At 57.5% G+C, this 230,686-nt stretch carries 189 protein-coding genes, 4 tRNA genes and 1 riboswitch (2 of these 194 running past the window's edge); of the genes, 123 read left to right on the forward strand and 70 right to left on the reverse strand.

Annotation, left to right across the window (positions count from 1 at the left end; all coding sequences use genetic code 11):
- The 4 genes from PT279_RS07335 to PT279_RS07350 all read right to left on the reverse strand — a co-directional run.
- Positions 1-825 carry the 5' end (the start) of a DNA-processing protein DprA gene (locus tag PT279_RS07335; RefSeq protein ID WP_277166764.1) on the reverse strand. Its footprint begins 966 nt before the window's first position, so the window shows 825 of its 1,791 coding nt (coding positions 1-825); its start codon is at positions 823-825; its stop codon lies beyond the left edge, outside the window.
- Positions 822-2,357, reverse strand: coding sequence for a YifB family Mg chelatase-like AAA ATPase (locus PT279_RS07340; protein WP_277166766.1), 1,536 nt, complete (start codon positions 2,355-2,357; stop codon positions 822-824). Before PT279_RS07340 ends, PT279_RS07335 begins: the two co-directional genes overlap by 4 nt.
- Positions 2,357-2,845, reverse strand: coding sequence for a YraN family protein (locus PT279_RS07345; protein WP_277166767.1), 489 nt, complete (start codon positions 2,843-2,845; stop codon positions 2,357-2,359). Before PT279_RS07345 ends, PT279_RS07340 begins: the two co-directional genes overlap by 1 nt.
- A gap of 588 nt (positions 2,846-3,433) precedes the next feature.
- On the reverse strand, positions 3,434-4,309 hold the full coding sequence (locus PT279_RS07350) for a pyridoxamine kinase (RefSeq protein WP_277166768.1): 876 nt from the start codon (positions 4,307-4,309) through the stop codon (positions 3,434-3,436).
- Positions 4,310-4,750: 441 nt separating this feature from the next.
- On the opposite strand from PT279_RS07350, the gene PT279_RS07355 reads away from it, so the two are divergent.
- The 3 genes from PT279_RS07355 to PT279_RS07365 all read left to right on the forward strand — a co-directional run bounded on the left by PT279_RS07355 (position 4,751) and on the right by PT279_RS07365 (position 10,301).
- On the forward strand, positions 4,751-6,073 hold the full coding sequence (locus PT279_RS07355; protein WP_277166770.1) for an O-acetylhomoserine aminocarboxypropyltransferase/cysteine synthase family protein: 1,323 nt from the start codon (positions 4,751-4,753) through the stop codon (positions 6,071-6,073).
- A 527-nt stretch (positions 6,074-6,600) separates the two neighbouring features.
- Positions 6,601-7,446, forward strand: a complete 846-nt coding sequence (locus PT279_RS07360) for an ABC transporter ATP-binding protein (RefSeq protein WP_277167053.1) — start codon at positions 6,601-6,603, stop codon at positions 7,444-7,446.
- Between the two features lie 200 nt (positions 7,447-7,646).
- Positions 7,647-10,301: an FtsX-like permease family protein gene (locus PT279_RS07365; RefSeq protein ID WP_277166771.1), complete on the forward strand. Its 2,655-nt coding sequence runs from the start codon at positions 7,647-7,649 to the stop codon at positions 10,299-10,301.
- A 345-nt stretch (positions 10,302-10,646) separates the two neighbouring features.
- Here the strand turns inward: PT279_RS07365 and PT279_RS07370 are convergent, their stop codons facing one another.
- Both PT279_RS07370 and PT279_RS07375 read right to left on the reverse strand, forming a co-directional pair.
- Entirely contained in the window at positions 10,647-11,435 is a 789-nt protein-coding gene (locus PT279_RS07370) for a response regulator transcription factor (RefSeq protein ID WP_277166772.1), read from the reverse strand.
- Between the two features lie 146 nt (positions 11,436-11,581).
- Positions 11,582-14,389, reverse strand: a complete 2,808-nt coding sequence (locus PT279_RS07375; RefSeq protein WP_277166773.1) for a histidine kinase — start codon at positions 14,387-14,389, stop codon at positions 11,582-11,584.
- Positions 14,390-14,687: 298 nt separating this feature from the next.
- On the opposite strand from PT279_RS07375, the gene PT279_RS07380 reads away from it, so the two are divergent.
- From PT279_RS07380 to PT279_RS07400, 5 genes are all read left to right on the forward strand, one after another.
- The gene (locus tag PT279_RS07380; protein WP_277166774.1) at positions 14,688-16,043 is read left to right on the forward strand and encodes an alpha/beta fold hydrolase; all 1,356 of its coding nucleotides are present in this window, start codon (positions 14,688-14,690) and stop codon (positions 16,041-16,043) included.
- 60 nt (positions 16,044-16,103) lie between these two features.
- Positions 16,104-17,996, forward strand: a complete 1,893-nt coding sequence (locus PT279_RS07385) for a glycoside hydrolase family 2 TIM barrel-domain containing protein (protein WP_277166775.1) — start codon at positions 16,104-16,106, stop codon at positions 17,994-17,996.
- Positions 17,977-18,930: a beta-galactosidase small subunit gene (locus PT279_RS07390; protein WP_277166776.1), complete on the forward strand. Its 954-nt coding sequence runs from the start codon at positions 17,977-17,979 to the stop codon at positions 18,928-18,930. The genes PT279_RS07385 and PT279_RS07390 overlap by 20 nt, the downstream gene beginning before the upstream one ends.
- 119 nt (positions 18,931-19,049) lie before the next feature.
- On the forward strand, positions 19,050-19,853 hold the full coding sequence (gene proC / locus PT279_RS07395; RefSeq protein WP_277166778.1) for a pyrroline-5-carboxylate reductase: 804 nt from the start codon (positions 19,050-19,052) through the stop codon (positions 19,851-19,853).
- 201 nt (positions 19,854-20,054) lie between these two features.
- A complete protein-coding gene (locus PT279_RS07400; RefSeq protein ID WP_277166779.1) occupies positions 20,055-20,708 on the forward strand; it encodes a Type 1 glutamine amidotransferase-like domain-containing protein in 654 nt (217 codons plus the stop codon).
- Between the two features lie 220 nt (positions 20,709-20,928).
- On the opposite strand, the gene PT279_RS07405 is transcribed toward PT279_RS07400, so the two are convergent.
- Together PT279_RS07405 and PT279_RS07410 are read right to left on the reverse strand one after the other, a co-directional pair.
- The gene (locus PT279_RS07405) at positions 20,929-22,554 is read right to left on the reverse strand and encodes an amino acid permease (protein WP_277166780.1); all 1,626 of its coding nucleotides are present in this window, start codon (positions 22,552-22,554) and stop codon (positions 20,929-20,931) included.
- A gap of 117 nt (positions 22,555-22,671) precedes the next feature.
- Positions 22,672-22,849: riboswitch (Lysine riboswitch) on the reverse strand.
- 112 nt (positions 22,850-22,961) lie between these two features.
- Entirely contained in the window at positions 22,962-24,287 is a 1,326-nt protein-coding gene (locus PT279_RS07410) for a serpin family protein (RefSeq protein WP_277166781.1), read from the reverse strand.
- Between the two features lie 451 nt (positions 24,288-24,738).
- Here PT279_RS07410 and ychF point away from each other — a divergent pair, with 451 nt between their 5' ends.
- The 6 genes from ychF to PT279_RS07440 all read left to right on the forward strand — a co-directional run bounded on the left by ychF (position 24,739) and on the right by PT279_RS07440 (position 29,099).
- Entirely contained in the window at positions 24,739-25,827 is a 1,089-nt protein-coding gene (gene ychF / locus PT279_RS07415) for a redox-regulated ATPase YchF (RefSeq protein ID WP_277166782.1), read from the forward strand.
- 228 nt (positions 25,828-26,055) lie between these two features.
- The gene (locus tag PT279_RS07420) at positions 26,056-26,742 is read left to right on the forward strand and encodes an SDR family oxidoreductase (RefSeq protein WP_277166783.1); all 687 of its coding nucleotides are present in this window, start codon (positions 26,056-26,058) and stop codon (positions 26,740-26,742) included.
- A 129-nt stretch (positions 26,743-26,871) separates the two neighbouring features.
- Positions 26,872-27,081, forward strand: coding sequence for a zinc ribbon domain-containing protein (locus PT279_RS07425; RefSeq protein ID WP_277166784.1), 210 nt, complete (start codon positions 26,872-26,874; stop codon positions 27,079-27,081).
- A gap of 186 nt (positions 27,082-27,267) precedes the next feature.
- Positions 27,268-27,615, forward strand: a complete 348-nt coding sequence (locus tag PT279_RS07430) for a DUF488 domain-containing protein (RefSeq protein WP_277166785.1) — start codon at positions 27,268-27,270, stop codon at positions 27,613-27,615.
- Between the two features lie 167 nt (positions 27,616-27,782).
- Positions 27,783-28,208: a nuclear transport factor 2 family protein gene (locus PT279_RS07435; protein ID WP_277166787.1), complete on the forward strand. Its 426-nt coding sequence runs from the start codon at positions 27,783-27,785 to the stop codon at positions 28,206-28,208.
- A 435-nt stretch (positions 28,209-28,643) separates the two neighbouring features.
- The gene (locus PT279_RS07440; protein ID WP_277166789.1) at positions 28,644-29,099 is read left to right on the forward strand and encodes an Hsp20/alpha crystallin family protein; all 456 of its coding nucleotides are present in this window, start codon (positions 28,644-28,646) and stop codon (positions 29,097-29,099) included.
- Positions 29,100-29,500: 401 nt separating this feature from the next.
- Here the strand turns inward: PT279_RS07440 and PT279_RS07445 are convergent, their stop codons facing one another.
- Positions 29,501-31,153: an ABC transporter substrate-binding protein gene (locus tag PT279_RS07445; protein ID WP_277166790.1), complete on the reverse strand. Its 1,653-nt coding sequence runs from the start codon at positions 31,151-31,153 to the stop codon at positions 29,501-29,503.
- A 321-nt stretch (positions 31,154-31,474) separates the two neighbouring features.
- On the opposite strand from PT279_RS07445, the gene PT279_RS07450 reads away from it, so the two are divergent.
- The 3 genes from PT279_RS07450 (at position 31,475) to PT279_RS07460 (ending at position 34,416) form a co-directional block, all read left to right on the forward strand.
- A complete protein-coding gene (locus PT279_RS07450) occupies positions 31,475-32,287 on the forward strand; it encodes a histidine phosphatase family protein (RefSeq protein ID WP_277166791.1) in 813 nt (270 codons plus the stop codon).
- A 127-nt stretch (positions 32,288-32,414) separates the two neighbouring features.
- Complete coding sequence (locus tag PT279_RS07455; protein WP_277166792.1) at positions 32,415-33,698, forward strand: solute carrier family 23 protein; 1,284 nt, start codon at positions 32,415-32,417, stop codon at positions 33,696-33,698.
- A gap of 199 nt (positions 33,699-33,897) precedes the next feature.
- Positions 33,898-34,416: a gluconokinase gene (locus PT279_RS07460; protein ID WP_277166793.1), complete on the forward strand. Its 519-nt coding sequence runs from the start codon at positions 33,898-33,900 to the stop codon at positions 34,414-34,416.
- Positions 34,417-34,422: 6 nt separating this feature from the next.
- On the opposite strand, the gene brnQ is transcribed toward PT279_RS07460, so the two are convergent.
- Positions 34,423-35,793, reverse strand: coding sequence for a branched-chain amino acid transport system II carrier protein (brnQ, locus tag PT279_RS07465; protein WP_277167054.1), 1,371 nt, complete (start codon positions 35,791-35,793; stop codon positions 34,423-34,425).
- A gap of 405 nt (positions 35,794-36,198) precedes the next feature.
- Here brnQ and PT279_RS07470 point away from each other — a divergent pair, with 405 nt between their 5' ends.
- From PT279_RS07470 to PT279_RS07505, 8 genes are all read left to right on the forward strand, one after another.
- Positions 36,199-39,453, forward strand: a complete 3,255-nt coding sequence (locus PT279_RS07470; protein ID WP_277166794.1) for a UPF0182 family protein — start codon at positions 36,199-36,201, stop codon at positions 39,451-39,453.
- A gap of 186 nt (positions 39,454-39,639) precedes the next feature.
- Positions 39,640-40,131 (forward strand): GNAT family N-acetyltransferase, encoded by a 492-nt coding sequence (locus tag PT279_RS07475; RefSeq protein WP_277166795.1) that lies wholly within the window; start codon positions 39,640-39,642, stop codon positions 40,129-40,131.
- Between the two features lie 191 nt (positions 40,132-40,322).
- Positions 40,323-40,922, forward strand: coding sequence for an aminoacyl-tRNA hydrolase (pth, locus tag PT279_RS07480; RefSeq protein WP_277166796.1), 600 nt, complete (start codon positions 40,323-40,325; stop codon positions 40,920-40,922).
- Positions 40,912-44,457 carry a transcription-repair coupling factor gene (gene mfd / locus PT279_RS07485; RefSeq protein ID WP_277166797.1) on the forward strand — a complete coding sequence of 1,182 codons (3,546 nt, stop codon included), beginning with the start codon at positions 40,912-40,914 and terminating at the stop codon, positions 44,455-44,457. The genes pth and mfd overlap by 11 nt, the downstream gene beginning before the upstream one ends.
- 559 nt (positions 44,458-45,016) lie before the next feature.
- Complete coding sequence (gene eno, locus PT279_RS07490) at positions 45,017-46,312, forward strand: phosphopyruvate hydratase (protein WP_277166798.1); 1,296 nt, start codon at positions 45,017-45,019, stop codon at positions 46,310-46,312.
- Positions 46,313-46,408: 96 nt separating this feature from the next.
- Positions 46,409-47,068 (forward strand): septum formation initiator family protein, encoded by a 660-nt coding sequence (locus PT279_RS07495; RefSeq protein ID WP_277166799.1) that lies wholly within the window; start codon positions 46,409-46,411, stop codon positions 47,066-47,068.
- 282 nt (positions 47,069-47,350) lie between these two features.
- Positions 47,351-47,872 (forward strand): DUF501 domain-containing protein, encoded by a 522-nt coding sequence (locus PT279_RS07500; protein ID WP_277167055.1) that lies wholly within the window; start codon positions 47,351-47,353, stop codon positions 47,870-47,872.
- 139 nt (positions 47,873-48,011) lie between these two features.
- On the forward strand, positions 48,012-49,031 hold the full coding sequence (locus PT279_RS07505; protein ID WP_277166801.1) for a Ppx/GppA family phosphatase: 1,020 nt from the start codon (positions 48,012-48,014) through the stop codon (positions 49,029-49,031).
- 111 nt (positions 49,032-49,142) lie between these two features.
- Here the strand turns inward: PT279_RS07505 and PT279_RS07510 are convergent.
- A tRNA-Leu gene (locus PT279_RS07510) sits at positions 49,143-49,223 on the reverse strand.
- A 166-nt stretch (positions 49,224-49,389) separates the two neighbouring features.
- Here PT279_RS07510 and PT279_RS07515 point away from each other — a divergent pair.
- The 4 genes from PT279_RS07515 to greA all read left to right on the forward strand — a co-directional run bounded on the left by PT279_RS07515 (position 49,390) and on the right by greA (position 53,584).
- The gene (locus PT279_RS07515) at positions 49,390-50,670 is read left to right on the forward strand and encodes an MFS transporter (RefSeq protein ID WP_277166802.1); all 1,281 of its coding nucleotides are present in this window, start codon (positions 49,390-49,392) and stop codon (positions 50,668-50,670) included.
- 289 nt (positions 50,671-50,959) lie between these two features.
- Positions 50,960-52,423: an L-serine ammonia-lyase gene (locus PT279_RS07520; protein ID WP_277166803.1), complete on the forward strand. Its 1,464-nt coding sequence runs from the start codon at positions 50,960-50,962 to the stop codon at positions 52,421-52,423.
- A gap of 147 nt (positions 52,424-52,570) precedes the next feature.
- Positions 52,571-52,978: an FKBP-type peptidyl-prolyl cis-trans isomerase gene (locus PT279_RS07525; protein ID WP_277166804.1), complete on the forward strand. Its 408-nt coding sequence runs from the start codon at positions 52,571-52,573 to the stop codon at positions 52,976-52,978.
- A 123-nt stretch (positions 52,979-53,101) separates the two neighbouring features.
- Complete coding sequence (gene greA / locus PT279_RS07530) at positions 53,102-53,584, forward strand: transcription elongation factor GreA (RefSeq protein ID WP_277166805.1); 483 nt, start codon at positions 53,102-53,104, stop codon at positions 53,582-53,584.
- Positions 53,585-53,760: 176 nt separating this feature from the next.
- Here greA and PT279_RS07535 read toward each other — a convergent pair whose 3' ends face one another.
- Complete coding sequence (locus tag PT279_RS07535; protein WP_277167056.1) at positions 53,761-54,609, reverse strand: hemolysin III family protein; 849 nt, start codon at positions 54,607-54,609, stop codon at positions 53,761-53,763.
- 336 nt (positions 54,610-54,945) lie between these two features.
- Here PT279_RS07535 and PT279_RS07540 point away from each other — a divergent pair, with 336 nt between their 5' ends.
- The gene (locus PT279_RS07540) at positions 54,946-56,445 is read left to right on the forward strand and encodes a PAS domain-containing sensor histidine kinase (RefSeq protein WP_277166806.1); all 1,500 of its coding nucleotides are present in this window, start codon (positions 54,946-54,948) and stop codon (positions 56,443-56,445) included.
- 177 nt (positions 56,446-56,622) lie between these two features.
- Here the strand turns inward: PT279_RS07540 and PT279_RS07545 are convergent, their stop codons facing one another.
- The 3 genes from PT279_RS07545 to PT279_RS07555 form a co-directional block, all read right to left on the reverse strand.
- Entirely contained in the window at positions 56,623-56,901 is a 279-nt protein-coding gene (locus tag PT279_RS07545) for a WhiB family transcriptional regulator (protein WP_277144447.1), read from the reverse strand.
- Between the two features lie 211 nt (positions 56,902-57,112).
- Positions 57,113-58,435, reverse strand: a complete 1,323-nt coding sequence (locus PT279_RS07550; RefSeq protein WP_277166807.1) for an LCP family protein — start codon at positions 58,433-58,435, stop codon at positions 57,113-57,115.
- 70 nt (positions 58,436-58,505) lie between these two features.
- Positions 58,506-59,888 carry an LCP family protein gene (locus PT279_RS07555; protein ID WP_277166808.1) on the reverse strand — a complete coding sequence of 461 codons (1,383 nt, stop codon included), beginning with the start codon at positions 59,886-59,888 and terminating at the stop codon, positions 58,506-58,508.
- A gap of 233 nt (positions 59,889-60,121) precedes the next feature.
- Between PT279_RS07555 and PT279_RS07560 the strand changes: the two genes are divergently transcribed.
- Together PT279_RS07560 and PT279_RS07565 are read left to right on the forward strand one after the other, a co-directional pair.
- Entirely contained in the window at positions 60,122-63,265 is a 3,144-nt protein-coding gene (locus tag PT279_RS07560; RefSeq protein WP_277166809.1) for a glycosyltransferase family 2 protein, read from the forward strand.
- A gap of 17 nt (positions 63,266-63,282) precedes the next feature.
- Positions 63,283-64,971, forward strand: coding sequence for a DUF5719 family protein (locus tag PT279_RS07565; RefSeq protein WP_277166810.1), 1,689 nt, complete (start codon positions 63,283-63,285; stop codon positions 64,969-64,971).
- 148 nt (positions 64,972-65,119) lie between these two features.
- On the opposite strand, the gene PT279_RS07570 is transcribed toward PT279_RS07565, so the two are convergent.
- The gene (locus PT279_RS07570; RefSeq protein WP_277166811.1) at positions 65,120-65,557 is read right to left on the reverse strand and encodes a metallopeptidase family protein; all 438 of its coding nucleotides are present in this window, start codon (positions 65,555-65,557) and stop codon (positions 65,120-65,122) included.
- 118 nt (positions 65,558-65,675) lie between these two features.
- Here PT279_RS07570 and PT279_RS07575 point away from each other — a divergent pair, with 118 nt between their 5' ends.
- Positions 65,676-66,464 carry an HAD-IIB family hydrolase gene (locus tag PT279_RS07575; RefSeq protein ID WP_277167057.1) on the forward strand — a complete coding sequence of 263 codons (789 nt, stop codon included), beginning with the start codon at positions 65,676-65,678 and terminating at the stop codon, positions 66,462-66,464.
- Positions 66,465-66,558: 94 nt separating this feature from the next.
- A complete protein-coding gene (locus PT279_RS07580; protein ID WP_277166812.1) occupies positions 66,559-67,272 on the forward strand; it encodes a phosphoribosyltransferase family protein in 714 nt (237 codons plus the stop codon).
- Positions 67,273-67,386: 114 nt separating this feature from the next.
- Here PT279_RS07580 and PT279_RS07585 read toward each other — a convergent pair whose 3' ends face one another.
- The 4 genes from PT279_RS07585 to PT279_RS07600 form a co-directional block, all read right to left on the reverse strand.
- Positions 67,387-68,703 (reverse strand): Y-family DNA polymerase, encoded by a 1,317-nt coding sequence (locus tag PT279_RS07585; RefSeq protein WP_277166814.1) that lies wholly within the window; start codon positions 68,701-68,703, stop codon positions 67,387-67,389.
- A gap of 9 nt (positions 68,704-68,712) precedes the next feature.
- Positions 68,713-69,360: a S24 family peptidase gene (locus PT279_RS07590; RefSeq protein WP_277166815.1), complete on the reverse strand. Its 648-nt coding sequence runs from the start codon at positions 69,358-69,360 to the stop codon at positions 68,713-68,715.
- Between the two features lie 93 nt (positions 69,361-69,453).
- Positions 69,454-70,545: a HAMP domain-containing sensor histidine kinase gene (locus tag PT279_RS07595; protein WP_277167058.1), complete on the reverse strand. Its 1,092-nt coding sequence runs from the start codon at positions 70,543-70,545 to the stop codon at positions 69,454-69,456.
- Between the two features lie 98 nt (positions 70,546-70,643).
- A complete protein-coding gene (locus tag PT279_RS07600; RefSeq protein ID WP_277166816.1) occupies positions 70,644-71,393 on the reverse strand; it encodes a response regulator transcription factor in 750 nt (249 codons plus the stop codon).
- A gap of 183 nt (positions 71,394-71,576) precedes the next feature.
- On the opposite strand from PT279_RS07600, the gene PT279_RS07605 reads away from it, so the two are divergent.
- Positions 71,577-72,188, forward strand: a complete 612-nt coding sequence (locus tag PT279_RS07605) for a CarD family transcriptional regulator (protein WP_277166817.1) — start codon at positions 71,577-71,579, stop codon at positions 72,186-72,188.
- 138 nt (positions 72,189-72,326) lie between these two features.
- Here PT279_RS07605 and PT279_RS07610 read toward each other — a convergent pair whose 3' ends face one another.
- The 3 genes from PT279_RS07610 to PT279_RS07620 form a co-directional block, all read right to left on the reverse strand.
- Positions 72,327-73,163 (reverse strand): metal ABC transporter permease, encoded by an 837-nt coding sequence (locus PT279_RS07610; RefSeq protein WP_277166819.1) that lies wholly within the window; start codon positions 73,161-73,163, stop codon positions 72,327-72,329.
- Positions 73,160-74,197: an ABC transporter ATP-binding protein gene (locus tag PT279_RS07615; protein WP_277166820.1), complete on the reverse strand. Its 1,038-nt coding sequence runs from the start codon at positions 74,195-74,197 to the stop codon at positions 73,160-73,162. The genes PT279_RS07610 and PT279_RS07615 overlap by 4 nt, the downstream gene beginning before the upstream one ends.
- A 286-nt stretch (positions 74,198-74,483) precedes the next feature.
- Entirely contained in the window at positions 74,484-75,596 is a 1,113-nt protein-coding gene (locus PT279_RS07620; RefSeq protein ID WP_277166821.1) for a zinc ABC transporter substrate-binding protein, read from the reverse strand.
- 379 nt (positions 75,597-75,975) lie between these two features.
- Between PT279_RS07620 and PT279_RS07625 the strand changes: the two genes are divergently transcribed.
- The 12 genes from PT279_RS07625 (at position 75,976) to PT279_RS07680 (ending at position 92,503) form a co-directional block, all read left to right on the forward strand.
- Positions 75,976-76,872 (forward strand): bifunctional methylenetetrahydrofolate dehydrogenase/methenyltetrahydrofolate cyclohydrolase, encoded by an 897-nt coding sequence (locus tag PT279_RS07625; protein ID WP_277166822.1) that lies wholly within the window; start codon positions 75,976-75,978, stop codon positions 76,870-76,872.
- A gap of 139 nt (positions 76,873-77,011) precedes the next feature.
- Positions 77,012-78,499, forward strand: a complete 1,488-nt coding sequence (gene rpsA, locus PT279_RS07630; protein ID WP_277166823.1) for a 30S ribosomal protein S1 — start codon at positions 77,012-77,014, stop codon at positions 78,497-78,499.
- Positions 78,500-78,606: 107 nt separating this feature from the next.
- Positions 78,607-79,320, forward strand: coding sequence for a dephospho-CoA kinase (gene coaE, locus PT279_RS07635; RefSeq protein WP_277166824.1), 714 nt, complete (start codon positions 78,607-78,609; stop codon positions 79,318-79,320).
- A gap of 141 nt (positions 79,321-79,461) precedes the next feature.
- The gene (uvrB, locus tag PT279_RS07640; RefSeq protein WP_277166825.1) at positions 79,462-81,576 is read left to right on the forward strand and encodes an excinuclease ABC subunit UvrB; all 2,115 of its coding nucleotides are present in this window, start codon (positions 79,462-79,464) and stop codon (positions 81,574-81,576) included.
- Positions 81,577-82,011: 435 nt separating this feature from the next.
- Positions 82,012-83,343: an MFS transporter gene (locus PT279_RS07645; RefSeq protein ID WP_277166826.1), complete on the forward strand. Its 1,332-nt coding sequence runs from the start codon at positions 82,012-82,014 to the stop codon at positions 83,341-83,343.
- 200 nt (positions 83,344-83,543) lie between these two features.
- Positions 83,544-84,530, forward strand: a complete 987-nt coding sequence (locus PT279_RS07650; protein WP_277166827.1) for a TerC family protein — start codon at positions 83,544-83,546, stop codon at positions 84,528-84,530.
- Between the two features lie 136 nt (positions 84,531-84,666).
- Positions 84,667-86,115 (forward strand): pyruvate kinase, encoded by a 1,449-nt coding sequence (gene pyk, locus PT279_RS07655; RefSeq protein WP_277166828.1) that lies wholly within the window; start codon positions 84,667-84,669, stop codon positions 86,113-86,115.
- A gap of 242 nt (positions 86,116-86,357) precedes the next feature.
- Positions 86,358-86,431 (forward strand) — tRNA-Leu (locus PT279_RS07660).
- Between the two features lie 124 nt (positions 86,432-86,555).
- Positions 86,556-87,335 (forward strand): response regulator, encoded by a 780-nt coding sequence (locus PT279_RS07665; RefSeq protein ID WP_277166829.1) that lies wholly within the window; start codon positions 86,556-86,558, stop codon positions 87,333-87,335.
- Between the two features lie 119 nt (positions 87,336-87,454).
- A complete protein-coding gene (gene polA, locus PT279_RS07670) occupies positions 87,455-90,613 on the forward strand; it encodes a DNA polymerase I (RefSeq protein ID WP_277166830.1) in 3,159 nt (1,052 codons plus the stop codon).
- Positions 90,614-90,787: 174 nt separating this feature from the next.
- The gene (locus PT279_RS07675; protein WP_277166831.1) at positions 90,788-91,666 is read left to right on the forward strand and encodes a Nif3-like dinuclear metal center hexameric protein; all 879 of its coding nucleotides are present in this window, start codon (positions 90,788-90,790) and stop codon (positions 91,664-91,666) included.
- Between the two features lie 162 nt (positions 91,667-91,828).
- Positions 91,829-92,503, forward strand: a complete 675-nt coding sequence (locus PT279_RS07680) for an NUDIX hydrolase (protein WP_277167059.1) — start codon at positions 91,829-91,831, stop codon at positions 92,501-92,503.
- Positions 92,504-92,508: 5 nt separating this feature from the next.
- Here the strand turns inward: PT279_RS07680 and PT279_RS07685 are convergent, their stop codons facing one another.
- Entirely contained in the window at positions 92,509-93,702 is a 1,194-nt protein-coding gene (locus tag PT279_RS07685) for an ABC transporter permease (protein ID WP_277166832.1), read from the reverse strand.
- Positions 93,703-94,260: 558 nt separating this feature from the next.
- Between PT279_RS07685 and PT279_RS07690 the strand changes: the two genes are divergently transcribed.
- Positions 94,261-94,334, forward strand: a tRNA-Pro gene (locus PT279_RS07690).
- 57 nt (positions 94,335-94,391) lie between these two features.
- Here PT279_RS07690 and PT279_RS07695 read toward each other — a convergent pair.
- Together PT279_RS07695 and PT279_RS07700 are read right to left on the reverse strand one after the other, a co-directional pair.
- Positions 94,392-95,681, reverse strand: coding sequence for a site-specific integrase (locus PT279_RS07695; protein ID WP_277166833.1), 1,290 nt, complete (start codon positions 95,679-95,681; stop codon positions 94,392-94,394).
- 42 nt (positions 95,682-95,723) lie between these two features.
- The gene (locus PT279_RS07700; protein ID WP_277166834.1) at positions 95,724-95,930 is read right to left on the reverse strand and encodes a hypothetical protein; all 207 of its coding nucleotides are present in this window, start codon (positions 95,928-95,930) and stop codon (positions 95,724-95,726) included.
- Between the two features lie 179 nt (positions 95,931-96,109).
- On the opposite strand from PT279_RS07700, the gene PT279_RS07705 reads away from it, so the two are divergent.
- Positions 96,110-96,415 (forward strand): hypothetical protein, encoded by a 306-nt coding sequence (locus PT279_RS07705; protein WP_277166835.1) that lies wholly within the window; start codon positions 96,110-96,112, stop codon positions 96,413-96,415.
- Between the two features lie 289 nt (positions 96,416-96,704).
- Here PT279_RS07705 and PT279_RS07710 read toward each other — a convergent pair whose 3' ends face one another.
- A complete protein-coding gene (locus PT279_RS07710) occupies positions 96,705-96,995 on the reverse strand; it encodes a helix-turn-helix domain-containing protein (RefSeq protein ID WP_277166836.1) in 291 nt (96 codons plus the stop codon).
- Between the two features lie 560 nt (positions 96,996-97,555).
- On the opposite strand from PT279_RS07710, the gene PT279_RS07715 reads away from it, so the two are divergent.
- From PT279_RS07715 to PT279_RS07770, 12 genes are all read left to right on the forward strand, one after another.
- Positions 97,556-98,983 (forward strand): helix-turn-helix domain-containing protein, encoded by a 1,428-nt coding sequence (locus PT279_RS07715; RefSeq protein ID WP_277166837.1) that lies wholly within the window; start codon positions 97,556-97,558, stop codon positions 98,981-98,983.
- On the forward strand, positions 98,980-99,447 hold the full coding sequence (locus tag PT279_RS07720; RefSeq protein WP_277166838.1) for a WhiB family transcriptional regulator: 468 nt from the start codon (positions 98,980-98,982) through the stop codon (positions 99,445-99,447). Before PT279_RS07715 ends, PT279_RS07720 begins: the two co-directional genes overlap by 4 nt.
- A 122-nt stretch (positions 99,448-99,569) precedes the next feature.
- Positions 99,570-100,181: a ParA family protein gene (locus tag PT279_RS07725; protein WP_277166839.1), complete on the forward strand. Its 612-nt coding sequence runs from the start codon at positions 99,570-99,572 to the stop codon at positions 100,179-100,181.
- Entirely contained in the window at positions 100,181-100,417 is a 237-nt protein-coding gene (locus PT279_RS07730) for a hypothetical protein (RefSeq protein ID WP_277166841.1), read from the forward strand. The genes PT279_RS07725 and PT279_RS07730 overlap by 1 nt, the downstream gene beginning before the upstream one ends.
- Positions 100,418-100,437: 20 nt before the next feature.
- The gene (locus tag PT279_RS07735; RefSeq protein ID WP_277166842.1) at positions 100,438-101,463 is read left to right on the forward strand and encodes a hypothetical protein; all 1,026 of its coding nucleotides are present in this window, start codon (positions 100,438-100,440) and stop codon (positions 101,461-101,463) included.
- Between the two features lie 235 nt (positions 101,464-101,698).
- Positions 101,699-107,839, forward strand: a complete 6,141-nt coding sequence (locus tag PT279_RS07740) for a hypothetical protein (protein ID WP_277166843.1) — start codon at positions 101,699-101,701, stop codon at positions 107,837-107,839.
- Between the two features lie 146 nt (positions 107,840-107,985).
- Positions 107,986-108,195, forward strand: coding sequence for a hypothetical protein (locus PT279_RS07745; RefSeq protein WP_277166844.1), 210 nt, complete (start codon positions 107,986-107,988; stop codon positions 108,193-108,195).
- A gap of 1 nt (position 108,196) precedes the next feature.
- Positions 108,197-109,051, forward strand: a complete 855-nt coding sequence (locus PT279_RS07750) for a type IV secretion system protein (RefSeq protein ID WP_277166846.1) — start codon at positions 108,197-108,199, stop codon at positions 109,049-109,051.
- Positions 109,052-109,079: 28 nt separating this feature from the next.
- Positions 109,080-109,592 carry a PrgI family protein gene (locus tag PT279_RS07755; RefSeq protein WP_277166847.1) on the forward strand — a complete coding sequence of 171 codons (513 nt, stop codon included), beginning with the start codon at positions 109,080-109,082 and terminating at the stop codon, positions 109,590-109,592.
- The gene (locus tag PT279_RS07760; protein WP_277167060.1) at positions 109,477-111,921 is read left to right on the forward strand and encodes a VirB4-like conjugal transfer ATPase, CD1110 family; all 2,445 of its coding nucleotides are present in this window, start codon (positions 109,477-109,479) and stop codon (positions 111,919-111,921) included. The genes PT279_RS07755 and PT279_RS07760 overlap by 116 nt, the downstream gene beginning before the upstream one ends.
- Positions 111,918-113,678, forward strand: coding sequence for a CHAP domain-containing protein (locus tag PT279_RS07765; RefSeq protein ID WP_277166848.1), 1,761 nt, complete (start codon positions 111,918-111,920; stop codon positions 113,676-113,678). Before PT279_RS07760 ends, PT279_RS07765 begins: the two co-directional genes overlap by 4 nt.
- 22 nt (positions 113,679-113,700) lie before the next feature.
- Complete coding sequence (locus PT279_RS07770) at positions 113,701-114,201, forward strand: hypothetical protein (protein ID WP_277166849.1); 501 nt, start codon at positions 113,701-113,703, stop codon at positions 114,199-114,201.
- A 30-nt stretch (positions 114,202-114,231) separates the two neighbouring features.
- On the opposite strand, the gene PT279_RS07775 is transcribed toward PT279_RS07770, so the two are convergent.
- Both PT279_RS07775 and PT279_RS07780 read right to left on the reverse strand, forming a co-directional pair.
- Positions 114,232-115,104, reverse strand: a complete 873-nt coding sequence (locus tag PT279_RS07775; protein ID WP_277166851.1) for a dioxygenase — start codon at positions 115,102-115,104, stop codon at positions 114,232-114,234.
- Between the two features lie 23 nt (positions 115,105-115,127).
- Positions 115,128-115,844, reverse strand: coding sequence for a TetR/AcrR family transcriptional regulator (locus tag PT279_RS07780; RefSeq protein ID WP_277166852.1), 717 nt, complete (start codon positions 115,842-115,844; stop codon positions 115,128-115,130).
- A 120-nt stretch (positions 115,845-115,964) separates the two neighbouring features.
- On the opposite strand from PT279_RS07780, the gene PT279_RS07785 reads away from it, so the two are divergent.
- Positions 115,965-117,452, forward strand: coding sequence for an MDR family MFS transporter (locus PT279_RS07785; RefSeq protein ID WP_277166853.1), 1,488 nt, complete (start codon positions 115,965-115,967; stop codon positions 117,450-117,452).
- A gap of 90 nt (positions 117,453-117,542) precedes the next feature.
- On the opposite strand, the gene PT279_RS07790 is transcribed toward PT279_RS07785, so the two are convergent.
- From PT279_RS07790 to mobC, 8 genes are all read right to left on the reverse strand, one after another.
- Positions 117,543-119,252 (reverse strand): VirD4-like conjugal transfer protein, CD1115 family, encoded by a 1,710-nt coding sequence (locus PT279_RS07790; RefSeq protein ID WP_277166854.1) that lies wholly within the window; start codon positions 119,250-119,252, stop codon positions 117,543-117,545.
- The gene (locus PT279_RS07795) at positions 119,249-119,632 is read right to left on the reverse strand and encodes a hypothetical protein (RefSeq protein ID WP_277166855.1); all 384 of its coding nucleotides are present in this window, start codon (positions 119,630-119,632) and stop codon (positions 119,249-119,251) included. Before PT279_RS07795 ends, PT279_RS07790 begins: the two co-directional genes overlap by 4 nt.
- Positions 119,616-119,942 carry a hypothetical protein gene (locus tag PT279_RS07800; protein WP_277166856.1) on the reverse strand — a complete coding sequence of 109 codons (327 nt, stop codon included), beginning with the start codon at positions 119,940-119,942 and terminating at the stop codon, positions 119,616-119,618. Before PT279_RS07800 ends, PT279_RS07795 begins: the two co-directional genes overlap by 17 nt.
- 5 nt (positions 119,943-119,947) lie before the next feature.
- A complete protein-coding gene (locus PT279_RS07805) occupies positions 119,948-120,550 on the reverse strand; it encodes a hypothetical protein (protein WP_277166857.1) in 603 nt (200 codons plus the stop codon).
- Positions 120,547-120,978, reverse strand: a complete 432-nt coding sequence (locus PT279_RS07810; RefSeq protein ID WP_277166858.1) for a hypothetical protein — start codon at positions 120,976-120,978, stop codon at positions 120,547-120,549. The genes PT279_RS07805 and PT279_RS07810 overlap by 4 nt, the downstream gene beginning before the upstream one ends.
- A gap of 223 nt (positions 120,979-121,201) precedes the next feature.
- On the reverse strand, positions 121,202-122,212 hold the full coding sequence (locus PT279_RS07815) for a DUF3801 domain-containing protein (protein WP_277166860.1): 1,011 nt from the start codon (positions 122,210-122,212) through the stop codon (positions 121,202-121,204).
- A gap of 47 nt (positions 122,213-122,259) precedes the next feature.
- On the reverse strand, positions 122,260-123,690 hold the full coding sequence (locus PT279_RS07820) for a relaxase/mobilization nuclease domain-containing protein (protein WP_277166861.1): 1,431 nt from the start codon (positions 123,688-123,690) through the stop codon (positions 122,260-122,262).
- Between the two features lie 2 nt (positions 123,691-123,692).
- Positions 123,693-124,091 (reverse strand): plasmid mobilization relaxosome protein MobC, encoded by a 399-nt coding sequence (gene mobC, locus PT279_RS07825; RefSeq protein ID WP_277166863.1) that lies wholly within the window; start codon positions 124,089-124,091, stop codon positions 123,693-123,695.
- 350 nt (positions 124,092-124,441) lie between these two features.
- Between mobC and PT279_RS07830 the strand changes: the two genes are divergently transcribed.
- The 4 genes from PT279_RS07830 (at position 124,442) to PT279_RS07845 (ending at position 128,481) form a co-directional block, all read left to right on the forward strand.
- Positions 124,442-124,819 carry a hypothetical protein gene (locus PT279_RS07830; protein ID WP_277166864.1) on the forward strand — a complete coding sequence of 126 codons (378 nt, stop codon included), beginning with the start codon at positions 124,442-124,444 and terminating at the stop codon, positions 124,817-124,819.
- The gene (locus tag PT279_RS07835) at positions 124,819-125,676 is read left to right on the forward strand and encodes a hypothetical protein (RefSeq protein WP_277166865.1); all 858 of its coding nucleotides are present in this window, start codon (positions 124,819-124,821) and stop codon (positions 125,674-125,676) included. The genes PT279_RS07830 and PT279_RS07835 overlap by 1 nt, the downstream gene beginning before the upstream one ends.
- A 95-nt stretch (positions 125,677-125,771) precedes the next feature.
- Positions 125,772-126,221, forward strand: a complete 450-nt coding sequence (locus PT279_RS07840) for a hypothetical protein (protein WP_277166866.1) — start codon at positions 125,772-125,774, stop codon at positions 126,219-126,221.
- Positions 126,222-126,480: 259 nt separating this feature from the next.
- On the forward strand, positions 126,481-128,481 hold the full coding sequence (locus PT279_RS07845; protein ID WP_277167061.1) for a P-loop NTPase fold protein: 2,001 nt from the start codon (positions 126,481-126,483) through the stop codon (positions 128,479-128,481).
- A 19-nt stretch (positions 128,482-128,500) separates the two neighbouring features.
- On the opposite strand, the gene PT279_RS07850 is transcribed toward PT279_RS07845, so the two are convergent.
- Positions 128,501-128,992: a MerR family transcriptional regulator gene (locus PT279_RS07850; protein ID WP_277166867.1), complete on the reverse strand. Its 492-nt coding sequence runs from the start codon at positions 128,990-128,992 to the stop codon at positions 128,501-128,503.
- 57 nt (positions 128,993-129,049) lie between these two features.
- Here PT279_RS07850 and PT279_RS07855 point away from each other — a divergent pair, with 57 nt between their 5' ends.
- From PT279_RS07855 to PT279_RS07875, 5 genes are all read left to right on the forward strand, one after another.
- On the forward strand, positions 129,050-129,451 hold the full coding sequence (locus tag PT279_RS07855; protein WP_277166868.1) for a carboxymuconolactone decarboxylase family protein: 402 nt from the start codon (positions 129,050-129,052) through the stop codon (positions 129,449-129,451).
- Between the two features lie 43 nt (positions 129,452-129,494).
- The gene (locus PT279_RS07860; RefSeq protein ID WP_277166869.1) at positions 129,495-130,175 is read left to right on the forward strand and encodes a Sir2 family NAD-dependent protein deacetylase; all 681 of its coding nucleotides are present in this window, start codon (positions 129,495-129,497) and stop codon (positions 130,173-130,175) included.
- Between the two features lie 144 nt (positions 130,176-130,319).
- The gene (dcm, locus tag PT279_RS07865; protein ID WP_277166870.1) at positions 130,320-131,672 is read left to right on the forward strand and encodes a DNA (cytosine-5-)-methyltransferase; all 1,353 of its coding nucleotides are present in this window, start codon (positions 130,320-130,322) and stop codon (positions 131,670-131,672) included.
- Positions 131,673-131,716: 44 nt separating this feature from the next.
- Positions 131,717-133,174 (forward strand): MvaI/BcnI family restriction endonuclease, encoded by a 1,458-nt coding sequence (locus PT279_RS07870; RefSeq protein WP_277166871.1) that lies wholly within the window; start codon positions 131,717-131,719, stop codon positions 133,172-133,174.
- A gap of 106 nt (positions 133,175-133,280) precedes the next feature.
- Entirely contained in the window at positions 133,281-134,999 is a 1,719-nt protein-coding gene (locus tag PT279_RS07875; RefSeq protein ID WP_277166872.1) for a hypothetical protein, read from the forward strand.
- 94 nt (positions 135,000-135,093) lie between these two features.
- Here the strand turns inward: PT279_RS07875 and PT279_RS07880 are convergent, their stop codons facing one another.
- On the reverse strand, positions 135,094-135,924 hold the full coding sequence (locus PT279_RS07880) for a hypothetical protein (RefSeq protein ID WP_277166873.1): 831 nt from the start codon (positions 135,922-135,924) through the stop codon (positions 135,094-135,096).
- Between the two features lie 910 nt (positions 135,925-136,834).
- Entirely contained in the window at positions 136,835-137,413 is a 579-nt protein-coding gene (locus PT279_RS07885; RefSeq protein ID WP_277166874.1) for an NAD(P)H-dependent oxidoreductase, read from the reverse strand.
- 184 nt (positions 137,414-137,597) lie between these two features.
- Here PT279_RS07885 and PT279_RS07890 point away from each other — a divergent pair, with 184 nt between their 5' ends.
- The 4 genes from PT279_RS07890 (at position 137,598) to PT279_RS07905 (ending at position 141,190) form a co-directional block, all read left to right on the forward strand.
- A complete protein-coding gene (locus tag PT279_RS07890; RefSeq protein WP_277166876.1) occupies positions 137,598-138,017 on the forward strand; it encodes a MarR family winged helix-turn-helix transcriptional regulator in 420 nt (139 codons plus the stop codon).
- 571 nt (positions 138,018-138,588) lie between these two features.
- Positions 138,589-139,074 carry a hypothetical protein gene (locus PT279_RS07895; RefSeq protein WP_277166877.1) on the forward strand — a complete coding sequence of 162 codons (486 nt, stop codon included), beginning with the start codon at positions 138,589-138,591 and terminating at the stop codon, positions 139,072-139,074.
- Between the two features lie 388 nt (positions 139,075-139,462).
- Positions 139,463-139,933: a hypothetical protein gene (locus PT279_RS07900; RefSeq protein ID WP_277166878.1), complete on the forward strand. Its 471-nt coding sequence runs from the start codon at positions 139,463-139,465 to the stop codon at positions 139,931-139,933.
- A gap of 177 nt (positions 139,934-140,110) precedes the next feature.
- Entirely contained in the window at positions 140,111-141,190 is a 1,080-nt protein-coding gene (locus PT279_RS07905) for a 3'-5' exonuclease (protein WP_277166879.1), read from the forward strand.
- A 218-nt stretch (positions 141,191-141,408) separates the two neighbouring features.
- On the opposite strand, the gene PT279_RS07910 is transcribed toward PT279_RS07905, so the two are convergent.
- Positions 141,409-141,933 (reverse strand): TetR-like C-terminal domain-containing protein, encoded by a 525-nt coding sequence (locus tag PT279_RS07910; protein ID WP_277166880.1) that lies wholly within the window; start codon positions 141,931-141,933, stop codon positions 141,409-141,411.
- Between the two features lie 131 nt (positions 141,934-142,064).
- On the opposite strand from PT279_RS07910, the gene PT279_RS07915 reads away from it, so the two are divergent.
- The 4 genes from PT279_RS07915 (at position 142,065) to PT279_RS07930 (ending at position 145,084) form a co-directional block, all read left to right on the forward strand.
- Positions 142,065-142,334 carry a hypothetical protein gene (locus PT279_RS07915; protein ID WP_277166881.1) on the forward strand — a complete coding sequence of 90 codons (270 nt, stop codon included), beginning with the start codon at positions 142,065-142,067 and terminating at the stop codon, positions 142,332-142,334.
- A 182-nt stretch (positions 142,335-142,516) separates the two neighbouring features.
- Complete coding sequence (locus PT279_RS07920) at positions 142,517-143,380, forward strand: aldo/keto reductase (protein WP_277166882.1); 864 nt, start codon at positions 142,517-142,519, stop codon at positions 143,378-143,380.
- Positions 143,381-143,510: 130 nt separating this feature from the next.
- A complete protein-coding gene (locus PT279_RS07925; protein ID WP_277166884.1) occupies positions 143,511-143,921 on the forward strand; it encodes a cupin domain-containing protein in 411 nt (136 codons plus the stop codon).
- A 119-nt stretch (positions 143,922-144,040) separates the two neighbouring features.
- The gene (locus PT279_RS07930; RefSeq protein WP_277166885.1) at positions 144,041-145,084 is read left to right on the forward strand and encodes a zinc-dependent alcohol dehydrogenase family protein; all 1,044 of its coding nucleotides are present in this window, start codon (positions 144,041-144,043) and stop codon (positions 145,082-145,084) included.
- Between the two features lie 74 nt (positions 145,085-145,158).
- On the opposite strand, the gene PT279_RS07935 is transcribed toward PT279_RS07930, so the two are convergent.
- The 4 genes from PT279_RS07935 to PT279_RS07950 form a co-directional block, all read right to left on the reverse strand.
- Positions 145,159-146,952 (reverse strand): DUF4153 domain-containing protein, encoded by a 1,794-nt coding sequence (locus PT279_RS07935; RefSeq protein WP_277166886.1) that lies wholly within the window; start codon positions 146,950-146,952, stop codon positions 145,159-145,161.
- 83 nt (positions 146,953-147,035) lie between these two features.
- The gene (locus PT279_RS07940; RefSeq protein ID WP_277166887.1) at positions 147,036-147,248 is read right to left on the reverse strand and encodes a helix-turn-helix transcriptional regulator; all 213 of its coding nucleotides are present in this window, start codon (positions 147,246-147,248) and stop codon (positions 147,036-147,038) included.
- A 1-nt stretch (position 147,249) separates the two neighbouring features.
- Positions 147,250-147,798, reverse strand: coding sequence for a DUF2975 domain-containing protein (locus PT279_RS07945; protein ID WP_277166888.1), 549 nt, complete (start codon positions 147,796-147,798; stop codon positions 147,250-147,252).
- Between the two features lie 254 nt (positions 147,799-148,052).
- Entirely contained in the window at positions 148,053-149,507 is a 1,455-nt protein-coding gene (locus tag PT279_RS07950; RefSeq protein ID WP_277166889.1) for a catalase, read from the reverse strand.
- 385 nt (positions 149,508-149,892) lie between these two features.
- Here PT279_RS07950 and PT279_RS07955 point away from each other — a divergent pair, with 385 nt between their 5' ends.
- The 3 genes from PT279_RS07955 to aroA all read left to right on the forward strand — a co-directional run bounded on the left by PT279_RS07955 (position 149,893) and on the right by aroA (position 153,571).
- Positions 149,893-151,269 (forward strand): hypothetical protein, encoded by a 1,377-nt coding sequence (locus PT279_RS07955; protein WP_277166890.1) that lies wholly within the window; start codon positions 149,893-149,895, stop codon positions 151,267-151,269.
- A gap of 289 nt (positions 151,270-151,558) precedes the next feature.
- A complete protein-coding gene (locus PT279_RS07960) occupies positions 151,559-151,981 on the forward strand; it encodes a cytidine deaminase (RefSeq protein ID WP_277166891.1) in 423 nt (140 codons plus the stop codon).
- 123 nt (positions 151,982-152,104) lie between these two features.
- Entirely contained in the window at positions 152,105-153,571 is a 1,467-nt protein-coding gene (gene aroA, locus PT279_RS07965) for a 3-phosphoshikimate 1-carboxyvinyltransferase (protein ID WP_277167062.1), read from the forward strand.
- Between the two features lie 121 nt (positions 153,572-153,692).
- On the opposite strand, the gene PT279_RS07970 is transcribed toward aroA, so the two are convergent.
- From PT279_RS07970 to PT279_RS07985, 4 genes are all read right to left on the reverse strand, one after another.
- A complete protein-coding gene (locus PT279_RS07970) occupies positions 153,693-154,922 on the reverse strand; it encodes an acetate kinase (RefSeq protein WP_277166892.1) in 1,230 nt (409 codons plus the stop codon).
- Positions 154,923-155,155: 233 nt separating this feature from the next.
- The gene (pta, locus tag PT279_RS07975) at positions 155,156-156,838 is read right to left on the reverse strand and encodes a phosphate acetyltransferase (protein ID WP_277166893.1); all 1,683 of its coding nucleotides are present in this window, start codon (positions 156,836-156,838) and stop codon (positions 155,156-155,158) included.
- Between the two features lie 203 nt (positions 156,839-157,041).
- The gene (locus tag PT279_RS07980; RefSeq protein WP_277166894.1) at positions 157,042-159,522 is read right to left on the reverse strand and encodes a phosphoketolase; all 2,481 of its coding nucleotides are present in this window, start codon (positions 159,520-159,522) and stop codon (positions 157,042-157,044) included.
- Positions 159,523-159,751: 229 nt separating this feature from the next.
- Positions 159,752-159,931, reverse strand: a complete 180-nt coding sequence (locus PT279_RS07985; RefSeq protein ID WP_277166895.1) for a hypothetical protein — start codon at positions 159,929-159,931, stop codon at positions 159,752-159,754.
- A gap of 31 nt (positions 159,932-159,962) precedes the next feature.
- Between PT279_RS07985 and guaA the strand changes: the two genes are divergently transcribed.
- The 6 genes from guaA (at position 159,963) to PT279_RS08015 (ending at position 168,917) form a co-directional block, all read left to right on the forward strand.
- Positions 159,963-161,525 (forward strand): glutamine-hydrolyzing GMP synthase, encoded by a 1,563-nt coding sequence (guaA, locus tag PT279_RS07990; RefSeq protein ID WP_277166896.1) that lies wholly within the window; start codon positions 159,963-159,965, stop codon positions 161,523-161,525.
- 120 nt (positions 161,526-161,645) lie between these two features.
- Complete coding sequence (locus PT279_RS07995) at positions 161,646-162,845, forward strand: MFS transporter (RefSeq protein WP_277166897.1); 1,200 nt, start codon at positions 161,646-161,648, stop codon at positions 162,843-162,845.
- A gap of 36 nt (positions 162,846-162,881) precedes the next feature.
- Complete coding sequence (locus PT279_RS08000; protein WP_277166898.1) at positions 162,882-163,730, forward strand: aldo/keto reductase; 849 nt, start codon at positions 162,882-162,884, stop codon at positions 163,728-163,730.
- A gap of 168 nt (positions 163,731-163,898) precedes the next feature.
- Positions 163,899-165,362, forward strand: a complete 1,464-nt coding sequence (locus PT279_RS08005; protein WP_277166899.1) for a family 43 glycosylhydrolase — start codon at positions 163,899-163,901, stop codon at positions 165,360-165,362.
- A complete protein-coding gene (locus PT279_RS08010; protein WP_277166900.1) occupies positions 165,359-165,958 on the forward strand; it encodes a hypothetical protein in 600 nt (199 codons plus the stop codon). The genes PT279_RS08005 and PT279_RS08010 overlap by 4 nt, the downstream gene beginning before the upstream one ends.
- A gap of 91 nt (positions 165,959-166,049) precedes the next feature.
- On the forward strand, positions 166,050-168,917 hold the full coding sequence (locus PT279_RS08015; protein WP_277166901.1) for a glycoside hydrolase family 3 C-terminal domain-containing protein: 2,868 nt from the start codon (positions 166,050-166,052) through the stop codon (positions 168,915-168,917).
- A gap of 209 nt (positions 168,918-169,126) precedes the next feature.
- On the opposite strand, the gene PT279_RS08020 is transcribed toward PT279_RS08015, so the two are convergent.
- The 3 genes from PT279_RS08020 to PT279_RS08030 form a co-directional block, all read right to left on the reverse strand.
- Positions 169,127-170,482 (reverse strand): ATP-binding protein, encoded by a 1,356-nt coding sequence (locus tag PT279_RS08020; protein WP_277166902.1) that lies wholly within the window; start codon positions 170,480-170,482, stop codon positions 169,127-169,129.
- A gap of 48 nt (positions 170,483-170,530) precedes the next feature.
- Complete coding sequence (locus tag PT279_RS08025) at positions 170,531-171,277, reverse strand: LytTR family DNA-binding domain-containing protein (protein WP_277166903.1); 747 nt, start codon at positions 171,275-171,277, stop codon at positions 170,531-170,533.
- Positions 171,278-171,393: 116 nt separating this feature from the next.
- Positions 171,394-171,738, reverse strand: a complete 345-nt coding sequence (locus PT279_RS08030; protein WP_277166904.1) for a hypothetical protein — start codon at positions 171,736-171,738, stop codon at positions 171,394-171,396.
- 172 nt (positions 171,739-171,910) lie between these two features.
- On the opposite strand from PT279_RS08030, the gene PT279_RS08035 reads away from it, so the two are divergent.
- On the forward strand, positions 171,911-173,083 hold the full coding sequence (locus tag PT279_RS08035) for an ArgE/DapE family deacylase (RefSeq protein WP_277166905.1): 1,173 nt from the start codon (positions 171,911-171,913) through the stop codon (positions 173,081-173,083).
- A 155-nt stretch (positions 173,084-173,238) separates the two neighbouring features.
- Here the strand turns inward: PT279_RS08035 and PT279_RS08040 are convergent, their stop codons facing one another.
- Positions 173,239-174,573 carry a nucleobase:cation symporter-2 family protein gene (locus PT279_RS08040; protein ID WP_277167063.1) on the reverse strand — a complete coding sequence of 445 codons (1,335 nt, stop codon included), beginning with the start codon at positions 174,571-174,573 and terminating at the stop codon, positions 173,239-173,241.
- Positions 174,574-175,027: 454 nt separating this feature from the next.
- Positions 175,028-175,606 (reverse strand): xanthine phosphoribosyltransferase, encoded by a 579-nt coding sequence (locus PT279_RS08045; RefSeq protein ID WP_277166906.1) that lies wholly within the window; start codon positions 175,604-175,606, stop codon positions 175,028-175,030.
- Between the two features lie 283 nt (positions 175,607-175,889).
- On the opposite strand from PT279_RS08045, the gene PT279_RS08050 reads away from it, so the two are divergent.
- The 8 genes from PT279_RS08050 (at position 175,890) to rpsD (ending at position 185,649) form a co-directional block, all read left to right on the forward strand.
- The gene (locus PT279_RS08050) at positions 175,890-178,640 is read left to right on the forward strand and encodes a UvrD-helicase domain-containing protein (RefSeq protein WP_277166907.1); all 2,751 of its coding nucleotides are present in this window, start codon (positions 175,890-175,892) and stop codon (positions 178,638-178,640) included.
- Positions 178,641-178,927: 287 nt separating this feature from the next.
- Positions 178,928-179,674, forward strand: coding sequence for a nicotinamide riboside transporter PnuC (gene pnuC, locus PT279_RS08055; protein ID WP_277166908.1), 747 nt, complete (start codon positions 178,928-178,930; stop codon positions 179,672-179,674).
- Positions 179,675-179,764: 90 nt separating this feature from the next.
- Positions 179,765-180,430 carry a deoxyribose-phosphate aldolase gene (gene deoC / locus PT279_RS08060; protein WP_277166909.1) on the forward strand — a complete coding sequence of 222 codons (666 nt, stop codon included), beginning with the start codon at positions 179,765-179,767 and terminating at the stop codon, positions 180,428-180,430.
- A gap of 2 nt (positions 180,431-180,432) precedes the next feature.
- Positions 180,433-181,620, forward strand: a complete 1,188-nt coding sequence (locus PT279_RS08065; protein ID WP_277166910.1) for a phosphopentomutase — start codon at positions 180,433-180,435, stop codon at positions 181,618-181,620.
- Positions 181,621-181,781: 161 nt separating this feature from the next.
- Entirely contained in the window at positions 181,782-182,492 is a 711-nt protein-coding gene (deoD, locus tag PT279_RS08070; RefSeq protein ID WP_277166911.1) for a purine-nucleoside phosphorylase, read from the forward strand.
- On the forward strand, positions 182,489-183,442 hold the full coding sequence (locus PT279_RS08075; protein ID WP_277166912.1) for a sugar-binding transcriptional regulator: 954 nt from the start codon (positions 182,489-182,491) through the stop codon (positions 183,440-183,442). Before deoD ends, PT279_RS08075 begins: the two co-directional genes overlap by 4 nt.
- 12 nt (positions 183,443-183,454) lie before the next feature.
- Positions 183,455-184,753 carry a pyrimidine-nucleoside phosphorylase gene (locus PT279_RS08080; protein WP_277166913.1) on the forward strand — a complete coding sequence of 433 codons (1,299 nt, stop codon included), beginning with the start codon at positions 183,455-183,457 and terminating at the stop codon, positions 184,751-184,753.
- 269 nt (positions 184,754-185,022) lie between these two features.
- Complete coding sequence (gene rpsD, locus PT279_RS08085) at positions 185,023-185,649, forward strand: 30S ribosomal protein S4 (RefSeq protein ID WP_277166914.1); 627 nt, start codon at positions 185,023-185,025, stop codon at positions 185,647-185,649.
- Positions 185,650-185,746: 97 nt separating this feature from the next.
- Here rpsD and PT279_RS08090 read toward each other — a convergent pair whose 3' ends face one another.
- The 5 genes from PT279_RS08090 to trpX (PT279_RS08110) form a co-directional block, all read right to left on the reverse strand.
- Positions 185,747-186,136, reverse strand: coding sequence for a phage holin family protein (locus PT279_RS08090; protein ID WP_277166915.1), 390 nt, complete (start codon positions 186,134-186,136; stop codon positions 185,747-185,749).
- A gap of 247 nt (positions 186,137-186,383) precedes the next feature.
- Positions 186,384-187,238 (reverse strand): ATP-binding cassette domain-containing protein, encoded by an 855-nt coding sequence (locus PT279_RS08095; RefSeq protein ID WP_277166916.1) that lies wholly within the window; start codon positions 187,236-187,238, stop codon positions 186,384-186,386.
- Positions 187,235-188,158, reverse strand: coding sequence for an ABC transporter permease (locus PT279_RS08100; protein ID WP_277166917.1), 924 nt, complete (start codon positions 188,156-188,158; stop codon positions 187,235-187,237). Before PT279_RS08100 ends, PT279_RS08095 begins: the two co-directional genes overlap by 4 nt.
- Positions 188,155-189,219: a tryptophan ABC transporter substrate-binding protein gene (gene trpX, locus PT279_RS08105; RefSeq protein WP_277166918.1), complete on the reverse strand. Its 1,065-nt coding sequence runs from the start codon at positions 189,217-189,219 to the stop codon at positions 188,155-188,157. The genes PT279_RS08100 and trpX (PT279_RS08105) overlap by 4 nt, the downstream gene beginning before the upstream one ends.
- A gap of 93 nt (positions 189,220-189,312) precedes the next feature.
- Positions 189,313-190,377: a tryptophan ABC transporter substrate-binding protein gene (trpX, locus tag PT279_RS08110; protein WP_277166919.1), complete on the reverse strand. Its 1,065-nt coding sequence runs from the start codon at positions 190,375-190,377 to the stop codon at positions 189,313-189,315.
- Between the two features lie 374 nt (positions 190,378-190,751).
- On the opposite strand from trpX (PT279_RS08110), the gene PT279_RS08115 reads away from it, so the two are divergent.
- From PT279_RS08115 to mltG, 6 genes are all read left to right on the forward strand, one after another.
- Positions 190,752-191,426 carry a histidine phosphatase family protein gene (locus tag PT279_RS08115; RefSeq protein ID WP_277167064.1) on the forward strand — a complete coding sequence of 225 codons (675 nt, stop codon included), beginning with the start codon at positions 190,752-190,754 and terminating at the stop codon, positions 191,424-191,426.
- Between the two features lie 87 nt (positions 191,427-191,513).
- Positions 191,514-191,942, forward strand: coding sequence for a DUF948 domain-containing protein (locus PT279_RS08120; RefSeq protein WP_277166920.1), 429 nt, complete (start codon positions 191,514-191,516; stop codon positions 191,940-191,942).
- Positions 191,943-191,944: 2 nt separating this feature from the next.
- On the forward strand, positions 191,945-192,181 hold the full coding sequence (locus tag PT279_RS08125; protein WP_277166921.1) for a hypothetical protein: 237 nt from the start codon (positions 191,945-191,947) through the stop codon (positions 192,179-192,181).
- Positions 192,182-192,390: 209 nt separating this feature from the next.
- Positions 192,391-195,072 (forward strand): alanine--tRNA ligase, encoded by a 2,682-nt coding sequence (gene alaS, locus PT279_RS08130; RefSeq protein WP_277166922.1) that lies wholly within the window; start codon positions 192,391-192,393, stop codon positions 195,070-195,072.
- A gap of 7 nt (positions 195,073-195,079) precedes the next feature.
- Entirely contained in the window at positions 195,080-195,535 is a 456-nt protein-coding gene (ruvX, locus tag PT279_RS08135) for a Holliday junction resolvase RuvX (protein WP_277166923.1), read from the forward strand.
- A gap of 24 nt (positions 195,536-195,559) precedes the next feature.
- Positions 195,560-196,738 carry an endolytic transglycosylase MltG gene (gene mltG, locus PT279_RS08140; RefSeq protein ID WP_277166924.1) on the forward strand — a complete coding sequence of 393 codons (1,179 nt, stop codon included), beginning with the start codon at positions 195,560-195,562 and terminating at the stop codon, positions 196,736-196,738.
- 442 nt (positions 196,739-197,180) lie between these two features.
- Here the strand turns inward: mltG and PT279_RS08145 are convergent, their stop codons facing one another.
- A complete protein-coding gene (locus PT279_RS08145; protein ID WP_277166925.1) occupies positions 197,181-197,657 on the reverse strand; it encodes a peptidase A24 in 477 nt (158 codons plus the stop codon).
- Between the two features lie 98 nt (positions 197,658-197,755).
- On the opposite strand from PT279_RS08145, the gene aroC reads away from it, so the two are divergent.
- From aroC to PT279_RS08195, 10 genes are all read left to right on the forward strand, one after another.
- Positions 197,756-198,940 carry a chorismate synthase gene (gene aroC / locus PT279_RS08150; RefSeq protein ID WP_277166927.1) on the forward strand — a complete coding sequence of 395 codons (1,185 nt, stop codon included), beginning with the start codon at positions 197,756-197,758 and terminating at the stop codon, positions 198,938-198,940.
- Between the two features lie 96 nt (positions 198,941-199,036).
- Positions 199,037-200,662, forward strand: a complete 1,626-nt coding sequence (locus PT279_RS08155; protein ID WP_277166928.1) for a bifunctional shikimate kinase/3-dehydroquinate synthase — start codon at positions 199,037-199,039, stop codon at positions 200,660-200,662.
- A 50-nt stretch (positions 200,663-200,712) separates the two neighbouring features.
- Positions 200,713-201,159: a type II 3-dehydroquinate dehydratase gene (locus PT279_RS08160; protein WP_277166929.1), complete on the forward strand. Its 447-nt coding sequence runs from the start codon at positions 200,713-200,715 to the stop codon at positions 201,157-201,159.
- A gap of 65 nt (positions 201,160-201,224) precedes the next feature.
- Positions 201,225-202,904, forward strand: coding sequence for a CTP synthase (locus PT279_RS08165; RefSeq protein WP_277166930.1), 1,680 nt, complete (start codon positions 201,225-201,227; stop codon positions 202,902-202,904).
- A 317-nt stretch (positions 202,905-203,221) separates the two neighbouring features.
- The gene (gene sufB, locus PT279_RS08170; protein WP_277167065.1) at positions 203,222-204,718 is read left to right on the forward strand and encodes a Fe-S cluster assembly protein SufB; all 1,497 of its coding nucleotides are present in this window, start codon (positions 203,222-203,224) and stop codon (positions 204,716-204,718) included.
- Positions 204,719-204,721: 3 nt separating this feature from the next.
- Positions 204,722-205,945: a Fe-S cluster assembly protein SufD gene (sufD, locus tag PT279_RS08175; RefSeq protein ID WP_277166931.1), complete on the forward strand. Its 1,224-nt coding sequence runs from the start codon at positions 204,722-204,724 to the stop codon at positions 205,943-205,945.
- Positions 205,946-206,722, forward strand: a complete 777-nt coding sequence (sufC, locus tag PT279_RS08180; RefSeq protein WP_277166932.1) for a Fe-S cluster assembly ATPase SufC — start codon at positions 205,946-205,948, stop codon at positions 206,720-206,722. It begins immediately after the preceding gene.
- A gap of 277 nt (positions 206,723-206,999) precedes the next feature.
- Entirely contained in the window at positions 207,000-208,271 is a 1,272-nt protein-coding gene (locus PT279_RS08185) for a SufS family cysteine desulfurase (RefSeq protein ID WP_277167067.1), read from the forward strand.
- A gap of 3 nt (positions 208,272-208,274) precedes the next feature.
- Positions 208,275-208,832: a Fe-S cluster assembly sulfur transfer protein SufU gene (gene sufU, locus PT279_RS08190; protein WP_277166933.1), complete on the forward strand. Its 558-nt coding sequence runs from the start codon at positions 208,275-208,277 to the stop codon at positions 208,830-208,832.
- A 54-nt stretch (positions 208,833-208,886) separates the two neighbouring features.
- The gene (locus tag PT279_RS08195) at positions 208,887-209,462 is read left to right on the forward strand and encodes a metal-sulfur cluster assembly factor (protein WP_277167068.1); all 576 of its coding nucleotides are present in this window, start codon (positions 208,887-208,889) and stop codon (positions 209,460-209,462) included.
- 143 nt (positions 209,463-209,605) lie between these two features.
- On the opposite strand, the gene glgC is transcribed toward PT279_RS08195, so the two are convergent.
- The 4 genes from glgC to PT279_RS08215 form a co-directional block, all read right to left on the reverse strand.
- Entirely contained in the window at positions 209,606-210,847 is a 1,242-nt protein-coding gene (gene glgC / locus PT279_RS08200) for a glucose-1-phosphate adenylyltransferase (protein WP_277166934.1), read from the reverse strand.
- Between the two features lie 184 nt (positions 210,848-211,031).
- Positions 211,032-211,958, reverse strand: coding sequence for an RNA methyltransferase (locus PT279_RS08205; protein ID WP_277166935.1), 927 nt, complete (start codon positions 211,956-211,958; stop codon positions 211,032-211,034).
- A 107-nt stretch (positions 211,959-212,065) separates the two neighbouring features.
- Entirely contained in the window at positions 212,066-212,791 is a 726-nt protein-coding gene (locus PT279_RS08210) for a potassium channel family protein (protein WP_277166936.1), read from the reverse strand.
- Positions 212,792-212,924: 133 nt separating this feature from the next.
- Positions 212,925-213,013 (reverse strand) — tRNA-Leu (locus tag PT279_RS08215).
- A 245-nt stretch (positions 213,014-213,258) separates the two neighbouring features.
- Between PT279_RS08215 and PT279_RS08220 the strand changes: the two genes are divergently transcribed.
- The 8 genes from PT279_RS08220 to PT279_RS08255 all read left to right on the forward strand — a co-directional run bounded on the left by PT279_RS08220 (position 213,259) and on the right by PT279_RS08255 (position 221,037).
- Positions 213,259-214,638: a polysaccharide deacetylase family protein gene (locus PT279_RS08220; RefSeq protein ID WP_277166937.1), complete on the forward strand. Its 1,380-nt coding sequence runs from the start codon at positions 213,259-213,261 to the stop codon at positions 214,636-214,638.
- 34 nt (positions 214,639-214,672) lie between these two features.
- Positions 214,673-215,470, forward strand: coding sequence for a 16S rRNA (uracil(1498)-N(3))-methyltransferase (locus tag PT279_RS08225; RefSeq protein ID WP_277166938.1), 798 nt, complete (start codon positions 214,673-214,675; stop codon positions 215,468-215,470).
- A gap of 96 nt (positions 215,471-215,566) precedes the next feature.
- Complete coding sequence (locus tag PT279_RS08230) at positions 215,567-215,899, forward strand: histidine triad nucleotide-binding protein (RefSeq protein WP_277159163.1); 333 nt, start codon at positions 215,567-215,569, stop codon at positions 215,897-215,899.
- Positions 215,900-215,906: 7 nt separating this feature from the next.
- A complete protein-coding gene (locus PT279_RS08235; protein ID WP_277166939.1) occupies positions 215,907-217,163 on the forward strand; it encodes a PhoH family protein in 1,257 nt (418 codons plus the stop codon).
- The gene (gene ybeY / locus PT279_RS08240) at positions 217,160-217,726 is read left to right on the forward strand and encodes an rRNA maturation RNase YbeY (RefSeq protein ID WP_277166940.1); all 567 of its coding nucleotides are present in this window, start codon (positions 217,160-217,162) and stop codon (positions 217,724-217,726) included. The genes PT279_RS08235 and ybeY overlap by 4 nt, the downstream gene beginning before the upstream one ends.
- Positions 217,727-217,741: 15 nt before the next feature.
- Positions 217,742-219,163: a hemolysin family protein gene (locus tag PT279_RS08245; protein WP_277166941.1), complete on the forward strand. Its 1,422-nt coding sequence runs from the start codon at positions 217,742-217,744 to the stop codon at positions 219,161-219,163.
- Positions 219,156-220,220, forward strand: coding sequence for a GTPase Era (era, locus tag PT279_RS08250; RefSeq protein ID WP_277166942.1), 1,065 nt, complete (start codon positions 219,156-219,158; stop codon positions 220,218-220,220). The genes PT279_RS08245 and era overlap by 8 nt, the downstream gene beginning before the upstream one ends.
- 181 nt (positions 220,221-220,401) lie before the next feature.
- On the forward strand, positions 220,402-221,037 hold the full coding sequence (locus tag PT279_RS08255) for a hypothetical protein (protein WP_277166943.1): 636 nt from the start codon (positions 220,402-220,404) through the stop codon (positions 221,035-221,037).
- A 272-nt stretch (positions 221,038-221,309) separates the two neighbouring features.
- Here the strand turns inward: PT279_RS08255 and PT279_RS08260 are convergent, their stop codons facing one another.
- The 6 genes from PT279_RS08260 to PT279_RS08285 all read right to left on the reverse strand — a co-directional run bounded on the left by PT279_RS08260 (position 221,310) and on the right by PT279_RS08285 (position 228,317).
- Positions 221,310-222,215: a cysteine ABC transporter substrate-binding protein gene (locus tag PT279_RS08260; protein ID WP_277166944.1), complete on the reverse strand. Its 906-nt coding sequence runs from the start codon at positions 222,213-222,215 to the stop codon at positions 221,310-221,312.
- A 340-nt stretch (positions 222,216-222,555) separates the two neighbouring features.
- Positions 222,556-223,416, reverse strand: a complete 861-nt coding sequence (locus PT279_RS08265) for an amino acid ABC transporter ATP-binding protein (RefSeq protein WP_277166945.1) — start codon at positions 223,414-223,416, stop codon at positions 222,556-222,558.
- The gene (locus tag PT279_RS08270) at positions 223,409-224,083 is read right to left on the reverse strand and encodes an amino acid ABC transporter permease (RefSeq protein WP_277166946.1); all 675 of its coding nucleotides are present in this window, start codon (positions 224,081-224,083) and stop codon (positions 223,409-223,411) included. Before PT279_RS08270 ends, PT279_RS08265 begins: the two co-directional genes overlap by 8 nt.
- Positions 224,070-224,723, reverse strand: a complete 654-nt coding sequence (locus PT279_RS08275) for an amino acid ABC transporter permease (protein WP_277166947.1) — start codon at positions 224,721-224,723, stop codon at positions 224,070-224,072. Before PT279_RS08275 ends, PT279_RS08270 begins: the two co-directional genes overlap by 14 nt.
- Positions 224,724-224,993: 270 nt before the next feature.
- The gene (locus PT279_RS08280; protein WP_277166948.1) at positions 224,994-227,036 is read right to left on the reverse strand and encodes a long-chain fatty acid--CoA ligase; all 2,043 of its coding nucleotides are present in this window, start codon (positions 227,034-227,036) and stop codon (positions 224,994-224,996) included.
- A gap of 243 nt (positions 227,037-227,279) precedes the next feature.
- Positions 227,280-228,317, reverse strand: coding sequence for an alpha/beta hydrolase (locus PT279_RS08285; protein WP_277166949.1), 1,038 nt, complete (start codon positions 228,315-228,317; stop codon positions 227,280-227,282).
- Between the two features lie 294 nt (positions 228,318-228,611).
- Between PT279_RS08285 and PT279_RS08290 the strand changes: the two genes are divergently transcribed.
- Both PT279_RS08290 and PT279_RS08295 read left to right on the forward strand, forming a co-directional pair.
- On the forward strand, positions 228,612-229,286 hold the full coding sequence (locus PT279_RS08290) for a 50S ribosomal protein L25/general stress protein Ctc (protein WP_277166950.1): 675 nt from the start codon (positions 228,612-228,614) through the stop codon (positions 229,284-229,286).
- 275 nt (positions 229,287-229,561) lie between these two features.
- On the forward strand, positions 229,562-230,686 hold the 5' portion of the coding sequence (locus tag PT279_RS08295; RefSeq protein WP_277166951.1) for a branched-chain amino acid aminotransferase. It continues 3 nt past the right edge of the window; only the first 1,125 of its 1,128 coding nucleotides appear in the window; the start codon lies at positions 229,562-229,564; its stop codon lies off the right edge, out of view.

Consider the following 230,686-nt stretch of genomic DNA (forward strand, 5'->3'; position numbering starts at 1 on the left):
AGTCCGTCCGCTTTCGTTTTCTCCGATGCCGCTCATGGCATCCATCGCACCCCAATGTGCTGCGGCATCGATGCCGAACGCGCCTCCGGAAACCACGAGATGTCCTTGCTCGGCAGCTTTTTTCGCGATGGTTCTGGCCACGTATCGCCCATAGTCGTCGGCTCCGCGAGATCCTACTATGGCAAGCGGCTGTGGGCAGCTCGTCAAGGCCGTCGGGTTGCCGATGCCCCAGAGACACAATGGAGAGGCCCAGTCTTTTCTGATGGAAAGGTCGTCGATTTGGTTGGGCCAGTAGGGGCTGGACGGCCCGATGATCCATTGGGAGCCGTTCTCGGTGAACCATGTTTTGAGCTCGTCCATGTCATCTGACGGCAATTGGTGAAGTCTCTCCCGCCAACGTTGCAAGCCGTGATGAAACGAACCCATCCCGCGTGCGTTGACCTTTCGACCCCATTTGGCCGTGCCGAGGGCGAACATCTCGTCGAGCTTGTTGCGGTTGGAAGTGCCACCTTGCTCGTCGGCGATAAGTCGCAGGGCCGTCACGGCATTGCCTGCCCCCTTGATGGTGGCGAATAACAATGCGTCGGCGCTGTCGATACAAAAGGTCAGGATGGCCCGTGCCAAGGTATCCTCATCGATCAGTGGATTGACGGCTGCTTCTTCGCTTGAAGCGGCCGTGTTCGATGGTCCGTAGGGCGATGATGCGGCAGGCGGATTCATCGATGCCGTTGTCGTCGGCCCGTCGGATATCTGGGCAATGGCTCCCGTTGCCGTGATTTGGCCGGGCTCCGACGAATTCATGGTCTCGCTATGGTCGCTCATCATGACTCCTTCGTCCGCAGAGCGATGCCCTGCATCATTTCCTCGTGACCGGGTGCCGGCTTGCCGGCCAAGTCCGCAAGGGTCCACGCCAGACGCAGCGCGCGGTCGGCTCCGCGCAGGCTCAGTCGTTCGTTCTCAAGCGCGTTGTCGATAAGGGTGAGCGCAGCCTTCGAGGTGTTCGCGCGCAGCCATGTGCCTGAAGCCTGTGCGTTACAGGTCCAGTGATAGGCGGCGAACCGTTGCTGTGCGGCATGCCGTGCGTCGGTGACCTTATGCCTCATTTGCTCGCTGGTGGTCTGTGGCAGGGTGTTCTGTGTCATGAGATGTTCGACAGGCGGCACTTCCACTTGGATGTCGATGCGGTCGAGGATGGGCCCAGAAAGCCTTGAGAAATAGCGGATACGGTCCTTCTCCTTGCAGGTGCAGCGTGAACCGTCGCCGTAACCGTAGCCGCAGGGGCAGGGATTCGCGGCCATGATGAGCTGGAAATTGGCAGGGTAGTAGGTCGTGCCTTTGGAGCGGGAAAGTGCCACATATCCTGATTCCAGCGGCTCGCGCAGGGTTTGCAGTGAACGGGGAGAGAATTCGGGTGCCTCGTCCATGAACAGGACCCCATGATGGGCTCGAGTGATGGCTCCGGGAGTGGCTATGCCCGATCCGCCACCGACCAGCGACGCAGTGGAAGCAGTGTGGTGAGGGGCCTCAAATGGCGGAATGTCACTGATACCATAATTTTGCAGGGTACCGCATAAGGAACGTATCGACGCGACCTCGAGCTGTTCCTGCTCGTTGAGCGGGCACATGATGCCGGGCATGCGTGAGGCGAGCATGGTCTTGCCGGATCCGGGTGGCCCGGTCATCAGCAAATGATGGCCACCGGCTGCAGCCACTTGAAGTGCCCATTTCGTTCGTTCCTGGCCAATAACTTCGGCCATGTCGCCGACCGGTGGAGCGAGGCTGGCTTCGTCCTCGTTGCTTGTTTGCTTGCAAGGGATATGGGTTTCGTCGATATGGTATTTCGCCTCTCCGCCCATCAGTTCGATAAGCTCACCCAAATGACGGATACCGATGACGCTGAGCCCTTCCACCAACTGAGCTTCCTCGACGTTGCGCTCCGGGACGATGATCTGGTCGATGCCGTGTTCGTGGGCATACAGTGCGATTGGCAGCACACCGGTGACCGGCAGCACCGAACCGTCAAGATTGAGTTCACCGAGCGCGATGGTGTCGGCTAGGCAATCATGGGGAATAACCCCGGCTGCGCTCAGTACAGAGATGGCGATGGCCGTGTCGTGCGAGGATCCTCGTTTGGGCAGGGATGCGGGAGAGAGGTTGACCGTCACGCGTGTCTCAGGCCAGCTGAACCCGCTGGCCTGACAGGCGGATTTCACCCGTTCGCGCGCTTCGCTCAGCGAAGCGTCCGGCAGGCCGATGATGGAGAAATAGGGCAGTCCCGGCGAGATGAAGGCCTGCATCTGGATGGCGTTGGCCTTGAGCCCCACCAATCCCACCGACATCGCCGTTCCGATGGCCATCAGAACGCCCCCGGTATGTGCTGGACCCTCGGCCTGTTGCCTTCCGACAAAATCGACATGGCATCGAAGCGTATCCCGGTCCGTCGTATCGATTTGCCGGGGCCTGCCAGCCACAGTGCGGCGGCATGGTGGAGGTTGGCCTGTTTGTGAGTGGTGATGGCCTCCTGAGGGGTGCCGTAACGTTGTGTCCTTCGTGTTTTCACTTCGACGAACACGACGATATGTTCAGGGGTCATCATGATGATGTCGAGCTCGCCGAAACGTGTGCTCCAGTTTCTGGCTAGGATGTACCAGCCGAGCTGGGCCAGCCAGGCCGCCGCATACTGTTCGCCGATGGCCCCGAGTTGTCTGGCCGAAAGATCCGGCATGGCCAGTTGCTCTTCAAGTTGTGCCAAGAGACCTTCCGAAGCCACGTCGCTCAGGTCGATGCTGCCGCCGAAGGATGCGGCGAACCTATATTTTTGTACTGCCGAAATATTTGTATCCATGTATTTGAGTGTTGCATGGTTTGCGCTTTTTCCGTGTAAAAAACGGGTGCTGTGGTCGGATGATAGGCCTTTTCGATTTTCTCGGCGTTTCTCTGGATAACTCGGCGTAATTGTAATGCAAATGTGTCTAACGTTGTGGATAGATTCAGCGGCAAGTGTGCAAGTCGTGGTCCAAGTGGTGGAAAAGTCTGTTGGCAATCATCCTCCTTGTGGAGAACCCTGTGCAGGAAATCAAAGGCGTGCACGAATCCATCCACATCTTGGAATCATTGGTCGCTGATAATCACGGGTCACCGTTGAAAGCCGTCATAAAAACAGGTGCCTCGTTTGAGACCTGATAGTGAAATCGTCTTGGTGATTTGACGAAATAACAGAAATGGAGAAGTCAAGGAATGCGATATCCGTTTTCGGATATTCTGCCGCCGAATGAAAACGACATAAAAAAATCGCCCCTATATCCCGTTGGAGTAATAAAAGACTTCCGGGATAAAGGGACGATATCGATTTCAAACCGGGCAAGCCGCGAATTTCGAAATCAAAGCCGAAATATGCAGCGGACTAGCCGGCGATTAATGCCGAAATCGAAGTTCAGCCGACGAGCCCGGTCAGCTCGCCAAGGTTGAGCTCGAAGCTCACGCCGCGCTCTTCGAAATCGGGCTGGTTACAAGTGGATTCCATGGCGTGGCGCACGAATTCGCCGGCCACCTGGGCCGATTCGCCGAGTGTCTTGCCGGCCATCACCGCGCCGCACAGCGCTGAAGCGAAGGCGTCGCCGGTGCCGTGGATCATGTAGGGAAGCTTGTCGTGAGCCAGCTCGACGCGCGCAGAAGCCCCGGCGCTCGCGCTGCCCACGAAGTTACGCAGCTTGCCGTCGCCGCGGTCGATGCCCTTCAATACGACGTTTTTCGCGCCCATATCAAGCAGCGCTCCGACCCAATCGGTCGCCTCGTCATCGCTCAGGTTCTGCCCTGGGTAGTCGCGTCCGGTCAGGATACTGGCCTCGGTGAGGTTCGGCATCAGCACGTCCGCGCCGTCCACAAGCGTCTTGACCGCGTCGCACATTTCCTTGGAATAGGTCGGGTACATCTGTCCGCCGTCGCCCATCACCGGGTCGACCAGCCGCAACGCCTTGGGATATTCGCGGTACATGCGCTTGATGATGTCCACCTGCTCGGCCGAACCGAGGAAGCCGGAATAGATGCCGTCAAGCTGAACGCCGACCTTCTGCCACGCGTCGAGATAGCCGGAAAGCATATCCGTGGTGTCGTGGAAGGTATAGACCGGGAACTTGGTGTGTGCGGAAAACAGGGCCGTCGGTACCGGGCACACGTCGCAACCGCACGCCGAAAGAATCGGGATCGCAGCGGTCAACGAGCATTTGCCGTAGCCGCACATATCGTGCACTGCCGCAACGCGGGGGATATATTTGGGGTCGCGCTCATAGAGCGTCGTATCTTCTTGCATTTCATGACCTTTCAGAAAGTCTATGAATAATATCGGCGTCCGTCGCCGGGCGGGAATGCTCGGTGCGTCGCTGGTATCGACTGTAGTGCTTGTAGCGATGGACACGCCCCGTTTCGTCCGTAAGATAGGTGATGGATGGAAATTTGCCGGGAATGGCCATCGATTTTGCGCAGAACGGGTTACTTGGCGTCAAGATAGGGAGAATACTGAGAATTTGATGCCATCTGAGGTGGGAACGGGGTAAAGCGCTGCATATTGTCAACGATGGTGATTGATCGATTTTTGACTAATGTGTTGTGCAAAGAATGCCGGAATTCCAAGGGTTTTCAAGCCGTTATAGATTACCGGGATAGCGTCGCGCTTGCCGCATGGGGTTCGCTGGTTTACGCTCGAAACGGAAAATACCACACTGGGCATTCGTATATATAAAAGGAGCCGGACATGACTGACGAAACCACACCGAAAAAGTATCATTTCGAGACGCTGCAGTTGCACGTGGGCCAGGAGGAGGCCGATTCCGCCACCGACGCGCGTGCCGTACCGATTTACGCCACTACCAGCTATGTCTTCCATGATTTTGACCATGCCGAGGCGCGTTTCGCCTTGCAGGATCCGGGCAACATCTACGGTCGCCTCACCAATTCCACCGAGGACGTTTTCGAAAAGCGCATGGCCGCGCTTGAAGGCGGCACTGCAGCACTCGCGTTGGCCAGTGGTGCGGCGGCGGTCGAAGCCGCATTGCGCAACATCACGCAGACCGGCGACCATATCGTTTCCTCCTCGCACATCTACGGCGGCACCTTCAATCTGATGCGCCACACCCTGCCACGCGACGGCATCACCACCACGTTCGTCGATCCGGCCGATCCGCAGAATTTCGAGGACGCGATTCAGGAGAACACGAAGCTCGTCTACTTCGAGACCTTCGGCAACCCGAACGCCGACCTGCCCGATTTCGAGGCCATTTCCAAGATTGCGCACAAGCACAATCTGCCGGTCTTCGTCGACAACACCTTCGCCACCCCGTACCTTTTCCGTCCGCTGGAGAACGGCGCGGACATCGTCGTGGAATCGGCCACCAAGTTCATCGGCGGCCACGGCACGACGCTTGGCGGCGTCATCGTCGAAGGCGGCCACTTCAACTGGGCTGCGGTGCCGGGCAAGTTCCCGACCCTGACCGAGCCGGACCCGTCCTATCACGGCATGAACTTCTACGAAGCGCTCGGCGAGACGGCCTTCGTCACCCGTGCCCGCGCCATCTTCCTGCGCGACACTGGTGCCTGCATCAGCCCGTTCGCGGCGTGGTTGCTCCTGCAGGGCACCGAAACGCTGTCGCTGCGCGTCGAGCGCCACGTCCAGAATGCGCTCAAAGTGGTCGAATACCTGCAGACCGTGCCCGAGGTCGAGTCCGTCTCGCATCCCTCGATTCCCGGCCGCCCCGACCACGAGCGCTACGAAAAGTACTTCCCGAACGGCGCCGGCTCGATCTTCACCTTCGACATCAAGGGCGGCAAGGACGCGGCGCGTGTGTTCATCAACAACCTGCACCTCTTCAGCCTGCTTGCCAACGTCGCGGATGTGAAGAGCCTCGTCGTGCACCCGGCCTCCACCACCCACGCCCAGGAGACGCGTGAGGAGCTGGAAAGCCAGGGCATTCATCAGGGCACCATCCGCCTGTCGATCGGCACCGAATACATCGGCGACATACTCGACGATCTGAAGGGCGGCTTCGAGGCCCTTCGTGCTTCTGGCCTCGCCAAGTAATTCGCCAACTACATATATAAACGCTAAAAGGCAGATATCGGATTATTCCGGTGTCTGCCTTTTGTTATGTTCTCATCCTTTCGGATGATGGTTATAAAATTTGATAATGACAAATAAATAGCGGAAATTCATTCCTGCGCACGATGGGGGAGACGGGCGGATTCTTTTAGAATTTGAGGTAACAATAGGCAGTGACCTCAAACAAAGGAGTCCACATGAACCCCAACAGCATCTACGGCAATAACGCCGGCAACGAGTTCCTGAACATCATCAATCCGTACTTGGGCGGCAGCACAAACCAAGATAACCCTGCAGCCGCAACGAATACCGACGTTCCAGCGCCGTCTTTCATTCCGCCGCAAACACAGCAGCGTCTGCAAGAGACAGAGGCTCAGCCCCAGCAGTATCCGCCGGCGTACCAGCAGCCTTCACAGCCAGTGCAGCAGCAACAGTCGCAATTCCAACAGGCACAGCCGCAGTCGCCGTTGTTCCCGCCGACTCAGGCCCAAGCTCAGCCTCAGCAGCCAATGCAGCAAAGCCCAGTCCAGCCCCAATCTCAGCCGCAGCAGCGTAAGGAGTTCGCTGTCGAGGCCATCGATCTGGTCAAGGACTACGGCACAGGCGAGAACGTCGTGCACGCGCTGCGCAATGTCAACGTCGGCTTCGAAAAGGGCAAGTTCACCGCCATCATGGGCCCCTCCGGATCCGGCAAATCCACGATGATGCACACGCTCGCCGGCCTCGATTCCGTAACCAGTGGCAAGGTCATCCTCGGCGGTCAGGACATCACCAAGATGAACGATAACCAGCTCACTATGCTGCGCCGCAACGAAATCGGCTTCATCTTCCAAAGCTTCAACCTTCTGCCGATGTTCACCGCCGAGCAGAACATTCTCATGCCGTTGACGTTGGCTGGTGGAAAGGTCGACAAAAAATGGTTCAACACGCTGGTCGAAACCCTCGGCCTCACCCAGCGCCTGAAGCACCGTCCGAACGAGCTTTCCGGCGGCCAGCAGCAGCGCGTCGCCATCGCCCGCGCTTTGATTAGCAAACCGCAGGTGGTTTTCGCCGACGAGCCAACAGGCAACCTCGATTCCGTCTCCAGTGCGGAAGTCCTGAGCTTCCTCAAACGTTCCGTTCGCGAGTTCGGCCAGACCGTGGTCATGGTCACCCACGACGCGGTAGCCGCCTCCTATGCCGACCGTGCCATCGTCTTCGCCGACGGCCGTATCGTAGCCGACGAGCAGCACCCCACCGCCGAGCACATGAGTGATCTTCTGATGGAGGAAAGCGAACGCGCCGCCCGACAGAGCACGGCACCCACGATGGATCAGCTGATGAACGGCAAGCCCAGGCACGCGCAAGTCGTGTAGTGAATCGATGAAATCGTAGCAGTTTCGTTTGTGTTTGATAGCTGGATTCGTGTTGACACAATGATGAAAATCGCCAAAAAGCAGCAATCGTAGCTACAACGAATCCAGCGGGTAGTCAAAAGCCGCAATCGAAACATAGCGAACGACCTCCATCAATTACTCGAAACGAACTTGCAGACGAAAAGCAAAAGGAACCAACAATGTTCTCCGTAACACTCAAACTTATGAAAAAGAGCGGGAAGATGCTCATTCCCGCCGGCATCGCCATCCTCATTGGCACCGCGTTCATCGCCGCGACCTTCCTCTTCGGCAACTCGATGGATGACTCGCTGCGCACGCAGTTGACCTCGCGATTCATGCAGGCCGATTATGTCGTGGCACCGAAAGGCTCGAACGGTGGCGACAGCAGCGCCTACAGCGATGATGTGCCAATGGTCGTCAGCACCTTCAAGGCCGACGAGATTGAAAAGGTCGATGGTGTCACCGCCACGCAGCCCGTGGTCTATGGCGACGGCCATGTCAAGAAGAGCGATAACTCCTCGACCACCATGTACGGCCTGGGCTCCACCAGCAACAAGCTCCAGCCGGTCGAGGTGGTCAAGGGGCATAGCCCGCTCAAGGCCGACGAGGCTGCCGTTCCGGAGAAGATGGCCGACAAGATGCACCTGAAAATCGGCGATACGTTCAAGCTCACCCTTTCCCAGGGCGGTTCCGGCAATGTCCCTACCGCCGACGCGACGTTGGTGGGCCTGACCCGCGACCAAAATGGCAGTTATACCGTATACGGTGGCGTCACCTTGGTCTCGCCGCAAGTGCTGACGAAACTTTATGGTGCGGATTCCTTCAGCGACGTTCCTTCCAACGGTCTGCTTATCAACGTTGACCCGGCCAAAGCCGGAACGGCCGTGCCTAAAGTCAAACAGATTCTCGGCAAGAAGATGAGCGTCGACACCCGTCAGCATATCGGCGACGAGCAGATGAAGTCCCTGAGCGCCAACGGCAGTTCGCCGGTGAAGATTTTCCTTATGGTCTTTGGCATTCTTGCTATGTTCGTCGCGGCCTTGGTCATCGCCAATACGTTCCAGGTCATGATCGCCCAGCGGCGACGCACACTCGCCCTGCTGCGCACTATCGGTGCCAAGAAGGGCCAGCTCTACCGCTCGGTGCTCTTCGAAGCCGGTGTACTGGGTCTCATCGCTTCCGTCCTTGGCATTCTCGTGGCCATGGCCCTGATAGGCGGATTGAGCAAGCTCGGTTTTGTTATGGGAAACATGGGTTCCACCATGAAACTCATCGTCACCTGGCCGGTTATCGTGGTGCCGCTGGCTTTCGGCATCATCATGACGGTGCTGGCCTCCATCGGCTCCGCGCGTTCCGCCACGGCCGTCACCCCACTTGAGGCGCTGCGTCCGATCGAGGTCACCGATACCCGCAAGGCCGGTAGAGTGCGAGGTGTGCTCGGCGCCTTGATGATCGTGTTCGGCGTGGTCTGCTGTGCACTCGGCGCGAGCCGTATGCCTTCCATCATCAATACCCCATCGCCGGGCGACGGCAGTGACACTACTTACGAATTTGCGTTGTTCTCCGCTATGGGAGGTTGTGCCCTGCTCTTCATTGGTCTGGCCATCACCGCCACGTTCTGGCTGCCTGTGCTGATGTGCGGTATCGGCGCGCTGGTCGCCCATATCGGCCCGTCCGCCAATATCGCCAACGCGAATATCCAGAAGAACCCGCGTCGCGTCGCTGCCACCGGCGTCGCCCTGCTGATCGGTGTCACCTTGGTCTCCACCATTGCCACCGGCGCGGCCTGCGGCAAGCAGACCATGGACTCCACGCTCGACTCGCATTACAGTGTCGACATGACCGCCGAAGGCAATGGTCTGACCAAGCATACAGCCGACAAGGTTGCCAAAGTCAAAGGCGTATCGGATACCCTTTACCTGCCCACCGCCACGGCGAACGTGAAACTTGGAAACGGACAGGGTGATAACAATATGAGCGTGTTGCTTGTCGGCATCAACAACAAGCAGGCCTTGCAAAAGGTGATGCACACTGATATTTCCTCTGGTTCCATCGCCCCAGGCACCGTGCTTGCACCGCTTTACAACGGTCAGACCGGCAAGAAGCTGAATCTTGCGAACAAAACTGTCGAATTCACCAATGTCGGCAAGGACGGTTCCAAGAACCATATCAATCTGCCTGAAACGAAGGTCACGCAGGTCGATTACCGAAAGCTTGCCAGCATGTATTCCATGGTTGTTTTCGTTGACCAGTCGACACTTACCGAAAGCAACGTCAAAACCGAAGGACACATACTGCTGACCAAGTTCGACATGAACGCTGCGAGCGTCACCGACACGTTCGACGCTGTGCAGAGCGCCCTGGGCTCCACCGACGGCATCAACGTTTCCGGTCCGATTGCCGACCGCGTCACATGGGACACGGATATCGACCAGATCATGACCTTGCTTGTCGCCCTGCTCGCTGTCGCGGTGTTGATCGCACTGATTGGCGTGGCCAACACGCTGAGCCTGTCCGTGATCGAACGCACCCGCGAATCGGCCACCCTACGCGCCATCGGCATGACGCGCGGCCAGCTTAAGCGTTCCCTGGCCTGTGAGGCACTGCTTATCTCGCTGGTCTCCGGCGTGGTCGGCGTCGTCCTCGGCACCGCGTTCGGCTGGCTCGGCTCTTACATGGTCTTCAGTCTTTACGGCAAGACGGCCTACCTCTTCGACTGGAAGTTCGACGGCGCAGTGCTCCTGATCGCCGCGCTCGCTGCTCTGATTTCGAGCATCTTCCCGGCCCGTCGCGCGGTCAAGACCCCGCCTGTCGCAGCCCTCGCCGAGGCGTAGACGTCTGGCAGGTGCGGCAGGCATCCGCCCCGTAACAGTCGCGGTCCGTCCGATACTGGTATTCCGGTCTCGGACGGACCGCTTTTTCGTGGGAAAAGCTTGTGAACAATAGTGTGAAGATGATGACGGAAGCACGGAATGGCAATCGTCGATAGATTGTGTGTAAGTGCTGTGCTCTTGCAGGGCGGAACCGAATTCCGCATCTAAAGAGTGTTCCGTGCTGTGATTTCGTTCTGTGCGTATGAAAAGAATGGCGGAATTCTGGGATTTCTGGATCAGGAGCTTTTTATTTCAGTAGCAAGGAAACCGGATTTTTGGAATAGGGCCTTCCATGCTACGGGGCAGTCACACCAGTTTGTTGTCGTAGGCGAAGACGACGGCCTGAACGCGGTCGCGCGAATAAGTTTTCTGCAAGATATGAGCGACGTGAGTCTTGACGGTGGGCAGGCTGATGCACAGCTTGTCGGCGATCTCCTGATTGGACAGACCATGCGCGATCTCGACCAACACCTCGCGTTCGCGGTCGGTCAGTGTATCGACCGCTGGGTCGTGATAAGTCTGTGAGGTGTCGTTGACGTTTTGTTGAGAAGGTTGAGCAACAGGGTTGTTGCTATTGATATCTCCGGTATTTTTTGTATTTTTAGAGTCTTTGGCTGCAGCACGCGTTGCCCCCAGCTCGCCATCGATCATCTTCTCGATGAGACGTTTGGTGGCGCTTGGCGCGATGATGGCGTTGCCCTGATACACCGTGCGGATTGAAGAGAGCAGTGTCTCCGGTTCGGTGTCCTTCAGCAGGAACCCGGAGGCTCCGGCGTCGATGGCACTCATCACGTATTCGTCGAGATCGAACGTGGTCAGAATGATGACGTGTGTTTTCGGCGAGTCATTTCCCGCTTCGCGTTCCGCGTCGATGATGAGTTTCGTCGCTTCGATGCCGTCGGTGCCGGGCATGCGCACGTCCATCAGCGCCACATCCGGCTTCAGGTCAAGGCTCAGCGCCACTGCTTCGGCTCCATCAGAGGCCTGGCCGACCACTTCCATGTCATCCTGCGAATCGATGACCATGGCGAAACCCGCCCTCACCAGCTCCTGATCGTCGGCGATAAGGACTCTGATAGGCTGCGTTTCACTCATGCTTCAAGGTTAGCAAGACACGGCGGCAAAGCCTGAAGCTATATGATCAATAATGCTATGAAATATCACCGCAGATGACTTCTGATTCCGATGATTTTGTTTGATTACGAATAATGGTCGATAGTGATAAATAGGGGAAGTCTTGCCTAGTCCTCTTTGCTTTTCATCCCTGTGACAGGATGCAGCAAAGGTTGAGACGCAGTCGGGCTGTCGTCGCTGCCACCAGTTTCGCGCAGTACGCGTAGCAGTTCCCGCATATGGGCCAGTGCTTCGCGTCCTTGTTCGCCGATGGCGTGGAATGCCGCGGTGATGGCCTGCGGAGAAGTAGTTATGTCTGCTGCAGCATCAGCATCGAGCATGGCGAGGCCCGCGTCCGCCTTGTCGATGACTCCGGACAGTGTCTCACTGACCTCGCCACGAATCTGGGCGCCGATTCGTTCGCGTTCATTGTTGGCTGCCAGAACCTGTTTTTTGGCCGATTCCTCTTCCATTGCCTCGTGTCGGGCCTCAAGCACCATCGCGTTCGTCCCGCTTGCTCGCACCCACAGCGCGGCGCCGATAGCTACCGCGCACACGGACAATGCGAGGAATATGAGCCCGATGATTTGGTATGGGTAACTGCCTCGTGTTCCGTAAACCTCAGAGTATTGCTGCCGGTTCAGCACCCAATCCACCAACGTTGGGTAGCCGACGAACGACCCGCTGAAACGCAGACCGAACAGCACGGAATCCACAATCGCGGCGACACTTGCCCATCGGCGCGAATGGTTTTTGCCGTAAAGACACACCGAATACAGCGAGACCGGAGCGTATAGCACAGCCGAAGGAATCTCTTCCAGGAAGCACAGCGAGAACGTCGCCGCAATGACCATGACGGCCGCCGCGGTTTGCGGGAAACGGCGGCGAAATGCCAAGGTTGCAAACACGACCAAGCTTACGGTGATATCCGCAATATTCAGCGAAAGTGTGGAGGCGTGAGCCGAGGTGCCAAGGATCATGTCGTGGCTGCCCTCATAGTATTGAAACGTCAGTACGCTCCACGAGAAGATGATGGCCATCAGCGCAAACGCAATGATGGTGTCAGCCAGGACATAATGTCTCGCGAAGAATTCCGATAGGCGTTCCGCCCAGTTAAGGCGAGCCGTGGCCTGTTGGGTCGCCGGTTTCGCAGTGGAGCTGTTTGCCTGTGCGGGGAGATTGCGGCGGCAGAAACGGTGATGGGCCTTGATACTGTTTGGCAGTTGTTCGTTTGCCTTGATGTCCTGAACCTCATATGGTTTTGCATTACGTGTGATAGGTGTCGTATTATTCGGTTCATCGTTGGCGAGGCCGTAATTCAGTAGTTTACTGTAAATCGAGCTATTAACGGCCTCGGTGGAAATGCGACCGGCGGATTTTCTTTCTGTTGAATCGCTGTTAGCGGATTCGTGGTTGATTTGTGCCGATCCTGCTGTCTGAGACAAAGGCTCGGCCTGGGGCTGCGATATCGCTTGGGATAATGGTTTTGCCGGCGACGGGGATACTGTTTGAGATGAAGAATCTGTCTGCAACGTTGGTGCCGCTTGAGACAATGACCTTGTTTGCGATGGTTGCGTTGTGTCGGTTGATGATGCCGCTTTGGACGGCGATGCCGTTTCGGATGATGCCTGTGAGGTTCCGGCAAACGGCAAGTCCACGTCGACTTCGAAACCGCCACCGACGCGGGACCCGGCCTGAATACTCCCGCCCACGGCTTCGATACGTTCGCGCATGCCGGTGATCCCGTAGCCGGGGCGGTGTCCGTCAAGTGAGGCGGCGGCCCCATTGCCGTTGTCGCGCACGGTCAAATGCAGGCCGTTGTCGCTCCAAGTCTCCTCAACTTCAACGGTTACGCCTTTACCCGCGTATTTGCGGGCGTTGGTCAGTGTCTCCTGCACCGCGTGGTAGAGAGCGGATTGGGCTTTGTCGCTCAGTCGTTCCGGTTGTGGTCTGTCGTTGCCGCCAATGGTGTGTGTTACGTTTCCGTTGGCGGCGCGGGCGGTTGCATCGGCCTGTGCGACAAGACCTGCGATATCGTCATATCCGGCATGTGAGGTCCCGCCGAATGTGCTCAGCAGTCCATCCATGTCATGCTGTGCGCGCTGTGATTCATGTCTGATGGTCTCCATGATTTCCCGTGCTTTTGTGGGGTCTTTCGCGCCTGCGTACCGCCCTCCGTCCGACTGGACGATGATGGTGGAAAGGGTGTGGGCCACCACGTCGTGCATGTCGCGGGCGATGCGCGCGCGTTCGGCGGTGCGCGCGATGTCGAGGTCCTCCTGTTCGCGGGTGGCCAGCGCCTCGTTGCGTTCGCGCAGCAAGGACGCGGTGGCGAGCCTTATGCGTGAACGGTAGCCCATGAAGCAGGAGGTGATGAGCACGGTGACGATGCAGACGAGCAGGAAAAGCACGGTGCCGATGAAGTTTACGCCGCACGAGGGGGTGAAGCCTGAAGTGTAGACGGTGTGGCAGGAATAATAGGTCCAACTTGCCGAATCGCCTGCATGCCCGGGGTTGTACAGTGGACCGACCTCTGATCCCCATGTGATGATCGGTGCCGCGGCGATGCCGATGATAAAGGCCAAGGTGATAAACACCTTGCTGCGTGCGGGATTGCCGTAAACGATAACCGAGTAGAGCATCACCGCGGCGAGCAGATCGCCGAATACGTAGCTTGGTCCGGCAAGAAGCTGCGCAACGGCAAGGCTGGCAAAAACGAGCGCTGCACCCTGCGGATGCGTACGACGGAAGAGAAGCGGAACGATTAGTGCGCACGACCACAGGATCTGCCAGCCCCCGCTGTAGCCGATCCACAGCCCGCCTTCATCGGTGGTCGTACTGATACAGGCGAAGAACAGCGCCACCAGCGCCAGCAGCGCATCCCCGACTACCGGGTTGCGTGCCAGCCACTTGCCGAACCGTCGTATCTTGCTCATGGTTCCAAGACTATCGCAGGACAATCGTCTTCGGTATCGTACTCGGGAATGACGTTTGGCTTTAAGCCTGAGAAATTTCGGGATGAACGTATTTCGAGGGTTTGAAACCGATGGACGCAATTTCTCTTTTTGGTTTTATATTGAAAAGCTATTTCAATCAAGGAGAACTATGTATAATGACAGCAAAGTGTATTTCATATATGATATTTATTAGTCGAATAATGGATGTTTGTATGAAATGCGAAACATGGTCGTTATACAGTACACCCGAAAGGTTGCCGAAGTTCAAGGGAGAGATATGACTTTACTGGCAAAATATTATGTACCTGGACTTGCTGTGGAAGACCATTCCATCAAAGTGCCGCTCGACTGGCGTGGCAGTGAGCCCGGCGAAGGGTTCACCGGCGAGTCGCTGAGTCTGTTTTATCGCGTGGTCACCGCTCCGGAGCATGTCCATGACGATCTGCCGCTGCTGATTTTCCTGCAGGGTGGCCCTGGGGGTGCCGGTCCACGTCCCTTGAACCCTTCGAACGACGGATGGATTGCCGAGGCCATCAAGCATTTCCGTGTCATCCTTCCTGACCAGCGAGGCACGGGGCGTTCCTCATGCGTCGATTCGAACGCAATGCAACGTATCGATGGTGCGAGCGCCCAGGCGGAATATCTCAAATGCTTCCTGGCGGGCTCCATCGTCCGCGATTTCGAGCACCTTCGCCTCACGGAGTTCGGGGGCAGGAAATGGGTGACGTTGGGGCAAAGCTACGGAGGGTTCCTCACGCTTGCCTATCTTTCTTCGTATTCCGAAGGGGCGATCGCGAGTTTTACCATGGGTGGTATCCCTCACATTCCGGCCAACGCCCGTGAGGTCTATGAGCATACATTCCCGAGGATGGTCGGTAAAACGCATATGTATTATAGCCGCTATCCGCAGGATATCGAGCGTGTGGCGGCCGTGGCCGACCACATCATCGCGGCTAAAAGGAACTCTCCGGTCACCTTGCCCAACGGGGATCCGTTGACCGTCGAACGCCTGCAGACCCTGGGCAGTGATTTCGGCATGCAACCGAGCCCCGAACGTCTGCACTGGCTGATGGATATCGCCTTCGCCAAAGGCAACGGCTCCGAAAACTGGAAGGCGCCGCTTTCCGACCAGTTCCTTTTCTCGGTGATGGAGGCGACATCATCCACGCCGCTGTACTGGCCGTTGCAGGAGTTCATCTATGCGGACGGCGAGCTCGACAAACCCATCGGTTGGGCGGCCCAGCAGGTACGCGACGAGCATCCCGAATTCGACGTTCATCATCGTCCGCTGCTTTTCACCGGCGAGGCGATGTTCCCGTGGATGTTCGATCAGGAGAAGGCCTTGCGTCCGTTCAAGCCGGCCGTCGAAGAGATGATGGGCGACACCCGGTTCGGCAAGATCTACGACACCGTCCAGCTCAAGCGCAACGAGGTCCCGCTAGAGGCCGCGGTCTATTTCGACGACATGTACGTCGACTCTGGCATGCAGCTCGACACGCTTTCCCGCGTGGGCAATTCGCACGCCTGGGTCACCAACGAGTACCAGCATGACGGCATTCACCACGGCGGAACGGTTTTCGACCATCTTTATCGCGAGGCCCTCGACCGAGGCGACTTGCAGAGTTTGTTCTAGGCCCGTCGTTCCGTGTGCTGTGGCACCATGAAACAGCTCTATCCTACAGAAAAGAAATATATGAAACCGTCGTTGACATGGCTTGACGATCCGCAGACGTTCAGAATCAATGAATTACCCGCGCATTCCGATCACTGCTGTTACGCCAATATTCAGGAGGCGAATGAAAGCCGGTCGAGCCTTGTCCGTGTTCTTGACGGCCAATGGCGGTTCTCGTACGTGGACAATCCCGCGCTTATCCCGGATGGGTTCTATCTGCCGGATGCCTCGAGCGAGGGGTTCGGGCTTATCGAGGTTCCCGGGCATATTGAACTTTCCGGTTATGCGCAAGTCGAATACACCAACACCGCCTATCCGTGGGAGGGTTCCGTTTTCAGGCGTCCTGCGTACACGACCCCGCCGGAAGATCCGCAGGCAGGCAGTTTTTCGCAGGCGAAAGACAACCCGGTAGGTCTCTATCGTAATACGTTCATCCTTGACGGAAGCTGGGCCGAGCGTCCGCTACATATCCGTTTCGAAGGTGTGGAACGTGCGTTCTATCTGTGGTGCAACGGTGAATTCGTAGGGTATGCCGAGGATTCGTTCACGCCCAGCACTTTCGATCTGAGCCCATACGTGCATCCGGGGAAGAATCTCATTGCCGTGGCGGTGTTCCGGCATTGCACTGCCAGTTGGATCGAGGATCAGGATTTCTTCCGCTTCTTCGGTATTTTCCGTTCCGTCAGCCTGCTGTCGCTTCCGGAAACGCATATCGAAGATCTGGATGTCAAACCGACGTTGCAGGGCGATGACCATACTGGCGTCCTCAATGTTTCCGCCCGTCTTTCGCCGGTTCAAGCCGGTTCGAAAGCGACGATGGAACTGGCCGATCGTGACGGGAACGTCCTCGTCCAAAACACGGTTGAGGCGCGGCAACAAACCGCTTGGCCGGCCTATACCTTGAAAGAACCGCATCTGTGGTCACACACCGATCCCTATCTTTATGCCCTTACCATTACGGTAACCTCTGAAAAGGGCGAGGTCCTTGAAGTCGTGCCGCAGGCCGTGGGATTCCGACGCATCGAAATCGGTGCGGACAAAGTGGTACGGCTCAACGGCGAACGCTTGCGGGTCCTCGGAGTCAACCGTCACGAATGGAGCGCCACGAGAGGGCGGGCGATCACCCAGGCCGATATGGACGCCGACATGGCCTCCATCAAGGCGAACCATATCAATGCTGTGCGGACCTGCCATTACCCCGACCGGCTTGAATGGTACCGTATGTGTGACGAGGCCGGGATTTACGTGATGGCGGAGACCAACATGGAGTCGCACGGCACATGGCAAAAGCTCGGTGGCGACGACGGGTCCTACAACGTGCCGGGCAGCTTTCCGCAATGGCATGAGATGGTGGTCGACCGGGCCAAGACCCAGTATGAGACGCTCAAGAACCATCCCTCGATCCTTTTCTGGTCGATTGGCAACGAATCCTACGCCGGTGAGAACATCGTGGCGATGAACGAGTATTACAAGAAGGCTGACCCCACTCGGCCGGTTCATTATGAAGGGGTCGTTCACAATCGAGACTACGAGGATCGCGTTTCGGACTTCGAAAGCAGGATGTACGCCCCTCCGGCCGATATCGCAAAGTATCTCGAAAACAACCCGAAAAAGCCGTTCGTCCTGTGTGAATACATGCACAGCATGGGCAATTCCGTCGGCGGCCTTGTCGATTACATGGACCTGTTCGACCGTTACCCGCAATATGTCGGCGGTTTCATCTGGGATTTCAAGGACCAGGCATTGCAGGCCACCGATACCGTCACCGGAAGTAAGGTGATGCGTTACGGCGGCGATTTCGACGACCGGCCCACCGAACGTCAGTTCTCCGGCGACGGGCTGCTCTTCGCCGACGGAACCGAGAAACCAGCGATGCAGGAAGTGAACGAGGAGTATGGCAGATATGAGCGATAGCATACGCATCATCATCGATGAAGAGATGATCGGCCTGCATGCCTGTGGCTGCGATTATCTCTTCGATTACCGAACGGGCCTGGTCTCCCTGAAAATCGCAGGCAAGGAATGGCTCTATAATGCCCCGCAACCGGCGTTCTGGAGGGCGACGACCGACAACGACCGTGGCAATGGCTTCTCTCGACGTTCGGCTCAATGGGCCGGAGCCGATCTCTTCAGCGCCGCCGGGATTCCGACGCTTGTTGTGGACGGCAAGCCGGTCGCCATTCCCTATACGCCTGCGGATGGAAGCACCGGAGGCCAGCTTTATGCATCCGAAGCTTCGCTGGGCTATACATTCACCACACCGACTGTTCCGGCCACCAAGGTGGATGTCTGCTATACGCTCGACCCTGCAGGTTGTCTGACAGTAAGTGTTCATTATCATGGCAAGCCGAGACTGCCGGAACTTCCGACTTTCGGATTGCGCATGGTCATGCCGACTCTGGCCACTGGTTTCACGTACTTCGGTCTGCCGGGCGAGACCTATCCCGACCGGCTTGGATCGGGCGAAAAGCGGATTGTCGAAGTCGAAGGCATGCCCGTCACCCCCTATCTGGTTCCTCAGGAATGCGGCATGCACATGGATACTGACTGGGTGCGCATCACTCGCGACTCGACGCTCAACAACGCCGACGCCGCCCTCGCTCCGTTCAGTCTGACGTTTGCCTGCAAAGACAGGCCATTCGCATTCAGTTGCCTGCCGTATACGCCGCTGGAACTGGAGAATGCCACCCATCAGGAGGAGCTTCCGCCGGCAAGACGGACGGTTCTGACGATATACGGTGCCGTGCGCGGCATCGGCGGCATCGACAGCTGGGGTGCGCCGGTTGGCGAAAAGCATTCGATAAGCGGCAAGAAGGACATCGACTTTTCCTTCGTTATACGACCGTAATCCTTTACGGATGCAGGTCTGCGGGTTCCGCTTGCTTTCCATGATTTGCTGCGGGTAGCGGAGAGACCATTCATGCCCTTCGACGTATAATATCGACATCACCATCGAAAGGCTTGGATATGAAAGACTTGAACGACGTAACAGTCGGGTTCATCGGTTTCGGCAACATGGCGCAAGGTATTGCCAAAGGTCTGGTCAATGGGGGAGTCGTCGCCGGCTCGCAGATCGTGGCCAACTCCGGACATTTCGACAAGGCGCAAACTGCCGCTGCGACCATCGGCGCCAAGGCTGTGCACAGCGCGGCGGAAACCGTTGCAGCCGCTGATGTGGTCGTTGTCGCCGTCAAACCCAACCAGATCGAAACGGCGCTCGCCGATGTGCTGGATGAGTTGAAGGCGGATGACAAGTTCGTCGTCTCCATCGCAGCCGGCCGCAACCTCGACTATTTTGAGGAACAGCTCGGCGACGGTGCGCATGTGCAATGCGTCATCCCCAACACTCCCATCGAGGTCGGTCAGGGCATTCTTGTCACTGAAAACGCGAACACGTTGACCGATTCCCAACGCGAAACGTTCGAGGCGCTCTTCTCTCAGATTGCGTTGATTGAGCGAGTCGACACCCCGCTGATGGACATCGGTTCGTCTGTGGCCGGCTGTGCGCCTGCGTTCACCGCGATGTATATCGAAGCGCTCGCGGACGCCGGCGTGAAGTACGGCCTCAAACGCGAGACCGCCTACCGTCTCGCCGCGAAAATGACCGAAGGCGTTGGTGCGCTATACATGGCCACCGGCACCAATCCTGGCGCGATGAAGGATGCGGTCTGCTCGCCAGGCGGCACCACCATCAAAGGCGTCACCGAGCTGGAAAAGCAAGGTTTCCGCGGTGCGGTCATTTCCGGGGTCGACGCCATCCAGAACGGCTGAATAAGCCGGGACTGTTCTTGCCGATTTCTTTAAGATTGCGACATTGTCGGTTTGAGTCATGTTTTATTGCATGATTGGTATTAATTGTGCAATAAATCTCATGGAATATCCCTATGTCTCTGTTTGTAGCGTTAAAATGAAATAAATCGGCAAGCGACGGCGACCGGCAAAAGCGCGACAGAAATCGAGGGGCGAAGCAGCATGGGCAGAATACTTCTGGCATCAAGTGCGATGCCTGCCCTGCGTTCGTTGCTCAGTACGTTACCACCGCATCATGTCCTGCATTCCGGCTTGCGCATCGCCTATATTCCCACGGCTGACAAACGGGGAATCTCTCGTTATGCGCGACCGTTGATTCGTCACATGCTGCGTTCCGCTGGGTTTCGCGTGCACATGCTTGAGGTTGCCGGTGCCAGCTATGAGGAGATTCGCTATATCCTTTCGACCTGCGACATCATCTGGGTGGGCGGCGGCAACACCTTCTTCCTGCTGCATGAGTTGAAGCGTTCGGGGGCTGCCGACCTCATCGTCGAACAGGTGGCTGCAGGCAAGACCTACGTCGGGGTTTCCGCCGGAGCCGTTGTCGCCGGGCCTGACATTGATTACATTGACAAAATGGATGAGCGAAGCGCGGCGCCTTCGCTGAAGGACGTCGCCGGCCTCAATCTGGTTGATTTCCGTGTGGTCCCGCATCTCGACAACCCGGTCATGGGCCGTGCCGCCCGAGCCATCGCCGCCGCCGAGCGTGAGGAAGGCCATCTCATCCACACACTGGGAGACGCCTGGACTCTCGTGGTCAAAGGCAAAAACGTTCGTACCCATTTTCATCACTCGTTGCGTCGTCATTCTCTGTGAAGCGTCGGGTTCGTTGTGGAGTCTGGCGATTATTGGTTTGTCCATTTTCCTATGCTCTGGCATTCCACGATTGTGGCAATCATTCGATTTCGTTTTGCCCATATGCGATGGGTACGGTGTGAAGCCGCCTCAACAGACAAAACAAATAGGGCATCCGGCATTTTGCTCTGCCGGATGCCCTATTTTGTTGGGCGGATGGAAGTGCCTAATGCCTTGTGGCTTAGGCCTCTGCCCCTTGGTGTTCCTTTGACAGGTCAGACGGGGAGACGTCCACCTCATCCAGCGGAATGAGACGGGTGTGGTTCTTGATCTTGTAGCCGAGGTAAAGAATGAGCACCAGCGGCAGGCCGATGTAGGTGATGCCGATCTGCTGCCAGTCCCAATGGATGAACGCGTCGATGTTCTGGCCGCCGATGACGATGATGCATAGGATGAGCGCGAGGATTGGGCCCAGCGGGAAGAGCTTGGCGTGGTACTTGAGTTCCGAGACCTTGTGGCCCTGACGGATGAAGGCACGGCGGAAGCGGAAGTGGCTGATGGCGATGCCGACCCAGGCGATGAAACCGGTCAGACCCGAGGCGGCGACCAGCCACATGTAGATCTTCTCGCCGAAAATGGAGGAACCGAACGTGGCCAGGGAGATGAAGGTGGTCACGATCAGCGAGGCCATGGGGATGCCGTGTTTGGTGGTGCGTCTGAAAACCTTTGGGGCGTAGCCTTCTTCAGCCAGTGAGTAAAGCATGCGGGTGGAGGCGTACATGCCGGAGTTGGCGGAAGAAAGCACCGCTGTGAGCACGATGACATTCATCACGCTCGCAGCGGCCGCGAGACCGGCCCTCTTGAAAACCAACGTGAACGGTGACATCGCGATATCGCCGTTGGCAGCCGAAAGCAGGTTTGTGCTGGTGTAGGGGATGATCGCCGCGATGACGAAAATGGAGAGCATATAGAAGATCAGCAGACGCCAGAAAACGCTGCGGATGGCCTTCGGTACGGCGTGCTCCGGATCCTCGGATTCGCCTGCGGTCACGCCGATGAGCTCGGTGCCTTGGAAGGAGAAGCCGGCGATGAGGAAGACGCTTAAGATCGCCGGGAATCCGCCGACAAACGGGGCGTCCTTATAAGTGAAATTGCTCAGGCCGATCGCCGGATGGAACATGATGCCGAAGATCATGCAGAAGCCGAGAATGAGGAAAACGATGACGGTGACCACTTTGATCAGAGAAAGCCAGTATTCCGTCTCGCCGAATGCCGAGACCGTCAGCGCGTTGATCAGGAAGATGACCGCCAGCACCAGCATGCTCCAGATCCAGCCGGGGGTGTGCGGCAGCCAGTACTGGATGAGCAAGGCGGCGGTGGAAATGTCGACGGCGACGGTGATGGCCCAGTTGAACCAATAGTTCCAGCCCATCGCGAAGCCGAGCGCCGGGTCAACATATTTGGCGTTATAAGTGGCGAAGGAGCCCGAGACTGGTTGATTGGTGGCCAGCTCGCCGAGGCTGGTCATCAGGAAGTAGACCATGATGCCCATGGCGATATAGGCCACAAGTCCGCCGCCGGGGCCGGCCTTGGAGATGGTGGAGCCCGAGGTCATGAACAGGCCTGTGCCGATGCACCCGCCGAGGGCGATCATCGAGACGTGTCGGGTCTTGAGGTTGCGCTGCACGCCGTTTGTCTGCTTAGATTTGTCTTTGCCCTCGATGGGCGGGATGGGGTGTACGGCGGCGGTTTTGGCATCAGGTGTGTATGGCCTGTCCTTTGCCGTTGTTCCTGACGGCTGGCTTGATATCCGTGTCGGTGCCGTTGTGCTGTCCGTGTGTCCGGTATGGCCGGTTCCTGCCGGCATGCTGTTTCCTTCCGATAGGGAAGAAGCCTACAGATGGTGGGATTGCCGTTTACGTTCTTGGCCGGATGAGTCACGGGAAAGCCCACGCCTCATCGCGAAAAAGCCTCACAAACGATTCCCATCGATAGCGCTCCGCGGCGTTGACCGCGACAGTCCTGGATTTCTTGAACCCAGGCCCAACTTCCTGCCGCGGAGGCGACCGGAAATTTCGGCTGAACTCCCTTTTGCCGGCCTTCGCGGGCACCGCCGTGCCTCTGGTCGGTTACTGATGGGTTCAGCGACCTCTTCTGTGATTGATAACAAGAGCGACTATAGGGGATTTTCACGACAAATGATGAGATTGTCCACTGATAACCACCATGATGTCGTATTTGGTTCATTGATTTGTTTCCTTGTTCATCGGTTGATTACAGATTTCGTACGATTCCGATGAACAGTGGGACTCCGTCAGGCGTGTCATATTCATAGACGAACGGATGGTCAACAATGAATGATTCAGATTTATCTATTCCTGGATTTGGCGCGGTGGCCATCGTCTCGATTTTGGTGTACGCGGCAGCTTTGACACCGGTTTCGCTCACGTCAATGCTGGTGCCTTGGATGATTTGACCGATGTAGAGGGAATCTTTGTTGGTCATTTTGGAAAAATTCGCGCGTGATGGGTTGAAAGCGGAACGAATGCCGAGCTTTTTTAAAATTGGTATTGAATCCTCGAACGTATTGGCTATCTTAAACTTCGGAAGACTGAGATTGACTTTGGTTGGTTCGCTTTTCGCGTTGAACATGGCGCGTAGCGAGTCGGTTTTTCCTGCTAGGTCGTTTGCCGCTGTTTTTTGGTCGGGCAGCACGATTTTCAGTTTGGATCCGTCGTCGAATGCTTTGTCGAGGCGCCTGAACCCTTTGCCTCTGGCCATATCCATCGTTCCGCTCTGGCTCATCATGGAGACCTTCGAGTCTCCTTTCTCTGCGTGGAACGGTTGGTCGGATGTGTCGTCCGCGTCGAATGGGTCTTGCCATTTCCCGTTTGCATACACGGTGTTGAGGAGCGTCAGGATTGCGTCGTCAGGAGCGAAATTAGGCTTGAGGATCCCGTGAGTTTTCCTATCCACCCATGAGCTCATTTGCTTAGAGGCATCGTCTGAGAACGTTGTCATTTGAGCGTCGAAGCTATGTTTCATGTCCTTCTTGAAATCCTCGTCGAGGGGATGTCCTTTCTGAATCCATATCGAATTGTCGGTCTGCATCTTTGATTTGCTATGACGTCTGCCGTTGATGGAGAGCATCAGTGAATGATAATCGTCTGTGTTGGGCTGTTTATCGTCGTTGAGGGCAGTCTGCATTTCGTTTTTCGTAGTGCCGGCAGCTCCTTGTTCGGCCATGGAAAGTGCCGTCCACATCGAAGCGGGGGAATAATTGGTGTTGCCTTTGTCGTCAGACAAGTCTCGGCTGGAAAGAAAAAGTGAAGAGCTGCTGTACGCAAATTGTTGGACGCTGGCTTTGGCGGTTTTACTCGGTGGCGTTGCTTTGGGGTGGAGGATTAGCGTCCATGTCCCGTATGCTGCTGCGATGAGGAGAGCCACAATGATGCACACGCTCACTATTCGGGTCGTGATGCGTGAAAATCGGTGTCGGCGTTGTGATCTTATACCTTCTGGTCCGTATGAGGTTGAGAGAGAATCCGTTGATTCGAGGGTCTGTTGTGCGTCGGGGCTTTTCTTGACGTGATGTTTCATTGTGTTGTGTCCTCCCCGTCGGGAATGCCGTGTTTTCTCATCTGCATCCTTCTGTCATCGGTGATGCTGCCCTTGCTCGCCGATAACGATTGCTCCCTATTTTAATAGGTATCGTTTCGATCTGATAGTCCAATTCCCTGTGTCGAGTCTCCGAATAAACGACATCGAGGCTGTTTTGATTGATTCATCTGCCGCCATTGGAGATCATTGTCGATGTGAGACGTGATGGCACTGTCAATGTTCTGCTTTGCTAAGGCAACTGAATGGTTTGAGATGCCGGTGATCTGTCATCATTTTGATTCGCATCTGAGATTGTTTATTGCGATTTTCGAGAAGTGTATAAGGGGTATGATTTCTGCCCTTGGAGCGTGGAGCTAATTTTGGCAAACTGGGCGTTTGCGTACTGTGCGGAGCGAATCGCTTTCGTCCGGTTCGCCGGTAGACTTGAGGTATGTCTTTAACTATCGGAATCGTCGGTCTGCCCAACGTCGGCAAGTCCACCATGTTCAATGCTTTGACCCGCAACAACGTGCTTGCGGAGAACTACCCGTTCGCCACCATCGAGCCCAACACCGGCATCGTGCCGCTGCCGGACAAGCGGCTGCCAGTGCTCGCCGAGCTGGTGGGCACCGAGAAGATCGTGCCTGCCACCGTCACTTTCGTCGACATCGCCGGCATCGTCAAGGGCGCCTCCGAAGGCGAGGGCCTGGGCAACAAGTTCCTGGCCAACATCCGCGAGGCCGATGCGATCTGTGAGGTCGTGCGCGCCTTCGAGGATGACGATATCGTCCATGTCAACGGCAAGGTCGACCCCTCCGACGACATCGACACCATCAACACCGAACTCATGCTCGCCGATCTGCAGACCATCGAGAACGCGCTGCCGAAGCTCGAGAAGGAGCTGCGCGGCAAGAAGGTCACGCAGGAATACCTGGACGCGGTCAAGAAGGCGCAGTCGATTCTCGAGGCGGGGGAGACCATCGATCACGCCGCATCCGCCGGCAAGATCGACAAGGCCGACATCTACGACCTGCATCTGATGACTGCCAAGCCGTTCATCTACGTTTTCAACGTCGACGATACGGAGCTTGGTGACAAGGACTTCCAGAAGCGGCTTGCTGATTCCGTGGCGCCCGCGCAGTCGATTTTCCTGAACGCCCAGTTCGAGTCCGACCTGACCGATCTTGACGAGGCCGATGCCCGCGAGATGCTCGCCGATGCAGGGCTCAAGGAATCCGGCCTCGACCAGCTGGCACGCGTGGGCTTCGATGTGCTTGGCCTGCAGACTTTCCTCACCGCTGGTGTCAAGGAGGTGCGCGCCTGGCAGATTCATCAGGGCTGGACCGCCCCGCAGGCCGCCGGCGTGATCCACAGCGATTTCGAGCGTGGCTTCATCAAGGCCGACATCGTCTCCTACGACGATTTCGTCGCCGCCAAGGGCAGCATGAACGAGATCAAGGAGGAAGGCAAGCTCCGTCAGGAGGGCCGAGACTACGTGATGCAGGACGGTGACATCGTAGACTTCAAATTCAACGTGTGAGCTTTCGCAAGACCCTAAGTGCGCCTTTTGAATAGCAAAAGGCGCACTTTCATATTCTGAGTATTCTGTGTTCTATATATTCATCTTGTTCGCCGAGTCTTGACTTCTTACAATGTGTGCAAGCCAAACGGTTTGATTCTGTGGGCGTAAATCGGTTTTGTGGCATGATAATGGTGATTGGGATTCATCAATAATGATGGATATTCAAACCTTTCGAAAGGAATCGATATGGCTGATCAGCGACGAGTGGTGATTTTGGGTGGGCATGGCAAGGTGGCGCTGCTCGCCGAGCCGAAACTCAAGGAAGCGGGCTTTAGCGTTGACGCGGTCATCCGCAATCCCGCGCAGTCCGATGATGTGCGGAAGGCTGGCGCGAATCCGGTGGTCTTCGATATGGAACATGCCAATGTCGACAGCTTTGCTGGTTTGTTCGAAGGCGCTGTCGCCGTCGTATTCTCGGCGGGTGCCGGCGGTGGGGATGACGTTCGTACCCATGCCGTGGATTATCAGGCCGCAGTTAATGCGATGGAGGCCGCCGAAAAGGCTGGCGTGCGCCGCTTTGTCATGGTTTCTTACGACACGGCTGATCGTGATCCGCAGGAGATGGGCTGGCCCGAGTCGTTCATCACCTATGCGCAGTCCAAGCATGACGCCGACGCCCATCTGCGTGATTCTTCGCTCGAATACGCGATTTTGGGTCCAGGCCTGCTGACCCTTGAACCGGAAACCGACAAGATCGTTTTGACCGATGACCGTACGATGATCGATGGCAAGCCGGCAACCAACGAGCAGCGCAAGACTTCGCGTGGCAACGTCGCGGCGGTCATCGCCCGCGTGCTTTCTGCGGACATCGCCAAGCGCAAGACCATCGATTTCTACGACGGCGACAAGCCGATTGACGAGGTTCTTGTCTGAGCCCCTAATCTTTTCGGCTCTATTATTATCGCTGCTTACAATGGAGTAAACGTTGGAAGCAGCGATTTTTTATGCAGTGTTGTATCTTAGACTACAAAGAGATGTTTGAATAGATAGGAAGGCCCACCGATGGAACAGAAACAATACGTATGCGAGAAATGCGGCTGCCAGCATTATACTTCCGACCAATTCCAAGCGACTGGTGGCGAATTCGCCAAGCTCTTTAACGTGCAGAACAAGAAGTTCATCACCGTCAGCTGCACGCAATGCGGCTATACCGAGCTCTATCGCGCCGAAACTGATGCCGGCATGAACATCCTCGATTTCCTGATGAGCTGACGGTTTCGACTTTTTCTGTTTGACATTCGTATCATGATTTCTTGATTGCGGTTATTGGTTGAAATACTTATCGAAAGTCTTGATTTCCTTATGAGGGAATCTTGAATTTTTCGCTAGTACCCGCTTGCTCTGTTGTTCCTGCCCTGTCTGCGCTACGCTGAGGCATAGAAGCCAAAGGAGCAGGACATGACGATTGCGTTGAAGCGGGTATATGAGGCGGCCGAAGACAGTGACGGCTATCGCGTGTTGGTCGACAGGCTTTGGCCGCGTGGTATTTCCAAGGTGAACGCGAAGCTCGATCTGTGGCTTAAAGAGATTGGACCCACCACCGAGCTGCGTAAATGGTTCGGCCACGATCCCGCCAAGTTCGATGAGTTTGCGGATAAGTATCGTAAGGAGCTGGAAGAGAATAAGGAAACGGTCGACAAGCTGGTTTCGATATGCCGCGAGCAGCCCAAGGTTACGTTGCTATACGGGGCGAAGGATTCGGAGGACAACCAAGCGGTGGTATTGAAAGACTATCTCGAAGGTTGATTTCCGTGATGGGTTTCTTGTCGATGCCGGTTACTGCTTAATGATGAAAGGTGATCGAACGTGTACCAGCGCGGATTTGGCTCCTAACGCCGTGATGTCATAAATTTCATCGAAAAATTCTGTATTTAGGCCGTGTGCAGCAGTTTGTATAGCGTATGATAAGAATTATGGCGACAGTGACGTTATCGATACCGAGGGCACACAAGCGTGAGCGTGCCATTTCCGACTACTTCAACATGTGGGTGACGCGTGATTTCGACAAGCTCGACGCGATTTTCGCTCCCGATTGTGTCTATGAGGAATCCGACGGGCACATCTATGAGAACCGCAACCAGATTCATCACTGGATTGAGGATTCAATGGAGCATCAGACCGTGACGACCTGGAAGATAGCTAATTTTACCCATGCTCGCGGGCGTGAGGGGCAGCCGTCGATCACCGTGTTCTGGACGTTCGCAGGTCAGGAGCGCGAGGGCGAATCCTATGATTTCGACGGGGTTTCGGTTGTCGAGTTTAACAGGCAGAACAAGATCAAGCGCTTCCGCGATTTTACGGCCAAGCGTCGCCGTGATTATCCGTACAAGGGCGAATAAAAGGTTACGTCCGAACGGCTTCAACGTTTTGGATACTTTGAGAACGGGTCATCGTGAACAACGATGGGCCCGTTTCTTTGTGCTCGAGGCGGATGGGTTTACAAAGAGGCCTGTAGTCACCAAGGTCAGCAAACCTCAAAAAGAGCGGTTTTGCATCCAATGGCGGTCATTTACTTGGCTAAAGATGAGCTTTGCAGAGTATCTGAAGAAATCATGCTGGTCATGACAAATAAGATTTTCAAAACTTGAGTCAAGGAGACTCAAGTTTTGTTCACTGCAGGTTAAAATTGGGAAGCAGGAGCCGGAATATCGGTTGGACTAAGTGACAAGATAAAGACTTGGAGCCGCAAGGTTCCGGAGCGTCTCGTCACCCGGTCGGTTCAGCTTCCGACCGCGGGCGTCACGGCTTGCCTCAAATACTTAGGAGTATTGATTATGGCTATGTTTCCGGCTTTGATGCATGATGCGTTCTCTGATATGTTCGACGATCCGTTCTTCACCGGTTGGGGAGATTCGAGCTCCCGCATGGGCAACCCGATTTCTTCGACCAACATGATGAAGACCGATGTTCGTGAGACCGACAAGGCCTACGACGTCTCCATCGATATGCCCGGCTTCAACAAGGACGACATCTCTCTTGAACTTCATGACGGCTATCTGACCGTCTCCGCCAAGCGCGATGAGAACCATGGCGAGAAGAACGATGAGGGCAAGTGGCTGCGTCGCGAACGTTACGTCGGCACCTGCTCGCGCAGCTTCTACGTCGGCGACGAGGTCAAGGATTCCGACGTGCACGCCAACTACAAGGACGGCACGCTGAGCCTCGAAATCGCCAAGGTGCAGCCACAGCCGAAGGTCGAGGCCAAGCACCAGATCGCCATCGAGGGCTGATTGGCCGATAGGTTGTTGTAACCGATAAATGTAGGCCGTTTGGTTGGGAACGCCAGCCAAACGGCCTTTCGTGTGCAAGTGGGGGATGAACCGTGGGCGCAATGAGCACGGTTGTGCTGTAAAGACGAGTCGTTTTTAGAGCAATCATTGCTTGCCTATGGCCAACTAACATATGTGCATGTATGCGCACATATGAGTGCGTTAAACGCGACGCCGGTTTGGTGTTATCGTCGTGTTTAACGTTATTTGTGCGCTGGGATGCAAGAAGTGCGACGCCGGGCGGGTCTTATCGTCGCCTTTGTTGCATATGCGTTATGGAATCCAATATACACGACACTTGGCCTGTTCAGACATGACGGCACTCGGCATCTGAGTTTGTTCCGCGCCTATATCTGCATGCATTACTTGGTGATTTTCTCGTACTCGGGCAGTCCCATGTAATTGAAATCGACGTGCCTGATGTTTTTGGAGCTGCCGGCTGCGACGTTCGCATACCAGAGTGGTATCACGGGCAGATCGCGCAATAGCGTTTCTTCGGCCTGCTGATAGGTCGAGATCGAGTTCGATAGCGAAGGCTGCGCGGCGGCCTTATCAATCAAGGAATCGAATTCCTGACTCTTGTAATCGCCATTGTTGAGGCCTTTCCCGTCGGCGGCCGAGGAGTCATAGGCTTGGACCAGGTAGCCTTCCGGATGCGGATAATCCGACTGAAGCCCCTGTGCGAACGCGGCGTTGATGGTCCGGTTGTGAATGGCCCCGCTGAATTCCTTCTGTGTGGGCAGCGCATAAGGTGTGGCGTCGATTCCCAGCGTGTTCTTGATGGAATTGACGATGGATTCCACCCAGGGTTTGAAACCGCTGTCGGCGCTGTAGGCCAGGCGGAATTGTCCGTCGAAGGGGGAGATGGCATCGGCCTTTTTCCAAAGTTCCTTGGCTTCTTTGGGGTTGTAGCCAATGACGTCGGAGCCGGCGAGTTTGTTGGTATAGCCCTCGATGGTCGGGGCGGTAAAATCCGTGGCCACTGTGGCGGTTCCATGTAATACCTTGGTCGCAATATCCTTGCGATCGATGGACAGCGAAATCGCCTCACGACGCAAACGACCTTCCTCCCCGCTGAAATGTTTGAGCTTCTGCGGAATAGTGAAGGATTTGAAGGCCGGGCCGGGTTTGATGTAAGGGGTCACGTCCTTGTCTGAGCGGAACGTGGTCAGCGCGGAGTTGGGAATGGTGTCGAGCACATCGAGATTGCCTCCTTCGAGATCCGAATATGCCGAATCGGCGTTGGTGTAGAGCTTGAAAGTAAGGCCTTGGTTGCTCGGTTTGCGAGGGCCCTTGTAGCTTTTGTTGGGGGTCATCCGTATCTCACGGTCATGGGTCCAGGACGCGAGTTTGTATGGGCCGTTACCGACGGGATGTTCCCCGAACGCCTTGATGTTGTTATAGGCGTTGGAAGGCATCGGCAGAAACGCCACGTCGCCCACTTTATAGCCGAATGATGAATCATGACCATTGATATCGACTTTGAGCGTGTTGTCGTCCACGGCGTGCAGCCCGGAAAGCTGAGCCTTGGGGTTGCCCTTTTCGTTTTGCAGGGCATCGTAGCCTGCGATGGTGGAGAAGATGGAGGCTCCCATCATCCCGTTGGCTGCGTTGGCCGCAAACGACCACGATTTGGCATAGGTCTCGGCCGTGATGCGCTCGCCGTTCGAGAAGGTGAGTCCAGGCTTCAACGCGATTGTATATTGGGAGGCATCGGCGTTGGGAGTGATTGATTGCGCACCGGCATTGACAACCTTCCCGTTCTTGCCGAAGGTGACCAGTCCTTCGAACAGTTGCGTGACGACCTTCCATCCGGCAGTGTCATCGGTGTCGGAGGGGATAAGCCCTGCGGCGGGTTCGACGTTGTTGACCACCACCGGTTGCCCCGAGCCGGAAGAGTGGTCGGTCTGCTCGGGGCTGCCGCTCGAAGCGCCGCAACCGGCCAGGACCATGGTGATGCTCAGAGTCAGAGCCAAGCCCATGATGGCGGTTTTAACGGTGTTTCGAGTGGACATATGGACGACCTTTTCTCGCTGGGGTTTTTACAGCTTTGAGTTGTGTATTATCAACCATATCGGCTTCATCCCTGTTAGCGAAGTGTTTCTGGCGTAACTTTTGCGGATAGGTGAACGTGAGATTATCGGCGTTGTTTATGACAGTCTATCAAACTTTGATAGACGTTACCGGCCGGGATAGCGGAATAATTTTTTGCTTTTTACAAATATCGCCGGGTTCGGTTCGGTTGCGATTTACGTTTCCGCCTGGCCGCTGAACATGGGATTATGATTGATGGCAGTATTTATTATGAGGTCCATGTAGGGAATTGAGGTGGGCATATGGGTATGCCATTGGATTTGTATGTGATTCGGCACGGGGAGTCGGAGGCGAACGTCATCGTCAAGGCTGGGGAGCACGGCGACAATTCCCTGTTTACGCAGGACAATGTCACCGTGCCGGACCGTTCATGGAGGCTCACGGCGACGGGACGCAAGCAGGCCTATTGCATTGGCCGCTGGCTGGTCGAGCAGCAGCAGCTCTTCGACCGCTATCTGGTCTCGCCTTATGTTCGTACCCGCGAGACCGCGGCGACTATGGCGTTGCCCAAGGCCAAGTGGGAGGAGACCCGCGTCTTGCGTGAGCGTTCGTGGGGTGAGATCAGCACCGTGACCCAGGACGTGTTCAAGAACAACTACGAGCGCAACTGGATGTTCAAGAAAACCGACCCGCTCTACTGGCGTCCGCCGGCCGGTGAGTCCATTGCCGACGTGGCCGAGAACCGTGCGCATAATCTGCTCACGTCACTGAACCGCCGTGCCGAAGCCCAGTCCGTCATCGCGGTCACCCACGGTGATTTCATGCTTTCGCTGATGCTGACGCTCGAGGACCTTTCCGACGAGGAGTTTCTGCGCCGCGCCGACAGCGACAGCTGGAAGATCACCAACTGCACTTGCCTGCACTATTCGCGCCGGGACCCCAACACCGGGCGCACCGACGAACGCATCCGTTTCGAACAGACCGCCCGCCCTGTCTACGACAAGGACACCGGCCGTTGGACGATTAAGGTCGACCCGTGGCGCGAGTTCCAGCGTCCCTTCCTCTCCAATGGCGACCTCGTAGACGTCGTCCAGTCCGTTACTCCGCATCTGTGAGAAAACCGACACGCCGAAGTCAAAGGGGCCGCTATAATATCCAACGGCGCGCGACGAAATCAAGGTCGCGCGGTGAATCCCCTATTTTCAATTAGTGGCGGAAGTATGCCCAAAAGGAGAGTCAAGGATGAGCAACATGTTCACCTGGAAACTGCACGGTGATGGCAAGACGTTAAATCCCGGAGAAGTGGTCGACCCCGACGAGCGCATGACATGGGGCCGAACGGCGGGCATTGGTGCCCAGCACGTCATCGCGATGTTCGGTGCGACGTTCCTCGTTCCGATTCTGACGGGCTTCGATCCGTCCACTACGTTGTTCTTCACGGCGATGTCGACGGCGTTGTTCCTGTTGATTAATAAAAATGAGCTACCCAGTTATTTGGGTAGCTCATTTGGTTTTATAGCCCCGATCGTCGCGGTCACCACCGCACACAAGGGCATTGCCGTGGCCAGCTTCGGCATCATGGTCACCGGCATGCTGCTCGCGCTCATCGGCATCCTGGTGCACTTCGCCGGCGCCAAGTGGATCGACATCATCATGCCCCCGGTGGTCAATGGCGCCATCGTCGCCATCATCGGTTTCAACCTCGCGCCATCGGTCTGGAACAACTTCCAGAAGGCCCCCGACACCGCTGCGGTCACGCTGGTCGCCGTCCTGCTCATCGCGGTGCTCTTCAAGGGCCTGCTCGGCCGCCTCAACATCCTGCTTGGTGTATTGGTTGGCTACGCCTACGCCTGCTTCCGTGGCCAGGTCGATTTCGCTGCGGTCGGCAAGGCTGCATGGATCGGCTTCCCGCACTTCTACCTTCCGCAGGTTGACTTCTCCGTCCTGCCGATGTTCATCCCGGTGGTCATGGTCCTGATCGCCGAAAACGTCGGCCATGTCAAGTCGGTCGCGCAGATGACCGGCCGCAACTATGACGACCACATCGGCACCGCTCTCTTCGCCGACGGTCTTGGGACCACCATCGCCGGCTTTGGCGGCGGTTCCGGCACCACCACCTACGGTGAGAATATCGGCGTGATGGCCGCCACCCGCGTCTATTCCACCGCCGCCTACTGGTGTGCCGCCGCTTTCGCCCTGATCCTGAGTCTCTGCCCGAAGTTCGGTGCCATCATCAACACGATTCCCGCCGGCGTCTTGGGCGGCGTGACCACCCTGCTCTACGGCATGATCGGCATGGTCGGCGTGCGCATCTGGGTCGACAACCACGTCGATTTCGGCAAGCCGCTCAACAACATGACTGCCGCGGTGACGATGATCATCGGCATCGCCGACTTTGGCTTCGCCATCAGCGGGGTCAAGTTCAACGGCATCGCCATCGGCACCGTCGCGGTGCTCGTCATGTACCACGGCCTGCGCGCCATCGGCCGCGCTACCGGAGCTATCGCCAAGGATGGCACCGAGTGATGCGGCGGTAATCGCTGACACATCAAATGCTCGGCTTGCCCTCGTAAGGCAACGATAATGCCGGATTGACAGACATTCTGTCATCCGGCATTATTCAATCAAGAACGTCATGCGGCGCCTGGCAAGGCAAATACTGACATCCTGTTGATTGCTCAGCCGTATGTTTTAAAGTAAGAGCAGTACCAAAAGGAGAATCGTCGTGAGCACACACATCATCGTCATGGGCGTTTCGGGATGCGGGAAAACCACCGTGGCTCAAGCCCTCGCGGACAAATTCGGTTTCGAAATGGCGGAGGGTGACGATTTCCATCCCAAGGCCAATGTCGAGAAAATGAGCCATGGCATCCCGCTGGACGATGATGACCGTTGGCCATGGCTCAAGACCATCAATCAGTGGATGTGCGACAAGGACGCCAAAAATGTGTCGACGGTGGTTTCCTGTTCCGCTTTGAAACGGGCTTATCGTGATGTGCTGCGTCAAAATCTCGACGTACTGTTCATTCATTTGGTGGGTTCCGAGGAACTGATCGGTTCAAGGATGAAACGGCGCAAGGGCCATTACATGCCGGTTTCGCTGCTTCCGAGCCAGTTCGCCGATCTTGAGCCTTTGCAGCCCGATGAAACAGGTTGCGATATTGATATTTCCGGAAGCCCCCGGCAAGTCGAGGAAAGCGCGCTTCAGGTTGCCGAAAAATATATTGCCACTGAACAAATGTAATTGATTTCAGAGGGTCTGATGGCCCTTGCGGATCAGGCTATCGATGATGCCGATGACGATCCCGGCAGCGGCAGGAATGAGCCACGTCAGCTGGGTTTGATACAGCGGCAAATGGGCTAGTGCACCGCTTACTGTTGCCATGTGGAGCCCCAAGACGGCGAGCAGTTTGACGATGCAGTCGAAAATGGTGTAAACCGCGACCAGCAGCACCGTCCAGAAATAAACGCGCGGGAACTTGGACGTGAACGGCTTTTCGACGAGATTGAGCAGCACGAGCACGATGGCGATGGGGTAGAGCGCGCCGAGCACCGGCAACGAGACGGTGATGATGGCGCTCAGGCCCGCGTTCGAGACGATGAAACTGAAGACGGCAAAGAAGATACTCCAAGCCTGATATTTCACCGGGCGGCCGAAGACAGTGGGGAAGTTTTCCTCGAAATACGTCGCGCAGGTCGAGATGAGGCCTGTGCAGACATTGAAACAGGCGAGCACGAAGATGAGACCGACGAAGGCGGTACCGATGGAGCCGAAGGCCGAGGTGGTGAGGTTGGTCAACACGGTGGCGCCGGTGTCGTTCTTGCCGTTGGCGGATTTGATGGTTCCGCTCACCGTGCCGATGAAGGAAAGCGCCGCATAGATAATGATGAGCAGGATACCCGCGCCGGTGCCAGCGATACCAGTTTCGCGGCGGTTCGCCTTGGTGTCAGAGACGCCGAATTCCGAGATGTTGGCGGAAATGACGATGCCGAAGTAGAGCGCGGCCAGAAGATCCATGGTCTGATAGCCGTTGATGAACCCGTAAATCAGCGAGCCGTGCGCAAAGTCGCCAGACGGCTTGCCCAGTGGGGCGTGGCTTATGAAGATGCAGGCGACGAACATGACCGCGATAAGCACCAACAAGAGCGGGCCCATGAAGCGTCCCAGCGATTTGGAGAGCTTTTCAGGGTGCTGGCTCAGGATGAACGACAACGTGAAGAAGACCAGTGAATAGATCAGCAAAGCCACGCGGTTGTTTTCGCCGGCGAACGGGGTGACGGCCATCTCGTAGGATGTTGTGGCCGTGCGGGGAATGGCGAAGCAGGGGCCGATGGCCATGATGATGACGAAGGCCAAAACCGCAGCGAACTTGGGAGAGACGCGCGATGCAAGGTGTTCGAAGCCTCCCGCTGAGGCTACAGCAAGCACACCCAGAATCGGCAGACCTACAGCCGAAACGATAAAACCGATGGTGGCCGGCAATGCGGCGGATTGCGCCTGTGCGCCCATAAGCGGCGGGAAGATGAGGTTGCCGGCTCCGAAAAACATGGAGAAGAAGGTGAAGGCAATGACCAGACGGTGTTTGCCCGACAGTCTTGTCGATTCCGGTTTGGGATTCATCTGTTGCGGGCTGCCGTCTGCTTGTGGCCGGGCGGTTTCTCTCGCTGTTTGGGACATACTGGCTCCTGGGTATTTTGTACTGCAAAATATCGTTGCATGATCTATGCTGGCGACTCTCACTAATATAACATGCGACGATTGGATACGGGATGTTGGATTTCTGGGTAATTTTGATACTGTTTTGTCGGTGATGGGCTTCCGGGTGCTTCCGTTTTTCCGTCGTCGGAAACATGACGTTTTCCCGTCAATTTCCGTGTGGATTGGATTGCGGGCGGTAGTGATGCAGCTGGTTTTATCTAAATTTTGTTGACGGGAAGAATTATTGATTTTGATGGATAAATACCATTGCGTACAAAGGTAATCCGCCCAAAAGTGACGGGCGACACCTTTCGGTACGATTGAGGCATGTCCTTCTTTGACTTTTTCGGCGGGTTCCCGGATCCGCGCAATGGCTCCAACCGTTACCGCCAGCAAGACGATGACGATGACTCGACGATTCTGCACGTTCAGACCGACGGGGACGACGATGCCGATAACGGTCATCGACATCAAAATTTCTCGGCGAGTGATTTCTGGCCGCCGCGCAACGGCAACCCTCGCCTGACCCGCCATCCAAGCCCCAAGCCCCGAGGGCAGGGCGCCTCCAAGGGAACGAAGGTCTTCATCGGCGCGGTTGTGGTCGTGGTGCTGATTCTCGCCCTGCTTTTCGGCCTTGACCATTTCGTCACCGACCTCATGTGGTTTGGGCAGCTCGGATTCCAATCGGTGGTATGGACACAGCTTTGGACGAAGGTCGGCCTGTGGGTCGCGTTCGCGGTGTTGATGGCGTTGGTGAGCTATTTCGCCGCCACCATGGCCATTCGCAAGCGCCCGGATTCCGCTGACGGTTCCAAGATTCGTGTCAAAGGCGACGTCGTCGAGGTAGGCAAGTCAGTCAGCTCGAAGACGGCCAGGCGTGTGGCGGTCGTCGTCTCCCTCATCGTCGGCCTGATTTTCGGTTCCCAGTTCAACTCGAACTGGTCCGAGGTTCTCTTGATGTTCCACGCCCAGCCATTCGGCGTGCGCGACCCGCAGTTCGGCATCGACAACGGCTTCTATGTCTTCATCCTTCCTGGCGTGAATCTCATGCTTTCCGCTTTGCGAATGCTGCTCTTCTTCGGCCTGCTCTTCTCTATAGTCACCCACTTTGCCATGGGCGGCATCCGCATCACCATGCCGGTCGACGGCCACGGCATCATGACCATGACCAAGTACGCTCGTCGCCAGATCAGTGTCTGGTTCATCCTCAATATGCTAGCCTGGTCCGTCCGTCAGGTCATCGGCGTGTTCAATACACTTACCCAGACGGGTGACCGTTTCACCGGCGCTGATTACACCACGGTGCATGCCAATGTTCCCGTCGCCTTTATCCTCGCCGGTCTGACCGCGATTCTTGGCCTTTTGCTGGGCATCTGGCTCATGCGTTCCCATTCCTTTGACGGCCCGGCCTCGCCGGATGTCCGCGTGGTCGCCGCCGTCAAGGCGTGGCGTGTGCCGATGATCGCCGTCGCCGCCGTCGTGGTGGTGGCCATCGTGCTCGGCATGCTCTGGCCGATGCTCCTGCAGCGTTTCAAGGTCAGCCCGAACGAGCAGGAAATGGAATCGTCTTATATCGCCCGCAATATCAAGGCGACCCAACAGGGCTATGGCCTCGACAAGGTCAAGGTCGGCGGTTACAACGCCACCACTCACGGCCAGTCCGGTGCGCTCGCCAGCGACCCGGAGACCACCGCGCAGATCCGTCTGCTCGACCCGGAGGTCATCTCCCCGACATTCAAGCAGCTGCAGCAGTCCAAGCAGTATTATATGTTCGCGGATTCGCTGGCGGTCGATAAATACGACATCGACGGCAAGAGCCAGGACACTGTCATCGCAGCCCGCGAGCTCAACGTCAACGGCAACGACAACCGCAACTGGGTCAATGACCACACCGTATTCACGCACGGCTATGGCGTTGTCGCCGCTTACGGCAACAAGGTGACCAGTGATGGCAATCCCGAGTTCTTCGAATCCGGCATTCCCACCCAGGGCAAGCTGACGAAGTCGCAGCACTATGAGCCGCGCATCTACTTCTCGCCGAACTCGCCGGATTATTCCATTGTCGGCTCGCCTAAGGGTAGCAAGCCTTGGGAATTCGATTATCCGCAGGGTTCCACCGGCGCCTCCAACACCTTTGAAGGCAATGGCGGCCCGAAGGTCAACAACATGTTGACCCGTTTGCTCTACGCCATCCGTTTCGGCAGCGACCAGATCTTCTTCTCCGACCGTGTCACCTCCGATTCGCAGATTCTCTATGACCGTAGCCCGCGCGACCGCGTGGCCAAGGTAGCACCTTATCTGACCCTCGATGGACGTGTCTATCCGGCGGTGGTCAACGGACGGGTGAAATGGATTGTTGACGGCTATACGACTTCGGCCGCCTATCCGTATTCGCAAATGACCGATCTCGGCGTGGCCACACAGGATTCGACCACGATTACCTCCAAGACCGTGCAAGGGCTCAATGCGCAGCCCGCCAACTACATCCGCAACTCGGTGAAGGCCACAGTGGACGCCTACGACGGTTCGGTCGATCTCTATACTTGGGATACGAAGGATCCGGTCATCAAGGCATGGCAGAAGATATTCCCGGGCCAGTACCATCCGATTTCGGATATTTCCGGCCAGCTGATGAGCCATCTGCGCTACCCGGAAAGCCTTTTCAAAGTCCAGCGCCAGCTTTTGGCCAAGTACCATGTCACCAGCCCCGGCCAGTTCTTCTCGGGCGAGGACTTCTGGCAGACCCCTGTCGACCCAACCGAAGCCAAGGATGCGCAGCAACGCGACGTACTGCAGCCGCCGTACTATCTGACTCTGAAGACAGGCGGATCGAAACGACCGCTCTTCTCGCTGACCTCCACCTACATCCCGGCAGGTGCCTCCACGCGTGAGATTTTGACTGGCTTCCTCTCCGTTGATTCCGACGCCGGGAACACCAAGGGCAAGATAGGGCCGAATTACGGTACCATACGACTGCAGGAGTTACCGAAGGATGCCAACGTGCCGGGGCCCGGGCAGGCGCAGAACAACTTCAATTCCAACGCCGATGTTTCCAAGGAACTTAACCTTCTGGAACAGGGCTCCACCAAGGTCAGACGCGGCAATCTGCTGACCCTGCCATTGGGCGGCGGCCTGGTCTACGTCGAGCCGGTTTACGTGCAGTCCAACGGTCCGACCAGCTTCCCGCTTCTGAAAAAGGTCCTGGTTGCCTTCGGCGATCAGGTCGGTTTCGCCGATACGTTGGACGAAGCGCTTGACCAGGTCTTCGGCGGTGATTCCGGCGCTTCAGCGGGTGATGCCGAAAACAAGGGCGGTGGTGCGGCCACGGCCGGCGGCGATTCGTCCTCTTCCGAGGCTCAAGGCGACAACACAGGCAAGACCAATGGCAAGAACGGAACATCCGGTTCTTCCGGTGCGGCCGCCAGCAGCCCGGACCTGAAGGATGCCTTGAACAAGGCCGGCCAGGCCATGAAAGATTCCGACGCCGCCATGAAGAAGGGCGACTGGACGGCTTACGGCAAGGCACAGCAGGAGCTCAACGACCAGCTGAACCGTGCGTTGCAGCTGGAGGGCCAGCAGTAAGCCGGTAAAACCGACAAGCCACGATAACGGCGTTATACGAACGGTGATGTTTCATTTGCTGTTCATATAACGCCGTTATCATATGTGAACAGTGGATTTTCGGATAGGCTTTGATGGTACAGTTTCAGACACATCTAAGCTGTATTTCTTCCGAATAAGTTTGAACGGTTTGTAATAGGGGTGATCATGATTCGAGCGGCATTGGATGGCGATCTGCAGGCAATCACCGATATCTACAATGAGGCGGTTGTCGCCGGCGGTTCCACGGCGGATCTCACACCCCGCACCCTCGAACAGCGCCGTGAATGGGTGTCCGAGCATGAGCCGCGTTATGATTTTCCCGTGGTTGTCTCGGAAGACGAAGACGGGAAAGTGGTTGGTTTTGGTTCGTTGTCGCGTTTCCATCCTCGAGCCGGCTACGACGGTGTCGTGGAATTGAGTTATTACATCGCCGATGCTGCTCAGCATCAAGGATATGGCACCCAAATAGTTTCTTGGCTGCTCGATAAGGCCAAGGAACTTGGCGATCGCAAGGCCGTTTCCCTGATTTTCGCCAGCAACGCCGGTTCCATTGCCTTGATGAAGCATTTCGGTTTTACCCGCTATGGTTTCCTGCCTAATGCTTGCTGGAACGGCCACGGCTATCTCGACATGTCGTATTGGTACCTTGATCTGTGATTTTGTGGATTGATTATTCCTGTTCGGTGTGTTCGTCGTTAGGCGTAGCCAAGCGTCGGTTGGAATCGGTATGATGGATATCAGATAACCGCGTTTCGGTACATTTTGCCATGCCCGAATACAGGCGGTTATGTTGGATAGACCATGATATATGGCTTGTATATCGCAGATGAGAAAGAACGTAGCGAAAGATGGCATCACAATTCTGGCTGATTGCGGGACTCGGGAACCCGGGCAAGAAATATGAAGGCACACGTCATAATATGGGCTTTATGGTCGCCGATGTGTTGGCGGAACGCTGGTCGGTAAGCCTGAGCGACCACAAGGGATTGGCCGAACTCGGCAAAGGGGTTATGAATCTTAGCGGCAAGAGCATGAAGTTCTTCCTCACCAAGCCGTTGACGTATATGAACGATTCCGGAGACGCGGTCTCATCCATCGCCGCGTATTACGATATTGACCCGAGCCGCGTCATTGCCATCCATGATGATATGGACTTGGATTTCGGACGTATCAAAGTCAAGGCCGGCGGTTCCGCGGGTGGACACAACGGCATACGCTCCATTGACAAATCGTTGGGTACCAATAAGTATTCGCGCGTCCGCATGGGTACCGGCCACGCCGCACGCGGTCCCCATGCTCATGAGAACACGGTCAACTGGGTGCTTGGCGGATTCTCGGCGGCTCAGCGCAAGGAGCTCCCAGAATTCCTTGCGGACGGTGCCGATGCTGTGGAAACCATCATGTTCGAAGGCATGAGCGAGGCGCAGGAGCGTTTCAATGGTCGCTGAAGCGAAAGAGATGTCTGGTTCGCTTGCCGGATTCCTGCCGCGTCTTGATGACGACGGGGCGTTCCGAGATCTGCTCGCCGGAGAGATCGAGCCGCCGGAGGGTGCGGTCGACCAGGCGCTGACCGTCGGCGCTCCTGAAGGCATTCGGCCGGCGCTTGCGGCTGCTTGCGCGCAATATTCCTCCGTGGTAATGGTTGTTTCCTCAAGCCGTGAGGCCGAGGAAACCGTCAACTCCATACGTTCGTGGTACGGGGGAGAGCCCGGCGAAGTCAGCCAGCTCGAAGCTTGGGAGACGTTACCGCACGAACGGCTTTCGCCTCGTGCCGACACCGTGGCCAGTCGCATGTCCGTCTTCCGCAGACTCTGCCATCCCGAAGAGCACAGCGAAATGTTCGGCCCGATTCGCATTCTCGTCATGCCGGTGCGTTCACTGATCCAGCCGGTAGTCGCTGGTCTGGGCGATGTGGAACCGCTGGTGTTCAAGGTCGGCAGCGAGATTCCCTTGGACGAGGTTTCCGCACGATTGGTTGAAAACGCCTATACCCGCGTCGATCTGGTGGTCAATCGCGGTGAGTTCGCGGTGCGTGGTGGCATTGTCGACGTCTTTCCTCCGACGCTTCCGCATCCGGTGCGTATCGAATTCTTCGGCGACGAGATCGATACTATCAAGGAGTTCCATGCCTCCGACCAGCGCACGTACGGCGACGGCATCGATACCGTCTGGGCGACACCGTGTCGCGAGCTTCAGCTGACTGACAAAGTGCGTGCTCGCGCCAAATCGCTGATCGGGCGTATCCCCAACGCCGATGACATGCTGCAATCCATCGCCGATTCCATTCCGGTGGAAGGCATGGAATCCTTGATTCCAGCGTTGATCGATGATATGCAGCCGGTTGCCACGATGTTGCCCAAAGATGCGGTCATCATGCTTTCCGACCCCGAAAAGCTACGCCGAGCAGCTGCAGACCTCGCCAAAACCGCCAACGAGTTCCTTGCCGCAAGCTGGCACGTGGCTGCCAGCGGTCATGGAGCTGGTGCTCCTATCAGCTTCGATCAGGCGAGCTTCCTCGATTTCGATGAGACCATCCGCTCGTTGGAATTCTCCAACCACGACGTCTGGAGGCTCACCAGTTTCGGCGTGGACAAGACCCTCTCTGGTCATGTCCAGCTCGACGCTTCGGTTCCTGAGGAATATCGTGGTGACGAAAAGCGTGCGACCACCGGCGTCGAAGGCCTGATCGACGACGGTTTCGAAGTCACCATCACGGCTGCGGCCAATGGCACGTTGTCAAGGCTCAAGCGTGCACTCGGGCAGGCCGGAGTGACCAAATTCGACACGGTGCGCTCGCAGGCCATGGACGGTTTCATCGATTCCGCCGCCAAATTCGCGCTCTTGACCGAACGCGACCTGACCGGCAAGACCAGTGCCGTCGCCCAGCAAAAGACTTCGCACCGCCGTCACAAGGCCATCGACCTGATGGAGCTCAAGGCCGGGGATTACATCGTCCACGAGCAGCACGGCATCGGACAATTCGTTGAGATGCGCCAGCGGACCACCGGGGTCGGCGCCAACCGAGCCACCCGCGAGTATCTGGTCATCGAATACGCCCCCTCCAAGCGCAACGCGCCGCCGGACAAGCTCTTCATTCCCACCGATCAGCTCGATCAGGTCTCCAAATACATCGGCGCTGACAAGCCCAAGCTCAACAAGCTCGGCGGCTCTGACTGGGCTCAGACCAAGGCCAAGGCCCGTAAGCACGTCCACGAAATCGCCGATGACCTGGTCAAGCTCTATTCCGCCCGCCAGCAGTCTCAAGGCTTCGCCTTCAGCCCCGATACCCCGTGGCAGAAGGAATTGGAAGACGCCTTCCCATATCAGGAGACGGCCGACCAGCTCACCACCATCGACGAGGTCAAGGCCGATATGGAAAAGCCAGTGCCGATGGACCGCCTGATTTGCGGTGATGTTGGATTCGGCAAGACCGAAATTGCCGTGCGTGCCGCATTCAAGGCGGTTCAGGACGGCAAGCAGGTAGCGATTCTGGCTCCGACCACGCTTTTGGTGCAGCAACATTATGAGACGTTCACCGAGCGGTACGAAGGCTTCCCGGTTCATGTGGCGGCAATGAGCCGTTTCCAGACCAAAAAAGAGATCGACGAGACGCTCAAAGGTCTGGAATCCGGCTTTGTCGACGTCGTCATCGGCACTCACAAACTCCTGAACCCGAAAATCAAGTTCAAGGATCTGGGCCTGCTGATTATCGATGAGGAACAGCGTTTCGGCGTCGAACACAAGGAAACGCTGAAGGCTTTGCGCACCAATATCGACGTGCTGTCGCTTTCCGCGACGCCAATCCCCAGAACGCTGGAAATGGCGGTCACCGGCATCCGTGAGATGTCGACGCTGGCCACGCCTCCCGAAGACCGCCTGCCGGTGCTCACCTACGTTGGCGCTTACGAGGATGCACAGGTCACTGCCGCGGTCCGGCGCGAGCTGCTGCGCGGTGGGCAGGTGTTTTACGTTCACAACCGTGTCAACGACATCGACAAGGTCGCCGCCAAGATTCACGAACTCGTGCCCGAAGCAAAAATCGGTATCGCCCACGGCAAGATGGGGGAGAAGCAGCTCGACAACATCATCCAGGACTTCTGGCACCGCGACATCGACGTGCTTGTTTGTACTACAATCATTGAAACCGGTCTCGATATCACCAATGCCAACACGCTGATCGTCGACCATGCCGACCGTTTCGGCTTGAGCCAGCTCCACCAGCTGCGAGGTCGCGTGGGTCGTGGCCGAGAACGTGCCTACGCCTACTTCCTCTATGATCCGTCCAAACCCATGACCCAGCAGTCCCACGACCGCCTGGCCACCATTGCCCAGAACACGGCACTTGGCTCCGGTTTCGACGTGGCGATGAAGGATCTCGAGTTGCGCGGCACCGGCAACCTTTTGGGCGGCGAGCAGAGCGGGCACATCGAGGGCGTCGGCTTCGACCTTTACGTACGCATGGTCTCCGACGCCGTCGAAAAATACAAGGAACCCGAACGTACGGAATCGGTCGCCGTCACCATCGATCTGCCCATCGAGGCTTCGATTCCGGTCGATTACATCGATTCGGACAAGCTGCGCCTCGAGGCTTACCGCAAGTTGGCCAGTGCGCGCACCGAGGAAGATCTCACCGAATTGCGTGAGGAACTCACTGACCGCTATGGTTCGTTGCCCGAGGAATTCGACACGCTTTTCGACGTGGCCCGGCTTCGCAGCAAGGCCCGTGCGCTCGGCATTTCGGAAATCGTCACGCAGGGCAACCGCGTGCGCGTCGCCAAGATTGACCCACCGGAATCCCTGCAAATGCGCATTTCCCGCATCTATCGCGGCTCGCAATACCGTCCGGTGACGCATACGCTTCTGATCCCCGCACCGTTCGGCGGTTCGATGGGCAGCAAGCCGATGAGCAGCCCGGAAGTCATGGGCTGGGCCGACCAGCTGCTTGACGATCTGGCGTGGAATGGCAAACCCAAACAGAGCTGAAGGCATGGTTGGCGTTCCGTGTGTCGGTTCCGGCACAGAAACCGTCTATCGGTGCCTTTCCGTTTCTGGTTTCGCACCGCATTTTCGGGCTGGTCGCGCTTACCCGCCGCCAACTGGTCAACCTGCTCCGGGCGTGTTTTGACGCAACCGTATTGACAATTCCATAAAATGATGCTCTGTGCTGTTGACATGCATCAGGTAAAAACCAGTAAGGTTCTTTTTGACGCGAAGGCACTGCAAGTAGGATGATGGGCATTTCCGGAGGAACTGTCACTGTCGTTAGATTCGAGCATATACTTCCATTTTCCTTGTTTTCAGAAGCACTTTACGGGAATATCCAAACAGCATGTCGGTATCAAAGGCCATTGAACGAATACCTGTTGATGGCGGTGAAAGCCGGTACTCAAAACGTTGACGTGAGCCATCGAGGGATTGGACAGGAATCGTTTTTTCGTTCTGATACTTGAGCGCTCACAATTTTCTTTGAATTTTGTCGGTTTACGTCCAACAAAGACACTAAACTTAAAGCTGTTAGTAAAAGTCCATTTAAGGAGTAATTGTGGCAGCAATTGAAAGTATATATGCCAGCGAGATTCTCGATTCCCGCGGAAACCCGACTGTCAAGGTTGTCCTCGACACCGTTGATGGTTCCGAAGGCATCGGCCTGGTTCCTTCCGGCGCTTCGACCGGCGAGGCCGAGGCTTGGGAGCGTCGCGATGGCGATAAGTCCCGTTATCAGGGCAAGGGTGTTCTTGATGCAGTCAAGGCCGTCAATGAGACCATCGCGCCCAAGGTCATCGGCATGGATGCCACTGACCAGCGCGCCCTCGACGAGACCATGATTGAGCTCGACGGCACTCCGAACAAGGGCAAGCTCGGAGCCAACGCCATCCTCGGCGTTTCGCTCGCGGCCCTCTACGCCGCTGCGGAATCCGCAGAACTGCCGCTCTACCGCTACATCGGTGGCACCAACGGCCACATCCTGCCGGTTCCGAACATGAACATCATGAACGGCGGTGCGCATGCTGACTTCGCCACCGACATTCAGGAATACATGATCTCCCCGTACGGCTTCGACACCTACAGCGATGCGCTGCGTGCCGGTGTCGAGGTCTATCACACCCTCAAGGGCATCCTGAAGAAGGACGGCCACGACACGGGTCTCGGCGACGAAGGCGGCTTCGCTCCGAAGATGAAGACCAACGAGGATTCCCTGAAGTACATCATGCAGGCCATTGAGGCTGCGGGTTACGAGCCCGGCCGCCAGATCGGTCTGTGCCTCGACGTGGCTTCCTCCGAGTTCTACAACAAGGAAACCAACAAGTATCACTTCGACGGTGCTGATCGCGATGCCGACTACATGCTCGATTACTATAAGGAGCTCGTCTCCAAGTATCCGCTGGTCTCCATCGAGGATCCGTTCGCCGAAGAGGATTGGGGCGCATGGCAGAAGATTACCGCCGCGATGGGCGATGAACTCCAGTTCGTCGGCGACGACCTCCTGGTGACCAATCCGAAGCGTCTGCAGAAGGGCATCGACCTCAAGGCCGCGAACAGCCTGCTGGTCAAGCTCAACCAGATTGGCACCGTCACCGAGACGCTCGACGCCATCGAGCTCGCCACGGCCAACGGCTTCACTTCCATGGTCTCCCACCGTTCTGGTGAGACCTCCGACACCACGATCGCCGACCTTGCCGTCGCCAAGAACACCCGTCAGATCAAGACCGGTGCTCCTGCCCGTGGTGAGCGTATCGCGAAGTACAACCGCCTGCTCGAGATTGAGGAGGAGCTTGGCTCCACCGCCGAGTACGCCGGCTATTCCGCCTTCAAGGCCTGCAAGAAGTACGTCAAGTAGTTTTTTCTGAAGGCATTCGCAGCGTTGTTGCGCTGTGAGCTTTTGCCCGTCACATCGACCCTACGGAGTCGAATGTGACGGGTATTTTTATGTGTTATGGGTACTACCAAGAACAGAAGCAAAACGGAGAGCAGCAGGAAGCGGAGCAAACGTCGCGGTTCCGGTCCCGTCGCGTTCTTCGTCGCGTTCTTCATCGTGGTTCTTGGCGCCATCCAATTGGCGGCGACATTCCACAGCTACGCGCTGAACCTTGCCGAGCTCAATGGACTCAAACGTCAGGAAGCTGCGTTGGTGGCCAAAAAGCAGAATCTGGAGAATGACATCTCCCGCTGGAACGACAACGCCTATGTCACCGCGCAGGCTCGAGAGCGGCTCGGGTTCGTCTTCCCGGGCGAGCAGGCCATCCATGTCGAACATCCGGAAGCGGTCACCGGCGTAAAACCGAAGGCCGACAGCACCACTCAAAACGACATCAATTCGGACAAACCGGCCCTGCCTTGGTACCGCGAGCTGGCCTATGGCTTCAAAAAGGCCGACGAGCCGTTGAAAAAGAACAAAAACGGTGAGGTCACCACTCCCAAGGCTGTGGGCGGGAAAACCGATAATGCCGCGAGTCCGGGCGGCAAGGCCGGTCAGACGGATGCCAAAAACGATAATGGAAACACCAAGAATCCGCAGAATAAAACCGGACAGAAGACCGGTGCCGGTAACCAGAGCGGGGGCAGTGGCAAAGCCGGTGCGAATACCAAACAATGAACGGTTGCACCTATCGAGGCTTTCACCGGCGTAAAAGGTTCGGCCTTCGGATGGGCATATTCCGCAACAATGAATTTCGTATAAACAGCAATAATCAAGATTTATCGATAAAGAACAAGGAACAGTGTGCAAGAAAAGCAACCCCAATTTATGGAAGCCGAAAACCCGAACTTACCGGACGCCAAAGGGCAATCCATTGCCGCAGATGGAATTTCATCGCCGACTTGCCGGACTGACGAGGCAACTCTGAAAGCCCAAGCCGAGGATCTGGTCGACCGCGTGATGAGGGACAAGGCCGGTGATGATGATGTCGCTTTGGTCAAACGTCAGCTTGGTCGTTTCCCTCGTGGCATGGTCGCCGTCGGCGCGCGTTGCGTGTGCGGCAGACCGCTCGCCGTCATCACCCGCCCCGTGCTACCTGACGGTACGCCGTTCCCTACGACCTGCTATCTGACCAGTCCGGAGGCCACTAAGGCCGTTTCCCGCGTTGAGGCCGATGGCTCGATGCGGCACTATACCGATTTGGTCCAGCATGACGAGAAGATCCACGCGCAATACGAGCGGGCGCATGCGCTCTATCTTGCCTTCCGTCATGAACTGGCGAGCCGTCTTGGCGATAGCGAGGAGCATATCACAGGTACCAGCGCGGGTGGAATGCCCGTACGCGTCAAATGTCTGCACGCGCTGGTGGCGCAGACGCTCGTGATGGGCGAAGGAGCGAATCCAATCGGCGACATGGTGATGAAATGCGTTGCTGACGAGTTCGACCCGAACGTCTGCCGTTGCAGCACGCAATTGGACTGATTGCATCAAGCGCAATGTGTCGTGCGTGTCGCGGCGCGGATATGGTCTTAGGCCGGATCCGGACGCTGATAATGTTGCGGCTGATGAATAATGTCTAAGAGAAACGAAACAATACGAGACCGATACTGGATGGTGCAGCATGAGAGACGAAAACAAGGATTTTGTGACCGTTGCCGGAATTGATTGCGGCACCAATTCCATACGTCTCAAGGTCTCCAAGGTGTTCGCCGACGGCAGTGTCGAAGATGTCGTGCCCCGCATGCTGCAGGTCATCAGACTTGGCCAGGACGTCGACAAGACCCATCGTTTCGTCGATGATGCGCTTGAACGTGCGTATGCCGCCGCCAGGGATTTCGCGCAGGTCCTGAAGGAGCATCCAGCCGATGGATTGCGTTTCGTGGCGACTTCCGCCACCAGGGATGCTGAGAATCGCAAGGATTTCGAGGACGGCATCTTCTCGATTCTGGGGGTAAGGCCTGAAGTCATCCCGGGAACCGAGGAAGCTGCGCTGAGTTTTCTGGGTGCTACCGGTAGTGTGCCGCGCAAGGGGCTTGAGGCCCCGTACCTTGTCGTCGATCTCGGCGGGGGATCCACCGAAATGGTGATGGGCGGCGACGGCGAAACCGCGGCCGTCACGAGTGTACAGTCGGCGTTTTCGATGAACATCGGCTCGGTTCGTATGACGGAGCGCCATTTGCGTACGGACCCGCCGACGCAGGCGGAAATCGCCGAGGCGAGCGAGGATATCGACCGGCATATCGACGAGGCGTTCCGGCATGTGCCTGCAGACAAGACGCGCACCATCATCGGCGTCTCCGGAACGGTGACCACGATGACGGCGCTTGTGCTGGGCTTGAAGGAGTACGACCATCGTGCCGTCGATGGCGTGCGCGTCTCGTATAAGGATATTTTCGAGGTCGATGACCGCTTCCTCAACATGACCCGTACCGAACGCGCGACCTACAAGACCATCCATCCCGGCCGTATCGACGTGGTCGGCGGGGGAGCGCTGATCTGGAACCGGATTCTTGCCAAGGTTTCCGAGGCTGCCCGACAGGACCACGGCACCCCGATCGATTCCTTCATCTCCAGCGACCACGGCCTTTTGGATGGCATTGTTCTGGACTATGGCATGAAATTGCTGAAAAATAGTCTGTGAAAAGTATGGCAGAACTGGATTTTTGTCACACCAATATAACGTAATCGGTCATTTTGAGTTTCATTGAATCTGTCGGTTAAGTGGCTGTCTTCGTTGATATTCCAATGTTCGTACTCCCGGTGGGACTCGAACCCACAAGCCAATGGCGGCTGATTTTAAGTCAGCTGCGTCTACCAATTCCGCCACGGGAGCACGCCGGCATGAACCGACAAATCATCATTATGCCATGGCCGCTCTACCGCATAAACATGTCGAGTGATGTTAACGCTACATCTCATAATCGCTGCTTCTGTAATGTCCGAAACATTTTTACGGGTAAGCTAACCTATGTTTTACTCATTTGGAAAAGGCGGTACACGTGGTTCAAGCACTAAAAGCCAAACCGACAAACGAAACGGCTAAACGCGGGGGCACGATGATTATCGTCTCGCTGATGGCCGGCTATTCCATCGTCTATATGGACAAGAGCATGATTTCGCTGGCCATCATGCCCATCGGAAAGCAGTTCGGGCTTGACACCGGCCAGACAGGCCTGATCATGTCGTTCTTCTTCTTGGGCTATGCCCTGATGCAGATTCCCTGTGGATGGCTGGCCGACCGCATTGGCGCCAAAAAAGTGCTGATTGGCTCGCTGACCTTCATCGCCGTCTTTGCGTTCCTTTTCGGTGCGATGGGTGGGTTTATCCTCTTCATTGTCATGCGTTTCTGCATGGGTCTCGGCCACGGCGGCTATCCACCGAGCGTCACCAAATCGATTGCCGAGAATTTTCCGCTGAAAAGACGTACGTTCGTCCAGTCGTTGATTCTTTCCACTTCTGGCATCGGTGGCATCCTTGCCTTTACTTTGGGCGGCGTGTTGGTCGACAAGAACTGGCGGATCGCTTATGCCGTTCTCGGCGCGCTTTATCTTGTCTCGGTCATCCTGATCTGGTTCTTCGTGCCCACGCACGGTGGCGCGGCCGAAGAGGAACGCAAGGCTCGGGCCGAAGCGCAGGCAGGTAATACAGAAGCTGCCAAAGCCGATGTCCCCAAGGCCGGTTTCAAGGACGTCATCAAAAACCGCAACGTCATCGTCCTGTTCATCGCGATGATTTTCATCAATGTCATGCTCTACGGCCAGATGTCGTGGATGCCCACCTACATCAAGACGACTTTCGCGTTGAGCACGACCAAGGCCGCGTTCGTGCTGGCGTTCAACTCCATCTTCACCATGTTGGCCACCATCTTCTCGGGTTCCCTGCTTTCCAAACTATTTCTTGGCCGCGAGCGCATGGCCATTATCGGTTCCTGCCTGATTACCGCCGTGCTCATCGTGGTCTTCATCTTCGTAGGTAAGAGCAGTCTGGTGATATCGATGGTTCTGCTGGCGTTGATGAGCCTGGTCTCGATGTTCGCCTTTACCGGCATCTTCACTTGGCCTCACAAGATCATGAACGCCGAGATCATCGGTTCCTCCATCGCCGTCATCAACACCGGCGGCACCATCGGCGGCTTCCTCGCCCCGATGATTCTCGGCAAAATGGTCAAGTCCGCTGGCGGCTCGTTCACCAACGCCTTCCTGTTCATCGCAGCGATGACGGTGCTCTGCGCGCTGGTCGTGCTGTTTGTGAAGCCCGAACTGACGACGGCGAGCAAGTAACGAGATAGCGGAATCGGATATCGAAAAATCTGATTGTTTTTTTGATGAATCGATGTGGTCCATTGGTACAAAAGTGCTGACGGGCCACATTTGTATATGACGCTGTCAAACAAGGTTTTCTTTTATTGATGATTTTGCTTATTTGATATTGATATTTTCACACGTTTATTTTCTTCTCTTGTGCCGTCGTATTATTGCAAGAGAGTCGTTAATTTCTTGTCAGCTGATATTTTATGGGTTCGCACACAAAGAAACGTGTTGCACACAGTGGCACGTTAGAATATTGTCCATGTTCACTATTCTCGATATGTTTAAGATCGGCGTGGGCCCAAGCTCGTCGCATACGGTCGGCCCGATGGTGGCGGCTTCGAATTTTGTCGCCTCACTTGATGAACGTGGCATGCTGGGCCATGTTTCCAGGGTAAAGACCACGCTCTACGGCTCATTGTCGATGACGGGTCTTGGCCACGGCACCGACAGAGCCACGATGGCCGGGCTTGAGGGTGATGTGCCGGCCACGGTCGACACGGAGCATCTGGCCGGCATCAGAGAAGAGTGTGAAAACACAGGAAGGCTCAATCTCGGCGGCAAACACAATATCAGGTTCGATTACGACAAGGACGTCATCTTCGAAAAATGGAAGATGCTCGCCGCGCATCCCAACGGCATGCGTTTCGAGGCTTTCGACGACAAGGCCGGGAAAATAGACGAACAGGTCTGGTACTCGATCGGTGGCGGGTTCGTGCGCAAGGGCCATGCTGACGATCTGATGATCGGCATCCATGAGAAGGCACCCAAAGGCACGACATTCGCCGAAGAGGCGAGCGTCGACAGCAGCAACGATTTTCCGCCTGAAGCCCCGTATCCTTTCGCTAGCGCTGGCGAACTGCTCGAGATATGCAAGCGCGAAGGCAAAAGCATCTCCGAAATCGTCTGGGCCAACGAGACGGCCACCCGAACGCCCAAGGAAATCAGGGAGGCGCTGCTCAATGTCTGGCGCCATATGGACGACTGTGTCAAAAACGGTTGCATGTCGACGCAGAAGGTATTGCCCGGAGGGCTCGAGGTGCCGCGGCGCGCTCCGAAGATCTATCGCGAGCTTTCCGGCAATTTCGATATCCTGTCCCATAATGTGCGCCGGCCGGCCGCCCTGCTGGAATCCTCGGAATGCACCTGGGTCGATCTTTTCGCGCTCGCAGTCAACGAGGAGAACGCTGGGGGAGGCCGCATCGTCACCGCGCCGACCAACGGCTCGGCTGGAATCATCCCGGCGGTGCTCGAATATTATTGGCATTTCGCCGGTTCCGCGGACGAGGAAGGCGTCATCCGTTTCCTTCTGGCTGCCGGGGCTGTCGGTTATCTTTTCAAACGTAACGCCTCGATTTCTGGGGCAGAGGTCGGCTGCCAGGGCGAGGTGGGTTCGGCGGCTTCGATGGCGGCGGCAGGGCTCTGCGAGGTCATGCAGGGCACTCCGAGCCAGGTCGAGAACGCCGCCGAAGTCGCCATGGAACACCACCTGGGCCTCACCTGCGACCCGGTGTCCGGCCTTGTCCAAATCCCCTGCATCGAACGTAACGCCATGGCCGCCAACACCGCCATCAACGCGGTGCGCATGGCCCTGTTGGGCAACGGACAGCACATGGTCAGCCTCGATCAGGTCATCAAGACGATGAAAGACACCGGTTCCGACATGATGTCCAAATACAAGGAGACCTCCGAGGGCGGCCTTGCCGTCAATGTTGTGGAATGCTGACAGCCGGCCAGCCGGTCCGGTTTTTCTTTTGCCTGACAATAATGACGACTTTCTCTGGTAGGTTTTGTGCGCTTTCGGAACATTGCCGAACATCGGGGTGCGTCAGTGCTAACCTAATGACATCGTAAACTACAAGGAGGCCTACGTATGGCTACTAATATGCCTGAAGTGAATGCCGAATTCGGCGCGAAGCCGGTTATCGAGTTTCCCGACACTCCAGCGCCGGATGGTCTCAAGGCCGTCGAACTGGTCGAGGGCAATGGCCCGATGGTCCGTTCCGGCGACAATGTCACCGTGAATTATCACGGGGTTGTCTGGGGCAAGGACGAACCGTTCGATTCGAGTTTCGATCGCCATCAGCCTGCAAGCTTCGGCATCGGCGTCGGCCAGGTCATCAAAGGCTGGGACCGCACGGTTGTCGGACACAATGTCGGCTCGCGACTGGTGGTCTCGATTCCCCCGGAGTATGGCTATGGCAGGCAGGGCATGCCCCAGGCCGGCATAGGCGGTGACGACACGCTCGTGTTTGTCGTCGACATCATCTCCACGCGCTGAAGCCCAACGGAATCGAATACGATGACCGGCCAGCGTGCCGGTCTTATTTATTTGAACGGTCCGGTATCTGTCAGAAACCGGACCTGGACCGAAAACAAACCGATAACAAAGCAAGGAAGAATCATGGCAGAGGAAGAAAAGACCATTCTGCTCACGCAGGAGGCCTATGACAAGCTTCAGAAGGAACTGGCCTACCGTCAGGGCGACTATCGCGACGAGATCACCCAGCGTATCGCCACTGCCCGTGCTGAAGGCGACCTTTCCGAAAACGGCGGCTATCAGGCCGCCCGTGAAGAGCAGGGCAAGAACGAGGGCCGCATCAATGAGCTCATTGTCAAACTGCGCAACACCAAGATTCTGAAGGCGCCGCCGGCCGGCAAGGTCGGCAACGGATCGTTGGTCACCTTGGAGCTCGCCGGCAAGGAAATGAACTACGTGCTCGGTTCGCGCGACATCGCCGTGGCCACCGACTATGACGTCATCAGCCCCGAATCGCCGATTGGCGCGGCCATCATGGGCGCCAAGAAGGGCGACGAAGTCTCGTACAAGGCCCCGAACGGCCGCGAGATCAAGGTGAAGATCAAGGACGCCAAGCCGATGAAGTAAGGCTGCCTGGCCGCTTTATAATTATATGACAAATATGAAAAGGTTCGAATCCGTGAAAAAGCGGATTCGAACCTTTTCATATTTAATCCGGCAAAGCCTGTGACGGTAAACGTTATTGGAGGATTTTGCCAGCGTGTCAACCTTGTATATAAAACGTCTGTTCGGAAGTTCCGGGATCACCACAGATTGACTATGACCATGTAGATAGCCACCATATGGCAGGCGTAACCCGCCACCGTGCCCAGGTGGAAGATCTCGTGGAAGCCGAAGACACGCGGCCACGGGTCGGGCTTGCGCAGTGCGTAGACGATGGCGCCGGCAATATAGCAGGCGCCGCCGGCCGCCAGCAGCACCACGACGGCGGGGCCGGCGTATGGTGAGAACCAGAAGAGGTCGAGGAAAGCCACTCCGGAGACGCCGAAGACGATATAGACCGCGGTGTACAGCCAACGCGGGGCGTTGATCCAGATGACATGAATCAGCAGCGCTACCAGCGTGCAGGCCCACATGCCGCCGATCACCCCGTTGCGCCAGTTGGGCGTCAGTGCGAACGAGACTGGCGTATAGGTGCCCGCGATCAAAAGGAAGATGTTCATATGGTCGATGCGGCGCAGGATGTCCGTGGTCTTGGCCGACCAGTCGCCAAGGTGATAGGCGGCTGAATTGGTGAACAGGATCAGCGAGCAGACCATGAAGACCGCGCACGCCCATTTCAGCCCCGTGCCCTTGGCCAGGCAGATGAGCACGATGCCTGCCGCCAACGCAAATGGTGCGGCAACCGCATGAATCCACCCGCGCAGCAGCGGTTTCGGGCGGCCGTGCACATCGAGGCGGACCTTGCGTCCGGGCATGGGCGGGGGAGTGATGCCGAGTGCTTCGGCGGCCTTGACCTCACCGCGAGCGACGACATATGCCGCGCGCTCTTCTGCTTTGCGGTGAATGGTGTCGGCTTTGCTGTGCGCCTGGGTGCGAATGGCTTCGGCTTTCGCTTCCATGGCCTGTTGTTGCGCTTTGGTGACGTTCATCTTGATGGCATGAGGATCTGCCGTCGTTGGTGTTGAGGCACGGGTGGCTGCATCCTGTTGCATTTTGTTGATGCCGTCCGCTGTGCCACTTTTCGTTTTGGCATCATGATGCAGATTGATGGCTATGGTGCCGTCTGCCCAGTTATTGACGGACTTCTTGGACATGGTCCCTCCAGAGTCTCAAATGCCCTTTCATCGGTTCGAGACGTCGCAAAAAGCGCTACAAAACGATGCTTGCTTACGCCAACGTAACTTACGTCATCGTAACCTATGTTGATGACATATTTTCTTGGGACGGGCAACACTCGTGAAACCGTCTCATAGTATCATTGAAACATGGCTGATTTTGATGAGATTCTCGCCGCGCAGTCCGATTTCGACGCCGGCGATCGTGAGTGGCTTCATTTGTTGGTGGCGGACTGGCAGGTTATCGCCGACTTGAGTTTCGCGGACCTGCTTCTGGTGCTTCGTCGTGACGATGGCAAATACATCGTCGCCGAACAGTGCCGTCCATCCACCGTGATGACGATGCGCAGCGACGACGCCGTCGGCGATGAGGTCCCTGAAAATCTCGTCGATGAGATTGACACCGCGATGAACGCCAATGGCGTTCTGCATACCACGACGTTGCACCAGGTCGGCAAATCAAGCGTGTGCAACGTCTATGCGCCGGTGCGCTGCGGCAACAAAACACTAGGCGTGGTGGTGCGGGAGACGAATATGTCGACCCGCGAATCCAACGGCCGCTACGAATCCGAGAGCATCAACGCCGGCAAGATGCTTTTCGAGATGATTCCCCGTGGCCAATTCCCCTATCACGATGCGCTGATGAGTCAGCAGCACAATGCCAGGGTCTCGGATGGTTTTATCATCCTCGGTCCCACAGGCATCGTCAAGTATGCCGCTCCCAACGCCATCAGCTGTTTCCGAAGGCTTGGCGCCATCACCCAAATGGAAGGACACTACCTGAGCGAAATAGGAACGCAACTGCTCCACTCCAACGATCCGGTCCCTGAGACCCTGCCGCTGGTCCTGAGCGGCAAAGCGGCCGCCGACTGTGAGCTCGATGCCAACAACTCCATGGTGTCGATGCATTCGCTGCCGCTTTATAACGAAACAGGACGTGCCGGCGCCATCGTGCTGTGCCGCGATGTCACCGAACTGCGCCGCCGTGAACAGGAACTGCAAACGAAGGACGCCACAATCTCCGAAATCCACCACAGGGTAAAGAACAATCTCCAGACAGTGTCTGCATTGCTCCGCCTGCAGGCGCGAAAGACGAAATCGCAGGAGGTGAAGACTGAACTCAAGGAGGCGCAACGGCGTATCCAGACCATCGCCACCGTCCACGAGGGCCTGAGTCAGACAGTCAACGAGATCGTCGACTATGACGCCGTGATCTCCAATCTTCTGAAGATGAGCGTCGACCTAGCCACGATGGACGATCAGAACATCCACATCCGCTACATCGGCAAATTCGGCATGATGCCGGCACAGGACGCCACCCCGCTTTCCTTGGTACTGACCGAGCTCATCACCAATGCCGTGGAGCACGGTTTTGAAGGCCGCAAGGAAGGCAACATCACCATCTCCGTAGGTCGTAGCGGCAACCACCTGAACGTTGTCGTAGAAGATGACGGCTCCGGCCTGGCCGCGGAGGAAGACAACGGCATGGCCCGTTCCTCCGGCTCGGGTCTCGGCACGCAGATCATCAACACGTTCGTCACCAACGACTTCAACGGCACCGTGCGCTGGGACGAACGCCACGGTGGCGGCACACGGGTCACTCTTGACATCAACCTGCGTGCGGCGCAGGAAAGCGACGAGCTGGAGTAGCGTGTGCGCCCGCGGCATTCGGTGTGTTTGATTTCCTGATATTCGGTGGAATCCGCTACACACCGCGATTTTGCATATAAAAGTTCCCTTCCGGTTGTGATAATCCGGAAGGGAACTTTTTAAAAAAGAAACTTATCAATGATTACGCGTACCAGCGATGCGCACGATCAAGCGAGTTCAGACCTGCATCTGCATGTTCTGGCTACGGCGGGCACGCATGGCGCGGCGCTTCAGGGCGCGACGCTCATCCTCGCTCAAGCCTCCCCAGACGCCATAGTCCTGGTTGGTGTCGAGCGCGCACTTGAGGCACGCATCAATGACCTTGCAGGTGCGGCAGATGGCCTTGGCCTCCTCGATCTGCTGATAGGCGGCGCCGGTATTGCCGACGGGGAAGAAAAGTTCAGGGTCCTTGTCGCGGCATGCCGCCTTGGCCCGCCAATCAAAAGCATTACTCATAGAAGCAAACGACCTTCCTAGTTGTCCTCGACTGCATTCCACTACTTAGATAATCACGAAAATCACAATTTTTCAAGGGATTTTGCCAGAAAAATAGCTTAAATTATTTTTCTTTGCCATGAACGTGGCCATTTTCGACAAATCTGACAAAGTACGTATCACGAATTTGTCGTTGCGGCGTTGTCGAAATCCTGCCGACCCGAGTCTGCGATCATTGGGATATCGTGCCGGCCAGCGTGCCCACCGTTCCAGGGGCGTGCGAGCCGGACGAAAGCTGTTCGAAGAGCTCCAGGTTCTTGGTGTCGTCCAGCAGGACGGTGGAGCCGACGCCGCGCACATAGTGATTGGGGTCGGTCCAGTAGACCGAGCCGGAGACGCCTTGCTTGCCTGTGGCGGCTTTGAATGCCATGGCCATCGACAAGAGCGTCAGCGGGTTGGTCTTCTTGTCGACCTCGATGGAGGAGAGGGCGGCTTTGACGACCTTTTGGGCCTTCGCCGGGCTCTTCACGGTGTCGCCCGACGAGGCCTTGCTCATGATGGCGCCAATGACCTGACGCTGCCGTTCCGCACGGCCGAAATCGCCCTTCGGGTCGGAATAACGCATACGGGAGAAAGCCAGTGCTGTGGTCCCGTCTACGGTGTGGCAACCGGCCTGCCAGTTGAGTCCGGAGAGATTGTCGTTGACCGTCCTGTCGTAGCAAAGGTTGACACCGCCCAAGGCATCGACCACACGGGTCAGCCCGTTGAACTTGATTTCGGCGACATGGTCGATTTTCTGGCCGGTGATGTCCTCGACCTCTCCGGTGAGTGTTTTCTTGCTCTGTGTCTCAGCCACGGCGTTGATTTTCATGCTGTTCCCGTTGACCTTGACCAGCGAATCGCGAGGGATCGAGATGAGCGAGGAATTGCCGTGCGAGGGCTTGGTCAACACCAGCATGGTGTCGGTTCGGAAGCCGGGAGTGTCGTCGGCGCTGCCGCCGACGCCCGAATCGTCGCGTTCGTCGGAGCCGAGCACCAGCCAGGACGTGCCGTTGGTATCGGCCTTGTCGGTGAGCCAATCGGTCTTGTCAAGCTGTGAATTGGCCCAGTTCCAGCAGCCGAAGAGCACCAGAACGATGACCAGGATGATGGCTAGAAGGATGGTGAGCAACCAGTGGCGTTTTTTGTGGGGTTTGGCAGCCTCGTTGCCAAACCCCGATGGCTGCGCACGGTTCGGACGTTGCGGCGGCATCACAGCGCCGCCATATGCGTGTGAGGAATTGCGGGAAGTGGATGAACGCGGTGATGAAGTGACACGTGAGGAACCCGTACTTTGACGTGGTGCACGAGCCTGGGCCGCAATTGGTGCAGCCGGTTCTTGGATCGGCTGACGGCTGGCCGCTCTTTTACGCGGTTTGACCGGTGAAAAGGCCGGTGGAATCTGTGATTCGTTTGGGACGGGCATGCGACCGGTATCCGGACGCTTTCGCGCCCCTGCCGGTATGAAGCTGGGTGGGGTACCTTGAGCGTCGTATCCATCTGACTGCTTGACCATATACCCTCCCGAAAGCTAAAAGCAGTTACTACTTTTACTCGCGGGAAGGTGTAGAGAGTGGAAGATTGCCCTACTTCTGCGCAGGAACCGCACATACGGTCGCGTTGAGGTACTGATTGGCCACACCCATGTACTGGCCGGTGTTCGGGTCGCGGATCATGCCGTTCTTCCTGTCGACGGTTCCCCCGGTGATGGGGTCGATGAGTCTGCCGTCGGAGGTCGTGATAAGGCCGGTGGCGGGATCGGGCGTGCCTTGTTGTTGTTGCTGTGTGCCGTTGGAGTTCTGGCTTTGGTTTCTGTTGCCCTGGCTCTGGCCAGATGTGCTTTGTGTGGGCATGTCCTGTTGGGTCAGCGGCTTGTATTCGCGTAACGTGCTCCAGGTGTCATCGGCATCGCTGGCCCAGACCACACGGTTGTTCGGGTCGGTGGGTGCCGGGACGACCGGGATGGTGCGTGCATAGACGTGGTCGGGTTTGAGGCTGTGCAGGCTCAATGCAAGCCCAGCCAGTGTGGTGGCGTTGGAAAGGCCGCTGGAAATGCTCAGGGATTTCAAAGCTTCGTTTGCCAGGCGATACAGCTGTGCGCTGTTGGTCAAGAGGTTCTTCGACAAGGCCTCGGTGAGTATTTCCTTGACCAGGTACTGCTGGCGGGCCGCACGCATGATGTCGCTGCCGTCAGTGCCGGTTCCGTGGCGCATGCGGGCGTATTCCGTGGCCTGCGTGCCGTTAAGATGTTGGAGGCCTTGTTTCAGGTCAAGTCCGGTGTAATCATCCTTCGTGTCGGTCGGCAGGCACACGTTGACGCCGCCGATGGCGTTGATCATGCCTTGAAGCCCTTGGAAATCGACGACGATGAAATGCTCGAGCTTGAGGCCGGTCAAGGAATTGACTGCGTTCATGGTGCAGCTCGCGGCGCTGGCGAGGTCGCCGCCCACGTTCCAGCCGGTGGCGAAGATGGAATTGAACATCACGTTGTGGCGTGCAGGGACCACGCCCTTGGTGGTCTGGCAGCTCGGAGCGTTGACCAAGGAGTCGCGGGGAATGGAGACCAGATTGATATAGGAACGGTCTGCGCTGATCTGCACCACCATGGAGGTGTCGGCGTTGTGCTCGCCGTCATCGTGGGTCCCGCCGAGGGAGGCATTGTCTCCGCCATCACGGGTGTCCTGTCCCAAAACGAGGAATTCAATGGGTTTGCCCGCATTCGGGTCGACGAGTTTTTCTTCTTTGCCGTCTGGCTGGATGATGGGTTTGATCGGTGTGGGCGCGATGGCCAATGTGAATGCGGCGACGCCTACTGCGGTGGAGACGAATACGAAAACGGCCACCACGGTCATAACGATGGCGCTGCGAAGCCGGTGACGGACGATATAGGCGGTACCGTGCATGGGCTTGGGGGAGTGCCATCCACCGAGGTTGGGTATCTTGAGGTCTTTGATACGGTGTGAAGCCATATCTTGCCTTTCTGTTTACCCGCCCAGCCAAAGCTCAAAGGCCGCTACGGGACTACCATTCACTATTCCTAGAGGGCATTGTATGCCTAGAGGTTGAATTTTTCCTGAAAATCTGATGTAAAAGCCGCATAGGGCATGGATAATTATTATACATAAGGCTGGATATTGCCGCGAATTCTTCGGTGTCGATTTCCCTCGGCGCACTAGCGAGGCCTTCGTCTACACTGGTGAGCATGAGTTCCAACGGCAGTGTCGATATACAGCGAATTGTGGCCGAGGTCATCGGTTCCAGGCCCAGAATAAGCGGGCAAAGCGTCGATCGAAGCGTCGCTGCGATTGTCACTGTCGAACATGATGTGCGGTTTTTCCCCACAACGTTACGGGCCTTGATGAGCCAGAAGGTGCTGCCACGCACCATTGTCATCGCCGATTGCACCGGCGGTACGGCGCAGCCGATGCGCACCGGCTTCACCGTTTCGGCCTTGCCGCAACTCGGCCATGGTGCGGCCCGGCAGCTTGTTCCCGAGCCTCCCGAACGTGTCGATGTCCAGTTGGTGCGTTCCGCCGGCGCACGTTCCTTTTCCGATGCCATTTCCAAGGCGTTCCGCTATGCCAGCCTCCCGGCTTCCGTCCGTGCGCTTTGGCTTTTGCATGACGATTCCAGGCCTGTGGGTGATGATTGCCTGGAGGCTTTGGTGGAGGCTTGGCACAATACGCCGACGGTCTCGCTGATCGGTGCCAAGCAGCTTGATTGGAGTGCCACCAAGCTTCATAACGTCGGCAGCTATGCCGGCAAACATCGTTTGGAAAGTCTCGTGGTCGACGGCGAACCCGACCAGGAGCAATATGATGGCCGTGCCGATGTGTTCGCGGTCTCCTTGGCCGGCGCTTTACTGCCTTTGCAAACCAAAAAGGACACCGGGGAAATCAATCCGTGGTTCACGACCTTCGCCGAGGGCGCCGATTTCTCACGTCGTATCTGCGAGGGCGGCGGTCGCGTCATCGTGGTGCCGCAAGCCCATATCGCCCATCGTCGCGCAAGGTTCGAAGGTATCCGCAACCGTGCCGGCGGGCCCATTGACGAGGAAAACCCGGCGGATGCAACGTCGGCCGTCCTCGATGCCGCGCAAAAATACTACTACACCGATATCCGCACCCTGTTCTGGCCGCTGCTGTGGGTGTTCAATCTTTTCCGCGCCCTATGGCATGCCATAGGTGCATTGCTGGCCAAAAGCCCCTGGCGGGCGTGGTACATATTGTGCCTGCCATGGCGTGTGCTTGGCCAGTTGCCGCAGATGATTCGCGCGCAGCGTCAGCAGAACCTGCGTCACGGGGCCAGTTCAACGGCTTTGGAATTGCTTTCGGCGGACCGCAAACAGATTGAGGAATGGCACAAGCGCAGCCGTGCCTTCGACAGCCAGCAGCATACCGAGCTACTGAGCCCGTTGGCCAAAAGCCATCTGCGTATGCGTGCCGTGAGGCGTTTCGGCGGTGCCGCCCTCATGGCGGTTGTGGCCTTTGTGGCGATAGTCGCGTTTGAATGGGGAGTATTCCGACAGGTCTGGGGTGGTGCCAGCCTGTATTCGCCGTCCCTGCTTGCCAGCGGGGCGAGCTTCTCGACATTGCTTTCGGCGGCGAGCACGCCATGGGCGTTTGGAATCGGTATCGGTGTGCCGGCGCCTCCTGCGCCTTGGCTGATGGTCTGGCTCGTGGCTTCGGTCATCACGATCGGTCACCCGGTCATTGCCATTTCGCTGATGTTCTTCCTCGCGGCCCCGGCCATGGCGTTGGCCTTCTGGGCATTGGCGGGCGTCTTTACGCGTTCCGACTGGGTGCGCGTGGTCGTCGGTCTGCTGTGGGTGGCCTTGGCCCTGGCCTTGGGAGCGTTTGGCAATGCCGATGTTCCTTTGCTGATGACCATGGTGTTCCTGCCGGCCGCCTTTGCCTTCACATTCAGGGCCGTGGGCATGTATGGCACCGAAGATCTGGTACATTCGCACGCCTCCGTGCAGGCTGCGGGCTGTGCGGCGTTGTGTTTTGCGGTCACGGTGGCCTGCGAGCCGCAGCTGATATTCCCGCTGGTTGTCTGCCTTGTCTTTTTCATCGTGGTCGTCCGCTCCCACCGGCTGATGCTGCTGCTTATCCCTGTGCCCGGTTTGGCCCTGTTGCTGCCCACGCTGGTCAACAGTGTCCATTACGCAAGCGTCGGGGCATGGAGACAGCTTTTCGCCGATGTCATCCAGCCTCTGCCCGGTTCTGCGCCGGCGTCGCTTTCCTTCGGAGAAGTCATCTCCCGTGCCTTTGCACTTCCCCTCGGAGGAGACGTCCGATCGCAGCTCTTCAGCCAGCACGGTTTGGGGACCGTGGCGGTTTTGGCTGCGCTCTGCCTCATCGTGGTGGTGGCCTTGGTCGCATTGCTGCTGCCGTTCGCCCTGCGCGCCTCGAGAATGATGTGGTTCGTGGCCATCACCGGCCTCATTCTTGCCATGGTCGCCGCACGTATCTGCGTGTCGTTCGAAGGTGGTGACGCCTTTGCAGCATCGGTGCTTCCGGGTGTCGTGCTGACGCTTCTGGCATTGCTTTCCTGCGCATGCATCGTTTCCGGCGGTGCCGTCAAGCGTTTCGTTCCCCTGAGGATTTCGCAAAGCGATCAGGAAAAACAGAATCCTGAATCCAACAGCGGTAAAGGCAAGGTCAAGGTCGTGGCCGTCAAATTCGGTCGTGCGCTGCTTGTTGCGGTACTGGCGTTGTGCACCTGCCTGGCAGGAGCATTCGGCATGATGTCGCGGGCCAACGAAGTGAAGTCAAGCAATGCCGGATTGCCTATGGTGGCTGTGGATTATCTGCAGAACAAGGAAAGCCATCGCATTCTGGCCCTTCAGGCCGTCTCCGACAACCATATCGATTTCTCCGTGATGCGCTCCCGGCGTGGCGACCTCGTCGACGTCTCCCCGGGATGGAGGGCCAGCGTGGCCTCCGGCGCCAGCGACCTGTCGGTCGACCTGATTGCAAAGGCCAGCAGCGAACTGCTTTCCAACGGCAATGACGATGCCATCGAAACACTAACCAAGCTGGGATTTGGCGGGATTTATGTCTCCGGCGACAAATCAGCAGCCGACAAGGACGCCACGCTGCGTCTGATCAGCAACATCAACTCCAGCGACGGGGCGCAATCGGTGGTGAACGCGGCGAACGGCACCTATTACAGGTTGACGAAAGTTGATGAAAATAAACAAGGTGTGTCAATGAAAGGGCAGAACAAGGCCCAGCACAGTGTCTGGCGCAAGACCTGGCTATGGTGTTTGGGCCTGGTGATGGTGGTTTATGTCCTGGTGGCAATACCGAGAACACGTAGATACGGTTGGGATCAGGCATGAAGGGCACGGAGAATCCAATGAACAATGATATGGATCGAAACGAGCATCGTTCAGCCGTTGAACAGGTTCGGCATACTGCTCCCGCACCACCGGCCCCTCCGACGGTTCCTGGCGGTTCCGGTTATGCCGGCGGTGCGTTGGATGCCAATGAGGCCCAGAGGTCTAGGCAACAAGGCTCGGTAAACCCGGGGGCATCTCGCTCACGGTCGGCTTCACGGGTCGTATTGGCTGTGATTACCGTCGTGGTATTGGTCGCTTTGATTGTGGCCGTAGTGCTGGTGCCGCTGCCCGGCTGGCTTGTCGATTCCCCCAAAGCCGGCAATGCCACCGGGGCGCAACAGGTCGACCAGACCGATCTGACCTATTACTGCCCATCCCGCATGGCGCTTTCCGACAACGGGAAATACGGCGACAGCGCTTTCCAGGCCTCGGAAGGCAATGTGGCCTCGTCGGCGCGTTACTCGGCTTTCGGCTCGGTGTATGAAGCGAGTGTGGGTGCGGTGACCAACGGCAGCGAAGCGGACAACAAGACGCTCACCGGTAGCGACACCGTTGACAGTGCCATGGTCAAAACGTATTCCGGTTCAGCCGATCAGGGTTCACAGGCATTCGAGACGCGCCTGTTGTCGGCGAAATCCGGTACCGGTGCCGCCGCATCCGTGGCTTCATGGGCGAGCGAAGGCGATCTGAAAGGTCTGGCCGCCTCCACCTGCGTGGCTCCCGCGCTCGAGCAGGATTTCCTCTTGGGGCCCACCACCACCGGAGCCACGCAGCAATTGTCCGTGGCCAATTTTTCTTCCAAGGCCACCTCGTTGCAGGTTCAGATCTGGAGCACCAAGCACGGCACCCCTCTTCAGCTTTCCACCGGCAACGTCGTCAATATCGGTGCCAACGGCGAGGCGAGCGTGGAATTATCCGCCGCGGCGCCCGGCAATGAGGCTCTTTTCGTGAAGGTCAAGAGCAAGGAGACGCCCATCGCCGCGGTTGTGCGCAGCGTCGAGCTCGACGGTCTGAACGCCAAGGGCTCCGATTATGCGCAGCCTTTGAGCCCCGCCGCGAAGAAGTCTTATCTGCCCGGGGTCACCAGTGATGACCAGGTCTGTGTTTTCGCCAGAGCGGAGCATGATACCGATTTGAGCCTTTCGTGGGTTGACGGCAACGGGGCGTCAGCGGTCAAGACGCAACATCTTGAAGCCGGCAAGGTCGTGCCGATTGATCTGGGCAAGGCGCCCGACGGCGTTTCCGGGCTCCAAGCGAGTGCGACGAGTCCTGTCAATGTGACGGCGAAAGTGACACAAAACGCCGATTCCGGCACCGATTTCGCCTATGTGACGCCTTCGCAGGCATTCTCGCAATCGGCTCTTGTGGCTCCTGACCATACTGAGGCAACGGTTATGTTGCTCAATACCAGCGATAGTGCGACCAAGGCAACTTTGCGGGGAAATGATGCTTCCGGCAAGTCTGTCGGAGACAAACAGGTCACCCTTCCGGCCAACGCCGGGACGAGTATCGCGGCCAAGGATGTGGACGACAACGCTGTGATGTTCACGTTGAAGAACGGCAGGAACGTCTCGATGGGGATGAGGCTGACCCAGCCGGATGTTGTGGAAGCCAAGCTTGCCTCGGTGGCCTATCTTGGCTCTTCAGGACTTGAACCGCGCAATATGAAGGTTTGGGTCAACGGCAATGCCGGGATTGTGCGCTGAACTGAAGGCAATCTGATCCGTCCATTACGCGGTTATCGCTTTGTGATGACGGCAAGATGACGGCAATGGGGATTTTATGAAATGCCATGCCGTCCGGCAACGTGCGCGACCATGGTGAAGCCGGGACGAGCATTTTTCGGCCGATGCGTTATAGCTCGGTACCGGTCCAGTCGGGGTCGATTTCCTCGGGCCGCCGGCCATAGAGGTCGGCAAGCCTTGCGACCAGCGCGTCGCGGATGGCCCATTCGAGCTGCGTTTTGTCGGGATGGTGCATCTGCATCGGCATACGGTAAAGCACGACGCGCGCGGGGATGCCGTGGTTGGCTGCGAAACTCTGCGAGGTCGGGTTGCGTTTGGGCTCCCAGGGCGCAGGGGTGGAAGGCGGCACGTCTTCGACCGCGAACTGCACCGGCCGAACGAGCTCGGGCCATGCCGCCAGAAGCCGCCGGATCTGGGAGGAGACCATATCGTCGAACATACCGCTTCGGGTACGGTAACGAGGCAGACGTACACCGAACATCGGGGTTCTCGCGCCGCGTCCGTGGCGGTTTCGATAGATGTGGGTCTGCCAAGGTGGTAGCAACATGATTTCATTCTATGGTGCGGCATAGGCATCGGTGGTCGTAGCATAAGGGAATATTGGGTAGTGTTTTAAGCCCACGAAACGAACGGAGCAACCGATGGCAGCAGGCGGGGACGCGGCGATGGAGAAGTGGCGGGACCACGATCTTTCCGGGCTTGTTCATGGCGCAAAGGTGATCGCCTTCGATTTGGACAACACGCTCGCCCGCTCCAAGAAGCCGATGCATGCCGATATGGCCTCGCGCCTGTCAACCCTGACGCGCCTCATCGATGTGGCCGTCATCACCGGCGGACGCTTCGAGCTCGCCAAAAGCCAGGTGCTCGACGTGCTCGAGACCGATGCCCGCCGTTCGCACGTCCACGTCATGCCGACCAGCGGCACACGTTATTTCCGTTGGCATGAGGGGCAATGGCAGTGCGTCTATTCCAACGACCTCGATGCGGCCGATCGCCAAGGCGCCATCGCCTCCATCGAACGTCACGCCCGTGAGCAGGGTATCTGGCTTAAACACACCTGGGGGCCTCGCATCGAGGACCGGGGCAGCCAGATTACGTTTTCCGCATTGGGCCAGCAGGCTCCGGTGGACGAGAAGGAACATTGGGACCCGGACAACAGCAAGAAAAACCGGCTTGCCGAAGCCGTGGGGGCCGATCTGCCCAATCTGGTGGTACGCTCCGGCGGCTCGACCAGCATCGATGTCTCGGCCCGTGGCGTCGACAAGGCCTATGCCGTACGCAGGCTCTGCCGCATCTTGGGTTGCAGGGTTGATCAGGTCATTTTTGTGGGCGATCGCATGGATCCGGACGGCAACGACTATCCTGCGGCCGTCATCGGTACGAAGCCGATTTTCGTCGCAGGCCCTCATGACACGCTTGAGGTCTGTGACCGTCTCATCGCCGCTTTGTCGTGATTGCAACACGCCCGAAATGTGGATAACCCATAGCATCCGACCACACCGGTCGTTTTTGCCTTGCTGTTGGAGGGAAGTCGGCTAGCTTTGAAGTATGGAAACCGCTGACTTAAAATTCTGCGATGCCTTGCGAGCATTGTTCGTCTCCATCGGCGACATGCTGCTGCCGCGTGGTTGTGCCGGATGCGACAAGCCGGATGAGGTACTGTGCGCCTCGTGCGCCCGGCTTTTCGCCCATGTCTATCCCAAGGTGTTGCCCGGCGATGCCGGCCGATGCTATGGATGCTCCTGGTATTGCGGGGCCGTTCGCCATGCGATCCTCAACTGGAAGGATCACGGCGATGAGGAATGCGACCGTGTTTTCGCGCTATTGCTGACGGATCTGGTGCTGAAGGTGCTTGATAGGCAGGAATCCCATATCCGGAGCAGTGCCCTGGTCTTGGTTCCGGCCCCTTCGTCGGCCTCCTCGATGCATCACCGTGGCCGATGGCAAATGTTGCCGCTTGTTCGCTTGATGGCGCGCGGATTGAAACGATATGGGGTTTCGGCCGTTATGGAACCGGTGTTGAGACTTGAAGGTGTACAAGGCAAATCCGTCCAGGCGTCAGGAGCCTCATCTCGTGCGAAAAGAATTGAAGGGCATGTGCGCGTCAGTGAGGATTTGAACGACGACTCGCTGTTCATCGTCGTCGACGACATCGTCACAACCGGTGCCACGATGGGGGAGTGCCTGTCGGCGTTGCGCGATTCGGGCGCCCGTGATGTCATCGGTCTCGTGCTGGCCTGCACGCCCAATCGGGCCGAATAAAGAAAATCGGCAAGCGTCTTGTCTTTTGCTTGGATGGCTTTGCATCATGGTTTGGTGGACCGGTTATAGGCATAATGGTTCTGCAAGTTCTGCCGGTGCCGTCGGTGGCGTCTTCTAATCGGCATGGGCCACCGCCATTTCGTCCCAACGGGTGGTGCAGCGCGGGGAGAGCATCTGGCGCCTCATCGTCCATGAGGCTGACGTATCCTCGTCGCCGCGCCCTTTGCCCCGCATGCCGCCGTAACCGATGCCGACCCGGGCCGTACCGAATTTCCTGTTGGCTTCGTCGATTACCGCTCCCAGATTATGCTCGTCGCGCTTGGCCTCGAAGCCGTGCAGGGTGGTGAAGTCCTTGGCGTCCTGCAGACCGAGCAGCAGTACGCCTGCGCGGATGTAGCGGGCATGCGGGTCGGCCCTGCCACGCATGGCCTGACACGCGGCCTTGGCAATGACCAGGGGATCGTCGCTGGGGTCGCGCAAGGTGGTCGTCGCATGAAACGACTGGTAGCTGTTTTCCGGGCCGAAAGGACTGGTGGCGCAGAAGGCGGCAACTAGCGAGCACAGGCTTGATTGGCGACGCAGCCTGCGGCACGCCTTCTGAGCATAGACGCTCAGGGCCTGGTCCATCTGGGCCATGTCGGTAACGGGTTTCGAGAACATGCGCGAACACAGGATTTCGGACTTGCGTTTGCCGTCGTTGGCGCTGGCGTCGCCCACCACGCAGGGGATGCCGTTGAGTTCGAGCACGGTGCGTTCCAAGGTGATGGAGAAACGGTGCCTGATGGACACCGGGTCCTGGTTTCTGAGGTCGAGCGCGGTAAGAACACCCACGGCCTGCAGCTTACGGGTCAGCCGCCTGCCCACGCCCCATACGTCGCCCACCGGTATGGAGGCGAGCGCCGCATCGCCGTATTGCGCCTCGATGTCGCGCCATAGGCTCACCCCGCCGGTTGAAGGATGCCTTTTGGCCCAGTGGTTGGCCACTTTGGCCAGTGTTTTGGTCGGTGCGATGCCGACGCTCACCGGTATGCCGACACCTTCCAGCACGGCTTTGCGCATGGCCTTGGAGGTCTGCACGGTTTGCTTGGCGTCCGTTGAGGGGTTCAGGAAGCATTCGTCGATGGAATAGATCTCCTGACCCGGCATGAACCGGCTCATCACCGACATCATCCGCGCCGACAGGCTGGCATAGAGCTCATAGTTCGAGCTGCGGGCCACGACTCCCGCGCGTTGGGCCTCTTCGCGGATGCTGAACCACGGTGTGCCTTCCTTGATACCTAGCCGTTTCGCCTCCGAGCTGCGGGCCACCACGCACCCGTCGTTGTTGGAGAGCACCACGACCGGCCTGGCGGCCAGTGCCGGGTCGAAAACGCGCTCGCAGGAGGCGAAGAAACTGTTCGCGTCGGCCAGCACCTGAAACGATTCGCTCATGTTGTCCTGCTAGTTGTGTTGCTGCGGGAAGGGATAGATGGTGGCACCGCCCGACCATCCGCGGCTGTGCTCGGCGAGCCCGGTAGTGCCGTTGGCCTTCTCGGTGGCACCAGAATCGGATGGGGATGTGTTTGACATGCCGGGACGGGTGATGCCCGGCAGAGTAGCACCGAACCGGCTGGAACGGCTTTGGGTGTGGAAATTGCCGATGACCACGCCCCAGATCACCAGATCCTGCGCGTTCATGGGAGAGAAATCAGGGTATCGAGGATTTTCTGGGTGTAGGATCGGCGTTGACCCACGCATCACAAGGCGCTTGACCGTCAGTTCGTCGTCGAGCACGGCCACCACCACGTCATCGGCCTGAGGCTCAAGCGATCGGTCGACCACCAGAAGGTCGCCATCCCAGATGCCGGCCCCCTCCATGGAGTCGCCGGCGACGGTGATGATGAAGGTCGTGTCGGGATTGCGAATGATGTGCTCGTCGAAACTGAAATCGCCCGCAAAATAATCCTGCGCCACCGAGGGGAACCCCGCATGCACCGCTTCGAGCGCGATGGGTATGGGTGTCGGCGCGAGAGTCGAGCGGAAAACCCGGGTGACCCTACAATCCTGCCCTGAATCGTTGCGTTCCAATTTGCATGCTGCTGCTGTCATCGCACACCTCCCAATAATCGAACGTTTGTTCGAATATCATTGTTTCAAGAGGGCAGGACAATAAAATAGAACAAACGTTCGATTGCATGGAGGTCAGAGTGTCGTTTTTTCGCTCGGTTCGTCGGCGACGATATGGAATTTTGGCAGCGTGATTTCGAAATCGGTGCCGCGGTTGTCGTCGACGACCTTCACATTGCCGCCGTGCAGCTGTGCGGCCCAACGTGCGATGGACAGTCCAAGGCCGGTGCCGCCAGATTCGGTGCCCGGGCCCGACTTGCCCTTGACGAAGCGGCGGAAGATATCCGCGCGCGCCTCGGGGGGGATCTGCGAGCCGAAATTGACGACGTTGGTGACGATGGTGCCGTGGATCTTGTCTTCGTGGGCTTCCACCAGTACCGTCGTGTTGTCGGGCGAATGCTTGAACGCGTTGGAGATGATGTTGGTGAACAGCTGGCGCAGCCTGTCCTGGTCGCCTTCGATCTCGATGGAGTCCGGCACATGCACGTCGACGTCGTGGGCGTGGCCGGCATCCGCGATTTCCAATGGTTCCAGCGTCTCGTCGATGAAATCGGCGAAGTTGAACTGCTCGATGTTGAGACTGGCCGCGCCGGCCTCCATGCGTGAGAGGTCGAGCAGGAAGGCGATGAGGTCGGAAAGCCGGTGGGTCTGGTTCAATATCCCCTCAAGATTTGCAGGAGTCGGTTCCACCACACCGTCGGCAAGGTTCTCGATCATGGCCTGCAGAGCCGAAACAGGGGTGCGCAGCTCGTGGGAGACGTTGGCGATCATGTCGCGCCGCATCTGGTCGGCGTGCTGCAGCTCCTCGGCCATTTCGTTGAACGAGCGGGCGAGCTGGCCCACCTCGTCGTTGCTGCGGGTGCCGACTTTGACGCGCACCGTGTAGTCGCCTTCGCTCATGGCTTTGGCCGCGTCGCGCATCTGGCGCAGAGGAGCGGTCAATCCACGGGAGAAGAAATACGTGATACCTAGGGCCACTACGAGTGTCAACGGCATGGCGATCCATCCGCTTAGCCCCATCTTCAGCAGGAACCAGGCCATGACGAAGGCGATGGCGGTGGCGATGACGATGATGACGCTCAGTTCGACCTTCAACGATGAGAACAGGCCTATCGGCCGCTCGTTGTCCAATATCTTCTTGCCGGATTGGTGTGTATGGTTGCTCATCGCTGCGGTCACTGTATTCTCTTTGGAAATGTATTGATGAAATGAAAACGCTGGTTATATGAAAAGCAGCCCCGTAGGGCTGTCGAAGCTGTTGAGTCTCACTCTTGCGGGGCGCTGGTTGCAGCGTTGCCGTCCTCGGGAGGTTCGAACGCGTAACCGACGCCGTGTGCGGTGCGAATGAGGTCACTGCCAAGCTTGTGCCGCAGCGCCTTGACATGCGAATCGACGGTGCGGGTGCCGGAGGCGTCAGGCCAGTCCCACACCTCCTCGAGCAGCTTCTCGCGCTTGAAGACTGACTTGGGCTTGCGTGCAAGCGTGGCGAGCAGGTCGAATTCCGTAGGCGTCAGATGCACCTGCTTGCCGTCCTGGGTGACGATGCGCTGGCGCGGGTCGATAACCAGCGTGCCGAAATCGAGCACCTTCTCGTTCTCGTTGTTCTTGGCGATGAGGGTGGCGCGTTCCACGCGGCGTAGCAGCGCCTCGCAGCGTGCGATGAGCTCGCGGGGGGAGAAGGGCTTGGTCATGTAGTCGTCCGCACCGGCGGAAAGTCCCATGACCTTGTCGGCCTCCGAGTCACGGGCGGTCAGCATGAGCACGGGCACAGGGCGCTCGGCGATGATGCGCTTGGTCGCCTCGATGCCGTCCATGACGGGCAACATGATGTCCATGATGACCAGATCCGGCTTGATCTGGCTTGCGGCGCGTACGGCGCTCGCCCCGTCTCCCGCCACTCGTGCAGTCCATCCATTCGCTGTGATGCGCTGTGCGATCGCTGTGGCGAGATCAGGCTCGTCCTCGACCACCAAGATGGTACGTGGGGTCTTCTGATGCGCCGAACTGTTGAGCATGTGTCCTCCGCCTTTCAAAAACATTGCTACAAGCAATCCATTATAGGTTCCGGCGCACCCAATTCTCAGCCATTCGAGGTTTTTATCGGTTTTTATTAGATTTTGTTGGTTCGCAGCAAGGGTAAACGTCCGAGGCGCGTGAAAAACTAAGACACATTGCGTTTGAAGCTTTTCGGAGGTTCCATGGATTACAAAGTTGGAGATGTTGTCGTTTATCCGCGTCACGGTGCGGCGAAGGTCACAGCTTTTGAAAAACGCACGGTGAAGGGCATCACGCGTGATTATCTGCAGCTTTCTGTGCTCTCCAGCGATGGCTTGGTCATTGAGGTGCCGGTCGAGAACGCCAAGAAGGTGGGCATCCGCAATATCGTCGATGGCAAAGAAGTCGCCAAGGTCTTCGAGATCCTGCGCACCCCGATTGTCGACAACGAGAAGATGAACTGGTCGCGGCGTTACAAGCTCAACGTCGAAAAGATCGCCACCGGTGAGGTCAACAAGATCGCCGAGGTCGTACGTGATCTGGCCCAGCGCGATGTCGACGAACACGGTCTTTCCGCCGGAGAGAAGCGCATGCTGACCCGCGCCCGCAACATCCTTACCTCCGAAATCGCGCTTTCCGAGAAGATCGACGAGGACGAGGCGCAGCACTTGCTCGACGTCAATCTCGGCTATGCCGACCCTACGCCCGAAGACGCCAAGCACCATTCCGAAGCTCCCGAGGAGCCTGCGAGCCAGACGTTGGCCAGGATCGAAATCGAAAACAAAGAAGCCAAAGGATCCAAGAAAAAGAAGTGATTTTCAATTACTTCGTCTGCAAAATCGCCTATTGATTTTTTAAATGATTTGAGGGCCATCTCGATATCAAGAGATGGCCCTCAAACTTTGCTTCGGCTGTTGGACTAAAACCGTAACATAACCAGCCCGTCCAAGGCTTTAGCGATGACGCAACGCTTCCACACCTTTGGCGACAATCCAGAACAATGTCGAAATCGTGACGATGACGAAGCTCGGAGGAGTGGGGAACATCGCGGAGATCACCAAGCCTCCCCAGATCGAGACCAGGCACAGGATGCTGGAAAGCACCATCGAACGCAGCGGCGTGCTGGTGAGGATGTTCGCCGTAGCCGCCGGGGTGACGACCAACGCGAAGATGAGCAAGGTGCCGACGGCAGGTACTGCAATGGTGATGACGCCGGCCATGATGGCCATGAACAGCACATTCATCACGCCGATTGGCACGCCCTTGGCCTGGGCCACCTGCTCGTCCAGCGAGCTGAAGAGGAGAGGCCGATAGACCACGGCCATCACCGCCAGCAGGAGCACGTCGAAAATCGCGAAGCCCAGCACCTGGTCGTTGGTGATGGTCAATATCGAGCCGAACAATATGGCCTGCATCTGCTGCGAGGCAGAACTTGACATGCGCGAGAAGAAAAGGCCCAAGCCGGTAGCGAAGGCGAGCACGGTGCCGGTCGCGATTTCACGTTGCGAGGCCTTCTTGCCCAGTGTTCCGATGGTCAGCGCGCCGCCGAGTGCGAAGATACCGAGACCGAGCGAGACCGGCAATCCCAGCAAAACCGCTCCTGTGGCTCCTGGCAAGCCGATATGCGCCAGCGCGTGGGCGGCGAACGTCGAATGTCTGGCGATGGTGAAATAGCCCATCACGCCTGCGGCCAAGGCAATGCACAGGCCGGCGATGAAGGCGTTGTGCATGAACGGGACCGAGAGCGTTTCCAGCCATTCATGGTTGAAGCCGAATTGGATATGGCTCATTGCCCTGCCTCCTGCCGCTGGTTGCCTTCATTTCCTTCTGCTCGTCCTGCTTTTGCCTGTGATCTGTGAGAAACCACTTGTTCGAAATACCGTGGCTTCTCGCCGCCGATCGCGGAATCTCGGCGATTGCCCCTGGCGGAGCTGGACGGATTTTTTGTGTGATGATGGTGGAAACCGGCCACTTCGTCGGGCTTGTGGATGTCGGGCGTGACGTCGTCCGGTTCGTCCGCGCCGGGGGTGACGAACATGTCGCCCTGCGGGGTGGTGACCACCTGCACCTTCGTGCCGTAGAGGTGAGTGAGCAGATCGGCATCCAGCACCTCGTTCATTTTCGCGTAATGCGGGTGTCCGTCGAGCAGATAGACCGCGCCGTCGAGGACCGGCAGCAGCATGTTGAGGTCGTGGGCGACCACCTGGATGGTCATGCCCATCTCATGGTTGAGCTTGGCGAGCACATGCACCGTCTCGCGCTGGGCCGCCAGATCGAGGTTGGCCAGAGGTTCGTCGAGCATCAGCAGCTTCGGCCCGCTCACCAGAGCCTGAGCGATGGCGACGCGCTGCCGAAGCCCTCCCGAAAGCTCAGAAAGCCGATAATGGCGTTTGTCGTCCACACCGGTGAAAACCATCGCCTCGCGTGCCTGTGCCCGTTGCGCCCGGGTGGTGGGGTGGATGCCGAATTTCGTCCCTGTGAGCCCGAGCAGCACCGATTGTTCGGCGGTGAGGTTGGATTCGATGTCGCTGGCGTAGTTTTGTGGCACGTATCCGATGAGATGGTTGGTAGTGCCTGCCGGACCGCCAAGCACACTCAGGCTGCCGCTGAACAACGGCAAAAGGCCCAGTTCCGCCTTCATCATCGTGGTCTTGCCGGCGCCGTTCGTGCCCACGATGGCGGTGATGGAACCCGACGGAATGGAGAAATTGCCGTGCTGCCAGATTATCCTCTCGCCGCGTTTGATGCCGGCATCGCGGAAAACTAAGGCCGGTCCGCCGTCGGGGGTCTTGGCCTTCTGCGTCTTTTCGGCTTTCGTCTGCATAATGATTGTCGTCTTTCTGCACTCCGGAGGCGTTCGAAATACTGCTTGATAGAGATACTTGATATATTATAATTGAAATTGAGAATCATTCTCAATTAGCGTCGCAATTGTTCCTTGGGCGAAAGAGATAAAGCAGGATTGAAGCCGAAGCCCCTGCTTTCACCAATTCCGAGTCTGAGACAAAAACATGCGGTTCCAAACCTTTATCGTTCTGGCTTGGAACCGCATTCGAGTGTCCGATGGCGTCTGCCTGTTGGGCCGAGGTTATCGCTTCAGGGGAATTTGGTCACTTGCCCGGATCGGTCTGTCCTTCGTTCGACGGCACCGAACCGTTGCCGGGGGCTGCGGGCGTCTGTTGATTGGAATTTGCTCCATTGCCTGACTTTGCCGGCTGAGAGGGCTGCTGCGTACCGCCGCTGTCGCCTTCGTCGCCGGTTCCCACTTTCTCATGGTCGGCCTCGCTGGCCTTGAAATCGGCCATGGCCTTGTCGATGCTTTTCATCAATGCCGTGATCCAGCCGGTCAAAGTGGTCTGGCTCTGCGGCATCTGCTCGCTGATGTCGACGACGGGCACTTCGGTGCGGCCGGCCGTCCCGGTGAGCAGGTTGGTGGTATTGCTGGCTTCCTGCGTGTTGTTGATCAGCAGATTGACGTCGCGCCCGGAAATCAGATGCTGGAACTTCTGCAGATCGCTCGGCGCGGGCTCACCCTCGGAACTGACGGCCTGCGTATATCCCTTCGGAGTTTTGTCGGTGAAGCCGAGATCATCCATCAGATAATAGGCGACAGGCTCTGTGGCCCCGTAGGTGGCGTCCTTGTGCTTCTGCTCGAATGCCTTCATGGCGTCTTCGAGCTTTGATTCGTTCGCCTTCCATGTCTTCAAACGGGCCTGGAACTGCTTGGCTTTCGCGGGTCTCGCCTTGGCGAAGGCATCCTCGAGTTCGGTGGCGGTGGCCTTGCGTGCCTCCTTGGAGAACCAGAGGTGTGGGTTGTCGCCCGTGCTTGCCCCGACCGCGGTGGCGGCCGAGACGCTGGTGGTGCCTTTGGCAGTGGATTTGCTGGCCCAGTTGTCGTATCCGGCGCCGTTGACGACCACGATCTCGGCGCTTTGCAATTTGGCCATATCGGTGGTTTGCGGCTCGAAATCATGGGCGTCCACGGAGACGGTGTTGACGATTGAGGTCACCTCCACATCAGATCCGCCGATCTCTTTGGCCAGCGAACCCCACTGGTTGATGGAAGCCACCACGTTGATGGGGCCGGTGGCTTGTTTGGAGCTGTTATTCGTTTTGCTCGGCTGCTGGGAGTCGTTGCCGCCGCCGCAGGCCGCGAGGCCGAAAACCAGACATAACGAGCCCAGCAGGGCCGTGGCCTTGGTCTGCCATCCGAATCGTTTCATAAAGACCCCTTAAATTGGTATCCGTTTGCCGTTGGTCCGTGTTGATTGTCTTTATTCAGTATACTGATACGGCAATATACTGAAAATGAAAATCATTGTCAAATAAAGCAGGATTGATGATATGAAACCCGGAAAAGACGGATGGCGGCTATCGTCGATTCGAAGGCATTGTGTGTTCCCCGAACCTCTAGTTTTCGCTTCTTTTGCCGACCGTCTTTCGACGGCTGATAAAGGGTTATAAGCAATGGATATGGCGTAGATGGTGGACACGCCTATGGTTATGGACGGCTTGCACCTTACAATCGATAATTATGGTGCCTGGCATACAACACGGGCATATGGAATGTCGAAATAACTTACTTGCATTAAGGAAATCGGTATGGTGAACGAGGAACAGACTCCTCTCAAATTGGACGGAAAGGCTGCCGCGGCGGCCATCAAGCAGGATTTGAGCGAGCGCGTCGAATCGCTCAAGGCCCGAGGCATTGCGCCAGGACTGGGCACGATTCTCGTCGGCGACGACGTTGGCTCGCGCAAATACGTGGCCGGCAAACACAAGGATTGCGCCGAGGTCGGCATTGCCTCGATTGCCGTCGAACTGCCTGAAACGGCCAGTGAGCAGGAGATCATCGACGCCGTCGAACGTCTCAACGCCGACCCGAAATGCACCGGTTACATCGTCCAATTGCCGCTGCCCAAGGGCATCGATTCCAACAAGGTCATCGCCCATATCGACCCCGCCAAGGACGCTGACGGCATGCATCCGGCCAATCTGGGCGAGCTCGTCACCCATATCGACGGCAGGAACCCCGCGCCGCAACCCTGCACGCCCCGCGGTATCATCGTGCTTCTGAAGCGTTACGGCATCGATCTGGGCGGCAAGGACGTCTGCCTCGTCGGCCGCGGCATCACGGTGGGGCGCACCATCGGGCTGATGCTCACGGCGAAGGACGTGAACGCGACCGTGACGCTTTGCCATACAGGCACCAAAGACATCCAAAAGCATCTAAGCCAAGCCGATGTCATCGTCGCGGCCGTTGGCCGGGCCGGATTTGTCAAGCCCGAGGATGTCAAGCCGGGGGCGGTTTTGGTGGACGTCGGCGTCTCTCGCGTCTACGACGAGGAAGCCAGGCGTTACCGTGTGCGCGGCGATATCGACAAGGACTGCCATGCCTTGTCTTCCGCCTATACGCCGAACCCGGGGGGAGTGGGACCGATGACCCGCGCGATGCTCCTGGCGAACGTCGTGGAAATGGCCGAACGCAAGCTCGGCTGAACCACCCACGACACGCCCGGATTTATCGAGGCGCTTTGGCTAGGGCGACTAGTATTCTTATGACTTGCGTGACCGGAAGGTCACCAAAATAACTTAATAGGTAATATCCATCCAACTAATAACAAAGAAACCACTTTTAATGGCAGAGAACAATAACGAAGTCACCAAGGTCGCGATCAACGATATCGGCACCGAAGAAGACTTCATCAAGGCAGTCGATTCCACTATCAAGAATTTCGATGATGGTGATCTGGTTGAGGGCACGGTCGTCAAGGTCGATCACGACGAAGTGCTGCTCGACATCGGCTACAAGACCGAGGGTGTCATTCCCTCCCGCGAACTTTCCATCAAGAAGGATGTCAATCCCGACGAAGTCGTTGAAGTCGGCGACACCGTCGAAGCCCTTGTCGTCACCAAGGAAGACAAGGAAGGACGTCTTATCCTGTCCAAGAAGCGTGCCCAGTATGAGCGCGCCTGGGGCGATATCGAGAAGATCAAGAACGACGACGGCGTTGTCGAAGGCACTGTCATCGAGGCTGTCAAGGGCGGCCTGATCGTCGACATCGGCCTGCGTGGCTTCCTGCCGGCATCGCTCGTCGAAATGCGTCGCGTCCGCGACCTTTCGCCCTACATCGGCCAGAAGATCAAGGCCAAGATCCTTGAGCTCGACAAGAACCGCAACAACGTGGTGCTCTCCCGTCGCCAGTATCTTGAGGAGACCCAGTCCGAGGTCCGCGAGACCTTCTTGGCTCAGCTCAAGAAGGGCCAGATCCGTGAAGGCACCGTTTCCTCCATCGTCAACTTCGGCGCGTTCGTCGATCTCGGCGGGGTGGACGGCCTCATCCACGTTTCCGAGCTTTCCTGGAAGCACATCGACCATCCGTCCGAGGTCGTCAAGGTCGGCGACAAGGTCACCGTCGAGGTGCTCGATGTCGACATGGATCGTGAGCGCATCTCGCTGTCCCTCAAGGCGACGCAGGAAGATCCGTGGCAGCGCTTCGCACGCACCCACGTTCCCGGACAGATCGTCAAGGGCAAGGTCACCAAGATCGTGCAGTTCGGTGTGTTCGTTTCTGTCGAAGACGGTATCGAGGGCCTGGTCCACATTTCCGAGCTGGCCAACCGTCACGTCGACAACCCGGAGACCGTCGTCAAGCAGGGCGAAGAGATCTTCGTCAAGGTCATAGACGTCGATCTCGACCGTCGCCGCATCTCCCTGTCCCTCAAGCAGGCCAACGACTCTGTCGATCCGTCGAGCGAGGACTTCGATCCGGCGCTCTACGGCATGCCCGCCGATTACGACGAGGACGGCAACTACAAGTACCCCGAAGGCTTCGACCCGCAGACCAACGAATGGATCGCCGGCTACGAGAAGCAGCGCGAGGAGTGGGAGAACCAGTATGCGGCCGCCCACGATTTGTGGGAGCAGCATAAGGCCTTCGTCGCCAAGGAACTCGAGTCCGCGGAGGAATCCGCTGCCGAGGATGGCCAGGGTGCGAACGCTCACGCCGAAAAGGCTGTCGAAGAGTCCACCAAGTACTCTTCGGAGAACGAATCCGAAGGCACGCTTGCCGGTTCCGACAAGCTCGCCGCTCTCCGTGAGGAGCTCCTCAAGGAGAAGAAGTGAGATCACCTTTGGTGATTTCACGGTGATTTTGTGAAATTAGGTCGGTGCAGGCTTTTAATGCTTGCACCGACTTTCTTTTTATCAGAGTAGGCGATACCGGAGGATACATGAGAATCGGATTGACCGGGGGCATTGCGGCAGGCAAAAGCACGGTTGCCGCGCATCTGAAGGAACGCGGGACCCATCTTATCGATTATGACCAATTGGCTCGTGAGGTCGTCGAACCGGGCGGCGAAGGAATCCGCGAAATCGTCGACGAATTCGGCCCGGATGCGCGTCAGCCCGATGGCTCGTTGAATCGTAAATGGATGGCGGCACACGTCTTTTCGCTTGAGGCCGCGCCTGATGCCAAACAGCGACTTGATGATATCGAACATCCGCTGATTTACCGACGGGCTCAGGAGCTGGAGCAGCAGTTCGCCCAGGAATGCAAGACCAATGCCGGTCAGCGCAATGGTGATGACGATGACGAGGCGGATAATCCTGATAACGCCGATTATTTGGATAGCAATCGTTTATCGGCTACCGGAGAGTTTTTCTCAAATCCCGTGATTGTCCACGACGTGCCGCTGCTGGCCGAGGTCATCGATACTATCCCCTTCACATTCGACCATATTCTTACCGTTGAGGCACCTGAGGAAACCCGTATCCAGCGAATGATCGATACGCGCGGAATGAGCCGCGAGCAGGCCGAAGGCAGGATACGCCATCAGTCCAGCCGCGAGCAGCGCGAGGGCATTGCCGATGTGGTCATCGATTCGACACAGTCAGTCGAACAAATGTTCGAGCATCTTGATATGCTGTTCGCACAATGGCAATGAACGGGGCCGGATTCGCCATAAAGTAAAGCTTGGCAATCCGTCCCGATGGCTCTGAATGGGTTTTAGGCGGAAGCGAACAAGTGCTGCCGTATTTAAGGGCAGTCTCAAGGGCGTTGGCCGGCGAAAGGAATCGAAACAGGCATGGGGTTCAATATCGAGCGTACGCATCATCCGTTCGTGGTGAAGGCGCCGTACAAGCCGTCCGGCGATCAACCGGAAGCCATCGACGAAATCGCGCGACGCATCGAGAACGGCGAGAACGATGTGGTGCTGATGGGCGCCACCGGCACCGGCAAGACCGCGACGACGGCATGGCTGATCGAGAAGCTGCAACGCCCGACGCTCATTCTGGAGCCCAACAAGACCTTGGCCGCCCAATTGTGTGCCGAGTTCCGCGAGCTTATGCCTGACAATGCCGTCAGCTACTTCGTTTCGTATTACGATTATTACCAGCCCGAGGCCTACATTCCCCAGACCGATACCTATATCGAAAAGGACTCAAACGTCAACGACGATGTGGAACGTCTGCGCCACGCCGCTACCGCGAACCTTCTGACCCGTGACGACTGCGTGGTGGTGGCCACCGTCTCCTGCATCTACGGTTTGGGCACGCCTGAGGAATACGCCGGACGCATGCTCTTCCTGCATGAGGGGGAGGAGATCAACCGCGATGAGCTCCTGCGCAAGTTCGTCGCCATGCAATACAAGCGCAACGACATCGCCTTCACACGCGGCACCTTCCGCGTGCGCGGCGACACCGTGGAGATTATTCCCGTCTATGAGGAGCTGGCCATCCGCATCGAGTTCTTCGGCGACGAGATCGACCGCATCTCCACGCTGCACCCGCTGACCGGCGACGTTATCGCCCACGAGTCGCAGGTCCATATCTTCCCGGCCTCGCACTATATCGCCGGCCCCGAACGCACCGAACATGCGCTGAAGACCATCAAGGAGGAGCTGGTCGACCGCACCGCCGAACTGCGCAAACAGGGCAAGGAGCTGGAAGCTCAGCGCCTTGAAATGCGCACCAACTACGATCTGGAGATGATTCAACAGGTCGGCTTCTGCTCTGGCATCGAGAACTATTCCCGTCACTTCGACCAGCGCAAGCCCGGCAGTCCGCCCCACACCCTGCTCGATTTCTTCCCCGACGACTTCCTGCTGGTCATCGACGAATCCCATGTCACCGTCCCGCAGATCGGCGGCATGTACGAAGGGGACGCCAGCCGCAAGCGCACCCTGGTGGAGAACGGCTTCCGTCTGCCTTCCGCGATGGACAACAGGCCGCTGAAATGGCCGGAGTTCCTCGATCGAGTCGGCCAGACCGTCTACCTTTCCGCAACGCCCGGCGACTATGAGCTGGGGCTTTCCGACGGCGTGGTGGAACAGGTCATCAGACCTACCGGTCTTCTGGACCCGAAGGTCATCGTGCGTCCGGTCAAGGGGCAGATCGACGACCTGCTCGGCGAAATCAAGGACCGTGTGGCCAAACACGAGCGTGTGCTGGTGACCACGCTGACCAAGAAAATGGCCGAAGACCTGACCGATTACCTGCTCGAACGCGACATCAAGGTCGAATACTTGCATTCCGATGTCGACACGCTTCGCCGCGTAGAACTGCTCCGTGAGCTTCGGGAAGGCAAGATCGACGTCATCGTCGGCATCAATTTGCTGCGTGAAGGCCTTGATCTGCCGGAGGTCTCGTTGGTGGCGATTCTCGACGCGGACAAGGAAGGCTTCCTGCGTTCGCACCGTTCGCTCATCCAGACTATCGGCCGCGCCGCGCGTAATGTCTCCGGCACCGTCATCATGTACGCCGACGAGGTCACCGACGCGATGGAGACCGCCATCAGCGAGACCAACCGACGCCGCGAAAAGCAGATTGCCTACAACAAGGAACACGGCATCGACCCGAAGCCGCTGGTCAAGAAGATCAGCGACGTCACCGACATGCTCGCCAAGGAAGATGTGGACACCGAAACGCTTCTGGCAGGCGGCTACCGCGACGAAAAGCGCGCCGGCAGCGATAAGCGTATCGCCCTGACGAGCTTGGACGAGAAGGACCTGCAGAAGAACCACGACGCCATCGTCAAGGCGGGCCTGCCCGCGCAGGATCTGGCCGACCTCATTCGTCAGATGAGCGACCAGATGCACACTGCCGCCGAGCAGCTTCAGTTCGAGCTCGCCGCCCGCCTGCGCGACGAGATCCGCGACCTCAAGAAGGAACTTCGCCAGATCACCGAGGCTCAGAAATAGTCACGTCGAGTGCCGTTGAATCTTCATTTCCCCACTCACTGGGGCACCATGTTGTCGTAGTATGACGATTTTGTCGAAACGATTTTCCTTCAGGCCAAGCCTTGGAGGCCAAAACGTGAATAGGGCGGCCATCCTTACCCGGGGAGGCTATCACCTACAGTCATGGCCATAAACGTACGACGTTGTACAACGTAATCGTATAACCTTATAATCGCAAAATACAGACATTTCGTATTCAAATATCCTCGTTCTGAAACCAATGAATTTAGACACACACCATTTCGGATATTTGATAAATATTACATTTTCCTGTATAATTCATACTTGTCTGTTTAGACCGCACCCATAGACGGGTCACTAAGAGACGTGCATGTCACGTTTCTTGAACAGCGGCAGGCAGGCTGGGAAATCAAGAAATAAGGGAGAAAAAACAATATGATAGGTTTTCTGAAAATTCAGCACAAACCTCCGGTTCCTGCTGAACAAGCCGAATCTGTGTTCGCCAAATACAAATGGTTGTCGTTGGTGGGCGTTTTCGTCGGTTATGCTGCGTTCTATATTGTACGTAACAACTTTACCCTTTCGACGCCTGAGCTTCAAAACCAGCTGCATCTGACCAAAGGCGAAGTCGGCATGCTCTCCAGCTGCCTGCTGATTTCATATGGCCTTGGCAAGGGCTTCATGAGCGCGCTGGCCGATAAGGCCAACCCGAAGCGCTTCATGGTGACCGGCCTGGTCATCTGCGCCCTACTCAACATTGGCCTCGCGTTCTTCGGCGTCAATGTCTGGGCGACCGCTTTCATCCTCATCCTCTTGGGCCTGTTCCAGGGCATGGGTGTTGGCCCTGCGTTCATCACGCTGTCTACCTGGTTCAAGAAGAAGGACCGTGGCTTCATCACCTCGATCTGGAACTGTTCCCACAACGTCGGCGGCGGCCTGGTTTCCCCCCTCGCCGGCTTCATGCTGGGTGCTGTCGGAACCGGTAACTGGCGTTTCGCCTACTATGTCTTCCCCGCCATCATCGCGATCATCGTTGCGTTCGTGATCTGGTTCCTCATCAAGGGCCGCCCTGAAGAAGAGGGCCTTCAGCCTTTGGAAGAGACCAAGGAAGAACAGGGCGATGTCGACTACAAGGATCTTTCGTCCTGGCAGATCCTCACCAAGTACGTCTTCACGAACCCCGGCGCTTGGCTGGTCTCCTTCATGGATACGTTCGTCTACATGATCCGCTTCGGCATCCTCACCTGGCTGCCGATCTTCCTCATCCAGGCCAAGGGCTTCACCCACGGCCAGATGATGGTTGCCTTCACGTTCTTCGAGTGGGCCGCCATTCCTTCGACGCTGCTTGCCGGTATCATCTCCGATAAGCTCTTCAAGAGCCATCGTATGCCTCCGGCCATCATCGCCCTCGTCATCATCGTCTTCTGCATCATCGGATACTGGACGAGCACCTCGGTCGTCGCGGTCACTGTGTTCGCCGCTCTGGCTGGCTGCTTGGTCTACATCCCGCAGTTCCTTGATTCCGTGCAGACCATGGAAGTCGTTCCGCCGTTCGCTGTCGGTTCGACCGTCGGCCTCCGTGGCTTCATGAGCTACGTCCTCGGCTCCACCTGCGGCACCAGCCTCCTCGGCGTGGCCGTGGATCACTGGGGCTGGAACGCCGGCCTTGTGATGCTGCTCATCGCTGTGGTGCTCTGCACCATCTGCGCTGTCTTCCTTCACATGTTCACCCTGAAGAAGGAGAAGGCTGCCAAGAAGGCTGCCTGATAGCCATTCACTAAGATAAATTCACTAAGACAGATTCGTCAGTGATATCTGGGCATCTTCAAAAGAAACTCGTTTTCTTTTGAAGATGCCTTTTTCTTTTGTCCCGTTTGGCCTGTGGCCGCGCTTCGGACAGCAAAACCGCATTCGGACTTGCCGAAGGGGCCTCCGCTCGGTCACCGCTTCCCCCTAGGCTTAGGAATATGGCCGAAACACCCCTTGCGTTTATGATCGCCACATATGTGGTGCTCGCGATTTTCTTTGTTGTCGATTTGTTCGTTATTGGCCGTAAGCCCCATGTTCCCTCCACGAAGGAGTGTGTGCAGCATATCGCCTTCTTCGTGGCTGCAGCGCTGGTTTTCGGCGGCTTGGTGTGGTGGGTGTCCGGTTCACAGCCGGCGCTCGAGTTCTATTCCGGCTGGCTCACCGAATATTCGCTGAGCATCGACAACCTCTTCGTTTTCGTCATCATCATGACGAATTTCGCCGTGCCGAAGAAGCTGCAGAAATACGTGCTGAGCGTGGGCATCACCATCGCCCTCATCCTTCGTGGCCTTTTCATCCTCGTGGGCGCGGCCGTCATCCAGCGTTTTACCTGGGTCTTCTTCATTTTCGGCGCGTTCCTGATCTATACCGCAGTGAAGCTGGTCGTCGGCGATGACGACGACGAGGAATACCACGAAAACGCGATTATCCGCGCCCTTCGCAAAGTGGTAAAAATCACAGACCACTATGACGGCGAAAAAATCCGTACAACCATCGATGGCAAGAAGTTCTTCACCCCGATGCTGATCGTGTTCCTGACCATCGGCACCACCGACGTGATGTTCGCCTTCGACTCGATTCCGGCCATCTTCGGGCTTACCAAAGACCCGTTCATCGTCTTCACCTCCAATGTCTTCGCGCTGCTTGGCCTGCAGCAGCTCTACTTCCTGCTCGGGGCATTGCTGGACAAACTGGAGTATCTGCCGTACGGCTTGGCGGTGGTCCTCGGCTTCATCGGCGTGAAGCTGGTGATGGAGGCATTGCATGGCAATTCGTTGCCGTTCATCAATGCAGGCCGTCCGATCGCGCAGGTTCCCGAGATTCCGACGTGGGTGTCGCTCGCGGTCATCATCGTCGCCATCGGCACGGCGGCCGTGGCCAGTATCATCAAGATGAAAGCCAATGCCGCCAAGGAAAATGCCTGACGTCAAACGCTTTATGTTAACGCTCTCATAAAAGTCGACATCAGTAGTGCAAATGCCGGGGGATGCTAGTAGACTGGAAGCTGTTGTGGGTTGATTCTAGCCATGCAACATGTCAGTCAAGAATAGGTAGGTATTCATGAGGAAAGCAAAAATTGTAGACACTATTGGGCCGGCTTGCGAATCGCTCGAGAACTTGACCAAACTGGTCGAGAACGGCATGGACGTCGCTCGTCTCAACCGTTCGCACGGCACTGCCGAAGATCATCTCAAGGTCTACAACAACGTCCGTCAGGCTTCCAAGACCACGGGCCGCAATGTCGCGGTTCTGGTTGACCTGCAGGGTCCCAAGATCCGCTGCGGATGGTTCAAGAAGAACGCCGATGGGGAAGACAAGGTCCAGCTCGCAACTGGGCAGGAATTCACCATCACCACCGATGACGTCGAAGGCGACGAGCACATCACGTCCACCACCTTCAAGGGTCTGCCCGGGGATTGCCATCCTGGCGACCCGATCCTGATCGACGACGGCAAGGTCCGCCTTGAGGTCACCAAGGTCGAGGGCAACAACGTGCGCACCAAGGTCGTCGTGGGCGGCCCGGTTTCCAGCCACAAGGGCATCAACCTGCCGGGTGTGGCCGTCAGCCTGCCGGCACTCACCGAGAAGGATGAGGCCGACCTGCGTTGGGCCATCCAGACCGGCGCTGACATCATCGCCATGTCCTTCGTGCGCTTCGCCACCGACATCGACCGCGCCCATGAGATCATGGACGAGGAAGGCCGCCGTATTCCGATCGTCGCCAAGATCGAGAAGCCGCAGGCTGTTGAGAACCTCGAAGACATCGTCAAGGCGTTCGATGGCATCATGGTCGCCCGCGGCGACATGGCCGTGGAGATGCCGTTCGAGCAGGTCCCGCTGGTCACCAAGCGCTGCATCGAACTGTCCCGTCAATACTCCAAGCCCGTCATCGTGGCCACCGAGGTCTTGGGCTCCATGGTCAATTCGCCGATTCCGTCGCGTGCAGAGGCTTCCGATTGCGCTAACGCCGTCCTCGACGGTGCCGACGCCACCATGACCTCCAATGAGACCGCCGTCGGCAAGTACCCGGCACAGACCGTCAACACGATGGCCCGCATCTCCGGTTACGCCACCGAGCACGGCTTCGACCGCATTCCTTCCATCTCGAACCTCGATATGTCGAGCACCGGCGCGGTTTCCTCCGCTGCCGTCGACCTGGCCGACAAGATCAACGCAAAGGCCATCGTCGCCTACACGCAGACCGGTTCCACCGTGCACCGCGTCTCCCGCGAGCGTCCGGCCTCCCCGATCTACGGTGTCACCAACAACGAGCACACCTATCACTGGCTGGCTCTGAGCTGGGGCACGGAAGGCTTCTGCGTCGAAGAGGATTACCACGATATGAACCGTCATCAGCTGATGATCTTCACCGACAAGCTTCTGCGCGACGCCGGCAAGGTCGTCAACGGCGACAAGATCGTCGTGCTGAGCTCCGCCCAAGGCGAGCACAAGCCCGGCCGCACCGATTCGATCTACGTGCACACCGTAGGCGCCTGCGACGCCGACTGAAAAGCGGAAACAGGCTTTGATGACGAGACGGTCTAGCCGTTAGCTGAAAGCCTGACTGCTTTTTTAAGGCAATCCTCTGCTCTGCAAATGAGAATCTTTCGGAGCCAGGGATTGCCTTCGTTTTGTTCAGGGCAATGGGCAGAACGCGCGAGAAGACACGCAGATGACGAAATCGACACTCTGACGTCGCTTGATTATGCTATTTTTAAATGGTTGCAATCTTGGATTGTGGCCCGATACAAGCCCTTGTATCCCAATTGGTAGAGGAAACAGCCTCAAAATCTGTGCAGTGTGGGTTCGAGTCCCACCAAGGGCACGTTGAGTGGGTTTATCACTTTTAAATGATTGATATATCATAGTATCAATCTCCTTTGTACTCGACATTTGTCACAAGAGACTAGAGAAGGCGTGGAGACACGAGTGCAAGAGTGTATACAGAAATGGATGATGATATGGACCAGATACTGACCGATGAGGAATTGAAGGCCGCCGCCACCGATGACATCGAATCTGTCGCCGACGAAGCCAAGAACGAAAAACCCGAAGAAGAGGGCAAGCCGCGTCAGCGCACCGTGGTAGTGGCCGAGGATGAATCCGTCAACCGCATGGATCTGGTGGCCATGCTTGAAGACAATGGCTACAAGGTCGTCGGCGAGGCCGCCAATGGTGAGGAAGCCGTCGAGCTCACCCGCAAGGAGCGCCCGGATGTGGTGTGCATGGACGTCAAGATGCCGCGTATGGACGGCATCGCCGCTGCCGGCACCATCTGTGACGAGAATATCGCCCCCGTGGTGATGCTCACCGCGTATTCGCAGCCCGATCTGGTCAAGCAGGCGACGGGTGCCGGCGCGATGGCCTACGTCACCAAGCCGTACGAGGAATCCAAGCTGCTGCCGGCGCTGGAAGTAGCCATGGGCCGCTTCGCCGAGATCAACGATTTGCTCGACACTGTCGAGGCGAATGAGGGCAAGCTTAAGGAGACCCAGTCCCAGCTCAAGGAAGCCGAAGAAAAGCTCAAGAAGGCTGAGGACACGCTTGAGGAGCGCAAGCTCGTCGACCGCGCCAAGGGCCTGCTGATGGACAAGGCGGACTTCTCCGAGCAGGGTGCCTTCCGCTGGATCCAGAAGACCTCCATGGATCAGCGCATCCCCAAGAAGCGTCTGGCCATGGCCATCATCGCCAAGTACGGCGATCCGAAGCCGGAACAAGCGCAGCGCTGAGCCGAAGCGCGAAAGTTTTATGAAGTCGCCTGTCGATTCGCCTATGAATCGGCAGGCGATATTTGTATAGTGGAAGAAACACAGCGTACGAAACGAACATTGCAAGGAATGACGATCTTATGAGTGATAGCGAAAGCACAAAGAAAGCCAATGATGCTGCAGAATCGCAGGATACCTTGAAAACAAGTGATGGTGCGAAATCGAACGGTGGCGCAGAAGCAAACGGTGCCGGGAAAACCAAGGGTACGCTTCTGGTCGTGGACGGCCATTCGCTGGCTTTCCGCGCCTATTTCGCCTTGCCGGTTGAAAGTTTCTCCACTTCCGACGGCCAGCCCACCAACGCCGTCTGGGGATTTTCGACGATGCTCGCGCAGGTGCTCGACAACGAAAAGCCCGATCACCTCGCCGTCGCCTTCGATATGGCCGGCGGCACGTTCCGCAACAAGATGCTGCCGCAATACAAAGGCACTCGAGACGCCGCACCCGAGGAACTCTTGAGCCAGCTGCCGATCATCCAGGACCTTCTGAAGGCGCTGGGCGTCAAATACATCGAGAAGAAGGGCTATGAAGGCGACGATATCATCGGCACCATGGCCTCGATGGGTGAGGATGCCGGATACAAGACGCTCGTGCTTTCCGGCGACCGAGACGCCTTCCAGCTCATTGACGACGACATCACCGTGCTCTATCCGGGCCATCACTTCAAGGACCTGAAGCATATGACCCCGGATGCCATCGTCGAGAAATATCACGTCACCCCGCAGCAATATCCGGATCTCGCGGCCATGCGCGGCGAAACCGCCGACAACATCCCCGGGGTGCCGGGCGTCGGAGACGGGTATGCGGCTAAATGGATCAACCAGTACGGCGGGCTCGAAGGCATCATCGAACATGCCGACGAACTGCCTGGCAAGAAAGGCCAGGCGCTGCGCGACAACATCGACCAGGTTAAGCTCAACCGCCGTGTCAACGCCGTGCTGCGCGACCTCGATCTCGGTGCCACCATCGACGACTTCACACTCGGCGGCATGGATATGGACAAGGTCAATGAGGTCTTCGCCAAGCTCCAGTTCAGCAACCGTTCGAAGAACCGGTTGGTCAAATCCTTCAACGGCGGGGTCATGCCGGGGGATGCGGATTCGGCCTCTGTGGTGGCCGCGGCTGATGCCGATGATGACGGGCCCATTGTCAAGGAACCGCACGTCACCGAAATCCGCAATGCCGGAGAGCTGGGGGACTGGATCGACGCGCACATCGCGCCCGTGTTCCCCGCAGGCAAGATTAACCCCGACCTCATTATCCAGACCTTCGGCGAAAAGGATGACGGCCCGCAAAAGGCCGGCCAAACGGAGACCAAACCGGATGGCAGCTCAGCCGCCAATGATGGCCCGACCCGGACGTCTGCGAACGAGCGGAACAGCTACGATGCCGAGGTTCGAGCCGATGAAAAGACGGACGAGCAGGCGATCATCGACGGTGCCAAAGGGCCCGAACTGGTCAATCGCGACATGTGCTGCTCGCAACAGGTCGACCATTCGTGGGTGCTTTACGCCTCTGGCCGTTCCAAGCCAGGAAACGCCAATCTGCAAGCCGTGGCGTTGTTGGCCGGTGATGAGGCGGCAGTGTTCGGCGCGGAAACCATTGACGACGACCTGCGTTCCGCGCTGCAGTTCCTGTTGGATGTCTTCCATACCTCCATGGTGGTGCACGGCTATAAGGAGCACCTGCACATGCTGGCTTCAGCCGGCGTGACCATGCGCAGGCCGCTTTTCGACACCAAACTTGCCGGGTATCTGGTCCAACCTGATTTCCATGCCGAAACGCTCGGGAAGGCCGCGGAACATTTCCTCGGGCTGGAAATTGAGGACAGCAAGCCCAAGCAAGCGCAGGGCGAGCTCGATTTGGGAGACGAAGACGGCTCTGGCAGCGACAACGACGCTTCCAAAGAAATCCAGCAGGAAGCTGTGAGAGATAGTGCCATCGTGCGGGCGCTCGCCGACTTCCTGAAAGCGCCGATTGACCAGCGAAAGCAGTACGGCTTGTTGCGATCCATCGAACTGCCGGTTTCCCAAGTGCTATACGGCATCGAAGACGCTGGCGCGAAGGTTGACTTGGGACGCTTGCACGAGCTGCTTGACGGGTTTGCGGCTGATGCCGATCAGGCCCAGCAGATCGCCTTCGAGGCCGCCGGCCACGAACTCAACCTGCAGAGCCCGAAGCAATTGCAGACAGTGCTGTTCGATGAAATGGGACTCACGCCCTCGAGAAAGACGAAATCCGGCTCGTACACCACCAACGCAGCTACATTGCAGAACCTCTATGTCAAGTACGCCAACGACGAAAAGGCGAGCAACTTCCTCGGCGCGCTGCTTCGCCACCGCGAGACCAACAAGTTGAAGCAGATCGCGCAGACGCTCCTGGAAGCCGTCAACCCCAAGGACGGCAGGATTCACACCACATTCGAGCAGACCGTCGCAGCAACCGGGCGCCTGAGTTCGGTCGACCCGAACCTGCAGAACATCCCCAACCGCAATGCCACAGGCCGTGAGATCCGTTCCGCATTTGTGCCGGGCGAGGGCTTCGAATCGTTGTTGAGCTGCGATTATTCGCAGGTCGAACTGCGCATCATGGCCGATCTTTCCGGCGACGAATCGCTGATCGAGGCGTTCAAGTCGGGTGCGGACTTCCATCGCTATGTGGCTAGCCTTGTGTATGACATTCCGGTCGACGAAATCACCTCCGACCAGCGCAGCCACGTCAAGGCGATGAGCTACGGGCTGGCTTACGGCTTAAGCACCTATGGGCTTTCGCAACAGCTTAAGATCAGCCCGGCCGAGGCCGATGTACTGAAAGCCAAGTATTTCGCCACCTTCGGCAAGGTGCACGACTATCTGGAATCGCTGGTCGCCACCGCCCGACAAAAGGGCTATACGGAGACGATGTTCGGTCGTCGCCGTTACTTCCCGGGGCTCAAGTCTTCGCGCCGTCAGGTGCGCGACGCCGCCGAGCGCGGGGCACTCAACGCGCCGATCCAGGGCTCGGCAGCAGACATCATGAAGATTGCCATGATTCGCGCCGACTACGCGCTACGTGAGGCCGGGGTCAAGAGCCGCGTCATCCTACAGATCCACGACGAACTCGTCTTGGAAGTCGCGCCGGGGGAGAGCGAGCAGGTGAGCGACTTGGTGCGCAACGCCATGGAGCACGCCGTCGACCTGGCCGTGCCGCTTGATGTCTCCATCGGCATCGGTTCCGACTGGCAGGCCGCCGCGCACTGATTCGTGGTGTGTTTGACGATGGCTCTATTGTGGTAAGCAATGGAGCCATCTTGCATGTGTCGTTGCGAAAGCGCGGCAAAGCTTGTGGCGAGGATGATGCTGGTTTTGGTTGCCTAACAGTGCGGCGGGTAACCGATAACGTTTTTGGATGGATGCGAATAGTTCGGAGGAAAGATGTCAAAAAAGAAGAAACCAATGCTTGCCGAAGTCGTCAAAGTGTTGGAACAGCTATATCCGCTCAAGTATGCCGAGGATTGGGATTATCCCGGGCTGATAGTCGGGGATCTGAACGATACCGTCGGCAGGATCGTTTTCGCCGCCGACCCGACCATGGCCGTCGTGGATAAAGCGATTGCGATGGGCGCTGATCTGCTCATCTGCCATCACCCGCTGTTCTTCCGCGCGGTACACGAGGTATCCGGGCTTGGCGTGCATGGAGCCATCGCCGGAAAGCTGTACCGTGCTCACTGTGGGCTGTGGGTCGGGCATACCAACGCCGATGTTGCCTATCGCGGCGTCGCCCAAGCCGCAGCTGATGCGTTCGGGTTGCGTGGCCAGGTGCCATTGGTCCCTGCTGGTGAGGAGAACGGCCATGCCGTTGGGCTGGGACGTGTCGGAACGTTGGCGGAACCAATGACGTTGCGTGCGTTCGCCGAGCGCGTGGCTGCGGAAGTACCGAAAACGAACTATGGGATTCAGGTTGCTGGCGATTTGGACGCTAAAGTCCGGAAAATCGCCGTGTTGCCGGGCTCTGGGGATTCTGATTTCGATGAAGTTCGTGACAGTGGTGCCGACGTCTACGTGACCAGCGATTTGCGCCATCATCCGGCTACGGACGCGTTGCAGCAGGCTTGGTACGAAGCAACTCTCAATCATACGACCATGAAACCGGCGTTGATCAACACGCCGCATTCAGCCATCGAGTCGATGTGGTTCAGGTATGCGCTCGATGATATTGCTGATGGAATCGAGAAAGCCACTGGTTTTCGCCCAGAAACGCAACGTGTTGGCATCGTTACCGATCCCTGGCAACTGGTGCTGGGACGGGATTAATCGCCGGTCATCCATTGAAGTGTACAATGAGGGTTTTCTTGTCCGGTGTGCTTTTGTTTAAGCCTATTTGCTCTCCGGTGATGAAAGGCAGCACATATTAATCAATCCGTATGCTATGATTCGTTGCCTTCAAAGGTCGCAGCGAGGAAGTGGGGAAGAATGATGAATGCAGAAACGACGGAATCTATCCGCAAAGAGGTTAACAGGCGTTTGCAGGAATCCACCGACGGCATCGACATGGAGGCGCCCATACGGCTGGTTTCCAGCGAAACCGTCTATCGCGGGGCTATTTTTCATATCGATGACCGCAAGTTGGCGCTCGCAAAAACCGACGGCGGGGAAGTGACGGTACGGCGGCAGATTCTGGTTCATCCGCAGGCCGTGGTGATGTTGGTTCACGATGAAGTTCAGGACAAGTATCTGCTGGAACGGGAGTACCGAGTCGGGCCGAACAGGTTCACGTATGGTTTTCCTGCGGGACTTATGGAAGATGGTGAAAAGCCTGAAACCTCGGCTTTGCGCGAGTTGCAGGAGGAGACGGGAGTGACGCCGAAAGACGAGCAATCGGTGCGAATTGAACGTGTCGGCGATTTCTATTCATCCGGCGGCATGACCAATGAGCTTGCGCATATTTTCATCATCCATCTTTCGGCGTGGAGGCAGGAACCGCGTCATTTCGACAAAGACGAGCATGTGCAGTCCACTTGGGTGACGTGGGAGGAGCTTACCGGCATCGGCATTCAGGCCGCGGATTCCACCATCGCCATCCAGCATGAGGAGATTCGTCGTTTGCGTGAGCGGCTGGCGGCGGAAAGTAGCGCGTTTACTGGAGAATAGCGCGTTTACTGCGTGGCCGCAATGCGCGAATGCATACGATGATTCTTGTCGACCGAGGACGGAATGGTATCGGCGACGTTGGCAGTGGCCACATCTGCCGAAGCCTCTTCCTGATCGATATGCATGACCTGCTCGGCGATACGATCGGCCTCGATGGCCGCGATCTGACGCGAGAACATGATGAACCAGCCGAGGAAGACGAGACCGGCCAGCGCCTCGACGTTGGTCATCGTGTTGGTGCCCATCAGCCATTGCACGAGCACCACGCCGCAGACGGCGATGGCAAGGTAGCCGGCCCCGTAGATGGCGAGCGAAAGCTGCGGGGCAAGCCAGGGGAGCGCGAGCAGCAGCAAACCCATGACGACGACGATGCCGCGGGCGAAGACGTTGTGGAGGATGGGATGCGGCGTATAGCGGAACGTGCCGATGCCGATGAAGGCGATGCCGGAGAACGCGAGCATGGTCGACAGGCAGATCAGACGCGCTTTGTAATGCTTGATGTGGCTGGAACGCAACGGGCCTTGTTCCTGATGCCATTCACGGCGCTGGCGGTACGAGGTCACGAGTTCGGAGATGGCGAAGTAGCTGACGATGATGATGCAAACGCCGGCGAGGACCAGCGTCGAATTGAACATGTGCGCTGCGAAGGTGGTGCGGTCGCCGAGCTGCGAGAAGTTGTTGGTGTACCAGTTCGGATCATCTGTGGTCAGGCCTGCAACGCTGACGCCTGCGACCACGAAAAGCGGCAACAAACCGGCCAATGTTTTGGCGTCCATCAACTCGGCCTGCACGAAGGTGATGTAACCTGCGACCCCTGCAAAGCCGGCGCAAACCGCGACGATGTATTCGAGGAACATGGTGCCCATCAGGTTGCTGGCAACGCTCAGAAGGGCGAACGAGGTGAGGAACAACGTGGAGGCATAGACCATTGCGAGAGCCAAGATTTCGACCAGGCGGCGCAGGATTTCTATCCAACGGTTGTGGGTATTGAGCGAACTCGAACGCCGAGCATAGCCGAAAATGAAGGAAATGGTACCGCACGCGGCGATGATAATGGAAGCGATGACGAACTGGCGGCGGCTGATCATCCACGCGGCCGGCAGCAGCGAGACGCACAGTTCCATGATGCTTGCCCCCGCGATTGCACAGATGATGAAGGAGACAAGCCCCGAGGTCTCCGTGCGCTGATGCAGTCCCATTCTTACTTATTGTCCTTTGTGTTTCATTGGCGTTCGTGTTTGCGTTCGTTGTTTTTGTTCGTCGGCTGGTCTATGTTTGCTGGCGCTCATATTCGACGATTTACATACCGTATGTGCCGTTGTCTATCTTAGCGAGTCGCATGGCCGGGGTTGCGCTATACTTATTGATTGTGCTTGTTTTTGTGCACATCGGGATGTAGCGCAGTTTGGTAGCGCGCCTGCTTTGGGAGCAGGATGTCGCAGGTTCTTACTTTTATTGATTCTCTAATATCGTTGGTATTCCAGTGTTTTCAGGTCCTCTGATTTTTTGCTTTTTAGGATTCAGACACGATTAGACACGATGACCGCAAACCTTGCACGAGTCGGCTGACCTTCTAAAGATGTGACCGGGTGAAGCGGACGATATGAACGTAATGCGATTTGGTTGTAATCTATATTTTAAATATTTAAAAAATAATGAAAAGCGGTCATTTGAATCAGATATTAGTGCGGTAAATATGGAATGTCGTGTCCAGAAGAATCTGTATACTCATATTTTTGTGCGGTAACGCATGGAATCGGGATGTAGCGCAGTTTGGTAGCGCGCTTGCTTTGGGAGCAAGATGTCGCAGGTTCAAATCCTGTCATCCCGACTCATAAATCCCGGATTTTCAACGATTTGGTTTGTTGAAAATCCGGGATTATTTCTTTCAGACACGATTGAACACGATTGCCTTGTCTCTCGCGTCGTTCACCGCGTCGGCTACTTCATTGAGCCGTTCGGGCCATAGCCCTGCATAGGTGTCGAGGGTTATGGTGGCGCTGGCATGGCCCAGTTGCTTCTGCAGTGTCTTCACATCGGCGCCATTGGCTATGGCGATTGAAGCGTATGAATGACGTAGGGAATGAATGGTGATGCCTTCATCCTCCATTCCGGCAAAGTTGAGCGCTTTTCTCCATACCCGGTATCGCCAATTATGGACGTTGATCGGACCTCCCCGGGATGCCCTGAATACGAAATCGCTTTGTCTGCACCCGTTTACTTCGTTATGAAGTTGTCTCACTAGGAATGCCGGGATGGCCACATTTCGCGATTTTCCGCTTTTTGGTTTGCCCAATATGAGGTGCCCGTTTCCGTCTTCGGCCCATGTTCGTCTTATTTTGGCTTGTCTCGAATCAAGGTTGAGGTCACCGACCTGTAACGCCAATGCCTCGTCGATTCTTGTCCCTACATAGGCTTGCCAGCGAATCAGCAGTGAGTCGGTAGGGCGTCCTGCGTTGCCGGCCTCTTCGGCGATCAGCTCGATTTCGGATATGTCGAGCAGCACCATGTCATCATTGTGGCTTTCGATTTTCGGTATGGTCACTCTTTTCAGGGGATTGGTCAGAGTCCATTGGTTGGATACGGCGTATTCGAACACTCCACTCATCACCACTTTCACGATGTTGCGTATGCTCCGTGCGCTTAAGGGTTTGGGTTCACGCCCGTCGGGTAATTCCGCTGGGTAATTTCCTTCGGTCAGGCTTTTTACCCATTGCTGGAGAGCGGGTATGGTAAATCCGCGCAGGGGTGTGGTGCCCCATTTTGGATTTATGTATACTCGCAGTTCTCGTTTGTAGCGGCCGAAAGTGCCGGGCCGAATGTCGAGCTTTGTGGTGAGCCATTGCTCGGCAACCTCGCTGAAGATACGGCTCTCTTGATGAGGGTCGTGATAGCGTCCCTGCCTGACATCGTCTTCCATACCGGCTTCATAGGCTTCTGCGTCGGACAACTTTTCGAACGCCTTGCTCTTCTGAATCTTCGTGCCGTCCGGGCGGAGTAGATACCAGCGAGCCCTCCAACGTTTGCCGGTGCCGTATAGGCTTGACCTCCATTTCTCCGGCACTCGGGCCTTGTATGGGTCGCGTGCGTTTGCAAGGCTGCGTTTCGCGGCTGGTGTTGCTGTGGTTCCGTCATCGGCTGTTTTCAACCATCTGTCGTCGATGAAAACTCGTGCCATAGCTGTTGTGATTCCTTTCGCGCGACGCGCGCGGAACCTCCTTTAAGGGTTCGTCTGCTGCGTCGTGTCTGCGCGCTCCGGACGGTGCGAGTCGAGCAACCCAGTTGGGGTGATCTGCCAAAGCTGGCACATCGCCTCGATGTCGCTTAATGCCCACTCCTGGTTGTCGTTGACTCGTTGGCGTACGTATGTCGCCCCGCGTCCGATGCGCTTGGCGAGTTCAGTTCCTGAAATTCGCCGTATTCCCATCTCGGCCCTTACCGCCGCTGACACCTCACGACCGAAAGGGCTAATTTCGATTTTCTTTCTGCCCATACGACCATCATAGCGCGTTTTTACGCTCCTACGCGCGTATTTTTAAAAAACACCGTCTGTTAAATTGACATTTACGCGTAAATACGCGAATAATTTCTTGTTTGGAGGTTTAAATGAGAAGCTACACACTCAGCAAGACGGTCGCCTCGCGACTTCGAGCCTTGATGGGTGCGCAGCGCATCCGAGTTGCAGAGCTATCGCGCGCCTGGGGTCAGTCTGCGGACATGACCTCGCGCAGGCTCAATGGTGATGTCGAGATTAGGCTCGGCGAGATCGGCATATTTGCGCAGCTCACCGGTTATCGGCCAGACGAATTTCTTGCCGATCGGTTTGAAGTGAAACTGAACCCTGCAAATGGTCCAATTCGGAAAGAAACGGGCCGTCAAAGGGGAACGGGGAGGGTCTATGGAAGCCGATAACGACATATTCGCAGCGGTAGCGCAGGAATTGCGGCCACTGAACACCACGAAGGACATTCATGACATCATCGGAATACCGGAATCGACCCTTTCCGAGTGGAGGGGTTCCGGAATCGGTCCGCAATGGGTGAAGATAGGCCGAAGAGTCATGTACCCGAAGGAGGAGATAATAGCCTGTCTTCGGGCGAACCTGCATACTAACCGAGAGGAATACTGAGGATGGGAAGCAAATCAACTGTTGTTCAGATTTGTAATTCGCAGCTGCTTCTCACTTGTTTTCGCAATGGTGCTAGTCGGCTTGCCCGTTCAGGCTTGCCTTTACGCTTCTCATTAGTCTGTCGTCAAGCAGCGATTGAACGCTTGTCCCTAGAAACTCCGCAGTTTCAGCGAGATCGGGAACCGTCCATACGGTACTGCATTTCATTTTCGCGTACAAGGACTGGCGTGTTATGCCCAACGCAGCTGCCAGAGACGCTTTCGACAGCTTTCGGTCGGCAAGCAGCGCTGCGACGTTCCATGAAACGACGCGCTGCTCGTAACCGCCTGCAGGCTCTCTGTCGTCTTGTTTCTTGTCTGTCATGGATTCCCTGTTCTGCTGCCGATGATGCGACACTCATTTTAAGGCAACACTTGAAAAGAGTCAAACAACATATTACTATGACAGTTGTAAACTTACAAAGACTATTTTAAACTGACGTTTGCCGTTTCCTGCCCAGGGCGGTGAAAGTCGGAGAAAGGGGGCTGTCTTCCGCCGTGCCCACGACGAAAGACAGCTATGCAATAACAATCCGCAGCGTTTTCGGGTCTTCTTTGGTAGGGATTCCCGAAAACGGTGCTTTGCATTGTCAGGAGTGTCATCGCACATGTTGAAGTGTATCAGGCGGTCGGGGACGGTATGCTCTCCCGCCGCATCCTATGTTATCCGTTTCATGATTGGCCATGGTCGGACGCCTGCATCCCCTCCGGGCGAGTCTGTCGGCCGGGCCGCATGCATGCTCGCGCATCCTTCCTCGGGAGGACGGCGTTGAATGCGCGGGGGCGTGGTCTCCGTCCGGTTCTTCTGTGGCTGGCCGTCTGGGTAACGGGGCCTTTGTTGTTCGCGGTCGGTGCGGTGCTGATCCGCATGGTCTGCCGTCATGTATGGGGTCTTCGTATTGGGTGGATGGTGGCGGCATCGCTGTCGGTGTTTACGGTTTCCGCGCCTTGCCTGTCGCTCCTGTGGCTGTTGTGCCGCGGGGACGGGAAGGGGCGGAAGCAATGAGCTGGCAGTGTACGTCGTGGGCTTTGCGCGAGGCCCCTTGCCCGAACGCCTCGGCTCGTCTGGTCCTGATTGCCTTGGCCGACCGGTGCCAGCCGGATGGCAGGTCGGCATGGCCGACCATCGAGACCCTGACGGCCGAGGCGCATTGTTCAAGGGCAACCGTCAAACGAGCCCTTCACGACATGGAGGTGCTCGGCGTCATCCGCCGTGGCGACCAGGACCTCGCGCGCCATGACGAGCACGGCCGCTGGCTTGCCCCGCAATGGAGGCCCATCGTGTGGGAGTGCTGCATGAACGTGGCCTTGGAAAAGGTCAGCGAGAAACCCGGCCGGAAGGCCAGGGCGGAACGCGAAGGCAGGAAAGGCCGAGGGCTCACAACGAGCCCTCAACATGCTGAACCTGAAAGACCGGATTCCGGCGGGTCCAAAATGAGCCCGCAGACGGAACCGGGTTCCGACCATGGTGAACCCGCAAGAAGGTACGTCGGTGAGCCGTCCGGAGGGTTCACCGGTGAGCCACTTGATAGGAAGACAGATATCACAACAAATAGAACAAATACCCCTCTCTCCCTACGGGAGACCTCCCCGCAAGGGGAGGCCACACTCCGGAATGAAACCAAGAAAAGCGAGAAGAGTGAGGAAGACGTTGAGGCCGAGAGACTGTGTGCGGTGATGGCCGAGGCCATGCGCCGCGAACCGAAACTGCCGGTGCCCCCGGTATTGGAAGCAACGGCTAACCCGTCCCGTCCGCGACGCCGGGAGCTTGCGGCGGCGAACCGTCTGATTGCCGTACAGGGGCTTGCCCGTTGCCGAGTGGTCGCGCAATGGGCGCTGCTTCCGGCCGACGGCACGCACGGTTCGCCCCGCGACGGCTTCTGGCGCAAGGTCATCGCCGGCCCCGCCGCGCTGGAACGCAAATGGGACCGGGTCGTCGCACAGATGGCATGCGATCCGAAAGGGGCCGTGATGCTGGCACAGGCCGGTGCCGGCCCGGGCGAACGCCACCGGGCCATCAAGGTCTCCACGCCCAACGCCAGGGCCGTTCCGGTCTGGGGTGCGGGAGAGTTCCACACCACCGACTCCCAGACGCATATAGACGGCGACCTGCCCGGCTCCCAATGTCCGCTGTGCCGATACGACGAAAGGAACCGCGAGACCCACGGACTCGGCAGACGCAACGCCGAGGCCAGAAAAGCCCAGGAAAACGCCAAAACGAAATCCGACAAGGCGAAAGACCATCGCCGGTTCCATTTCATCGGCGGTGAAGGATACTGCAGGCAACTGGCCGGGAGAGGAAATGCATCATGAACATCACCGGTAATCAGGGCAGCCATACGCCTCTGTGCCGCCAGTTCCCTAGACGTTGGGCCGACCGCCTGTGGGGCTTGGACGAGGAACTGACCGGCACCAGGACGGGCCGCGAGCTCGCGAGGGCCGGCGCGCTGATCTGCCGGGAATGCCCGGTGAGGGTCGTATGCCTCGCTTCGGCCATCGTGCGCAAGGACCGTTCCGGCATCCTCGGCGGGCTGTCATGGACGATGCGCAAACAGGTCGCCCGGCTCGCCGCCCTCGACGGGCTGCAACCGGAAGGCTCCGAACGCAAAAGAACCATGGACCTCGCCCGATGGCTCGCAGCGCACCCCGATGCCGTCGCCAAGGCCAGAAGCATCGAGTCGCGCAACAGGGCTTTCCGGCGCACCGTCGAGAAAGCCGCCAAAGCTGAGGGCAACGCCGAAGGCGAAGTGCGGTCGGCCCAGTCAGCGCTCTTCTGACGGGCGGAACCCGGCTTGCAGCGGATACCGGGATACGAAATCAGGAAATCATGATTTCGGGATATCAAGCATTCATGAAAACAAGAAATAAATAAATCAATAAATCAGGAAAGAGGGAAACCATGAGAATAGCGATAGCGAACGCGAAGGGCGGGGTCGCCAAGACCACCACCGCCATATATCTGGCGACCGCCGTCACCGACCGGTACGGGGAGACGACGGCCACGGTGTACGATGCCGACCCGCAAAGCTCGGCCAGCCTATGGGCCGACGCCGCCGAGACCGACGGCACGGGACTGGGCTTCGAGGTCCGACCCGCCAACCTGAGCACCTTGGGACGGCTCGCCGCGCAGGGGCACGGGGGCTGGGATTTCGTTGACGCGCCGCCGCAGGGGCGGCTGCTTGAGGCGTCGATCAGGTCGGCGGATTTCGTCGTCATCCCGACCTCGGACTCCCCGCTGGATTTGCAGCAGGCATGGGCCATGCTCGACGAGGCGAGGAAGACCACCAGCGCGGCCGTGCTCATCGTCCGTGCCGAACGGAACACCACCGCCTTCAAACAGACCGAACAGGCGCTGCGCGATGCGGCCACACCGCGTTTCGACACGGTGATACCCAAACGCCAGGAAATCAAGAAGGCCCTGGGATCAAGGCCCGCCAGAACCTACGAGTACCGGGACCTGCTGAACGAACTCGAACAGGTACGCCGCGACATGACAGGGGAGGAACGCTGATGCAAGGCAACTACACGCCGATACGACGAGACTCCTCGCCGCTGAAGGATGTCCTCAATCCGCAGCTCGACGACAAGGGCGCAAACGGTACATCAGAACGGAAGGTCATGCTCTCGCTGCGCGTGCCGGCCACATTGAAACGTCGGTTCAAGGCCGAAGCTTCTGCGCAGGGCAGGCGCATGGAGAAATGCCTCATAGAGGCGCTCAACGGATGGCTGGAAAGCCAGCAATCATGAAAACATGAATTCAAGGAATCATGAATTCACGAAAACAGGATATGCAGCGGCAGGCGTGCGTGCGTGTGCCGCTTCCGAACCTATGCGACCATATAACAGATCATCGGGAAACGAACACAAAGGGCAGGGTAGTGAACGAAAAGAGCAGCGAGGCAAAGGAAGCCCCGGAAAAACCCAAAGGAAACAGGACGTGGAAGACGGTCGGCGCAATCGTCGCGGCCATCGCTCTGGTCGTATCCGGCACGGCAGGATGGATGGCGTACCAGCACGAACGTGAAACGGCAAGCTCGGCATGCCGGCATGATGCCTCAGCCTTGCGGAAGACGATGAAGACGTATGCCGGACTGCTGAAAGGCGAGGCACACGCGATGGCGACGCTCGACCCATCCACAGTGGCCGACCCGCACACCATCACAGTGTTGGCGAAAAAACTCAATGAGAAACAGCCGAAAACAGTATCCTGCGACGCTGACGGCATTTCGGCAATGAAAGCCGCCGACACCTCGGCACGAGATGCCGGAGATTGGTACAGGCTTCATCTGACCGGGCTACGCAAAGCAACGAAAGCTGTCAAGGATTCCCGGACTGACAAGACCATCGAGCAGGCCAAACAGATGCTTAAGGATTCGGAAGGGAAAGTGCAGGACGAAGCCGTTCGCGACAGACTCGCCAAAGCCATCGAATCCAGAAACGACGCGCAGATCGTCCAAGCCATGAACGACGTCAATGCAGACATACAAGCCAGACAAGCCGCCGACGCACAAGCCCAAGCCAATACGGCCGTCCAACAGTCGGCGGCAAAGCGGGGTACGGAAGGTTCGACAGGTGAAACATCCGGAGACCGGACGCCCGCATACCGGCGACCAAACGGGAACATACTACGCCCAGGAACGCCGTCACATCCCTCTCCGTCACAACCATCACCGGGCTCGCAGGCTCCTCCATCCTCTGCTGGGCAGAAGCCCGGCTGGGACGGAACCGTGAACTTCGACGGCACGGACGACACCAGCGGCGCATGGCACAACATTTCAATACCGACCGAATAACCTTAGGCGGATACAAGTTTTCTTGAAAGCTTGAAAGCTTGAAAGCGTGAATTCATGAACTGCCGGATTCCAATACCCGGTCTGTGAGTAGAACCCAGTCCGTCCAATTCCGTGCTCCAAAAGGGAAGAATGGTCCGGTCCCGTAGCGGGTGAGAACGAGATTCCCTCTGTCTATCCCTTCCGGGATTCGCTTCGGGGAACGTCCCCGAAGCCCTTTCTGGAACAGGAGCAAAGAATGGGCGGGCCGTACGGGCGATTCATCGACAGCAATCATCGAAAACACGGATTCGGAAGAGTGGCCGTCGCGCTTGCCGTGACAGTGGCCTCGCTGATGGCCGCGCTGGTTCCATCCGGCATAGCATCGGCGGCCGCACTTCCGCCTGGCTATTGGTTCGTGCCGTTCCGCGAGGGCGCGACGTTCAACGGCACGCACGGTTCAAGGCTGGGCCCGCAGGGCTTCGACAACGGCAATCCGGTCTACTGCATCGAGTCGGGCGTGCCTCTGGGTGCGATCTCGGGGGCGTGGCAGGCGACGGCCGACCATAACGCCATGGTCGGGGCGACGATGGTCGGCCAGCATCAGGGGGATATGTCTGATATGACGCAGGCTGCCGTCGCCTTCGCGGTCCACGACCACCTCGACCAGGGCGACAGCCATTGGTCCATCTACCGCACCAAGCAGCTGGAAAACGCTGACATCAACGCGGTTTCGGGCCTTGCCGGCCAATTCTGGTCGCAGGCCGAGGAGGCGTTGCCCAGCGTCGTGCAGGCCTCGTACAAGTACACGCAGGCCAAACGCACCGGCATCATCGACGCGGGCATCCGCAACTCGTCCGGCCGGTACGTGGCGGGCCTGTCCTATACGCTGGTCAACACCAACAACCTCGTGAAGTTCGACCAGACCGGCACCAACAGCATCAGTGTGACCACCAACGGCTCCTATCAGCCGATACCATGGACGGCCATCGGCAACGGGCACGCGACCTACCAGATCAGGTTCAGCAGCCCCAGTGCGCAGAAACTCGTCTCCGCCAAGCAGGATTTGTTCAGCATGCGGCAGAACGACCCGACCGCGCAGGGAACCATCGAGTTCGACGTGCGCCGCGACTTCCAACCCACCGTCACGACCGATACCGGCGGCTCCCGTATCCTCGCACGCGGAGGCCAGGCTCGGGACAGGGTCACCTTCGGCGTCGCCCCGGGCGACGAATGGGTGCCCGGCACCCATGTGACCGCCAAAGGCTACTATTTCACCGGCAACCCCGGAACCATGGCCACCGTCCTCGCAAACGGCCAGGGCGAGACGCCCGTCGACTACCTGAACCGCGTCAAGGCCCGGCTCGGCCAGCCCGCCGTCACCGCCACGCTCACCACTGACCATCCGGGTACATTCGACGCCACGGCCCTCAAGGACGGCTCCGCCTACACGAACCCCGAGGACGGGCGCGAGGGCGACTGGCTATGGGCGATCAGCAAGTGCGACACCCCCGAAGCGGAACGCGTCAACGTGCGGGGCGACTGGATTGACCCGTTCGGCAAGACCATTGAGGCCGTCTCCCAGCAGGCGCACACCTCCGCATGGAGCGAGGTCGCCGAACCCCATGCCGCCACCGGCGCGGACATCCACGACGTGATCCACATCCACGGCCTGCCCCGCGACCTCGGCACATTCAAAGGCGACGGAGCCTTCCACGCCGACACGACCGAGCTCAGGGTCAAGGTCTGGTGGGCCGGCGCCTCCGGCGGGAACACGGGCATCAAGGAAGAAGACGAGAAATACCGTCCCTCCGGCAGCGGCGAACCCGTTCAGGACGCGAACCACAAGCTCCTGCGCACCGCCGACTACGACCTCTCCAAGCTCATAGCCGCCATGGGGCCCGGATACAAGGGCGACCTCGACATCAAGGTCGCCGGAGGCAAAGGCGGCGACCCGCTCGCCGACGGCATGCAATTCAACGTTCCCGCACAGGCGACCGGCTACTACACGTTCACCGCCACCTACGCGGGCTGCGACCGCGCCACGGGATTCTCCAGCGCCTACGACGACCCCTACGAGTCCACGTTCGTGACCCGCGAGAAACCCGGCCTGATCGACATGACCACCGACACCAGCCCTCAGCGTGTCAAGGTCGGCGAACGCTTCCACGACACCGCCCACATCAGCGGGGCCAGCAACGCCGTGGACACCCTTACCGACGGGTCGTACCTCGAATTCACCGCCTACAAGGCCGTGCCCGACAGCCCTAAACCGGATGCGGGCACGCTCATCGACCGCGTCAAGGTGACGTTGGACGCCGAACAATTGCAACTCCTGCGCCAAGGCCGACCGATAGACGTCAACAGCCCCGAGACCGTGAGCGGCACGGCCGGCAATGTCTACTGGCGCGCCAGCCTGCACTCGGCCGACGGCACCACCGTCGCCTCGCACGACCTCGGTCTGAAAACCGAGACCACCACCATTACGGCAGGCGGTCGCATCAGCTCCAAGGCCCAACTCATGGGAACCGTGGGCGAACCCCTGCACGACGACATCACCGTGGGCGACGGCATCGACGGCAACATCCCCGACGGCAGCACGGTCACCGTCCGAGCCTACCGCTACGACGGCCAGCCGCAGGCATCCCGCGACCAGATGCTCGCCGAGAAGACCTACCCGGTCGACACCGCCAGACTCGGCGGCCGCGGAAACGGGGCGAGCTACACGTTCCGCGCCGACGGATTTACCATCGCCAAGCCCGGCATGGTCTACTGGGTCGCCACCCTCACCGACCCCGCCGGAAGGGTGATTGACCAAGGCAGCTACGGCGAGGACACGGAACGCACACCGGTCCAGGAATACTCGACCACGACCTCAAGGAAGGTCGCCAGCACCCCCGACCCGCGCTACGCCGAGAAAACCGACAAGGTCTATGACGTGCTCCACCAGACCGCCTACCGCCAATCCGACGGGGACACCTCGATTCAGATCGGCCAGACCGCGAAAGGCACCACCTACCGGTTCACGCTATGGCGTCAGGGCGAGGGTGACCCGTCCGGCGACCGGCAGGTCTGGCAGGGCGGCAGCCACGAGCTGCCCGGCATGCCGCGTGACGGCAACGCGCTCAAGACCGACCAGAACCTGAAAAGCGAAACGGTGGGCATCGACCCCTCATGGACGCCCGGCACCTACTACTGGCGCTCCGTCGTCACAGACCGGGACGGCAACACGGTATGGGTCTCACCCCAGCGCGTCCCGGCCGAATCGTTCGAGCTCGTGCGCGTCACCTCCACGTCCGCCGAACCGCTCTACAGCGACACGATGCATGTGCGGGACACCCTGCATATCCAGGGACGCCTGCCCAAAGGCAGCTCCTACAAGGTCGAATTGTGGAAACAGGACAAGCACCAGGGAACCGCCGTTGAAAAGATCGCCGAAACCCAAAGGGCCACGCTCGACCACGACGTTGCCGGCACGGATATCAAGGCACCCGTCATGACGAACCCCGGCATCGGCCCATGGCAGTTCCGCTTCCGCGTCTGGTCGCCAGACAACCACGGCGGAGACCCGCATATCGACCCGGACTCCACAATCGTTTCCGACGGCTGGAAACAGAACGACGGATACCCCGAACGCGACCTGATCTACGAGGGAGCACAGACGGATTCCGAGCGCTTCGAAGTCGTTCACATCGACACCGACGTGACCGGTACCAACAACGTGCACACCTCCGGCAACGGCCACTACGTCGATGTCACCGACGGCATCGACGTGAACGACCACGCCACCATCAAAGGCCACATACTCCCCGGCTACAAGCTCGGCTTCGAGCTGTGGCGCAAGGACAACGCCAACCACAAGACGAGCGAAACCTACCCGTACAACGAAACAAGGGGAGACACGCTAAAGGGCACAACCCCGGCCATCACCACGAATGACGGACAGACGGACATCGATGGCGAACCAATCCATATCACCGACCCCGGCGACTATTACTGGGTCGCCACGCTGACCAAACCCGACGGCACGGCTTTCATGCCGGACGGTGTGAACCCGTGGTACGCCAAACGCAACGAGCCAAGCGAACTGTTCCACGCCATCCGCGTGACCACCTCGACATACAAGTGGTCCAGCAATGGCGGCACCACGCAGGATACCGCCAAAATCGAAGGATGGGCCGACCCGAACGGCACACTAGGCTTCGAGCTGCACCACGTCGGCGACGACAGGCTGGTCTCCGACCTCAAGGGCAAGCCGCTCAAGGACTTCGCCGGCTACGACGCGGACGCGTTCACGAACACGCTCACCAGCGACCCGGTGAAAATTCCGGACGCTGCGGATTACGTGTTCGAGGAACACTACCGTCTGCCCGCAGATGCCACCGACTTGCACCACGGTAAGCCCGGCACGCCAAGCGAATCGTTCCGTGCCATTGACGCAGTCACAGACGTGGCCACCGAGTTCGAGCTCGGCACCGCCGTCAGCGACCACACCGATCTCACCAACGTCCGTTGGAAGCAGTCGGGCGACATCCGCGACGACCTCAAGGACGGCCTCGACATCCGCTGGAACCTCTGGAAGCAGGGCCAGGGCGACGAATCCACCGACACGAAACTCGCCACCACCGGCTACACGACGTTGGCCAGCGGGCAGACCGAGGCCGTAAGCTCCAAGCAGACCCCGACACAGATCGGCATCTACTACTGGCAGGTCGAGGTCAGCGACCACGACACCCACAAAGCCGTCAAACTCGGCACGCAACGCGAGCCACGTGAGACGTTCCGCATCATCAAAGCCACCAGTGAGGCCGAGACCATGCAGATCGCCGGCCATCCGATCGCCGACAAGGTGACCATCACCGGACCCGTCGCCGAAGGCACCCAGGTCTCGTGGACGCTCACCCGAGATCGGAACGACGGCACGCAGAACGATGTCGCGTCATGGCCCGACGTGCCCAACGGCAGCATCCTGGTCACGAAAACACAGGCCGAACAGGCTCTCAAGGACGGCAAGACCACCATCGACGGCCCGCAGTACGAGCGCCCCGACGTGGGCGGCTACCACTGGGTCTTCAGCCTCACCGCGCCACGCAAGAACCTTGCGGGCGACGGCGAGCCGGTGAAACCCGGCATGGACGGCAACGGCAACCCCGACGGTTCCCATCTCGAAAACCAGCCGTTCTACACGGACTCCGCGCTCAATCCTGACGAGACCACGCAGGTGATCACCGTCAACACGACGACCGACCACGAATCCCACACCGGCGAGCCGATACATGACACCGCCCTGTTCGACGGCCACGTTGCAGAAGGCACCCGCACCGAGTTCCGCATCTACAAGCAGGACTCCGGCAACGATCCCTCCAAGGACGTGCTCATGTCTACAACCAAACGCCAGCCGGTCGCCGAAGGAACGGTAAGCGTCGAAAGCCCCGAATGGACACCGACGCAGCCCGGCCGCTACTACTGGCGCAACGTCGTCTACCGCCCCGCCAGTCATAAGGGCGGCATCGTCCAGCCCGAGCCTCTGTTCGTCGGCCCCGCCCGCATCTCGTCCGAATCAGTGGACGTGGTGCGCGTGACCACCACGACCGAACGCGTCGCCGAAGCAGATGCCCCGATTCACGACACCGCAAGGATCGAAGGAACCGTCCACGACGGCCAATACCTCGTCTTCCGCCTCTACCGGCAGGAGCAAGACAACAACCCGAAGGCCGACAAACTGGTGTGGAACTCCAAACACATCATGCTCAAGACCGGCCAGAAGACCGCCACCAGTCCAGAGACGACTGTGAAGAAGACCGGCACCTACTACTGGCGAGCAGCCCTCTACCACAGCAATCCCGTACAGACACGTGACACGAACGCCGACCTGAATACGGAACCCGACCCCGCCGACCAGCCGATTCACACCGGTGCGGCCCGCGAAGCGGGGGAGACCGTCGACCTCGTCAAGGTAACCACCAAGGCCGACCCCACAGGCATGCCCGGTCTACCCATCCACGACACCGCCTATATCCAAGGCACGGTGCCCGACGGCTACCAGCTCGTCTTCGAACTATGGGACCGGCACCCCGGCGACGTCTCCAAGGACACCCTGAACGCGACCACCAAACCGGTCGACGTATACCCCGGAGCCACCAAGGTCAGAAGCCCCGGCGTCAACGCCGGAACCGGCGACCACTACTGGCGTGAAAAGCTCATCCGACGCGACAACTATCACTTGGTCAGCTACGGCAAGCCACGAGTGGCCGACGAGAGCGTGCATGTTGCATCGCTTGCCATCACGGGCACTGGTGTTCTAGGTATCGCGTTGCTGACCATAGGTCTGTCAGTCGCGGGAATCCTCATTATCATGCAGCGCAGGAGATTGGCGGGAATGGGAGGCCTAATTTCCTGATCTCGTTGATTGTCGGATAAGTACGGTGGGTTGTCTCTTTATGGGAGAACCCACCGTTTTGTCTGTCCGCCCATATCCCGTCGCTGTTGCTGGAAACTTGTCATGGTCGCGCGTCCGCGCGGTCGAAGTCTTTGAATACCGGGGGTATGGCTGTGACGCAGTTGACGCAGATATTGGAGTTGTTCTCGAAGTTCGCCATCATCGGCGGCGGCCTGTGGGCGGTGTGGGGCGCGATTACGTTCGGCGGTGCGTTGAAGGACCAGAACGGGCCTGATATGAAGTCGGGCATGTGGCAGATTGTGGGCGGTGGCCTGATCTGTGCGGCTGCGGCGATCTTCAAGACGGTCGCCCTCTGATATGTCCGCGTTGCAGGACCTCGTCGTCGGCATGCTCAACGCCGTCGGCGGCGGAGGGGTCGGCAACCTCGCCTCGAGCCTGCTGTCGACAAGCCCGGAGGCGTGGAACAGTGGTCTCTACCAGACTGCCCTGAACATCCATCAGACGGCGGTGAAACCGTTGACGGCTGTCGTGCTGGCGGTCATGTTCAGCATGGAGCTGGCGCGCAACTCGTCGCGTATCCAGGACGGCGGCGAGCTCGGCGTGAAGATCGTGGCTGCCACGATGTTCAAGATGGCGATGGTCATGGCAATCGCCCAGAATGCGAACCTCATCTTGCAGGCGTTCGACGGGGTGACCCAGTTCATGATTGGCGGCGTCTCCCACCAGCTGTCGGCCGGCGGGGGAGGTCCGGCCGGTCTGGGTGTGGGCGACCAGATGGCCGATCAGGTCAAGGACGCCGGCATGACCGGGCAGCTCGCGGTTCTGGTGATGCTGTTGATTCCGTGGGTGTTGAGCCAGTTGGCGGCGGTGGTCGCCACGGTGGTCATGTACGTCCGTTTCATCGAGATTTACGCGCTCACCGCTTTCCAATCTCTGCCGTTCGCACTGCTTATGCACGAGGACACCAAGCCTATTGCGGTCGGCTATTTCAAATCGTATGCCCGCACGTCGTTGAACGCGGTCACCCTGTTCATCTGCATCGCTCTGTACCAGAAGATTGTGGTGGACGCGGTCAAGGTTCCCGATGGGACCAATGCCAAGCTCACGCAATGGGTCATGGGCAATTTCGGCAATCTGATGATGGCGGGAATCATGCTCCTGTTCGTCGTCTCCGTGTCCCAACGGGTCAGCCGTGCCATAGCGGGCGAATGATGAACCGAATGCGAGGAAGGGGATAGACGTGGCGTTGCAGATGCGCGTGTACAAGGAGGTCGCCGGGGTCGAGGCCAAGGTCATGCTCGGGATGAGCTGGCGCCAACTGGCCGCCACGGGCTTGATGCTGCTGCTCGGCGGCGGGGAGAGCTGGCTGTTCTTCATGGTCCTGCACAACACCGATCTGGGCAGCGACCTGCTGGTGCTGGTCTGTCTGCCGGTCGCCTTGTGGGGGTGGTGGCGGCCCAAGGGCCTGAAACCGGAGGCGTACATCCGCTACATGCTGCGCCAGCGGTTCGGCCAGTCTGTCTTCCTCCGGGACGGCAGGACCGTCCTGCGTTCCACCCGCAGGCCCGGGACGAACGAGCACGACAAGAACATGACCGGCACCGACACCGGAGACGAAAGGGAACAGGACGATGAAACTGAAACGCAACAGGAACAAGACCGGGAACAATCAGGTCGAAACCGGTTCCGGGAAACCGAAGAAGCACCCAACCGCCCATGTGCCGGGAACCGTAAGGGAACTGATCGGCTATGATGCGATGCTGCCCAACGGCATCGCCCACCTTGGTGACGACCGTTGGAGTGCGACGTTGCGGATCGGTGACATCAACTACGCGATCAGCACACAGGAACACCAGATGGACATCGTCGACCGGTGGAGCCGGTTCCTCAACTCGCTGCCGGACGGTATGGCCCTGCAGGTCACGGTCACGACCCGCACCCTCGACCCGGAGCTGGTCAGCCGCCGTATCGCCATGACCGAAAAGGGCGACCGGTTCGACGGGCTGCGCGGGGATTTCAACCGCAATGTGCGCCGTTTGCTCAATGGTGGCGGCGCGACCAGCAGCCTTACCGACAAGTACCTGACTTTCACCCTCACGGAACGGGACAAGGAGCGAGCGGTGACGCTGCTGAACCGGGCGTGCCTGTCGGCGCAGTCCCAGCTGCGCAGCGTCGACGGATGTGAGGCGCACAGGCTCGACCGGACCGAGCGTTTGGGAGTGCTGCACTCGACGCTCAGGCGCGGGCAACGCTACACGTTCGACGAGGATGCGTTCGCTGCCAGACGTCACGCGTCGACCAAGGATTGGGTGGCCCCGTGGGCCATCGACGCCCACGACCGCCGCAGGCTCCGCATTGACGCGGGAGACAAGGAGACCTACACGGCCACGCTGTGGATCAGCGACTTTCCGGACTACCTCTCCGACTCCCTCATCGCCGGGCTCACCGACATCAAGGCCGACATCAGCGTCAGCATCCACCTCAAGCCGCGCACGAAGGCGGCCGGGCTGAAACTCGTGAACACCAAGATCGCCGAAATGGAGATGCAGGCCGCCGACGAGCGCGGCAAGAACGCCAAACGCCACCAGCCCGACGCCTACCTGCCCCACGACCTGCAGGAGTCGTTGGAGGAGGCCGGCGACCTGCGCGCCGATCTGAAACACAACGGGGAACGGCTCATCGACTCGCTCATCGTGGTCAACATCGCCGCCGGCAGCGTCGAGGAGCTGGACCGGCTGGCACGGGACGTGATGGGCGTGGTGGACGGCCAGTCATGCGTGGCCGAGGCCCTGACCTACATGCAGATCGAAGGGCTCAACGCCAGCCTGCCGCTGGGCGTGAACCCGCTGCCGATGCGGCGCAGCCTGACCACCAGCGGCGCGGCCATCCTCATCCCGTTCACCACGCAGGAGCTCATGCAGCCCGGCGGCGTGTTCCACGGCGTCAACGCACGGAGCGGCAACGCGCTGGTCGTCGACCGGACCAAAAGCATGAACGGCAACGGGTTCATCCTCGGCACCACGGGGTCGGGCAAAAGCCAGGCGGCGAAGAACGAGATCATGCAGACCTTCCTCACCCGCCCCGACGACGACCTGCTGATCATCGACCCCGAGCGCGAGTTCACGCCCCTCTGCCTGGCGCTGGGCGGGGAACGGGTCGCCATCGGCGAGGAGTCCAGCCAGCACATCAACGCGCTCGACATCGAACTCGGAAACGGCGCGACCGGCGGGGACGGCGACCCGATACGGCAGAAATGCGCCGCCGTCTTGAATATGCTCGATGCGCTGATCGGTGGGTCCGATGGCATGGGCCGCGTCGAACGTGCGCTGGTCGATAGGGCCGTCATCAGTTTGTATCAGGAACTCAGGTCAGGAACCCGAACGGAGATGCCGACATTGCTTGACTTGCAGGTCGCCCTGTCCGCAATGAACGACGACGAAGCCACGCACGCCGCACAAAGCCTGGAGATCTATACCACCGGCAGCCTCAACGCGTTCAGCCACCCCACCGATGTCAACGTGCACAACAGGTTCGTGGTCTACGACGTCATGGGCTTGGGCGCGGAACTCAAGACGTTCGGCATGATGGTCGTGCTCGACCAGATATGGAACCGCGTCGTGCGCAACCGTGCCGAAGGGCGACGCACCTGGCTGTGGGTCGACGAGTTTCATATGCTCTTCAGCAACCCGTTCGCGGCCGATTACTTTCTGCGCATCTACAAGCGCGCCCGCAAATGGGGCCTGAGCGTCACGGGAATCACCCAGAACATCGAGGAATTGTTATTGAACGATGACGCACGTCTCATGCTCGCCAACTCGGACTTCCTGCTGCTGATGAACCAGACCAGCACGGACGCCGACACCCTGTGCAGGATGCTGAAGCTGTCGGGGGAGCAGCGTGAGTACTTCACCGGCGTGCAGCCCGGTCAGGGCATGCTCAAATCCGGCACGGCGTTCATCCCCTTCAACGGAAGAATCAGTGAACAGAGCCGCATGTACCGGCTCTTCACCACCAAATTCGGCGAACATACCGGAAGTGTCGACGGCATGCCCGCCCCGCCACTGCCCAAGCAAGTCCGATGAGACAGGCGCAACCAACCGGAGCGGTAAAGGCATCGCACAATGTCCGCGTCTTCCACGCCTCCGCCCAACAGCAGCAAGGAGCTGCCGCCCACCTACGTGACCGGCATCCTATAAAAGCACGAAAAACCGGAAGACAAGCCGAACCCGAAACCATCGTTCCCGAAGAGATGAAGGCAGGAACCGAAGGCAACGCCAGCGGAAGCGGACCGGGTGATACCGGACTTGCAGACCATGCAGGCAGGAAAACCGAAGACGGTTCCAAGGGCAGGGAGAACGCCAAAACCGACAAAACCCGGAAGGCCGGCGACCGATTCTCCGACAAGCTCAAAGACACGGAAGCAGACGGGACAAACAGACGAAACAGAAAACTCCGAATCACCGATAGTCTGACAAGAGGCGCTTTGGCAAATAGTCGAACAGAGATGGGACGGAACGAGGGTAATCGGAACGACGGGGAAGATGCGTTCGAATCCCGGTCCCGCTCCGAAGCGGGACATGCCATCGCCACAGCGGCCGGAAAGACCATATACAACAAAGGACACTCGGTCAGGAACATAGGGAAGCCGGCAGGCAGCACAGCTGGAAAAGCCTCGAAAAGCGTCGCATCCACAAACAACGCTGTGCATACGGCTGGTTCGACGGCTGTCCGATCAGTGCAAGCCATCTACCGCAGAGCCGTGCAAACGTTTGAATCCGTCAAAACAATGGCCGCCACGGCCGTGGCAGCACTGACGACCGCACCGGTGCTGGCCGGGGTACTCGCCGTAGCCATGATCGCCGCACTCATGCTTTCGCTGCTGATGCCGGCCACCGCCACCGCCTCCTGCGGATACGGCAGCGTGAAGGTCCCCGACCAGGCACAACCATGGGTCGACGAAGCCGCCACCGCCAGCGGACTGGACAAGCCCCTGATCGCTGCGATCATGAGCCAGGAGAGCGGATTCAGACCCGATGCCTACGCCGATGACAGCAACGGCGGCACGTGGGGCCTGCTGCAGATGAACCGCAGCGTATGGCGCGGCGTGCACCCGCAAGGTGCCGACCAGACACCACCCGAAGGCATCACCGACCCCATGACCCACGCCCACTACGGCGGCACCTACCTGAAGAACCGCATGAACGGCGTCAAAGACCTCAAGGCCTCGCACCCCGGAGCCGCCTTCGCCCAGCTCAGTGACGAAGACGCGCTCATCATCGCCCACAACGCAGGGGAAGGCAACCTCATGAAATACCCCAGCATCCCGCAAAGCACCCAGAAATATCTTGAGAACGTGCATCGCATGACCGGCGGCGGCCAGAGCTGCAACGTCGACGAGGGTGCCACCGTCGGCAGGCTCAGCCCACCGCTGGTGATGAACTCGGACGGCTACCACGTCAACGTCGAAGCCACCGGCACCGACCAGTCATCAGCCACCTACGAGAGATTCCAATGCACCTGGTGGGCCTTCATCCGCCGCCGGCAGATCGGCAAACCCGTCGACCCCTACATGGGCAACGGCGGCTTCTGGGCCGACAAGGCCAGAAGCCTCGGCATGAGCGTCGGGGAAGGGCCGCGCCCCGGCGACGCCATCAGCTTCCGCCCCGGCGTACACGGCAGCAGCCCGGCCTATGGGCACGTGGCCATCGTCGAACAGGTCAACGACGACGGGTCCATCATCATCAGCCAGTCCGGCACCGGCTGGATGGCCGTAGTCATCGAGACCATAACCGTCCAACAATTGCAGGCAATGGGCGACGGCGTCATATTCATCCACTGAGACGCAAGAGGGGAACAAGAGAATGATCGACAGGAAACGAAAACTGGCGCTGGCGGCGCTCGGAATGTTCGTCGTGTTGGGCCTGTGTTTGATGGCCTTCTGGCCAACCAATATACAGAAACAGGAAACACGGCCGGCTCCAAACTCCATCAGCATCGACAAGCCGAAAACCGAAAACGGAAAGAAAAGTCATGCAGCCAGTGTTCTGAAACCGGAGCAGGTATGCGAGCAGGTCGCGCCCAAGGCCCTCGCCACCTATGTCACCGACGGCCCGGACCGATCAACAAAACTGCAGCAGTATTTCATCAAGGACGCGAAAGGCCTGGATATGCCGGTCTCGGACATCCAATCGCAACCGGCCCCGATCTTCACCGGCTACCTCGCCTTCGGCCGAGACAACGACACCGCCATCTGCAACGTATGGACCGGTCTCGAAAGCCCATGGTGTCTTGTGTTCAGTTATCAAAGGTCTAATGGATGGAAAATCGCACTGGTTGAAGGGCCTTCACAGGGGTTCAGATGATGGCTACTGTGTTTTTATGGCCTGTGGGTTCTATTCCTGGCCGTCAAGCTGGTTTTTGAGTTTGTGACGTGGAGCGTGGGCGAGATTGGTGTCGATGATGATGTGGCCGTTGTCCGTATTCTGCGGTGCGGAACTGTTGCTTGTTGTTACGGAACCATAGGTAGCCGGGGTTTCTGCAGGCATGGTCGCACCACTTCCATGGTGTGCTGGCCTGCCGTGACGATAGTCGTCCATCATGGCTTTTTGCAGCATCTGCGCGCTGGGCGGAGTCCAGGTCAATGCGTTCGCGCCTGCGTTGATGGTGGCGCGTACTGAGCCCGGGTCGCCTCCTGAGCTTGCGATCAAGGGGATGTTGGGATACCTTTCCTTGATGCGGGCGACAATTTCTGGTGTGTTCCGTCCTGCGGCGACGTTGATGATCCGTGCTCCGGCTTCGATTTTCCGGTCGACGGTCTCGTCGTCATCGAGGACGGTCGCTACTACGGGTATGTGAACAATTGACGCAACCTTGTTTACCATGTCCGCATCGATGGGCGCATTGACCACGACTCCGGCCACGCCCTGCATTTCGGCGAACACCGCCAGTTCGGCCACACGTGGGCCGGAAGTGGTGCCGCCGCCGACTCCAACGAAGACCGGTGCCTGGGCTACCGAAAGGATGGCCTGGTTGATCACAGGCTGGCCGGTGAACGGGTAGACCGCGAGAATGGCGTCTGCGTTCGTGTTGTGGATGACGGCGGCGTCGGTGGTGTAGGCGAACGAACGTAGCCGTTTGCCTTGCAGCAGTATGCCTGATGCATCCTCCATCTCGACCGGGATGCGGGCTTCCGGGGAGCTTAGCGGATTTTCAATGGGGATGGCGATGAAAGGATTGGCGAGTTCTTTGCTTGTTTTTTCGCTCAATGTTCGGGTCCTTCTTCATTGCTTCATTTGTTCTTTGATGTGCGTTCTGCCTGTTGGCATCGTTTTGGGCTGACGGGACATGGCCTGGATCCTTCTTGGTCCTCTTGATTCGCATGGGCAGGGAAGAGGTCGGGCCTTGATTGGTATGCGTAAATGACGGGCATGAAGACGTCGTCGACGATGAAGTCGATGTCGGCTTCGTTCGGGCGGCGGCCGCTGGCCATGATGCCGGTGCAGAGCAGGTTGACCGGCAGCGCGGCCACGCGTTCGGGCAGGTCGACGGTCAGTTCGCCCCGGCCGTGTGCGCGCTTCAATATCTTTTTCATGCTGGGGCCTGAGTGCGCATTGGCCTGTGCGTGCAGCCCGCCGGTGTTGTTTTCGCTCGTCTCATGTTCGCCGCCCATATATAGAGGTCTCAGCGAAGTGAGCGCCACGATGGTGTCGAGCCGTTTGTCGCTCGCCTCGCGGAGCAGCGCCTTCACGTCGCCGGGCAGGGAGCCGGTGTCGGAAGCCTGCAGGGGGCAGAGTTTCAGCCTTCGGCGCAGTGCCGCCGCGAACAGGCCTTCCCGTGTTGGCCAGCGCCGGTACAGCACGGTCTTGGAGGAGTGGGCGCGTGCGGCGACGGCCTCGTAATTGAAGCCGTGCATGCCCTTGTCGGCTATCTGCTCCCACGCCGCGTCAAGCAGCGCGTCCTCGAGCTCCCCGCCCCGACGGCGCGTGGCCGTAGTGTGATTCGGCATACAAAACCGCCTTTCCTTTCAAGATACGGTTGCGTATCTTATCCATGACGGTTACTATACTCTCCGTAAGTAAGATACGCAACCGTATCTAAACGTTTGGTGAAAAGAACGGCATCGCGTATGGAAAAACATCAATCATTGGAGGAATGCACGGTGAGTGCAGAACCACAAAACAAACCGCAGAAACTGCAGGGGACCGGCCTGCTGATGACCGCCCTCATCCTGGGCGTGTTCATGCCCGGCATGAACTCGACCATCGTCTCGATCGGCCTCAACAACATGATCGGCCAGTTCCACACCACCATGGCCATGGTGCAGTGGGTGTCGACCGCCTACCTGCTCGCCCAGGCCGTGGCCACCCCGATCGTCGGCTGGGCCCAGGCCCGGTTCGGCAACAAGACGTCATGGATCGCGGGACTGGTGATCTTCCTGATCGGTTCCATCGGCGCCGGCTTCGCGTGGAACATCGGCTCGCTGATATTCTTCCGCTTCGTCCAGGGCTTCTCCGCAGGCATCTCGATGCCGCTCATGCAGACGCTGCTCGTCCAGGAGGCCAAGAGCCAGGGCATCGAATCGTTCGGCACCCTCATGTCCACCATCTCCCTGCCGCTTTCGGTCGCCCCGATCCTCGGCCCGGTGCTCGGCGGCCTCATCCTCAACTGGATGAGCTGGAAATGGCTCTTCTGGATCAACGTCCCGTTCACCGTCGTCGCCATCATCCTGGCGTTCCCCGCCTTCCACGACAGCGGCGAACGCAAGGCGTCCAAACGCAGCCTCGACATCGTCGGCCTGGTATCGTCCGCGGTCGGCCTCGCCGGACTGCTCCTCGGCCTGACCGACGTCTCCCAGGAAGCCAGCTTCAACCGCAAGGACGTCATCGTCCCGCTCGTCGTCGGCGTGCTGCTGCTCGTCTTCTTCGTGCTCTGGCCGCGCACCCGCGACAGCGAACGCACCCTGATCGACATCAAACTGCTGCGCCACCGCTCCGTCTGGTCCTCGTCCGTCGCCTCCATCGCCATGGGCATGACCATCTACTCCGCCCAGTTCCTCCTGCCGATCTACTGGCAGGTCCTGCGCCACGAATCCGTCCTCAACGCGGCCCTGCTGCTCGTGCCCCAAGGCGTCGGCTCGCTGATCAGCCGGGTCATCGCCGGCAACCTGAGCGACAAGTACGGCAACCGCCCGGTCGCCGTCGCCGGCTTCCTCCTGAGCGCCCTGACCACCGTCCCGTTCTGCTTCGCGGGACTGAACACCAACCTCGTCCTGCTCTCGGTCCTGCTGCTCATCCGCGGCATCGCCGTCGGCATCGTCGGCATCCCGGTCGGATCCGCCGGCTACATCGGCATCAGCTCCAAGGACACCCCCAACGTCTCCATCATCACCAAGGTCTTCCAGCAGGTCGGCATGTGCGTCGGCACCGCCGTCGTGGCCGTGCTCCTCCAGGCCATCGCCACCATGCCGGGCCAGACCCCGCTGAGCGCCTTCCGCTGGGCGTTCGCCGGCATCGTCATCATGACCCTCGTCGGCACCGTCTCCTCCATCTGGCTGCCCTCCGCACCCAAGGCCGAAGACCGCATGGAAGTCGTCGACGTCGAACCCGAGGAATAGCCGGGAACGATTCGAATTTTAAGACTTCGTCCTTCCCCTGACAGCCGGTGTATTTGTGCATATCGCATGAATACACCGGCTGTTTGGGATTTATTTGAGTATTTGCTTCTTTGACAGGAATGGCCGTACTCCTCGTAGTAGGTAGATGCATTGGTCGGTGGGGAGTCTTCCGAGTTCGTCGCGGTCGAGGAGGGCGCGCTGGTTCTTGCGTATGGAGGTGCTGTGGCTGCCGTTGGTGCCTTTGCTTTCGCTGGTTTCGATGATGTCGATGGTCTGGTTGCCGAGGCGTTCGGATATGTATTCGGTGGTGCTTTTCTCGTTGCCGCCGAGGAAGAGTTGGCTGTCGCAGTTGCCGGCGATGGTCTCCCAGTCGTCCTTGTACAGGGCTTTGCCCTGGCTGTAGGTCTGCAGGATGATGCTCATGCTGATGCGGCGGCTTCTGATGGTGGAGATAAGCCGGGTGAGGTTGGGTATTTTGCCGATGTTGGCGAACTCGTCGAGCATGCAGTGCACGTCGCGTCCGAGCGTGCCGTCGGAGCTGCTGTCGGCCTTGCGGATGAGGGTCTCGAAGAGGCTTTGGTAGAAGACGGCGGCGAGGAAGCCGAACGTGCCGTCGGTGTCGCTGGTCTCTAAGTAGACGACTCGCCTGCCCTCGTCGAGGCTGGTGAGGTCGAGCTGGTCGTGGTCGAGGATGTCGCGGACCTGTCGGACCTGCAGGGGTGCGAGGCGTACGCCGAGGCTGATGATGATGCTTTTCTTGGTTTCGCCGGCTCCTTGGGTGAAGGTGCGGTATTGGGTGCAGGCGAAGGCGAGCCCGTCGAGCATCCTGAGGGTCTCGCGGTCGTATTGCTCGGGGTGCTGGCGTGCGTTTTCGGCCTCGGTGTGGGCTTCGGCGAATTGGGCGTCGATGATGGATTCCCGGGTCTCGTCCTCTTCGCTGGCTTGCATCAGAGAGACCATGTCGACGGCCTTGGTCAGGCTCATGTTGTCGCGTACGGTGCCGTCGGGGTCGGTGGTGGTGCCGTCCTCGGTGTAGTAGACCCAAGCGATGAGCGCGGTCAGCAGGGCGCGTTCGGCGCGTTCCCAGAACCCGTCGCTGTCTTTCCTGTCGCCGGTGGTGTTGGTGATGATGTTGTCGACCAGCCGCAGAATCGACGGCTCGGGCTCCACGGGGTCGAGGTAGCGCATGGGGTTGAAACCATCTGACTGGTCCAGGTGGATCAGGTCGAGCGTGCGGGTCTCATAGCCGTGGTCGCGCATGGCCTGTTCGGTGTCGCGTTTCAGTTCGCCTTTCGGGTCGGTGCATGCGAAGTTCATGTCGGCGGTCAGCAGGTTGGGTTTCACGTAGCTGCGGGTCTTGCCCGAGCCGGAGGAGCCGAGCACCAGCACGTTGAGGTTGCGCTGGGTCCTGCGGGTGTCGAGGCTGAGCCGTTCCGTACGGGTGAAGGTGAGGTTGCGTTCGGGTTGCCGGTCGGTGAACGGGGCGATGTCTCGGGGCGTGCCCCATTTGGCGCTGCCGTGCTCCTCGCCGGGGCGTGTGGCCAGACGGGTGGAGGCGTGATAGGCCCATGCCAGCAGCCCGAGCCCGCAGAACGCCAGCCCGCAGAGCAGGTCGGCCCTGTCAACGCTGAAGTGCAGGGGGTGCTGCAGGTCGAGCCAGAACCGGTCGGCCGCATCCACCCAGGTCATGCCGCCTGCCAGATCGGTGCGTACCTGCCATCCAGTCTTGTCGCCCAGCCAGAACAGCAGGCCCATGCCCGCCATGGTGGCGAGGATGGTGCGTAGCGTTCTGCTTGTCATCGTTGCCTGCCTTGGTTGTGGTTGACTCGTTTTCTTGCACGTTCGAGGATGGCCGTGATGGTGCCTCCGCGATCGAACCTTATCGTTTCCCGCCCGCTGTTGTCATTGGTCGCTTCGTCGGAGGAATCGTATGGCTTATCGACAGGCGTCCTGCCGGCGGCTTCCAGCCATTCGTCCAATACAGTGCGCATATCCTCGTCCGTGTCTGTGGGGTCGGTATTGTTTTCTGGGATGGGGAGGATCCATGTCATGCGCCCGTTTTGAGCCGCCCTGCGTCCGGGGCCGTATATCTTTGTGACGAGACGGCCTGCAGGGGAGTCCGGGTCGACGCCATCGGTTGGCTGGCATCCTGTGGGCATGGTGTTATTGCCGGTCGGCACCGTGCCAGCCTATCGATGTGTGTGCGCACACTGTGCCCGCGGTGATGTGTCCGTCCCCGGTGTCGTCGTGGAAGGCGCCGTTGATGACCAGCCAGTCGCCCCGCCTGCTTTCCGAGGCTTTCAGATAGGGCACGGCCTGGCCGCGTGCCTCGACGCGCAACGCCAGCATGCCGTCGGCGTGCAACGGCACCCGCAGGGTAAATACTGCGACCGGCCCCTTGCGGTCCTCGGCATATATGATGTCCTCGGCCAGCATGCCTTCGGCCCACACCTCGGCGGCCTCGCCGTCCATATCTTCGATGGCTCGCATGTCGGTCATCCTCTGGCCCGTGGACGTGTGGGGGCGTGGCGGGCGGCCGTGGCGCTGTTGGTTCTGCCGTCGGCGCGATGCCGGATTCGTTCGAGCACCGTGTTCCTGTCATCTACCGCATGAGGCTCCTGCTGTCCGGTGCTGTCGCCGAACTTGTAGCCGTCATGCCCATGGACGCGGTAAGAGCCGTCGTTGACGATTTTGACAGCGTCGAACGAGCAACCGAACTGCCGGTTGATGTAATCCAGCAGGCCTTGGCTGGTGTAGGGGAACTCGCCTAGGTTTACGGGCCTGCCGGCATGTTGCTGTTGGGGCAGCCGACGCTGGTTGATGTCGTCATGCCGCCCGGTGATCTCGAAGGCGAAGTCGGTCGACCCGTAGTCCTCCCACGGGATGCCGGCGAACGCCTTGCGATACCGGTCGCCCTTGGGCGGCTTCGATATGCCCTGCGCCTCGAAGTAGATCCGTTTCCCCGCGTCGTTCGTGAACGCCGTGCGTATCCGGCAGTTCGACAGCCCGCCACGCGGCACCGTGCCCGCGCCCTCCAACAGAAGCGTGCCCCTGCCCGGCATTCTCTCGGTTCTTGTATCCTGGTCTGTTTCGCTCATCTGCGCATCCTCCTCGTGGACGCCGCCATGTTGGTTTCGTGCCGGCTGCTACAGTTTTCCGGATTGTCGCGTGTCGTTCGTTCTGTGGCCGTTGCGTCATGGTTGCTGGCCGGTTTGGGGTATTCGGCGAGGGGTTCGAAGGGTTCGCCGCCGGCGGTGCGGGGCACGCCGTCACCGACGAACTCGCCCCTGCGTGCATCCACATCCATGACGGCCGCCATATCCCTGGTGTTGTGCCGTTCGGCCATGCGTCTGGCATAGTCGTCGCGTTCCCGTCGTATCGCCCGGCACAGGTCCCACGGGTCGTTGACGCGCATGGTCTGCCGCGCCGGCCCGGCCCCGCGCCACAGCTCGATCGGCCTGCCCGGCATGAAACGCACCGTCACCGGCCTCCCGGCCTCCTTCTGCCCGCGTGCTCGCCGGTTCATGAACGCATCGACCTGCCAGCCGCCCGCCTCAAGCCCGTGCAGCATCGTGCCCTCCGGGATTGAGACCCGCATCATCGAAAACTCCCTGCCGTCCCGAGTCCGATGCGTGTACGGGTGCACGAACCCGTTCGGCAGACTCACACCCGGCCACACCTCGCGCCGTACCGGTTTCGACGTCCCGACGTGCCCGATATTCTCGTCGCCTGATTCCATGTCTGTTCTCCTATCTGGTTCTGGTCTTCATTGGCTTAGGCATCGTCCGGGCCGAACCTCGGACCCGTTCGGCCGCACGCGACCTGATTCCATGCACGGTCTCGGCCTTCGTCTTCACATGATGCGGGCTGCCCGCTTTCGCGTCGTCGCCCCGGCCGGTTCCGGGCCGCGCCGTTTTGGGCTTGACACCCTGTTGCGGCTTCGTAGCCTCTAGCGGCCCGTCGGGAGGAAAGAACCGGTCCCAGTCCAGACCCGGGGTGCGGTCGGTCAGACGTTCGATTAGCCCGGCGACCCTCCGGGCCTCGCCGCGCGGATAGAAGAACCGCTGCAGGCCTTCTCCGGTCGTCTCCTGTCTGAAGGGAATTGATTCGCGTTCCAGATTGGCCGCGATGATGGAGGCGTCCGCGTCCCATGCCACCGTTCTGAAATCAAAGCACGGGTTGTCAACAGATTCCGGATTCCAAGGCTCGCGAGGATGTCCGGCCTCTTTCGCGTTTTCCTGCTTTTGTGTTTCCTCGGAGCGATGCTCTTCGCTTTGATGGCGGGCTGCCTGTTGCCGGCTTGCTTCTTCGTTTCTCGCTGCCGTCTCGGATTGGCCCTGTTCGTGTTCCTGCTCGTATTGGCGGGCGGCGATGTCCAATCCGACGACGACCTTCTCGACCGCGTGGCGCACCTCGTCGGTGTCACGGCCCGCGAAATGCAGGTACACGCTCCCGGTCTTCCGGTCGCGCTCGATATGGAACGCGATGCCGGCCCGTTTCAACTGGCGGGCCAGGCTGCGCTCCCGACCGGCCTCGACCTCCACGACCTTCAACGGCTCGCGCGTCCTGTTCAGATCCCTGACCGACACGCTGCCCGAGTTGTGCCGCGCCTCATGCACCCTCCCGTGTGCAAGCCTGACACCAGCGCCAAGCCGGCCCAGCGACCATGCCACGCCACGGCCCGACAATTCGAGAACAACGCGCGCGCCGCCCTCGAACACCCTCAGCGCATAGTCCTGCGCCTGATCCTCAGCCGGCATCACAGCCTCCCGCCCTCAAATGATGGCGGGAATGCCCCGCCACCCACTCAGGTTGCCCGACGTCGGGGCCGGTTTGGACGGACGGGACCGTCGCCATGGCTTCCGGCCTTCCGGTCGCGTTCCAGTATCCGTCGCAACGCCAGCGCCTCGTCAGCGTTGGCGCCGGTGGTCTTGCACACCGCGTCCAGCTCCCGTTCTAAGCGTTCGGTCGAATCGCCCTGGTCACGGGCCACGGCGATGGCGACTACCAGCTCGCGCATCCTCGCCTCACCGGATTCGACCTTCCCGGTCAGCCGGTCGAACGCCTCCCTGCGTGTGGTGTGGTGGTCGACCACCCGGCTGATGGCCTGCAATTCGTCCAAGCTCTCGCGTAACCGGTCGCAGGCCAATGCGGTGGCGATTGCCCGGCCGCCCAGCCCGCGCAGGTCACTGGGGAAGAGCCGTCGGCGGGCGTAATCCTCCAACCGCACCTTCGGCTTTGCGAACCATTCGTACAGCCCGTCACAGTCGACCGTCTGCGCATAGATGCCATCGGGACCGGTGAGCACCTGCCGTACATCCCGTGCGAGGTAGGCGCGGAACGTACGGCCGTCCCGCACAATCCGATTCGCGGGAATCGCGAGCATCAGCTTCCGCCCAGAGCCGGGCAGCCACACCCGCACGCCCATGGCATCACGATTGGCGACAAGGGTGCGGTCGAACGCGAACATGTTCATCGTCCTCCGGCCGATCCGGCCCATCACCTCCTGCTCGCCGCAGCCCACTCCCAGCCGCACATCCCGGAACCTCCGCCCCGATGCCGCGGCCGTGTAGGTCAGATGCCGGCCACGCACCGACACATCCACACCCAGACCTGAAAGCAGAGAACGGAAGTCATCGAAACCGTGCGCCTCCTGGCAGGCCCGGCCGATCGCGGTGCGCACCATGTCCTTGACGTTCCGCCCGTCCGCGCTGGCGTTCAGCTCACCGATCTGCGGCGCCGGATGCCTGACCGGCTTGGGCGCGATGGTGTGCAGCCCGTTCTCACGGCACAGCCGGTCGCTGGCCTCCCGCCACCGGCCGAGGACCTTGTAGGGTTTCAGATTACGGTGGGTCAGATTGCTGTTCGGGCACAGCAGGATGTGGTTGTGGATATGGTGCCGGTCGGTGTGGGTCGCGATGGTGAAGTCGTACTCCTCGCCGACGATCTCGTGGACGAACCGGATGCCCAGGCTGTGCGCCTGCTCCGGCGTGATATCGTCCTCGGGGTCGAAGCTCTGGATGATATGCTCCGCCAGCACCGCGCCCTTCCGGCCCGCACCGCCCTTCGCCCGGCCGATGTTGCGCAGATACACGTCGGCGATGCCCTGCGCATCGTCCACTTGGCGGCCGGTCGTGGTGCTCACCAGCCGGTAGCCGTCCGTCTTCTCCGGGTTCGTGATATACCTGACCGCCTTCGCCAGCGTCGACTTGACCTGACCCACCTTCACCACAGCCATGCTCAGCTGAGCCTCCCCGGGTCAGGCAGCCCGGCGCTTACCGTGTCCCGCATCAGGGAGAGCAGGCCCACGGCCTCTTTCAGGAGCCGCTGCGTCTCGATGATCTCCGCGTACTCCGCACGCCGGCGGATATTGACCGTGTGGGCGATCTGGTTGATGTTCCCTCCGATATGCGCCAGCTGGACTGCTATGTCATCCAAACCGGGCGGCACCAGCAGGGTCACCGAACGGCCCGTCATGATCCGGCTGCGTGCGAACCGGGTCCAGCCCACCGTCTCCAAGCCCGCTTTCACGCGCTGTCGGTTCTCCGTCACTTGGGAGTCGCGAACATAGTGCCACTCCTGTTCCGAGAACGTGACGACCTTGCGGACTGGTCGTGTGCGGTTGCCCTGCCATGCCATGGGCTGGCTCCTTCCTGGTATCGGGTGCGGGTGTCCCGCCTTGCCGCCATCGCCCGGAGGTGCTGGCGGCCGCCGGTGTACGTACACCGGTTATGCTTGCTACGACAAAACCACCCCGTAAACGGGAACCCCATATCTTTGGGGAAGTCCCGTAGGCCAGTCTTGTTCCCTTTCGCTGAAGTTCGGACGGATTGCTATTTTTCCCGAATCCCTGTTGTGCTGTTCCGGCTTCGGATGGCCGATGAATCCCGTGTTTCGTCCTGCCTTTGGTCTGCTTTGTCCGTCCGTGGACGCGTTGTTTTCCGGTTTGATGGCAGGGTCCTATTCCGAAACAAGCAAGGGGAGCGGGAATGCCGAAACCTTCGGAGAGAAGCAAAAGAATGCGCCAGCTGGCCGACGAGGCCGTGGACGCGGAACTCGCCGGGCTGAAAGCCAAACGCGAACGGCTGCGCGCCATAGCGGATGGGCTCGGCCAATGGCGCGACCAGTCGCAACACATACGACAACTTGCACAGGAACTGGAAGCGGAATGCGGCGTCAGCAAAACCCGACTCGCCCGCATCCTCGGCATCAGGCCACGAGAGACGACCGTTATCTGGCCGGCCTCGAACGACAAGAAAAAACCTGCGGAAGAAGACCTTGCGGAAAGCCAAACTGAGCGGCTTGACGGCGGTGAAACTCAGCCTGCAACGCCGATGGCCGACGTGCCTTTGCCTGCCGCCCGCTGATGTCGCGCGACAACACCTGGGACGCGCCAGAAAGCTACAGCCGGTGGATCGCCGATTCGGAGGAATGGATCAGATGGCAACGCCAGCCGGGCCACACCGGGCGCAAACCGCCACTCACCGAGGAACAACGGCGACAGCACCGGGAACAAGCCAAAAGATGGCGGGACAAACACCGAGAACACATACGCGAACGCGACCGGCGGCGCTACGCCGAAGACCCCGAGTACCGGGAACGCAGACGGGCCGCCCACCGCGCCTACTACCAAGCCCACCACGAACAACGCGCCAAGGAAAAACGCGAGCAACGTGCGTTGAAGAAACTGGGTCCGACCCCGGAGGAACGCGAGCGGGTCAGACAGCAGTACAAACGTGACGCGCACGAACGCCGTGCGGCCGCCTATGCGAAGTGGAAACGGAATCTGGAAGCCGACCCCGAACGCATGGAACAGGTGCGCGAGAAGCGAAGGGAATACGCCCGCCGCTACCGGGCCGAACACCCCCTGACCCGAGAGCAGAAGGACCGGCGCAACGCCCGCGCCCGGCAACGGTTCGCCACCGACCCCGAATACCGGCAACACAGGCGTGAGATGGTACACAGGCAGCACATCGAACACCCCAAGACCCGCGAGCAGAAGGACCGCTACAACGCCCAGCACCGCCAACGATACCGGGACGACCCGGAATACCGGCAACGTCATCGTGAGAGGATGCGTGTCTACAACGCCGAGCGCAGGAAGGAACAAGCCATAACGAAAACCACTGTGCGAACGAACCCCGGTATGGGCGTCCCCGCAGCGAATCAGGCGCTTCGCAGCGCACAGACCAGGAAACCCGGAAGAAGAATATCGAGAACGTGACAACAAACAGGAACATTCGACCACAGGGGCGCGAACGTCGGATGGCATACACCATTCCCGGATACGCTGGAGCCGACATCACAAAAGGAGCGACAATGATGAACGACAACCCCAATACTGAAACCAATGCCGGGACCGATATGACGGCCGAGGCCTACCGGCTCTCACTCGGCCTACCCGTCGAAACCCTAGCGGACCTGCTGGGTGCAGATGTGAACCGCGTGCTCGACTGGGAGCAGGGGGACGAACCCGTTCCCGAAGAAACCATGGTCTGGTTGGGGGAGCGTCGCGCCGAACTCATCGACGAGATCCGTTCGTTCATGGCCGACGAACAGGAGATGAGAAAGTCGGGCGAAAGCGACCCGGAAACCGGCGGCTGGGACTTCACCCTCTACCAGGACGCAGCAGGATTCAAAGCTGCAAACCAGCCCACCCACATCACCGACTGGCGTACATGGAACCAGGCCTACCTCATCATCGGCCTGCTCATGGAAGCCCTCGGCTACGACATCACCTACCGGTATACCACAGGGATGAATAATTGATGAAAGAGATTTGCAAATCGTTGTAGAAACGTGTGCACGGTCATGATCTTTACGATTGTTGGAGTTTTTACCGATACCGTTATGTCAGCTAACAACCGGCGTAATATGGTTTATCGCTTTAAGGCAGCGTCCTGTTGGATTCGTGAATTGGTTTTCTTCCATTTATTCTCTGTTGATTAGCATTGCTCCTTTGTTGCTAGTCTTATAGATAGGTTGTTAGCGGTTAGTTTTTGGTGCTGTTTCTAGGGGCTGGGACATGATGCGGGGTAGCAAAAAAGTTGCGGTGGAACCGGAATCTTTGCGCATAAGCGACATCGATACGTCGGGGCAGGCGGAGGCTTTCGCAAAACGTATAGCTGGTGGCCACAGGACCTTTTTTCTCCAAGGCAGTTGGGGTAGCGGCAAGACCGAATATCTGGAGAAGGTCAAAAAGACCGATGCAATGAAAGACTACAGATTCATCGATCTTGCATTGTGGAAGCCGACGAACAGGAACACCTTGGCCCAGAACCTGTTCTCCGCGATTTTCCCTAGGCTCGCGAAAATCATTTACGGAACAGGTCTGGTTCTGCTTGTCTTCGCGGTCATCGGAGCCATCCTTTTGGCCCTGCAGGGGAGCGTCCCCGTATTGAAAAAACTGACCCCACTCACCCTGCCGGTGACGGTCATATCCGTGGTTCTGACGACTTTGCATGGATTCTTGAATAGCAGGTGGTTCGACACTGACCGCCTCCTGCTTGCGGTCTCGATCCGATCGCTGACGAGTCTACGGAAGCCGAAGGTGTTGGTCATCGACGATTTCGACCGTTTGGACGAAGGCCTTCAGAAAGAACTCTACACGCTCTTCAATGCCGTCCATGGCCATACCGCAATCATATTCGTCGGCGACCAATGGAATCTCAAATCTCTTAAAGACAATTATCTGGGCAAGATCATCGACCAGAAAATCATGCTTCCCCTTCCATTGCAGTCCGGAAACGTCGCCCAGAGAATCAGCGAGGCGGTCGCTGAATTGCTGGGGAAGGACGTCGACCTGTCATCGGTGGAAACCATGTTCGTGTACGAACATCGTACGGCCCGGGACGCGAACAGATTCCTTGCCTATGTGGAAGCCGAGTTCATCGGACAGGACAAGAAAGGCAGGGTCCAGCCTGACCAGGAACTTTTCATTATCTACCTGTACCTGTTCCATCCGCGTGAGTACGAGAAACTGTACTATGACCACTGGCTGCCCAAGAAAGATTCGAACGCCACCGATCCGGTAACAGCCGGGTTGTTCAAAAACATGAAGGAAACCGATTCGAACGAGGCCAAGGAGGAGGCAGCGAAGCCATTAGTCGAACAATACATGGACTTCATGTTCCAGCCCAGAAACACGAACCCCACCGACTTCAGCAGCAATTCTTCGGCATACTTCATCAACGAGCTCGCCAACAAGCACGCTGTACTGCAACTCAGAGAGGTCATCGACGACGAGCAGACACTCGCCAAGATGTTCGAGACTGATGATCTCACCCATTCCGCGGACTATGAGGAGTTCCTCGATTATGTGGACAGGATGGGGGATGATGAATACTCCGCCGTCCAGAGCCGTATGGAGGCCAACGCGATATCTGTCATGCATTCGGAGGTGCGGCATGTGCCGAATCGGCTCGTGAAACTCATCTTCGGCAAAAGGCTGAAACAGACGACCAAGCGGTTCGCGGATTCCGATTTCAAGCAAATTCAGAAAATGGATGACGCATGTTTGCAGGCGTTCGAGTCCATATTCGACGATGCCGAACGAAAAATCGGAATCACGGTCAGTCCGGCAGAGCGAATGTATTGCTATCGTTCCTGCCTGAACCTTTATGGAACAATATCGTCAATTGGCGGTGGCTTGGCCTTGACCACATCGGTAATCAATGAGCGTGGGGTCAGTCGATATTTCGATGCAGTCGCCAAAAGAATCGAGCAACGTAAGGACTATGGCGATCGCCCATATGATGCGGAAGCCCTCATTGTCCAATTGGGTTTCCGGTTCTGGCTGGACGGGCCCATCAATCCTACGCAGCATCCCGATTTCCAATCGAAAGCGGAATCCATAGAGAAACTCGACCCTTCGGAATACCGGGCATTCTGGAAGGCATATCGGATTGAACCCACAAAACAGAATGAAAAGTACCTGCTACAGGGTGGGGCCGCGCTTGAGTTTGATTATGATACCCAGCCCTATGAGGCACACGTACTCGACCGGCTTATACAAGAACGGGATGAGTGAGGTCGGAGTGCAACGGCGTTCAACGGATATACGCGGCCTGTGAAGTTCGTTCGTTGGCGGCAGCCCGGTCTGCGATGTTTTCGGTTTTGGTTTCTTTGAGTTTGTTGTTGTAGGTGCTGATTTTGTGGGCGAGGAATTCGCGTTGTGCTTGGGTTTGTCTGATGCGTTCGGCGAGCAGTTGGTCCTGGTGGTGGAGCATGGCGAGGCGTTCGGGGATGGTGGCGTCGCCCTGGGCGCGCAGGCGGGAGTATCGTTCGATGGCGCGCAGGGGCATGCCGGTGCCGAGCAGGCGCTGCACGAACGCGATCCATTCGAGGTCGTGGCGGGTGTAGGCGCGGTGGCCTTCCGGGTCGCGGCGCGGGGCGAGGATGCCGCGCCGTTCGTAGTACCTGAGCGTGGGGACAGGCAGCCCGGTGAGCCGGGAGACGTCGCTGATGCGCAGCGTCGCCGAGTCGCTCTCTTCCTCCAGTGTTTCGTGTTCCGGGTGTGTCGTCGTTTTGCGTTGAACCATGGTTCATAGCCTAGCGTGGTGCCTGCCGGCGCGGACGCGTCCGGCGGAAAGGAACACATGGAGCAGCAGATGGATGAGTCGAGGTTCGAGAAGGGGTCGCGCGCGCTGGCCGCGATCGACGGGCGCGGGGGACGCGAGGTGGTCGACTCGCTGGCCGGCATCGCGCCCGACCTGGGACGCTGGGTCGTGGAGTTCGTGTTCGGCGACGTGTACGCGCGCCCGGGCCTGGACGCCCGCCAGCGGGAGCTGGTGACGCTGGGCAGCTTGGTCACGCAGGGCGACACGGTCCCGGAGTTGAAGGTCCACATCGCCGCGGCCCTGCACGTGGGACTGACCCGGGAGCAGGTCGTCGAGGTGATCCTGCAGTGCGTCCCGTACGTCGGGTTCCCGAGGACCATCAACGCCGTCGGCGTCGCCCGCGAGGTCTTCGACCGGGAGGACCGGGAACACGACGACTGACCGCGACACGGATGAAAGGGCGGTCCGCGAGCTCGCCCGGCTGGTGCGTGAGAGCCGTCATGTCGCGGCGTTCACGGGCGCAGGCGCGTCGGCGGATGCCGGCATCCCAGACCTCGCCGGCATCAACCGGATCCTGCGGGCGGAGGGGTTCCATGGCGGGGTGTTCGGCATGCTCGACCCCGCGTTCGTCCGACGCGACCCCGGGACGTTCTACCGGCTCTACCGGCAGACGTTCCTCAAACCGAATGTCCGGCCGGACGCCGCCCACCGGTTCCTCGCCCGCCTGGAACGGGAGGGCCGGCTGGACGGGGTGGCGACCATGAACATCGACTGCCTGCACCAACAGGCCGGTGGCCGCCACGTGTGCGAGTACTGGGGCGACATGCGCCTCAACCACTGCGCCGCCTGCGGACGGGCCTGCGACTGGGGCCGCGACACCGGCACCGGCATACACCATTGCAGCTCCTGCGGCGGGACCGTGGTCCCCGACTTTATCACCCGCAGGCTCGCCACCTACCCCGAACAGGTCGCCGCGGGCCGGCGGCTGATCGCCGGCTGCGACCTGCTCATCGTCATCGGCACCCAGACCATCCCCACGCCACCACACGGCACCCCGGTCGTCCACGTCGACCTCAAACCACACCCGCCCGCACCCGGCCTGATCCGAATACAAGGCAGGGCCGACGACGTGTTCACCAAACTCGATGCCATATATCAGTCATGATTGCCCGATGAGATCACCTGTCAAGGTTAGAAAGCGGACAGGGCGTTGCACCTCTATACGGAACTTGAACTTTGCGATGGCGATGCTGAGTGAAACATGCCGAATAGGGAGTTTTTGTCATCATTATGGGGTACGTTCTTCCCTATGAGTGATGAATTGGCATTGGATGTGAATGTTGAGGCCGAACCGGGCAGCGTCGACGACGCGGCGGGGCTAATCGCCCGGCTGCGGGGGTCGATGACGCGGCGGCAGCTGGCGGAGTCCCTGCAGGTGTCGACCTCGACGGTGGAGCGCTGGGAGCTGGGCACGGTGCCGTGCAAGGCCGCCTACATCCCCGCGCTGCAGGAACTCTACCACGGCACCACCGAGGAGACCGGCGACGACTTCCGCACGGTGGACCTGTTCGCGGGCATCGGCGGGATCCGCCGGGGGTTCGCCTCGGCGGGCGGGCACGCGGTGTTCTCCTCGGAGTGGAACGAGTTCTCGACGCGCACCTACCGGACCAACTACGGGTTCGAGGAACAGATGGCGGGCGACATCACCAAGGTCGACGCCGCCGACATCCCGGACTGCGACGTGGTGCTGGCGGGCTTCCCGTGCCAGCCGTTCAGCGTGGCGGGGGTGTCGAAGAAGCGCAGCCTGGGCCGGGAGACGGGCTTCCGCGACAAGACCCAGGGCACCCTGTTCTTCGACGTGGCGCGCATCATCGCCGCCAAACGGCCCGCCGCGTTCCTGCTGGAGAACGTGAAGAACCTGACCAGCCACGACCGGGGCCGCACCTTCAAAGTCATCCTCGACACCCTCAGGGACGAGCTGGGCTACGAGGTCCACTGGAAGGTCATCGACGGTCAGCATTTCGTCCCGCAGCACCGTGAGCGCATCTACATCGCCGGGTTCCGCTCCGGGACCGGCTTCACCTGGGACGACCTGAAGTTCCCCGACCGCAGGCCGGTCCTTTCCGACATCCTGCACAAGACCGACGGCAGCGAGCCGTACCTGCCGTGGGACGGCGACCGGTTCTTCGACTTCGAACACAAAAAAGTGCAGGACAAGTACACGCTCACCCCGCGCCTGTGGCAGTATCTGCAGGACTACAAGAAGAAGCACGAGGCCTTGGGCCATGGGTTCGGCTACGGGCTGGTGACCCCGGACATGGTCTCGCGCACCTTGTCGGCCCGCTACTACAAGGACGGCTCCGAGATCCTCGTCAAACAGGAGGGGGAGCGGCCTCGCCGGCTCACCCCGCGCGAGTGCGCCCGCCTGATGGGCTACCCCGACGACTTCCGCATCCCGGTGTCCGACACGCAGGCGTACCGGCAGTTCGGCAACAGCGTGGTCGTGCCCGCCGTGGCGGAGGTCGCCCGCATCATGCGCCCCCACATCCTCAATGTCATGCAACAGGAAGACACCGGCCAACAAGGAAAGAACGCAGAAGCGGAGGACAAGGCCATCCGCAAGGCCCGCAAGCGCGCCGTCGAAGGGGCCAGCTTCAACTGACCGGCCGAGCCGGTTCTCCCCGCCGCCAGGTATCATCGGATGCCATGAACGATGATGCGACGCGGCAATGGTATGACGAGGTTACGATCGGGCAGGTCCGCGACTTGCTCGCCGGCCAGGGCGCGAGGAGCGTGTGGGTCAAACGCCTGGTCAGGAACAACAACAGCAAACAGCAGATATGGTTCGCCAACGACCCCTCCGACCTGTCCTTCCTGCCCTTGGGCACACCCACGTTCGCGCCGGGCAGGTCCGGCAAGCCCAAGGCCGGCGCGCCCGTCGTGCAGATACCCGTCCCGTGGCAATGGGTCAACCCGCGCGGCGCGTTCGACGCGCCGAACACGCGCCTGTGCTACTACCCTCAATATCCCGAGGTGCGCCTCTCCGGATTCCTTCAGGGCTGCAGGGAATCGCCCAGCATACTGATGAACCCCGGAAAGCGAGGATACGAGGAAGGCCGCTGCCTTTTCCTCGGACCCGTCGCAAGCGAGGACGGCAAGCCCGACCACGTCGTCGCGCTCGTCGTCGGCGCCCCGTCGCCGGCGGCCGGATACGTCGAACAGATGAAGGGCTTCAAGCCCGGGCACCTCTGCCCGGTCGTGTTCGACGACGGCCACGAGATCGGCGACTTCTCCGTCCTGGAACAGGCCCTGCTCAAGATCATCGGCCGCAAGATCGTCCCTTGGAGATACGTCAAAGGACAGGAGCCCATACGGCCGTATACCAAACCCAATGCCGCGGGCTTCACGCTGGAGGCGGAGCTCGGGGTCAGCGAGAACGCCATCCCCGGGCCTGATTTCGATGTCTGGGAGCTCAAGGCCATCGAACAGAAGGACCTGAAGAAACGTAGCGCCCACCGCGTCACCCTGTTTACCCCTCAGCCTGACCAGGGCTGGGCTGCTGAACATTCGGGCGTGGACTTCGTGAAACGATACGGCCACGTCACCGCCACTGACGATGCGGGGAAGCCCTCGGAATACTATTTCACGACCAGCGCGTTCGACAAGCCCGGCAAGGACGACCCGGACAGGCGGCTCAGACTCCAGCTGACCGGATTCACCGACCACAAGAACTTCGACACCGGCGGCATGATAGCGCTCGTCGACAAGACGACGGACGAGCTCGTCGCCGGATGGTCATACCTGAAGCTGCTCGAGCACTGGCAGCGCAAGCACAACCGCGCCGCCTACGTCCCCTATCTCAAGACCGGCAAAGGCAAGGACACCCTCGTGGAATTCGGGCCACTGCTCATTCTGGGCCTGTCGACGTCTTTCGGCCTGTTCCTCCAGGCGTTCAACGACGGCAAGGCCGTCTATGACCCCGGCGACAAGGCTACGCTTACCGACAACGTCTGGAAGGCTCACCAAAGATCCCAATTCCGCATCAGCACAACGAACCTGAATGCGATCTACTACCAGGTCGAGGAACACGACCTATCCGTCGAAGAAGAGACGCGGGTGATTCCCGGAATATATCCAGCTAGAACGAATAAATTTAAGCAATAGCTTTTTGATGTTGTGAGTATAAACTTATTTTAGAAAATACGATGTAGTGGAAGGGCGATCTCAAAATAGTTTCGCTCTTGTTCTATTATCACAAGGAGAATGGAATATGATTGCATGGGGAGAATTGCCTGGTGAAGAGGTTGAGCGCATCATAGCGGTCTATATTCTTGGAGAAGAACGCTCAGATGCGCGTCGTTATACCCCGTCAAGGGGTGATCATGGTATCGATCTATATGCTGTGAACGAGGACGGCAGCCGTGATGTATATCAAATTAAGAAGTTCCATCAGGCTTTGGGGCCTTCTGGGAAAAAGCAGGTTAAAGCTTCTTGGGATGCACTCATTAAATATAACTCCGATAAAGGTTTCGAGATTCGTAATTGGTATATTGTTATGCCCCATAATCCCACGCCAGAGGAAGAAGAATGGCTTCAGGAATTGACAAGTGGAAGCACTGTGCGCGAAGCCGATTGGTTGGGACAGTCTAAAATAGATTTGTGGGCGTGCCATATGCCAGAAGTTGAGGACTATTTCTGTAATGGGGACCGAAAACACATACAGGATGCAATTGCAGAGATGAGTCAAGCGGCAAAAATCCCAGATCTCAGAGATGGTGATGCTTTACTCAATCATTTAACACAAATCTCTGGTATATTGGATAAAGCAGATCCTTGCTATGCTTATAACATTCAGCTTCTTTCTGCTTCTGATGAGCGTAGTATAGAAAACATTTCTGGTGATATTCCCAATCTTGCCTATTCTTTTGAACAAGATAACTGTTCCGGTCAACGCATCATCGTTGAAATTATCGAAAAGTATGCGGATTCACAGTTTCTAGCACCAATCAAGGTAACTACTGAATTCCAGCCACAGACAGAGGGGCAGAAAAGAGATTTACAAGATCTTATAGATTTCGGGCAACCCGTTATAAATATGCCATCCAAAGTGATGTCTCAGGGAGTTCTTCTGCCGTTTGATGGAGATTCAACAAATACTACGGTGAGTCTGTTCAGCAATGAGTCGGAAAGATGTGAGAATTTAATATTTATTAATGGCGACTTTAGATTACGTATTCCGCAATCCCATCTGTCCGCTGGACAAAAGGGGGTAAGGTGGAGTGGTGAGGATGCAACTGGGGTACTCTCTGTGATTCTGCAGTATGAGCACGATGGCCAAAATCCTCAGATTCTTTTGAGGGTCGACTGTTCCAAATTTATAAAACAACCTGTCGAAGATGTGAAGAAAACTATTGATTTTCTTAACTCATTCCTTCCAGAAGGCGGTTTCGAGATATACAAGATAGAAAATCGTAAGCGGGTGGGGAAAGTCAGCGATGTCAATAGGCGTCTTGCATTGAAAGAGGAGATAATTGAATCGCTTAAAAAGCTTAGCGGAATAGTTGACGATCTTGCTGTGATGCAAGCCCATACTGGCGGGGAGATAATACTGATGCCAGGGTTTGACAGCGATATAGATGACAACGATCTTAAATTATGGCATAAGATAGCACAGCTTTTAAGTATTGGGACTATTCCGGGTACGGAATCTTTCCAAAGCGAAACGGCTGTGCGTGAACAATTAAAGAAATTGAAGAGCATGCCGCCTCTTCTTATACCGATTAAAGCCACTATCGGTTCTAGGAGTTATCATCTTGGCTATTGCAGTATGGATTTTCAGTTTAACCCCGTGGTGCAGGGTAATGTAGAAGGTGCCATTTGTTGGTGCGACTACGCACTTGTGAAAGACACGAAGGAAGTGAGAGATCAAGCTGAGAAGAACGAATCATATATCATGAAGATGCTGAATCGCATAAGGGATAAACAGTAAAGTCGAGGTCTTTGGATTCAGGATGTCAATCTCCATCGTCTTGGTATCGTTCCGGCATCACGACGATGGAGATATAATATCCGTGCGTATCTCGTTACTTGAGGAAGTAAGATATTATGCGTTTGAAGTATCCGTCTTTTCCCGATTTTTCTTGTTCTTTTATTATGCTATTAATAGCTGTCCTATTGTCGCCTAATTCTTTCTCTATATCTGCAATCGCCTCATCGTGTGTTCTGCCTTTAGTGTCTCTAACTGGATGAATTCTTTCGTCATAGACTTGCTTCAAGTAGTGAAACGAGATGAGTGGAAACAGAACAGTAGCACCAAATGGAAGGTTCACAGTGTGCTGTCCGCTGGTGCTAGGCCAAAAGAGCCATGCTGCAAGAATGACATCCAACGCAATTCCAATAATTGCATAAATCGAAGTCCGGGAAAACCAGCTTTTTACTTTCTCATTAACTTTTGGCTCAAGAAGTAGAAAATCTCCAATTCCGTACCATGAACACACGGTTTCTGCTAATCCCGCAAATATTAAATCAAATTCCAACTGATCAAGATTTTTAATCCGCCCAATAAGCAATGGAACAATAATCAGATTGAGAATTACGTAAAAGCTATGCAACCAAATTACTGTTGGTACTTTTATACGTTCTCCTTTGAAGGAAAGGACAGCGAGAACTACAAATGCGACTGGGAAAGCGATAAGAACATCAATAGGTATCCCACCGTCTTGATGTACCAAAGAAATTATGCATTCCCAAATTAGAGCTATACATTCCAAAAGACCAGAAAAGATAATAAATAAAAAATAGCGAGGATGGTTCTTCACTTTCTTATCTAATGCACCTTGGACACTCTTTTCTGTAGAGTCTTTATCAGTTGTAGGTATGTGTAAGAGCAAATGAGAAACCGATTTTTCAGCCAATGAAGTTAACGATTGTAACCATTTAGGGAAACGAATCCAAACTACTGCGAAAACAACAATTATTATTAGAAGTAACAAGATCCAATATTTTGATAGCCATGTAACAATAAAATTCCACAACCACGGAATTGAAAAAGAGCAAATAAACATAACGAACAGTGTAATCTCAAAGTAATGTATGATGAAATCCTTAATATATTCTGTTGCCGCTTATTTCGGTTGTGCTCAGACACGATTCAGACACGATGACCTCCGGCATTTACCGTTTCCAGCCGTCTCTATCGTTTTTCAGATGGTGCTGGTTTTCCTTGGAATTCCAACGTTATTGGCAGTTTTCGGTATTCTCCGTTACCAGTCGTTTTAACCGTCAATCTAACAGGATGTCGCAGGTTCAAATCCTGTCATCCCGACTGAGATTGTTGCGATTCCAACGTTTTGGATATCGAGATTCTAGGTGTCTTTACCGTGTCTTTATCATTTGAATTTGAATTGAGGTAAAACAGCCGTTGAGCCGCCATCCGATTGAATTCGGCTGGCGGCCCGCGGTCTGAAAAGGAGGACGTGGAATATACGCCCTGTCGTGCGGTACCGTCCGCTAAAGCTTTGTTTGCCCGACTTTATGATGCGGACGGGGTCCGGGTCTTGGCCGGATGCAATGGCGTACCGGCTTGACCGGGATATGTGATTCCCTTTTCTGCGAAATATGCGAATCAGTTATATACATGGGATGGCTGCCGGCTTATATGGTTTCGGCGGATATGCCGATATTCAGCAAATCTGCGTCTCAGGTGACCGAAACAGGCGGGAGCGGAGATTTTGGTTTGTCGAATATATGCCATCGGAGCCGTGGCAGTTTTGTCTGCCTGTTTTAGGGTTTCGTTCGAGGAGTTCGCTAGGGGAAGGATATGTGCTAACAGGCTTTTGGCATATTGGCGAGTACTCTGCGTTCGAAGGCTTCTCTGCGTTCCGGTGTGTCTTTGGTTGAGTCCATGCGGCCGAGGATGTCAGTGTGGATGAGCTTGATGCCGCAGTTGCCAAGGATGAAGTACTTCCAGCGGGTGATGACGCCGCCGGGCATTCGCACATAGGCGGCCGGGCCTTGGCAACTGGTGGTGATGGAGGCCGTCCTGCCGCCGAGCAGACCCGTCTCCATGAGTTTGCCCTGATCGTGGCGGTAGGCGAAGCGCGGGGTGAGGACTCGTTCGACCCATCCTTTGAGGATGGAGGGCTCGGCCGTCCACCAGATGGGGAAGAAGAACGCGAGGTGGCGGGCACGTCTGATTTGCTCCTGCCATCGATTGGGCAGGGTTTCGTCATCCATGTGTCTGCGGTAGCCGAATCGTAGGACCGGGTCGAAGTTGGGTTCGTGGCTCAGATCGATGGCCTCGACGTGATGGTCGGCCTGTCTCGCCTTGTCGGTGTAGACTTGCGCGAGCTCGGCACTCATGCTTGCGGGGTCTGGGGAGCCTTGGATGACGAGGATGTTCATGGTTGTTCTTTCGTAGTTAGAGCATTGTCTGTGGAAAATGAATGCTGGGCTGATGATCCGATGACATGTCATCTATTTGTGAGATATTGATTAGATGACATGTCATGTTTATTGATCATATCAGTTAGGTGACATATCATGTATAATCGGTGTGTCATCGTGATTGTGCAAATGAAAGGCCGTTATGGACAGCTCGGCTTGTCTGGAATTTGTTCGGGAGCTGCGCGCGTTGAACCACAGGCTTGACGCGCGCCTCAACGAGGGCTTACGGCCACTGGGCATATCGTGCGTGCAGGCGGATGCGCTCATGGCTCTGCAGGACCTTCAGCCATGTGGTCTGAAGGATCTGTCAACTCACTTGATCGCGGAATCGGGCCATCCAAGTCGTCTCATCGCCCGGATGCGCCGGAGCGAGCTGGTCGAGGTTGCGCCCTCGCCGGAAGACGGCCGTGCCATGCTCATCAGCCTCACTGCCGAGGGCGAGCGGCTTGCCAAGGAATCATGCAAGGTGCGGCAAGACATCATCAATTCGCTTGTTCTGGATGACGGTGCTCTCGCCGATGCGACCGGGTTCATGCAATCGATAATCCAGCAATTGTCGTGATTGAATCCGTAGGGCCGGCATCCGATTTGATTCGGATGCCGGCCCTACGACGTTCATAATAAGTGGACGATTCACAGACGCCCCTGCCGGTTTCGACACCATCCGGTGAAAAGCTTTTTGCCCGCCTTTATGGTCCGGATGGGTAACGTTGCCGTCCCCGATATGTTTTTAATATAATACCGTACCCATAGAGATTCCGCCTATCGGATACGGATGATATGGTCGCTGGAAAGTAACACTTTCGATGTCCGTGTGGGTCATCCGGCCTGCGTACCCTAGCCGCGTCGCCAAGTGGCGTTGAAGTGAGGGTATATCGTACCTAATTCACAGAAAGGGCCTGGTGGAGGCAGCTATCTTAGGGGGGCATCGTGGCGATTGTCGCCGCCTTGATTGCCAAGGCGGACAACATCGTCACCGACGTCATGCTCGTGGCCGTATCGGCTGCCTGCTGGCCATGTGTACTACAGTAGGCATGGCCGCCGCTAGGTGAAAGGCCCGTACGGTTCGCCCGGGCGGGTCCCTTTCTTCAAGTCTGTTCCTTACGAGCGGCGTATCGAAAGGAGATCTTGAGATGCCTGATATTCTCAGAAAACCGACCCCGATCGCGAAGATTTACGAGGCGTTGAGCGCGGTGGCGGATGGTCGTGTGGAATTGTGCGGTTCGGACTCGAAGGCCATCGTGACTTCGTCGGCCCGCACGAAACGTTATACGGTGATGATCTCCGAGCGACTGTATACCTCCAACGACAATGCGACGTACTGGCAGCATTATGCCGGTTACCCCGTCATCGCGGTGCTCATCGAGCAGGGGAGGATCGCTCTTCCGCCGGGTTCCCGGCCGCTGCTGGAGCATTTCAGGAACATCAATTGGAAGCAGCTGAATACTGACAACAGGAACCACTACGACAAGGCCGTCTCCCAATTCCTCTCCACGACCGGCCATGCGGAAGAAATCAAGAAGCTCGTTAAAAATATTTACGACCAGGCCAACAGCCTCCCGTTCGCGGTCAAAGGCAACCGCAAGCTAATCGTCAAGGTACCGGACGAAGAAGAATAAACCCCGGCCCAGGAAACAGGGCGTGCATGCGGAAGGCCGGAAGATTCCAGCAATCGGTTGAACACATATTTCCGCTGGCATTCCTAACTTTGAACAGGGAAGATTCGATGTACTTTGAGAATGAGGTGTATGCTGGTGTACATTCACGTTTCTATCGTCGTTATCGGTTTTGAGCTCATCGATAGAAACACAGACCTTCGTGACAGGGGTGTGGTAAGAATTGGAAACGTCAGCAAGTAAAAGGAGTAGTTCCGATGGCAGTGAACAGCATGAGCCGGGCAGTGTCGAAAGGAATCTTAGAAGGACTCGATATGGCGACGAATCCCGATCCGAGAAATCTACGTCACGAAGCGAACAGGCTGGAGAAAAGGACGAGCGTGCGGAGCTCGTGGAATCAGGTGGGGAATCTCCTAAACAAGCAGATGCGGAACATCAAGTAGTCGATGATTTAAAACATTTAGAAGTCGATGAGCGGCAGTTAAAAGCGCTGATTGCTCATGTGGAGAAACATTATCAAGGGCCTGTTCCTGATCCCGATGCGATGAGGAAGTACGGTGAGATAGATAAGTCATTTCCCAATAGAATGATGACCATGGCTGAAAAGGATCAGGACAGCAGCATTAAGGTCGATGAACGGATATCTAAAGCTGAAGCTGGCTCATTTACCATTGTGTCGATAGGTGTTACGGTTCTTCCTTGGGTGTATTCTCTTCTTGCCCCGCTGGTTCATGCTCCTGCGTCAACGATTGTCATTGGGACCGCCGCTGGTTGTCTTACCGCCGGAGCCCAACTTATAAGAGCAATCATTGGAATCAGGAAGGATGAAAAAGACAAGGGAGATGAGAGCAAAAAGGAGTAACAGAAAATAACAGAAGTTGTCACGGATGATTATTTGTTCTGTTCTTTGTGCAGTGAGTAATTTCAAGTGTTTGAATTTATCCCATGAGGTTTGTTCTCTATATAGGATTTTTCTTATTTGAACAGGTTGAATCCATTCCACGTTCCGACACAGGTCAAGAATCGAGCTGTAAGCACTATGCAGACTAATGCTATGAGAATAAAATATATAGAGTCCACTCATCAAGACACTGTCCGTTACATCCTTGATACTGAGTTCATTACGGCCGCACGAACCGCTGACTGTGCGGTAATCGACACCGAAACAACTGGTTTCGGGTTGAACCCGCGCTTACTCGACATTGGTGTTGTCCTCATTGAAAATGATCAGGTTACGGCAACTCTTTCGCAGCTCGTTAATCCAGAGGTGCCGATTGATGCCGGTGCCGCGGCCGTCAACCACATTACTCGGGAGATGCTCGATGGACAGCCGACGCCGGGTGAGACGCTTCCTGCAATTCTCGAGTCGATTCGAACGTTGCCTCTGATGGGTCATAATCTCGACTATGACATTCGGATTATCAATAATGAAGCCGCACTTGTGGATGTACCGGGCTTGAAACCCCAACAGGTCTGCGATACCCGGGAACTGAGCGAAGAGATGTTCCCCGGTCCTTCGGTTTCTCATACTCTCGAGAGTTTGCTCGACCGTCTGGGCGTGCATGAACCCGAGCAACACAGGGCGCTCGCCGATGCATTGCAGACTTGGCAGGCGTACCAGTTGCTTAGTGCCATGAATGGGCCTTGTGCTGAAACTGACGAGCAGCACGAACGTGCGTATCAACGAGGAAGAGCCAAAACGCGCAACGTTTTACGTGCACATTATCTAGAAGACAGAGATACGGATCCTGTTAATGACAGACCGGAAGGCATGGAACTCGAGGGGCAAGGTGGAGAGAACTTGTGCGATAGCTCTTTGCATCAGGAAGTATTGCGTAAATATCCGCGTGGCTCCTATTTTTGGGTTAGTGTTGAGAAGGACTACATCCACCGTGGCAAATATAAAGGATATCCGACTATTTATGTTTTCCTCGATGGTGAGGAAATCGGTTTCCTTGGAGAACCAATTATGTCTAAGCATTGGGGACAGATACCGGATGGGCCCGTTATAGCGCGTGCCCATACTAGCGTAAGTGTCGACGAGACTTCGCCTTATAAAGCGCGTATCGAGTTGCCGAAGGCCCATGAGCCTGTCAATCTCGAACCTTACAAGAGATAGGACTAAGACATAGCGATTTTGCTGATTGCAGATTTTCTTAACTTTGATTTTTCGGGTATTTAGCGAATGGAACAGGCTGTCCGAATAGTGTCCCATCGCCCTGGTCGAGGCGATGCCCGTGCAAGATGTTATTTACAAAAGCTCGCCGGAAAGTTTGAGTCGATGGCTTAGCTGTGTGGATTTACCTTGAATTTTTAGCATAGCAAAGTTCATCTTTCTCACTGCTTGTTTCGGTACTCGTCCTTGAGGATGGTGAAGAGGCGGTCGGGGCTCAGGTCGCAACCGTTTTCGAGCCACAGTTTGATGAGGGCGGTGATGCCGGCCCTGAAGAACGCCCTGTGATAGGCGATGTCGCCGGACGGGTAGTACTTCTCGGCGAGATTCGTGTCGTAGCGCTCGGGCTGGAACCTCAGGTCGAGGCCCATCTTGAAATAGGCCCGGTAGAAGTCCTGATGTTCCTTGATGTGCGCGAACAGTTTGGAGAAGTCGTTCGAGTTGTATCCGTTGGCTTCCTCGTCGGCGTAGAGGTCATGGAAATCAGCAAGCATCCGTTCCTCGATCGCGTCCATGAGGTCTTTGATGTCCGTGTAGCTGGCGTAGAAGGTGCTCCGGTTCACCTCGGCTTTCCTGCAGATTTCGGTGACGGAGATTTCGCTGACGTCTTTTTCGCGCACCAAGGCGGTGAAGGCGTTCTCTATCTTTTCCTGCGAGGCCTGTTTCCGCTTGTTTCCAACGGTGTTCATGCGTTCTTCTCCATTACTCCAACGGTTTGCGCCGAACTGTCGGTTGTCTGCCGCCGGATGGCTCGTTATGCTGTCACCATATTAATCCGACAGGTGTCGGGTACGTTTGTGCGCACCCGGAAAGGAAGATCATGGCAAAGTCGAAATTGGTGAGGGCGAACAGGAAAATTGCGGATGCGGCGGGCGCCGGTATGCGCAAAATGAGCGATACCATGACCACGACCCATCGGCGTATCGAGGACGGTTTCGTCGACCAATACCTCACCGAGGACGGGGAGAGCATCAGCGAAGCCGAGGCTAGGCTCCGTCGCGAGCACGAGGACAAACGCAGGACGCACGCCCAGCGAAAGGCCGCAAAACGCGAGGAAGTCGAGCAGCGTCAGCATCGTCACCGTAAATAAGTTCAAAGACTGACTCTGGCGGCCGGGATGCCGCTTTTGAAAATGAAAGTTGATATTTAAAACAGAATGATTGCCCCTTGGATTGCGTTGCATGCACGATTTGGCATTCAAGTGCTTGAAGTTTTTATAGTTGACGTTGGATGCCGCTACACGGCGACAAGCGTGGTTTGAAAGGAATCAAGATGTCAATACTCGACGAAAACTATACGTTGAACAATGGGGTGGCGATCCCCAAGATGGGGTTTGGCACCTGGCTGATTGACGATGGCAAGGCCGGGGCAGCGGTGCAGACGGCGCTCGCGTGCGGGTACCGGTATGTCGACACGGCTCAGGCCTATGAGAACGAACGCGGCGTGGGCGAAGGTGTGCGTGCCTCGGGCCTCAAACGTGGGGATGTGTTCGTCAGTACGAAGGTGAGGGCCGAACACAAGGACTACCAGTCCGCCAAGGACTCCATAGAAGCCTCGCTTAAGGCCCTTAATATCGACTACATCGATCTACTGCTCATCCACGCGCCCGAACCGTGGGCCCATTTCCACGAGGGAGACCATTGTTTCGAAGGCAACCTCGAGGCGTGGCGGGCGATGGAGGAGGCCGTGAAGGCGGGCAACGTCCGCGCCATCGGCGTCTCCAACTTCGAGGACGTCGACCTCGACAACATCCTGCAGCACTGCGAGATCAAGCCTGTGGTCAACCAGCTGCTCACACATGTGGGCAATACACGTTTCGACCTGCTCGACACAGCCAAGAAGAACGATATTCTGGTCGAAGCCTACTCACCGATTGCCCACGGCGAGATGGCAGACAACCCGACGCTTACCGGGATGGCGGAACGCTACGGTGTCTCCGTGCCGCAGCTGATGATTCGCTACTGCCTCGAGCTCGGCACGTTGCCGCTTCCCAAAGCAAGTTCCGAAGCACATATCAGGGCCAACGCTGAGGTCGATTTCAGCATTAGTGCCGAAGACATGCAGACGCTGCGCGATATGCCGAAGGTCGCCGATTACGGCGAAGCCAGCGATTTTCCCGTGTTCAGCGGGCGCTGAACGCTCTGATCGGTTTCATCGGCAATTGCCGGTGTATCGCGAGGACATGCGACCTGGCTTGTTGGAAGGCCAATAAGCGGAATCGGTATGTCACTGAAGAATAATTTCAAGAGAAAGCAATAGAAGAAAAATGTCTACGACATTCACGAATCCAAGCCCTTTCCCGATGGGCCATCCCAATGACGCTTACGCCCAGTATTTTGACGGCCAAAGCTACAATGCCCCACTAGGTGGTACGGATCAGGCCAAGGTCGCTAACGTGACTTTCGAGGCCGGCTGCAGGAACCATTGGCATATCCACCACAAGGCCACGCAGATTCTCATCGCCGTGGGCGGCCGCGGTTACTGCCAGTTCGAGGGAGAGCCGGTACGAGAACTACGTCCGGGCGACGTGGTGGTCGTGCCGCCGGAGACCAAGCACTGGCACGGCGCAAGCCCGAACGAACCGTTCTCGCATGTGGCCGTGATAGCGTCTGAGGAGGGCGCGTCGAACGAGTGGCTCGAACCGGTCGATCCGGAAGAATACGCCAAGCTGAACTGATTTGCGTTTGAGTAGGGTGCCGTATCGCGGCGAATATCAGAAACCAATAAATGATAAGGTTATAGATTAAGTCTGACTGATATCTGATCAGGATTTAGCAAGCGAAGGGGAATGCAAATATGAAAGCGGGAATGTTTGTGAAACCGGGCGAGGTGAGCGTCACCGATGTGCCCATGCCGACTATTGAAAAGCCGACCGACGCGGTCATCCGTGTTCTGCGGGCTTGCGTCTGCGGGTCGGATTTGTGGTGGTACCGGGGTATTTCGAAACGTGAGCAGGGTTCGCTGACGGGTCATGAAGCTATCGGTGTGGTCGAAGAGGTCGGCAGCGAGGTCACACACGTGAGTTCTGGTGATTTCGTTGTTGTCCCGTTCACACATGGTTGCGGAAAGTGCGCCGCGTGCCGTTCCGGTTTCGACGGTAACTGCATGAATCAGGAACCGGGTGGCAATGCCGGTTATCAGGGCGAATATCTGCGGTTTACCAATGCCGACTGGGCCTTAATTAAGATTCCCGGCAAGCCCGGCGACTATTCCGATGAGACGCTCAATTCGTTGCTTGCTCTTTCCGATGTGATGGCCACGGGCTACCACGCCGCCGCCAGCGCGGAGGTGAAACCAGGCGATACCGCAGTGGTCATGGGTGATGGGGCCGTAGGGCTTTGTGGAGTAATCTCAGCCAAGCTGCGCGGTGCCGAACGTATCATTGCGATGAGTCGCCACCCCGACAGGCAGCGTCTCGCGCGCCAATTTGGTGCCACCGATATCGTTCCCGAGCGCGGCGAGGATGCAGTTAAGCGCGTCATGGATATGACGGACGGCAATGGGGCTGATTCTGTGCTCGAGTGCGTGGGCACGCAAGAATCCACCGCGACGGCTTTGCAGATTGCACGTCCCGGAGCCGTCGTCGGTCGCGTCGGCGTTCCGCAAAGCGGCGAGATAGACACCACGAAACTGTTCTGGAACAACATCGGGCTTCGCGGTGGCATTGCCTCCGTGACTACTTATGACAAGCAAGTTCTGCTCGAGGCCGTTCTTGACGGTCGCATCGAGCCCGGCCGCGTGTTCACCAAGCGTTTCGACCTCGACCACCTCCAGCAGGCCTATGAGGCCATGGACCAGCGTGAGGCCGTCAAGTCCCTTATTATCGTGAATGAAGCGTGAGATTTTATGGTGTTGTGAGACTTTAATATTCATTTTTATTGGTGTTATAGGAATTTTGGACGAATAGTCAAAAATTAGATTCCCCACAGCGACCAGGTTATTTCGTTGGTGTTGCTGTGGACTTCGCGGAGTGCGTTCGCAGCGGCATTTCTCACAGATTTGCTTGGTGCCTGCTGCTCCAGACGGGCTAGCGGACCGGCGGTCGACGAGGGGAGCTGACTGAGATAGTCGGTATCGACCATTTCTATGCTGCCGTTAAGGTAGCCGTCCACATCGACCTTGGCGATGATGGCATCAGGCTGGATGAACGCGAAAACCAGCCAGAGCGCGAGTGTGCCGAAAAATGCCGCACGGAACAATGCGAAAGTCGGACGCACCAGTTTTACCGCGGTTACTATGAGCAAGAAGGCGATGGCGGCCATGCCCCAGTACGTGAGCAGGCGCAGGCGGGTCAGGCCGTATTTTTCGACGTACAGGCTCATGCGCCAGGCCGCAGAGACGAGCATCACCAGGGTGGAAGCGACCAGCACAAGTTCAAGCAGCAGGAGCGACACCGATCGTTTCTGATATTTGTGCAGATAGGTGCAGACCATCACGATGACCAGATTGATGGCGGTGACGCCGACGAGCTGGAAGAACCCCGCGCGGGCGTAGGCAGCGTAGCCGCCGAAACGTTTCAGCGTGTCCACCCCGCCGAAGAGGTAGGAGGATTGGATGGCCACGAAGACCAGATAGACCACGTCGAGCATGGTGAGCATCGTGTTGAGCGTCGCCGTGGAGGTCTGATAATGGGCCACGTTTGCGCTAGAATCGGCTTTACGATGCGGATGGCGAAGGGCGAAAAGCAGCGAGAAGGCAAGCGGGATGACCGCCACGAAACGGATGATGTCGAGCACGCGGGGGCCGAGGCCGAAGTGGGTCAGTCCTTCGAACAGACGGTTGACGATCAGCTCGAAGTTTTCGTCGGCGGAGGAGAGTGCGGGGATCACGATGAGCAGCACCGCTGCCGCGCACACCGCGCCGATGGCGATGCCGCCGGCCTTGCGGCCGCGACCATGCGCCCATGAGGTGGCGACGCGTCCCAAGACCGACCAGTGGCGGAACTGCTCGGCGATGAAGGTGCCGATGCCGCGCAGGACCCCGCGAAGGCGGAACAGTTCGTCGTCGCTTTCCCCACTCAGCGACAGGAAGGTGAGCGGCAAGGCGATGGACAGCCCGCAGGCGTTGATGGCCCTTATCCAAGCCGCTTGAGAGAACGCGGGCACGAGCATGAGTGCAGCCGTGCAGAGCAGCAGGGCGCATGACGATTTCGGCATTTGAAGGTTAAACCGTTTCGTTCCCTTCAGATTCTTCGTTTTGCTTGCCTGACCGGTTTCCTTCTTACGCCTCAGGAACCAGGCGCAGGCAAGGAAGGCGAGCAGGCAGGCGCTCAGCGCCATCCCTCCGAAGACGGCGAAATATGCTGAGACCATTACCGGCGAGACGCAGACGCACCACAGCAGCGAAAGCGCGACCGCGCAGATCAAGGAGGCTTTGTCGGCCTTGGTCAGCGGTGCGGGCGGAACCTTGGCAGGCGCCTCGGCGACGGCTTTGATGGCTGCCTTGGCGGGTTCTGTGTTTGCGGTGTTGGCCGTGCCGGCGGTCTTGGCGGATTCTGCATTTGCGGTTTTGGCAGTGCCGGTCGTTTTGGCGGAGCCGGTCGGCTTGGTTGTGCCGCTTTCGGCAACGGGTTTAGATTCCTCCGAAGTAGGGGTTTGTGTATAAGGATTCGCGTTGGGGCCGGTGGCGGAGGTGGATGGCTTATCGCTTTTGTCGGGCTTGTTTTTGTCTGGTTCAGGCTGATTTTGGGTATAGTTGTCCTTATCCATGGTGATTTCCTCTTTAAATCGTATGGTTAATCGCTGCTATGAAGCCGCTTTGTTGCGGCGAATGATGATGTGAAGGTTTGAGTCTATCCCTCCGGCTCGTAATGCAAAAGATCGGCCGGCTGGCAATCGAGCTCGTCGCAGATGGCGGCGAGTGTGGTGAAGCGCACTGCGCGCGCCTTGCCGGTTTTGAGAATCGAAAGGTTGGCCACCGTCACGCCCACGCGTTGGGAGAGTTCGGTGAGTGTCATGCGTCGGTCGGCGAGGATGTCGTCCAAAGTCACTGTGATGTGTCCCATATCAGATCACCAGGTCGTTTTCGTTTTTCAGTTCCGTCGCGGCCGCCGTCAGCGAGGCGAGGGCGGCGGACACCACCGCGAGCACCCCGCAGAACACGAAGGCAACGCCCGTGCCCAGTACGGTGCGGCCCCGGGTTCTGTTCAGGTTGAAGGCGGCCAGGGCGAGCTCGACCAGCCATATCGCGGCGGAGACGCCGAAGGCCGCGCCGATGGTGCGTAGCCGGCGGACATTGCCGACGGTAAAGGTCTCCTCGCGTCCGACCGCCGAGAAAAGCCGCCAAGCGCAAACGGCCACCACGGTCAACGGGAGCATTCCGATGCCGGCGAACAGGGCCGAGCCGTGTTTGAGGTCGCCCACCCGCTCGGCCGAAGGGAGCACGAAAAGCGCTATGGCAAGGCATATCACCACTGCAAAGGCGTCGGTGGCCTCAAGCAGGACGGCCAACGTGCGGTGCGACATATGCGCTTTGCGTTCGTTCGGCGTGGGGCTGCTGGATACGTCCCGTCCGTTCTTGTCGGCGGAAACGCTTGAATCTTCTCGGGGCTTCATCTCAATCTCCTTTAATGGCAAATTTTCTGCTAGGTCATATCATAATCGTTTCATATTGTTTTTCGATAAAAGGCATATCGTTTTTCAATAAAGACACATTTCAGACACTGCCATGGAATCACCGAGTCGAGCGAATTAAATTAGGGACAGGGCAGGGATGCGAAATAAGGGTATAAAAAGGGAACCTGTCATCTCGCATTAGGTGAGAAGGCAGGTTCCCTTTTAAAGAGCGTTGTCTATTGATTAGTTGATGTTCACTCGATGTCGTCGAGATTCAGTCCGAGCGCTTCGGCTACGCGGGTGCCGTAATCCGGATCGGCCTGATAGAACTGACGGGTCTCGAGGATCTTGATCTCCTCGGCATGCTCGCCCTCGACCTGACCCAGGTTGGCGGCGATGGTGGCGACCAAGCGCCGCTTCTCCTCTTCGCTCAGTACGTTGTACAGAGCGCCGGCAGCGGAGAAGTTGTCAGGCTCGTAGGCGGTATAGTTGCCGGTCTTGCCTTCTAGCTGATCACCGTGGTTGCGGGCGGAAGTGTCTTCGGTCGGGCCGTCGAAGCTGTTTGGCTCGTAATCGACGGAGCCGTCCTGCGCATTGTTAGACATGAAACCGTCACGTTCGTAGTTGTGCACCTCGTTGATGGGGCGGTTGACCTTGAGCTGCTCATAGTTGGCGCCGAGACGATAACGTGCGGCATCCTTGTAGGCGAAGAGACGGCCCTGCAACATCTTGTCGGGGGAAGGCTCGATGCCCGGCACGAAGTTGGCCGGTGCGAACGCGGACTCCTCGACGTCCTCGAAGTAGTTGTCGGGGTTGCGGTTGAGGGTGAACTCGCCGATCTCGATCAGCGGGTAGTCCTTGTGGGAGACAACCTTGGTGATGTCGAAGATGTCATGCTTGTAGTTCAGACCCTCCTCGTAGGGCAGGATCTGCACGCATACCTTCCAGGACGGGTAGTTCTTGGACTCGATGGCGTCGAACAGCTCGTGCAGCAGGTAGTCGGTGTCCTCGCTGGCGGCCTTGGCTGCGGTCTCCTCGCTCATATTGACCACGCCCTGCTCGCTCATGAAGTGGTATTTGACCCAGAAGGCGGTGCCGTCGGCGGTGACCCACTTGAAGGTGTGGCTGCCATAGCCGTTCATGGTGCGGTAGCTGGCCGGGTTGCCGCGGTCGCCCATCAGGTAGGTAACCTGGTGCACGGTCTCGGGGGAGTGCGCCCAGAAGTCCCACTGGCGGGTCGCGTTGCGCAGGTGAGTGCGCGGGTCGCGCTTCTGGGAGTGGATGAAGTCGGGGAACTTCAGCGGGTCCTGGATGAAGAAGGTCGGCGTGTTGTTGCCGACGATGTCATAGTTGCCCTGCTGGGTATAGAAGCGCAGGGCGAAGCCACGCACGTCACGCAAGGTGTCGGGGTAGCCGAGCTCGCCGGCCACCTGCGAGAAGCGCAGGAAGATCGGGGTCTCCTTGCCCTCGCCGTTGAATACGTCAGCCTTCGTGTGCTTGCTCATATCCTTCGTCAGCTTGAAGGTGCCGTAGGCGCCGGCACCTTTGGCGTGCACCACGCGCTCCGGGATGCGCTCGCGGTTGAAGTGGGCGAGCTTTTCGACCAGCTGGTAGTCCTGCAGCAGCACCGGGCCGCGCACGCCGGCGGTCTGCGAATGGGTGTTGTCGGCCCAGGGCTGGCCTGAACCGGTGTTGAGATTGTCTGTCATTAGAAACTCCTCCTGTCGTAACGATGTACGAAAAAGATAACAACCAGAGCCAATCCATACAAGGATTTGTGGGGTTTCTAACGTTGTGTTTTCCTTAACGCAAAGCTCCGTTATGTCGATTTTGGGGCTTGGCTAGCCCCTGGCATGCATTTTCTATTGCCGCCGTCCGAAGGCAAGCCCGCATCGAACGAAGGGCTGAGGTTCGATTTAGGCCTTATGCTTTTAACGATTGCGGCCGGATGTTCTTGCGGTTCGCGTATGTCGGAAAACCTCGTTTGAAAGGTATATGACACGATGGTTTTCAGTATGTTAGAATATGCTGGTTGCCGTTTTGTAATTCGCGGCACGGCAGAGAGTTGTCCAGTGTTACTAAGGGAGAAGTTATATGGTTGACGGCGACAATATGAAAGATGATGCATCGCAGGATCAGAACGGAGCTACCCAGCCGACTTCCGAAACGGGTTCGGAGCAGAACGGTCGGCCGGATTCTGTTGCAAATCCCGCAGAGGGCTCAACGTCAACGGCTGATGGGCAGTCGGCCCAGCCGAGCCAGCCGGAGCAATCGGACCAGTCAAGCCAGAAGGTTCAATCGGCTCAGTCGGAACAATCGGTTCAATCAACTCAGCCAACGCAGCCGAGTCAATCGGCTCAGCAGGCGCAGGCCGGCAATTTCGCCCAACCCGGCGTGCAGCCGTATCCTGGCCAGCAGCAGCCGGCGGCACAACCCCAGAATTTTAATAACCAATATGTGCCCATGCAAAGTCGGCCGGCCGCCGGCCAGAACTCGAGCGCTCCGATGGGCGGGGCCCAGACTCCGGCGAACGGTTTCGCCTACCCGCCCCAAGGACCGCAGAACCCGCAACAGGGCTATCAGTACCCGCCTGCCATGGGTCCCAATGATGGCATGGCGGCAGCAGGAGTCGTGCCCGCCAAGAAGAAGAACAAGGCCGTCGTCGCAGTGGTCACCGCCGTAGTCGTTATCGTGGTGGTTGTCGCCGTCGTCCTCGGTCTCGATGTTGCCGGAGTCATTGGAGGGCCGAAGGAGAAGGATTACCAGGCAGGGCAGGCCGACATCGCCACCATGACCCGTTCCCTGACCTCGATGACCACCGATTTCGTCTCCGCATCCTTGGGCGTCAGCACGAAGGGCACCACCGACAAGGATGTCGCCCAGTTCAAGGCGGACAAGAAGAAGTACGAGCAGGCCAACGATGATTTCAAGAACCTCAAGGTGATGCAGGACCCGAAGGTCAAGGCCGCGTACGATGCCTACATCCCGAAGGCCCGAGGGTTCGACACCTATATGGACGGCCTTTCCACGGGAATGCAGAAACTGGCATCCGTCAAGGAAAGCTGCACCGACGAGAACGGTGGCGGAACCGTCGGCAATGATTTCTACCACCAGCAGGACACGTTCTTCGCCCAATGCTCGGCCAAGATTCAGTCCGTCGGCAAGCTCGACAACAAGCCAGTCGCCGATTTCCTGCAGGGCATGCAGGACTATCTGAACCAGAGGAACGATCTGCTCAAGCAGATGGAAGCCATGGGCGACCCGGACGCGATGACCTCGCAGGCCCAGATCGATCAGCTCAATGCGCTGGTCGACAAGTTCAACGACGTTCCGTCCCCGTCGAAGAACGTCAAGACCCTTCAGGACTCCGTGACTCAGGACGTCAACAAGACCGACCCGACCAAGAGCCTCCACAGCCTCAAGATCGTGGTCGACAACGGGGCGCGGGCCAAGAAGGGGTCGTTGCTCTAATGTTGTAATGCTGTAAGCGATTCTTGCGAATCGTGGCGTGGGCACCCGCTCCCGCCGCACAGTGTCGAGGCCAATGCCAGAGTTCCCTGGCGTTGGCCTCGATGACGTTGTGGGGGTGCTGGGCCATGCCGTGCCGAAAACGGCAATGGAATGCCGATTCGGGACGTTTTTGCATGTCTCGTATGTCGTCGCTCCGACTGATAATCTAAGCGAAAGCCGTCGCGTTGCATGGTTGCATTCAAGGGCGATGGCCAGTTTTGCAACAGATTGATGGAATCGAAGGATGATCATGATAGATAAAAAGGAATTGATCGAAAAGGCGTTCGAGGTTCAGCAGCGTGCCTACACCCCCTATTCGCATTTCAAGGTGGGTGCCGCCCTGCTTTGCGCGGACGGAACGATTTATCAGGGCTGCAATGTGGAAAACGCCGGCCTGACCGCCACGAACTGCGCCGAAAGAACGGCGATTTTCAAGGCGATTTCCGAAGGTGAGAAGAAGTTCACCGCCATCGCGATCGTCGGGAACATGGAAGGCGTGAAGAAGGGCGAGGGCGATTATTGCTCGCCCTGCGGCGTGTGCCGGCAGGTCATGGCGGAATTCTGCGATCTGAAGAACTTCACCATCATCATGGCCAAGGATACCGACGACTACATGGAACGCAGCTTGGACGAGGTCCTGCCGCTGGCCTTCACCGGCGACAACCTGGAGTAGTAGGGGAGTTGCTCTAAAATTTTCACTATGACAAGCACTGAAGCCTTTGGCAATGGCCGCGACGAGCGGAAAAACGATGATGTGAACGAGGCCGCCTCCTCGCATGGCAGTAATTCTGCGGCGATGACGAGTTCGCCTTCCCGGCCACAGCCTTCCGGGCTGCCCGACCCTTGGCCTGCGCCGCTCGCCAAGGGGCCGTTGAACGCCACTGTGGTGATTCCTGGAAGCAAGTCCCTGTCCAACCGCTATCTGATATTGGCTGCGTTGGGGCATGGCCCTGCCACGATCGCGGGCATACTGCGCTCGCGTGACACCGAACTGATGGCAGATGCGCTGCGGACGCTGGGCGTCGAGGTCGACTTCGACGAAGGCGAAGGGACCGGTGTGACGGTGACCCCGCCGGCCGGTGGCCGGTTCAAGGGCAATGTCACGGTGTTCTGCGGTCTTGCCGGGACGGTGATGCGCTTTGTGCCCGGGTTGGCGCTGTTTGCCGACGGGCCGGTACGTTTCGACGGCGACAAAGAGGCCTACGCGCGGCCGATGCAGCCGGTGCTCGACGGACTCGAGCAGCTGGGCGCTTCGGTGGAGTACGAGGGCAAGACCGGTTTCCTGCCGTTTACCATCACACCTCCGGACGTGTGGGAAGCGAATTCGGATAAGGCGAAGGGTTCCGCTAGTTCCGATTTGACCCAGCCGGCGAAGGTCGAGATTGATTCCTCGTCATCCTCGCAATTCATTTCCAGCCTGCTGCTGATCGGTTCGCGCCTGCCGAACGGGCTCGAACTGAAGCACACCGGCAGCAAGCTCCCCAGCCTGCCGCATATCCGTATGACCATGGCCGATGTCAACGGCGCTGGCGGCGATGCCCGGATGCCTGAAATCGGACACTGGCTCGTCGCCCCAAGCCCTCTGCAGCTGCCTGAAGGGGTGGTGGTGGAGCCCGATTTGTCGAACGCCGCTCCGTTCCTTGGCGCCGCGATGATTGCCGGGGGAAAGGTGAGCGTGCCCAACTGGCCGACTTCCACCACACAACCCGGCGGGCTGCTTCCCGATATTTTGCAGGAGATGGGCGCCGACGTGACCTTGGGCGGCCGCCCATTCGACGAGGTCATGGCTGATGTGCGTGATTCCCAGAAATCAGCTTCAGTGCCACGAAACGGCACGTTGACGGTTTCTATGAACGGGCCGATCAAAGGGCTTGGCAAAGGTTTCGACATGTCGGCGGCCGGGGAGATCACCCCGAGCATCGCCGCTTTGGCGACTCTGGCAGACGGTCCCAGCGAACTGATCGGTATCGGCCATCTGCGCGGCCATGAGACGAACCGGCTCGCCGCGCTTGTCACTGAAATCACCCGCATTGGAGCTTCGGCCCAGGAACTGCCGGACGGACTGGTCATCAGGCCGGTGCCGCAGGGCCAATTGCACGGTGAGACCATGGAGACCTATGCGGACCACCGCATGGCCACGTTCGCGGCGATGATCGGCCTGGCCGTGCCCGACACGCGCATTCGCAACGTCGCCACTACCCGCAAGACCATTCCGGATTTCCCGGGCATGTGGCACAAGATGCTCGGCGCGTCTGAGGAATAGGCGAGATATTCGATAAAGATAAAAGCCATTGGCTGATATAAAAAACCGGAACCGAACATTTCCGTCGGTTCCGGCCTTTTTGTTTTCGTAGGATTTTAAAATCTCACAAAATGGGGCAGACTCACTTCGTGAAGACGTTGCCGTAGCTGTCCTTGCCTTCGGCGGCGATCTTGTCGGCCTTGTGAGCAATCGCCAGCTCCTCGTTGGTGGGGATGACGGCGATGATCACGGAGCTGTCGGGCGTGGAGATGATGCGCGGCTCCTTGCTGCGCTCGTCGTTCTTGGCCTTGTCGAGCTTCACGCCGAACGGCGCAAGACGCTCGCAGACGCGGGCACGAACGTTGTTGTCGTTCTCGCCGACGCCCGCGGTGAAGGTGATCACATCCACGCCGCCCATCTGAGCGGTGTAGTTGCCGATGTAGCCGACGATGCGGTGGACGTAGATGTCCATGGCGAGGATGGCGTCCTCATTGCCTTCGTTGATGAGGCGATCGACCTCGCGCATATCGGCATAGCCGGTCATGCCGGTCATGCCGGACTTCTTGTTGAAGAGCTCGTCGATCTCGTCCACGTTCATGTGGGCGTTGCGAATGAGATGGAAGACGGCGGCCGGGTCGATGTCGCCGGTGCGTCCGCCCATCATCAGGCCTTCCAGAGGGGTGAGGCCCATGGAGGTGTCGATCGGGCGGCCGGAGATCTGCGCGGAGGCGGAGGCGCCGTTGCCGATATGCAGCACGATCTGCTTCAGGCCTTCGGCGGGCTTGCCGATAATGCCGGGGACGACACCGCCGATGTATTCGTGGCTGGTGCCGTGGGCGCCGTAGCGACGGATCTTGTACTTTTCGGCGACTTCCTTGTTGAGCGCGTAGGTGCTGGCTTCCTTGGGAAGCTGGAAGAAGAAGGAGGAGTCGAAGACGAAGATCTGCGGCACGTCGGGTAGCAGCTGCTCCATGACCTCGGCGCCGGTGGCTTCGGGGCCGTTGTGCAGCGGGGCAAGCACGGCGAGGTCCTTGACCTGCTGAATGGTCTTGGCGTTGACGAGCGCCGGCTGCGGGAAGACGGAGCCGCCCTGGACGACGCGGTGGCCGACGGCGACGATGCCGGATTCGTTGAGATCGGGGCCGTATTCCTTGAAGAAGCCGAGGACGCGCTTCAAACCGTCGGCATGGGTCTTGATCGGCTCCTCGAGCTCGTGCTTCTCACCGTTGTATTCGTGCTTGTAATGGCCATCGATGGGTTCGCCGATTTTCTCTACGAGACCGCTTGCAAGAGCTTCTCCGTTTTCGAGATCCACCAGCTGGTACTTGATCGAGCTGGAACCGGAATTGATGACAAGGACGGTTTTCGCCATTGTATGCATCCTCCATATAGATTAATTGACCCGTGGCTATTACCACGGCTACCAGATTTCTAGCTTACTCACGAGCTGTTACAAGAGTAGGGGGAATAAAAAGGGACGGGTTTCTATAATGTGATTTTGGCGTATCTTGTTTTTATCGATTTGAAAACTTATCATGATATGCGAAATCCCGGCGCTTACATGTATGGAAAAGTGCCGGGATCTGTATCGAACATGAATAAGTGTTACTGCTGGGCCTCCACGGCGGTGAGGGCTACCGTGTTGATGATGTCCTCTACCAGAGCGCCGCGCGAAAGGTCGTTGACAGGCTTGTTGAGGCCTTGAAGCACCGGACCGATGGCGATGGCGCCGGAGGTGCGCTGCACGGCCTTGTAAGCGATGTTGCCTGCAGCAAGGCTCGGGAAGACGAAAACGTTGACATGGCCTGCCACGTCGTTGCCCTTGGCCTTCGTTGCGGCCACGGTGGGCGACCAGGCGGCATCGAACTGGATGGAGCCGACAGCCGGCAGATCCGGGGCCTTCTCGTGAACGAGCTTGGTGGCTTCCTCGACCAGATCGACGTCTGGGCCCTTGCCGCTGCCGAGCGTGGAGTAGCAGAGCATACCCACCTTCGGGTCCACGCCGAAGGAGCGGGCGGTATCGGCGGACTGGATGGCAATGTCGGCCAACTGCTCGGCGTTCGGGTTCAGGTTGATGGCGCAATCGGCGAAGACGGCCACATGGTCCTTGAAGCACATCAGGAACGCGCCGGAAACCAGCGAGGCGCCAGGCTTGGTCTTGATGACCTGCAGCGCCGGGCGCACCGTGTTGGCGGTGGAGTTGATCGAGCCGGAGACGAGGCCATCGGCCTTGCCAAGCACGACCAGCATGGTGCCGAAGTAGCTCGGGTCCGCGAGCTGCTTACGAGCCTGTTCCTCGGTCATGCCCTTCTTGGCACGCAGCTCGCACAGCTTGGCGACCATGGGCTTCAGGACTTCCTCGTCGTCCATCGGCTGGTAGTCGGCCTTTTCAAGCGAGTTGAGGCCGAGTTCCTTGCCGCGGGCGAGGATGGCATCCTTGTCGCCGACGATGATGAGCTTGACGATGTCGCGCTGCAGCAGGTAGTCCGCGGCCTTGATGATGCGGTCCTCGGAGCCCTCGGGTAGCACGATGGTCTTCTTGCTGGCCTTGGCCTTGGCCAGCAGTTCGTTCTGGAAGGCGTATGGCGTGGTCGGGGCGTCGAACGGCGTGCGGGCGGCGGCCACGACCTCATCGGTCGGGGCGTTGTCGGCAAAGGCCTTGGCGGCCTTATCGGCGGCATCGGGATCGTCTTCGTTGGGGAAATCGACGGCAGGAATGGTCCAGACCGGAACGGGGGAGCCTTTCAGGGCTTCCTTGGCGTCCGCGGCCTTCTCGTCGGTGCAACCGGTGACAAAGACTCCGGCGACCTTTCCGCCGGCCTGCTCTACTTCGGCCGTGCAGGTCTCGACGGTGGCCTTCACCTGTTCGCCGTTGCGCGGAATGGTGCAGATGGCCAGGAAGGTCTTGGCTTTGAGGTCCGAAGCGATTTCGGCGTTGAAAGTGAAGGATTCCGGATCGAAGACGGCGGAACCATCACTGCCGACAATGACCATGGAATCAGGATTGGTGCGGTCGAGTTCGGCGCTGTAAGCCGCGACGATGTCACCGCGTGCCGCGCTCTTATCGCGGCGTGCGCACTTCGGGCACACAGCCCGTACCTGATCGGCCGTTTGCCCGGCATTGGCGGCCTTGAGCAGCTCGGGAGTAAAGGTCTCCTTTTTGCAGGCCACCGGGCGGAACACCGCCGTCTTGCCTTGTGAGGCAAGGGCTTTCACCACGCCGTAGGCCACTACGTTACGGCCGTTCTTGCCCTCGGGGCTGGCGATATAAATGACTTCGTTTGTCACGATATAACTCCTTTGTGCATGTTGCGCACGATTTTTCCGATCAACTACGATATCGATCGTTTCCATTTTATGCGAAGCTGTGACGTAGGCGACTTCTGCGTCGTCGTAAAGGCAAATCGCAAAACAAAAGGGGCACCGGGCCGAAACCCGATGTCCCTTTTTGTCTAGACGGCTATGCGAAGCGTAGCCGGGTGAGAATCAGCTCACTCGTTGTCGCTGCCGGTGCTCATGGCGGCCTTGGCGGTGGCCTTCGCATCCTGGTTCTTCACGTCGGAGTACACGAAGCCGGTGTAATCCGGGTGATCGTAGCCCTCGTCGACGGCGAACTGGAAAGCGTCCTTGCGGAACTGCTCAAGCTTGTCGATCTCGTGGCCGTACTTGTCGGCGTCGAGCGTACGAAGCACCTCGGCGGTCAGCTCGTAACGATCCATGTCGTTGACGCGCACCATGTCGTAAGGCGTGGTGGTGGAGCCCTCTTCCTTGTAGCCGTGAACGTTGAAGTTGTCGTGGTTCGGGCGGCTGAAGATGAGGGACTGGATGTCGTGGGCATAGGAGTGATAGGCGAAGAGGACCGGCTTGTCGGCGGTGAAGAGTTCGGTGAACTCGGCGTCGGTGAGGGCCTCGTCGTTGTCCTTGGGGCTCTGCAGCTTCAGGATGTCAACGACGTTGACGACCTTGAACTTGATGCCGAACTCCTTGAGCTTCTCGCTGGCGGCCATGATCTCTAGGGTGGGGACGTCGCCGACGCAGGCGAGCACGATCTGTGCTTCGTCGTTGTTCTTGGCGGTGGAGGCCCACTTCCACTCAGCTGCGCCCTTCTCGAGCTCTGCACGAGCCTCGTCGAGGGTCTGCCAGGTGGCGGCAGGCTGCTTGCCGGCGAAGATGGCGTTGATCTTGTTGGTGGACTTGAAGGCCTTCTCGGCGACGGCCAGCAGCATGTTGGCGTCGGCGGGGAAGTACTCGGCCACAACGTGATCGTTGTTGAACGTCTTGTTCAGCAACACGGAGCTCACACCCGGATCCTGATGGGAGAAGCCGTTGTGATCCTGACGCCACACGTGCGAGGAGATCAGCATGTTGATCGAAGCGACGGGCTTACGCCAAGGGATGTGACGAACCGTGGCCTCGAGCCACTTGGCGTGCTGGTTCAGCATGGAGTCAATCACATGGGCGAAGGACTCGTAGGTGCTCCAGATGCCGTGGCGGCCGGTGAGGACGTAGCCCTCGAGGAAGCCTTCCATCTGATGCTCGGAGAGCTGCTCGATGACCTGGCCGGTAACAGCCATGTGCTCATCGGTCTGCTCGGAGAGATAGCCGTTGTCCCACTGCTTGTTGGTGACCTCATAGGCGGCTTGCAGACGGTTGGACGCGGTCTCGTCAGGTCCGAAGATACGGAACGAATCCGGGTTCATCTTGATGATGTCGCGAGTGTAGTTGCCCAGCTGACGGGTGGCTTCGAGCTGACCCCAGCCGTGTCCGAACTCCTTGACGCCCTTGACTTCGTAGGCATCGAGCTCGGGGAGCTTCAGATCCTCGCGGATGCGGCCGCCGTTGGCGTTCGGGTTCTGGCCGATGCGCAGTTCGCCTTGCGGCATGAAATCGGTGACCTCGTGGCGGATGGCGCCCTTCTCATCGAAGAGCTCTTCCGGCTTGTAGGATTCCATCCAGCCCTTGAGAACTTGGAAGTGAGCCTCGGTGTCACGGGCGCTGGCCAGCGGCACCTGGTGGGCGCGCCAGGAACCTTCGGTCTTCTTGCCGTCGATGTACTTCGGGCAGGTCCAGCCCTTCGGCGTGCGGAAGATGATCATCGGGTAGATCGGACGATCCATGTCGTCGGTCTGCGCCTTGGCCTTGATGTCGCAGATCTTGTCGAAGACCTCTTCGAGCATGTCGGCGAAGCGACGGTGGATGGACATGTGGTCCTCATCGTCGAAGCCCGCGACGAACTCGTAAGGCTCGTAGCCCATGCCCTCGAAGAACTCGTGGAGCTCCTCATCGGGGATGCGGGAAAGAATAGACGGGTTGGCGATCTTGTAGCCGTTCAGGTGCAGGATCGGCAGCACGATGCCGTCGGTGCGCGGGTTGACGAGCTTGTTGGACTGCCAGCTGGTCGCCAGCGGGCCGGTCTCGGCCTCGCCGTCGCCGACCACTGCGGGCACGAAGAGGCTCGGGTTGTTCATGATGGCGCCATAAGCGTGGCTCAGTGCGTAACCGAGCTCGCCGCCTTCATGGATGGAGCCCGGGGTCTCGGGGGCGAAGTGGGAAGGAATGCCACCAGGGTAGGAGAACTGACGGAAGAACTTCTGCAGTCCGGCCTCATCCTTGGTGATGTTCGGATAATACTCGGTGTAGGTGCCGTCGAGATAGGACTGCGAGGTACCTGCAGGGCCGCCGTGGCCCGGGCCCATGATGAACACGGTGTTCTGCTGGTGATCCGCGATGAGGCGGTTGATGTGGCCGAGCAGGAAGTTCAGGCCAGGGGTGGTGCCCCAGTGGCCCACAAGACGATACTTGACGTCCTTGCGGGTGAAGGGTTCCTTCATCAGAGGGTTGCTACGCAGATAAATCTGACCGATGGAAAGATAGTTGGCGGTGCGCCAATACTTGTCGACTCCTTCAAGAGCCTCATCAGAAACCGGCTTGCCGAGCTTCTTCCACGGGGTGCCAATAACAGGACTAGTCATTTATGCTCCTGTACTCCTGTACACATTGTGTGCAATTGATTATTTTCTTCAGGCGCAAACCCTTGGTATTATTGACATCCGGGGTTTGTGCCCAATCGTTGTTCACTTTACGTGGCGACTCAGACTTTTGGACGTTTTTTTGCATCTATGTGCTAAAGTGAGATGTTTTTGTTAGATAATGTTGTATTTAACCCAAAATATGTTAGATTTTCGCACGTAAAAAAACAACTTACAAACGTTGCAATTGAGCCATAAACTCCGTTGTGTCAACGCTTAGCGATGTTCGATTCACAGAAAGTTCACGCGGCGTGTTGTTTTTTGTGATGTTGTTTTTTGTTTGTTCCGCCCCACCGCCGGAACACTTGATTTTGTCGCCTTGAACCACGAGAATGGACACTACTTTATACATAGTTCCATACCAAAATATATAGGGAGAATTCATGGCAAAAGGTCCAGTGCTTGTCGTTGACTTCGGCGCGCAATACGCCCAGCTGATCGCTCGGCGCGTGCGTGAGGCACATGTCTATTCCGAATTGGTGCCGCATTCCATGCCGGTGGACGAGATGCTGGTCAAGGACCCGAAGGCCATCATCCTCTCGGGCGGCCCTGCTTCGGTCTATGAACCGGGCGCCCCCGACATCGACAAGAAGATCTTCGAGGCCGGGGTGCCGGTGCTCGGCATCTGCTACGGATTCCAGGTCATGGCCAACGAGCTTGGCGGCAAAGTCGACAAGGCCGCGCTCGGCGAATACGGCAAGACCGAAGCGGTGATAGACGACGCCGAAGGCGTGCTTGCGGGATCCCCTGCAGAGCAGACCACATGGATGAGCCACGGCGTCGCCGTCGAAGAGGCTCCGGAAGGCTTCAAGGTGCTGGCGCATACGCAGGGTGCGCCTGTGGCCGCGATGGAGGACGAATCGCGCAAACTCTACGGCGTGCAATGGCATCCCGAGGTCAAGCACACCCCGCTGGGCAACGAACTCTTCTCGACTTTCCTGCACAAGTGCGCGGGGCTGCCCAGCGATTGGGATGCCGACAATATCATTGACACGCAGGTTAAAAAGATTCGCGAGGAGGTCGGCGACGCCGAGGTCATCTGCGGGCTTTCCGGAGGAGTGGATTCCGCGGTCGCGGCGACTCTGGTGCACAAGGCCATCGGCGACCAGCTCACCTGCGTCTTCGTCGACCACGGCATGCTGCGCAAGGGCGAGGCCGAGCAAGTCCGCCACGACTTCGTCGACGCCACCGGCATCAGGCTGATCGAGGTCGACGCCTCCGAAGACTTCCTGACGGCTTTGAAGGGCGTTACGGAGCCGGAACGCAAGCGCAAGATCATCGGTGAGAAGTTCATCCGCACCTTCGAAAAGGCCCAGAAGCAGGTCCTGGAAGAGGCCGGGGCCCGCGGCAAGGAAGTCAAGTTCCTGGTGCAGGGCACGCTCTATCCGGACGTCGTCGAATCCGGCGGCGGCGACGGCGCAGCCAACATCAAGTCGCACCACAACGTCGGCGGCTTGCCCAAGGATGTCAAATTCAAGCTCATCGAGCCGCTGCGCAGCCTGTTCAAGGACGAGGTCCGCGCCATCGGCACCAAGCTCGGCCTGCCGGACAACATCGTGTGGCGCCAGCCGTTCCCGGGGCCGGGTCTCGGCATCCGCATCATCGGCGAAGTAACCCGCGAACGTCTCGACCTGCTGCGTGAGGCCGATGCCATCGCCCGCGAGGAGATGACCAAGGCCGGCCTCGACCGCGATATCTGGCAGTGCCCGGTGGTGTTGCTCGCCAATGTCCATTCCGTGGGCGTGCAGGGCGACGAACGCACCTATGGCTCGCCGATCGTGCTGCGCCCGATTTCCTCCGACGATGCGATGACCGCCGACTGGTACCGCCTCCCGTACGACGTGCTGGCCACGATCTCCACGCGCATCACCAACGAATGCCATGGCATCAACCGTGTGGTGCTCGACTGCACCTCCAAGCCGCCGGCCACCATCGAGTGGGAGTGATATCGGCTGCTTAAAAGCACAAGTGATTGAAAATTAATGATGGTGCCCCTCGTTTCGGCGTGAGGGCACCATTGGTTTGTAGAACATAAGGTATCGGCAAAAGCCCGAGGGAGAGAGTAAGTGAGCAAGCGCAAACGCACATGTCTGGTTATCTTGGGTCTGGTATTGGCCGGGGCGAACCTGCGTATGCCGATCACCATGATGCCTCCGCTGCTGCCGGACCTCAAAGCCGAAATCGGCCTGCCCACCTCGCTTGCCGGACTTCTGACCACCATCCCGCTCCTCGCCTTCGCGCTCGCATCCCCGCTGATGGGCAAGTCCGGGGCGCGACACGGCAGCGAGAAAGTGCTGGTGGCCGCGCTCGCGGTGTTGAGCATCGGCAGCTTCCTGCGCATCATCCCTTCGGTCTGGGCGCTGCTGATCGGCACGGCCGCTCTGGGGATCGGCATCGCCGGCGGCAATGTGCTTCTGCCTGCGGTCATCAAAAAACGCTTCCCCGAAAGTATCGCCGGCAAAACCACGCTGTATACCACCGCGCAGGTCCTGGTTGCCTCTCTGGGCACGGCCACTTCAGGCATCATCGCCTCCCATATCGGTATCAAGAGCAGTATGGGAGTCTTCGCATTGCTCGGCCCTGTGGCGCTCATGGCCTGGCTGGTCATCATGCTTTCCGGATCCGTTCGCGGCAACAAGGCGAAAGCGGGCGGCGATGATCGTCCGCTTGTCGACAGAACACCTTGGCGCTCGCGGCTGGCATGGGTGATTCTGGCCTATTTCGGCATGCAATCGATGTTGTATTACTCTTTGCTGACCTGGTTGCCGTCGATATGGCAGGCGGCCGGTTTCAGCGCCGTGGTTGCGGGCAACCTCGCCACGCTCTTCCAGTTGAGCGGCATGCCGCTGACCATGACGGTGCCGCTGATCGCCGAACGCAAGCACGGGTTGGCTATCGTCAACGGCATCGCCGGGGGAGGTTTTGCCTTGGGAATTTTGGGAATTCTCGTGCCTGGCGCGAACCTGCCGCTCAACGTGGTTTCGGCGGTATGTATGGGACTTGCGACGGCGGCCTCGTTCAGCATCTGCATCGTCTTCTTCCAGAAGCGCACCACCTCGGCGGCCGACACCGCCCGCCTGTCGGGAATGGCTCAATCCGGCGGCTATCTCTTCGCCGCCATCGGCCCGGTCGCCCTGGGAGCGTTGAACGGGCTGCTGCACACATGGACACCCATCGTCGTGCTCGTCCTCGTGGTCGTCATCGTAATGTTCATCGCCGGTCTGGTCGTCATCGCCCATCAAGATATCTACGAGGGTCTAGACTGAATAATGGTATTCGCATAAAACGAAAGGCTTGAAGCAATGACGATTCTTACTGATACCTATACCTTGAACAATGGCGTCAAAATTCCGAAAATCGGGTTCGGAACCTGGCAGATTCCCGACGGGGAAGTGGCCTATGACTCGGTGCGCATGGCATTGGATGCCGGCTACCGCCATGTCGATACTGCCTACGTCTACGGCAATGAGCGCAGCGTTGGGCGAGCCGTGCGCGAATCAGGAATCGAGCGCGACGAGATTTTTGTGACCTCGAAACTCCCGGCCGATGTCAAAGACGCCGAGGGAGTGCTGCCTCATTTCGAGGAGACCATGGACAATCTCGGGCTGGAGACACTCGACCTGTATCTGATTCACGCGCCTTGGCCGTGGAGTCATGCGGGGCATATGCGTATGGATGAGGAGAATCTTGCCGTATGGGGCGAAATGGAGAAGATCTACCGTTCCGGCCGTGTCCGGGCCGTCGGGGTTTCGAATTTCGACGACCATGATCTCAGGAACATTTTGGACCATGCACAAGTCGTGCCGGCCGTCAACCAGATTCAGTATTACGTTGGCGCCACCGAACCGAGAAACAGGACGTGCTCGCAATCCCACGGCCTGCTTATCGAGGCCTATTCGCCGCTTGCGACGGGCGGATTGCTCGATTTGCCGCAGCTCAAGGCGATGGCCGAAAAGTACGGGGTCTCCACCGCCCAGCTGGCGATTCGCTTCTGCGTGCAGAACGGCGTGCTGCCGCTGCCCAAGGCCACGCATCGTGACCACATCGAAGCCAATGCCGATGTCGATTTCACCATCAGCGACGCGGATATGGACAAGCTCAATGCGTTCGATGATCCGAATCCCGACGGCCACAATCCCAGCCAGCGCTAGCGCATCATGATTCAATTCATTTGAATCTGAAATCTCTTATTCAACATGGTCCGGCGGAGTGCATCGACACTTTGCCGGACCTTCTTATGCGATAAATCGACCGTTTGTGCGATAGCCCTTTCCGCGCCCCTTTGCCGTGCCACACTGAAATCAGCAAAGGAGCGTGGTATGAGTCGACAAGCAGTCAATCCCTATTTGCCACAATGCGAATACATTCCAGATGCCGAACCTTATGTTTTTGGCGATCGGGTCTATATTTACGGTTCGCACGATAAATTCAATGCGCCCATGTTCTGCGTGCGTGATTACGTCTGCTGGTCCGCCCCGGTTTCGGACCTCTCGGATTGGCGCTATGACGGCGTTCTCTATCGAAAGAACCAGGATCCGAAGAACAGGCTCGGTCTGCGTCTGCTGTTTGCGCCCGACGTGGCCGTGGGCGCCGACGGCCGCTATTACCTGTATTATGCTTTCGATTTCATGGGCATCATGGGGGTTGCGGTCTCCGATAAGCCTTCCGGCCCCTTCGAATTCTACGGCCACGTGCATTATCCCAACGGGAAGATATGGGGCCGTTGCAAGGGTGATTCGTTCCCGTTCGACCCCGGCGTCCTCGTCGATGATGATGGGAAAGTTTATCTTTATTCCGGCTTCTACACCCCGGTTCCCGCCATAGTCACGGGCGGCCGGCGCAAGTTCGAAGGCGGGTACGTCCTCGAACTCGAAGAAGACATGGTCACCATCAAGACCCCGGAAAAGCTTCTCTTCCCCAAAGAGGGCGAAGGCTCCTTCCCGGGCCATGAGTTCTTCGAGGCCAGTTCGATTCGCAAATATGATGGCCGATATTATTTCATCTATTCCTCACGGCTCAATCATGAGCTGTGCTATGCCGTCAGCGACAAGCCGGACAGCGGCTTTGCCTATGGCGGAACCTTGGTCAGCAATGCCGATATCGGCATCAACGGATACCGCGACGAGGAACATGCCGCGAACTATGCCGGCAACACCCACGGCAGCATCCTGCGATTGGACGACCGGTTCTATATCTTCTATCACCGTCAGACCAATCGCAGCTCCTACGCCCGTCAGGCGTGTGCCGAGCGCTTGGAACGACGGGCTGACGGCGGCTTCAACCAGGCTGAAATGACCAGCTGCGGTCTCAACGACGGTCCGCTCACAGCACTCGGCGTGCACGAGGCCTATACGGCCTGCAATCTATGGGCCAAAGGCGGCGTGACAGGACGCTATGACGGTTCCGGTGTCAAATCCAGGCTGCGCAACCATCCGTTCATCACCGAGGAAAAGGTGAGAGGCAAGGATTCGCGCCATCAATTCATCGCCAATATGCGTGACGGGGCGACGGCCGGTTTCAAATATTACGAATTCGACGGAACAGAATCGAGAATCGCTGCAGAAATTCGCGGGAAGGGCACAGGCAAGCTGTCCGTCTGGCTCGATGCCGCATGCAGCAACAGGATTGCGACAATCCATATTGACCACGATGCCGGGGAATTTTCGACTTTCGAAGCCGAAACGACGCCGGCAAAGGGAACATACCCGTTGTATTTCACATTCGAGGGCAGCGGAAGCATCGACTTCCTGCGTTTCTCGTTGACACAAGGTGAGGCAAAATGAAGAAGAACGCCATCGTCACCAGCATCACTGGCCTGTGGTCCCGCTTCAGCGCCCGTCATCACGGGTTGGCGGAATTCATCATGTTTTTCATAGTCTGCAACGCCGTGACTGTGCTTCAGCTGATCCTCATGCCGGTACTCAAATGGATATTCGGCATGACATCGCTGGTCAACACGTCATTCCAGGTACTGCGCCTGGGGCATAACCTCAACGGCAGCATCTACTACCTGTTCGATTACGCCGCCGGTGCGGTGCAGCATGGCGGGGGAGGCGGCCTGGCGTATTTCCTGGCCGTGGAGCTCACCATGGCCATTGCCCAGATCATCAATTTCTTCATGCAGCGCAACATCACCTTCAAGGCCGTCGGCAGCATCTGGACGGCCGCGTTCTGGTATGCGTTCGCCTACGTGGTGGTCACGTTCGTCGCCGCCGCGCTGCAGGGATGGTACAAAGCCCCGCTCTACCGGCTCTTCGTCGGGTGGATGGGATCCGGTTTCGGCGTCACGCTCGCCGATCTGGTGACCATGCTCATCAACTGTGCGCTCTCGTTCTGGGTGTTTTATCCCATCATGAAGCTGATCTTCAAGCAGAAATAATCGTTGAAGGAGTGAAAGGCAAACGGCCGGCAGGTCGTTGAAAGAAATTTGTTGTTCCATTCGACCAACGTTTCAAAGGAGAAGAAAAATAATGAATACAGCAAAACAGTTCCGGCTATATTGCATTATAGCTGTGGTAGTGCTGGGCCTAGTCGCCCTCGCTTGCGTAGCCACGGTCGTGATACGAAGATTCCGTCCCCGGCATGAGGGCGAGGTGATGGTCAAGAGCCATGCAAGCATCTGGGTGCGTGTGCTGCAGGTCATCGCCGCGGTTCTTGCCGTGGTGCTTGCCGTGGTGCTCAATGTGGAGACCGGGCAATATAAGGCGTCCATCAACAACGTGTTCCAGAATATCCAAAAGAGCAACGCCAGCGTCACGACCAACGCCAAGGACTGGACCGGACTGGTCCACGATATCGGTGAGCAGGGCATGGTCCTGATGCGTAACGAAAACGGTACCTTGCCGTTGAAGGCCAAAAAGGTGAATCTGCTGGGTTATTACGCATACAACCCCATGTATTCCCCTCTCGGTTCAAGCCATGTGCAGAGTTCCGATGCCGTGTCCATAGAGGATTCGCTGGAATCGTCGGGCATACAGGTCAACCAGGCTTTGAAGAAGGCTTCGGTGTATCCGGCTCCCAAGCCGCCGAAGAAGGTCATCGGATTCGTCCCGGCCACCTATTCGAATGCGGAAGTGCCGATTGACAAATACCAGGGCGAGGCTTCGTTCGATAAGCTGCAGCAGTATTCCGACACTTCGGTGGTGGTGCTTGGACGTTCCGGCGGTGAAGGCAACGACCTCATCACATACAAGAGTCCTGACGGACACAATTATCTGCAGCTCAGCGAAAACGAAAAGAACTTGCTGAAAGAGGCGAGGGCGCATTCGAAGAAGCTCATCGTCGTGCTCAATATGTCGAATGCGATGGAAACGGGCTTCCTCAACGAATTCCACGTTGATGCCTGCGTTTGGGCCGGTATCCCCGGCCCCAAGGGCTTTGGAGCATTGGGCAAGATCATCTCCGGCAAGGTCAACCCCTCCGGAAGCCTGCCGGACACATGGGTGTATGACAATACCAGCGCCCCGTCCTATGAGAACTACGGCATCCAGGCGGCTTCGAACGCGCCGAAGAGCCACTATGTCGATTATGTCGAAGGCATCTACGTCGGTTACAAATGGTATGAGACCGCATATGCCGAAAAGGCCGTCATCACCAGCAACAAGACCGGCAAGACCTTCGATTACGGTCAGCACTACGACGATATCGTCGCGTTCCCGTTCGGCTACGGCCTGAGCTATACCACCTTCTCGCAAAAGATCGTCGACGGGCTTTCCAACGGGGTTTCCCTCGATCCCAGAGGCAAGCTCAACGTCAAGGTCAAGGTCACCAATACCGGCAAACGCGCCGGAAGAAATGCGGTCCAGCTTTATATGAGTGCTCCGTATACCGACTATGACAAAACCGCGGGTATCGAGAAGTCCGCAGTTTCGCTGGTGGGCGTGGCCAAGTCCAAGATTCTCGCTGCCGGGGAATCGCAGACGGTGACAGTGCCGGTCTCCATGCAGCAGATCGCCTCCTGGGATTCGTCCCACGACAACGGTGACGGCACCCACGGCTCCTACATGTTCGATAAGGGGCAGTATGTTTTCTCCGTGCGTTCGGATGCCCATCATCCGCTCGATCAGGTCGAAGCGCAAATGCCCGAAACCTATTTCTTCTCGGGCAAGAACAAGCGCGACCTGGATCAGAAGGTAGCGGTCAACAGGTTCGCGGATGTGGCGCGTGGGAAGTATCTGAGCAGGAACAATGGCTTTGCGAACTATACGGAAGCCATGAAATCGGTGAAATCCACCGTCAAGACCACCGCTCAGGAAGACAATGCCAACGACTATCCCAAGTCCTTGGACGCCAAAGCCCATAAGATGGTGAAGGGCAAGGATTACGCCAAGAAGGGCAAGCTTCGCCTTGAAGACGTGGCAGGCCTGAAATACGACGATCCGAAGTGGAATGAGCTGCTTTCACAGCTGACCGTACCGGAAATGCAGTCCCTGGTGGAGGATTCGCTCTATAGGACGCCGGAGCTGCCTTCGATCGGCAAGAACTATCTGACCATGGACGCCGAAGGCCCTCTCGGGCTTTCCAGCATGTTCAGCCCGGATGTCACCGGAATCTCGTATCCATGCGTTCCTCTGATGGCCGCCACTTTCAACCCTGACCTTGCGGCGCAGTTCGGTTCCCAGATGGCCGATCAAGGGCACAAGTGCGGTGTCACCGGCTGGTTTGCTCCCGCGATGGACAACCATCGTTCGCCGTTCTCCGGCAGGAACGGGGAATACTATTCGGAAGACCCGATGCTGTCGGCCACCATGGCCGGCAATGTGGTGCGTGCGGCATCCAAGAAGAAGATGGCTGTGTATATCAAGCATCTCGCCTTGAACGACCAGGAAAGCTGCCGTTCGCAGAACCTGCATACGTACGCCAACGAGCAGTCCATCCGCGAGATCTATCTCAAGCCGTTCGAGACCTCGGTCAAGGTTGGTCATCCTCTTGGGGTCATGACTTCGATGAACTTCCTCGGAGATGTGTATGTCGGCTCCGATTCGGCATTGCAGCAGGACGTCCTTCGCGGCGAATGGGGCTTCCGTGGGCACTCGATCACCGATATGGATGAGGCGAAACTCGCCCGCGGAGCCGATGCGGCAATGCGCGCGGGAACTGATTCCTGGCTGACGTTCAACAAGTTCAATGTCTCCGGCGACAGTGATTCCGATATCTACTATCTCCAGCGGGCTTCGCACAACATCCTCTACACTCTGGCGAATGCCGAGCGTCTGCCGGTCACCGTGCTCAATTGGCACCTCTATGTGGTCATCGCCAGCGTCGAACTCGCGATCATCGCATTGGCTCTGCTTTGCGCCGTGATCGTTCCGATGCGTCGCCGCGCCGAGAAGGGGTGAACGAGGCAATCCAATAAATAGCATACAAGGCGATACGGTTGATACCGTAACCGGATTCAGGTCCGGCGTTCGGCATCGGCTGCGTCGCCTTTGTCGTTTCCTTTTCCATTTGTCAGTGAATGTATCTTCGCTCGATGGTTTGCCTCGACGGCCTGCTTCGTTGCGCAAATTCTTGCGCCATTGGGCCGATATCCGTCTGAAGGTTCGCTTTAATGCTGCTTTTGGGAGGCGGGGATCGGAATGGTGATATGCACTTTGAACCAATCGTTTTCCGTCTTTACTGAAAGTTCCCCTCCATACTGCCGGGTGAGGCTCTGTATCGATTTGAGGCCGAAACCGTGATAGCGGTCGTCGCCTTTCGTGCTTAGCGGCAGCCCGTTACGGGTCTGTAGCCTTGTTGCATCCGCCGAAGCGATTTTGTTTTCCAAAGCGATGAAGGCGAAGCCTCTGACCTGGCGGACAACCACGCGAATCAGCCGTTGCCCCGGGTTGGCAAGCGTCTCGCAGTATTCGATGGCGTTGTCGAGCGCGTTGCCGAACATCGCGGCGATGTCCATTTCCGAGATGCCGACCTTATCCAGCACCTCGCCTTGGGCTACGCAGGTCAGCTCGATGTGGTGATGGGCACAGTACAGGCTTTTGGAGGTCAGCACGGTATCGAGGGTCGGATTGCCGGTTTTGTTGGTGGCCCCGTAATCCGCCAGATCCTGTTCGATATCGTCGAGATAATGCTCGCGTTTGGTCTCGCTGGGTTCGGCTCTCAGCGCCGAGATCTGTTGTTTGAGATCGTGGTATTTCCGATTGATGATTTCGATGCTGTCTTTGGAGTTCTGATATTGCCGGTACTGCGTCGAGAGGACGTCGCGGATGCCGTTGAGTTCCCGTTGCGTATGTGCCTCGCAAAGCTGCCAGTGATAGGCATACAGGAAGGCGAAACCTCCGATTTCGACCAGCGTGCGGATGTTGAAGGATTGCGGGCCGACTTCTGCGCTGAACGGCGTCTGCAATGATACATAGCTCAGGTTGCTCAGGGCGAAGGTCAGCGCCGCTATCGTGATGACGATCCAAAGCTGTCGTCCGTCGATGTCGAGATGGGCTTCGCCGTGGCGGGGTTCAAGCAAAAAAGCGCCGACGAAGACGACGGCATAGATGACGAACAGGAAAACCAGCGAAATCGGGAGGAGGCGGAATATCGAATACCTATGCGCAAAGAACGTGTACAACTGCCATTCCAAAGATGCCGCGAGCTCGGCGAGAGTGAAGGAACGTGCCAGCCAGTAGGTCGTTTCAGCCACCGGTGTCTGGCAGGTGAGCTTCAGCGTGACGAACATGACCAGCAACGCCAGCGCCATGCAGGGCAGCCACCACCAGATGTTGACGATGCCGATGAACATCTGCAACGGGCAGAGCAGGGCCAGACCTGCGGCAAGAACGACGATTCTCTTCCCTCTTGGCCAGCCTCTCAGGATGATTCGCGCGTAAAGCACGCAGGAAAGCCATTCGGCCAAGGCGGTATAAAGCTTGGGAATGTCGATGGTCGCGTCGGCGAGAATGGTGACGGTCATATCGTTCTTTCGTCCGAGGGCAGGAAATGAAGGAACAGCTGTCGGGTTCTAGCAGCTTTTTGCAATGGAATCTCCCAGAGCTTGGATGAGCGGTCCATGCCGCGCCCGGCTCACCTGCAGCCTGACCGGCTGATTCCTCTCATCCGCCGGATGAGCGGTTCTGACCAATACCACTTCATCGTGTTCGACGCGTTCGACGAATTTCAGATTGACCAGACAACCCTTGTTGCACTGAAAGAAATCCTGCTCCCTGAGCTGCGAATACAACGATTTCAGGCTTTGCGCGCTGGATTGGTACACCCCATTGATCGTATGGAAGGTCAGCAGATGGCCCCTGCTCTCGATCCACACGATGTCGTCTGTCAATACCCTTGCGCTGCCGGTCCTTGCGGTGATGACGATGGCCTTGCCCTCGTCGCGGGACGGGATGTTCGACAGGATGCGTTCGAAGTGGCTGCTGAAGGAGGGGTAGGTGATGGGCTTGAGCAGGTAATCGAAGGCGTTGACCTCATAACCGGTAATGGCATACTGGGCAAGGTTGGTGGTGAAGACGATGATGACCGAGGGGTCGGATTCTCGAATCCTGCGCGCCGTGCTGATGCCGTCCAGCAGCGGCATCTCGATATCCAGAAAAATGATGTCGAATTCAGGACGGTATTCCTCCGCCAGATTCACACCGTCGCTGAAGGCATGAATGTTGTATTGCAGGCCATGATCTGCGGCATAGCGTGCAATGCAATCACGAAGCTTCTGCACATCATTGGCATTATCTTCGGCAATGGCTAAACGTAACATGATATCTCAATTGGTATATTCATTGAACTATTAGCCAATTGTAGTCTATTTCCGCAATGATGTCGAAATGCCGAGGAAGATGAGTCAGAATTGATTGGAACGCGAATTATGTCTGGTCACGGTTGAATTTCCTTGAGCAAGGCATTGATTTCCTCATTGCGTCGCGTTGTTTTCATACCCTCTGCATGGAAGAGGTCGAGTATCTGACGGGCGATGTCGAGTGTTTCCTTGTCGCGAGTGCCGGCATCGGTGAACGTCGAGATGTTGATGAAGTTCTCCAAGGATTTCGGGTCGTTTTCCGCCAATGCCCGTTTGACGATTCCCTGCAGCATGATTTTGAGGTTTCTTGTACTTTTGCGATTCTCATTACGGCGTTCGAAATAGGGCAGGAACAGTGCGACCAAGACTGCTGCAGTCTCGGCGACGGCGGTGGCCCATTCTGCTAACGATCCGATTTCCATAAAATATCACCAACTTTTCTTTTGTATAAGCAACAACTCATGAAGTGTACACCTACCGAAACTCAAGGTGTTTTTATTTGCTTTCATCAAAAATCGTTTCCGCTTGGAATAAAAGACCGGTAGGGCATGATTTAATGGTCGAAGCGAATGGTCGCTTTCGAAAGGAGACAATATGAATGAAAACGAAGCCATGGACCTGCTCAAAAAGTTCGTCGGGCTGCATACCGAGAACGGCAACGAGAAGGTGGTCGCTGACGAGATCAAGGCCATTTTCGATCGTGCCGGCGTGCCCTGCAAGGTCCTGCCGCTTGAGGAGGATCCGACGCGCGCCAACCTGGTCGCACAGCTCGGCCACGGAGAGCCGGTGCTCGGCATCACCGGTCATATGGACACCGTTTCTGCGCAGCAGGAAGGCTGGAAAACCGATCCGTTCGAGGTCGTCGAGGACGGCGATCTGATTTACGGGCGCGGCGTGACTGATATGAAGGCCGGGCTTGCCGCCATGGTCTTCGCGATGCTTGATTTGAAGAAGCACGAGGATCAGATGCACGGCACCGTGCGTTTCCTGGCCACCGCGGGCGAAGAGGTCGGCATGCCGGGTGCGGCGGCCCTTTATGAGCAGGGGTATATGAAGGGCGTGCAGGCTCTGCTGGTCGGCGAGCCCTCCGGCTATAACATCGTCTACGCCACCAAAGGCGAGCTCAATCTCAACATCGCGATGAAGGGCAAGGCCGCGCACAGCTCCACGCCGCAGCTGGGGATCAACGCCGTGGAGAACCTCATTGAATTCCTCGACGTCATCTCCAAGCGTATCAAGGACGCCGCGGCGGGCAGGAGCAACCCGGACCTCGGCGACACCGTCTTCAACATCGACGTGATTCGCGGCGGCCAGCAGGTCAACGCGATCCCGGAGTCCGCCAATGCCGAGGTTAACATGCGTATCATCCCCGAGTTCAACAACAAGGAGATTCTCGCGATTTTGGACGACGAAGTCAAGAAGTTCAACGAGAGCCACAAGGCGAGCGTCTCCTACGAGGTCACCATGGATATCAGCCCGGCCATCGGGCCCAAGGATGCCAAACTCGTCGACGTCGTCAGGTCCGTGGGGGAGCGGCACCTGAAGGAGCAGGGCAAGCCGGGCGAGATCCCGATGTTCGGCGTCTCCGGCGGCACCGACGGCAGCGTGCTGCTGCTCGACAGTCCCAAGGACACCGCCTATGTGATGTTCGGGCCGGGCAACGACACCATGCACTGCGTCAACGAAAGCCTGCCAAAGGCGATGTACTTCGACTTCATCGGTATCTACGAGGACATCATCGACGAGTACATGGGCATCGAAAAGTAGCGCGTCGCTTTCGACATTGGTTTGTGCCGTCTGTTTTAGCTGGTACAAACGCAAAAATGATATGGCCTCACCGGGTATACGGATTTCGGTGAGGCCATATCGGCTATATAAGGTTTTCCGATCGGCCGATTTTTAGGATCGAAAGGTTCGTTCTTTCAATCCTTGGTTTCGGCGGTGTCTTCCTCGGAACCGTTGTGCGCATTGACCAGGAAATGGGATTCACTGGGGAGCACGGCGTTGAAAATGACCGCAACCACGAACGAGACGGCAATGCAGTTCGTGGCGAAAATCGACTGGAAGAGCTGCGGGAAATTGGCGAAGATGCCGCCGACCTGCGTGAAGCCGATACCGATGGTCAGCGAAAGCGCCGCAATGGTGGTGTTGCGTTGGCTGAATCCCGCCTCGGCGATCATCTGGAAACCTGAGAGGATGATGTTGCCGAACATCATGATGGTGCAGCCGCCGAGCACAGCCTGCGGCATTGAATTGAACAGCTGTGCCACGGCTGGCACAAAGCTGGCGAGGATGAGGATGAACCCGCCGGAGAGAATGACCTTGCGGTTGACCACTTTGGTGACCGCCACCAGACCGATGTTCTGGGCAAATGACGTCAGCGGCAGACAGCCGAACAGGCCGGAAACGGTTGAGATAAGGCCGTCGCCGGCGATGGCTCCGGAAGTCTCCCTGTCGGTGGGCAGGCGGTTGAGGCCGACCTGCGAAAGCGCCGCGGTGTCGCCCAAGACCTCGACGGAGGAGACGACATACAGCAGCGCGAAGGAGATGATGGAACCGATATCGAACGTGGGTGCGAACGGCATGAAATGGGGGATGCTGACGACCTGCAGATGTTCAAAGCCCGAGAAATCGACCTTGCCAAAGAAGATAGCGACGATATAACCCACGACCAGGCCGAAAAGGATGGAAAGCTGCTTGATGGTACCCTTCATCAGCAATTGGAAGGCAAGACACGCGACGAGTGAAATGAGGCCCAGCGTAAGGTTCTGCCAGCTGCCGAAGTCTTTTGTGCCCGCCCCGCCGCCGAACGAGGAAGCGCCCGTGGAAAGCAACGAGAACCCGATCGAGGTCACCACAATAGCCGAGACGATCGGCGGCACGTATTTCTTCCAAAATTGCGCCGTCAGGCCCAGAACCAGTTCGAGCAGTCCGCCGATGATGACGGCACCGACAAGTGCCCCATAGCCCTGTTTGCCGACAATGGCGGTGGCGGCGGCGACATAGGTGAAGGAAATGCCGGTGACCATGGGCAGGCGGCTGCCGACTCGCCAAAGCGGGTAAAGCTGAAGGCAGGTGCCGAGGCCGGCCACCAACAGGCCGTTCTGGATGATCATCGCCGACTGGGCCGGCGTCAGGTGTGCCGCTGCGGTCACCAGGAAGATCGGGGCGAGATTGGCAACGAACATCGCCATGACATGCTGCAGGCCGAAGGGGATGCCCCGCCAGAAGGAAATCTGCCCGTCAAGGCTGGTCAGTGCTTCTTCGGTGCTGGGCTTTGGCTGTTCGGGCTCGCCTGCTCCGGACTCTTCATCGTCGTGTTTGCGCCATGGCAGGTGGAATGCAAGTCCCGAAGCCGGTTTTCCGCCGGATGAGGTCTGTGCGGTTGATGGAGTCGTTGCTACATTGCCTGCAGCCGGACCTTCGTTATTTGTTTGGGTGATATTTGTTGATTTGGCCCCGTTTTGGGTGCTGTGCTGATCAGTGCTCAAAGGGTCTCTTTTCCTGATGAAATTGAGATAGTGCTGATAGCCCAAAAGTCTACGCCCGGTAGTGGGCAGTGTCTTTTATGGTGTTTCTTGACAGGAATTTAGCTGTTTCGATAACAAAAACAAAAAACGGCCGCCGAAAAGTATATTTCGGACAAATCGTTTTGTGAGATTTTCGATTTATGCTACAAAATAATGAAAACGCAAACGAGCTTAAGCAGATTTAAGCGAATTCGACGGTTCCTTTCTCGCCGTCCATGGCCTTGACGATGGCAAGCGAAGCGACGTCGTAGCCGGCTTCGCGCAGCTCTTTGCCGCCACGCTGGAAGCCCTTTTCGATGGCGATGCCGATGCCTTCGATGACCACGCCGGCTTCCTTGCAGATGTCGATGAGCCCGTGCATGGCCTTGCCGTTGGCGAGGAAATCGTCAATCAGGAGAACGTGTTCACCTTCGGTCAAGAAACGCTTCGAGACGATGACCGGGAATTCCTTTTGTTTCGTATAGGAATAGACCCGTGCGGTGTACTGATCGCCGTCGAGGTTGATGGACTGGGTCTTCTTGGCGAAGACGACGGGAACATTGCCGAAATGCTGCGCTGCGATGCAGGCGATGCCGATGCCGCTGGCCTCGATCGTGAGAATCTTATCGATTTTCTTGCCGGCGAAGATGCGTGCCCATTCCGCACCCATGTGGTCGAACAGCGTCACGTCGCACTGGTGGTTGAGGAAGGCATCGACCTTGAGCACGTCTCCCGGTTTGACAGTTCCGTCCCGACGAATCCTGTCTTCAAGTTCCTTCATATCATCCTCTCGTTTTCGTCGGTAGATTATTGCGCCGATGCCCCATGCAAAGCGCATATATGGTCTATGAGCATAATCATGGGAGGTGACGAGTGTCCAGTCGAGTTCGAACCAGTTGTCGTGTTTGTGCTTTTGGGTTTTCCTGACCGTATTTATTCCTTATTGCCCATTCATCATCCGTATTTCCAAGACCAGCTGGTGTGATAGAAATGAAGTCCTATGGCAGGCGGGTGAGCTTAGATGAAGGGCGCTCGCAAAACGGCTTTTTCGAAGGGATATGGGTGTGGCACAGGATCCGGATTTGATTGCACGAAGCGCCGAGGAACTGGTCGGTGACCTGAATGAGCAGCAGGCGAAGGCGGTGCAGTATCGCGGGCCCGCGCTGCTGATCGGTGCAGGAGCGGGGTCGGGAAAGACCCGCGTGCTCACCCGTCGCGTGGCATGGATTCTTTCGCAATTTGGCGCATGGCCCAGCCAGATTCTGGCCATCACCTTCACCAACAAGGCCGCCGCCGAAATGCGCGAACGTCTGGAGGCGCTGATTGGCCCGGTGGCGGAGCATATGTGGATTTCGACGTTCCATTCCGCCTGTGTGCGCATTTTGCGACGTGACGGCAAGACTATCGGTCTCAATTCCGGTTTTTCCATTTACGACAGCGCCGACAGCCAACGGTTGGTCAAGCTCATCGCCACCAGCCTCAACATCGATCTGAAGCGCTATACGCCGCGCGCCATCCTAGGGCAGATTTCCGATTACAAGAACAAGCTGGTCGGCTGGAAGGAACTGCTCAAGACCTACGCGCCGGATTATACGCCCGGCCAGCAGGGCTATCAATTGGGCCGTTACGACAACGCCGAAGCGCTTTACGCCGTGGTCTACGCAGAATATCAGCACCGGCTTGCCGCCGCGAACGCCGTCGATTTCGACGATCTGATTGTGCGCACCGTCGAGCTACTGCATGACCATCCAGAGGTCGCGGATTACTACCACCACAAATTCCGTTACATCCTGGTCGACGAATATCAGGACACCAACCACGCGCAATATCAGCTGGTCCGCGAGCTTTCCGGCATCGATAGCGCCAATCGGCCGGCGTTGGGTTCGGAGGCTGGAAATCGGGCAGTCGCAGGGCGCGAAGGCCCGGCATGGGTGACGGTCGTCGGTGATTCCGACCAGTCAATTTATGCTTTCCGTGGCGCAGATATCAGCAATATCCAGGACTTCGAAAAGGACTTCCCGGGTGCTCTGACCATCATGCTCGAGCAGAACTACCGCTCCACCCAGACCATCCTCGACGCGGCCAACGCCGTCATCTCTAAGAACACCGGGCGCAAACCCAAGAAGCTGTGGACCTCGCTCGGCAAAGGGGAGCCGATCGTCGGCTATGCCGCCGATAACGCGCAGCAGGAAGGCGGCTGGATCGCCAACGAAATCGCCAATCTCAAAAGCGAAAACGGATATCGCTATTCCGATATCGCCATCATGTACCGCGCCAACGCGCAGTCCCGCGCGCTTGAGGAAGCGCTGATCAACGCAGGTATTCCTTACCAGCTCGTCGGTGGCACGAAATTCTACGAACGTCGTGAGGTCAAGGACGCCATCGCCTACCTGCAGGCCATTACCAACCCTGCCGACAGCGTCAACATGCGGCGCATCATGAACACTCCCAAGCGTGGGCTTGGAGCGCGCGCCGAATTCATGGTCGCGGCCTATGCCGAAGCACACGATGTGCCGTTCTGGGGTGGTATCGACCACATGGATGAGATTCCCGATTTGCCCACGCGCACGCGCACCAAACTCGGCGAATTCCGAGACCTGATGCGCGGCCTGATGCAGTTCGCCTCCGACCATGATTCCAAGCCGTCCGAAATTGTCGCGCAAGTGCTCAGCGAATCCAAACTGCTTGAGGAACTGCAGCGCTCCACCGATCCGCAGGACGAGTCTCGCGTCGAGAACCTTTCGCAGTTGCAGTCCGTCGCAGCCGAATTCGAGCAGAAGACCCCGGACGCCACGCTTTCCGGATTCCTCGAGACCACGGCATTGGTCGCCGATTCCGACCAGCTGCCCGGCGAGGGGGAGGATTCAGGCAAGGTCACGCTGATGACCCTTCACACGGCCAAGGGCCTTGAATACCCGGTTGTGTTCCTCACCGGCATGGAACAGGGAACATTCCCGCATTCGCGCTCGCTTGAGGACGAGCAGGAGCTCTCGGAGGAGCGGCGTCTGGCATATGTGGGCATCACGCGCGCCAAGCAGCGGCTTTACGTCACGCGTGCGGCCGTGCGCTCGCAATGGGGGCAGGCCAACGATATGATGCCAAGCCAGTTCCTTGATGAGATTCCCGACGATCTGATTGAATGGAAGCGCCGTGAGGCCGGTGTCGAACGCATGCGTTCCGGCTGGAGCACGGGGAGCGGAGACAGCGATTTCGACGATGAATTCGGCGGTTGGGAAGATGGCGACGGCTTCTCGTCGGGTTCTACATTCGGCGGTTTAAGCTCGTCCTCATATGGCGGTTCGCGTGGTTCCGGCCGTTCCGGTTATGGCGCTGGTCGTTCCGGATACGGTTCGCATTCGGGCTCTTCTTATGGTTCCGGCTCATCGTATGGTTCCCGTTCGAGTTACGGTTCCTCCAATGGCTCGCGTTCAGGAACCCATTCCCTCTATGGCAAGGGTTCCGGCTATCGCAGCTCGTCATCGCGCTCAGGATACGGTTCGCATTCCTCCGGAGGGTCCTCATACGGCTCATCGTCGTATGGCTCCGGCTCTCATACCCGCGGCGGCAAAGTGACCACTCGCCGTACCACGCCGAAATCCGCATCTCGTTCGGTGCCCGCGTCAAGCCTCAAAAAAGACAACAAGCTGGACATCTCCGATTTCAGCATCGGCGATAAGATCACCCACGACCAGTACGGCTTGGGGACCGTCGTTGACACGCAGGACAAAGGCCGTAATTCGATTATCACGGTCGACTTCGGCTCGGACGGCGTCAAGCGCCTGATGCTCCGCGTCGCCCCCATCGAGAAGCTATAAATTGATTTCCCTGCTTTCGGGGGAAACGCCTTAAACGTTCGAATCCCCAATTTCAAGGGGATTGGGAGCCCATCCTCAAATGAGGGCCCGCACTGTCTTCCGCAGTGCGGGCCCTCATTTCATCCAAGTGTTGCCCTGCACAAGCCTTTATTTTTCCGAACCGCCTACAGAACAAAAGTTCAATTTAAAAACTTTACATTTGTAAAAAAAGTGATATTCTGACATTAGTTCGGCCAACGAGACCGAATTGCGGTCGCAAAACTTTTTAATGGCGAAAGGATTTGTATATGCCTACGCAAGAGACATTCCAAGGCAATTATATTCAATGGCTTGGTGCGGAATTCAAGAAGATCAATCTGGTTGCAGCCATGATCTGGTTCTTCGGCATCGGCTTCCAGACGGCATTGCTGGTCACCAACCCGATTACATGGCAGGCCATCATCACCTATCTAGCCACCGTGGTCGGTCTGGGTTGCACCGTTTACATGATGGTGGGAGCGCCTATCAACGGGCTTCTTGGCTTGATCAGTGTCTTCGGTTTCGTCACCGTCAACCTGTTTGCCCACCATTGGTGGAGCGTCATCGATCAGCTCATCTTCGCCTGCGCCATCGATATCCCGCTGATGATGAAGTGGAGGACCTGGGGCGAGGACTTCGGCGCCAAGGTGCGCAAGCTGCATCTCAAGGGCTGGATGGTCACCATCGCGGCCATCCTCGTCGAATGGATCATCCTCTTCCAGGTCGCCCGCATTCTCAAGGACTCGCAGCCGGCGGTCGACTCGTTGGTGCTTTCCTTCGGCGCCACGGCTTCAGTGCTGTGCGTGATGCACGTCTCCAACACCTACACCCTGTGGCTCGCTGAAGATATCGTCAACGTCGTCCTTTGGTTCTATGCCCTCAAGGACGGCTACAGCCCGTCCGCGTTGCCGATGCTCGTCAGCACGCTCATGTACACCGCCACCGCGATCTACGGTCAGTTCTTCAGCATCTGGCACAAGGCAGGCAACGCCAACAGCGAAGTAGCGAAAGCCTGATAGTTTATTGTCATCCCCACGGGTCGCCGTATCAGTCCCAAGGCGGCAAATACGGCGACCAAAACCCACAGAACAAGAGGTAAAAATAATATGAACAAAGCAACATTGGCAAAATATATCGACCATACCTATCTGAAGGCCGACGCCACCAAGGCCGATATCGTCAAGATCTGCGATGAAGCCAAACAGTACAACACCGCTTCCGTGTGTGTCAACGCGTATTGGGCCCCGCTGGTCGCCGAGCAGCTGGCCGGCACCGACATCAACACCTGCTGCGTGGTCGGCTTCCCGCTGGGAGCCACGAGCACCGCTTCCAAGGTGTTCGAAGCCCAGCAGGCCATTAAGGACGGTGCCGAGGAAATCGACATGGTCATCAACGTCGGCGAACTGATCGCCGGTGCCGACGACAACGTCGAAGCTGACATCAAGGCCGTCGCCGATGCCGTGCATGCCTCCGGCAAGCTGCTGAAGGTCATCATCGAGACCTCGTTCCTCGACCATGACCAGAAAGTGCGCGCCTGCCAGCTCAGCGAAAAGGCCGGGGCCGATTTCGTCAAGACCTCGACCGGTTTCAGCTCGGCCGGTGCCAAGGCCGAGGATGTCGCGCTGATGCGTCAGACCGTCGGCGATCGCTTGGGCGTCAAGGCGTCCGGCGGCATCCACAGCTATGAAGAGGCCATGCAGATGATCGATGCGGGCGCAAGCCGTTTGGGTGTCAGCGCCACCATCAAGATTCTTGAGGGAGCGGAGAACTGATTATGAAATACAATCGTATTTTTGGCTTGGTTATGGATTCCATCGGCACGGGTGCAGCGCCTGATGCCGCAAAGTTCGGTGACGAAGGTTCCGACACCTTGGGCACCATCGGCAAGTTCTTCGATGGCAAGCTTCATCTGCCGAATTTCGCAAAGCTCGGCATTTCGAACCTGAGGGATACCCCGATCGAAGGCGTGCCTGCGGCCGAGCATCCCATCGGCTGCTTCGGCAAGATGGAAGAGGTCTCGGTGAGCAAGGACAGCATGTCCGGCCACTGGGAAATGATGGGTCTCCCCGTCACCCAGCAACTGAGCTTCTTCCCGAACGGCTTCCCGGATGACATCCTCGATCCGATTTCCAAATTCTCCGGACGAAAGATCGTAGGCAACCGTCCCGAATCCGGCACGCAGATTCTCGAGGAGCTGGGCGAACACCAGATGAAGACGGGTGACCTGATCATCTACACGTCCGGTGATTCCGTGCTGCAGATCGCGGCGCATGAGGACATCATCCCCGTCAAAGAGCTTTACCGGATCTCTGAATACGCCCGCAGCCTGGTCAACGGACCGAAATACATCGTCGGCCGCATCATCGCGCGCCCGTATGTCGGCAGCGGCAAAGGCCATTTCACCCGCACCGCGAACCGTCACGACTTCACCTTGAAGCCGTTGGGCCCCACCGATCTGGACAAGCTGCAGGAAGCCGGCTTCAAGACTATCGGCATCGGCAAGGTCAACGACATCTTCTCCGGCCAGGGCATCGACGAGGGCTATCACAATCAGAGCAACATGGACGGTATGGACCATCTCGACCACGTCATGACGCAGGACTTCACCGGTTTCTGCTTCACCAACCTGGTCGATTTCGATGCCATGTACGGCCACCGGCGCAACCCGGAAGGTGACGGCAATGCCTTGATGGACCTGGATCGTCGCCTGGGCACGGTCATCGACAATATGCGCGATGACGACCTGCTGATGATCACCGCCGACCATGGCAACGATCCCTGCTTCAAGGGCACGGACCACACCAGGGAATATGTGCCGCTGCTGGCCTATTCGCCGAGCATGAAGCATCCGCAAAGCCTCGGCACCCGTACGACCTTCTCCGATTACGGCGCCACCGTTCTCGACAATTTCGGTGTGGAAACCGACATGCCGGGCACCAGCTTCCTTTCGGAACTCAACTGATCCCAACCAAGCAGTATCTATATATAAATAAACATATTGGTATATAATTCCGCGTGCCGTCTCGACGTTTTCAACGGACTGCGGTACGTCGGAATTGATACCAAATTAATATTTTTGGCCACTTTCGATCAGTGGCCGATGCAAATTAAAGGAGATTTGTAATGAGCACTCATATTGATGCACAACGCGGCGATATCGCGGAAACCGTATTGATGCCAGGAGACCCGCTGCGCGCCCAGTACATCGCGGAGAACTTCCTGACCGATCCCAAGCGTTACAACACCGTGCGCAACGCGTTCGGCTACACCGGCACGTATAAGGGCAAGCCAGTTTCCGTGCAGGCCACAGGCATGGGCATTCCCTCGCTGTCGATCTACACCACCGAGCTCATCAAGGACTTTGGAGTGAAGAACCTGATCCGCGTCGGGTCGTGCGGAGGCCTGGGCAAGGACGTCAAACTTCGCGACATCCTCATCGCCCAAAGCGCCAGCACCGACTCCTCCATCATCCACAACACCTTCGGCCAGGGCGTCTATTTTGCACCTACTGCGGACTTCGGGCTGCTTGAGGATTCCTATCAGGTGGCGAAAGCCAGGGGAATCTCGGTGAAGGTCGGCAACATCCTCTCCGAAGACCGTTTCTACGATGACGAGCTCGATATCGACAAGCTCGCCGATTACGGCATCATGGGCGCGGAAATGGAGGCGGCGGGCCTTTACCTGCTCGCATCCAAGCACCATGTCAAGGCATTGGCCATCTCAACTGTCAGCGATATGATTGGCACCAATGAAGGTCTGAGCGCCGAAGAGCGTGCGACCACTTTCAACGAAATGATTGAAATCTGCCTGGAGGTGGCTTATCAGCAATCATGAGTGAGCGATACGACAAGAAGAAGCTGAAACAGAGCATCACCGCCGCCAGGCTGTATTACGAGGACGGTCTCGGGCAGACCGAAATCGCCCATAGCATGGGGGTTTCGAGGCCGACGGTTTCCCGGCTGCTGAAAATGGCAAGGGAAACCGGGGTGCTGAAGATCGAGATCGACGATCCCTTCATCGACGCCGGCGACCTCAACGAGCGGCTGATTGAGAAATACCATCGCGATATCCACGTTGTTCCCAACAATTACAACGGCGAGGTCTCCACGTTGGCCAGCATCGGCGCCTACACCGCGCAGCATCTGATGCAGATGATCAAGCCGGGTGACATCATCGGCTTGGGATGGGGCAAGACCATTCATTGCGTCACCACCCATCTGAACAGACATCCGGTGGAGGACACCACGGTCGTCCAGCTCAAGGGCGGCATCAATATACGCTATCAGGACACGTATGCCGATGAAAGCGTCACCGAACTGGCTTCGGCCTTGGGCGCGACCCCGCATTTCCTTCCGTTGCCGCCGTTTTTTGACAGCAAGGTGACCAAGGAGATCGTGGAACGCGACCGTTTCATCAAGCAGACCCTCGAGCTCGGCAAAAAGGCCAATATCGCCCTTTACAGCGTCGGCACCGTGCGCAACGACGCGTTGCTGTTTCAGCTTGGATACTTCAACGCCAAACAGAAGGCGGCGTTGAAGCAGGCTGCCGTAGGCGATGCCGTATCGCGTTTTATCGACAAGGACGGCAAGGTCGTCAATAAGGATCTGAACGACCGGACCGTAGGGATTGGGCTGGCGGACCTGAAGAACAAGGAGCATTCGATTGCGGTGGCTGCCGGAATCCTCAAGGCTCCTGTCATTTACGCGGTGATGAAAGCGGGATACGCCAACGAATTCATCGTTGATCAGGCGATAGCCCAGGAATTATTAACTTATGAAGATTGAGGTGTTGCAACGATGCGAATGGTTGATGTTATCGACAAGAAAAGGAACGGCGGAGAGCTGAGCGACGAGGAGATCAAATTCTTCGTCGACGGTGTGGTCAGCGGGGAGATTCCCGATTACCAGACCAGCGCCCTGCTGATGTCGATCTATTTCAAGGACATGAACGATCACGAGCGCTCCCAGCTTACGCTGGACATGATGAACTCGGGCGATCGGCTTGACCTTTCCGGTATTCCTGGCATCAAGGTGGACAAGCATTCCACCGGCGGGGTCGGCGACAAGGTGAGCCTGCCGCTCGCTGCCATGGTGGCGGCCACAGGTATTCCCGTCCCGATGATTTCAGGGCGTGGTCTGGGCCATACCGGCGGTACGCTTGACAAGCTTGAAGCCATCCCCGGCTACCAGGTCGAAATCAGCGAAAAGGACTTCATCGATCAGGTCAAGCGCGAGAAGCTCGCGATCATCGGCGCGACGGGCAACATCGCCCCCGCCGACAAGAAGATCTATGCCTTGCGTGACGTCACGGACACGGTCGATTCGATTCCGCTGATCGCTAGCTCCATCATGAGCAAGAAGATCGCCTCCGGCACCGATGCCTTGGTGATCGACGTCAAAACCGGGGCCGGCGCGTTCATGAAGACGTTGCCGAAGTCCGAGGAACTGGCGAAGGCGTTGGTCGAGATCGGCAAAGGCGTCGGCATGCAATGCATGGCGGTCATCTCCGACATGAGCCAGCCTCTGGGCCGCAAGGTCGGCAACACCCTTGAAATCGAGGAGACCTTCGATACCTTGAAAGGCAAGGGCCCCAAGGATCTGCTCGAGCTGGTGCTCACCCTGGGCAGCTACATGGTCGTTCTCGGCAAGAAAGCTGACAACGAAGACGAGGCGCGAGCCATGCTCGTCAAGACCATCGAAGACGGTTCGGCGCTTGACCGGTTCCGGGCCATGGTCGTCGCGCAAGGCGGCGACGGTCGGGTCGTCGACGATTACAGCATCATGCCGCATGCGAAGTACCGCATCGACCTGCCCGCTAAGTCCAGCGGCTATGTCTCACAGATGCTTGCCGACGAGGTCGGCATCGCCAGCATGAAGCTCGGCGGCGGACGCGAGAAGGCCGATGACAAGCTGGATTACGGTGTCGGCATCGAGCTCAACAAGAAGGTCGGCGACAAGGTCGGCGAAGGCGAATCCTTGCTGACCATCTGCAGCGACCGTGAGGATGTGGATGACATCAAGGAACTGCTGTATAGCTGCATCAAGATCGGCGACAAGGCCGAGCCTTATCCCATGATCTACAAGATCATCAAGTAGTGATGCCTGGCTGATTCGAATTCACGTGTGCCCCGTCCAACTCGACGGGGCACACGTCCATGGTATGCGAGTAAAATAAAAGCTTGTGTCTGCCATAAGGCGGGCATTATCTGGAGTCTTAGCCCATCAGTGGGTCGGCGGCTTCCTCACGAAGGTGATGATGTCGTTGGCGCTTGGCGCCTTGAAGCACTGGAGAGGCCCGGCTCAGCGCGGTTTCTCGTGATTCCGCGTTCCGTTCAGATAACGACAGAATACAAAGGAACAACAGAATGACCAACATTCAGCGTTCTCGCCGTCAGGTGCGCCTTTCGCGTGCCCTCGGCATCGCACTGACCCCCAAGGCTCAGCGCATCTTCGAGAAGCGTCCGTACGCTCCTGGTGAGCATGGCCGCACGCGTCGCCGCACCGAATCCGATTACGCGGTTCGTCTGCGCGAGAAGCAGCGTCTGCGCGCCCAGTACGGCGTCTCCGAGAAGCAGCTTCGTGCAGCTTATGAAAAGGGCACCCACACCAAGGGCCAGACCGGCGATGCAATGCTCATCGATCTCGAGACCCGTCTCGACGCCCTGGTGCTTCGCGCAGGCTTCGCCCGCACGACCGCCCAGGCACGCCAGTATGTCGTGCACCGTCACATCATGGTCGACGGCAACGTGGTGGACCGTCCGTCCTACCGCGTCAAGCCTGGCCAGACCATCCAGGTCAAGCCGAAGAGCCAGACCATGGTTCCCTTCCAGATCGCCGCTGAAGGCGTGCACCGCGATGTGCTGCCCGCAGTCCCCGGATATCTGGACGTCAACCTCGCCTCGCTCAAGGCGACACTCACCCGCAAGCCGGAAACCAAAGAGATTCCGGTCGAGGTCAACATTCAGTACGTCGTCGAGTTCTACGCTCGCTGATTTCTGAATCCCATTCCTTTTAGGACATACCGCAAGGGCCCTGTGAGTTTCAAACTCACAGGGCCCTTGGCGTTGTCGGGTTGTCATGTCGGGTTGTTTATTCACCGATGGTGGCGTCGACGATGGCGGAGACAATCGACATGATAATCGTGCCTAATATCGAGGCGAAGAAGCCTGAAATGAAGACGCCTACGCCGAAAAGCGACACCGCAAGCCACGAAGCCAGGCGCATGCACAGCCAGTTGACCACCAGCAGCAGAATTAATGAAATGACGCCCAGCGTCATGATCGAAAGCGGGAGAGCGAGTATCTGTGTGACCCAGTTGAGGATTGGTTTGACGACCGCGTTGACCAGCGCCAAAAACAGTGCAAACGCGGCGATGCCGAGAATCGGGGGAGTGCCGATGGGCTGCATGCTGGGAATGAGCAGCACCATCGCGGCCGCAGCGATGGTCAGAATGATCCAACGGGTGAAAAATCGTGTCATAAGACCAGTATGACAAACGATGGTAATCCAAAACCTCGGTTTCACAAACCTTTCCAAGCAATTCGCCATTGGTTGAATCCAACCGGCTGATTTCAAAAATAGTATCAAGCGTCATTCAGAACGGATAATCGATGAAAAGTGCCGGAATGACAACGAAAAATCGACTTGACGAATACCGTATCCAATTATTTCGGAAGTTGGATAGGTTTTCGACAAGCCGATTTCGAAAGCCGACGACTTCGGGTCTTTAGAACCCGTCCTCGAAGAACTCGAGCAGGTCGTTCATCGTCAGTTTCTTCTTTTCCTGGGCATTCAGATCACGGACGATTTGGCCTTTTTGCAGCACGATGAGACGATTGCCATATTTGAGGGCGTCATCGAGGCGGTGCGTGATCATCAGACAGGTCAGATTCTGCTCGTTGATGGTGCTTGCGGTGATGGCCATGAGCTGCTTGGACGTCTTCGGGTCGAGGGCCGCGGTGTGCTCGTCGAGCAGCAGCAGGTCGGGCTTGGTGATGGTCGCCATGATGAGGCTCAACGCCTGGCGCTGCCCGCCGGAAAGGTTGCCGGCGGGGGTGTTCAGATGTTCCTCAAGCCCGTTGCCGATGCCTTTGCACAGCTCATAGAAACGGCCATGGTTGGCAGCCATCTCGCGCATCCTGAAGCGTCGTGGTTGGCCTCGACGGGTGGCGAGCAGCAGGTTTTCGGCGACGGTCATACGAGGTGCCGTGCCCATTTTCGGATCCTGGAAGACGCGGGCGATGTATTTGGCGCGAGTCTCCTGCGAGGTCGAAGTGATGTCCTCGCCGTTCATCAGAACACGCCCCGTGGTGGGGTGGATGCCGCCGGCAATGACATTGAACAGGGTGCTTTTGCCTGCGCCGTTGCCGCCGAGCACGGTGATGAAATCGCCGGGTTTCACCGCGAGGTTGGCGTCGGTGAGGATTTCCTTGGTGTCGTCCATACCGTTGTCGACTCGCACCGAGCAGTGCTCGACCGCGAGTCGGATGTCGGCGGGATTGCTGACGCTTTGTTCCTCAGCCGCGCTGGCCGTCAACACGTCGTCGGTTTTATTTGGTTTGGTCAAGGTCTCGTCTTTCATGCGTTCGCCTTTCCGCTGGATACCACAGCGTCATCCTTTTTGAAGTACTTTTCGAATCCTGTGGTCAGGTGCAGCGCCCGCTTGAACTGCGGGATGAGCATGCACAGCGAGAGCACGACGGCCGAGAAGAACTTCAGGTAGGTGGTGTCGAAGCCGAGGCGGATGACTAGCAGGATCAGGAGCTGGTAGATGATGCTGCCGACCACGGTGGCGAGCATGCGCTGGAAGAAGGAGAGCTCGCCGAAGAGGACCTCGCCGATGATGATGGAGGAGAGACCGATGACGATGGTGCCCACACCTTTGCTCACATCGGCGTAACCGTCGTGTTGGGAGATGAGCGCCCCGGAAAGCGCGATCAGCCCGTTGGAAAGCATGAGGCCGACGTTGGTCATCCGTTCGGTATGGATGCCGAGGGATTTGGCCATTGATTCGTTGTCGCCGGTGGCGATGTAGGCCTGGCCGAATTCGGTGTTGAAGAACAGGGACATGAGGCCGATGACGATGGTGACCGCCAGCAGGCCGATGAAGACGGTGTCGTAGTTTTCCGGCAGATTCAGCGGGCGGAACACGTCCTGGATCTTCGGCAGGTTGAGCAGGGAGAGGTTCGGCGATTTCATGATGAAGAGCATCACGGAATTCAGGGCGGACATCACCAGAATGCCGGCGAGGACCACGGGAATCTTGCCTTTCGTATAGAGCAGACCGGTCACCAGTCCGGCACACATGCCGGCCAGCACGCCGAGCAGGGTGGCGAGGAACGGATTGAAGCCCATGGTGATTGCCGCAACGCACACTGCGCCTCCCAGCGGGAACGAGCCTTCCGTGGTCATATCGGGGAATCCGAGGATGCGATAGGTCATGAAGATGCCGAGGCCGAGCATGCTCCAGAGCATGCCCTGGCCGATGGATGAGATGATCATTTGTTGCTGCCTTCCTCTCCGACGACCTTCGCGTTCTTCATCACCGAGTCGGGCACGGTGATGCCGTTGAGGTCTGCTTCCTTCTTGTTGATGTAGACGTCGCCTCCGTTGAAGACGTAGACCGGCGTGGTCGCGGTTTTGCTCTTGCCGCTCAGGACATCAGCCATCATTTCCCCGGTTTTCAGGCCGAAGTCGTACTGACTTGGGGCGATGGTGGCAACGGCTCCCTGCTTGACCATGGTGTCGGCGGCTACGATGACGGGTTCGTGCTTCTTGTTGGCCTCCTGGGTGACGGTGGGCATGGCGTTGGCGATGGCATTGTCGTTGGGAATGAAGATGAAATCGACCTGGTCGCTCATGATCTGCACGGTCTGGGCGATTTCGTTGCTTGTCGGCACGGCGAAACGCTTGGTCTGCAAGCCCATCTTCTGCGCGATGGCGTCAGCGTGCTCGACCTGAGATTTCGCATTGATTTCATCGGAGTTATAGAGGAAACCGACAGACTTGGCTTTCGGCAGGAGTTTCTTCGCCAATTCCAGCTGTGCCTTGAGTGGGGGAACGTTGGAGACGCCGGTGATATTGCCGCCGGGGTGCTTCAAATCCTTGACCACTCCCGCGGCGACTGGGTCGGTGACCGCGCCGAGCATGATCGGGATGTCTTTGGTGGTGTTGGACAGCGCTTGCGTGGCGCCGGTGGCGATGCCGCAAAGGGCGTCGGGCTTCTTGTTGACCAGCTGCTGGCTCATGGTGGCGAGCTTGCTCTGGTCGCCTTCGCCGTTCATGCTGGTGACTTCGAGGTTCTTGCCCTCGACGTAGCCGCCTTTTTTGAGGCCGTCGATGACTCCCTGGTGGATCTGGTCGAGTGCCGGATGGCTCATGGTCTGCAGGATGCCGACTTTCTTGACTTTCTGGGTTTGCGCGGTGGAGGCCGTATTGGTCGCGGTGCTTTTCACGCTGTGCTCGCCGACGAAATACATGACGACACCGACGACGACCACGGCCACTGCCGTAACCGCTGCGGTTACCACGGTGTTTTGTGAACGATGTTCTTTTTCGGACATGGTGGTTTTTCTCTCGAATCTTTTAAAACTTGGTTGTATCTAAGGTTTGCCGGTAATTCTGGTTGTTATCAATAAATAACAGCAAAGTGGATTTCACTTATTTTTGCCGACATCGGTGGTGACGAGCTTGGCGTTCTTCATGAGTTTCTCAGGCACATTGATAGCGAGGTGTTGCGCCTGCTCCTTGTTGATGATCGTGTCGCCGGTGGAGAAGGTGTAGACGGGCGTGGTGGCTGGCTTGCTCTTGCCTTTGAGAATGTTCGCGGCCATCTTGCCGGTCTGAATCCCGAGCTGGTACTGGTTGACGCCGATGGTGGCAAGGCCGCCCTGCGTGACCATGGTGTCCACCGAAGTGATGACCGGCTTGTTCTGCTTGTTGGCCTCTTCGGTGACGGTGGGCATCGCGTTGGCGATGGTGTTGTCAAGTGGGATGTAGATGAAATCGACCTGCCCGTTCATCACCTGCACGGTCTGGGCGATCTCGTTGCTGGAAGGCACCGCGAATTTCTTGACCTTCAGACCGAGTTTCGTAGCGGCTTTGGTGGCGGTATCGACCTGCGACTTGGAATTGTCCTCGGTAGAGGAGTAGAGCATACCCACTGTCTTGGCCTGCGGCATCAGCTCCTTGCCGAGCTTGATTTCGGAGGCGACTGGCGGCTGATCCGAGACGCCGGTGATGTTCTTGCCCGGGGCCTTCATGTCACGAACCAGCCCGGCTGCGACCGGATCGGTGACCGCGCCCAGCACGATCGGGGTGGTGCTCGTGGCATTGGCCAACGCCTGCGCGGCTGGGGTGGCGATGCCAACCAAAACGTCGGCCTTCTTGTTGACCAGCTGCTCGCTCATCGTGGCGAGTTTGCTCTGGTCGGCCTGTCCGTTCTGGTCGATGATCTGTATGTTCTTGCCGTCGATGAATCCTTCCTTTTCCAGCTCGTCGACCACGCCCTTGTGAATCTGGTTCAGCGCGGGATGGCTGACATATTGGAGGATGCCGACACGTTTCAGCGCGTGCTGTGAGGTTGAAGCGGTCTTTGCGTTTCCCAGCGCATGCCGCCGGCCGAGTTGGTAGGTGAAGCCGCCGACAAGGATGAGGGCGATGACGATGATGGTCGCTGTCAAGGCCCTTCCGTGCGAGGCTTGGTGGTTTTCGTTGCTCATAGCGTTCCTGTTGCTCTTTCGATTGGTGTAGGCCCACGCCAAGTGAGATTGTTGCCGTATCTATCTAAATAGCGAAAAATCACCGAATACAACGCAACAATGACTCAGATTTCCGATACGCAACCATAATACGAATTGCGAAAAACAAATGACACCCAGGCGAAGGCACAATATTAAGTTCTGGTTTATCTAACTTCTTTTGTTAGCTACGCCAGCCACGCCAAACGAAATGCAAGAGGAGTCGTGATGTCGAAATCATGTCGACTGCTCCTTTCCATGCATTTGAAAACTGTTTTCTAAAATAGGGGGAGGCATGGAAAACGGCAAAACCGTCGTTCACATAATGAGACATGGCGCTGTGCGATAATGGAGCCATGTTGTTGCATCTTCACCTGGTCCGCCATGGGCAGACCTATTTCAATCGTTATAACCGTCTGCAGGGCTGGTCGAATTCGCCGCTCACCGAATCCGGCATCGCCGATGCCGACAAGGCCGGCACGAAACTTGAAGGTTTCGATTTCGCCGCCGCCTATTGCTCCGACACGACGCGTGCCGAGCAGACCGCCGCCCGAATCCTCGATATCAACGAACAAGCTGGTCATAGCCGCCCGAAGCTTGTCACCGACATGCACTTCCGCGAGCAGTTCTATGGCTACTTCGAAGGCCAGGACATGAATATGGCATGGTGGGCCGCAGGCGCCCCGCACGGTGCCAAGACCTATAACCAGATCGTCGAAAAATACGGGCTCAAAGGTACCAGGGATTTTCTGAAGGAAGCGGACCCGTTCCATGACGCCGAAAGCGACGAGGAATATTGGGAACGGGCCGAGGGAGGGTTTGCGCTGATCGCCGCGAACCCTGAGCTTAAGGACGGTGACGATGTGCTGCAAATCTCACACGGAAACACGCTTCTGAGCCTGATGCACCGCTTTGCCGGCCCTGGCTATGATCTTTCCGAACGTCCGGCGAACGGCAGCGTCACTTCGCTTGATTTCGACACCAGCAAGCCGATTGCAACCGCTGTGACGGTTGTCGCCTATAATCAATGATTCTTTCGTTCAGCGTCGTTGGCGTTGGGTAACGTTGTGTTCTATTATTGCTGAAATGTCGAGGAACTGTATCGGAAAGAGGCTTACATGAGTATTGGGGACATTGCAGGGCTTATCGCCGCCATAGCATTCGCTGTGCTGGCAGGGTTCCTGATTTATCCGCTCATCAGGTTGGGCAAGCTGTTCGACCAGCTTGCGCAGACCGTCAAGGATTCCGGCGACCATGCCATCCCGGCGCTTGACGAAGGCGTGACTACGGTGCGCCAGGTCAACAAGTCGCTCGAGGACGTCAACAAGATCTCCTCGGCAGCTTCCACGACTGCCGGCAACATCGGCGCTTTGACCGATCTCTACGGCTCGTTCCTCGGCAAACCGGTCATCAAGCTGGCGTCGTCCTTCTACGCCCTGAAATCCACCGCACAAAGCTTCATGCGCCAGAAAGGCGCGGGTTCCGCAGGTGATGCAGCTGCGAAGGCCAAGGCCACGTCAGCCAAGGTGAAAGGCGGCAAGGAGTAACGATGGTCAAACGAATTTTCTGGGTGTCGCTTGGTGTGGTCGTCGGCGTGGTCGCCGTTTCGAAAGCCGAGGCATATGTACGTGCCAACACCCCCGACAAGGCGCGTCAGTTCGTGCTCGGCCCCGATCAGGATCATGTCATGCAGCGTTCCCTGCGAGGCCTGTTTGACGAGTTCAACGCCACGCGTATCGCCCGTGAGCAGGAGCTGAACTCGCAGTACGCCGACAAGCTCGGCTGATTATTCCATCCGGCGACGCCGGCTGTGGCCTAACGATCCCTTACCGGTCACAGCCGCAATAGATGGAACGTAATAAATAATTTCGTCAGCACAGACTTCGAAATCAAAGGAATCGAATAACCGGTTCTCGAAAATTCAAGTTTTATTTTTATGTGATAAGTAGCATCGCAACAGTTTCGTTGCGAACGAAGCAAGGAGCAGCAGCAAGCATGCGCACCTCTGAAATCGCCAGCAGGTTCCAACACTATTTTGAGAAGCAGGGCCATCTGGTCCTTCCTTCGGCATCATTGATTTCGCCGAATCCGACGACACTGTTCACCATCGCCGGCATGGTTCCGTTCATTCCGTATCTGTTGGGCGAACAGACCCCGCCGAGCAAGCGTGTGACCTCCAACCAGAAGTGCGTGCGCACGCTGGACATCGACGAGGTCGGCAAGACCACCCGCCACGGCACCTTCTTCCAGATGCTCGGCAACTTCTCCTTCGGCGACTATTTCAAGGCTGAAGCCATCCATTACGCGTGGGAACTTTTGACCACCCCGCAGGATAAGGGCGGCCTGGGCTTCGACCCCGAGACCTTGTGGGTCACTACTTACACGGATGACGATGAGGCGCGTTCCCTGTGGGTCAACGAGGGCATGGACCCGGAGCACATGGAAATCCTCGGTATGGAAGACAACTTCTGGACCACCGGCGGCCCCGGTCCTGGCGGCCCCTGCTCCGAGATCTACGTCGACCGCGGCCCGAAGTACGGCAAGGAGGGCGGTCCCAGCGCCGACGACAACCGTTATATCGAGATCTGGGATCTGGTCTTTGAGAATTACGCCGTCGACAACGTCAAGTCCAAGACCGACCTGCACATTGTCGGCGAGCTTGAACATAAGAACATCGATACCGGCGCCGGCCTCGAGCGCGTGGCCTATCTGCTGCAAGGTAAGCAGAACATTTATGAAACCGATGAGATCTACCCGGTCATCGAGGCTGCCGAGAAGATTTCCGGCCACAAGTATGGCGAGGATGAAGAATCCGATGTCCGCTTCCGTGTCGTGGCCGACCACGTACGTTCCGCGCTGATGATCATGAGTGATGGCGTGCGTCCGAGCAACATCGGCCGTGGCTATGTGCTGCGTCGTCTGCTGCGTCGCACCGTCCGCTCGATGAAGATGCTCGGTGTCAATGAGCCCGTGCTGCCTACGCTTTTCCCGGTTTCCAAGGACGCGATGGTGCCTAGCTATCCGGAATTGAACGACACGTTCCACGATGTTTCCGAAGCTGCCTACGGCGAGGAGGATGCCTTCCGCCGCACGCTCGAGAACGGCACGACCATTCTCGATACCGCTGTCAAGAAAGCCAAGAAGTCAGGCAACGACGAGGTCTCCGGCAAGGACGCCTTCACATTGCATGACACTTATGGCTTCCCGATCGAGCTGACTCGTGAGATGGCCGGCGAGCAGGGTGTCAAGGTCGATGACAAGGGCTTCCAGGAGTTGATGGATGAGCAGAAGTCACGCGCCCGTGCCGACGCCTTGAAGAAGCGCCACAACGTGGACGTCAGCGTCTACGACGATTTCAAGAAGACCTTGAAGAAGCCGATCGAGTTCCTGGGATACAAGGATCACTCCAGCCGGTCAACCATCATCGGCATCTTCCTTGAAGGCAAGGGAAGCGTGCAAAGCGTCGAAGGCCCGGCCAACGTCGAGATCGTGCTCGACCGCACCCCGTTCTATGCGGAGCAGGGCGGCCAGCTGGCCGACGAAGGCGAGATGATCTCCGATGACGGTGCCGTGCTCGAGGTCGATGACGTGCAGAAGCCCATCAAGGACCTGATTGTGCAAAGCTGCCGTCTGACTGAAGGCAAGCTCAGTGTCGGTGAGAAGGTCAATGCCACCATCGACGAGGAGCGTCGCCGTGGCTTGGCCCGTTCCCACACCGCCACCCATATGCTGCACAAGGCCCTGCGCGAAGTGCTTGGCGAGCAGGCCACCCAGCGTGGTTCGTTGGTGGCTCCCGACTATCTGCATTTCGACTTCCAGTGGACCGCTGCCATGACCCGTGAGGAAATCGACAAGGTCGAGGAGCGCGTCGTGCAGCGCGCCTGCGACGATCTGCCCGTCACCATGGTGGAAATGGATTACAAGAAGGCGCTTGAGCTTGGATCCATGCACCTCTTCGGCGAAAAGTACGGAGACCGCGTACGCGTGGTGACTATTGGCGAGGACGCATGGAGCCGCGAGCTCTGCGGTGGCACCCATCTTGACGCCACCGGCAAGATCGGCGAATTTGTCATCACTTCCGAGTCTTCCGTCGGTTCCGGTGTTCGCCGCATCGAAGCGTTCATGGGCAAGAAGGCCTACGAATTCAACGACAAGCAGCACAAGACCGTCTCCGGTTTGGCCGACGAGCTCAAGGTCCGTCCCGAAGAGCTGCGTGACCGTGTGCTTGCTCTCGAAAGCAAGGTCAAGGAAGCCGACCAGCGCCTGAATGCATTGTACGAATCCCAGCTCGAGGCTGCGGTGCCGGCGTTGATTGCGCAGGCTGAGGCCGATTCGGATGCCCCGGTGGAACTGGTGGCTTCCAATGTAGGCCACTTCGGAACGTTCGACGCACTTCGCAAGACCGTGATGGATATCCGTGCCAAACTCGGAGACAAGAAGTCCGCGGTCATCGCGCTTTCCGGCGTCAACGAACAAGGCAAGCCGATGGTCGCCGTGGCCACCAATGATGACGCACGCAAGGCCGGTTTCAAGGCCGGCGATCTGGTGCGCGTGGCCTCCAAGGTGCTCGGTGGCGGTGGCGGCGGCAAGCCCGACTTCGCCCAGGGCGGCGGAGCCGATGCCACCAAGATCGACGAGGCGCTCAAGGCCCTGCGCCGGGCCGTTCGCAAGGACTGAAAATCGTATGACATGGCTGGGCGTGGATCTGGGAGACGCCAGGGTCGGCTTGGCCTTGAGCGACCCTGAGCTCTCCTTCGCCCACCCCGAAGGCAATATCCAGGCTAACGGCGATTCATTCCGTGCCTTGGACGAGGTGGTGGACTTCATCGACGACCATGTCGACATCGATCGGGTTGTCATTGGCCTGCCGCTTTTGCTGAGTGGAGAAGCAGGTAAAAGCGCCAAAAAAGCCAAACGCTGGGCTGCCAATCTTGCCAAGCGACTCGAAATCGCCGTCCAGAGTGAGGATTATAAAATAGACAATGTCCCGGAAATAGTACTTCAGGACGAACGCCTCACTACGGTGAGCGCACACCATCAGCTGAGCCAAGCCAGCGTTCAGAGCAGAAATCACAGGCCGGTGGTCGACCAGCAGTCGGCGGTTGTCATTCTCCAGTCGGCTTTGGACACACGTCGCTGACAAAGCGAAAACAGAGGGGAATTCATGCCAGAAGACTTCAACGAGCTTTTCGACACGAACGCTGAGTGGGTGGATTCCACCGGCTCTTCTTCTGATGCCCAGCCGCCGAAGCCTCCCAAATCCCGTCACGAAATGCGTCTGCGCAAGCAGCGGCTCCGTCGCCGCAAGATGGCCATCGCTGCCATTGTGGCAGTCATCGTGTTGATTGTAGGCTGTGGCGGATTTTTTGGCATAAGAGCGCTCACCCATCTGTCCAACGCTAATAATTCCCAAGAGGTCTCCACTGATTACCAAGGCCCTGGAACCGGCAAGGTCTGGTTCACCGTCGAAACCGGTGAAGGCGTCGCTTCCATCGCAGCCCATCTGGTCAAGGCCGGCGTGGTCAAGAACGCGGATACGTTCGCCAGCACGGTTGCCGCCAACAACAGCACCCTGTATCCGGGAATGTATCAGCTCAAAAAGCATATGTCGTCCATCGAAGCGGTGAAAATCCTCTCCGACAGGACCAAGGCCACCGGATTCCTGGAGGTCAAGGCGGGGGAACGAAGCTCGGAGGTCATCACTCAGGCCTCGCAACTTTCCGGAATCGACAAATCCCAGTTTGATGCGATTGTCAACGGAGGTGGGCAGGGAATTCTCCCAACTGAAGCCGGAGGCAAATTCGAAGGCTGGCTTGAACCGGGCATTTACGACGTCAAAAAGAAAGGCAGCACCGCGACTTCGATCCTCAAGACCATCGTCGATAAGCGCGTTGCCAAACTCAACGATTTGAAAGTACCCACCGGTGCGCAACGCGAAACCATCATCAACATGGCCTCCATTGCCGAATCCGAAGTGAACCGGCCAGAATATTACGGCAAGGTCGTGCGCGTCATCGTCAACCGGCTCAATCAGAGCATGGCACTGGGCATGGATTCCACCGTTGCCTACGGAGCGAATGTCAAGCCGAGCCAGCTCACCAACGCGATGCTCAACGACGCTTCCGACCCTTACAACACCCGTATCAACAAAGGTTTGCCGCCCACTCCGATCAGCTCTCCCGGAGATGCAGCCATCAAGGCCGCCATGGATCCCACAGAGGGCAATTGGCTTTACTTCGTCACCACGAACCTGCAGACCGGCGAGACCAAGTTTGTCGCCACCCAGGACGAATTCAACCAGATTCGCCAGGAATACAAGTCCCAAAACCCGGGTGCCAACTAGTTTTTAGTTCATTTATTTATTGGTTATTTTGCGGTTACGTTTTGTAGTCTAGGTACTTTTAGTGGTTGGTCGCGGGTTTGGCGGGATATACAATGTTCTGGACACTCAAGGCCGTTCGGCTAAGCTCACGCCGGAACATCGCATATCCCGCCAAACCCGCTTATGTAACGATTAAAAGAAAAAGATTTCGTTAAATTTCGTAGGATAGCTAACCAGCATGAGTGGATTGGCGGGATATGCGATGCTGAGGAGTAAAGCTTGGCCTAAGCAAAATCTTCGATTTTGCCTTCGCGCTCGATATATCGCACTCACTTCGCCTACACGAAGCCCAGTGGGCTTCGTGCTTAACGGCTCAGCCAGTAAGGGTTCCGAAGCATTGTATATTTTCCCTAATCCACGACAAGCCGCTAAACGCAACTTATCGAGACATAACTGGTGATGGCTATATAGCGGATAAAAGTGATGCAATAATCCCTGCGAACACGATTACGGGGACGAACGGGGCTTTGCGAGAGTTAGTTGGCTTGGCGAGTTTGGGGTAGAGGGGGATCCAGAGTAGGCCGAGAGCGCCCATGAGAAGCCACCAGTAGAGGTAGGGCATCAGACCGAAGGAGCCTACGGCAAAGCCTGTCAGGAATGATGCGGTGACGTCGCCGAAACCTAGGGCGCCTGGCTTCAAACGCGAGAGCAGGTACTGGATGGCGGCGGATAAGGCTGCATATCCAAGGGGGAGCAAGATTTTAGCGGGATTGTGCTCGACGATGGAAAGCGCAAGAAAGATCGCCAACTGTATCAGAGCCCCGAGTGCCACCCACGTTCGAGGTACGCGAAAACGGCGGATGTCTTCGATGACTAGCGTCAGTCCGCAGATCAGACTCGGGAGTACCGCAATGTAGGCCATATCGGTAAGATAGTTCATAAACCCATGATTTGACGAATGGAAAGCGCGGAAACGCGGAAAATTCAAGGTTTATTTTTAAATTGATGAAATTTGTCAAAGTTCGATAAGGAGCAAGCATGTTGCGTTGGCAGACGGCAGGGGAATCGCACGGTGAGGCATTGGTCGCGATGATTGAAGGCCTTCCGGCCGGCGTCGAGGTGCGCTCGCAGGATGTCGTGGACGCGTTGGCACGGCGGCGTCTGGGCTACGGGCGCGGGGCGCGCATGAAGTTCGAACAGGACAAGGTCCGTCTTTTGACCGGCGTGCGCCACGGCAAGACGCTTGGGTCGCCGGTTTCCATCGAGATCGCCAACACCGAGTGGCCCAAGTGGACCGAGGTCATGAGCGCCGACCCGCTCGATCACGAGCTGCCTCCGACAGGTCGTAACGAGCCGCTGACCCGCCCGCGCCCTGGCCATGCCGATCTGACCGGTATGCGCAAATATGGTTTTGATGATGCCCGCAACGCGCTTGAACGTTCCAGCGCTCGCGAAACCGCCTCGCGTGTGGCGTTGGGTGAAGTGGCTGCGAAGTTCCTCGAGCAGGCGGTGGGTATCCGCACGGTTGCCCATGTGGTTGCTCTTGGCGGCGAAAAAGCCGATGCCACCACGTTGCCGACGCCGGCCGACGTCGAAGCCCTTGACGCTTCTCCCGTGCGCACGCTCGACAAGGATGCCGAGAAACGCATGATGGCCAAGGTTGACGAGGCCAAGGCTCGCGCTGATACGCTCGGCGGCGTCGTTGAAGTCATCGCCTATGGTGTGCCTGCCGGATTGGGAACGTATGTGGAAAGCGACCGCAGGCTTGACGGTGCGCTGGCCGGTGCGCTGATGGGCATTCAGGCCATCAAAGGCGTAGAGGTCGGAGACGGGTTCCTTGAAGCCGAACGATTCGGTTCTGAAGCTCACGATGAGATGTTTGTGGATGACAACGGCCATATCCAACGCTATTCAAATCGTTCCGGCGGCACCGAAGGCGGGATGTCGGACGGACAGCCGATCCGTGTTCGTGCCGCGATGAAACCGATCCCCTCGATTCCGCGTGCCTTGCGTACCGTTGATGTCACCACAGGCGAAGAGGCCAAGGCCATCAACCAGCGTTCCGACACCACCGCGGTGCCGGCCGCTTCCGTGGTCGCCGAGGCCATGGTGCGCCTGACATTGGCCAAGTTCGTGCTCGAGAAGTTCGGCGGCGACAGTGTCGAGGAGACACGCCGCAACGCACAGAATTACTTGGATTCATGGCCGGAGCACATGCGCTGATTGGTGTTTTGCGATACTGCGATATTTGATTCGTTGTAATGAAATTCAGCAAAATAAAGTAAGTGCTTGATACAGAGAGAAAAAGGTGCAGCAATCATGAGTGGTCATCGTCCGCTTGCCGTGGTCATCGGCATGCCCGGTGCCGGTAAAACGCGCGTGGGCCGCGAGGCGGCGCAGATGCTTGATGTCGATTTCGCGGATGCGGATATCGAGATCGAGCAGGAAGCAGGAATGAAGATTCCCCGATATTTCGAAAAATACGGGGAACCTGCCTTCCGCAAGCTCGAGGCCGAGGTCATAGCCGATCTGCTGGAGTCGTTCGATGGGTTGCTTGCGTTGGGCGGCGGTGCCCCTATGACTCAGTCCACGCGAGACGTGCTCGCTGACTATATCGTCGACGGCGGCAAACTGGTCTATCTCGAAGCCGACAAGCACGAAGCCATGGAACGCGCCGCACGCGGCGGCAACCGACCGATGCTCAATGGCGACGCCAATAAACGCTGGAGGAAACTCTATGAGGAGCGTGACCCCGTGTTTCGCAAAATATCCAATTTGCATGTGCACACCCATGGTTCGACGCCGCGCGTGGCGGCAAGAAAGCTGAGCAATATGATTCAGGAACGCATCGTCCATGTCACCGGTTCGGGTATCGAGCCCTATGATGTCTGCATTGGCCAAGGCACCTTGAACCGTTTGCCGGAAGTGGTTGGTCCGGATGTGTTGCGCGTCGCTCTGATCCATACCCAACCTGTGCAGCGGCACTCCGATCAGGCTCGTGCTTTGCTGCGTCAGGCCGGTTACGAGGTCTACGACATGGTCATCCCCGACGCGGAAAAGGGCAAGACCGTTGACGTGGCCAAAACCATTTGGAAACGGCTCGGGGAGATTGGCTTCACCCGTTCCGATGCCATTGTCGGGCTGGGCGGGGGAGCCGCTACCGATCTTGCCGGCTTCATCGCGGCGACCTGGATGCGCGGCATCCGTTACGTCAATTGCCCTACCTCCCTGCTAGCCATGGTCGATGCTTCTACCGGCGGCAAAACCGGCATCAACACCGACGAGGGCAAGAATCTGGTCGGTTCGTTCTACACGCCTGCCGGTGTGCTCGCCGATTTGCGGACATTGAAGACACTGCCACGTGATATCTTCACCGAAGGACTCGGCGAAGTCACCAAGTCAGGGTTCATCCGTGACACGAAAATCCTCGATATTTTGCAGGAGCACTCCGAGGAATTGAGGAACTTCAACGGTGACGATTTCCTAGGTTCGCCGCTTGAGAACGTGGTCGCCGAGCTGATCGAGCGTACGGTTCGTGTCAAGGCCTACCATGTCTCCAACGACTTGAAGGAGGCTGGACTACGAGAATTCCTCAATTATGGGCACACGCTGGCCCATGCCATCGAAAAACTCGAGAACTTCCGCTGGCGCCACGGCAACGCCGTTGCCGTCGGTTGCGTCTATGCCGCCGAACTATCCCATATCCTCGGTCATATCGATCAGGAAACCGTCGATCTGCACCGTTCGATCTTCTCTTCGCTCGGCCTGCCGATTTCATGGGACGGCGGCGATTGGGATTCCGTACTCGCGCTGATGCACAAGGACAAGAAGGCGCGTGGCAACACGTTGCGGTTCGTCATCCTCGACAGTGTCGGCCACCCGATGCACCTTGAGGATCCTCCGATGGATGCTCTTGTCGAGGCGTTCCAGCGGATTCGTAGTTGATTGGCTGAATATTAATAATTAATAATTGTGAACATAAAAGGACAGAACAAATGACCAAGGTAATTGTCGTCAATGGACCAAATCTCGGGCGTCTGGGGGTGCGCGAGCCGGATGTATACGGCCATCAGAATCTCGAAACCCTGCGCAAGGACTGTGCCGAATGGGGTGAGGCGCTAGGTCTTGACGTCGAAGTGCGCCAATCTGACGATGAGGCCGAGGTCATCGGTTGGATGCACCGAGCCGTCGACGAGCAGACCCCGGTGGTAATGAACCCTGCCGCCTTCACCCACTACAGCTACGGGCTTTCCGACGCCGCTAAAATGGTCACCGATGCCGGCCTGCTGCTGATGGAAGTGCACATCTCCAATCCGTCGGCCCGCGATTCCTTCCGCAAATACAGCGTCATCAGCCCAGTGGCCACCGGCACCATCACCGGAATGGGCTTCTACGGATACAAGCTCGCCCTCGACGCTGTGGCCCATCTGCTGGCGCAATAAAAGCATTACATTGTCTCACGCCTACGAACACGCCGAGTCAATAGAGAATGATAGGCTGAAGTTCCATGGCAAGAGAAAATAATGATAATTCCCATGGACATGTCACCAAGCATATTTTCGTCACCGGTGGCGTTGTTTCTTCCCTTGGTAAGGGCCTGACAGCATCCTCTCTCGGTCGTCTGCTCCGTAGCCGTGGTCTCCGCGTTTTGCAGCAGAAACTCGATCCTTACATCAACGTTGACCCGGGCACGATGAACCCGTTCCAGCACGGTGAGGTTTACGTCACCGAAGACGGAGCCGAAACCGATCTGGACATCGGCCATTATGAGCGCTTCCTCGACGTTTTCCTCTCCCAGAAAGCGAACGTCACCACTGGTCAGATTTACCAGTCCGTGCTCGAAAAGGAACGTGCCGGCAAGTATTTGGGCCAGTGCGTTCAGGTCATTCCGCACATCACCAACGAGATCAAGAGCCGCATGCGTGCCCAGGCAGCTGATGATGTCGATGTGATCATTACTGAGATCGGCGGCACGGTCGGCGATATCGAATCCCAGCCCTTCCTTGAGGCCGCACGTGAGGTCAAGCGTGAGCTTGGTCCGCACAACTGCATGTTCGTTCACGTCTCGCTGGTGCCGTACTTGCCGGCAGCCCATGAGCTCAAGACCAAGCCGACCCAGCACTCCGTGATGACCCTGCGGCAGCTCGGCATCACTCCCGACGCACTCGTGCTGCGCAGCGATCGTCCGCTGAACCAGTCCATCAAGGACAAGATCTCCCTGATGTGCGACGTCGACGAAGAAGGCGTGGTCAATTGCGTGGATGCCCCGAGCATCTATGACGTGCCGAAGATCCTGCACAACGAGGGCCTCGATTCCTATGTCGTCCGTTTCCTCGAGATGTCCGCCCACGATGTGGATTGGGCCGAGTGGGACGATCTGTTGGAGCGTGTGCATCATCCGAAGGAAGAGGTCAACATCGCCGTCGTCGGCAAGTACATCGACCTGCCTGATGCCTACCTTTCCGTCATCGAGGCCGTCAAGGCCGGCGGTTTCGGTAACTATGCCAAGGCCAACGTCAAGCTTGTCGCCGCCGATCTTTGTGAGACCGAAGCCGGCGCCGACGCGGAGCTGCGTGATATGGACGGCATCATCGTTCCCGGCGGTTTCGGCGTTCGCGGTATCGATGGCAAGATCGGTGCGTTGCGCTACGCCCGCGAACACAAGCTGCCGGCGCTGGGCCTTTGCCTCGGCCTGCAGTGCATGGTAATCGAGTACGCCCGCGACGTACTGGAGCTCGAGGATGCGGATTCCTCCGAGTTCGAGCCCGGTTGCAAGAATCCGGTCATCGCCACGATGGAAGAGCAGAAGGACATCCTCGCCAATTCCGACATGGGCCACACCATGCGTCTCGGCGCTTATCCGGCTGTGCTCAAGGAAGACTCGCTGGTTGCCAAGCTGTATGGCACCACGAATGTCAGTGAACGTCACCGTCATCGCTACGAGGTCAACGTGGCCTATAAGGATCGCCTGCGTGAAGGCGGCCTCGATATCTCGGGCGAAAGCCCCGACGGCGAGCTCACCGAGTTCGTCGAGCTGCCGCAGGACGTTCACCCGTTCTACGTCGGCACGCAGGCCCATCCCGAGTTCAAGTCCCGCCCGACTAAGCCGCACCCACTCTTCAAGGGTCTGGTGAAGGCTGCGCTCGACCATCAGGAGGCCCGTAAGAGCCAGCCCGAACAGGACTGAACAGGTTCTCGGCATTATCGGTTCCGCTTCGGCGTCAGTCGGTGATGCCCGTTATTGCGTTTGCTGATAGCAGAGCATCGGAAGACCCCGCTTCGGTGGGGTCTTCTGCTATATGTAGTGGCATACGAACCATGGCAGGCGAAGGGTGGAAAATTACCTTTAAAATCGGATAACTAGACAAAACGAAACAATATAGACAGACTTGTGAATTAAATCACTTTCGTTGTCGGCGTTGTTTTTCGTTCATTCCTAGTAATGAAAGCCCGATTCTGTTAGGCTTATAGATGAGTGTAGTCAATGATGGGAGGCAGCGTACGGTGGCAGAAAAACCAACACCAAACGCCGCGTCTGATACGGAGATGAGCCAGTATGTGGCTGATCGCGAACGTGTCAACGAGGATAAAATCAAACAGGATGATGAGATCATCCAGGAATTCGGCGAGTACAACTACGGCTGGCACGATTCCGATGCGGCCGGTGAAGCCGCGAAGAAGGGCATCGACGAAAATGTCGTTCGCGCCATTTCCGCTGATAAGCATGAACCGCAGTGGATGCTCGACATGCGTCTCAAGGGCTATCACGCCTTCATCGACAAGCCCATGCCCAAGTGGGGCGTGGACCTTTCCGATTTCGATGCTGATGATTTCAAATATTATGTAAAACCAATCGACAAGCCGGCCAAGAGCTGGGAAGATCTGCCTACGGATATTCGTACGACTTACGACAAGCTGGGCATTCCCGACGCTGAGAAGAAGCGTTTGGTCTCCGGTGTCGCTGCGCAGTACGAGTCCGAGGTCATCTACAACTCCATTCAGGAAGACCTGAAGAAGGAAGGTGTGATCTTCACCGATACGGACACCGCGTTGCGCGAGTACCCGGATTTGGTCAAGAAATATTTCGCCACCGTCATTCCTTACGACGACAACAAATTTGCCGCACTCAACACGGCTGCATGGTCCGGCGGTTCGTTCGTCTACGTTCCCAAGGGCGTCCACGTCGATATCCCGCTGCAGGCCTACTTCCGCATCAACACGCCGAACATGGGCCAGTTCGAGCGCACGCTGATTATCGCCGAGGAAGGCTCCTACGTCCATTACGTCGAAGGCTGCACGGCCCCGATCTATGCGACGGACTCGCTGCACGCGGCGAACGTCGAGATCATCGTCGGCAAGAACGCACGCGTGCGCTATACCACGGTGCAGAACTGGTCGAACAACGTCTACAACCTCGTCACCCAGCGCGCCTACGTCAAAGAGGGCGGCACTATGGAATGGGTCGACGGCAACATCGGTTCCAAGGCGAGCATGAAGTACCCGTCCTGCATTCTGGCCGAGCCCTACGCCAAGGCTTCTACCATGTCGTTGAGCTTTGCCGGCAAGGGACAGTACCAGGACACGGGTGCCAAGATGATCCATCTGGCACCACACACCAGCTCCACTATCGTCGCCAAGTCGATTTCACGCGGTGGGGGACGTTGCGCCTATCGTGGCCTAGTCAAGGTGATCGACGGGGCCAAAGGCTCAAGCTCTTCAGTGGTCTGCGACACGTTGCTGGTCGACGACTACTCGCGTTCCGATACCTATCCGCACGTCGACATCCGCGAGGACGACGTGACAATGGCACACGAGGCGACTGTCTCCAAGGTCTCGGAAGACCAGCTCTTCTACTTGATGAGCCGTGGCTTGGAGGAAAAGGAAGCCATGGGCATGATCGTGCGAGGATTCGTCGAGCCGATCAGCCGCGAGCTGCCTATGGAATACGCGTTGGAGCTCAACAGGCTAGTCGAGTTGCAAATGGAAGGATCGGTGGGCTGATCGATGGCCGAACAAGAAGTGAATATTCCAGTGGCGGATCCCAATGATCCCTATGCGATGCCGGCAGCCATGCCGTCCAGCGCGGACAACGAGCGTCGCTCGTTCGAGGTTGAGGACTTCAAGATACCGACACGCAAGCAGGAGGACTGGCGCTACACGCCGCTCGAACGCATCGAGGAGTTTTTCAACGTCTTCACCCCGAGCGGCGAGATCAAGGTGAACGTCAGCAATATCGACGGTTCGCCAATTGACCGTACCAAGGTAACCAAGTCGGTGGTTGAGCGTAATGAAGCGCCTTCAGGTAGCATCATGAAGCCCAACGACCGTGTTTCGGCCGTCGAATGGAACAGTGGCAGCAAGACTGTTGTCGTCTCCATTTCCGGCGAACTCGATCAGCCTGTATTGGTTGATGTCGAAGGACACGGAACGGATCTTGATTCCCTGCATCTCGTGCTCAAGGTCGCCGATCGCACGCACGGCGACATCGTCGTGCAGCACCACGGTCTGGCCCGTCTTGCCGAGGGCATCGAAATCGTCACCGGCAAGGACTCGCACGTTTCCACCACGTTCGTGCAGGAATGGGACAAGGGTTCCAAACATGTGGGCAACCAGCGCATCCACGTCGGCGACAACGCCTCGCTGCGTCACGCCGTGGTAACCCTCGGCGGCGATATCGTGCGTCTGCGCATGGATCAGGAGTTCGGCGGACCACAGGGCGACCTCAACATGCTCGGCATCTACTTCGCCGAAGCAGGCCAGCACTTGGAGCACCGCACGATGGTGGTCCATAACTATCCTGAGTGCAAGTCCCGCGTGGTTTACAAGGGCGCTTTGGACGGCAAGGATGCGCACTCGACTTGGGTTGGCAACGCGCTGATTCAGCCGCAGGCGCCAAACACCGATTCCTACGAGCTCAACCGCAACTTGGTGCTTACACCCGGCCCTGTGGCCGATTCCGAACCCAACCTCGAAATCGAAAACGGCAACATCATCGGTGCCGGCCATGCCAGCTCCGTCGGCCATTTCGACGACGAGGAGCTCTTCTATCTGCAATCGCGCGGCATTACGGAATCCGAAGCCCGCAAGCTCGTGGTCCGTGGTTTCTTCGCCGACCTTATCGAACAAATCGGCGTGCCCAGCATCGCCGAACACCTTATGAATGTCATTGACCGTAGGCTCGCGCGCGGCGAAAGCGCCGACATGCAAGCGGTATTGGAGGATAAGTAAATGTCTACATTGGAAATCAAGGATCTCTACGCATCGGTGGAGACCAAGGAAGGCCGCAAGCAGATTCTCAAAGGCGCGACCCTGACCGTTAACTCCGGCGAAACCCATGCCATCATGGGCCCCAACGGTTCTGGCAAGTCCACGCTGGCCTACACGCTGGCCGGCCACCCGAAGTACTTCGTCGACTCCGGCGAGGCGCTGCTCGACGGCCAGGACATCCTCAAGATGACCGCTGACGAACGTGCCAAGGCCGGCCTGTTCCTGGCCATGCAGTACCCGGTCGAGGTGCCGGGCGTTTCGATGACCAACTTCCTGCGCACCGCCAAGACCGAGGTCGACGGCAAGGCTCCTGCCATCCGCACCTGGACGAAGGAACTGCAGGATGCCATGAAGAACCTGCGCATGGACAAGAAGTTCGCTTCCCGTTCCGTCAACGAAGGCTTCTCCGGCGGCGAGAAGAAGCGCGCCGAAGTGCTGCAACTTGAGCTTCTGAAGCCCAAGTTCGCTATCATGGACGAGACCGATTCCGGGCTCGACGTCGACGCGTTGCGTATCGTCTCCGAAGGCGTGAACCGCGCCAAGGAGAACACTGGTCTCGGGATTATGCTCATTACGCATTACACTCGAATCCTCAAGTACATCAAGCCGGACATTGTGCACGTGTTTGCGGGCGGAAAGTTTGTCAAGACTGGCGGGCCCGAGCTGGCCGATGAACTGGAAGAGACTGGGTATGATCAGTATTTGCCGGAAGGTTCGACCGAATCGGCTTTGGCCTGATTTTCTTTAGTTAGTTAGGTTTGACTAACTTTTTGTGATTAACCTGATTTTGTTGGTTGGTCGCGGATGGGAAGAAGATATCATGTTTCGGAACCCTCAAGGCCGGTAGGCCAAGCTTTACTCCTCAACATGACATTTTCTTCCCATCCGCTTATGTAACGTTAAGTGGTTAAAGTACTTTTTAAGGGCTTAGGAAGATTTTGACACATCGAGTGTCAAAATCTGCAAGCTGTGCTTGAAATACTTTGTTGGTCTTGTAGTCAGTAAGAAGGCAATGATGGTGGATTTTTTGGGGATCAGGGATGAGTTTCCTATTTTGGGGCAGGAGATCCATGGGCATCAGCTGGTGTACTTTGACTCTGCGGCTACTGCGCAGAAACCGCAGTGCGTGATTGATGCCGAGAGCAAGTTCTACGAGACCATCAATGCTGGGGTGCATCGGGGGGCGCATGAGCTCGCGGCGCGCAGCACTGTTGCTTTTGAAGAGGCTCGTGCAAAGGTTGCCAAATTAGTAGGTGCCAATTCTGAGGAAGGGCAGGAAGAGATTGTCGTCACGGCTGGTGCTACTGCCGGGCTGAACCTGCTGGCCACTGCTTTTGGAAATGCATCGCTCGGACGCGGCGGGGACGCGGCGAAGCGGTTTGCTTTGAAGCCGGGGGATGAGATCGTTGTTTCCAAGGCTGAGCATCATTCGGTGTTACTGCCGTTCCAAGAACTGGCTTACCGCACTGGTGCCACGCTGAAGTGGTTTGACTTGACTGATGACGGGCGGATTCGGTCTGATACCGCCGACGAAGTCATTACCGATCGCACGAAGATTGTCGCCATCACTCATATCAGCAACGTTACCGGGGCTATTACCGATATCGAGCCTATCGTCAAGCGGGCACATGAAGTCGGGGCCATCTTTATTCTTGATGCCTGCCAGTCCGTGCCACATCTGAAGATTGATTTCCACAAGATGGATGTCGATTTCGCCGCGTGGAGTGCCCACAAGATGTATGGACCCACCGGTGTCGGCTTCCTGTATGGTAAGCGGGAGTTGCTGGAAGCCTTGCCGCCGGCTAGCTTTGGCGGGTCGATGGTCGAACTGGCATGGATGGACAAGCCTGCGCAATATATGGAGCCGCCGGAGCGTTTCGAGGCGGGAACCCAGCCCGTCGCACAGGTCGTGGCCGCAGGCGTGGCTGCTGATTGGATGCGCGAGATCGGCATGGAGAACGTCGAAGCCCATGAAAAAGCCATCACGGCAGAGCTGTTGAAATTGAACGACGTATCCGGCTTCCGAGTGCTCGGTCCGGTTGAAAATAAGGACCGGATCGGTACCGTGTCGTTCGATGTCGAAGGCGTACATCCCCACGATGTCGGCCAGTTCTTCGACGCGCAAGGCATTGCTGTGCGTGTCGGACACCACTGCGCTCAGCCGGTTCATCGTCATTTCGGCCTGTTCGCCTCGTCCCGTGCTTCGACCGGCGTGTACAATACCGTCGAGGAAGCCAAACAGGTAGTCGAAACGGCCGGCAAGGTACGTTCGTTCTTTGAGGTGTGAACAATGAGTGATTTTGGTATGAGTGGTGACGACCTCGAGCAGATGTATCAGGAGGTTATCCTTGACGCGTCGAAGCATCCGCATGGCAAGGAGCATTTCGCCGCGGATGTGACCAAGGAACCGAACGAATCGACCGAGACCGGTGAGACGACGGTGCGTGCCAGCCACGAATACTGCACCCCGGGGGAGTCCCACCAGTTCAACCCGACCTGCGGCGATCAGGTGACCGTTCATGTCGAGGTTTCCGAGTCCGAACCGCACAAGATCGAACGTTTGGTATGGGACGGCAGCGGCTGCTCCATCTCCACAGCGAGCCTGTCGATGATGGTCGACCTGGTCGACGGCAAGACGGTCGACGAGGCCATGCAGCTCGAAGGCGTGTTCCAAAAGCTGATGAAATCGCGCGGTGCCGGGCTTGACAACGACGCTGACGAAGATGCGCTTGGCGATGCCGTGGTGTTCCAAGGCGTCTCGAAATATCCGATGCGCATCAAATGCGCGTTGCTTGGCTGGGCTGGGCTCAAGGATTCGCTGGCCAAAGCGTTGGCAGCGGACAAGTAAATAAATTTAATGGATGACACAATGATTAGTGACTTCACCACAGCAGGAGGCAATATGGAAAGCCAAGACAATCTCGTCCCGACACCGCAATCCTCGATTCTCGATTCGGCCACCAAGGCGCTTGGCAGCGAAGAAAAGGCCGAGGCCGCGGTTGCCAATCCGCATGCGGTGAGTTCGCTCGATAAGTTTGACAAGGAGGATGTGACGGATACCGCAAAGGCCGCCGCATCGAACAAATCCGCCGGCAACACGGTCAAGGATGAAGAAACCGGCATTCCACTGACTTCCTTCAATGACATCGGTAGAGCTACGGCGGCCGACGTGCGTGAGGCGCTGCACCAGGTCATCGATCCCGAACTTGGCATCGACGTCATCGATCTCGGCTTGGTCTATGGCATCGAAATCGACGAAAAAGGCCGTGCCATCATCACCATGACACTGACCACGCCGGCCTGCCCGCTCACCGATCTGCTTGAGGATGAGTGTGCTTCGACCTTGGCTGGCCTGGTTGAGGAATTCCGCATCGACTGGACGTGGCAGCCACGCTGGACGCTCGACATGATCCGTCCGGAAGGTCGTGAACAGCTGGAGGCCATCGGCTTCAACTTTGACAACATGCCGAAATACTGATTGCGGATTGAGCCTTACGAGGGATCATGAAACCGCCGAACCCAAGATTATCCAGATACGGCGGTTTCACAATATTCAAGTCAATATCATGATTTGCGATGGTTGGTTTGCGATTGTGCGTTTTGAAAAGAGACTGAGAATTTCTAGTCTTTGATAACCGTCCGCTTTGGCACGATGGTGATGCCGTCTTTGACGGTGAACCCACGGGCACGGTCATGCTCATGGTCGATGCCCACTGTCGCGTTTTCCTCCAAGACAACGCTTTTGTCGAGAATGGCCTTGCAGACGCGGGCGCGACGGCCGACGATGACCCCATCGAACAAAATGGAATCGACCACCTGCGACCATGAATTGACACGGACGTTGGGTGAAAGCACTGAATGCTGCACATCTCCGCCCGAAACGATGACGCTCGGCGAGATGATGGACTCGGTGGCCCGTCCGATGCGGTTGGTTTCCGAACGGACGAACTTGGCCGGCGGAAGGTTGCCGGAAAGCGTATAAATCGGCCAATCCTGGTTATAAAGATTGAACGGCGGATTGTACTCGATCAGATCCATATGGGCTTCGTAGAACTGCTTGATAGTGCCCACGTCCCGCCAATAGGCACGGTCGTATTCGGTGGCTCCGGGAATCTCGTTTTCGCCGAAATCGTAGACGCCTGCTTCGTGACGCTGGGAGAAGAAGGGTGCGATGTCTCCGCCCATGTCGTGCTTGGTATCCTCGGCCTTTTCGTCATGGGCGAGCGCGTCAAAAAGCGCATCTGTGGTGGCGATGTAATTGCCCATGGAAGCAAGAATCTGGTTGGGATGGTCTGGCAGTCCCTCGGTGGTTTCAGGCTTTTCCTTGAACCCGCGAATCATATGAGGGTGAGCCGGGTCAACGTCGATGACGCCGAACTGGTTGGAAGCCTCGATGGGCTGACGGATGCCGGCTACGGTGAATGAGGCTCCGGATTCGATGTGCTGTTTCAGCATCTGGCTGAAGTCCATACGATAGACGTGGTCCGCCCCGACGATGACCACATAATCGGGTTGCTCGTCCTCGATGATGTTGATGGTCTGGTATACCGCGTCCGCAGATCCTAAATACCAGTGCTTGCCGAGCCGCTGCTGCGCCGGGACGGGGGAGACATACGCGTCAAGCAGGGGGGAGAAGCGCCAGACCTTCGAAATATGCCGGTCGAGCGAATGCGATTTGTATTGTGTCAGTACGACAATCTGGGAATAACCGGAATTGACCAGATTGCTCAACGGGAAATCGATGAGACGATAGACGCCGCCAAATGGAACGGCAGGCTTGGCGCGGTCTCGCGTCAACGGCATGAGGCGTGTACCTTCCCCGCCCGCCAATACGATAGCCAGTATTTTAGGACTCTTTGCCATTCCATACCCCCTGATTACCGTTTCCTATCGGCCATTTCCAGTATCCGGCACAAGTACGAACGCAAGATGAATCGTTCTTACGTCACCCGCAAAGCCGCGGGAAGTTCATCTTTGCACACGACCTTTCTTCTCAATACTGTATCGGATTGAGCCGACGCGAAACGCCCGGGAGACCGCTGAATGTCTAATTTTGCCTTGCGCGGGTTGCGTAGAAGGCAACGGCGCTTGAAGCGGCCACATTGAGACTGTCAACGCCGTTGCTCATGGGGATTTTGACGGTGAGGTCGGTGCTGGCGATGGTGCGATGTGATAACCCGTCGCCTTCCGTACCGAACACCAGGGCGAGTCTGTCGATATGGTCGGGTTCATTCGTCTCGTTGTTGAGGCGTCTTGTCAGTTCGTCCAGGCTTATCGAATCGTCGGTCAAGGCCATGGCCACGGTGGTGAAGTCGAGGTCGTGCAGTTCCTTGAGCCCACGAACGGGCCAGTATTTCCGGTCCTCCTCTTTGGTATGCCTTTCGGATTCGGCGTCATCGGTTTGCGTGGAAAGCGTCTCGGCATCGATACGCGTCCACGGAACCTGGAAAACGGTCCCCATGGAAACTCGCGCCGCACGACGGTACAACGGATCGCCACAGGAAGGCGTGACCAAAACGGCATCCACCTCCAGCGCGGCGGCGGAACGCATCAGCGCACCGACGTTGGTATGGTCGACGATATTCTCCATAACGGCTATCCGTCGGGCGTCTTTGCAAAGTCTCTCTACACTAGGAAGTCTCCACCGACGCATCGCGCACAGGGCCCCGCGATGAAGCCGGTATCCGGTCAGTTTCTTGAGCTGAGACGGAGAAGCTACGTAAACTGGAACGTCCTTGCCCCAGTGCTTGTCGATGCGCTCAAACATATCCTTCATGCCATCAAGCCATGGTTCCTCGACGAGAAGCGAAACGGGTTCACGCCCGGCCGCCAGCGCCCGATCGATGACTTTGGGCGATTCGGCGATGAAAATGCCCTTTTCCGGTTCGAGCCGGTTGCGCAATTGTGCTTCGGTAAGGCTTACGTAGGCGGCCACCCGTTCGTCGTCGACCGACTCGATGTTGATGATCCGCATGTCTCTGCTCTTCTTATCCGGTTTCAGTTTTTGGTTGGTTACTTGTTTTGACTCTATCAGGACGACCCTTCAATGTAGGAATTCCCCGACTATTGCAGAGGAATGCCTCAATGTCGGTTATCCTCTTTCGATTGTTCTTCCAACAGTTGCTCGATTCGGTTGAGTCTTTGAGAAACCTCTTCGATTTGTTCCCTGGTGATTTCCGTGCTCTTTTTCTCGTCCGCACTGACTTCGTCGACGATCCATGAGCCGAACGTGCCCGTGACCACGCCGATGATGCCGATTCCGGCGAGCATCAGCACGAAGGCGATGATACGGCCCGTTGGGGTTACCGGGGTGTAGTCACCGTAACCGACAGTGGTGATGGTGACGAATGTCCACCAAAGGGCCTCCGGCCAGGTTTGAATGTTGGCGCCGGGAGCGTTGCGTTCTGCGTCGAGGACGGCAAGAGATCCGATGAACACCAGAAGAATCGCACAAGCTACAACATAAATGATGATTTTGCCTCGTAGTGCCATGCCGCTGGTTTTGTGCAGGGCATTGAGCGCGGTAAGCACCCTCAACGCCCTTAATGGTCGTATGACGGGCAGGACGACGACGGCAAGATCAAACAAATGTGTTTTGAAAAAATGCCATTTTCCATCCGCAAGCACAAATGAAATGAGATAATCAAGCGCGAAAACAAACCAAAGCACGTTCATTGTCCATTCGGCCATGGCGTTCTTTAGGCCGCTGGGTTGTGCAAGTATCTGCCAAGCATAAACCACAAGAAAAACTATGGAAAGTATCGTCAACGGCCATTCGGTAGCCGATTCCCATTTCTTCAGTCTCATATATGAAACTTTGCTCCGAAAGCAAGACAGGTAAAGGCGCTTGTTGCCGAAATGCTGCCAAGTTTGGTGTCCGAAAGTGCCAGATACACTGAGACCCCTTGATTTTCAAGGGGTCTCGAGTTTTTAGTTTTCGTGCCCAGGACGGGAGTTGAACCCGTACTCCTGTAAAATTATAGGAACTAGCACCTCAAGCTAGCGCGTCTACCATTCCGCCACCTGGGCAGGTGTCGTTCAAGCAACAGATAGAACTATACACCATTCCGCGGTCGTTCGGCAGTTCGGTGTGTCGGATGGCTCCATCAGAATGTCGGAAATGTCGGTTCTATGATCGATATATTGAACAATAGCTATGAAGAAGAATGACATCGGTCTGTGGATCGTGATTTCTATGTTTCCCAATCGGATATTTCGAGAAAAGCACGATAGAATAAGACTTTGTTCTTTGGTACAACAAAAGTGGGGACTATATGACGAAAGCACAGCAACCAAAAGTGAAGCGACGGGGTATTCGTGTCGCTTTGGCAGTGCTGCTGGTAGCAGCTTTGGTCATAGTGCTGGGTTTGGCTTTGTTCAATCCCGTATATTCCTATTACCGCAAGGGTATGGGACAGTGTGTGCAGTGGGGGAATTCGTATAAGCTGACCGCAACGCATCTGGATACGGTGATCTCGCAAGATGCTGCATTGATCAGGCAAGCTGGAACGGACGACGGATCTCATTCGAAAACCCTATCCGGGCATACTCTTGAACAGGCACAAAGCGCTTTGGAGACCGCGCAGAATCAACGGAAACAGATTGCGGCGGAGGAATCCGCCAATCCCGTCATGGCTTGTACGGCCCGTCAACTAACCCCGAAACTCAACGCCGAGACCAAACGAGAACGTGCCTGGACAGCAACACTGCAACGGCAGATTGCGATGCTCAACAAGGCGTTCAACCCCCTGTTTGTTCTGTATGATTCAGATGCCGGGGCTTCCAAAACCGCTCAGGTTGAACTGAAGTCCGTGTCTGACGGCGTGGCAGGTTTCGCAAAGTTCCAGAAAGGCAGCATCGACGCCGGAACCTTGACACAGCTCAATAGGCAGATCGATCGAGCAAACGCCGACGTTGCGAAAGCAGCCCCTTACTCCGTCTGCAAACGTGATGAAGGCGCGCTCTATGCTGCGGCGGACAAAGCCGTAGTTGCACACAACAAAGCCAAAGGCATCGATTGTGGCGCACAACATTGCGTGGCGTTGACCTTTGACGACGGACCGGATCCGATGTTGACTCCAAAACTGGTAGATGGCCTCAAAGCCGCGAACGCCGCCGCGACGTTCTTTGAAATGGGCCAGAAGGTGCAGGCCGACGGTGGGGCGCTCGCACTTCAGGTCTCACAGGCTGGTTTCCCGGTGGAAAGCCATACCTGGAGCCACGAGGATCTGCCGGCCATCATGCAGAACCATCATGAGCAACAACAGCTTGACGATACCGGCGAAATCATCGCTTCGGCCACAGGATTCCCCGTAAACTTCGTCCGTCCGCCGCATGGAGCCGCCGATGAAACCAGTCGTACATATATCGGCCAGCAGACCGGTGCCGCGATTGCCATGTATGGTGTGGATTCCTACGATTGGTCGAATGGGGCCACTTCATCATCCCTGACGCGAAAGATCATGTCGCAGATCGACCCCGGGGTCATCGTCTTGATGCACGATATCCACCCGCACACCGTTGCAGCCGTGCCTGGTGTCATCACGAAGCTCAGCAAAAAAGGTTATCGCTTTGTAACTATTCCGGAATTGACCGGAGAATACCCGCGGGCTGGTGCCGTCTACTATTCGCGTGACGATATTCTGCATATGTAAGTCTATTCGTCCGCGGTTCCGGTAGCCTTGAACTATGACAAGTCCACTTTTTGTATTCGACGCCGAGCACGACGATGTGCCGGTCAACCGCGACGAGCTGCGCGCAGGATGGACCATCACTTTGCCGTCTGCCATCAAACGCCACGCTATGGGTGCCATGCGACTGCAGAACGGTGACAAACTTCGGCTTTCCGATGGCTGCGGGCTTCGTATTGATGCTGAAGTGGCCGATACCCAGAACGGATTGGTCAAGGTTTCGGAATTCACCACGGAAGAGCAGCCGATTACAAGGCTTGCGCTGGTGCAGGCGCTCGCAAAAACCGGGCACGACGAGCAGGCCATCGACATGGCCACGCAGATCGGCGTGGACGAAGTGGTACCGTGGCAGGCCAACCGTTCGATTTCGAAGTGGAAGGCCGGACGCACTGATCGCAAATGGGACCAGACACTTGTCGCTGCTACCGAGCAATCCCGTCGTGCGTGGAAGCCGACTTTGGATGACTGCGTTTCCAGCAAGCAGGTGGTGGCGATATGCCGGCGAGCGTGTGTGCATCACGAACTGGTTATTGTATTGCATCAAGACGCGACCTCGACTTGGGAAGGTATCGAGCAGAAGGTCGCCGCGCTTGAACAGCGTTGCCTTGACGATGGCAAGCCGCGCAGGATTTACGTCGTGGTCGGTCCTGAAGGCGGCATCAGCGATGATGAAGTGGAGCAATTCGCCGATGCCGGTGCCGAAGTGTGTGTACTTGGCGGTAACATCATGCGAGCCTCGACAGCCGGCCCGGTGGCGTTGACATTGCTGGCGCGGGCGCTCGGACGCTTCGCCTGATATCGCTGTATCGGCCAGCGTAATTATCCGTGCGGGCTAATAGCATGGGGGAGTAGGGCGCAACAGCGTCCCGAAAGCTTTTAATAAGGAGCATATATGGCCGACGATTGCCTGTTCTGCAAGATCATTGCGGGCGAGATTCCGAGCACCAAGGTGTACGAAGACGACACCACCTACGCGTTCAAGGACATCAACCCCAAGGCAAAGGTGCACGTGCTGATCGTGCCGAAGAAGCACTGCGCCAACGTGGCCGAACTGGCCAAATCCGATCCTGCCGAACTTGCTCATATCGTCGAGATCGCCCAGTCCATCGCCGATAAGGAATTCCATGGCGCCTACCGTCTCATCTTCAATACTGGCGAGGATGCCGGCCAGTCGGTCTTCCATGTGCACGCACATGTGCTGACCGGCGAGACGATGGAAGAGTAGGAGAGCGGTGGCCAGCGCTAAACGAGTCATCACCATACCCACCGAACTTGATCCCGTGGCTGTATTGGGTTCGGGCGACAAAGTCCTTGCCGAGGTACAGCACGCCTTCCCAGACGTCAACGTGTTCGTGCGGGGCAATCGTATCGAGATTTCCGCATACAACAAACGCGACGATATCGAGGCCGACAAGGTTTTCGACGTCCTCAATAACATCATCGACGCGGCTTACAAGGCTCCGACCGACGCGATGAACGTACGACGGATGCTCGAGGCCCGACAGGTCGGCAAAAAGGCCGGATTGATGGGTGACGGTGGTCGCGGGCAAGGCTATGCGCAGCATTCGTATACACGTGGTTTTGCCGGTGCCGGCTCTGGCTCCAGGCTGCAATCGCGTTCTTTCCATGATGACGAGGATTATTCCGAAGAGAGTAAACGTGTTGCTGCAAACCGCCATGTTCCAGGCGTCATAGCGTTCGCAAACGGTGAGCCGGTTCGTGCGAAAACCGCCGGCCAGGTTTTCTACGTTCGAGCCATTGACGTCAATACCATTACGTTTGCCATAGGCCCTGCCGGAACGGGCAAGACCTATCTTGCCGTCGCCAAAGCCGTCCGTGCGTTTGAAGACGGACGTGTGAGCCGCATCATCCTGACGCGTCCGGCCGTAGAAGCCGGCGAAAGCCTTGGCTATTTGCCCGGAACGTTGAACGACAAGGTCGACCCGTATCTGCGTCCGCTCTACGACGCGCTTTCCGACATGCTAGGTGCCGGTCAGATGCATCGTTACATGACCGACGGCACCATCGAGGTCGCGCCGCTCGCCTACATGCGTGGCCGCACGTTGAACGATGCGTTCGTCATCCTCGACGAGGCGCAGAACACCACCGAGCAGCAGATGAAGATGTTTTTGACGAGACTCGGTTTCAACACCAAAATGGTCATCACCGGCGACGTCACGCAGATTGATCTGGCCGTGCCTCATTCGGGACTTAAATCCATCGAATCGATTCTCGGCAATATTGATGGCATCAGCTTCGCCCATCTTGGCGCCAAGGACGTGGTGCGTCATGAGCTGGTCGGCAAGATCGTACAGGCATATGATGTCCATGCCGAACATGCTGCTGGTGGAGCCGGAAGCAAACACGAACATGCAATTTCCAAGGCTGCCAATGCCTCGAAGCCGAAAACCGAGCTGCAGGATGCAAATGATTCGGTAGCACAGTCTTCACGAGACGAAACTGACCAAAGCGGAAAGGAACGCCGTTGAGCGTCGAAGTTACCAATGAGACGGTCTGGCAGATCGACCCGAAACTCTTCTCCGACTTGGGCTTATGGGTGATGGAACGCATGCAGGTGAGCACGCAGTCCGACCTGACCATCCTTTTCGTCGACCCCGATCCAATCGCCCAGCTGCACATGCGCTGGATGCAGCTCGAAGGCCCGACCGACGTGATGAGTTTCCCGATGGACGAGTTGCGCCCCGGCGAGGACGGCAAGATCATGGAAGGCGTTTTGGGCGATATCGTCATCTGCCCGTGGGTCGCGCAGCAGCAAGCTGCGGCCGCCGGTCACTCCACGATGGACGAGATGATGCTTCTGGCCATCCACGGTATCCTGCATCTCTTGGGCTACGACCATGTCGACCCCGAGCAGGAACGCCAGATGTTCGGTTTGCAGCGACAGTTGCTCTTGACGTTCTTCGCTGTTCGTGAACAGCCGGTGCCACAAGCTGTTCTGCCGGTAGGTTCCACCGATTTGCTTGCGCAATGGGATGCGAATCATGCTTCTGGACGTAACGTTGATAAGCCGTTAAATGGTGAGAAGAACTAGGAAAGTACACAGAATATGGATACTTTGACCATCGTCACCGTGGTGGTACTCGTTATCGTGGCGGCGTTGCTCGTATGGCTGTCGCTGATGATGGCGTCGAGCGAATCAGCCGTCTCACGCGTCACCAAAGCCAGCCTCAACAACCGGATCATCGAAATTCAGACCGACGACGAGGACCTTGGCAAATTCGTGCAAGCCAAGCAGATTCGCAGGGTTCATAAGGTGCAGCGGCTCATTGTTGACCGCTACGCCACCGCCGGTTCCTGCGCGTTCTTCCGTATCTTCTGCAACGTCTTTGACGGCGTATTGGTAGCCATCATTGTTATGTTGCTTTCCGAACCGTTGTGGGTGGCTTTGGTCACCGGTGTGATTTTTGCGTTGATTGTCGCCGTGGTATCTGTACTGCTTCGGCCACGTTCTGCCGGTGCCTCCAAGCCACTCGACGTGATGATGCGATTCTCCGGCATCATTTCTTTGGCTGTAGTTCTGACGCCTTTCGCTAAGGCCGGAGAAGGCAAGGAACAGCGTCGTCGCGACAAGGAAGATGAGCTTTCCGACGACGAGGAACTTGAGAAAATCCAGCGCGAACAGGGACGCGCGACCATTGACCGGTTGGTCGAAACCGATGATTTCGATCCTGAAGTAGCAGAAATGTTGCGCAATGTCTTGATGCTTTCCGACACATTGACCCGCGAAATCATGGTGCCGCGTACCGATATGATCTGCGTCGAATCCGATTCCACACTTGAGCATTTCCTCCAGCTTTGCTCGCGTTCCGGTTTTTCGCGTATCCCGATCATCGGTGACGACGTCGATGATTTAGTCGGAATGGCCTATCTGAAGGATGCTGTACGCGCCACGGCTTTCAATCCTGAAGCACGTACTCGTGACGTCAAGTCCATCTGCCGCCAGCCGATGCTGGTGCCGGAATCCAAGCCTGTTGATGATCTATTCCACGAGATGCAGCGCACGCGGCAGCATGTGGCAGTAGTTGTTGATGAATACGGTGGCATTGCCGGACTGGTCACCATCGAAGACGCCATCGAGCAGATTGTCGGTGAGCTGGAGGACGAGCACGACCGCATCCAGCACACCGAGCCCAAGAAGATTGGCGATCACAAGTGGCAGATGCCTGCGCGTACGCCCATCGCCGACCTTGAAGAACTGTTTGAAGTCGATATCGATGAGGACGATGTGGATACGGTTTACGGCCTCTTGACCAAGCTGCTCGGCCGCGTACCAATCGTCGGCATGAGTGCGGTGACGCGAGGCCTGCGCCTGACCGCCGTTGATTCCGCCGGCCGCCGCAAAAAGGTGTCGACCATCGTGGTTGAGCCTGCAACGCTTGATATGGCTGGAAAGCAGGATCAAGACGATGAAAATGAAATCAAACGAGACACGAAACAGAACGTAAAGGAAACCGAAAAGCATGACTGATAGCAACAACAACGAGCAAAAAAGCGGCGGTAAAGAACCGTACCGTTCCGGTTTTGTGGCTGTGGTCGGCAGACCGAACGTCGGTAAGTCCACGCTGATTAACTCGCTCATCGGCACGCAGGTCGCCATTGCGTCCTCGCGTCCGGAAACCACGCGTAAGGCCATTCGTGGCATTCTGACCACCGATAACGCCCAACTGGTGCTGGTCGATACTCCCGGCATTCATCGCCCACGTACGTTGCTTGGCCAACGCTTGAACGATGTGGTGGACGATTCGTTGAGTGACGTGGACGAGATTGCGTTCCTGCTGCCCGCCGATCAGGAGATCGGACCGGGGGACAAGCGCATTCTGAGTCGTCTGCGCAGTGAGTTCGCTCGCAAAGTTGATGCCGGCAAAAACGGCGGAAAAACCGATAACAACAAAAACGGCAACGGTTCGCAAAATAACAAGCAGGAAAGCGGCCACGAGCAGGGCAAGTTTGTCTGGAAAGTGCCGCTGATTGCCATTGTCACCAAGATTGACGAACTCAACCGTCAGGAGCTGATAGCCAAGCTCATCGAAATCAGCCAGTTCGCCGACTTCACCGATGTGGTGCCGGTCAGTGCTCTGAATCATGACAACGTAGCCGAGGTCAAGCGCGTGCTCATCGAGAACATGCCCGAAGGCCCGCAGATGTATCCGGACGACCAGATTACCGAGGAAAAGCCGGAAGACACCATCGCCGAACTGGTGCGTGGTGCATTCCTCGAGGAGCTGGACGACGAGCTTCCGCACTCACTCGCCGTGGTCGTGGACTCCATAGACCGTCCGGGTGAATCAGACAACCCGGAAACCGAGGACGGCAAGGCGCACGTCATGGTCTCCATCTACGTCGAGCGCGACTCCCAAAAGCCCATTATCATCGGTCACCGCGCCGAGCACTTGGTCCAGGTCAAGAAGCGACTGCGCACCGCCGTCAACCGCATCGTAGGCCAAAAGTCCAAGCTCGACCTTCACGTAAAAGTCGCCAAAGGCTGGCAGTCCGACCCCAGGCAGCTGGAGCGGTTGGGCTTCTGAATATCGATATGGGTCCAAACGTGCGCAATCCTCATCTGGATGCGCACGTTTTCTGTTATAGGGGTCATTGGCATCGGTAAGTTATCGGTTGGTTGATGACAATTTTTATGGTAGTGTTTGAGCTATTCGATTGCTTTAGACAGAGTTGTTGAAATGTCATCGCTGGCGGAAGGCTTACGTTATGACACAAGAGGACGAGAAGGTTGATTCCGTGAGGAATAGCGAGGAAGCTGAAAACGAACCTGCTTACGATCCCGACGACAGAAGCACTTGGGACTATATTCCGTTTAAAGATCAGCTGACAGGCGTAGCTATCATCAATATGATTGAAGTGGTGATGGCCACTGTGCTGACATGGTTGTTAGGTTTGTTGCTGCATCTTGATGTGCCGGTTTCCGACATGCTGGAAGTCACCATCATCGGTGGTCTTATCGCTTCCATTCCGGAAGCTGCCGTCCAGACAGTGGTGTCGAAACGTGAACGTACCTGGGCTTCTCATAATTGGGGTTTGGTGATAGCCAATATCCTGATATATTGCATTGTTCTGTTGGTTACTGCCTATCTGGTCAATCATCAAGGCTATTGGTATGCCATCGTCATCGTTGCGACACTAGTCGACGCTGTGATGGGTGTGTGGTCGAATACTGCAAAGCCGGAGCCTGGTATGACCGAAAAAGAGAGCGAACTCTACCGCGAAGCCGAGCTGAAGAAATACACCGATGAGAATTTCGGCCCTGAAGCAAGCCAGCTTGAAATGATGGACCGCTACAACAAGAAACATGGCATCAATAAGATTAATTGGCATCGCAAGGCATAGTCACGTTGGAATTTGTATTAGTCTGTTCTGTTTAAAGCGCGAGCAAAGGCATAAATCCGATGTGTTTCAAGTCAACGGTATGACGATATAAGCCACCGATTTCAGTATTCGAAGAGCATGCCGCTGTCGTCTGATGTCTACTTCGTCGTTTGCGAGAAAAGTATTTAGCTTCGTAAACAGTTGTACCCGTTAATTCGTAATCAAAGCGAATCAGCGGGCACAACTTGTAGTGATCGATTATTTTTTGACTTAATTGTCAGGCCAGTGAATGATCAGATCTTGCCGCCTTCCACGACGATGTCATCGGGGTTGGAGGAATCGCCGTAGACCGGTTTCAGGGTTTGGTCGTAGTCCTTGTGGAAGAACTGTTCCTTGCCAAGCTTCACGATTTCCTCGTTGATGTAGTTGAGCAGAGCCTTGTTGCCCTTCTGTACGGCAGGGGCGATGGGCTGTTCGTCGCCAAGCTTGGTGATGCCGACGGTGAAGACCTTGTTGGCCTTGGCCCAGGCAAGCACTTCGGTGTTGTCGGTGCTCATCGCGTCTCCGCGGCCGTCGAGCAGGGCGTTGTAGGCGTCCGCATACTGGTCGTACTTCTGCAGCTTGATATCAGGATACTTGGCGAAGTACGGTTCGGCGGTGGTGCCTTTGGCGATGATCAGCGTCTTGCCCTTGAGTTGGTCGACGCTTTTGATTGGCTTGGAGTCGGGGGAGACCACGCCCAGCGCGACCTTCATATACGGCTTGGCGAAGTCGACCTTCTCTTCACGCTCAGGGGTGACGGTGAAGTTGGCGAGAGTGACGTCGACCTTGTTGCTGGCGAGCACATCGACGCGGGCCGCCGGGTCGACGGTGGTGTATTCGGGCTTCACACCGAGGTCTTTGGCCAGACGCTCGGCGAAGACGATGTCATAGCCTTGGTTCTTGCCGTCCTTGTCGACGTAGCCGAAAGGCGCCTTATCGGAGAATACCGCGACCTTGAGCTTGCCGGACTTCTTGATCTGGTCGAGGGTGCGCGCGGTCTGTTGCTTTCCTGCGCCGGTAGAGCTGGAACCGGAATTGTTGTCGCTGCCGGGGGTTGCCCCGGATGGGCCGCATGCCGCGAATCCTGCCAGCATAGCCACTGCTGCTGCCGCTGAGATTGCTACTTGTGCTGTGCGTTTCAATACGTTCGTTGTCATGATTCGTTTCTTTCTTTTCTTTTACTAAGTATTATCAAATAGAGATATAGAGGTGTTGGTCGTATATAAAGGAGCAATGGAATATTGGAATTCCAACGTTTCGTGTGTTTGCCAATTACAGGTCGAAACCTGCATATCTTCTGTAAAACGTGAATATTGGCAAGACCGGCATATCAAATCTGATTGATGCAGATCAGCGAGACATGGAGGCCATGAGTTGACATCGGTTCGACTCCGTGGTGCTGCACATTGCTGCCACCACGCGCATATTCGGTATGTTCCGGTTCATCATTTCGACCTCCCTTTTTCTTCATTCGTTGATGCCGGTAAAAACTATCAGCTATTGTCTCTCACGAGAATACGTGAACGTGTTCAGGAATTGCTGGGCGCGTTCGGATTGTGGATGGGTGAAGAACTGTTCGGCGTCGTCGGATTCCTCGACAATGCCGCCGTCCTCAAGCAGGATGATATGGTCGGCGACCGCTCGGGCGAACGCCATTTCGTGGGTGACGATGAGCATGGTCTGGCCGCTGTCGGCCAGTTCCACAATCACATCGAGCACTTCGCGAACCATCTCGGGGTCAAGCGCGGCGGTGACCTCGTCGAACAGCATGATCTGTGGATGCTCGATCAAGGCACGACAGATGGCGACGCGTTGGCGTTGCCCACCTGAAAGCTCGTGCGGCCAGGCGTCTTGGCGGTCTGCAAGCCCCACGCGTTCCAATAGTTTGATGGCTTCGGCCTTGACTTCATCCTTCTTGCGTTTTTGCACAAGCACCGGCGCGAGCATGATGTTGCCGAGCACAGTCTTATTGGGGAAGAGGTCATAGCTTTGGAAAACCATACCGACCTTGACCGGGTTAGTGTCGCCTTTTGCGGCCTTGGACCCGGAAGTGTTAGAAGTATTGGCTGCGTTTGCTTTCTCAATATCCTTTTTCTTGCCCGACGTACGCAGCACTTCATCGCCGATGGTGATGTCGCCGCCCTGGATGGGTTCGAGACCTGCGATGGTGCGCAGCAACGTGGACTTTCCGGAGCCGGAAGGTCCGAGAATAACGAAGACCTGACCGGCCGGTACATCGAAGGAGACGTCGTTCAATACCGGTTTGTCGGCATTGTCGTATTGCTTGACAATGTGCCGAATATGTAGGGTTTCGTGCTGGGTGCTCGAATTTGTAGTTGCAAGTGCATCATCAGTCATGAGCCCACCTCTTTTCAAGCCTTCTGGCCACAATCGACAGTGGCCAGCATACGAAGAAATACATGAAGAAGATCACGCCGTAAATCCACAGCGTCGCATCGGGATATTGGAAACGGTTGGCATCGATGATCTGCTGGCCGACTTTGATAACTTCGATGACGCCGAGAAGCGCAGCCAAGGATGTGGTCTTGACGATACGGGTAATGAGATTGACACTGGCCGGAAGCAAACGGCGCAAAGCCTGCGGAAGAATGACCCTGCTGAAGGTCTGCCACGAATTGAGACCAAGCACCTGAGCGGATTCATACTGCGTTCGCGGTATCGATTCCAGCGCGCCACGTACCAGATCACCAAGCTCGGCCCCGCCCCAAAGTACAAAGACCAATACGCAGGCACCAGTGGCGTCAAGGTTCCAGTTGAATGCTCGCGCAAAACCGTAGAAGGCGATGAACAGCAACGCCAGCTGCGGCATGATACGGATGAAATCAAGATAGACACGCATAATGAAGCGCACAATCGGGTTGCGCAACGTCATCAGCCAGCCGACGACAAGCCCGACCGGCAGGGAAAGCAGGACGGAAACCCCGGCTATCCAGATGGTGACCCACAAACCTTGCAGCAAGCGTGGGAAGACGCCCGGTTGCAACAGTATCTCAGCGCCGTGCATAGTCGGACCTCCTCTCCAAGACCGTGCCGATAATCGAAATCGGCAGAAGGATGATGAGGTAGGTGACGATGAGCAGCGTCAGAGATTCGTAAGTGTTGTAGGTCTGCCCCATCAGGTCCTTGGTGACGTACATGACGTCGGCCAGCGCGATGGCGGAGACCACTGAGGACTCCTTGACCAGGAAGATGATGTTGGCCACCACGCCCGGAATGGCGGTGGAAAGCGCCTGTGGTACCGTGACATGCATGAGCATCTGTGAGGGGCTGAATCCGAGCACTTGCGCCGATTCCCGTTGGACTTGCGGAACCGCCTCGAACCCTCCGCGCAACGCTTCGGCCATATACGATCCGCCGAGGAAGGTGAGACCCACGATCGCGCAGGTTTCGGCTGACCACGAGACGCCGAGTTTCGGCAGTCCGAAATAGAGGAAATACAACTGAACCAGCAATGGTGTATTACGAGAAAGTTCGATATAGATGCGAACGATCTGCTTTACAATCGGGATATTGGCGGCTTCGATTGCTGCGCATACAATACCCAAGACGATGCTGAAAACAATGCCGAAGAACGAGATGAAAACGGTCATGTAACCGGCATTCACGAAGTAGTGGGCGTTATGGGCTATGAAGCTCCAGTCCATGGAGACCCTCCCGACTTCGTTATGGAAAACTTACTCGTTACCAGTGCCATAGCTGAACAATTGTCGAAATTTCAATGAGCTTCAATTCGTGGCACTCGTTATTATAGTAGACGCGAATCCTCAAAAATGCACGCATTGTGCCATATGAATAACTGATAGGGTGCTATTAGCTGGCACTGAAATCCTAAATGCTCATTCAAAACAGAAGCGGCCACCGATGAAAATCCCATCAGCGGCCACTCCGAGTTAATAGACATTCCTGCTTTTGGTTTACTTCTTCTTTGTGTACATCTGTGTGTTGAGCAGGTTGGCGTAGTGCCTGATGACCGCTGGGCGGATCACCTTCATGGAAGCGGTTAGCATGCCGTTTTCCTGGCTGAATTCTTCGGGCAACAGGATGAACTTGCGCACGGATTCCGCTCGGGAAACGCCTTCGTTGGCCTTGTCGACCCATTTCTGGACTTCCGCGCGCACAACGGCGTTCTTGCAGGCTTCTTCCATCGACATGTCTTGGTCGAGACCGGCCGCGTCTAGCCACTGGCGCAGCGAAGGCTCATCAAGCGTGATGAGTGCAGAGATGAACGGACGCTTGTCTCCGAGTACCAAAGCTTGGGAGACGAACGGACAACGCTGGATGATCTCTTCGATGGGGCCTGGGGCGACGTTCTTGCCGCCGGCGGTGATGATGAGGTCCTTCTTGCGGCCGGTGATGTAGAGGAAACCATCGTCGCTCAAGCGGCCGAGGTCGCCGGTGGCGTACCAGCCGTCGGGAGTGAAAGCAAGTTCGGTGGCTTCGTCGTTCTTATGGTAGCGGTGGAAGACACAGGTTCCCTTGACCTGAATTTCGCCGTCTTCTGCCAGGCGGATCGAGAAGCCGGGGTAGGGGACGCCGACCGAACCTTCGTGGAAAGGGGTGCCTTTCGGGTTGAACGCACAGGGCGCGGTGGTTTCGGTGAGGCCATAGCCTTCGTAGGCAGGTACGCCGGCACCGCGGAAGAAGGCGAGCAGTTCCGGATCGAGCGGCGCTCCGCCGGCGACGAACCATTCGGCCTGACCGCCGATCACTTCACGCAGCGACTTGTAGACAATCGGATCGAAGGCGGCACGGCGAGCTCGGGTGGCAAAGCTGGCCTTGCCTTTCTCGCTTATTTCCTTTTCGTATTCCTGGGCGGCGACCACGGCTGCGGCGAATGCCACCCCCTTGGCTCCGTTTCCGGCCTTCTGTGAGGCGGCGTTGTAGACCTTCTCCCACACGCGGGGCACAAGGATGGTGACGACGGGCTTGGCGACCTGCAGGTCGCTGATCAGTGTCTTGATGCCGCCGGCGATGTAGATGCGCAGGTCGCTGGCGACCACGATGTAGTTAACCGCGCGGGCGAAGGTGTGTGCCTGTGGCAGGAAAAGCAGCACGGACTTGCCTTTCTGGTGAAGCAGGCCGGGCATATAGTCACGCAGGTTCAATGCCGTGGTGCAGTAGTGTTCGTGCGTCATTTCGACGCCTTTAGGCGCTGCCGTTGATCCGGAGGTGTACACGATGGAGCAAAGGTCGGTCTTTTTGATCGAATCAATACGGGCGTCAAGTGTTTCGTCGGTCACCGATTTGCCGTAGTCACGCAGTTCGTCCAGAGCGCCGGCTTCGAGATTATAGATTTTTTCGAGGGTCGGGCAGTCCTCGACGGCACCGTCGGCCTTCTTGCGCATGTCATTGGTCTCGACGATGAGCAGACGGGAATCGGAATTGTTGACGATGTTGCGAATCTGCTCGGCGGAATCGGTGTCGTAAATGGTGGCGAGCACGCCGCCAATGGCCATGACGGCCGCGTCCACGACGTCCCACTCATAGGAGGTATGGGACATGAAGGAGATACCATCGCCCTTGCCGATCCCGTAATGCATCAGGCCCTTGGCCACGCTGCGGACATCGGCCAAGAACTCATTGGCTGTTTTGGTGACCCATTTGTTGTCGGCTTTGAACGTGTAGAGCGGGTCGTCGCCCATGCGTTCAGCGCGTTCGACATAAAGGTCGTAGATTGACATATCGTCGTCAATCGGTGGATTGCCGGGAGTGGTGACGGTCAAAAGGCCGGTTTTGTCGTCGACGAAAAGCTTGGTCGGGTAGCCAGGGCCCCATTCGTGGCTGTGCGGCAACGTTGAATAATCGACGGGCTTGACAGTGGCGAGATGGCGGTCATCGTTGAAATCCGGGGTCTCTGGATCCTCGGTGTTGACCGGGTGCTCGAAACCGTTCCCCAAATGGAAGGCCTTCTGACTCAGCTTCAGCGTTTCCTTTTTCAGTGAATTGATGACTGACACGTGTGCACTCCTCGACCTTCTGTAGCGGCGTTATTTCAAGCAATAAAGCCAATTCTATAGGATTTGCCACGTTTCGTCACCTTACGGTAGCGTAAGCGAGGCCATATATCGCAAGGCGACCGGGCGTCTATCCTGTTCAAGCTACGGGTGGCAGGAAATATTGCGATTGCTCGAAAACAGGCCGGAGGATTCGTCTTTTCGTTGTTGTCATGCGAACTGAAGAATGCATCTGTTATTGTGCTATCAGTTAAAAACGATATATCCCGATAACCCCTTGGGTTTGTTGAGCTTGAATATTTTGCGCACGAAGGCTGTCACGGTTTTCCAATATCGTGCAGGGTCGGTGGAGGCGGACATCGCGTGCGCGGCCCCTGAAATCATCAGTTTTTGCCTGATAGGACTGGCACAGGCGCGGAAATTGCGTTCCAGGCTTGCTGGACTGACGAAATCGTCAGCGGAACCGTGGATGAACAGCATCGGAATCGAGGTACGGTGCAACGTTTCGACGCACGAGGCTTCCCTGAAATCGTATCCGGCGCGTCTGTGTGCGATGGAACTCATGATTCTGATGACAGGCTTTGCCAGGAATGCCGGGGCATGGTACAGGTTACGGGCGTTGTAGAGGAATTGGTCTTCGAGACTGCTATAACCACAGTCGGCGATGGCGGCCTTGACGTTCTTCGGCAGGTTCGGGTCACCTGCCGCAAGCATCACCGTTGCGGCACCCATGGAATTGCCGTCCAACAGAATTTGGGCTTTCGGGTCATTGCCCACGATAGTTTCTGTCCATTGCAGCAGGTCACGGTGTTCCAGCGCTCCCATACCGATATATTTCCCGCCGCTCAGTTCGTGGCAACGGCTGGCAGGGGTGAGGACAGTGAATCCTAGACCGGCGAATCGATGCGCGTATTTCGCCATTTCCTTGGGATCGCCGGAAAAACCATGACAGCAGATGGCATAAAGATGATGTGGGGGATTGATGCAATCCGGGTCAAGCATCCAGCCGTGCAGTTGCGTGCCGTCGGGCGCCTTCAATGTCACCCCTCGTTTGGCGTTGTCGAACCAGCGTACTGCTTCGGCCTCTTCTGCAGCATCGTGATGTGGCTGACGGGCGGCAAGAGTGGTGTCCGGGCGGTTGCTTTTGAACAGTGAACGTTTTGAGCCGGGTTCGAGCACGAAACGGAACAGATAATCAGCGGCGGCATAAAGACTACCTGCTACTGCCAAGCCACCGCAAAAAAGACCGACGGCCAACGTTTTGGCTTTACTGTGCTGAACCATAACGGACTCCAATCTTTCTGGCGTAATGATGATGCAAATTAATGATACAAATTATAAAAGAGCAGGCTCACAAATTTTTATTTTTCATTGAATTCAGCGGATGTCTGCTTCAACGGTATAATTAAGAACGTTGTTTCGGCAGGTTTCATACCTGTTGCGCTTTGGCGAGGGGAAGCGATTCCCGTTATCGACTGGGCTGAATATGTTGGGTCTCTTTGAGGCTGCGGTTTCGGCGCGTCGGTGCACCGAGACAATGCAGTACATGATATACACAAATCTCAAGGAGATTAGATTATGGCAAACACCATTTCCATCGAAGGCGAAGTCCGCAACGAGTTCGGCAAGGGCGCTGCCCGCCGCATGCGCGTGGCCAAGGAGATTCCGGCCACCATCTACGCCGGCGGCAACGATCCTGTTTTCGTTAAGCTCCCCATGCGTGAGACCACGCTGGCCCTGCGCCGTACCAACGCTCTGTTCACCATCAAGTACGGCAAGGATTCCAAGATGGCCGTCGTCAAGGATGTCCAGCGCAACCCTGTCAAGCGGATCATCGAGCACATCGACTTCTACGAAGTCAAGGCCGGCGAGAAGATCGAGGTCGACGTCCCGGTCTTCGCTATCGGCACCCCGAAGGGCGCTGCTGTCGCGTTCGTCGACATCCAGCAGCTGCGAGTGCGCGCCAGCGTCGACCAGCTGCCCGAGCGCATCGATGTCAACGTCGATGGCCTGCAGGACGGCGAGAAGGTCTTCGCCAAGGATCTCGACATGCCTAAGGGCGTCGAATTCGTCAACACCGATCCTGAAGAGTCCGTTGTCACCGTCGAGGTGCCTGAAGATGCTACCGCCACCACTGCGGTCTCCGCTGAGGATACCGCTGCCGCCGGCGCTGAAGGTGCTGAAGGCGCCGTTGCTGAGGGCGATGCTGCTGCCGCAGCCCCTGCTGCTGACGCCGATGCCGACAAGAAGTGATGTCGCCTTTGACGCGATGTGAATGCTTCCGCTGACACGGTGGTTTTATTTTCGACCCGTACCTTCCAAACAATCGTGGAAGGTATGGGTCGTTTTGTCTTCGTATTTGAGGTCGATCCTGGTCTGATGTCGCATTGGTCGTCTTTTCATAATGTGAACGATTTCACCATACCTGTGCGGTTATGTGCGAAAGTAGCAGCATAACCAAGCGCCACAAGCGTATGGTAAACCATAATTCCGGCCGCCACGACGGCTGAAGTAAAGAAGAAGTGCAAATGACTGAGCAATCCCATCATGATCCCGCGGAGTTGTCGAAACTCGCTGAACCGTTCAAGGTCCTCGACAACCCGCATCCTGCCTCCGACGCCGAACGCGCGAAGCTGATTGACAAGCCGGCTTTTGGCCAGCTCTTCAGTGACAATATGACCCACATGGTCTGGCACAAGGACAGTGGCTGGGGAGATCGTCAAGTCGAGCCTTACGGCCCTCTGGCCATGAGCCCCGGTGCCTCCGTCCTGCATTACGCACAGGAGTGCTTCGAAGGCCTCAAGGCCTATCGTCACGCCGACGGCAGCACTTGGCTGTTCCGTCCGGATGCCAATGCCGAGCGTTTCGCCAATTCCGCCAAGCGTCTGTATTTGCCCGAGCTTTCCAAAGATGATTTCCTGGGTTCCGTCGCTGCGCTGGTCAAGCGCGATGTCGACTGGGTGCCGACCCGCCGCGAATACACGCTGTACATGCGTCCGTTCATGTTCGCCTCCGAGGCGTTCCTTGGCGTGCGTGCACCTGAGACCGTCGACTATTGCGTTATCGCCTCGCCTTCCGGCCCGTACTTCCCGGGCGGCGTCAAGCCGGTGAGCATCTGGGTGGAAGACAAGTGGTTCCGTACCGGCCCTGGCGGCACCGGCTTCGCCAAGTGCGGCGGCAATTACGCGGCATCGCTTTTGGGCGAATACCGCGGTGCCGACCACGGCTGCGAGCAGGTCTGCTTCGTCGACGCGGCCACCAAGACCTACCTTGAGGAACTCGGCGGCATGAACATGTTCACCGTCCACAAGGACGGCCACCTTGAGACTCCGTCGCTGACCGGCAACATTCTGCCTGGTGTCACCCGTCGTTCGCTCATCCAGCTGGCTCAGGACAAGGGTCACGATGTGGTCGAGACCATGATCAAGCTTGACGACCTGCTCGAAGACATCAAGTCCGGCGAGGTCACCGAGGTATTCGCCTGCGGCACCGCAGCGATCATCACGCCAATCGGCCGCTTCAAGTCGGAGAAGTTCGACGTCGCGGTCAACGGCGGCAAGTCCGGCGACCTGACCATCAAGCTGCGCGACGAACTGCTTGGCATCCAGATGGGCGAGATCGAAGATCCGCACGACTGGATGTGGAAGGTCTGC

The sequence above is a fragment of the Bifidobacterium sp. ESL0784 genome (assembly GCF_029433295.1).
GTDB lineage: Bacteria > Actinomycetota > Actinomycetes > Actinomycetales > Bifidobacteriaceae > Bifidobacterium.

Bases quoted from the DNA above. Each gene is read 5' to 3' on its own strand.
- PT279_RS07340 (WP_277166766.1), bottom strand. From the start codon at position 2,357: ATGGCCATCGGAACGGCGATGTCGGTGGGATTGGTGGGGCTCAAGGCC.
- PT279_RS07345 (WP_277166767.1), bottom strand. From the start codon at position 2,845: ATGGATACAAATATTTCGGCAGTACAAAAATATAGGTTCGCCGCATCC.
- PT279_RS07350 (WP_277166768.1), bottom strand. From the start codon at position 4,309: ATGCAAGAAGATACGACGCTCTATGAGCGCGACCCCAAATATATCCCC.
- PT279_RS07355 (WP_277166770.1), top strand. From the start codon at position 4,751: ATGACTGACGAAACCACACCGAAAAAGTATCATTTCGAGACGCTGCAG.
- PT279_RS07360 (WP_277167053.1), top strand. From the start codon at position 6,601: ATGCAGCAAAGCCCAGTCCAGCCCCAATCTCAGCCGCAGCAGCGTAAG.
- PT279_RS07365 (WP_277166771.1), top strand. From the start codon at position 7,647: ATGTTCTCCGTAACACTCAAACTTATGAAAAAGAGCGGGAAGATGCTC.
- PT279_RS07370 (WP_277166772.1), bottom strand. From the start codon at position 11,435: ATGAGTGAAACGCAGCCTATCAGAGTCCTTATCGCCGACGATCAGGAG.
- PT279_RS07375 (WP_277166773.1), bottom strand. From the start codon at position 14,389: ATGAGCAAGATACGACGGTTCGGCAAGTGGCTGGCACGCAACCCGGTA.
- PT279_RS07380 (WP_277166774.1), top strand. From the start codon at position 14,688: ATGACTTTACTGGCAAAATATTATGTACCTGGACTTGCTGTGGAAGAC.
- PT279_RS07385 (WP_277166775.1), top strand. From the start codon at position 16,104: ATGAAACCGTCGTTGACATGGCTTGACGATCCGCAGACGTTCAGAATC.
- PT279_RS07390 (WP_277166776.1), top strand. From the start codon at position 17,977: ATGGCAGATATGAGCGATAGCATACGCATCATCATCGATGAAGAGATG.
- proC (WP_277166778.1), top strand. From the start codon at position 19,050: ATGAAAGACTTGAACGACGTAACAGTCGGGTTCATCGGTTTCGGCAAC.
- PT279_RS07400 (WP_277166779.1), top strand. From the start codon at position 20,055: ATGGGCAGAATACTTCTGGCATCAAGTGCGATGCCTGCCCTGCGTTCG.
- PT279_RS07405 (WP_277166780.1), bottom strand. From the start codon at position 22,554: ATGCCGGCAGGAACCGGCCATACCGGACACACGGACAGCACAACGGCA.
- PT279_RS07410 (WP_277166781.1), bottom strand. From the start codon at position 24,287: ATGAAACATCACGTCAAGAAAAGCCCCGACGCACAACAGACCCTCGAA.
- ychF (WP_277166782.1), top strand. From the start codon at position 24,739: ATGTCTTTAACTATCGGAATCGTCGGTCTGCCCAACGTCGGCAAGTCC.
- PT279_RS07420 (WP_277166783.1), top strand. From the start codon at position 26,056: ATGGCTGATCAGCGACGAGTGGTGATTTTGGGTGGGCATGGCAAGGTG.
- PT279_RS07425 (WP_277166784.1), top strand. From the start codon at position 26,872: ATGGAACAGAAACAATACGTATGCGAGAAATGCGGCTGCCAGCATTAT.
- PT279_RS07430 (WP_277166785.1), top strand. From the start codon at position 27,268: ATGACGATTGCGTTGAAGCGGGTATATGAGGCGGCCGAAGACAGTGAC.
- PT279_RS07435 (WP_277166787.1), top strand. From the start codon at position 27,783: ATGGCGACAGTGACGTTATCGATACCGAGGGCACACAAGCGTGAGCGT.
- PT279_RS07440 (WP_277166789.1), top strand. From the start codon at position 28,644: ATGGCTATGTTTCCGGCTTTGATGCATGATGCGTTCTCTGATATGTTC.
- PT279_RS07445 (WP_277166790.1), bottom strand. From the start codon at position 31,153: ATGTCCACTCGAAACACCGTTAAAACCGCCATCATGGGCTTGGCTCTG.
- PT279_RS07450 (WP_277166791.1), top strand. From the start codon at position 31,475: ATGGGTATGCCATTGGATTTGTATGTGATTCGGCACGGGGAGTCGGAG.
- PT279_RS07455 (WP_277166792.1), top strand. From the start codon at position 32,415: ATGAGCAACATGTTCACCTGGAAACTGCACGGTGATGGCAAGACGTTA.
- brnQ (WP_277167054.1), bottom strand. From the start codon at position 35,793: ATGAATCCCAAACCGGAATCGACAAGACTGTCGGGCAAACACCGTCTG.
- PT279_RS07470 (WP_277166794.1), top strand. From the start codon at position 36,199: ATGTCCTTCTTTGACTTTTTCGGCGGGTTCCCGGATCCGCGCAATGGC.
- PT279_RS07475 (WP_277166795.1), top strand. From the start codon at position 39,640: ATGATTCGAGCGGCATTGGATGGCGATCTGCAGGCAATCACCGATATC.
- pth (WP_277166796.1), top strand. From the start codon at position 40,323: ATGGCATCACAATTCTGGCTGATTGCGGGACTCGGGAACCCGGGCAAG.
- mfd (WP_277166797.1), top strand. From the start codon at position 40,912: ATGGTCGCTGAAGCGAAAGAGATGTCTGGTTCGCTTGCCGGATTCCTG.
- PT279_RS07495 (WP_277166799.1), top strand. From the start codon at position 46,409: ATGGGTACTACCAAGAACAGAAGCAAAACGGAGAGCAGCAGGAAGCGG.
- PT279_RS07500 (WP_277167055.1), top strand. From the start codon at position 47,351: ATGAGGGACAAGGCCGGTGATGATGATGTCGCTTTGGTCAAACGTCAG.
- PT279_RS07505 (WP_277166801.1), top strand. From the start codon at position 48,012: ATGAGAGACGAAAACAAGGATTTTGTGACCGTTGCCGGAATTGATTGC.
- PT279_RS07520 (WP_277166803.1), top strand. From the start codon at position 50,960: ATGTTCACTATTCTCGATATGTTTAAGATCGGCGTGGGCCCAAGCTCG.
- PT279_RS07525 (WP_277166804.1), top strand. From the start codon at position 52,571: ATGGCTACTAATATGCCTGAAGTGAATGCCGAATTCGGCGCGAAGCCG.
- greA (WP_277166805.1), top strand. From the start codon at position 53,102: ATGGCAGAGGAAGAAAAGACCATTCTGCTCACGCAGGAGGCCTATGAC.
- PT279_RS07535 (WP_277167056.1), bottom strand. From the start codon at position 54,609: ATGAACGTCACCAAAGCGCAACAACAGGCCATGGAAGCGAAAGCCGAA.
- PT279_RS07540 (WP_277166806.1), top strand. From the start codon at position 54,946: ATGGCTGATTTTGATGAGATTCTCGCCGCGCAGTCCGATTTCGACGCC.
- PT279_RS07545 (WP_277144447.1), bottom strand. From the start codon at position 56,901: ATGAGTAATGCTTTTGATTGGCGGGCCAAGGCGGCATGCCGCGACAAG.
- PT279_RS07550 (WP_277166807.1), bottom strand. From the start codon at position 58,435: ATGGTCAAGCAGTCAGATGGATACGACGCTCAAGGTACCCCACCCAGC.
- PT279_RS07555 (WP_277166808.1), bottom strand. From the start codon at position 59,888: ATGGCTTCACACCGTATCAAAGACCTCAAGATACCCAACCTCGGTGGA.
- PT279_RS07560 (WP_277166809.1), top strand. From the start codon at position 60,122: ATGAGTTCCAACGGCAGTGTCGATATACAGCGAATTGTGGCCGAGGTC.
- PT279_RS07565 (WP_277166810.1), top strand. From the start codon at position 63,283: ATGAACAATGATATGGATCGAAACGAGCATCGTTCAGCCGTTGAACAG.
- PT279_RS07570 (WP_277166811.1), bottom strand. From the start codon at position 65,557: ATGTTGCTACCACCTTGGCAGACCCACATCTATCGAAACCGCCACGGA.
- PT279_RS07575 (WP_277167057.1), top strand. From the start codon at position 65,676: ATGGAGAAGTGGCGGGACCACGATCTTTCCGGGCTTGTTCATGGCGCA.
- PT279_RS07580 (WP_277166812.1), top strand. From the start codon at position 66,559: ATGGAAACCGCTGACTTAAAATTCTGCGATGCCTTGCGAGCATTGTTC.
- PT279_RS07585 (WP_277166814.1), bottom strand. From the start codon at position 68,703: ATGAGCGAATCGTTTCAGGTGCTGGCCGACGCGAACAGTTTCTTCGCC.
- PT279_RS07590 (WP_277166815.1), bottom strand. From the start codon at position 69,360: ATGACAGCAGCAGCATGCAAATTGGAACGCAACGATTCAGGGCAGGAT.
- PT279_RS07595 (WP_277167058.1), bottom strand. From the start codon at position 70,545: ATGAGCAACCATACACACCAATCCGGCAAGAAGATATTGGACAACGAG.
- PT279_RS07600 (WP_277166816.1), bottom strand. From the start codon at position 71,393: ATGCTCAACAGTTCGGCGCATCAGAAGACCCCACGTACCATCTTGGTG.
- PT279_RS07605 (WP_277166817.1), top strand. From the start codon at position 71,577: ATGGATTACAAAGTTGGAGATGTTGTCGTTTATCCGCGTCACGGTGCG.
- PT279_RS07610 (WP_277166819.1), bottom strand. From the start codon at position 73,163: ATGAGCCATATCCAATTCGGCTTCAACCATGAATGGCTGGAAACGCTC.
- PT279_RS07615 (WP_277166820.1), bottom strand. From the start codon at position 74,197: ATGCAGACGAAAGCCGAAAAGACGCAGAAGGCCAAGACCCCCGACGGC.
- PT279_RS07620 (WP_277166821.1), bottom strand. From the start codon at position 75,596: ATGAAACGATTCGGATGGCAGACCAAGGCCACGGCCCTGCTGGGCTCG.
- PT279_RS07625 (WP_277166822.1), top strand. From the start codon at position 75,976: ATGGTGAACGAGGAACAGACTCCTCTCAAATTGGACGGAAAGGCTGCC.
- rpsA (WP_277166823.1), top strand. From the start codon at position 77,012: ATGGCAGAGAACAATAACGAAGTCACCAAGGTCGCGATCAACGATATC.
- coaE (WP_277166824.1), top strand. From the start codon at position 78,607: ATGAGAATCGGATTGACCGGGGGCATTGCGGCAGGCAAAAGCACGGTT.
- uvrB (WP_277166825.1), top strand. From the start codon at position 79,462: ATGGGGTTCAATATCGAGCGTACGCATCATCCGTTCGTGGTGAAGGCG.
- PT279_RS07645 (WP_277166826.1), top strand. From the start codon at position 82,012: ATGATAGGTTTTCTGAAAATTCAGCACAAACCTCCGGTTCCTGCTGAA.
- PT279_RS07650 (WP_277166827.1), top strand. From the start codon at position 83,544: ATGGCCGAAACACCCCTTGCGTTTATGATCGCCACATATGTGGTGCTC.
- pyk (WP_277166828.1), top strand. From the start codon at position 84,667: ATGAGGAAAGCAAAAATTGTAGACACTATTGGGCCGGCTTGCGAATCG.
- PT279_RS07665 (WP_277166829.1), top strand. From the start codon at position 86,556: ATGGATGATGATATGGACCAGATACTGACCGATGAGGAATTGAAGGCC.
- polA (WP_277166830.1), top strand. From the start codon at position 87,455: ATGAGTGATAGCGAAAGCACAAAGAAAGCCAATGATGCTGCAGAATCG.
- PT279_RS07675 (WP_277166831.1), top strand. From the start codon at position 90,788: ATGTCAAAAAAGAAGAAACCAATGCTTGCCGAAGTCGTCAAAGTGTTG.
- PT279_RS07680 (WP_277167059.1), top strand. From the start codon at position 91,829: ATGAATGCAGAAACGACGGAATCTATCCGCAAAGAGGTTAACAGGCGT.
- PT279_RS07685 (WP_277166832.1), bottom strand. From the start codon at position 93,702: ATGGGACTGCATCAGCGCACGGAGACCTCGGGGCTTGTCTCCTTCATC.
- PT279_RS07695 (WP_277166833.1), bottom strand. From the start codon at position 95,681: ATGGCACGAGTTTTCATCGACGACAGATGGTTGAAAACAGCCGATGAC.
- PT279_RS07700 (WP_277166834.1), bottom strand. From the start codon at position 95,930: ATGGGAATACGGCGAATTTCAGGAACTGAACTCGCCAAGCGCATCGGA.
- PT279_RS07705 (WP_277166835.1), top strand. From the start codon at position 96,110: ATGAGAAGCTACACACTCAGCAAGACGGTCGCCTCGCGACTTCGAGCC.
- PT279_RS07710 (WP_277166836.1), bottom strand. From the start codon at position 96,995: ATGACAGACAAGAAACAAGACGACAGAGAGCCTGCAGGCGGTTACGAG.
- PT279_RS07715 (WP_277166837.1), top strand. From the start codon at position 97,556: ATGGGGTCTTCGTATTGGGTGGATGGTGGCGGCATCGCTGTCGGTGTT.
- PT279_RS07720 (WP_277166838.1), top strand. From the start codon at position 98,980: ATGAACATCACCGGTAATCAGGGCAGCCATACGCCTCTGTGCCGCCAG.
- PT279_RS07725 (WP_277166839.1), top strand. From the start codon at position 99,570: ATGAGAATAGCGATAGCGAACGCGAAGGGCGGGGTCGCCAAGACCACC.
- PT279_RS07730 (WP_277166841.1), top strand. From the start codon at position 100,181: ATGCAAGGCAACTACACGCCGATACGACGAGACTCCTCGCCGCTGAAG.
- PT279_RS07735 (WP_277166842.1), top strand. From the start codon at position 100,438: ATGAATTCACGAAAACAGGATATGCAGCGGCAGGCGTGCGTGCGTGTG.
- PT279_RS07740 (WP_277166843.1), top strand. From the start codon at position 101,699: ATGGGCGGGCCGTACGGGCGATTCATCGACAGCAATCATCGAAAACAC.
- PT279_RS07745 (WP_277166844.1), top strand. From the start codon at position 107,986: ATGGCTGTGACGCAGTTGACGCAGATATTGGAGTTGTTCTCGAAGTTC.
- PT279_RS07750 (WP_277166846.1), top strand. From the start codon at position 108,197: ATGTCCGCGTTGCAGGACCTCGTCGTCGGCATGCTCAACGCCGTCGGC.
- PT279_RS07765 (WP_277166848.1), top strand. From the start codon at position 111,918: ATGAGACAGGCGCAACCAACCGGAGCGGTAAAGGCATCGCACAATGTC.
- PT279_RS07770 (WP_277166849.1), top strand. From the start codon at position 113,701: ATGATCGACAGGAAACGAAAACTGGCGCTGGCGGCGCTCGGAATGTTC.
- PT279_RS07780 (WP_277166852.1), bottom strand. From the start codon at position 115,844: ATGCCGAATCACACTACGGCCACGCGCCGTCGGGGCGGGGAGCTCGAG.
- PT279_RS07785 (WP_277166853.1), top strand. From the start codon at position 115,965: ATGGAAAAACATCAATCATTGGAGGAATGCACGGTGAGTGCAGAACCA.
- PT279_RS07790 (WP_277166854.1), bottom strand. From the start codon at position 119,252: ATGACAAGCAGAACGCTACGCACCATCCTCGCCACCATGGCGGGCATG.
- PT279_RS07800 (WP_277166856.1), bottom strand. From the start codon at position 119,942: ATGCGAGCCATCGAAGATATGGACGGCGAGGCCGCCGAGGTGTGGGCC.
- PT279_RS07805 (WP_277166857.1), bottom strand. From the start codon at position 120,550: ATGAGCGAAACAGACCAGGATACAAGAACCGAGAGAATGCCGGGCAGG.
- PT279_RS07810 (WP_277166858.1), bottom strand. From the start codon at position 120,978: ATGAACCGGCGAGCACGCGGGCAGAAGGAGGCCGGGAGGCCGGTGACG.
- PT279_RS07815 (WP_277166860.1), bottom strand. From the start codon at position 122,212: ATGCCGGCTGAGGATCAGGCGCAGGACTATGCGCTGAGGGTGTTCGAG.
- PT279_RS07820 (WP_277166861.1), bottom strand. From the start codon at position 123,690: ATGGCTGTGGTGAAGGTGGGTCAGGTCAAGTCGACGCTGGCGAAGGCG.
- mobC (WP_277166863.1), bottom strand. From the start codon at position 124,091: ATGGCATGGCAGGGCAACCGCACACGACCAGTCCGCAAGGTCGTCACG.
- PT279_RS07830 (WP_277166864.1), top strand. From the start codon at position 124,442: ATGCCGAAACCTTCGGAGAGAAGCAAAAGAATGCGCCAGCTGGCCGAC.
- PT279_RS07835 (WP_277166865.1), top strand. From the start codon at position 124,819: ATGTCGCGCGACAACACCTGGGACGCGCCAGAAAGCTACAGCCGGTGG.
- PT279_RS07840 (WP_277166866.1), top strand. From the start codon at position 125,772: ATGATGAACGACAACCCCAATACTGAAACCAATGCCGGGACCGATATG.
- PT279_RS07845 (WP_277167061.1), top strand. From the start codon at position 126,481: ATGCGGGGTAGCAAAAAAGTTGCGGTGGAACCGGAATCTTTGCGCATA.
- PT279_RS07850 (WP_277166867.1), bottom strand. From the start codon at position 128,992: ATGGTTCAACGCAAAACGACGACACACCCGGAACACGAAACACTGGAG.
- PT279_RS07855 (WP_277166868.1), top strand. From the start codon at position 129,050: ATGGAGCAGCAGATGGATGAGTCGAGGTTCGAGAAGGGGTCGCGCGCG.
- dcm (WP_277166870.1), top strand. From the start codon at position 130,320: ATGAGTGATGAATTGGCATTGGATGTGAATGTTGAGGCCGAACCGGGC.
- PT279_RS07870 (WP_277166871.1), top strand. From the start codon at position 131,717: ATGAACGATGATGCGACGCGGCAATGGTATGACGAGGTTACGATCGGG.
- PT279_RS07875 (WP_277166872.1), top strand. From the start codon at position 133,281: ATGATTGCATGGGGAGAATTGCCTGGTGAAGAGGTTGAGCGCATCATA.
- PT279_RS07885 (WP_277166874.1), bottom strand. From the start codon at position 137,413: ATGAACATCCTCGTCATCCAAGGCTCCCCAGACCCCGCAAGCATGAGT.
- PT279_RS07890 (WP_277166876.1), top strand. From the start codon at position 137,598: ATGGACAGCTCGGCTTGTCTGGAATTTGTTCGGGAGCTGCGCGCGTTG.
- PT279_RS07895 (WP_277166877.1), top strand. From the start codon at position 138,589: ATGCCTGATATTCTCAGAAAACCGACCCCGATCGCGAAGATTTACGAG.
- PT279_RS07905 (WP_277166879.1), top strand. From the start codon at position 140,111: ATGCAGACTAATGCTATGAGAATAAAATATATAGAGTCCACTCATCAA.
- PT279_RS07910 (WP_277166880.1), bottom strand. From the start codon at position 141,933: ATGAACACCGTTGGAAACAAGCGGAAACAGGCCTCGCAGGAAAAGATA.
- PT279_RS07915 (WP_277166881.1), top strand. From the start codon at position 142,065: ATGGCAAAGTCGAAATTGGTGAGGGCGAACAGGAAAATTGCGGATGCG.
- PT279_RS07920 (WP_277166882.1), top strand. From the start codon at position 142,517: ATGTCAATACTCGACGAAAACTATACGTTGAACAATGGGGTGGCGATC.
- PT279_RS07925 (WP_277166884.1), top strand. From the start codon at position 143,511: ATGTCTACGACATTCACGAATCCAAGCCCTTTCCCGATGGGCCATCCC.
- PT279_RS07930 (WP_277166885.1), top strand. From the start codon at position 144,041: ATGAAAGCGGGAATGTTTGTGAAACCGGGCGAGGTGAGCGTCACCGAT.
- PT279_RS07935 (WP_277166886.1), bottom strand. From the start codon at position 146,952: ATGGATAAGGACAACTATACCCAAAATCAGCCTGAACCAGACAAAAAC.
- PT279_RS07940 (WP_277166887.1), bottom strand. From the start codon at position 147,248: ATGGGACACATCACAGTGACTTTGGACGACATCCTCGCCGACCGACGC.
- PT279_RS07945 (WP_277166888.1), bottom strand. From the start codon at position 147,798: ATGAAGCCCCGAGAAGATTCAAGCGTTTCCGCCGACAAGAACGGACGG.
- PT279_RS07950 (WP_277166889.1), bottom strand. From the start codon at position 149,507: ATGACAGACAATCTCAACACCGGTTCAGGCCAGCCCTGGGCCGACAAC.
- PT279_RS07955 (WP_277166890.1), top strand. From the start codon at position 149,893: ATGGTTGACGGCGACAATATGAAAGATGATGCATCGCAGGATCAGAAC.
- PT279_RS07960 (WP_277166891.1), top strand. From the start codon at position 151,559: ATGATAGATAAAAAGGAATTGATCGAAAAGGCGTTCGAGGTTCAGCAG.
- aroA (WP_277167062.1), top strand. From the start codon at position 152,105: ATGACGAGTTCGCCTTCCCGGCCACAGCCTTCCGGGCTGCCCGACCCT.
- PT279_RS07970 (WP_277166892.1), bottom strand. From the start codon at position 154,922: ATGGCGAAAACCGTCCTTGTCATCAATTCCGGTTCCAGCTCGATCAAG.
- PT279_RS07980 (WP_277166894.1), bottom strand. From the start codon at position 159,522: ATGACTAGTCCTGTTATTGGCACCCCGTGGAAGAAGCTCGGCAAGCCG.
- PT279_RS07985 (WP_277166895.1), bottom strand. From the start codon at position 159,931: ATGTATAAAGTAGTGTCCATTCTCGTGGTTCAAGGCGACAAAATCAAG.
- guaA (WP_277166896.1), top strand. From the start codon at position 159,963: ATGGCAAAAGGTCCAGTGCTTGTCGTTGACTTCGGCGCGCAATACGCC.
- PT279_RS08000 (WP_277166898.1), top strand. From the start codon at position 162,882: ATGACGATTCTTACTGATACCTATACCTTGAACAATGGCGTCAAAATT.
- PT279_RS08005 (WP_277166899.1), top strand. From the start codon at position 163,899: ATGAGTCGACAAGCAGTCAATCCCTATTTGCCACAATGCGAATACATT.
- PT279_RS08010 (WP_277166900.1), top strand. From the start codon at position 165,359: ATGAAGAAGAACGCCATCGTCACCAGCATCACTGGCCTGTGGTCCCGC.
- PT279_RS08015 (WP_277166901.1), top strand. From the start codon at position 166,050: ATGAATACAGCAAAACAGTTCCGGCTATATTGCATTATAGCTGTGGTA.
- PT279_RS08020 (WP_277166902.1), bottom strand. From the start codon at position 170,482: ATGACCGTCACCATTCTCGCCGACGCGACCATCGACATTCCCAAGCTT.
- PT279_RS08025 (WP_277166903.1), bottom strand. From the start codon at position 171,277: ATGTTACGTTTAGCCATTGCCGAAGATAATGCCAATGATGTGCAGAAG.
- PT279_RS08030 (WP_277166904.1), bottom strand. From the start codon at position 171,738: ATGGAAATCGGATCGTTAGCAGAATGGGCCACCGCCGTCGCCGAGACT.
- PT279_RS08035 (WP_277166905.1), top strand. From the start codon at position 171,911: ATGAATGAAAACGAAGCCATGGACCTGCTCAAAAAGTTCGTCGGGCTG.
- PT279_RS08045 (WP_277166906.1), bottom strand. From the start codon at position 175,606: ATGAAGGAACTTGAAGACAGGATTCGTCGGGACGGAACTGTCAAACCG.
- pnuC (WP_277166908.1), top strand. From the start codon at position 178,928: ATGCCTACGCAAGAGACATTCCAAGGCAATTATATTCAATGGCTTGGT.
- deoC (WP_277166909.1), top strand. From the start codon at position 179,765: ATGAACAAAGCAACATTGGCAAAATATATCGACCATACCTATCTGAAG.
- PT279_RS08065 (WP_277166910.1), top strand. From the start codon at position 180,433: ATGAAATACAATCGTATTTTTGGCTTGGTTATGGATTCCATCGGCACG.
- deoD (WP_277166911.1), top strand. From the start codon at position 181,782: ATGAGCACTCATATTGATGCACAACGCGGCGATATCGCGGAAACCGTA.
- PT279_RS08075 (WP_277166912.1), top strand. From the start codon at position 182,489: ATGAGTGAGCGATACGACAAGAAGAAGCTGAAACAGAGCATCACCGCC.
- PT279_RS08080 (WP_277166913.1), top strand. From the start codon at position 183,455: ATGCGAATGGTTGATGTTATCGACAAGAAAAGGAACGGCGGAGAGCTG.
- rpsD (WP_277166914.1), top strand. From the start codon at position 185,023: ATGACCAACATTCAGCGTTCTCGCCGTCAGGTGCGCCTTTCGCGTGCC.
- PT279_RS08090 (WP_277166915.1), bottom strand. From the start codon at position 186,136: ATGACACGATTTTTCACCCGTTGGATCATTCTGACCATCGCTGCGGCC.
- PT279_RS08095 (WP_277166916.1), bottom strand. From the start codon at position 187,238: ATGAAAGACGAGACCTTGACCAAACCAAATAAAACCGACGACGTGTTG.
- PT279_RS08100 (WP_277166917.1), bottom strand. From the start codon at position 188,158: ATGATCATCTCATCCATCGGCCAGGGCATGCTCTGGAGCATGCTCGGC.
- trpX (WP_277166918.1), bottom strand. From the start codon at position 189,219: ATGTCCGAAAAAGAACATCGTTCACAAAACACCGTGGTAACCGCAGCG.
- trpX (WP_277166919.1), bottom strand. From the start codon at position 190,377: ATGAGCAACGAAAACCACCAAGCCTCGCACGGAAGGGCCTTGACAGCG.
- PT279_RS08115 (WP_277167064.1), top strand. From the start codon at position 190,752: ATGTTGTTGCATCTTCACCTGGTCCGCCATGGGCAGACCTATTTCAAT.
- PT279_RS08120 (WP_277166920.1), top strand. From the start codon at position 191,514: ATGAGTATTGGGGACATTGCAGGGCTTATCGCCGCCATAGCATTCGCT.
- PT279_RS08125 (WP_277166921.1), top strand. From the start codon at position 191,945: ATGGTCAAACGAATTTTCTGGGTGTCGCTTGGTGTGGTCGTCGGCGTG.
- alaS (WP_277166922.1), top strand. From the start codon at position 192,391: ATGCGCACCTCTGAAATCGCCAGCAGGTTCCAACACTATTTTGAGAAG.
- ruvX (WP_277166923.1), top strand. From the start codon at position 195,080: ATGACATGGCTGGGCGTGGATCTGGGAGACGCCAGGGTCGGCTTGGCC.
- mltG (WP_277166924.1), top strand. From the start codon at position 195,560: ATGCCAGAAGACTTCAACGAGCTTTTCGACACGAACGCTGAGTGGGTG.
- PT279_RS08145 (WP_277166925.1), bottom strand. From the start codon at position 197,657: ATGAACTATCTTACCGATATGGCCTACATTGCGGTACTCCCGAGTCTG.
- aroC (WP_277166927.1), top strand. From the start codon at position 197,756: ATGTTGCGTTGGCAGACGGCAGGGGAATCGCACGGTGAGGCATTGGTC.
- PT279_RS08155 (WP_277166928.1), top strand. From the start codon at position 199,037: ATGAGTGGTCATCGTCCGCTTGCCGTGGTCATCGGCATGCCCGGTGCC.
- PT279_RS08160 (WP_277166929.1), top strand. From the start codon at position 200,713: ATGACCAAGGTAATTGTCGTCAATGGACCAAATCTCGGGCGTCTGGGG.
- PT279_RS08165 (WP_277166930.1), top strand. From the start codon at position 201,225: ATGGCAAGAGAAAATAATGATAATTCCCATGGACATGTCACCAAGCAT.
- sufD (WP_277166931.1), top strand. From the start codon at position 204,722: ATGGCCGAACAAGAAGTGAATATTCCAGTGGCGGATCCCAATGATCCC.
- sufC (WP_277166932.1), top strand. From the start codon at position 205,946: ATGTCTACATTGGAAATCAAGGATCTCTACGCATCGGTGGAGACCAAG.
- PT279_RS08185 (WP_277167067.1), top strand. From the start codon at position 207,000: ATGGTGGATTTTTTGGGGATCAGGGATGAGTTTCCTATTTTGGGGCAG.
- sufU (WP_277166933.1), top strand. From the start codon at position 208,275: ATGAGTGATTTTGGTATGAGTGGTGACGACCTCGAGCAGATGTATCAG.
- PT279_RS08195 (WP_277167068.1), top strand. From the start codon at position 208,887: ATGGAAAGCCAAGACAATCTCGTCCCGACACCGCAATCCTCGATTCTC.
- glgC (WP_277166934.1), bottom strand. From the start codon at position 210,847: ATGGCAAAGAGTCCTAAAATACTGGCTATCGTATTGGCGGGCGGGGAA.
- PT279_RS08205 (WP_277166935.1), bottom strand. From the start codon at position 211,958: ATGCGGATCATCAACATCGAGTCGGTCGACGACGAACGGGTGGCCGCC.
- PT279_RS08210 (WP_277166936.1), bottom strand. From the start codon at position 212,791: ATGAGACTGAAGAAATGGGAATCGGCTACCGAATGGCCGTTGACGATA.
- PT279_RS08220 (WP_277166937.1), top strand. From the start codon at position 213,259: ATGACGAAAGCACAGCAACCAAAAGTGAAGCGACGGGGTATTCGTGTC.
- PT279_RS08225 (WP_277166938.1), top strand. From the start codon at position 214,673: ATGACAAGTCCACTTTTTGTATTCGACGCCGAGCACGACGATGTGCCG.
- PT279_RS08230 (WP_277159163.1), top strand. From the start codon at position 215,567: ATGGCCGACGATTGCCTGTTCTGCAAGATCATTGCGGGCGAGATTCCG.
- PT279_RS08245 (WP_277166941.1), top strand. From the start codon at position 217,742: ATGGATACTTTGACCATCGTCACCGTGGTGGTACTCGTTATCGTGGCG.
- era (WP_277166942.1), top strand. From the start codon at position 219,156: ATGACTGATAGCAACAACAACGAGCAAAAAAGCGGCGGTAAAGAACCG.
- PT279_RS08255 (WP_277166943.1), top strand. From the start codon at position 220,402: ATGACACAAGAGGACGAGAAGGTTGATTCCGTGAGGAATAGCGAGGAA.
- PT279_RS08260 (WP_277166944.1), bottom strand. From the start codon at position 222,215: ATGACAACGAACGTATTGAAACGCACAGCACAAGTAGCAATCTCAGCG.
- PT279_RS08265 (WP_277166945.1), bottom strand. From the start codon at position 223,416: ATGACTGATGATGCACTTGCAACTACAAATTCGAGCACCCAGCACGAA.
- PT279_RS08270 (WP_277166946.1), bottom strand. From the start codon at position 224,083: ATGCACGGCGCTGAGATACTGTTGCAACCGGGCGTCTTCCCACGCTTG.
- PT279_RS08275 (WP_277166947.1), bottom strand. From the start codon at position 224,723: ATGGACTGGAGCTTCATAGCCCATAACGCCCACTACTTCGTGAATGCC.
- PT279_RS08285 (WP_277166949.1), bottom strand. From the start codon at position 228,317: ATGGTTCAGCACAGTAAAGCCAAAACGTTGGCCGTCGGTCTTTTTTGC.
- PT279_RS08290 (WP_277166950.1), top strand. From the start codon at position 228,612: ATGGCAAACACCATTTCCATCGAAGGCGAAGTCCGCAACGAGTTCGGC.